We start from the raw sequence: 224,619 nt of genomic DNA on the forward strand, positions 1-224,619 counted from the left end.
CCTTTTGTCCGCTGGCGAAATAGGATTGCCGGCAATCCCTCTTCAGGCTCAGCGCCTTCTTCTCCTGTGGAGTACGGTTTCGCTTCAGGGTCATGCGCTAAGAATGCCCGATAATCGGGATATCCGCAATTGGACCTCCAGCGGTTTGCCGTGTGACGAGTACTGGCCGGAACTTGCGCCAGCCCGGCGGACGTTTCACCGTCGGCGCCGATTTCTTACACCGGATGTGCCGCAATCTCTTCGCCGATCGACGGCTTCATCGCCGCCCGCTTTCGGATCCATTCCCGGACCGGCTCCTCGTAAAACAGGAACAGCGCGACCGATCCGGCGATCAGGATCGGATATTGCAAGGCGACCATCGCCTTGGACGATCCCAACAGCGTGAGCACCGCGAAATGCACTGGCTGGTGCATAAGGTACAGAGCATAGCTCGCAGCCCCCAATAGCACGAGCCAACGAGCGCTCAGGGCGCGGGCGAAGCGGGAGTGCTGGTCGCCGGCAATCGCAAGGATCAACAGCGCCGACAGGGCGGTCGCGAAGGCGGCGATGCGTGGCGTCGTGGCGACGGCCAGGCCTGCGAGCAACAGCAAGGCGATGGGCCAGGCGGGGATGCGCACTCTGTAACCCCTCAGGTGCAGTTCGGCGGCGAACATCCCGATCAGGAATTCGGGCAGGCGAAGCAAGGGCACCGGCGTCCACTTCATCCAGGCGAACAAGGCGTACTGATTGTCGATCAGTGCGGAACTGCCGGTGACCGCGGCAAATACCAGGAGGGCCGCTGTCAGCCCCAATAGCGAGCCGTTCCCCAGCTTTTCCGCCAGGCGCGAAAGGAACGGGAAGCAGAGATAGAAGAAGAATTCTACCGACAGGGTCCAGGTCGGCATGTTCCAGTCGGTCCAGCCGAACGCGCCATTGGGGATCCACCAATGCAGCAGCAGGAATTGCGGCACATCCGCCCAGCCCTTGAGCGTCGCAAATGGCAGCATCGCCAGGACGGCGAGCAGATAGACCGGATAGAGCCGGGCGAAGCGTGCGACCCCGAACCTCGTCACCTGTTTCGACGTCGCGATCCTGCCGCGATACGTCAGGTGCAGGATGAAGCCCGACAGCACGAAGAAGAAGGTCACGCCAAGATAGCCGTTCAACAGCAATGTCTTGAGTGGGATGGGGATGTGCGGGCTGGCGGCGGCGAACGCCGCCCCCGAATGGTAGAGCACCACCGCGAACGCGGCGAAGAAACGGATGCTGGTAAGCGGTCCGATCAGATCGGCACCGCCGGTGCGGTTCGACACGTTGCCCCCTCCTGTCTCGGACAAGGCATTGCGTGTGGCGCGTCCAATGGCAAGCAGTATGGCGCCGTCTCGCCCGGACGTCGTCCTACGCGGCTCGGCCCTTCCGGACAGCCGTTCGCGCACCGCCGATGAGCCGCGAGCCGAGCAGTTCCTCCATGCTTGAATAGCCCAGGCCGAGATGGTCAGGCCGCACCGCCATCGCCGCCATCAGCCCTATCGTACCGGCCTTGAGCCCGGCACGAACCACGCGGCCCCAGCGCAACGCCGATTCCCAGCGGATCATCCGCAAGCTTTCCGCGTCGACCTCACGCGTGGCGATGAAATGAGCCTGCAGCGCGCCGATCGTGCGGCCCAGCCGCTCGAACGTCGCACGGTCATAGACGGGCACGGCGCGCATCAGATGCTCGATGATGAGCTTGGCCCCAACCTCGGCATCGTCGAACCCTTCGGCCGCATAGCTTTCCGCGAGCACCCGCATAGCATTGCTGCTCATCGTCTCGGCATAAAGCTGCGACGCGCCGGCACCATGTTTGCGGTAAAGCAGCAACGGATCGTCGATCCGCGCGATGCCTCCCCGACGTGCCATGCGATGATAGAGGTCGAAATCCTCCGCATAGAGGTAATCAGGCCGGGTGAACTCGACGGCGGGTGAAACGCGGTCCCGGCGCAGCATGACGGTCGACCAGACCAAGGGATTCTCGATCCACAACAGCCATTCGACCAGCCGCGGCGTCGTCACCGGCGACTTGATGCTCGACGTGACTGCGCCGTCCTCGAGGATCGCCGCGCTCGCCGCGACCAGGGCGATATCGGGGTGCGCGTCGAGATAGGCGACCTGTCGTTCCAACCGGTTCGGCAGGCAGATATCGTCCTGGTCGAGCCCCGCGATATAGCGTCCGCGGGCCTCGGCGAAGGCGCGGTTGCGGCTGCGCACCGGACCGACATTCCGGTCGGCCGCGATGACGCGGAGGCGCGGATCGGGGCACGCACGCAGCACCGCGAGCGTGTCGTCGGTCGAGCAATCGTCGACCACGATCACTTCGAAATCGGTGAAGATCTGCGCCCATAGACTGTCGAGCGTCTCCCCGATCAGTGCGGCGCCGTTATAAGCAGCCATCACCACGCTGACCGCCGGGTTGGTCCGCAGGCCGCTCATGCGACGGCCCTTTGTTGCTCGCCGAGCACCTGATCGACGATCATCTGACCGACATCGTTCTGCCATTGCCACAGGCCATTGGCCTGGCCGCGGAAACTTGCCTCGCCACCCATCCGGCCCCAGGGCACGAAGCCTGCCGCGAGCCCGATGCCGAACGCACCGGGGATCGGCCGGTCGTGGGCGTCGAGTATGCGGCAATAGCGGTCGACCATCGGCCGTCCGGCGTGCGCGGCGAGCGAAAGCGGCGTTCCGTCCGCTTCGAGCAAGGACAAAGCGCGCGGGCGATATCCCAAGGCGGCGATCACCAGATCCGCATCCTCGACAATTGCCCGCGCCTCACCATCGTCGTCCGTGATCCGGTGAACCGCCACGCGCGGGTCCGGCGCGCGGCCGTCGACCTGCAGCATGCGCAGCACGAGCTCTCGCGCCTCCAGGCGAAAGCCGCCGAGGCGATAGACGAACCCCGATACCGGGCAGATGTCGTCGGGGCCGAAATCGGAGAAATTATCCGCCAGCGCCGCGGCCTCGCTATGGTAGAAGGGGCGCAGCGGCCGGCGATGGAGCAAGGTAATGCCGCCGGCACCGAACGCGATGCCTGGGCGGCTGCGCAACAGCAACGCGACGCTGGCGAGCGCACTGGTCGAGCCGCCGATAACCGCCACTTTCGGGTTGCGTTTGCTGCGCAGCACATCGGCCGCGCGATCGAGCCCACCCAATGCGAGCAATTCGTCCGACAGGAGCAGCCGACCGTCGGCGAGGCGATGCAACGGCGCGCCCGCGACGTCGCGCGCCACCAGATCGTCGAGCGGTTGGTGCCCGCCGGTCGCGATCACGATGCCGTGCGATCGCCGCTCGCTCTCGCTGCCATCGGCCAGCCGCCGCAGCCGCGTCACCCAGCCGCCTTGCGGCAAGCGTCGCGCTTCGACCACTTCGTGCCCGGTCGCGACATTGCCGCCATTGGCCGCGACGATCGCGCCGAGGCGGTCGCCGGTCACGCGCAGCAACGGCCCGGCATCGCTCAACGGCACCCCAAGCGCGCCGACGAACCTGGCGACCTGCCGCGCCGCGGGATGATCGATCAGCGCGGCAACCTCCGGGTGGGGATTGTCCCTGACCGCCGACAGAAAGGTCTCGGCGGTCGAATCCGACGAAATCGCATATTGCCCCAGCCGCCCGCCACCGAGCGCATCGTCGCGTTCGACGATGGTCAGGCCGGCACGGACGAGCGCAAACAGCCGATCCTGTTTCGACGCGGCGGTGAGGAGCGCGGTGCCGGCCGGACCTCCGCCGACGATCAGCATCGCGTCCACCTTTGCAGCGCGTGCGCTCGCGGGGACGCCCTGCGCACAGATCGCCGCATTGGCGCGCGCCGCGATGTGGCGCGCATCGGCCGTGGTCATGCGATCGGAAATGGGAAGCGAGACGATGCGATCGGCGACATGGTCCGCAGCCGGCGTCGAACCGACAATGGCGTGATCGCGAACCCAGGGCTGCTGTCCGAGATGCGGACTGAAATAGCTACCGCAGCCGATGCCGTCGGCGGCCAGCGTGGCGACGAAGCGGTCGCGATCGACCCCGTCGGGGAGCAAAGCCGGCATGAACTGGAGCGCGCGGCGATCGCCTTCGACAGCCTGCAGCGTCATGCCATTGAGCATTTCGCGATAGCTCGCCTCAACCTCCGCGCGGTGTCCAGCCACGGCGTTCAATTCGGCCAGCTTGAGCCTTGCCATCGCCGCGACCAGTTCGGACATCTTGGCGTTCATTCCCGGCAGGACTGCCGAGCGGCTGCCGGCGAAGCCAAAATTGGCCATCGCGCGCAGTTCATCGATCAGCGCCGGGTCGCCGCAATGGATCAACCCGCCCTCGGCGACCGCGAAGGTCTTGGTGGCGTGAAGCGAATAGACGATCGGGAACGGCGCGCCCGCGCCGAATCCCTGGCCGTCGGCATCGATCGTGCCGAGCGACGCGGCGGCGTCCACGACGACGCCGACCTGGTGCCGCCGCATCATCCAGGCGTAGCGGTCGAGATCGATCGCATTGCCGAAGGTCGCATAGGGCACGACGACCGCGACCTGGCCGGCATATCTCTGGAGCAGGCGCTCCTCGGCGGCGGCGCACATCGACCAGTCGCCCGGATCGATATCGGCGAGCAGCGGGGTCAGCCCGCACCATTCGGCGGCCTGAGCGGTTGCGGCGAAGGTGAAGGCCGGCATCATGGCGAGCTTGCCTGTGCCGCGCTCGCGCCCCGCCGCCTGGCGAATTGCCAGCATCAGTCCCAGGGTCGCGTTGGCCACGCCCAGGCAGGCGCCCTGGCCGCCGAACAAGCGATCGGTCGCTTCCGCCTCGAATGCGCGAAGTTCCGGCCCGTTGTTGGAATAAATGCCCGATTGCTCGACGCGCGTCAGTACGCCGAGATGCTCGCTGAGACGCGGCGGATTGGGGTCGACCAGCGGGTAGCGGAGTTGGACCATGGCCGTCCGGCTTAGCGGCGGGGACCTAAAAACAGGTTACGCTTGGCGGGGGATGGTTACAGCGTTAACCTCTCCTGGCAAACACCAGGGAGACGGTGGTATGGCGGTCGAATTCCTCCTTAACGGCAAGCACATGTCGTTCGACGGCGATCCCGACACGCCTCTCCTCTGGGTGATCCGGGATCATGCCGGGCTGACCGGCACGAAATATGGCTGCGGCATCGCGCAATGCGGTGCCTGTACCGTCCATCTCGACGGCAAGAACCGGCGGTCGTGCGTGACGCCGATCGACACGGTCGCGGGCAAGACGGTCACGACGATCGAGGGCGTCTCGGGTCCGATCGCCGAGGCGGTGCAGAAGGCCTGGGTCGCGATCGATGTGCCGCAATGCGGTTTCTGCCAGTCGGGCCAGGTGATGAGCGCGATCGGACTGCTCGCGCAGAAACCCAGGCCGACCGATGCCGATATCGATGCCGGAATGGCGGGCAATATCTGCCGCTGCGCGACCTATGTCCGCATCCGCCAGGCGATCAAGGATGCCGCAGCCGGCGCGAAGGTGTCGGCATGACCGCGCTCGCCACTGACCGCCGCCAGTTCCTCGCCGGCTCCGGCCTGGTACTCGGCCTGGTGCTGCCGATGCGTGGCGCCAAGGCGATGGCGCCCGCCGGGCCGACCTTCGCTCCCAACGCTTTCGTCCGGGTGCTGCCCGACAACACGGTCAGCGTGGTCATCAAGCATGTCGAATTCGGCCAGGGGCCGGCAACCGGCCTGACCACGATCGTCGCCGATGAGATGGACGCCGACTGGGCGCAGATGCGGATCGAGTTCGCGCCCGCCAACGACCCGCTCTACAAGAACCTCGCTTTCGGCACGATGGGCACCGGCGGCTCGACCGCGATGGCGAACAGCTGGATGCAGATGCGCAACGCCGGGGCCGCGGCGCGCGCGATGCTGGTCGCGGCCGCCGCCAAGACCTGGGGCGTACCGGCGAGCGAGATCAAGGTCGCCAAGGGCGTCGTCAGCCATGGCGCGAAGAAAGCGAGCTTCGGCGATCTCGCCGCCACCGCCGCGACGATGCCGGTGCCCGACAAGCCGGTGCTCAAGACTCCCGAGCAATGGACGCTGATCGGCACCGACATCCCCAAGATCGACAGCCTGATCAAGTCGACCGGCGCGGCGCAATTCACGATGGACGTGAAGCGCCCCAACATGCTGGTGTCGGTCATCCAGCATCCTCCCGCGTTCGGCGGCAAGGTGAAATCGGTCGACGACAAGGCCGCGCTGGCGGTGCCCGGCGTGGTGGCGGTGAAGGCCATCCCGCAGGGTGTCGTGGTCTATGGCAAGGACACTTATGCGGCGATGAAGGGCCGCGCCGCCCTCAATGTCGACTGGGACCTCAGCCAGGCCGAGACGCGCTCGAGCGAGGCGATGCTGCGCGACTATCTGGCGCAGGCCGGCAATCCCGGCACGCAATGCGAGGCGAATGGCGATGCCGCCAAGGCGCTGGCCGGCGCGGCCAAGACGATCGAGGCGACCTATGTCTTCCCGTTCCTGGCGCACGCGCCGATGGAGCCGATGGATGCGGTGATCGAACCCAAGGCGGGCGGTGCCGATTTCTGGTGCGGCAGCCAGTTCCAGGTCGGCGATACACGCGCGGTGGCGGGCGTGCTCGGCGTGCCGTTCGAGGGCATGACGCTGCACGAACAATATGCGGGCGGCAGTTTCGGCCGCCGCGCTACGCCCGACATGGGCCACGCGGTCGAATCCGCCCAGGCGGTCAAGGCGCTCGGCGGTACCCAGGCGGTCAAGCATATGTGGACGCGCGAAAACGACATCACCGGCGGCCGCTACCGTCCGCTGATGGTGCACAAGGTGCGCGGCGGGATCGATGCCAAGGGTGCGATCGTCGCGCTCGACACGATCACCACGGGCCAGTCGTTCATGATCGGCACGATGTTCTTCGATGCGAAGGAGCCGTTCGACGATGCGATGGTCGAGGGGCTGACCAAATCGGCCTATGGTTTCCCCAATCTCCGCGTCGGCGTCAACGTGATGAAGAATGGCGTGCCGACCTTGTGGTGGCGCTCGGTCGGCAACACCCACACCGCTTATGTGATGGAGACCTTCCTCGACCGGCTGATCGAGCTCGGCAAGCAGGACCCGATCCAGGCGCGGCTCGGGCTGATGAAAGAGGAGCGCGCCAAGACGGTGCTGAAGCGGGTCGCCGAGCTTGCCGGCGGCCTCGGCGCCAAATCGGGCCGTGCTCGCGGGGTCGCTTTCCACAAGAGCTTCGGATCGTACGTCGCGCAAATCGCCGAGGTGTCGGCCGGCAGCGACGGCCTGCCCAAGGTGCACAAGATCTGGGCGGCGATCGATTGCGGGGTGCCGATCAATCCCAATGTCATGCGCGCGCAGGTCGAAGGCGGGATCGGTTACGGCCTCGGCCACGCACTCTATGCCGATATCACCCTGGGCGAGGGCGGTGCGGTGCAGCAATCCAACTTCGACACCTATCGATCCCTGCGGATCGGTGAGATGCCCGATGTCGAGGTCGCGATCGTCAAGTCGACCGCGGATCCGACCGGGATCGGGGAGCCGGGCCTACCGCCGGCCGCACCCGCGGTCGCCAATGCCTGGCGCCGGCTGACCGGCAAGGTTGTCGAACGGCTGCCGTTCGCGCATCCCTCCAATCTGGCTGCGTCGGGAGGCAAGGCATGACGATGATCTCGCTCCCGCGGCTCGGTGTCATCACCCTGATCGCCTCGGTAATCATCCTGCCGCTGTCGATCGCGCATGGCGGCGAAGCGTCGGGGCTGAAGCCCGCCAGTGCGTTTGCGGGCATTGCCGACCGGAACGCGCGCTCGGCGGCGATTTTCACCGAGATGGGCAAGGTGCTGATGTCGCCGCGCTGCCTCAATTGCCATCCGCGCACCGACAGCCCGACCCAGGGCGATGCGATGTTGCTCCACGCGCCGCCGGTGACGCGCGGACCCGATGGCTTCGGTGCCGCGGGGATGGAATGCGCGACATGTCATGGTCCGCGCAATGCCCCGTTCGGCAATGGCGGCGGGTCGGTGCCGGGCAATCCCAAATGGCATTTGGCGCCGCGCAGCATGGCTTGGCAGGGCCTGACGCTCGGGCAGATCTGCGCGGTGATCAAGGATCGGACCAAGAACGGCGGGCTCAGTCTCGAGCAACTGATCGATCATAATGGCAAGGATGAGCTGGTCGGTTGGGGTTGGAATCCGGGCCCGGGGCGGGTCCCCGCGCCGGGGACGCAGGCGGAGTTCGGCGAACTGACCAAGGCTTGGGTGGAGAGCGGGGCGGCCTGCCCGAAGTGACTCCGTTCCTCTCCCTTCTAGGGAGGGGCTAGGGGTGGGTGCGACCGAAGGGAGCTCGCTACGCTCGCCACCCACCCCCGTCCCCTCCCTTGCAGGGAGGGGAGAAGTCGATGCTGCACCTTAACCCGCAGCAAAATGCTCGCTTGACCTGACCGGCAACCGGACTCAGGATGCCGCCATGACAAGCACCGATCCGGCCGCGTTCTTTCGCGAGCTGTTGGGCGAATGGGAGAGGATGGCCAATAAGGTCGGGGGCGACTACGCCCGCTCCGACGAATTCACCCGTGCGATGCACGGCGCCACCGCCGCGTCGATGAGCACGCAGGAAGCGATCAGCGCGATGATGACGCGCGCATTGGCCGCCGCCAACATGCCGAGCCGTGCCGAGATCGAGGATCTGTCCGGCCGCCTGGCGCGGATCGAGGATCAGCTGGGACGGATCGAAGCGGCGCTCGGTGGCAAGGCCGAACGACCCGCGCGGCCCAAGCCCAGCCGCACCCGCAAGCCGCCGGAGAAAAAGAGCTGACCCTGTTGGCCACCCATATTCCCGCGAACGCGGGAATTCAGGGTAACGAGCGGGTCGCTTGGGACCCCGGACTCCCGCTTTCGCCGGAGCATTACTGAGTGGCGACCGCCGCCTTCGATATCGCTGACAACGCCGCGCGCGAGTTCGAACGCGCGATGCAGCGCAATCTCAAGGGGCTCGACTATTTCCAGACCAGCGGGCCCACGCTCGGCGCCACGCCCAAGGACGTGCTGATCGAACGCGGCACGATGCGGCTTTATCATTATCACCCGCGCACCGATGACGTGTACCGCGTGCCGTTGCTGCTGGTGATGGCGACGACCAATCGCGGTTACATCTTCGACATGGTGCCGGGCCAGAGCCTGGTCGAATATCTGCTCGACGCGGGCTTCGACGTCTTCATGCTCGACTGGGACGCGCCGCGCGCCGACGAGCGCAGCCTCAGCCTCGAAAGCTACGTGCTCGATTTCCTGCCCGCCGCAGTAGCGCGGGTGAAGCAGGAGAGCGGAGAGGACGACGTCACCGTCGTCGCCTATTGCTTCGGCGGCGTGCTGTCGCTGCTCTGGGCCGCGCTCCATCCCGATGCCGGCCTCGCCAATCTCGTCACCTTCACCACCCCGGTCGATTTCTCCAAGATGGAGATGTTCCAGAGCTGGGCCGATCGCCGCTTCTTCGACGTCGACCGGCTGGTCGATACGTTTGGCAATTGTCCGGGCGATTATCTCTACACGGCGTTCGACATGCTGCGCCCGGGCCAGCGTGCGGCGGGGAATATCCGGCTCTACGACAACCTCTGGAACGACGACTTCGTGAAGTCGTATCGCATGTTCGACCGCTGGTCGGCCGATATCCTGCCGCTGGCGGGCGAATATTTCCGTCAGACGACCAAGAAGCTGATGTGGGGCAACGAATTGCTCGAAGGAACGCTGGAGATCGGTGGACGCCGCGTCGATCTCGGCGGCATCACGGTGCCGTTCCTCCACGTCGCCGCCGAACACGACCATATCGTCCCGACCGCCGCTTCGGCGCCGCTGATCGGCATGATCGGCTCCGAAGACAAGAACGAGATCGTGTTGAAGGGCGGGCATGTCAGCCTCGTCGCGGGCGGTAACGCGATCAAGCGGCTATGGCCCAATCTGGTGGAGTGGCTTGGAGTGCGATCGACATGAGCCATGCCATCCGCCGTTTCCGCCCTGAAGACGCCGATGCGATGGTCGCCTTTGCACGGGGCCTGCCCGAACACGACCTGCTGTTCCTCAGTCGCGACGTGCGTGAGCCGCGCGTCGTCGCTGCCTGGCTCAAGGCGATCGAGGAAAGCGAGATCGACAGTCTGATCGCCGAGGACGATGGTCAGATCGTCGCGACCGCCGCTTTGGTCCGCGATCCGCTGAGCTGGAGCGCGCATGTCGGCGAAGTGCGGTTGCTGGTCGCGCCTGGACGGCGCAACGCCGGGCTGGGCAGCGACCTGCTCCAGGGTATTTTCATGATCGCGAAAGAACGCGGGCTGAGCAAGCTCGTCGCGCGGATGACGGTCGATCAGACCGGGTCGATCGCCTTGTTCGAAGGCGTGGGTTTCCGGGCCGAGGCGATGCTCAAGGATCAGGTGCGCGGCACTGATGGACGCAGCCACGACGTCGCGATCCTGAGTTACGACGCTGCACGCGTGGCGGCGCTGCACGCCGCGACCGGGATCGAATGAGGGGGGCGGTGCGTAGTCACCGGATGAAAGACACCATGCAACAAACCGATATCCAGACCAAAGCGCCCTCGGCGCTCCTCGCGCTGACCGAATTGCCGCGCGCGCTCGCCGAACTGGGCGCATTGCCCTGGGCGGCGCCGCTGCTCGCTACCGCACCTCGCGGCGACGGACACCCGGTGCTGGTGCTGCCGGGATTCGTCACCACCGACCGATCGACCGCCATCCTCCGCGGCTTTCTCGAGGGGCATGGCTATGACGCTCATGCCTGGGAGCTCGGCCGCAATCTCGGCCCCAAGGCGATCGGTCGCCACGGACAAAAGCTGGTCGCGCGCATTCTGCAGGTGCACGAAGCGACCGGCAAGAAAGTCAGCCTGGTCGGGTGGAGCCTGGGCGGAGTGATGGCGCGACTGGCAGCCAAGCGCATTCCGCACGCGGTGCGCCAGGTGATCACCCTGGGCTCGCCTTTTTCTGGCAGTCCCAAGGCGTCGAACGTCTGGCGCGCTTATGAGATGCTGACCGGACAAAAGGTCGACGACGATCACACCCGGTCGCAGCTGAACGAGGTGTCGTCACCGCCTCCGGTACCCTCGACCGCCATCTATTCGCGCGGCGACGGCGTGGTTGCGTGGCAAAATTGCTGCGAGGAAATCGGCCCGACCAGCGACAATATCGAAGTCTATGGCAGCCATTGCGGCCTGGGGATCAATGCCAGCGTGCTTTATGCGGTCGCGGACCGGTTGGCGCAGGCGGAGGACGATTGGCACCCGTTCGAACGCACGGGGCTCAGGGCGTTGGTGTATCCGTCCGCGGGGCATGCTTGATAGCAAGTGAGGAGAAAAGCCCCTCCCCTTCAGGGGAGGGGCTTTTCTGTCCTACTTCTTCCCTTCGCCCATCGCCTCGCGGCCGAATTGCAGGATCATTTCCCCGACCTCACGCGCATGGGCCAGCGCTCGCGCACCCTGTTGCTTGAGATAGTCGCCTTGAATCTTCGCTACTTCAGCCGGATTCTTCGCCGCCGCCGCGGCGCGCATCGCGGCGAACGCCTGCCGCGTATTCTCCTCGGCATGTTCGAGCATCTTCATGCTCACCGCCGAGCCCTGCTTGGCGATCTTTTCGCCTGACGCCTTCAGCTTTTCGCCCGATTTCTTGAGAGACTCTCGCGCGCCCTCGACGCGATCGGCGGCCGCCTTGGCACCGCCGGCAACCCTGTCGGTGGCTTCCTTCGTCGCCTTGGCTGCGCGATCGGTGGCTTTCTTGGTAGCTGCGGCCGCCTTGTCAGTCGCGTCCTTGGCGCGCTTGGCGCCCTTATCGATTGCGTCCTTGACCTTCTTCGCCATCATTTCGCTCCTGTGGCACGAGGGGTCCGTCTGGCGACGGGTTTGGCAGGGGGCTTGGACTTGGCCGCCGTGCGCGGTTTTGCCGCGTCGCGGGGTTTGGGCGCGGGCTTGTTCTCATTGGCAGGCTTGGCGGCCGGCTGCGTTGCCGCCGCTTTCAGCGTCTCGAACGACTCCCGCAACGCCTTCGCGTAATTGTCCGGGTCGGGCAGCATCTCGCGGTCGGCGGTGAACGACACCGCGATCGTGTCGCCATAGGAATAGACCGGGTTGATCAGCCCCATGCTGTCGAACACCGGCGCGGTGCCGTACATCGCCAGCATCTTGGCGCCGCAGAAATAGAGCGGCACGCGCGGGCCCGGGATGTTGGTCACGACGCAATTGAAGGCCGGGGCATGCATGTTGGCGGCACCGACGCGGGTGTAGAGCCGCGCCCCGAGCCCGGCGAGGCCCGAGGGAATCAACTGGCTGTAATCGGCCAGGTTCTTGGCGCCGACCGCATTGGTCATCGCCTTCGAATTGACCGCCTCGCCATGAACGAAGCGCAGCCGCTCGAGCGGGTCGGCGATCTGCGTGCCGAGCCCGACCACCATCGCCGAGACAAGGTTGCCGAGCGCTTCCTTCTCGCCTTCCTGCCGCACCGAGATCGGCGCCATCGCGGTCAGCGTCTCCTTGGGCAGTTCCCCCTTGTCGAGCAGATAGGTGCGGAGCGCACCGCCGACGACGGTCAGGATGACGTCGTTGACCGTCGCTCCCGGGATCACCTCCTTGACCGCGCGGACCTCGGCGAGCTTGAACGGCACCGCGTCCCAAACGCGATGGGCGGACACCTTGCCGTTGAACCGCGTCTTGGGCGCGGGGCGCGTGTTCCTGAGACTGACATCGCCCTTGCCAGCCTGGACCACCAATTTGGCCATGCCGGGCAGCGACCGCCCGATCGTCTCGGCGATGCGCATCGGCTGGAGCAGATTGTTGAAATAGCTGCGGGTCAGCAGGTCGGCGACGCGCGGCATGTTCTCCGGCTGCCAGGTGTCGGGCTTGTCGGGCGCCGCCATCGAGGGGTCGAGATCGTGGACCGCGGCCGACATCTCGACGCCCGACATACCGTCGATCGCCGCATGATGGACCTTGGAGACGAGCGCGAAGCAGCCGGGCGGCAGGCCCGGGATATTGTCGAGGCCCTCGACCACGGTGAATTCCCAGAGCGGCTTCGACAGATCGAGCGGCCGCGCATGCAACCGCGCGACCTGGATGCAGAGCTGGCGCCAGTCGCCGGGCTTGGGCAGCGCGATGTGGCGGACATGGAATTCGAGGTCGAATTCGGGATCCTCGATCCAATAGGGATGATCGACGTCGAACGGGACGCGGACCAGCCGCTGACGGAAACTGCGCGCGCCCGGCAACCGGCTGGCGATGAAGCGGAGGATGTCCTTGAACCGCACGAACCCGCCGGGCGCGGTCGACGGATCGTAGATGCCGACAGAGCCGATATGCATCGGCGTGTGCGGGGTTTCGAGATAGACGAACGACGCATCCTGCGCGCTCAATTGCTGCATCAGGTTCTCTCCTCCCGCGCCCGGCTAAGGCCGGTTTTGGAGGAGCGTATCATGGCGAAGCGCGGGGAGCGAATCGGCAAAATTCCCTCTCCCTTTGGGAGAGGGAGGGAGGCGCGAAGCGCCGGAAGGGTGAGGGTAGGGCGTAAATGGCCACCCTCACCCTTCCCACTCGGCTGCGCGGAGCGGGCCCCTTCCCTCTCCCAAAGGGAGAGGGAGGTTTTTCTACGCCGCGACTTGCTCCAGCTTCTCGCTAGCCTCCAACCACGCTGCCTCGGCCGCCTCGATCTTCGCCTCGACTTCCGCGCGACGCTTCATCAGGTCGGTCATCGTCAGCTTCGCCAGATCCGGCGCTGCCGACGACGGATCGAACATCGCGCGGTCGATCGCGCTTCTCTGTTCGGTCAGCTTGGCGAGTTCGGTTTCCGCCGCCTTGGCCGCCTTGCGCAGGCCCTGGCTCTGCTCGCGCGCCTCGGCGGCGGCGCGGCGAGCGTCCTTGCGGCTGACCTTGGCCTCGGACGATCCTTCGCTCGCATTGTCCTTGGCCAGCACGAAGGCGATGTAATCGTCCAGGCTGCCGTCGAAGTCCGATGCCGTGCCATTGTCGACCAGCACCAGCCGGTCGGCGCTCATCTCGAGCATGTGGCGGTCGTGGCTGACGATCACCACCGCGCCCGAATAGGCATTGAGCGCCTGGACCAAGGCCTCGCGCGCATCGACGTCGAGGTGGTTGGTCGGCTCGTCGAGGATCAGCAGATGCGGCGCCTCGCGCGTGATCAGCGCCAGCGCCAGCCGCGCCCGCTCGCCGCCCGACAATTTGCCGACCATCGTCGTCGCCTTGTCGCCCGAAAAGCCGAACCGCCCGAGTTGCGCGCGCACCGCGCCGGGCGTCGCGCCCTTCATGGTGCGCGTCATATGCTGGAGCGGGGTGTCGCCAGTATCGAGCTCCTCGACCTGATATTGGGTGAAGTACCCGACCTTCATCTTCCCGGTCGCATTCATCGCGCCATCCATCGGCGCGAGTTGCGCGGCGAGCAGGCGGGCGAGGGTGGTCTTGCCGTTGCCGTTGCGGCCGAGCAGCGCGATGCGATCGTCGGGATCGAGCCTGAGGTTGAGCTTCTTCAAGACCGGCGTTTCGCCATACCCGACAGACGCCATGTCGAGCGTGATCAGCGGCGGGCGCAATTCGCCCGGGTTGGGGAAATCGAAGCTGAGCGACGGATCGTCGACGATCTCGGCGATCGGCTGCATCCGCGCGAGCGCCTTGGCGCGGCTCTGCGCCTGCTTGGCGGTCGAGGCGCGCGCCGAGTTGCGGGCGATATAATCCTGCAGCTTCTCGCGCTCTGCCTGTTGCTTGGCGCGCGCCGAGGCGGCCTGGGCCTGGCGCTCGGCGCGCTGGCGCTCGAACGCGTCATAACCGCCCGGATAGAGCCAGGTCTTGCCGCGCTCGAGATGCAGGATGTGGTCGACCACATTGTTGAGAAAGTCGCGCTCGTGGCTGACCAGCAGGATCGTCGCCGGATAGGATTTGAGGAAGTCCTCCAGCCACAGGACTGCTTCGAGATCGAGATGGTTCGACGGTTCGTCGAGCAGCAGCAGATCGGGCTGCGAGAACAGCAGCGATGCGAGCGCGACGCGCATCCGCCAGCCGCCCGAGAAACTGTCGAGGGGACGGTGTTGCGCTTCCTCGTCGAAGCCCAGGCCGACCAGGATGCGCGCGGCGCGCGACGGCGCGGTATGCGCGTCGATCGCGTTCAGCCGCTCGTGGATTTCGCCGAGCCGGTCGGGGTCGTGGCTGGTCTCGGACTCGTGCATCAGCACGGCACGTTCGGTGTCGGCGGCGAGGACCGTCTCGAACGGCGTCGAGGCACCGGCGGGCGCTTCCTGCGCGATATAGCCCAGCCTGCTGCCGCGCGGCATGTCGACCGACCCGGTATCGGGGTCGAGCATCCCGGCGATCACCCGCACCAGCGTCGTCTTGCCCGCGCCGTTGCGCCCAATCAGCCCGACACGACTGCGCGGCGGCAGCTTCGCGGTGGCGCCGTCGAGGATCGTCCGCCCGCCGAGGCGGACCGTGATGTCGGTCAGATTGAGCATGATCCGGGGGCATGTAGTGGAGTATCGATGGAGAGGAAAGCGTGTGTCTCCCTATCCCGTCACCCCCGCGAAAGCGGGGGCCCATCTCCGGCGCTGCCGCCAAGCCTGACTGGCGGGAGCTGGGTCCACGCTTTCGCGGGGATGACGATTGGGAGAGCACAACCTTTAGCCACTAGTGGTGCGCACGATACGGGGGCTAAGGGCACGGAATGACCGATCTCGCGATTCTCTACGAACATCCCCAATGGTTTGCTCCGTTATTCGCGGCACTCGACCGGCGCGGCCTGTCCTACGCCTCGTTCGGCCCCGACGGTCATTGGAACCCGGCCGACGGCGCAATTCCCGCGCCGGTCGTGCTCAACCGCATCGCGATGTCGAGCTTCCTCCGCGCCGATGAGCATCCGATCTTCCACACGATGGCGCTGCTCGACCATTGGCGCCGGTCGGGGGCACGCGTCGTTAACGGCGCCGACGTCATGGCGATCGACGCGTCCAAGGCGCGCCAGCTCGCGCTGATCGCCAGCCTGGGTCTCGCGATCCCAGAAACGCGCGTCGTCCATCGCGCCGCCGATATCGAGGCTGCGGCGGCGACCTTGTCCTTCCCGCTGGTGGTGAAGGCCAATATCGGCGGATCGGGCGCCGGCATCATGCGCTTCGACAACATGGCGGAGTTGCGCTGGGCGGTGGCCGAGAAGGAGTTGCCGGTCAGCGTCGATGGCGTGCTGCTGGTCCAGGATTACGTTCCCGCGCGCGGCGGCACGATCACGCGGATCGAGACGCTCGACCGCACCTATCTCTACGCGATCGAGATTGCCGGCGGCGGAGCATTCGACCTGTGTCCGGCCGATGCCTGCGTCGCCGATTCGAACATCAGCATGAAATCGGTCGAGCCCGCGCCCGAATTGATCGCCGCGGTCGAAAAGATCGCCGACGCGATGAACCTCGACGTCGGCGGGATCGAGGTGATGATCGACGACCGCGACGGAATCCCGCGCTTCTACGACATCAACGCGCTCAGCAATTTCGTCGCGCAGCCGCTGAACGTTCTCGGCTGGGATCCGCACGAAAAGCTGATCGACTGGCTCGACACCCTGATTGCGGAGACCAAATCCTGATGCGCTACGGTTACTGGATGCCGGTGTTCGGCGGCTGGCTGCGGAACGTGCCCGACGAGGGGATGGAGGCGAGCTGGGATTATGTGAAGCGGCTGACGCGGCGCTCCGAGCAATGGGGTTACGACCTGTCGCTGATCGCCGAGCTCAATCTGAACGACATCAAGGGTGTCGAACAGCCTGCGCTCGACGCCTGGTCGACTGCGGCGGCGCTCGCGGCGGTGACCGACAGCATCGAGCTGATGGTCGCGGTGCGCCCCAATTTCCACCACCCGGCCCTCTTCGCCAAGGCGGCGGCGAATATCGACCGCATCTCCAACGGGCGGCTCGCGCTCAACGTCGTGTCGTCCTGGTGGGCGGACGAGGCGCGGCAATATGGCCTGCAATTCGACCAGCATGACGATCGCTACGCGCGCACCGAGGAATGGCTGAAGGTGGTCGATGGCCTCTGGACCGAGGAGCGGTTCAGCTTCGACGGCCAATTCTACAAGACCGAGGACGCGATCTGCTCGCCCAAGCCGGCCAGGCGCCCGACCGTCTATGCCGGCGGCGAGAGCGAGAAGGCCAAGACGATGATCGCCGCCCAATGCGACGCTTATGTCATGCACGGCGACCCGGCCGAGGCGATCGCGCCCAAGATTGCCGACATGGCGGCGCGGCGCGAGGCGACGGGTGGCGCGCCGATGCAATACGGCATGGCCGCCTATGCGATCGTGCGCGACAGCGAGGCCGAGGCAAAGCGAGAGTTGGAGCGCATCACCACCGTCAACGAATTGCCTGCGGGCTATGCCAATTTCGACCAATGGCTGTCGGGCACCCAGCTCGAGCGCGAACTCAAGATCCAGGAATATTCGGTGTCGAACCGTGGCCTGCGCCCCAATCTGGTCGGCACACCCGAACAGCTCAAGGAACGGATCGCCGAATATGAGGATGCCGGTCTCGATCTGCTGCTGCTCCAGATGAGCCCGCAGGAAGAGGAGATGGAGCGGTTCGCGGTCCAGGTAATGGGCGCCGCCTGAGCTTCTATCCGGCCGTGCGCCGCCTGATCGCGGTCGGCGGGCGGCGATAGACCTGTTGAAACGCCGCGTTGAACGATCGCACGCTGCCGAACCCCGACGCCAGTGCGATCTCGGTCATGCCAAGGTCGGTGCTGTCGATCAGCCGCTTGGCGCGCTGGATTCTTGCCGTGCGCGCCGCCGCAAGCGGGGTCGTGTCGAGATAGCGGCGGAACAGCCGCGACAGATGGCGCCCGCCGATGCCAAGCCGCTCGGCCAGCGCTTCGACCCCAGCCTGATCGAGCGCACCCTGTTCGATCAGCCGCAGTGCGCGGTCGACCGTGGCGCGCGCCCCACGCCAGGCCGGGGAATGCTGCGCGGTTTCCGGCCGGCAGCGCAGGCAGGGTCGGAAACCGGCGGCTTCCGCCGCGGCCGCGCTCGGGAAATAGCGGACGTTGCGCGACATGGGCTGGCGCACCGGGCAGACCGGCCGGCAATAGATCCGGGTCGACGTGACCGCGATGAAGATCGTGCCGTCGTACGCCGGATCGCGTGCATAGCGCACGCGCTCGCAGAACTCGAAATCGAGCTCGGCTGGCGGAAAGGCGGGCTGTGTCGTCACCATCCCAACATAAAGGCTCGTGCGCGCGCTGTCGCCCAATCCCGTTGACCGCGTCCGAATCCTGCCAGCCGGATCGCGGGGACGGCGATATCCGATCGCGATCCCAAAGACCGGAGAAATGTCATGGCTTCCATTCATCACCAGATCTTCATCGCGGCGGATCCGGACGCGATATGGAACGCCGCACGCGATGTCGGTCGCCTGCACGATCGCCTCGTCCCCGGCTTCGTCACCGCCACCGAAATGCTGTCCGGCGAGGGCGCGCCGGTCCGCCGGGTCACTTTCGTCAACGGACGGGTGGTCGACGAGACGATCGTTTCGATCGATGACGCCGCCCGGCGTGTCGTCTGGGCGATCAAGGAGTTCGAGCATCATAACGGTGCCCTGACGGTCGCGGCGGCAGCCGGTGGCGCCCAGGTCACCTGGATCGCCGATCTCCTGCCCGACGCGCTGAGTGAACAGGTGTCGCCAGCGATGGCGCATGGGTTGGCGATGATGAAAGCGCATTTCGAGGGAAGTCGCTGAGGCGGGATGCCGCTTCGCGTCCGATTCGCGGCCGGCGTGTGCCTGTGATACGCTCGTCATGACTCCACGAAAGATGGGGCGTCGGGCGCATCACGCATGGGGAGACATGCCATGGCTGCCGCTATCGACGACGCGAAATTTCACGCCTTTGTCGGAAAGATGCTGGGCGATCTGGGCGGCGCGATGAGCGTGCCCACTGTTCGCCTCGGCCTCCGCCTTGGCCTGTTCGACGCTTTGGCCGACTCCCCCGCGACCGCCTCCGAGCTGGCCCGCCGCGCCGGCGGCCTGCACGAGCGTTATGTACGCGAATGGGCATTGGCGCAGGCCGCCAACGGCTATCTCGGCTACGACCCGGCCAGCGAGCAATTCAGCCTGTCGCCCGAACAGGCGATGGTGTTCCATCACCGCGACAGCCCGGTCTATCTCGCCGGCGCGCTCGAGCTGGTCGCCGCGATGATCGAGGCCGAGTCCAAGGTCGAGGAATGTTTTCGCGAGGGCAAAGGCGTGCGCTGGGGCGACCATGCCGGGTGCCTGTTCTGCGCGACGGGCGCTTTCTTCCGCCCGGGTTATGTCAACAATATCGTCCAGGCGTGGCTTCCTGCGCTCGATGGCGTGGAGGCGAAGCTGCATGCCGGCGCGCGGGTCGCCGATATCGGCTGCGGTGTCGGGTTTTCGACGCTGTTAATGGCGGAGGCCTATCCCGAGAGCAGCTTTGTCGGATACGACTTCCACGAACCCTCGATCGACGAGGCGCGGCGGCATGCCGGCGAGCATGGGCTGGGCGGTCGAGCGCGGTTCGAAGTGGCGGCGGCGAAGGATATCGCCGAGCAGGGCTTCGACCTGATCACCATGTATGATTGCCTGCACGACATGGGCGACCCGCGCGGCTGCGCCCAGCATATGCACGAAATCCTCGCGCCGGGTGGCAGCTGGATGATCGTCGAACCGATTGCGGGCGATGCGCCGGAGCAGAACATGAACCCCGTCGGCCGGCTCTATTACAACGCCTCGACGATGATCTGCGTGCCGACCTCACTCGATCAGGAAGTCGGTGAGGGCCTCGGCGCGCAGGCCGGCGAAGCCAAGCTGGCCGAGGTCATTCGGCAAGGCGGATTCGAGTCGGTCCGGCGTGTGACCGATGGGCCATTCAATATGGTGCTACAGGCGCGCTAGGGTCACGAACGCGCCGCGCCGGCTCGGCCGTTTGCGTCGTGTCGTCCGCTCGGCGCGATGGCGATCGCGAACGCGATGGCGGTGCCGATACAGAGCTGGAACGGGAAGGCCAGATGGCACAGGGCCGCCGGCAGCCCGATCGCCGTCGCGATCGCCGATTGAAGCAACAGCACGGTGACGAAGCCGGCGATCAGCGAGGCAATCACCGACCTGCTGTTCCCGCGCGGCGTCAGCACCGCGGCGAAATAGACGCCAAGCAGCCCGGCATAGGCGAACACCATCACCTGCAGCGCGAATTCGAGCAGGCCGAGCTTGGCATAATGCTGCCAATAAAAGGACAACACCGCGACCCCGAGCATCGCCACGCCGATGACGCCCATCCCGGCGCGGCCCGCCTGGACGTAATGATATTCGGGAGCGGTGCCGCGCCGTTCCCGCCAGGGGCGATAGAAATCCTGGACCAGCACCGACGACATCGCGTTGAGCGCCGAATTGGTCGTCGCCACCGCCGCCGCGACGATCCCCGCGGTGACCAGCCCGCGCAGCCCCGGCGGCAATTGCGTCAGGATATAGTGCATGAAGATGCTGATCTTCTCGCCGTCGAACGCCTGGCCGGCGATCGCGGTGGCGCCGCCCATCAATTCGGCGCGATCGTAGAAGACGTGGAGCAACAACCCGATGGTGATGAAGATCGCCACCACCGGCACGGTTGCGAATACCGACCAATAGAGACTGCGCGCGCCGGTCTTCGCATCGCGGCAGGCCAGCAACCGCTGCGTGGTATCCTGGTCGAGGCCTGACGAGGCGACGTAGAGCAAGGCGATCCCGGTGACGATCGCCAGCAGCGAGAAAGGCTTGGACGGATCGAGCGAGAAGTCGAACAGGCGCAATTTGTCGACATTGCCTGGCGCGTGGGCGAGGCCCTGGAGGATTTCGGCATTGGTCGCCGGGATCGACAGGCGCAGGAACACCAGCACGCCGATCGCCGCCCCGAGGAAGATCACGAACTGGAAGAGATCGATCCACAACACCGATCGCAATCCGCCGACAAAGGTCGAGAGGAAACTGGCGACGACCAGCACGCTCGCCGCGATCACGATCCCCTGCGCGCTGACGGTCGAGGTCATCACCATCGCCACCGCGATCGCGGCGAGATAGAGGCGCGCACCATTGGCCAATACGCGGCCGACCAGGAACATGGCGCCCGTCCAGCGCGTCGCCAGCATCCCGTAGCGCAGGGTCAGCAGCTCGTAGACGGTCGTCACGCGCGCGGCATAAAAGCGCGGGATCAGCACTTTCGCGACGAAGATCGCGCCGATCAGTCCGCCGAGATTGGTGCCGAGATAGGTGAAGTCGCCATGATAGCCGAAGTCCGGCCCGCCGAGGAAGGTCGCGGCCGACTGGGTTGCCGACAGGACGGAGATGGCGGCGAGCCAGGCCGGCACATTGCCACCGGCGAGGAAGTACTCCTTCGCGGTGCCGGTATGCCGCGGCGTGAACCACCAGCCGCCGACCACCAGCAGCGCGATATAGCCCAGCATCACGGCCCAATCGGCCAGACCGAATGGCAGGGAAGTCGCCATCAGTAGAGCAGATAGCGCGCGCGCCGCGCCTTGAAGCGGTTGAGGTCGGCCTGCCAGCCCATTGCGATCGTGCGCGGATCCTTGCCGGCCTTGATCTGCTCGAACACGGCGCGATTACGCAGCAGCCGGTCGACGCGATCGATCTGGAAAGTCGCGCCGTACAACTTCCAAAGCGCGGACACGATCTCCACGCCCAGCGCCGGCGCGTCGAGCCTGGTGCGGTCCTGGATCAGGATCTCGACGCCTTGAACGCGTTGCCCGGCAAATGGATAGAGCTTGTCGCTCGCCGCGACATAGCTGACCGGCAGGAAGCTCACGCCCACAATCGCCCGCGCGTTGAGATAGGCGGCAAGCTCGGTCCCCCTGATCCATGGCGCGCCGAAGCGCAGGAACGGCGCGTCGCCCGGTCCCTTGATGTTGACGTTGGTCCCTTCGAGCAACGCGGTGCCGGCATAGGCTGTCGCCTGGTTCACGCTGCGCAGATTGGGCGAGGGGTTGATCCACAGCAGTCCGGTATCGTCATACCAGTCGCCTCGCTTCCATCCCGTCATGCGAACGACGGTCAAATCCGCGCCGATCCGCTCCTCGCCATTGAACATCCGCGCGAGCTCGCCGAGCGTCATGCCCGGGCGCATCGGCTCGGGAAAAGGCGTGGTGTAATCCTCGAAACCGGTCGTGGAGACCGGACCCTGCACCGCGATGCCGTTGATCGGGTTGGGCCGGTCGAGCACGATCACATCAACCTTGTTGGCAGCCGATGCCTGGAGGAAATATTTGGTCAGCGTCTGGAACGTCCAGTAGCGCACGCCGACATCCTGGAGGTCGATTACTACGGCATCGAGCCCGGCGAGCTGCTGCGCGCTTGGATGCCGCTCGGCATCGGTCTTGCCGTAAAGGCTGACGATCGGCAGGCCGCTCGCTTTGTCGATCCGATCATCGATATCGGTATCGTCGGTCGCGGCATCGATGCCGTGCTCGCCGCTGAACAGCCGTACCACTTCGAGTCCCGGCACCGCGGCGTGGGCCTCGTCGCGCAGCACGTCGATCGTCCGGCGCCCCTGGCCGTCCCTGCTCACCGGATTGGCCAGTATGCCGAGCCGCAAACGCCCGCCATGGCGCGCGGCGATGGCACGCAACGGTGCGAAACGCTGGTCCTCCAGCACGTCGATCCCGGTGCGGACGCGCGCGACGGCGGGCGTCGCGGCGACCAGCGCGAGCAGCACGAGGACCAGGCCGCGGATCATTTGTTCGGATCGGCCCCGTCGAGGATCGACAGCACGGCGCTATGGATCGCCGGCCGCGCCTGAGCGATCAGCATGTTGTTGCGCGTCGGATTGACCCGATTGGTCAGCAGGATGATAAACGCGTCGCGATCGGGATCGATATAGATCGAGGTGCCGGTGAAGCCGGTATGGATGATCGCGTGCGGGGAGGCGAGCGGGCCGGCAAAACCGCCCGGCGTCGGCATGTCCCAGCCAAGCGCGCGTGAGCTGCCCGGCGGCAGGTTCTGCGGCGTTTCGAACAAGGCGATCGTGCTCGCCTTGATCAGCCGCTTGCCGCGATAGCTGCCATGATTGAGGTAGAGCTGGGCAAGCGCCGACAGGTCCCGGGCAGTCGAGAATAGTCCGGCATGGCCCGCCACGCCGCCCATCACATAGGCATTCTCGTCATGAACCACGCCGCGGACCAGCATGTGGCGGAAATTGTCGTCCTGCTCGGTCGGGGCAATGCGCGGCAGCAGCGCGCGCGATGGCCGGAAGCCGGTATCCTTCATACCGAGCGGGCCGAACACTTCGCGCGCAAGGAAGCGGTCGAGCGGCTGGCCGGACAGGCGCCGAACGATCTCGCCAAGCAGGATGATGTTGGTGTCGCGATACGCATATGCGGTCCCGGGCGGTGTCAGCGCGGGCGTGGCGTAGAGCTGGCGCAGCAGGTCCTGCCGATCCTTGGCGTGCCGCCATACGCCGTCCGCCGATTGCAGGCCCGAACTATGCGAGAGCAGGTTTCGGACGGTTATATTCTCGTGGCCCGGCGTCTCCCCGAATTCCGGCAGATACCGTGCCACCGGGACGTCCAGTTCGAGCCGGCCGCGGTCGTAGAGGATTTCGGCCGCGGTGGTCGTGCCGATCACCTTGGTCAGCGAGGCCAGATCGAAGATCGCATCGACCGGCATCGGCGGCGCATCGGGAGCGGAATCGATTCGGCCGAACGCCTTGAGCGCGAGCAGCCGGCCATGCTGCCCCACCGCGAGCACCGCGCCGGGAAAGGCCTTCTTCGCGACCCAAGCGTCGACCTCGGCGAAGGCAGGGGCGAAGCGCGCATCCTGCGCAGACGTCGCGACGGTCAGTTGCCGGGCCGGAATGGTAGGCGAGGTGGCGGCCGGAACGGCCTGCCCGCCCAGCACAAGCACGCCAGCCACCACGGCGAGCCAGCTGCGGCGCCGGATATGCACGCCGGTTTTCGCTTCTAGGGCCTGACGTTTATTCATTCGCCGCCCAACCCTCTCGCTAGCAACAGCGCCCCGGACACCGGATCGCCGAGCGGCTCGACCAGGCGTTCGGCGGTGCGGACGCGGAGCCAGGGGCGCAGCCGCGCCGACAATCCGCCGACCAGCGCCAGGCGCGGGGCCCCGCGCGCGAAGATCGTCGCGATGAAGCGTTCGACATGGAGCACCGCGTCCTCGACGATCGACAGCGCGATCTCGTCGCCGGCCTCGGCATAATTCATCACCAGCGGGGCGAAACTGGCATAGTCGCCCGGCGCCGCCTGATCCATCCAGGCGATCGCACGCAATGTGTCGTGCCGGAACTTCCCTGCGATTTCCTTGGACAATGGCGTGCGCTTGGTCCGCCCGTCCATCGCGCGCAGCGCGTGGCGCACCGCGCTCAGGCCCAAAGCGGCACCGCTGCCTTCGTCGGAGATCGGGAAGCCATAGCCGCCGACCGTGAACCGCTCGCCCTTGATCTGGGCGAACCCGATCGATCCCGTGCCGAGCACCAGGATCGCGCCGTCCTGGCCATTATGCGCGCCCAGATTGGCGATGGCGGCGTCGCTGTCGAGCATTATGCTCGCGAACGGAAAGTCGAGCGCGGCGAGTGCCTTCGACATGCCGGGGCGACGAATGCCGGCAATACCCATGCCGGCGGCGACTTCGTTCCAGCGGCTTTCGGGAATTCCGGCCGCCTGCAGCGCCTCGGCCGTGACGCTCAGCAAACGGTCGTAGAGCGGATAGAGCCCCATGCGCGTGTTGGCGGGGCCGCCTTCGGCGCTGCCGAGCACCTGGCCGCCGGCATCGGTCACGCGCACGCGGCAATGGCTGCCGCCGGCATCGACGCCGAGATAGATTTCAGCCACGCGCCATCGTCCCGGAAAGAGCAGGAATCCCGTCACGTGCCGTTCGAACTGCACTCGTGCCTGGCATGTGCATGGCATTGCGGAAGGGCGGGGCGGTGTCGAGCCTCAATCTGGCGGGACTGTCGCCTCGGTTATAGGTGCTGTCATGCTGGTTATAGCGGCCGTGCTTTGCGCGGCCGGCCAGTGCCGGTAGTTGGGATCGTCACTCCCCATTCGCACTTTGCCTTCGAGGGCCCCGATGCCGACCGAAACCGTTGATTCCCGCTTCGCTGATGTCGACCGCTGGCCGACCGTGTCGGTGGTGGAAACCATGCTCGAAGGACAGCTTGCCGCGATCGCCGCGCTCAAGGACCAGACCGGCGCCATCGCGGCCGCGGCGGACGCTGCCGCCACCCGGATGCGCAAGGGCGGACGGCTGGTCTATGCCGGCGCGGGGACCTCTGGACGGTTGGCGGTGCAGGACGGAGTCGAGCTCACCCCGACCTATAATTGGCCGTCGGATCGGCTCGTGTTCCTGGTGGCGGGCGGCACCGGGGCATTGATGCGCAGCGTCGAAGGCGCCGAGGATAATGTCGCGGTGGCGCGGGACGAGGTGGCGGCGGCGGAGGTCGGCCCCGACGACGTCCTGATCGCGGTCGCGGCGAGCGGCCGTACGCCTTATGCGGTCGCGGCGCTCGAAGCGGCGCGGACGCGCGGCGCGCTGACGATCGCCATCGCCAACAATCCCGGCACGCCCTTGCTGGCGGCGGCCGACCATCCGATCGTCGCCGATACCGGCGCCGAGATCGTGGCGGGATCGACCCGGATGAAGGCGGGCACCGCGCAAAAGGCGGCGCTCAACATGCTCTCGACCGCGATCATGATCCGCTGCGGCCTCGTCCATCGCGGGCTGATGGTCAACATGCGGATTTCGAACGAGAAACTGGCCCAGCGCGCGCGGCGAATGGTGGCCACGCTGGCCGGCATCGACGAAGCCCGGGCGGAGGACGCGCTCGAACTCGCGGACAAGGATCTGAGGCGGGCGGTGCTGATCGCTCGCGGCCTCAGTCCGGAGGCTGCCGCCGTTCGGCTGGAGCGGGCCGGGGGTGATCTGGGCGAAGCGCTCGCGGACTTGAGGAAATCCGAAGCCGAGTGATTTCTCGGCATATATAGAGTTGAATGCAACAAGCCGAAGCGTCGCCCCGGCCTTGTGCCGGGGTCCAACCCTCCACACCGGAATCCAGCCGAGGTTGCACCTTGGATGCCGGAACAAGTCCGGCATGACGACCAAAGTTGATCGCAAACGATCCTAATTGACCGAGCGGTCGCTCAGCTCCCCTTTGCCTCCAATCCCAGCAGCAAGGTCGGGATCAATTCCGACACCGTAGGATGGACAGGCACCGCCCAGCGTAACGTGTCGAACGGCTCGTCCGCCGACATGGCGTCGAGAATGCCGTGGATCGCCTCGTCGCCGCCGGTCCCCAGGATCGCGGCGCCCAGGATGCGGCGCGTCGCGCGCTCGGCGACGACTTTCATCATTCCCTTGGTTTCGCCCTTTTCGACCGCGCGGCCGACGCGGGTCATCGGGCGGGTCGAGACTAGAACGTCATGGCCCTTGGCCCGCGCTTCGGTCTCGGTCATGCCGGCGCGGCCAAGCGGCGGGTCGATGTACAAGGCATAGCCGGGAACGCGTTGGCTCAGCCTGCGATCGCCGCCGTCGAGCAGGTTCGCCGCGACGATCTCGAAATCGTTATAGGCGGTATGGGTGAACGCGCCGCGTCCGTTGCAATCGCCCAAGGCCCAGATGCCGGGGACGTTTGTCGCTAACCGGTCGTCGACGATGATATAGCCGCGCTGGTCGACCGCGACGCCCGCGGCATCGAGCCCCAGATCGTCGGTATTGGGCCGCCGCCCGACCGCGAGCAGCACATGACTGCCGATCACCTCGGGCTCGCCGCTGGCGCAATCGACGGATACCGCGACGCCGTCGGGATGCGGGCGAAAGCCGATGCAATTGGCGCCGGTGCGAACGGCGATGCCCTCATCTTCGAGGATCCCCTGGATCGCTGCGGAAATCTCCGGATCCTCGCGCGGTACCAGGCGATCGGCCCGTTCGACCACTGTGACGCTCGCGCCGAACCGGGCATGCATCTGCGCGAATTCCAGGCCGATATAGCTGCCGCCGATCACGACCAGATGGCGGGGTATGGTGTCAAGCGCGACCATGTCGGTATTGTCGAGATAGGGTACCTCGCCGACGCCGGGCATGTCGGGCACCGACGCGCGTCCGCCGACATTGAGGAAGATGCGCGGCGCGCTGATCTCCACGCCGTCGACCGCGATGCTCGCGGGCCCGGTGAACCGGGCATGGCCGCGCAACAGCGTCAGCTGCTCCATGCCGCTCAGCCACTTCTCGTTATTGGTGCGGGCGTTGATCGTCACCTGATGCGCGCGCGCCGACACCGCGGTCATGTCGACGCTGATATCGCCCGTTATGATCCCCAGGTCGCGCCGCCGCGCGAGGTGGGCGGCGTAGGCGCTCGCGACCAGCGTCTTGGTCGGCATGCAGCCGGTATTGACGCAGGTACCCCCGACCAGCTTGCGCTCGATCAGCGCGACCCGCATGCCGGCATCGGTCAATCGGCCGGCAAGCGGCGGTCCCGCCTGACCGGCGCCGACGATAATGGCATCGTAATTGGTCATTGCCACGCTCCGAGGGCGGGGGACGGGGACGCACAGCTATACCAAGGCATCTCCCGGCTCCTTCTTGTCTCGATCGATCGTCTTCGCCATCGTCGACGGGTAGCCGCCGCGGCAGCAACACGCCATGACGGATTCGCCCCAATCATGCCGAGGAGCAGCAGATGACCACGACTTGCGATCATCTCGATACGATCCAGACGGTAACCCCGCAAACGCTGGGCTGCGCGGAATGCCTGAAGAACGGCAGTTGGTGGGTCCATCTCCGCCTGTGCCGGACGTGCGGGCATGTCGGCTGCTGCGACGATTCGCCGTTCCGGCACGCGACCGCGCATTTCCACGCCAGCGGTCACCCGATCATCGAAGGCTATGACCCGCCCGAGGGTTGGGGCTGGTGCTATGTCGACGAGGTGATGGTGGATTTCGGCGAGAGGACCACGCCGCAGCGTGGCCCGATCCCGCGCTTCATCGATGACGAGGGCCGGCTGATTGCCTCCGCGATCCGCGGGCTGAAGCCGCGGATCGAGCAATGAAGGCCGGGCCTATGATTGACGGGGACAAATAATGGAAACGATCGGCCGCGACCTGCGCGAGATGCAGCGGACGCCGCTCGCGCCGTCGCACGTGGCGGCGCTGCGCGCTGCGGGACACATCGTGGACTATCCGGCGGGCACCATGCTGTGCCGTCCGGGCGAACCGATCGACCGCTTCGTCTATGTCGAGGCGGGCGAGATCGAGGTGGTCAACGCCTTCACCGGCGAGCGCCTGGTTCCCTCCACGCTCGGCCCCACCCAATTCATGAGCGAGATCGCGCTGCTCAGCGGCGGCAATTGGTCGATGCCGTTCCGCGCCGTCGTCGATACCAAGGTGATCGAGGTGCCGCGCGCCGACATGCTGCGCCTGATGTCGCAGATTCCCGAAATGTCGGACATCGTCATCACGGTCCTGTCGGCGCGCCGCCGCCGCCAGCTGGAGGCAAGCGACGCATCCCTGGTGCTGATCGGCGAGGATGCCAGCCGCGATGTCCGGCGCGTGGCCGAATTCGTCAGCCGCAATCGCTTGCCCTTCACCTCGCTGCCGTTGGGATCGCCCGAAGCGGAGGAAGTCGCGCGGAGCAGTGCGATCTCGGCGCACCAGCCCGCTGTGATCTTCGGTCGCGATACCGTGGTGACCGACCCGACTCCGGGCAAGGTGGCGCGACTGCTCGGCGTCAATCATGATTTCGCGGAGGACCAGGAATTCGACGTGCTGATCGTCGGCGGCGGCCCCGCCGGCGTCGCCGCGGGCGTCTATGCCGGGGCGGAGGGGCTCAACGCCCTTGTGATCGAGGATACCGCGATCGGCGGCCAGGCCGGGACGTCGAGCCGGATCGAGAATTACATGGGCTTTCCCACCGGCATTTCGGGCGCCGATTTGGTCTGGCGCGGCGAGATCCAGGCAATGAAGTTCGGCACCCAATTCGCGATGCCGCGCCGCGTCGCCAAGCTCGAAACGCTCGAGGGCGGCCGCTTCTGCGCCACGTTCGACAATGGGCGCCGAGTCAGCGCGGGCGCAATCGTCGTCGCCACCGGCGTGCAATATCGCCGGCTGCCGATCGACCGGCTCGCCGACTTCGAAGGCGCCGGCGTCTATTATGCCGCGACCGAGATGGAGGCGCGCTATTGCCGCGACGCCGAGACCTTCGTCATCGGCGGCGGCAATTCCGCCGGCCAGGCGGCGATGTTCCTGTGCCGCACCGCCGCGCATGTCCGGCTGCTGGTACGCGGCTCGTCGCTCGCCGCCTCGATGTCGAGCTATCTCTCCAGCCGGCTGGAGGCGGATCCGGCGGTCACTATCGAATATGGCGCCGAAGTCGCCGCTTTGCATGGCGACGAAAAGCTCGAGGCGGTGACGATCCGCAACACTCAGGACGGCACGCATCGCCAGGCGCCGGCCTGCGCCGTGTTCGTGATGGTCGGCGCGGCGCCGAACACCGCTTGGCTGTCCGGCCTCGTCGATCTCGACGACAAGGGCTTTGTGCTGACCGGCGACGCGGTCGGCGGCAGCTCGCCTTACGCGACGTCGCGGCCAGGCATCTTCGCCGTCGGCGACGTCCGCGCGGGCTCGGTCAAGCGGGTCGCCTCGTCGGTGGGCGAGGGCTCTGTGGTGATTTCGAAAGTGTGGGAGTTCCTCAACCAATAGAGCGGATCACCGGACGTTCAGTGGCCGAGAATTGAGATGCCGTGTTCACGCGAAAGCGTATGGGGACCGTGCATCCGGAACATTACGCATCGTTGCGCACACGCTGATCCCGCATGTCGATTGCGGAGGTATGTTCGATGCCGCGCACGATCGATGGCGAACCTGAATGGACTGCTGCTTCCGGGCCGCGGTCCGGCCTTCGCGATTCGGGCCGGCGTTTTTGCGAGACCGCGCCGCGATTTCGGCTTTCTCGTCGGAAGCCTCTCGCCGGTTCGCCGGATTCGGCTGCGGCGCCAATGGCGGAGAGTCGGCGCACGTCCATTGACCCGGGCTCCAGCGAGCGCTGGTTCTACTTTGCCACTGCCGTACTTTTCATAGCGATCATCGCCACCTTCGGTACGTTGATCTGGCAGATCGCAAGAGCGTTCCGATAGCCCCTACCGTGGCACCCCTTCGACACGCCTGGCGGCCATCGCCTCTGCATACCACAGGAACTCGTCGAGAAAGCGATCCCGCGAGAGGTTGAGGGCAGACGCCACGGCATTCCCTTTGTCGTCGATCGCTTCGGCAATCCGCGGGATCGGGAGCAGGCTCGGCACGCTCGACATACCGAGCTCGGCCAGCGTCATCCGAAGCTGCATCGCCGCACGGACGCCGCCGAACTGCCCGGCCGAATAGCAGACGATCCCCGAAGGCCGCCAAAAATACTCCTCCAGGAAGGTGTCGAGCAGGTTCTTCAGTGCGGCGGGTGCGGCGTGGTTATACTCCCCCGAGACGATCAGGAAGCCGTCGGCGTCGCGATAGAGTTCGGCGAGATCGTCGAGCGGCACCGGCGCGGTGCCGGGCGCGAATTCCTTGTACATGCGGTCGAGCAACGGGAGGCCGATCGCGGCGGCGTCGATCAGCACGCCCCGGTGCCCGCGCGCCTCGAGCGCGCGGAGCAGCCAATGGCAGGCACGAAGTCCGGCGCGGTCGTGGCGGACCGAGCCAAACAGGATCGGAATGGTGAGCGGCGCCATTCCGGCCTCACCTGATCTTGAGCAAATGGTCGAGCGAGAAACGCCCGCCGCCCATCGCGATGATCGGCAGCATCAGCCCGGCCCAGCTGAGATGCGTCGGCCATGCGTCGGGATAGACGAAGATCTCGATGACCAGCGTCATTCCGAGCAGTGCCAGAGCGGCATAGCGGCTGAAAAGGCCGAGCACGAGCAGCATCGGAAAGAAATGCTCGGAGAACGTCGCGGCATAGGTCGCGATTTCGGGCGGGACGATCGGCAACCGATATTCGCTGCGGAACAGTTCGAATGCCTCGTCGGTGATCGTGAACCAGCCGGTGACCTTGGTGCGTCCCGACAGGAAGAAGACCGCGGCGACGCCGAGGCGCTGGATCAGCAGCAGCAGCGAGATTGGCAGCGCCTTTTCGGCGAGGCCGGTGAAGCGATCGAACGGGTTCGACCGGCGGGCTTCGAACGCGAACTGGGTGGTGTTGTCGAGCATGGTCAGAATCCCTTTGGCTTGAGCGAGGAAAGCGCCCCCGAGGCGAGGATGTCGCGAAAGGCGCTGGTGATATCGGAATCAGGGTAGAGGCCGGCGGCGACGGTGGCGGCCTGGCCGATCGTCTCGCCGAGGCGGAGTCCAAACAGGATGCGATGCTCGGCAGGACCGATCCGCTGCGCGATCACGGCGCCGTCGCGGCGGGTGAGCAGCACGCCCTCGGCACGCCATTCCGGCGCGATCTCGGCGGCGTGCGGATCGAGATGCGCAAGCCAGATCGAAGGGGCCGGCACGGTGAACCAACCGAAGCGCGTCGCAGGGTGGAGTAGGGCTGCGCTCTTCGACCATTGCTCGGCAGAGATGGCGGAAAGGCTTGCCGGGTCGAGCGTGTCGCCCTCGGCCGCAAGATGCGATTCGGTCCGCAGACGGTCGATCCGCGCGACGCCCGACAGATATGGCAAAGCCTGGGCGATCGGCTGCGCTTCCACCCAGTCGGCGAACCCAGCACCATAGGCGGCCAGCACCGGGCTGTCGGGCGGTATGTCGCTTACGAATTCGCTGGTGAGCGCGACGAACATATCGCTGCCCAGGATCAGCGCGATCGTCGGATAATTGTCGGCAAGCGCGTCGATCGCCCCCTTGAATGCAGTGTTGCGATAGACGGCGAGCAAAGGGTGACCTGCGCGGCTGCCGTCGATCGTGGCGACGAAGTGACGCTGGAACGTAGCGAGATCAGGCATGACAAGGCTCCTTTCGGGCAAGGATGGCCACCGCGCGGTCGCGTTCGGCCATGAGGTCGTCAAAATCCGGCACGTTGCCGTCGCGTTCGAGCAGGACGGGGCGTTCGCCGCTGTGGCCGAGCAACTCGGCGAGTAGATCCCAGACCAGTTCCGACACTGGGGCATCGTGGCTGTCGATCAGCAAATGCGCGCCCAGCATCGGGTCTTCGCTGTGCCCGGCGACATGAATTTCGCCGATCGCGTCGTGCGGGAGCCGTGCCAGATAGCGGCTGGCATCGTAACCGAGATTGTTGGCCGCCACCGCGACGTTGTTGACGTCGATCAACAGGCCGCAGCCGGTCCGGCGGACGATCTCGGCCAGGAAGTCAGGCTCGCTCCACATGGCATCGAGCGCGACGTAATGCGCGGGGTTCTCGATCAGGATGCGGCGCCCGAGCGCTTCCTGGACGATATCGATATTGCGCGAGACAGTGAGCAGCGCCTCGCCCGTGCGCGGCACCGGCAACAGGTCCGGCAGGCAGCGCGCGCCGATCCGCGACCAGGCGAGATGCTCCGAGACCAGGAACGGATCGAACCGCTCGACCAGCGCGCGAAGCGCGCCGAGGTGCGCCGGGTCCGGCCGCTCGACGCCACCCAGCGACAGGCCGACACCATGGAGCGACAGCGGCCGCGCGTCGCGCAACGCCTGCAGCATCGTCAGCCGCGGTCCGCCGGCGACCATGTAGTTCTCGGCATGGACTTCGAACCACAATCCGGCCGCCGACGCGGCGACCGCCTCGTCGAAATGTTGCGGCTTGAAGGCCACGCCGGCGGTCGGACGGGTCATGGCTCAGGCCTTCGGGGTCAGCGAGCCGGGGCCCTTGGGGGTCTGGATCTTCGCGCAGGTGCCCTTCGCGACATATTTCCAGGCATTGCCTTGATAGTTGACGTGGCTGGTGCCGGCGCAACTCGTGCCCGCGCCCGCCTAGCAGTCGTTCTTTCCGGCCAGGCTGATGCCGTAGCATTTGTCCTTGTTGGGCTGCGGCTTGACCGGGCCGGCATGGGCCGCGGCGGCGCCGAGGGCGGTAAGGACGGCGGCGGTAAGGGCGAGATTGACGGTATTCATGGTGTTCCTTTCGAGGGATTCGGCGCACCTGCGGGTGCGATTCCGGTGTCGCCCGAAAGCGCCGTGGCGTCCGCTACCCAGAGCGCATGGTTTCGATGCATGAAGCGTCAGCCCGCGGCCGAGGTGTGGACCATCTCGCCGCCCATCGCCTCGTGCAGGACGAAGCCCTCGAGCGGATCGATCGGATCGCGCCATGGCGCCGATTCCAGAGTGCGCATCGTGTCGGCATAGCCCGCATCCCATCGCGCGCGGATGCCGGCGGGGGAGAAGTCGATATCCTTGCTGTGATCCTCGCATTCCAGCGCCGGGGCGAGCAGCCGGATGACGTGCATCCGGGTCGGACAGCCATAAGCCGAGAGCGCGGCCGCCTCTGGCGTCTGTCGCCGCTCGGCGGGTAGCATGGCGGACAATTCGGTGATGACGTGGCGCAGCCGGTGGAGCTGGCGCTGGCGCTTGATGTGGCTCGCGGCACGGCTCGAATATTGGACGTCCTTCTGGCGGTTCATCACCTCCCAGATCGTCTCGGGTTCGGCGCCATGCGGGTTCCAGATATGGACCGCATAGACCATCGAATCGCGACGGGGATTGTCGTCGAACACCACCTCGACCGGCGTGTTCGACAGGATGCCGCCGTCCCAATAGAGCTCACCGTCGATCCGGACCGCGGGGAAAGCGGGCGGCAGCGCCCCCGAGGCCATGACGTGACGGAGATCGAGCGGCATGTCGCGCGAATCGAAATAGACCATTTCGCTCGACGTCACGCGCGAGGCGCCGACCGTGAGGCGCACCGGGCCACCATTGACCTGATCGAAGTCGATCAGGTCGGCGAGCGTATGGCGCATCGGGTCAACAGAATAATAACCCGCCGCTTCGGCACCGAGCGTGGCGTGCGGACCGAGAAACGCCCGGGGATTGGGGTCGAAAAAGGCGGGAAGCCCACCCCAGATCGTCGCCCAGTTGCGCCACCACGTGGATAGTTCGGTCGGCAGGACGGATTCGAAGAAATGGCCATGTTCGACCCGGCGCCAGAATTCGGTCAGCCGATCCAACCGGTCGCCCGGCTTGCTGCCAGCGATAATGCCGGCATTGATCGCGCCGATCGAGGTGCCGATCACCCAGTCGGGCTCGACGCCCGCTTCGTGCAACGCCTGGTAGACGCCGACCTGATAGGCGCCGAGCGCGCCTCCGCCTTGCAGCACCAGAACTTGCTGGCCATGCGCGCGCAATTCTTCGTGAAGGCTCGGAAGAGCCATGATCATTCTCCTTATCGGGATTTGGCGTCGCCGGTGATGAGGCGGGCGCCGCGTTCGAAGGTCAGGTAGTTCCACAGCCAGTTGGCCCCGACGATCAGTCGGTTGCGGTAGCCGGCGAGGAAGAAGATGTGCGCGGTGCACCAGACCAGCCAGGCCAGCGTCCCGGACAGGCGCAGCCGTCCGAAATCCGCCACCGCCCGGTGCCTGCCGATCGTGGCTAGGCTGCCATAGTCGCGATAGCGGAACGGTTCGGAGCGTCCGCGGACGATCTGCCGCGCGGCGTGGCGGCCTTGCTGCTTGGCGACCGGGGCGATGCCCGGAAGGGGACGGCCATCCTGGCGAACGAACGATGCCGTGTCGCCGATCGCGAAAATCTCGGGATAACCGGGAACCGTCAGATCCTGCCGCACCAACACGCGCCCGGCGCGGTCGGCCAGCGAATCGAGCCATGTCGAGGCTGGCGAGGCCTGAACACCGGCGGCCCAGATCACGGTGTCGGTCGGGATGCGGATGCCGGCGACGTCGACGTGACGATCGGTGATCGCTTCGACCGGCTTGCCCGTGAGCACGGTGACGCCGAGTTCCTCGATCGCCCTGAGCGCCTTTTCGGACAAGCGGTCGGCAAATCCGCCGAGCAGCCGCGGCCCGGCCTCGATCAGCAATACGCGTGAGCAATGCGGGGTGATCGACCGGAAGTCCTTCGACACCGACCGCCGCGCCAGCTCGGCGATCGCGCCAGCCATCTCGACGCCGGTCGGACCGCCGCCGATCACCGCGAAGGTGAGCAATGCCTGGCGCCGCACGGGGTCCGTCTCGGTCTCCGCCCGCTCGAGCGCGAGCAGCACTTTGCGGCGCACTGCAGTGGCGTCGTCGATCGTCTTGATGCCCGGCGCATGCTCGGCCCATTCGTCGCGGCCGAAATAACTGTGCCGCGCACCGGTCGCGAGGATCAGGCGGTCATAGGCGATCGGGCGCCCTTCCTCGAGGATGACCCGCCGCCCCTCGCGATCGATTCCGATGACATTGTCGAGCACGACGCGCGCATTCTCCTGCCCGCGCAGGATCGAGCGGATCGGTGCCGCGATGTCGGCGGGCGACAGCCCGGCGGTCGCGACCTGGTAGAGAAGGGGCTGGAACAGATGATGGTTGCGCCGGTCGATCAGCGTCACTTCAGCCTTCGCCCGCGCCAGCGCGCGCGCCGCGGCGAGTCCGCCAAAGCCGGCACCGACGATGGCCACGCGCGGGCGGTTCACGATTGCGCTCCATAGCGCGCCAATTCCGCCAGCACGCCACGCGTCGGCGTATCGATCCGGTCGAGCCGATCGGCATTTGCCTGACGGATGGCGTAATAGGCGGCGAGATCGGGGCGCAGGCGCCGCTCCTCGCGCGGGCGGGGGAAAGGCGCGGTCATTGCGCCACCCACCCGCCATCGACCGGCAGCGCGGTGCCGGTGATCGACCGGCCCGCATCCGAGCAGAGGAAGACGGTAAGTGCGCCGAGTTCCTCGACGGTTGCGAACTTCTTGCTCGGTTGGGCGGCGAGCAAGACGGTTTCGATCACCTCCTCGCGGCTGATCCCTCGCGCCTTGGCGGTATCGTCGATCTGGTTCTCGACGAGTGGAGTCCAGACATAGCCCGGGCAGATCGCGTTGCAGGTGACCCCGAACTTCGCGCCCTCGAGCGCGACGGTCTTGGTCAGTCCGACCACGCCGTGCTTCGCGGCGACGTACGCGCTCTTGAAGGGCGAGGCGACAAGGCCGTGCGCGGAAGCGATGTTGACGATCCGTCCCCAACCGGCAGCCTTCATTGGGCCGAATGCGGTGCGGATGGTGTGGAATGCGGCCGAAAGGTTGAGCGCGAGGATCGCATCCCACTTCTCCAGGGGAAACTCCTCGATAGGGCTGACATGCTGGACGCCGGCATTGTTCACCAGCACATCGACGCGCCCGAACGCCGCGATCGTATCGCTGACGAGGCTGGCGGCGCCTGCCGGTTCGATCAGATCGGCGCCGTCATAGACGACGCGTACGCCGTGTTCGGCAGCGAGTTCCGCGCACAAGGCCTCGATCGTCGGGCGATCGCCAAGGCCATTGATGACGAGATCGGCGCCGGCCTCTGCCAGCGCACGACCGATACCGAGGCCGATACCGCTGGTCGATCCGGTGACGATGGCGATGCGGCCGGCTAGCGGCCGGGGTTGAGCGGTCATTGGGGGTCTCCATGAACTAGCATGCCCCAAGGGTGCCGACCTGCGCGCGTCGACTGAAATGCCGGTCGTGCATGGAAACCATGCGGACAATCGAATGTCCCCGGCCAAGCCCCGACCGTATTTTTCCATCCGTCACGGGATGCGGCCCGGCCTCGCCACCGACTCCCCATCTCCAGCGAGCCGCCGGCACCGTCTCTCGTGACATCGCGTTCATTCACGAAGGAACAGTCACATGAATCTCAACATCCGTTGGACCGCGGCCCTCGCCGCGTCCGCCGTCTTGCTCGCAGCACCGCCGGCCTTTGCCGGCAGCTGCCCCGCCGGTCAGGGCGTCGCCAACCTGCTTCAGGGCGCGCCGACGGCGCCGCTCAAGGTCACCGACAACGTGGTCGGTTCGGTCGACCTGCAGAAGGAAATCAACGTCGATAACCGCGACCTTCGGTTGCGCCGTCTGGTCGTCCAGCCGGGCGGGATCGTGCCCCTTCACAGCCACGCCGGCCGGCCCGCGCTGATCACCGTCGTGTCGGGGTCGATCATCGAATATCGCAGCACTTGCGCGGTCGGGATCGTCCACAAGGCCGGCGACGTCGCGATGGAATCCGACGGCATCTCACACTGGTGGAAGAATACCGGCAAGGTCCCCGCCGTGCTCCTTTCGGCCGACGTCAAGGCACGCGACTGACTGGCACCCCATGGGTCGCATCGGGCTTTCCCCCCTTTTGCCCGGTGCGGCCCGGCGCGGTGCCTTTTTTGAGGATGCGGGCGCCGCGCCACCCCTGGCCTGTTATTCGGGATGAATGATTTGACCGATCCGTACCGCGTCGGCCTCGACGTGCTGGCGCAGACCGGCGCCGGACAGGACGCCCGGCGCAACCGCGTAGCCGAAGTGGCACCCGATTTCGCCCGCCTCGCCATTGGGTTTACCTATGGCGAGGTTTTTTCGCGCCCAAGCCTGGACCTCAAATTGCGCGAGTTCGCGGCGATCGCTGCCTGCGCGGCCATGAGCCGATCGGCGGCGCAGTTGCGCGATCATGTCGCCGCGGCGCTCCATCTCGGCTGGAGCAAGACCGAGATCGTCGAATTGTTGATCCAGATCGCCGCCCATGCTGGCGTCCCCGCTGCGCTCGACGCTTTGGTCTGGTGCCACGATCTACTGGTCGAAATGTCGGACTGTCAGTCCTGCGAGGACGATTCGAGCGACGGCCAGGTGTGACGCCGCGCCTCGCGCACGAATGCGCCGATCGCCGGTGAGTGCGGCCGGCCGCGCACGGTCGCGAGATAGATCGTGCGCGAATAGCCCGGTTCGATCAGCGGGCGGACGATCAGATCCGGATCGGTCACGCAATATTCGGGAAAGAAGCCGAAGCCGAGCCCGGCCTTGATCATCTTCTGCACCCATTCGTCGCGCGGCGAGCTGAACACCTTCTTCGTGGTGACCCCGCGACGCGCGAAATCCTGCGTCACCATCTGGAACACTTCGCAATTGGTCCGGCCGACATAGGGTTCGCCGTTGAGCTCGGCCACGCGGATCGCATTCTTCTCTGCCCAGGGATGGTTGCGCGGGATGACGATCACGAAGCGCTCGTTAAACACCGGGACCTGGTGCAGCGTGTCGGGCAGTTCGTCGGGTACGCCAACGATGCTGAGATGCAGGTCACCCTTCTCGAGCTTCTCGATCATCGCGCTGGCCTCGCCGTCGATCACGCGGACCTCGACATCCGGGTGCTCTGCCTGGAAGCGGACGATCAAATCGGCGATCAGCTGCGGGCCGATCGTGCACATCGCGCCCAGCGTCATCGTGACGTTCTCGATCTTCTTCGCCGATTTCGCGGCATCCTTTGCCGCAAGCGTCGAGGCGTAGACGGTCTCGAGGTAGGGCAGCATCATCCGCCCGAGTTCGGACAGATGCGTGTTGTTGCGCTCGCGATGGAACAGGGGGCCGCCGAGTTCGTGCTCGAGCTGCTGGATGGCTCGCGTCAGGGCCGGCTGGCTGACGTTGCACTGCTCGGCCGCGCGCGTGAAATTGAGCGTCTGCGCAAGACTGACGAAATAGCGGACTTGCTGCATTTCCATGGCGTCATTCCCCCCCTTGGGCGCCGCAGGTACGATCTTAACATCGATCAGGATGCACGGCCAGCAAAAGGGCCGATCCGGCCGGCTTTACTGCTCAGGCGAAAGCCGGCCGGCGGAAATGCCGCGCAAGCATGATCAGCACGGCGATGGTCAGTGTCATTGTGACGACGGCTATCCAGGCATGCGGCTGCAGCAACGGCAGCCCGACCAGGATCAGTCCATCGTTGGTGCCCGGGACAAACAGCCCACCCGCCCCCATCAAGGCGCCGCCGACGAGGCAGCGCAGCACATCATCGAATGTCGGCGGGACCCAGCGTATCTTCCCAGCGAACCAGCCGCCAAGGATGGCGCCGGCGAGCAGGGCAACGACCATCGCGCCGCGCAGCCCGATCCGTCCGTCCATCGCTTTGGCGATCGCGGCGAGCGCGTCGGTATAGGCCCAGAGACCGACGCTCAGCAGCGTCGTGACGAAGGTGACCGCGATCAGCAACGTCGCGCGATGGGGATGCCAGAGATGCGCGAGAAACCCTGGCGCGCGCGCCGCCTCGATAAACCGCCACAACGCCAGCATGGCGAAGGGCAAGGACAATATCAGCGGGTTGGCGAAGGGCATCGGATGCCCGGTCGCGTCGGGTTTGGCGATCGGGATTAGACAGCCGAGGAAGAAGCCGACCGGCGTCGCCAGCCATGCCCATTGTCCCGAGCCGATCCGCGCGATGGCGCCGAACACACAGGCGCGGTTGATCCACGCTCCCAGCCCGAGCAGGCCGCCGCCGAGAACCGTCAGCTCGGTCGCCGGATAGATTGCGGGCGGCATCGACAGGATACCGGCAAGTTCCGCGACCGCGAGCAGGCCGCCGACCCAGAGCGCCGCTTCGGCAAGCGAGAACGCGCGGCCGTAGGATCTCTCGCTAACGGCCGCATCGACCGCGGCGACCATGCAGGTCGCGCCGCGCTGAATGGCGATACCCATCAGCGCGGCGCTCGCGAGCGCGACGATCAGCAGCGTGGGCGTCATCAGCGAGTCGTTGCGGCTGTCGCGATAGAGGCTGCGACCTCGCTCGCCATTTTGAGTTGGGCGTCCTTGTCGCCGATCGCGTAGCGCTTGGCGATGAAGCCGAAATCGGTCCACGCCACCCAGATGCTGCCGTCCATGTCCTCGACCACCAGCATCCGCACTGGCCAGTCGAGTCCGGCATAAGGATTGGACTGAAGGAACTGCACGCCAAGCGGCGGATTGCCGAACAGGACAAGCGTCGAATGCCGGATTTTCAGGTCGGCCGAGGCACCAAGCGCACTCTGGTCGATCGCGTCGAAGAAGCGGATGCCTTTCGCCTGCACGTCGGCCTTTAGCCGGGCCACGGTGTCGTCGAAGCCGTTGGCACTCTGCAAGCGAATGACCCCCGCCGCCGAGGGGGCTGCGGCGGGGGTTGCGGCCGGGGCAGGGCCGGCGCGCGAAAGGGATGGAAGCGAAAGCGCGAAGAACGCGAAGGTGGCGCAGGCCGCGGCGTGGATCGGGCGCATGAATGTCTCCAGGGCTTGAATTCGATGCCCGGAGGATCGCCGACTACGGCGGCCGTGAGAAATCACGCTACCGCATCGGTTCGATGATGTGTGGCTATGGTCCGCTAAAGGATTGGGTGTTTGCGTCGTCGCGGAACGGCAAGTGTCGAATTCAGCTCGAGGGCCATACGACCGAGATTGAGGCGAAAAGCCGCTATCCTCGCAAGGCAGATTCGTCGCCAAGCTCTATAAATTAAATGAAGTGATTGGTCGGGGCGACAGGATTCGAACCTGCGACCCCCACACCCCCAGTGTGATGCGCTACCAGGCTGCGCTACGCCCCGACCAGAGCGAACTCGCGCCATCAGGTGCGAGCCGGAGCGCGCCTCTAGGCGCTTGGCGCGCGCGATGCAAGCATTCCGGCGCCAGGTCGCGGGACGGCGGCGATGTGTTGCACCGCGTCGCGCATGGTGATAGCGCGCGGCGCTTACGGTGGCGCCCCTGACGGGCGCGTCAGCCATGCCCATTTTCAGGATGCTCATGTTCATTCCTTCCGCTTATGCCCAGGTCGCCGGCGGCGCCGCTCCCGGTTCAGACGGTATCGCCATCGCGATGCAGTTCTTTCCCTTCATCCTGCTGTTCGTCGGCTTCTATTTCCTGATGATCCGCCCGCAGCAGCGGCGCGCGAAGGAATTGCGCAACGCGATCGACGCGCTCAAGAAGAACGACCAGGTGGTTACCTCGGGCGGAATCCTGGGGAAGGTCAGCAAGACGACCGACGGTAACTTTATCGAACTGGAGATCGCGCCCAACGTGAAGATCCAGGTTGCCCGCGCCGCGATCACCGAGATTCTGTCGCCGACCACGGCCAAGCCGGCGAACGACTGATGCTCGATTTCCCGCGCTGGAAGGTCCTCTCGATCTTCGGGTTCCTCGCGGTGCTGATGGCGCTCGCGATCCCGAGCTTCTTCCCCGAGGACATGACGAAGAGCTGGCCGGTCCACCCGCGGATCAACCTGGGCCTCGATCTCGCCGGCGGCAGCTATCTCCTGCTCGAAGCCGATACCAGCCAGCTGGTCACCGACCGCGTCAACCTGATGAGCGACAGCGTCGCGACCGCGATGCGCAAGGCGCCGCGGATCGACATCGGCGATATCACGACCGATGGCGGCAAGGTCAGCTTCATGCTGCGTAACGTCGCCCAGCTGGAAGATGCCCGCCAGCGCCTGTCGGAGATGACCACCGGGGTCGGCACCACGGGTCAGCGCAATTGGGACATTCAGGTCGTCGATGCGACCCGCTTCGTGATCACGCCGACCAAGGCGGGCGTCGACGAGGCGATCGACAGCGCGATGAGCGGCGCGACCGAAGTCGTGCGCCGGCGCATCGACTCGCTCGGCACGCGCGAGCCGACGATCATCCGCTCGGGCGCGACGCGCATCGTCGTCCAGGTGCCGGGCCTGCAGGATCCGACGGCGCTCAAGGCCTTGCTCGGCAAGACCGCGAAGCTCGAATTCAAGCTGGTCGATACGACAGCCGATACAGCCAAGCTGGCGATCGGCCAGTCACCGATCGGTGACCAGATCCTGCCTTATCCCAGCGCAGCGGGGCGTGGTTTCCCCTATGTCGGCTATCCGCAGAACAAGCTGCCGGTCATCGCCGTGCGCCGTGCCGCGATCATCACCGGTCAGGACCTGACCGACGCGCGCGTCCAGAACGATCCGCAGACCAATGCACCGGTGGTCGCGTTCCAGTTCAATACCGAAGGCGGCAAGCGCTTCGCCAAGACGACGCAGGAGAATGTCAACAAGCCGTTCGCGATCATCCTCGATGGTTCGGTCATCTCGGCCCCCAATATCGAGGGACCGATCCTCGGCGGCAGCGGCGTCATCCAGGGCGGCTTCACCTTCCAGAGCGCCAACGACCTCGCGATTCAGCTCAAATCGGGCGCCTTGCCGGTCGCGCTCAAGGTGATCGAAGAGCGTACCGTCGGTCCCGACCTCGGCAAGGATTCGATCCAGGCCGGCATCAAGGCGTCGATCATCGCCGTGATCCTGGTCGTCGTCTTCATGCTGGTGACTTACGGCCGGTTCGGGCTCTATGCGAACTACGCCGTGGTCATCAACGTCGTGGTGATCATGGGCGTGCTCGCGGTGCTCAACGGCACGCTGACGCTGCCGGGCATTGCCGGCTTCGTGCTGACGATCGGTACCGCGGTCGACGCCAACGTGCTGATCAACGAGCGCATTCGTGAAGAGCGGCGGCGCGGGCGCAGCGTTATCCAGTCGGTCGAGCTCGGCTACAAGGAAGCCAGCCGGACCATTTTCGAGGCGAACATGACGCATGCCATTTCGGGCGTGGTCATGCTGTTGCTGGGGTCGGGCCCGGTGAAGGGCTTCGCGGTCGTGTTGCTGATCGGCATTGCGACCTCGGTGTTCACCGCGGTTACCTTCACTCGCATGCTCGTCGTCATGTGGCTGCGGAAGCATCGTCCGCAGACCATCAACATTTAAGGGGCCGCTCAAAATGCGCCTGCTCAAGATCGTCCCCGACGATACCAATATCGATTTCGTCCGCCTGCGGTATTGGGCGTTCGGGCTGACCACCTTGCTGACCATCGCCGCGGTCGCGCTGGTGTTCATCCATCGCCTCAACATGGGCGTCGATTTCGTCGGCGGCATCATGATCGAGGAGAAATTCCAGGTCCCGCCCGACGTCGAAAAGGTTCGTTCGGTGGTCGACGGCCTGCATTTCGGTGACGCCCAGATCCAGACGGTAGGCGACCAGAAGACGCTGTCGATCCGCCTTCCGCGCCCGGAATCGGCCGACGACGCGGCGACCAACCGCATCGTCAACGCGGTGTCGGCGGCGCTCGAGAAGAATTTCGCCGGCGCGCAATTCTCCAAGCAGGACGCGGTGTCGGGCAAGGTGTCGGGCGAGCTCGTCTGGAACGGCATCCTGGCGGTCGCGGTCGCGGTGCTGCTGATCGGCTTGTTCGCGATCTTCCGCTTCGAATGGCAATTCGGCGTGTCGACCGTGGTCGCCATCGTCCACGACGTGCTGATGACGCTGGGCTTCTTCGCGCTGACCCAGCTCGAATTCGACCTCAACATCGTCGCCGCTGTGCTGACGATCATCGGTTATTCGATCAACGACAAGATCGTCATCGACGACCGCATCCGCGAGAATATGCGCCGCTATCGCAAGATGGACATGCGCGAGATCATCAATCTGTCGGTCAACGAGACGCTGCCGCGTACCGTGATGACGTCGCTGACCATCCTGCTCGCTCTGTTCGCGCTGCTGATCTTCGGCGGCCATGTGCTGCGTGGCTTCACCGCGGCGATGATCCTGGGCGTGATCGTCGGCACCTATTCGTCGATCTATGTCTCGTCGTCGCTGCTGATCACGCTCGGCCTGCGCGCCGAGCCGACGCCGGACAAGCCGGGCAAAGCCAATGCGGCCACGGGTGCGGAGCGCGTCGGACCGGGGAACAATTGATGCGGATGGACCGCGCCCGCAGCGACGGGCCGGTCGTCTCCGGCCTGAGCGCGGCCGGATTTCGCGTCGACGACAATGTCTATCGCGCGCTGGCGATCACCCCCGAACGCGCCGATGGCTGGACGCCGCCGCCGCTAGCCGTGCTCGACCAGGCCGATCTGGAACTGGTGCTGGCGCTCGACCCGCGTCCCGAATTCCTGTTGCTCGGCACGGGGCCGACTTTGGTGCGGCCGTCCGTGACGCTGGTCGGCGCGCTTGCGCAGCGCGGCATCGGGATCGAGGCGATGGACAGCCGCGCAGCGGCGCGCGCCTGGGGCATGCTGCGGAGCGAGGGACGCTGGATCGTCGGCGCCTTTTACCCGGTAGCTTGATCGCGCCGCTCGCTTGGATAAGGTTCTCCCTGTTCGAGCAGAGCGAGGGGATTTCCGGGATGAAGAGGTTGCTGCCTATCGGCGCGCTGATCATGGCGTTCGCCCAACCCGCAACGGCGCAAAGCACGCCAGCCGTAGCGCCGGCGGCGGCTCCGCCCGCACCGGCCGTCGCGCCACCGCCAGCACCGCAATTCGCCGCGATCCCCGCGCCCGATTACAACACAGATGCCGGCTGGTTGTGTCTGCCCGGCCGCCAGGATGCCTGCACGGTCGACCAGAACGTCACCGTCATTACCGCCGACGGCAAGCGCAAGGTCGTCAAGTTCAAGGCCGATCCGGCGCCCAAATACGACTGCTTCTACGTCTATCCGACAGTGTCGCTCGACCCGACGCCCAATAGCGATCTCAATATCGGGCCGGAGGAAAAGCAGGTCGCGGCGTCGCAGGCCGCGCGCTTCACGGCCAAGTGCCGCGTCTATGCGCCGCTCTATCGCCAGGTCACGCTGACCGCGCTGCGTGACATCATGGCCGGCAAGGCGAGTACCGCCGACCGCAAGCTCGCCTATCTCGACGTCGAGGCGGCGTGGCGCACCTATCGCGACAAATATCAGGCCGGCCGCGGTGTCGTGCTGATCGGGCACAGCCAGGGCGCGGGCATCCTCAAGCAATTGCTGGCCGATGTGATCGAGAATGACGCCAGCCAGCGCCGGCTGCTGATCGCCGCCTATCTGCTCGGCACCAATGTCGCGGTGCCGGCGGGCGGCGATGTCGGCGGCGATTTCAAGCGGACCAGGCTGTGCAAGGCGATGGATCAATATGGTTGCGTCGTCAGCTACGTCACCTTCCGCGCCGATTCGCCGCCGCCGGAGAACAGCCGCTTCGGCAAGGTGCCGCAGCCCGGCATGGTCGCGGCCTGCGTCAATCCCGCGGCCTTGGGCGGCGGCAAGGCGGTGACCGACGCGATCCTGGGCGCCAAGGGAGCGGGGCTCGCCAGCGCACCGATGGGTCCCTGGACCAGCGACAATGCGCCGGTTACAACGCCGTTCGTGTCGGTCCCCGGTCTGATCTCCGCCGAATGCGTGTCGAACGGCGGGTTCAACTATCTGGCGGTGACGGTGAACGCCAACCCCCAGGATCCGCGCACCGACACGATCGTCGGCGACGTGGTCGTCAACGGCACGACGCTCAAGGATTGGGGGCTCCACCTGATCGACATGCCGGTCGAGATGGGCGATCTGGTCAGCCTCAGCGAATATCAGGCGGCGTCGTGGCGTGGCACACCGATGGCGCCGCCTAAGAAGAAGTGACCAAGGCTTTCAGGTGATCGTACAAGCCGGCGGTGTTCGCTTCCCAGGTGAAGCGTTCGGCGCCGGCCCTGACCGTCGCCGGCGGCGTGTGATCGGACAGGACGGCGGCGATGCCGGACGCGAACCCGGCCGGCGTGCGCCCGACGATCCGTCCGTAGGCGCGTTCGGTGACGACTTCGGGGGCGCCGCCGACATCGGGAATCACCACCGGCACGCCGCAGGCGAGCGCCTCGACCCAGGCATTGGCAAGGCCCTCATTCTCGGAGGCCAGCGCCATGACATCGGCGGCGGCAAGCAATGCCGCCATATCGCCATGTGGCACTGCGCCAAGCAGCCGGACACGGTCGGTTAGGCCCAGTGCCGCGATCTTCGCCTCGAGCGCGCCGCGATAACTGCCTTCTCCGGCGATCAGCAGATGCGCGTTGGGCAGCGCCGCGACCGCGTCGATCACGATGTCGTGCCCCTTGCGCTCGATCAGCGCTCCGGTCGATACGACCAGCGGACCGCGAATGCCGAATGCCGCCTTGGCTTCGTTGCGGTCGCGCAGGGCAAATTGGCCAAGATCGACCCCGGTCCGATGAACGCGGATATGCTCGGCCGGCATGCCCATTGCGACCATGTCGCGCTTCATCGCCTCGGACACGGCGAGCAGTCCGTCCGCCTGCTTGCCGGCGGCCCGGATCTGGCCGGCGGTCGCGGCGGCGGTACCCCAATGATGCACGTCGCTGCCCCGCGCCTTGATCGAGACGGGGACCCCGAATCGCCGGCCGAGCGCTACGGCCGCTGGCCCGTCGGGAAAGAAGAAGGACGCGTCGATCACGTCGAACGCGAACTCGCGCTGCAAATCGGCCAGCAAGGGCGTCAGAGCGCGGGTGAGGAAATGGGCGTGGAGACGGCCGGCGGTGCCGGGCACCGCCAGAAAGCGCGGACGATAGACGTCGACCCCTTTCCATTGTTCGCCCAGGGGTAGCGTCCCCAGCCGGGCGTGGCGCCCACGCAACGCGAGCGGAAAGGGGGGCAGGCCGATCGGCGCCACCACGCGCAACTCGACCTCGGGGTGCGCGGCAAGCCCGAGCGTCTGGCGCTCGACGAACACCCCGAAATTGCGCCGGGTGGCGTCGGGAAACAGGGTCGAAAGCGTGAGGACGCGCAGCATCCGCCTTTCCTATGCCCCATATGGTTAATGGGTATTTGAGCTTGTTACGTTCAAATGCGCTTGGCGCCCGGATAGGCGAACAATAGGTCGCTTCCGGCTGCCGCAGAGACGTGGGCGGTGCCGCTGACCGTCACGCATTCGCCGGCCCGCCAGGCGACGCCGTCGGCCACGCCCTCCCCCTTGAGCGGGGTAAGCCAGCCGGTGACGCCGTCGGGCAGGGTGACCGTCCGGTCCCCGCCGGTCCAGCGCTCGAGCACGAACTTCGGCCCCTCGCATAGAATGGTGCGGCCCGGTTCGACCTCGCCGATGATCGGCTTGGGACGGAACGGATTGGGATCGGCGACCTTCAGTCCGGCGTCGAGATGGAGTTCGCGGTCGCTGCCATAATCATAGAGGCGATAGGTCAGGTCGACATTCTGCTGGACCTCGACCAGGGTGATGCCGCCGCCGATCGCGTGAACCGTGCCGGCCGGCGAATAGAGAAAGTCGCCGGCCTTGACCGGCTTCCAGTCGAGCATGTCGACGATCGATCCGTCGAGCGCGCCCTGGCGCAGCTTTTCGCGTGTGGTCGGCTCCTTGGTGCCGAGCGCGATCGTCGCGCCCGGTTCGGCGTCCAGAATCACCCAGCATTCGTCCTTGCCGCGCGGATAGCCGGCCGCGCGCGCCGCTTCGTCATCGGGATGGTCCTGCACCGACAGCCGGTCGCTGGTGAACAGATATTTGATCAAAAGATCGGGCGTCCCCGCGTCCGGAGTCTGGAACCATATCTCGCCAATCGGGTCGCCGCCGGGCGCGGGATCGCTGAAGCCGGGCCATAAAGTGTGCCGCCCCCACGGCTTTTCGACGCGTTTGGTGGCAAGCAAGGTGGCGGTCATCGGACAAAGCCCTCCCGGTTAACGGTTTTCAGGACGCGAACGCATGGACCCGGCGACTGATCCCGCGCAAGGCCATCGCAACGCGACGGATCGCGTAAAAGGATAGTTTGCGCCCCGCGCGCGCTGCGCTAAGACCACGCGCCATGCGTATTGCCAAGTCCCGTCCCGTCGCGTTCGCGCTGATCGCTCTCCTCGCTTTGCCAATGGCGGGCTGCGCCGGTCGCGGCGGCGGTCTGAAGAAGGGCGACGTCCCCTATATCGCGCGCGATGTCGGCACGCTCTACACGCTTGCCAAGACGCGGCTCGATCAGGGTCGCTACAAGGAAGCGGCGGTGTTGTTCGACGAGGTCGAGCGCCAGCATCCTTACTCGGTCTGGGCGCGCCGCGCGCAGCTGATGAGCGCGTTCAGCTATTACATGGACACCGATTACACCCAATCGATCCAATCGGCGCAGCGCTTCCTGGCGGTCCACCCGGGCAACCGCGACGCGCCGTACGCTTATTACCTGGTGGCGCTCGGCTATTACGAGCAGATCGCCGACGTCACGCGCGACCAGAAGATCACCCAGCAGGCGCTCGACGCGCTGGGCGAGCTGGTCCGCCGCTATCCCAACACCAAATATGCCGCCGACGCCCGGCTCAAGATCGACCTGGTCCGCGATCACCTCGCGGGCAAGGAAATGGAGATCGGCCGTTTCTACGAAACGCGCGGCCAATGGCTGGCGGCGACGCTGCGTTTCCGTGCGGTGGTCGACGGATACCAGACCACGACCCACGTTCCCGAAGCGCTGATGCGCCTGACCGAAACCTATCTCGCGCTCGGCGTGCCGGAGGAAGCGCAGAAATCGGCCGCCGTGCTCGGCGCCAATTATCCCGGCACCGACTGGTACAAGCGCGCCTACAAGCTGATGGAAGAGCATCCCTACAAGCCGGCGGCGCCGCTGGCGGCGGGCGAATTGCCGATCCCGCTCGGCTTCAAAGATGCTCAGCCAGTCGCGCCCGGCACGCCGGGCGTCGCCGCCAAGGACGAAGGCCGCGGCTCGACCGGGACCAGCAACACCGGCGGCGCGGGTAACGGGCCGATTCCGAAGTAACCTCGTATTCCTCTCCTGCGTGCGGGAGAGGCTGGGTGAGGGTCTTCTTTCTTCTTCCAGGCGGCTCTTGCCCGAAAAGAAGAAAGAAGACCCTCACCCTCCCACCGCCTGCGGCGGCGGGCCCCTCCCTCTCCCGCGCGCGGGAGAGGGATGAGAAGCGGGTAATCCGGTTCTCTCCCGCAAACAGGCGAGGGAACAAAACGTGATGACCCGGCATCATTTTTGCCGCTAAGGATGGCGCGATGCTGACCTCGCTCGCCATTCGGGACGTCGTATTGATCGAAGCGCTCGAGCTCGATTTCGGCGCCGGGCTGGGCGTGCTGACCGGGGAAACCGGCGCGGGCAAGTCGATCCTGCTCGACGCGCTGGGGCTCGCGCTCGGCGCACGCGCCGATAGCGGGCTGGTCCGCCAGGGGGCGGCGCAAGCGGTGGTCACCGCCAGTTTCGATACGCCGCACGACGGCGGTCCGATCGCGTCTTTGTTGGCCGAAAATGCGCTCGAGATCGACCCCGGCGAGCCGTTGATCATCCGCCGCATCGTCAAGGCCGATGGCGGCAGCCGCGGTTTCGTCAACGATCAGCCGGCATCGGCCGGGCTTCTCCGCGAACTCGCGCAATATCTGGTAGAGGTGCACGGCCAGCATGACGATCGCGGGCTGCTCAACCCGCGCGGCCACCGCGCCTTGCTCGACGCGTTCGGGCGCTGCCATGCCGGTTTGGTGGCGCAGGCCTATCGTGCCTGGCGCGATGCCGAGGACGCGTTGGCGGTGGCGCGTGCGGAGATCGACGCCGCGGCGCGCGACCGCGACTATCTCGAGCACGCCGTCGCCGAGCTGCGCCAACTCGCGCCCGAGCCCGGAGAGGAAGAAACGCTGGCCGAGCGCCGCCGCTCGATGCAGCGCGCGGAGAAGATCGCCGAGGATATGGCGGCGCTCGACGATTATCTCGCCGGCTCCGACGGCGGCTTGGCCCGGCTGCGCCAGGCGGCGCGCGTACTGGAGCGTGTCGCCGACGCGCATCCTTCGCTGGCCGAGGCACTGGCCGCACTTGATCGCGCGATCAACGAGGGCGCGCTGGCCGAAGATCAACTCGCGGCCGCGCGCGCCGCGTTGATGTTCGACCCGCGCTCGCTCGAAGAGGATGAGGCACGGCTGTTCGATCTGCGCGCGATGGCACGCAAGCATCGCGTCCAGCCCGACGAACTGGCGCAGCTCGCCGAGGATATGGCCTCCAGGCTCGCGACGATCGAGGCGGGAGAGGAAGGGCTCGCCTCGCTCGATCGCAAGGTCGCCGAAACGCGAGCCGCGTATGAGGCCGCGGCCGACGCGCTGTCCGCCGAACGTCACGCCGCGGCGGCGCGGCTCGACGCGGCGGTGGCGGGCGAACTCGCCCCGCTCAAGCTCGACGCCGCGCGGTTCCGGACGACGGTCGAAACCCTGCCCGACGAGCAATGGGGACCGGGCGGCAAGGACCGCGTCGAATTCGAGATCGCGACCAATCCCGGCGCGCCGTTCGCACCGCTGACCAAGATCGCCTCGGGCGGCGAATTGTCGCGCTTCATTCTCGCGCTCAAGGTCAGCCTGGCCGAGGAAGGCGGGGCGGCGACGATGATCTTCGACGAGATCGATCGCGGCGTCGGCGGCGCGGTCGCCTCGGCGATCGGCGAGCGGCTCGCGCGATTGGCCGATCGCACGCAATTGCTGGTGGTGACGCACAGCCCGCAAGTCGCGGCGCGGGGCGGCCAGCATTATTTCATCGCGAAATCGTCCGACGGACTGGTGACGCGGACCGGCGTGATCGCGCTCGACAGCGGTGCGCGGCGCGAGGAGATCGCGCGGATGCTGTCGGGCGCGACCATCACCGACGAAGCGCGGGCGCAGGCCGAACGCCTGCTCGAAGCGGCATGACGGCAGCACCGCGTCGCTCGCGCACGGCGGCAACGCTTGCCTGGATCAGCGCGATCCTGTTGCCAATCGGGCTGGTTCCGCTGGCGTGGATGACTGCCTTGGCGGTGGGCTATTGCGAGTTCGATTGCGGCACGCTCGGCACGCTCGCCATCAACGGGCTGATCGCCGCGTGCGTCGTCCTGGTGCTCGCCTGGCTGTGGTTGGCTGTGGCGATGGTTCGGCGTCGCGTGACGCGGCTGGTGCTGCTGGCGGCACTGCTGGCGGATTTGATTCTGCTCGTGCTCGGCGCGATCGCGGCCTGGACGTTCGGCGCCCTATGATGGGGACTGTGATGGGACCGTTCGACCTGATCTTCACCGGCGCGCTGATCGTCGCGACGACAGGAGCGATGACCTGGTTCCCCGACATCCCCGGCGGCACCCAAGGGCATCACGAAGCGCTCACCGCGCGGTTCGAAAGGAGTGGCGACGACGGGATCGACGAGCATCCGAGCTATGGCGACGCAGCGGTCGCCTATGTCGATCGCATCGTCGACCGCCAGCTGACCAAGGCGCGCGGAATTCTGTCGTTCGACGGTCTGATCCTGGCGTTTCTCGGGCTGATCGCGCGCGACAATACCAAGCTGGACATCGCCAAGGCGCATATGGTGCCGGTGCTGTCGCTGATGGGGTTGCTCGCCGGATCCAGTGCGATCTGCCTTTTCCTGTTTCGCGCGCGTTGGGGCTATGTCGCCGACCTGCGGACCTTTTCCCGCGAAATGGCCGCCACGCTCGCGCTCACGCGGCAACGTTCGTACTGGATCGAGCGGACGGTGCGGCTGTCGCTGCTGTCGCTTGGCGGGATCGTCATGCTGGTGATCGCGACGGTGATCGGCGTTTAAAATGGTATCTTCACTTTCGCCCTGATTACCTTCGAGGTGAACCCGCCGACGTCGCGCGAGGTGGTGCTGACGCCTGCCTTGGCGCCGCCAGGAAGATCGACGACCGAACGCACCGGTTTTTCGGCAAAGGCCGGCATTCGGCTGGTGTCGATGTCCATCATCTTTCTGCGTGCGCAGACGACGATATCGCCGGCCGGGTTGGCATCTCCGCACGCATCGTCGGCCGGCTTGTGTTGCGCCTTCGCCAGATCGAACTTGGCGAGGTCGTCGCCAGGCGCCCCCGGCTGGCCGCCGACCTGCGGAACTGCTTGAAGGGCCAAGGCGACGATCAGCATCGTGGCGCAAGGTGCGCGTTGGGGATGGCCGAATTACGGCGACGAGGCGCGCGGTTTCACCCGCTGGATTGGCTGCTAAAGAGAGGCACATGACGATTCAGTTGCCCGCCAATGACGCCGAAGCCGCCGCCGAGCTCGAGCGCCTCGCCGCCGAGATCGCGCTTCACAACCGGCTCTATCATGCCGAGGATGCGCCCGAGATATCGGATGCCGACTATGACGCACTGGTGCGGCGCAACGCCGCGATCGAGGCGGCCTTTCCGCACCTGGTTCGAGACGATTCGCCGAGCCGCAAGGTCGGCGCGGCGCCGGCCGGGCATCTCGCCAAGGTCGCGCATGCGCGGCCGATGTTCAGCCTGGACAACGCCTTCGACGACGAAGAAGTCGCCGATTTCGTTGGCCGCGTCCGCCGCTTCCTCAACTTGTCGGATGCCGAACCCATCGCATTGACCGCCGAGCCCAAGATCGACGGCCTCAGCTGTTCGCTGCGGTACGAGAAAGGCCGGCTGGTCCAGGCGCTGACGCGTGGCGACGGCCAGATCGGCGAGGATGTCACCGCCAATGTCCGTACGATCGACGACATCCCTGCCGTACTTCCGGCCGGCGCGCCCGACGTGTTCGAGGTGCGTGGCGAGGTCTATATGGAGAAGCAGGCATTCGCCGCGCTCAACGCGCGCCTGCTCGCCGAGGCCGAGGATAGTGGCAAGGAAGCGCGCCAGTTCGCCAACCCGCGCAACGCCGCCGCCGGATCGCTGCGCCAGAAGGACGCGGCCGTCACCGCGTCGCGCCCGCTGCGCTTCTTCGCCTGGGGCTGGGGCGAAACCAGCGACTTGCCCGGCGATACGCAATCATCCGTCGTGGCGACGATCCGCGGCTGGGGCTTCCCGGTTACACGGCAATTTCAGCCCGGCGGCACGCTTGACCAGGCACTTGCCATCTACAAGGCGATCGAGGCCGAGCGTGCCGATCTGCCGTTTGATATCGACGGCGTCGTGTACAAGGTCGACCGGCTCGACTGGCAGGCGCGCCTGGGATTCGTCGGCCGCGCCCCGCGTTGGGGCCTGGCGCACAAATTCCCGGCGGAGCGCGCGCAGACGACGCTCGAACGGATCGATATCCAGGTCGGGCGGACCGGCAAGCTGACCCCGGTCGCGCGGCTCGAGCCGGTGACGGTCGGCGGCGTCGTCGTGACTAACGCCACGCTCCACAATGCCGACGAGATCGCGCGGCTCGGCGTGCGGCCCGGCGATCGCGTCGTTCTGCAGCGCGCGGGCGACGTCATTCCGCAGATCGTCGAGAATCTGACGCGCGACGAACCGCGCGAGCCCTGGAGCTTTCCGTCGCATTGTCCGGAATGCGGATCGGAGGCGCTGGCCGAGGAAGGCGAGGTCGATATCCGCTGCACCGGCGGGCTGATCTGCCCGGCGCAGCGGCAGGAACGGCTGCGCCATTTCGTCAGCCGCGGCGCGCTGGATATCGAGGGGCTGGGCGACAAGACGATTCGCGAATTCCTCGATCTCGGCTGGATCGCGGAGCCCGCCGACATCTTCCGCCTCGCCGCGCATCGCGAGGAATTGCTCGGACGAGAGGGCTGGAAGGAGAAGTCGGTCGACAATCTGCTCGAGGCGATCGAGGCGAAGCGCGCGCCCGATCCGGTGCGGCTGCTGTTCGGGCTCGGCATCCGGCATGTCGGCGTGGTTACCGCGCGCGACTTGCTGAAGCGCCACGCGACGCTTCCGGAAATCAAGGCGCTGGCCGACGAAATCATCGCGCTGCGCGACAGCCTCTCACCCGCATTGGGCGAAGACGATCAGAAGTTCCGGCAGCGCGTCGACAAGGCGATTGCCGAGCATATCGGCGTCGACAATGTCGGTGCCGCGGTCGGCAATGCGCTGGCCGACTTCTTCCATGAGCCGCACAATCGCGCGGTGTGGGACGACCTGTTGGCGGAAGTTAGTCCGCCGCCCTTCGTCTTCGAGGCTCGCGAATCACGGGTTAGCGGCAAGACGGTGGTGTTCACCGGCAGCCTGGAGACGATGAGCCGCGACGAGGCCAAGGCACAAGCTGAAGCGCTTGGCGCGCGCGTATCGGGATCGGTGTCGGCGAAGACCGATCTGGTGGTCGCGGGGCCGGGCGCCGGGTCCAAGCTCAAGAAGGCGACCGAACTCGGTATCGAAGTCATGGATGAGGCCGGATGGGCCGCAATCGTCGCAGAAGCGGGTTGATGCTTTTTTGCAACGCAACATGGCTTAATCCACAGTTATCTCATCAGCCTCTTGCGTTGTCATTGAACCGAAATATTCAGTCTCCATGGGCCCACGCGACGGCGAGATAACGCCGCGCTTTTCAGCGACTCGCGCCCAAAAGGGGAATATAATGCGGACTCAATTTCTTATTGGCGTGGCTGCGGCCGCGATCATGCTTCCGGGCGCTGCCTATGCGCAGTCGACCGGTACGGCGGACTTCGAAGGCGATATCGTCATCACCGCCACCAAGACCAAGGGCGTCGGCGGAGTCGTGATCCCCGACACGCCGAAGACCAAGGTTCAGCTCGATCAGGCGTTCATCGCACGCCAAACGCCGGGGCAGTCGATCGACGAAATCATCAACTCGCTTCCGGGTGTCAGCTTCCAGAGCCAGGACCCGTACGGCTCGTCGGGCGGCCGCCTGACCATTCGCGGCTTCGGTCCGGACCGCATCTCGCAGACCGTCGACGGCATTCCGCTCAACGATACCGGCAACTATGCGATCTATTCGAACCAGCAGATCGATCCCGAACTGATCGACAGCGTCAACGTCAGCCTGGGCTCGACCGACGTCGACAGCCCGACCGCCTCGGCTTCCGGTTCGACCGTCAATTACCGCACCATCACGCCGACCGACAAGTTCGGTGTCCGTTTGGTCGGCTCGATCGGCGATCTCAATTATTTCCGCGTTTTCGGCCTGGTCAACACGGGTACCTTCACCTCGTTCGGTACCAAGGCGTGGTTCTCGGCCACCAGCGCGACCAACAACGTCCTGTTCAGCAATTTCGGCCAGATCAACAAGAACGCCTATAACTTCAAGATCTACCAGCCGCTGGGCAGCAATGGCGATTTCATTGCGGTAGCGGGCAACTGGAACGTGAACCGCAACACCAACACGCCCGACTATCCGTTGCGGCTGGATCCGACTCGTGTCGTCGGCAGCGGCACGGGCAATCGTTTCCCGCGCAATTTCGATGAAGCCTGGCTGCACACTTCGCCTTGCCAGACGGCCGCAGCGCGACCAGGCGTGGCTGATACGCCGAACACCTGCGGCACGCTGTTCGAGCAGAACGTCAACCCGTCGAACACCGGCAGCCTTCGCTTCAGCTCGCGTTTCACGTTGGCTCACGGATTGGTCCTGACCGTCGATCCGACGATTCAATATGTCAAGGCGAACGGCGGCCTCTATGGTGTCGTGGGCCGCGAGCAGGCCGGGCCGGCTGGCCGTTATGGCTTCATTGGTGGAACCTACTACACCGGCGTCGACCTCAATGGCGATGGCGATACGCTTGATCGCGTCGAGCTCGATGGCACCAGCCAGACGATCACGCATCGCTACACGATCCTCAGCTCGCTGCGTTGGGATATCACCGACACTCAGACATTCCGCCTGACCTATACCCATGATTATGGTCGTCACCGGCAGACGGGTGAACTCGGCAAGCTGCAGGCCAATGGCCAGCCATTCGACGTCTTCCCGATCAACTCGCCGATCGCAGCAGCGAACGGTGGGCTGATGGAAAAGCGCAATCGCAAGTCTTACGCGGTGCTCGATCAGGTGTCGGGCGAATATCGTGGCGAATTTGGCGGATTGACCGTGAACCTTGGTGTCCGCGCGCCGTGGTTCAAGCGCAATCTGCACCAGAATTGCTTCACCACCAGCGCAAGCGGTTTCGTCGACTGCATCGCCGGCACCAGCGCCGACGTTGCCGCTTATGCGACGGCCAATCCATATTCGTACAACGCGACGACGAATGTGGTGACCGGTTATCAGGCGCCGCAATTCCGTCAGTTCACCTATAATCGTGTGCTGCCCAGCGCCGGCCTTACCTACAAGCTTGGTGGCGGCCTCTCGGTCTATGCCAGCTATTCGAAGGGTCTGCAGGTCCCGGGTACCGATAATCTGTATCAGCAGTTCTACTATCCGGTCGGTGTCGGCACGCCGAAGCCGGAGACGACCGACAATTTCGACGCCGGCGTCCGCTATTCGACCAGCAAGGTTCAGGCGTTTGTCGGTGGCTGGTACACCATCTTCACCAACCGCCTGGCCTCGTCGTACGATCCCGTGCTGGACCAGACGGTCTATCGCAACCTCGGCAAGGTCGACAAATACGGTGTCGATGCCAGCATCTCGTATCGTCCGATCGAGCAGCTGACGCTGTACGCATTCGGTTCATACCTGAAGTCGAAGATCAAGGACGATGTGCTGGGCGGCGTCTGCTCTGCGTCGAACGTGACCTACCACACCTTTGGGTGCTCGACGGCAGGTGCAGACTATTATCTCAGGACTGCTGGCAAGCGTGAGGCGGGTGCGCCAACCTATACGCTGGGCGCGCGTGCGCAGGTCGACGTCGATCCGTTTGAACTCGGTATGCAGGTGAAGCGGACCGGCCCGCGTTACGTCAACGATCAGAACGTGCCGATCTACAGCTCGATCGACACTGGCAATCCGACGACAACCGTCCTTTATGGGGCCAAGACGCCAGCCTACACCGTCGTAGATCTGGATGCCCGCTTGAACCTGGGCTTCCTCGGCCTGAACAAGACGACCTATTTCCAGGTCAACGTGACCAACTTGTTCAACCAGTTCTATGTCGGCAACCTGGGTAACCCGAACAGCTCGTACACCAGCGTGCCGTTCGCGTATCTCGGTTCGCCGCGTACGGCGTCGGTTTCGCTGAACGTCCAGTTCTGATCCGACCGGATCGACTGACTAAAGAGCGCCGCTCCTGCCCTCGGGCAGGGGCGGCGTTTTCTTTTGCGGCGAAGTCCGCGCCAAGGGAGATGCGTGCGTTGCCGTCGTATCAGGCTCGGACGGTTCGCAGTCCTAGCCAGCGGGCGATGCCCGACCAACTCTTCAGCCCGCGCTCGACCAAGAGCACCATCAGCAGCGACACGCCGAACAGCGGCATCGCCACGCCAAGCGCAACGATCGCGGCGATCAGCGCTCCACCAAAACGCGGGCGCGAGAGTGGCAAGGGTGCGCCGAGCCGTCCCGACGGACGCCGCCGCCACCACGAGATCGCTCCCGATACGCTCAGTATCATCAGCATCAGCGCACCGAGCGTGATCAGCAACTGGTTGGCGATGCCGAACAACTGGCCCTCATGCGTGGCGATGCCATAGCCGACCGCGCGGTCGATCCAGTGGCGCTCGGCGAAGTCTTTGCGCGCGAGCACGGCTCCGGTCGTACCGTTGACCACCGCCTGCGCGCGCAACGGCCGATCCCCGGCATCGGACGTGACGGTCCAGCCGTGTGGTTCCTTGCCCGGCGGCGATACCAAAACCGGCGGCGCGAAGTGCAACGCGGTCGCCGCGACGACGGCGCGGTTCAGTTCTCCGGGCCGGACGCCCTGATGCACCATCGCCATGCCCATATGACCGGCATGCTCGCCGAGCATCGGGTCGTCGGACGCCTTGCGGCCGCCGATCGTCCAGTCGATCGGCCCGTCGAGCGTGCCGGTTACTGTCCGTATCTCCTTGAAATAGCTGCCCCAGGCCTTGGCCCAGGGCAGGCCGGTGGTAACCACGAACAGCGCGAACAGCGATGCCCAGATTCCGGTCACCGCATGCAGATCGCGCCAGAGCAACCGGCGGCCGCCGGACAGGCGGGGATAGAGCACACCCGCCAACCCCTTCCTTCCGCGCGGCCACCAGAGGTAGAGGCCGGTCAGGATCATCACGAGCGTCCAACAGGCGGCGATCTCGACGATATAGCTGCCCCAGGCGCCCGCGAGCAGCTCTCCGTGGAGGTGCGACACGATCTGCATCGGCCGTTCGTCTTCGGTCACTATGGCGAGCGTCGTAAGCCTGTAGGGATCGACATAGACGCGCCGATCCCCACTGTCGGTTCCGACCAGGACGCGCACGGCTGACCTGTTCGATTGCGGCAGTTCGTATTTGTGCAGCCGCGATCCGGGCACTGCCGCCACCGCCGCCGCGGCGATCGCTTCGGGCGAAGCGCGTGCCGCGGCAGGCGCGAGCGAGTCGTACGGACGGTCGAGCCATGCCTCTATCTGCGGCCGCCAGGCATAAATGCTGCCGGTGACCGCCAGCCACAGCACGAACGGGACGCAGAACAGTCCCGCGTAGAAGTGCCAGCGCCACACGGCGTTGTACCAGCGCGAGCCGGGTAGCCGGACGCTCACAGCTTGATCGTCAGGTCGGCGTGGAAGCTCCGCTGCGGGAAGGGGTGGAACAGGAAGTATTTGTCGTTGTTGACATTATCCACGCCTAGCCCGAGCACGTAATTCTTCGTGACGGCGAATTGCGCGCGCAGGTCGACGACGAAGAATTTGTAGAAGCCCTGATAGGTGTTCCCGACCACGTCCTTATTGTCGAGCTGGCCGTACATCCGGCTCGCATAGCGCGCGGCCGCTGACAGCGAGACGCCGCCGACCGGTCGCCAGGTCACGACGGCATTCGCCTTCCACCGCGGCACCGTAGGGATCAGCTTGCCGACCGCAGCCGGAAATGCCGGATCGGCGCGAGTCGTCGCATCGGCATAAGTCACGCTCCCCGACAGATCGAAGCGGGGGATCAGGTCGTTGCGGACGACCGCCAACTCGATTCCGCGCGCGCGCGTGCGGTCGACATTCTGGACGAAGCTCGCGGTCAGCGTCCCGCCGCCGACCGCGGCGATGGTGCCGGTCTGCGAGATCAGTGCGTCGGTCACGATCTCGTTGAACAAGGACAGGCGGACCGAACCCTTCGCGTCGGTACGTTCCACCGCGAATTCCTGCGATCGCGCATGTTCGGGCTTGAGATCGGGGTTGGGCACGGCGCCGAGCGTTCCGCTCGTCACCACCTGATAGAGTTCGCCTACCGTCGGAAAGCGCCAGGCATCGCCATAGGAGAACTGGACCTTCCAATGATCGCCGGGCTTCCAGGCCAGCGATGCCTTGGGCGAGAAGCGAGCGGCAGAGCGTTCGGATTGGATATTGGATACAATCGGCGAGGCCGAGAAATTGACCCCGTCATAGGCGCGCCACCATTCGTAACGACCGCCGAGCGTCAGCGTGAGCCTGGGCAGCAGGTCGAGCGCATCCTGTACCCAGAGTGCGGCAGTGCGCGTCTTGCCCAGCGATTGCTGATTCAGCGCGGCCGGGGCGCCGTTGATCCAATCGCTCGTCGCATAACGATTGCTCGCCAATACGAAGCGGTCCCAATGTACCCCGGCGCTCAGCACATTGCCGCCGCGGCTCCACGCGGCCTTGGCATCCAGCGTGTCCCAGCCCGTGCCGTCGAGTCGCGTGATATTGCCCGCCCCGCCCGACAATGCCGCGGGCAGGGTGCCGGTCGGGGTTCGCTGCTCGTCAGTGGCGAAGCGGTAACGCGTCCCGATCACTTGCCAGTCGATCCCGCCGCCCGATCCGCCGAGCGACAGTGCGTGCGACCAGTGGCGCTGGCGCGATAGATAGGTCCCGCTGGCGAATGACGCCGAGGGATACACCGGCAGGCCGGTCACGGTCGCCGTCAGATAGCTTTCGGCGCTGCCATTGGTGCGGTTGAGGAACAGGCCGCCGACATAGGTCAGCCGGATAGAGCTGCTCAGATCGAGCGCGGCCTTGAGCTTGAGGCGATCCTGGCCCTGACGCTCGATTCCGCTCGACCCCAGGACGGTGATCGGTTGCCCCGTCCGGTTGCGATCCGGGATCGCGCCGACCACGCCGGGCCCCGCCGCACCGGTGACATAGCCGATCGGCTGCGATCGACTCGTGACGTGATCGTAGCTCGCGAACAGCGCCAGCGGCCCGAACCGATCGCCGATCGTCAGCCCGGCCTGATAGGCGGGATAGGTATCGCGCCGCCCATACAGGTCATAGGTCTGGACGCTCACGCCCGCCGTTGCCGTCGCTTCGAATTCGTCGGGCAGGCGGGTGGTGATGTTAACCACCGCGCCGATCGAATTGCCCGGATAGGCGGCCGAGAACGGGCCGTAGAGCACGTCGATCCGAGCGATTTCCTGCGGGCTGACGGCGCTCCAGCGCGGGCTAGCAGACGTGTTGTTGTTGCCGATCAATGCCGAGAGCAACGCGCCGTCGGCATAGATCAGGCTGCGCGCGCTGGCGCCGAGTCCGCTGGTCCGTGTCGCCAGCGGCGCCTGGGTGTCGCCGATATGGCGTTTGCGCACGATCAGGCTGGGCAGATATTTGATCACGTCCTCGACGTTCATCGCATTGACCGTCCGCGCGATCGTGCCGGCGTCGATCGATGCGCGGGTCGAGGGCGCGTTCTCGATCGTCTGTTGCTGGCGTTGCGCGGTGATCAATATGTCGTCGCGGTGGTCGTCGCCGGGCGTGGTATCGTCGGCGGCACGCGCGGGCTGCGCGATGGCGCTCGCCATGACGGCGAGCGAGACGCACCACAAGGTGCGCTTGGCAATAGTCACAATCATTCCCCTTGCTGAATCGCTCAAGCTGCCAAAGGCAGCGTCGGTTCAGGCGCGGGAAGGCGGTCCGGTGGCGGGAGGCGGGGGCGCGGCGAGGCCGCGGCCGGGCACGGCGTCGATCGGATCGAGCGTCGGTGCGGCGTCGGGAGCGAAGATCGGCGCCGCCAGCGCAACGAGGGTCGGCGGCGCGTTGGCCACGCCGAGTCCCGAAAAGGCGCAAGCGTGGTCACCAGACTGGTTCTTGCCGGGTGCCTTGTGGCGCAACTTGCCGTCGGGCGACAACACCATCTTGTCGTCGGGCCCGGTGCCGTTACAGACCGTGATCTCGATACCGCCGGCGACGTTGACAACCGGCATCCACCCTTCGGGAGCGACGCTGCGCGCCAGCAACGCGGCCACGAGCAGCAGCAGCCAGCCGAAGCGGCGTCGCATGTCGTGAATGGGGTTGGCCGGATTCATTGCGGGGCTGTTCTTAAGGCAAGAGATGCCGCCAAGGCCATTATTATTCCTGCCTAGACGATCGCTCGACACCGCCGGCTTTGCGCACTGTGGCCAGCGCGTATAAAGGGGCCAGCCCCATGGCCACGATTTCGTCCCCCGCGCCGGCGCCGGCCGACACTGCATTGACGGACCAGAAGCGTCCCTTCTGGACTCCCGCGATCTTTTCGCGCCCGTTCTTCGAGGACAAGAGCCGGGCCTTCTGGACGCTGCAGGGCGTTGGCTGGGGCGGGTATCTCCTCCTTCGCTCGGTGTCGTCGGTGTCCAACGGCGCGCCGATGACGGCATTGATTCCGGGGATCATCGAATCGATCGTCGGTTATTGCATCACTCTGCTGCTCTCGACGCTCTATGGCTATTATCGCCGCCTGCCGCGGATCAGCGCTATCCTGTTGACGGTGGTGACGCTGGCCGGCGCGACGTTCCTGGCGGCGGTGCTCAACGGTTTCTCGTACAGCATCATGAAGGACAATCCCGGTCTCAATTTCGGCCTGGTGTTCGGTCAGCTGTTCCTCAATTTCACCGTGCTCGCGGGCTGGTCGGCGCTCTATTTCGGGATCAATTTCTACCTGATCGTCGAACAGCAGGCGGACCAGCTGCTGGTGCTCGGCAACCAGGCGTCCTCGGCGCAGCTGGCGATGCTGCGCTATCAGCTCAACCCGCATTTCCTGTTCAACACGCTCAATTCGATCTCGACCCTGGTGCTCTTGAAGGAGACCGAGCGCGCCAATGCGATGCTGTCGCGACTGGCGGATTTCCTGCGCTTCACCTTGATCTACGAGCCGACCGCGAACGTGACGGTCGCGCAGGAAGTGCACACGCTCAAACTCTATCTCGAGATCGAGAAGATGCGGTTCGAAAAGCGCCTGCGCCCGGTGTTCGAGATCGATCCGCGCGCCGAGCGCGCGCGATTGCCCTCCTTGTTGCTCCAGCCGTTGGTCGAAAACGCGATCAAATATGCGGTCACGCCGAGCGAGGAGGGGGCGGAAATCGCAGTTTCGGCACGTCTCGTCGGCGAACGGGTCCGGATTACCGTGTCCGACACCGGCCCTGGCTTGATCGAGAGCAAGTTAGGGCCGAGCCTTTCAACTGGCGTGGGGCTCGCCAATATAAGAGATCGGTTGGCACAGGCGTACGGACCTGACCACCGTTTCGATGCTCGGTCTACACCAGGGGGCGGCTTTGCTGTGGAGATCGAGATTCCGTACCAGTTGGAAGATCCGAATAGAGAGGCCGCATGACCATAAGAACCATCCTGGTGGACGACGAAGCGCTCGCGATCCAGGGGCTCGAACTCCGCCTTCAGGCGCATGACGATGTCGAGATCATCGACCGTTGCGCCAATGGGCGCGAGGCGATCCGCAGTATCAAGACAAATAAACCCGATCTGGTGTTTCTCGATATCCAGATGCCGGGATTCGACGGCTTTTCGGTGATCCAGGGCCTGATGGAGGTGGAACCGCCATTGTTCGTCTTCGTGACGGCCTATTCCGACCACGCCATTCGCGCGTTCGAGGCGCAGGCGACCGATTACCTGGTCAAGCCGGTCGAGGAATCGCGCCTTGCCGATACGCTCGACCGCGTGCGCCAGCGGCTCGCCGAGAAGCGCACCGCCGAGGAAGTCGAGAAGTATAAGGAAGCACTGGCCGAGGTGGCGCCGGAAGCGGCCGAGGAAATCGCCGACGGCGGCGAGGTGTCGTCCAACCGCTTCGAGAAGCTCATCAACATCAAGGATCGCGGCAAGATCTTCCGCGTCGACGTCGACACGATCGAAGTGGTCGAGGCGGCGGGCGACTATATGTGCATCAAGACCGGCGACAACACGCTGATCCTGCGCCAGACGATGAAGGACCTGGAAAAGCGCCTCGACCCGCGCCGCTTCCAGCGCGTCCATCGTTCGACCATCGTCAATCTCGACCTGGTCCGCCAGGTCAAGCCGCATACCAATGGCGAGTGTTTCCTGGTGCTCGATTCGGGTGGCCAGGTGAAAGTCAGCCGCAGCTATCGCGACGTGGTGGCGCGGTTCGTTCACTGATCCACATTCCCCTCCCGCCTGCGGGAGGGGTTAGGGGAGGGGCTGTGGGAGAGAGCGGAACACGCCCTCCCCCGGCCCCTCCCGCAAACGGGAGGGGAGTTTATGTCGTCCGCCTACGAGACCTTCGCCGCGCTCCATGTCCCCGGCGACCCGCTGATCATCTACAATTGCTGGGATCCGGGCAGCGCGGTGGCGATCGCCAAGGCGGGTGCGAAGGCGATCGCGAGCGGTAGCTATGGCGCTGCCGAGTCGCTCGGTTTCCATGACGGGGAGGAGGTTCCGCTGGATCTCGTTCTCGATAATGCCAAGCGGATCATGGGCGTGGTCGATGTCCCCGTATCGATCGACTTCGAAAGCGGCTATGCGCACGACGTCGAGGGCATTGCCGCCAATCTCGCGAAGCTGGCCGCGACTGGCGCGGTCGGCTGCAATTTCGAGGATTCGGTGATCGGCGGCGAGGGGCTCTATCCGATCGCGGACCAGGCAGAGCGCGTCGCCGCGGCGCGCAAGGGCGCCGGCGAGGCGTTCTTTATCAACGCGCGGATCGATCTCTACATCCGTACGCCTGCCGAAAAGCAGGATGCATCGACTCTCGATGAGACGATCGATCGGGCGGCCGCCTATGTCGCGGCCGGCGCGAGCGGGATCTTCGTCCCGTTCTTGCGCGACGCTGCGGCGATCGCGCAGATCGTCAAGCGCACCGGCGCGCTGGTCAACGTCCTGCCCGGCGGTGGCGAGGTCGACTCACGCGCCTTCGCCGATGCCGGCGTGGCACGGATCAGCTATGGCGCGGGCCCGTGGTTCGCGGCGATGGCTTGGCTGGAAGATCAGGCGCGTTCGGCGATCAACTGGAAATAGCCGTCATCCCGGCGAAGGCCGGGATCGCTGGAGAGTTGCGATACGGCCAGAGGCCAACGTCTGGGCGGATCGTCCCCCGGACGATCCTTGAGCATGCGGGGTATGCTCACCCGACGTTCCTCCGCCGGGCGGCGGATTTCAATCCAGCGGCTTCTTGTCTTCCTCGGTCACCCCGAGATCGGTCGCGGTGAACAGCGCGTGGAGCGTGATGCCGCGCTCCTTGAGGTTGGCATCCGCCCCTTGTTCGCGGTCGAGGATCACGATCGCGTCCTTCATGATCCCACCGGCCGCTTCGATCTGTTCGGCGGCCTTCAGGATCGACCCGCCGCTGGTCGCGACGTCGTCGATCAGCACGACATGCTTGCCCTGCAGCGACTCGCCGCCGCTATCGTCGAGCCCTTCGACCATCAGCGAGGTGCCGTGCGCCTTCGCCGCCTTGCGCACGAATACCGCCCCGATCGGGCGACCGACGTCCCAGCTCAATGCCGCGATTCCGCCCAACAATGGCACCGCGCCCATTTCCAGCCCCGCGACGTAATCGGCATCCAGCCCGTCGAGCACCGACAACAATCCGCGCGCGCATTGCGCGGCGCCTTCGGGCGTCATCATCGTCGCTTTCATATTGAAATAGATCCGGCTGCGCTTGCCCGAGACGAGCAGGAAATCGCCGCGCTTGAGCGTGCGCGTGGCGAGCAGCGTGCGAAGGGCTTCGCGGTCGTACAAGGCGGCCATGGGTCCTCACAGGGCAAAGGGAAGGAGCGCCACCGCGGCCGGTGACGCCCTCCCTTCGATCAAGCCCGGCAAGGCGTCAACTGGCGATCATGCGGGATTATACTTTGCCAGGAACGCCTCGAGTTCCTCCAGGAATTGCAGGCGGTCGGCTTGGCGCGTGAAATGATGGTCGCCCAAAGGCTGCTCGACGTACCGATAGGTCGCACCGGCCGCCTTCAGTCGCTCGACCATCTCGCGCGATTGCTTGACCGGCACGACCTGGTCGGCCTTGCCATGCATGATCAGGATCGGCGTCGAGAATTCGGCGGCGAAATTTATCGGCGACACCGCCTTAAGGTCGGGCGCCTGCCTGCGCAGATTATCCTTGTTGCGGCCGCCGTTGAGGAACGAGCCGTCATACCGCAGCATCGCCGTCATGTCGGATATGCCGGCGAACGACACCGCGCAGCGATAGACGCCCTTGTCGCGCTGCGCGGCGCGAAAAGCGGCATAACCGCCATAGGAACCACCGACGATGCATACGCGTTTGGAGTCGGCGATTCCCTGCTTCGCCGCCCAACCGACCGCGTCGACCAGGTCGTCCTGCATCTTCAGGCCCCATTGGCCTTCGCCGAGCTTGTTGAACTTGGTGCCGAAGCCGGTCGAGCCGCGATAATTGGGCTGCAGCACGGCGTAGCCACGGCTCGCCAGGAACTGAGCCCACCAATCCCATTCCTCGTCGTCGCGAACCGCCGGACCGCCATGCGGCATCAGGATCAATGGGAGGTTCTTCGCCTCGCGCCCTTTGGGCAGCGTCAGCACCGCGGACATTTCGGTGCCGTCGCGCGCGGTGTAGCGGACGGTCTTGACCGGCGCATAGCTCTTGGTGCCGAGCGTCGCATTGATCGTCGCGAAGACCGACATTCGCCCGTCGGCAGGGCGATAAAGATAATAGGCCCCCGCGCTGTCGGCCGCGCCGATATGCACGATCAACACGCTTAGGTCGTTGCTCCACGACACGATGTCGGGCCACAGATTGGGAACCGCCTTGTCGAGATCGGCCTGGACCTGCGCCAGGGTCGGGTCGAGCCATTTCGTGCGCGTCCGCGTGTCGGTATATTGGAACCCCATCATTTTCGTGCCGGTCGGGTCGAGAAACGGTGCGTCGACATCATAGCCGGGCGCATCGAAGATCTTGGCGCCGATCTTCATCGTGTCGAGATCGAAATCATAGACGGCGTCGAACCCGTCGGCATCGTCGACCGCGATCGCCTTTCCCGATTGCGGCAGGATCAATGCGGGCAAGGTGCTGAGCGTACTGCCCTTGGCGACGGCACGCTCGATGGGTTTCAGCGGCCCGCCGGCCTGCGCGCGATACAGCGTGCGATAGGATCGCCTGTCGTCGTCATAGGCAGTGCCCATCCGCACGGTGCCGGCAGTGTCGGCATACCAGTCCATTACATTGGTGGTCGAACTCTGGACGATCTTGCTCTTGCCTGTGGAGACGTCGAAGTCCCGCACCTGCGGCCAGAAATTCTCGCCCATATAGATCGAGTTCTGCATCGCGATCAGGGCATGCGGGCTGCCGTCGCGCGCGACCCACAATATGTCGGCGCCATTCTGGCCAGTCGTCGGCGTCGCCAGGACATTGATCTTGCCGCCATCGGAGCGAACGCCGAACGCGCGGCTGACATACCAGCTATCGCCCTCGACCGGCTGCATCTCTCCGGCGCGGAGCAATAGCCAGTCGTTGTTGACCCATTTCCAGCTGATCAATTCGAAATCGCCCGGATCGAGCAATTTGACCTTCGTGGTGTCGGCCAGCGGGATGATCGCCAGCCGCATCTTGCCTTGAACCGCGATCCGCGCGGCGACACGGGTACCGTCGGGCGACAAAGACGGCGCTTCGATGAACGGCAATTGCGCAAAGGCCGCGGCGGGAGGAGGGCCGGCATTGGCCGGCGCCGGCTTTGTCTCTGGTGCCGGTGCGGCTGGCTTGGTGTCTTGCGCCGATACACCGGTCATCGCCGGAAATAGCGCGGCCGCAGCCGCGATCGATACGATACGCCCAAACATGACTTGCCCCCAGTGCCCCGGGCAGCAGTCTAGCAATGAAAAAGGGGCAGACAAGCTGCCCCCGATCCAATTTTATGTCCGAAAAGAACGATCTGCTCCCATCCGGCGCAACGACCGGATGGGAGCCGTATCGCTTAGCCGACGCCGTGCGCGGCCAGTGCCGCGAGCAGCAGCAGCGCGACGATGTTGGTGATCTTGATCATCGGGTTGACCGCCGGGCCCGCTGTATCCTTGTACGGATCGCCCACGGTATCGCCGGTGACCGCGGCCTTATGGGCATCGGAGCCCTTGCCGCCGTAATTGCCGTCTTCGATATACTTCTTGGCATTGTCCCATGCGCCGCCGCCCGAGGTCATCGAGATTGCGACGAACAGGCCGGAGACGATCACGCCGAGCAGCATCGCCCCGACCGTGGCGAAGCCCTGATCGCGGCCCGCGACTGCCTGGATGACGAAGAACACCACGACGGGGCTCAGCACCGGCAACAGCGACGGCACGATCATTTCCTTGATCGCCGCCTTGGTCACGATGTCGACCGTGCGACCGTAATTGGGACGGCTGGTCCCTTCCATGATGCCCTTGTCGGCGGCGAACTGGGCGCGAACGTCCTCGACCACCGATCCCGCCGCCCGGCCGACCGCGGTCATGCCGAAGGCGCCGAACAGATAGGGAAGCAGCGCGCCGAGCAGCAGCCCGACGATGACATAGGGATTGCTCAACTGGAAGTTGATCGTCCCGATGCCGAGTTGCGGCGCATAGCGATCGAGGTCGGTCGTATAGGCGCCGAACAGCACGAGCGCGGCGAGCGCGGCCGAGCCGATCGCATAGCCCTTGGTCACCGCCTTGGTCGTGTTGCCCACCGCGTCGAGCGCGTCGGTGCGGTGCCGCACGTCGTCGGGCAGCCCCGACATTTCGGCTATGCCGCCGGCATTGTCGGTGACCGGCCCATAAGCGTCGAGCGCGACCACCATGCCCGCGAGCGCGAGCAGCGAGGTAGCGGCGAACGCCACGCCGATGATCCCGGCCAGCTGATAAGTCGCGATCACCGCGATCACGATCACGAGCGTCGGCAGCGCGGTCGATTCCAGGCTGATCGCAAGGCCTTGGATGACGTTGGTGCCGTGGCCGGTGGTGGATGCCTTGGCGATCGACTTGACCGGCCGGTAATTGGTGCCGGTGTAATATTCGGTGATCCACACCAACAGGCCGGTCACGACCAGGCCGATCAGCATGCAATAGAAGAGCGACATGCCGGTGAAGCTCTTGTCGCCGACAGTGCCGATCGCGGCGTTAAGGTCGCCGAGCACCCATTTGGTCGCGCCGAAAATGGCGAAGGCCGACAGGACGACCGTCGTCCAGAACCCCTTGTAGAGCGCGCCCATGATCGACTCGCCCTTGCCGAGCCGGACGAAATAGGTGCCGATGATCGAGGTGATAATGCACACGCCGCCGACGATCAGCGGCAAGGCCATCAGCGCGAACAGATTGGGCGCGTCGGCGAGCAGCAGGGCGATGGAGACCATCGTCAGGCCGATCGTCACGACATAGGTTTCGAACAGATCGGCCGCCATGCCGGCGCAGTCGCCGACATTGTCGCCGACATTGTCCGCGATCGTCGCCGGGTTGCGGGGATCGTCCTCGGGAATGCCCGCCTCGACCTTGCCGACCAGGTCGGCGCCGACGTCGGCGGCCTTGGTGAAGATACCGCCGCCCAAGCGCGCGAAGATCGAGATCAGCGAGGCGCCGAAGGCCAAGGCGGTCAGCGCGGCGACGATCTCATGATCGCCCGGCTCGAGATGCTTGACCCCGGTCAGGTACCAGAAGATCCCGGCGATCGAGAGCAGGCCCAGGCCCGCCACCAGCATGCCGGTGATCGCGCCCGAACGGAACGCCAAGGTCAGACCGCCCTGGAGCGAGCCGCGCGCGGCTTCCGCCGTGCGGACGTTGGCGCGGACCGAGATGTTCATGCCGATGAACCCGGCGATGCCCGACAGCACAGCGCCGATCAGGAACGCCACGGTCGACAGGATGCCGAGCGTGAAGAACAGGATCACGGCGACGATCACGCCGACGATCGCGATGGTAGTATATTGGCGACCCAGATAGGCCTTGGCGCCTTCCTGGATGGCGGCGGCGATATCCTGCATCTTTTCGTTGCCGGCCGGCGCGCGAAGCACCTGCTGGCTGGTGATGAAGCCATAGACTACGGCGATCAGGCCGCAGACGATGGCCGCATAGACAATCGTCATTCCTCTTCCCCTGCTAGACACGTGACGCCGGACGGCATCCGCGAACTTTCCTTAAGGTGGGCAGGAGGTATAAGGAGGGATCGAGCGAGCGCAAGCGCCCACGAACCCTGGCCGTCAGTGTTGAAAACCGAGCGTGGCCGGGAGCGGGACGGATGAACCCTGCCACGTCAGCGCGATCCCGCTTCCGGCGCCGAACCGGCCGACCGGGGATGCGCCAACAGGCGGCTCTTCGCCGCCGGCCAGCGCGAACAGCAATTCGTAGTCGTCGCCCGCCGTCGCCGCGGCGAGGTGAGCGGCAAGGTCGGCGCCGGCAAAGGCGAGATAGTCCGGCGAAAGGGGGATGGCGGCGAGATCGATGGCGACCGCCAGGCCCGAGGCGGCGGCCATGCGGCCGGCGTCGATCAACAATCCGTCCGACACGTCCATCATCGCGTGAACGAGCGGGGCCAGCCTCGATCCCTCGGCAACACGCGGTATCGGGCGGCGATAGCGCGCGAGCAGCGTCTTTGGCCCTGCCTCTCCCTGCGCGATCCGCAAGCCCGCGCCGGCATCGCCGATCGTTCCCGTCACCCAGAGCGCGTCGCCCGCTCGCGCGCCCGAGCGCAACGGTGCGGGCGCATCGCGGCCGATCGCGGTCAGCGTCAATACGCGAGGCGCATTCGCGGGAAGGGAAACGGTATCGCCGCCGATCAGCGGACAGCCGAACGTCTCGAGCGCCGCGCGCAGGCCGTCGAGAAAGCCACGATCCCAATCGTCGCTCGACAGCGGATAATTGAGCAGCGCGCCCTCGATCCGCGCGCCCTTGGCGGCGAGGTCGGACAGATTCACCGCGAGAAGTTTCCAGGCGACGTCGCCCGGCGCATCGTCGGACAGGAAATGGACGCCCTCGACTATCGTGTCGGTGGTGACGGTCATTCCGCCGATCGTCGCATTGTCGTCGCGCAGCTCATGCGCGCCCGGATGGAGCGGCAGCGTCCGCAACGCGGCGATGAAATCGGCCTCGTTCATGCCCGCGGCTTCATGGCTCGCGTTTCATACCGTCCAGCTCGCGGGCGCGGCGCTCGGCTTCGGCCTTGGCAGCCTGTTTCTCTGCCTTGGTCCTGCCATAAGCGATGCGGTTGGCGGCGGCGGTCCTCCCGGCCTCCCCGCGCGCCTTCGCCTTGCGGGCCCGGTTGAGGTTGACGATCTCCGCCATCCGCGCCGGCGGTCAGGCTCGCGCGCTCTTGGCGACGCCGTCCAGGATGCCGTTGACGAAGCCCTTTTCGCGCCGTTCGTAAAAGGCGTCGGTGACGTCGAGATATTCGTTGATCACGGTGCCGACCGCGACGTCCTTGCGTGCGAGCAATTCATAAGTCCCGGCGCGCAGGATCGCTTTCATCAATTTGTCGAGCCGCTCGATCTTCCAATCGGCTGTGACGTTGTTCGCGATCAGCGCATCGATCTCGTCAATTCGCGCCAGCGCCCCGGTCACCAGATCGTCGAAGAAGTCGATATCGGCATCGGCATATTCGGCATCCTCGATCGTCGCGCCGAGGCGATGCTGGTGGAATTCGTGGAGCAACGAGACGACGGGCGTGCCGTCCATATCGTGCTGATAGAGCGCCTGGGTCGCGGCGAGCCGCGCGGCGGCGCGCGCCTTGGACCGGCCGGCGGTGCGGGAATTGGTGTGAGTCGTCATTTGCGTTGCCTTTAGACCGGTGGACCGGTTCTTGTCGAAAAATGGAGGCTCAGCCGAGCCGGAGCGCAACCGAGCGAGCGTGCGCGGGCAGGCCCTCTGCCTCGGCCAGCGTGACTGCCGCGGGGCCGATCGCGGCGAGCGAGGCCGGATCGAGTGACAGGAAACTGGTGCGTTTCATGAAGTCGAGCACCGACAATCCGCTCGAGAAGCGCGCGCGGCGGCCGGTCGGCAGGACATGGTTGGGTCCGGCGACATAATCGCCGACCGCTTCGGGCGTATAGCGGCCGATGAACACCGATCCGGCATGCTTGACCATGTCGAACAGTGCGTCCGCCTGGTCACAGGCGAGTTCGAGATGCTCGGGCGCGAGCCGATTGACCAACGGCATTGCCTCGACCAGGTCGGCCGTCACGACGATCGCGCCGTTCGCGTCCCAGCTCGCGCGCGCCACCTTGGCGGTCGCGAGTTTGCCGATCTGGAGGTCGACCGCTTCCGCTACCGCCCGCGCCAAAGCGGCGTCGTCGGTGAACAGGATCGACTGGCTCGACGGGTCGTGTTCGGCCTGGCTCAACAGATCGGCGGCGATCCATTGTGGGTCGTTCTTGCCGTCGGCGACGACGACGATCTCGCTGGGTCCGGCGACCATGTCGATCCCGACCACGCCGTAGAGCTGGCGCTTGGCCTCTGCGACCCAGGCATTGCCGGGGCCGCACACCACGTCGACCGGCGCGATCCGGCCGGTGCCGTAGGCCAGCGCGGCGGCGGCCTGCGCGCCGCCGATCCGCCAGACCTCGTCGACCCCGGCGACATGCGCGGCCGCCAGTACCAGCGGATTGACCTCGCCATGCGGCGTGGGCGTGACCATCACCAACCGCTCGACGCCCGCGACCTTGGCGGGGATGGCGTTCATCAGCACCGAGCTGGGATAGGCCGCGCGGCCGCCGGGGACGTAGATCCCGGCCGCATCGACGCCGCGCCAGCGCGCGCCGAGCCGCGCGCCGATCGCGTCGATCTCGTCGCGATCCTCGGGCTTCTGCTTGATGTGATAAGCGGCGATCCGCTCTGCGGCGAGTTCGAGCGCGTCGCGCAGATCAGGGGCCAGCGCTTCGTGCGCGGCGAGCCATTCGGCGCGCTCGATCCGCCAGCCGGTTTCGTTGAGGTCGTGATGGTCGAACTTGCGGGTGAAGGCGTGGACCGCGGCGTCGCCCTCGTCGCGCACGCTGGCAACGATGGTGCGGACATCGCGCGCGACATCGCTATCGGCTTCGCGCCGGGCATCGACCAGCGCCTGGAACTGGCGGTCGAAACCGGGTTCGGAGGTGGAGAGTTTGATCATCTTGGATCACCCTCACCCTTCCGCGCCTTCGGCGCTCCCTCCCTCTCCCATCGGGAGAGGGAAGGGGCCCGCGTCGCGTAGCGACGTGGGAAGGGTGAGGGCGAAGAATTACGCCGCATCGCATTTCTCCACCGCACGCCGGAACGCATCGACCAACGGCACCAGTTCCGGCCGCGTCTTGAATGCCGCGCGGTTGACGATCAGGCGGCTGGTGACCTCCGCGATCACCTCGACCTCGACCAGACCATTTTCCTTGAGCGTGCGGCCCGATGAGACAAGGTCGACGATGCGCGGCGCAAGACCCAAGGTCGGCGCCAGTTCCATCGCGCCGTTCAGCTTGACGCATTCAGCCTGCACGCCGCGTGCCTCGAAATGGCGTTGCGTCACGTGCGGATATTTGGTCGCGACGCGAACGTGACTCCAGCCGCGAGGGTCATCGGCGGCGGCCATCTCGGCGGGTTCGGCGACTGACAGCCGGCAATGGCCGATGCCGAGATCGACGGGCGCATAGAGCTCGGGATAGTCGAATTCGGCCAGCACGTCGGACCCGACGATGCCGATCTGCGCGGCGCCATGCGCGACGAATGTCGCGACGTCGAAGGCACGAACGCGGATCAGGTCGATGCCGGGCTGGTTGGTCGCGAACCGCAATGCTCGGCTGTCTTCGTCGGAGAAGGCCGCCTCGGGCTCGACGCCGGCGCGGACGAGCAGCGGCACGGCTTCCGACAGGATGCGGCCCTTGGGAACGGCAATGACTAGAGGTTGCGCCATGGCGGGGCTTTACTTGTGCACCTGCGAAGGCGCAATGCACCGCGACGGCGGCGCTTTCAGCGTGTGCCGTACCGGCGCGCTTGCCGGCCCGACCCTCCGACGGACAGCAATTCATGGAAGGTCGCGCGGGGTAGCGCGCCGGAACTGGACAAGGAGAATGCGGCATGGCCGACGAGGCGGGCAATCGCGAGGCGTTCCGGATCCAGGAATTCTATTGCCGCAACATGGACGCGCCGATCTATGCGCGGCTGTGCGCGGCGATCGCCGACGGCCTGACGCGCGACAGCCGCACGGGCACCCGCATCCTCGACTGGCCCGGCGAACCGACTCGCGACGCGTTGCCGCTCCGCTTCATCGGCGGGCTGCATGCCTTGGTGCAGGCCGGCGCCGATTCGGGTTTGGCGGCGGTGTTCCGCGGCGGGACGACCGACCGGGATGCGATTGCGGCGGCGGTGAATGCAGTACTGGCCAAGCATGACGATACCCTGCTGCCCTGGCTCGACGGGCCGCCGCAGACCAACGAGCCGGGCCGATCGAGCGCGCTGATCGTCGGGTTGCTCGAGATCGCGCGGCGTCATGGCCCCAAAATCGAACTGCTCGAGATTGGATCGAGCGCGGGGCTCAACCTGTTGATCGACCGCTATGCCTTCGATCTTGGCGGCGTGAAGCTTGGCCCCGCGAACGCGCCCGTCACGATAGCTCCCGAATGGCGCGGCGACCCGCTTGCGCCTGCGGCGATCGAGATCGTCTCGGTGCGCGGTTGCGACGTCCATCCCCTCGACGCCACCGATCCCGCGGTTGAGGCCCGGCTGGCCGCTTATGTCTGGGCCGAAACGCCGGCCCGCGCCGAGCGGTTGCGCAAGGCGATCACGATGCAGCGCGCCAAGCCGGTCGATCTGGTCCAGGCCGACGCCGCCGATTGGGTCGAGGCGCGACTCGCCGAACCGCAACCGGCCGGCGTGACGCGCGTGCTGATGCATTCGGTGGTGTGGCAATATCTGCCCGAGGACAGTGCCAGCCGTATCCGCGCGGCGATGAACGCGGCGGGGGCGCGCGCCACGGCGGAACAACCGCTCGGCTGGGTGATGATGGAGCCGGACCGCGCCCTTGCGCACCAGGTAGTCCGGGTGAAGAGCTGGCCCGGCCATGATGAGTGGCACGTGTTGGCGACCGCGCATGCGCACGGCGCCTGGGTCAGGAATGGCGGTGCCGACAATGGCGATCGGCAGCGTTACGACCTGCCGGCCGCGTCGAAGGTCGTGGCCGGCTAGCATGCAGACCGCGCGGCCGGCCGGCTGCGTGGCAAATTCCGGTACGGGCTAAGGTCCGGCTCCTGCTCAAAAAATGTTGCGGCGCGGCACTGGCGCCCCTTGAACGCGACCTTCCGAGAATTATCTGCCCGAGCAGTAATTGCCGAGGCAGATATATGCAGCCCTTCTACTCACCCGAGAATTTCCGGCCGGAAACCTGCCTCGGATACCTTCTCCGCCGCATCTACAAGTTGAGCGTCGCCCAGGTCGAAGCCAAGCTCGAGGACACCGGCGTCGGGATGTCGCAATGGATCGTCCTCAGCCTGGTCGATAACGGTATCGCCACGACCTGCCGCGCCTTGTCGCGCAACATGGGCCATGACAGCGGCGCGATGAGCCGGCTGGTCGAGCAACTCGAAACGAGTGGGTTGCTTGCCAAGGTTCGCGATGATGCCGACCGGCGCGTCAGCAACCTGATCGTCACCGAAGCCGGCAAGGCGGTGCTGGCGCGGAGCATTCCGCTGGTGATCGAGGTCTGGAACGACATCCTGCGCGACATCGCGCCCGGGGATATCGTCCAGACGATCGGCACGCTCTCGAAGATACTTGGCCAGCTCGAAGAACGCGAAGCCGAGACGGCGGACGCCTGACATGATGCAGCGGAGACTGTTCGGCGCGGCGATCGCGCTGTTGCTGGCCGGTTGCGCGGCCCCCCACGAGCCCGTCGCCGTGACTCCTATCGCCCCGGCCTCGCTCGGATTGGGCGATGCGCCCGCGCCGCTCGTCGCGTCCGATTGGTGGACCAGCCTGGGCGATCCGCAACTCGACCGCATCGTCGCCGACGCCTTGTCGGGCAGCCCGACGCTCGATGCCGCCACTGCTCGCGTCCGGGCAGCGCAGGCGGCAGTCGCGGGCAGCGAGGCGGCGCGCCGCCCCAATGTCGGCGCCGACGCCAGCGAGCAATTCGAGCGGCTGAGCAGCGTCTACATCATCCCCCCGCCTTATGGCGGCACCTTCCGCTGGATGGGCGATGCCCAGGCAAATCTGAGCTGGAATCTCGACTTCTGGGGTAAGCAGGCCGCCGCGATCCGCCAGGCGAAGAGCAGCGCCGACGCCGCGAAGCTCGATTATCAGGCGGCCCGGCTGGCACTCGCCGGCTCGGTGGTTCAGACCTATGTCGAACTCGCGCGGGCCGAGCGCCAGATCGCGCTGGCGCGGTCGACCATCGCGCAGCGCGAGCAGTCGGCCACGCTGGCCCGCGTCCGCGTACGCAGCCAGCTCGACAGCAATATCGACGTGCAGGCGGCGGACAGCCTGTTGGCGGACGCGCGCCAGGCACTGGTGCGCGCGCAGGGGCAACGCGAGCAACTCGTCCACGCCCTGGCGCTGCTCGCGGGGCGCGGCGCGGATTATTATCCGTCGATCGCACCGACCGCGCTCAAGCTCGACAGCTTGGCGCCGCTGCCGACATCGCTTCCCGCGGACCTGCTGTCGCGCCGGCCCGACATTCTTGCGTCGCAGGCGCGAATCGCGGCCGCATCGGCGGGGCGCCAGGTCGCGCGCAAGGCCTATTATCCCAACGTCAACCTGCTCGGCCTGGTCGGCCTGCAGGCATTGGGGATCGGTAATCTCTTTTCCAGCGACGCCTCGACCTATGGTGGCGGCGCCGCGATCCATTTGCCGATCTTCGAAGGGGGCAAGCTGCGTGCCGACTATGCCGGGGCGACGGCGGCCGTCGACGAGTCGATCGCCGATTATAACGGCAAGGTGCTCGGCGCGGTCCGCGAGACGGCCGATCTGCTCACCCGGCTGAAGACGCTCGACGACGATATCGCCCAGCAACGCGCGAGCACCGCCAGTCTCGCCGAGGTGCGCCGCCTGAACAACGTCCGCGTGTCGGCAGGCCTGAGCTCGCGGCTCGACCTGATCAACTACGATGTGCGCCTGCTCCAGGCGCAACAGGACAGCGTCAATCTCCAGGCCGACAAGGCCGTCGCCCAGGTCCAGCTCCTGGTTGCGATCGGCGGCGGATTCGACCCCGCCGCTCTGACTCCCAATTCCAGCCCGAAGGCCGCGCAATGACCGATATCGTGCAAGACCTGCCGACCCGCGAAACCCCGGCCGATACGGTGTCCGAGCATTCGGCGCCGCCGTCACCCGTCGCTCCGGCGACCGAACCGGCCAAGCCCAATACGCGCCGCCGGCTGCTGATCGTCGTGACGCTGATCGTCGTCCTGGGGCTGCTGGCCTATGCCGTCTGGGCGTTCTTCCTGGTCGGCCGCAGCGAGAGCACCGACGATGCCTATGTCGGCGGCGACACGATCGCGATCACCGCGCGTGACCCGGGGACAGTCCTCGGGCTCTACGCCGACGATACCCAGCGTGTGGCGGCCGGCCAGACCCTGGTGACGCTCGATCCCGCAACCGCCGATGTCGATCTCGCCGCCGCAGCCGCACAACTCGGCCGGGCCGTGCGCGGCGTGCGCGGCGATTTCTCGCAGGTCAATTCGGCGCGCGCCGAACTGGCTCAGGCCCAGGCCGAGCTCGCGCGGGCGCGCAACGATTTATCGCGCCGTCGCAGTGCCGCGGGTGAAGGGGCGGTGTCGGGCGAGGAAGTCGCGCATGCCGTGGATTCGGTAAAGACGGCGACGGCATCGGTAGCGCTCGCGCAAAGCAAGGTCGCCGAGGCCAATACCCAGGTCCAGGGCACCGACGTCCGCAGCAACCCGGCCGTGCTCGCGGCGATCGCCGATTATCGCCGTGCCGCGATCCGCCGCAGCCACATGACGCTGACCACGCCGGTGGCGGGCGTCGTCGCCCAGCGTCGCGTCCAGATTGGACAACAGATCGCGGCGGGCACCCCGTTGATGGCGGTCGTCCCGCTCGACCGCGTGTGGATCGACGCCAATTTCCGCGAGACGCAGCTTGCCGACCTGCGCATCGGCCAGCCGGTGACCATCACCACCGACACCTATGGCGGCAAGATCGTCTATCACGGCAAGGTCGCCGGGCTGGGCGCGGGCAGCGGCAACGCTTTTGCCTTGCTGCCGCCGCAGAATGCCAGCGGCAATTGGATCAAGGTCGTCCAGCGCGTACCTGTCCGGATCGCTCTCGACCCGCGCGAGCTCAGCAAATATCCATTGCGCATCGGGCTGTCGGTCAATGCCGAGGTCGACACCTCGAACACCTCGGGGCCTGTGCTCGGCGGCCAGTCGGCGCAACCCTATGCGCCGCAGTCCAGCGATGATGGTGGTGCCGCGGTCGATGCCCAGATCAACGCGATCATCGCCGCCAATGCGGGGCGCGTGCGGTGAGCGCGCCGGCCGGGCCCGCCCCGCTCAAGGGCGGAGCGCTCGCCATTACCGCGTTCGCGCTGGCGCTCGGCACCTTCATGCAGGTGCTCGATTCGACGATCGCCAACGTGTCGCTGCCGACGATCGCCGGCAATCTCGGCGTCAGCACCAACCAGGGAACGTGGGTGATCACCTCGTTCGCCGTCGCCAACGGTATCGCCGTGCCGCTGACCGGCTGGCTGATGGGCCGGTTGGGTGTGGTGCGGACCTTCGTTGTCTCGGTCGTTCTGTTCACCATCGCCTCGTTCCTGTGCGGCATCGCGTGGAACCTCAATTCGCTGATCCTCTTCCGCGTTCTCCAGGGTGCGGTATCGGGACCGATGATCCCGGGCAGCCAGGCGCTGCTGATCTCGATCTTCCCGCCCAACAAGCGCTCGACCGCGCTCGGCGTGTGGTCGATCACGACGCTGATCGGGCCGGTCGCGGGTCCGATCCTGGGCGGGTATATTTCCGACAATTATCATTGGAGCTGGATCTTCCTGATCAACGTGCCGGTCGGGCTGTTCTGCGCAATCATGTGCTGGCGCGGGTTGAAGTCGCGCGAGACGCCGACCCGCAATTTGCGCATCGATACCGTCGGCGTGCTGTTGCTGCTGGTCTGGGTCGGGGCGCTGCAGATCGTGCTCGATCAGGGCAAGGATGCGGACTGGTTCAACTCGACATTCATCACCGTCGCCGCGATCGTTTCCGCCATCGCATTCGTCTATTGGCTGATCTGGGAGCTGACCGACAAGCAGCCGGCGGTCGACCTGCGCCTGTTCCGCAACCGCAACTTCGCGCTCGGCACGATCGCCTTTTGCGCGGGCTATGCCGTGTTCTTCGCCAACGTGCTGCTGATGCCGCTGTGGATGCAGACCCAGCTCGGTTACACCGCGACCTGGGCAGGATTGGTTGCGGCTCCCAGCGGCGTCGTGGCGATCATCCTCACCCCGATCATGGCGCGGCTGAGCGGGAAGATCGACGCGCGCTTGCTCGCGACCTTGGCGTTCGGGTCGTTCGCTCTGTCGTTCTTCATGCGCTCGGGGTTCACCACCGAGGCCGATGTCTGGCATTTCACCTTGCCGCTGCTGGTCCAGGGCGTGGCGATGAGCTGCTTCTTCCTCGGCATGCTGACGATCCAGCTCGACGGCATTCCGCCGGAACGCATCCCCTCGGCGACCGGCATCTCCAACTTCGCGCGCATCACCAGCGGCAGCTTCGCCGCCTCGCTGATCACCACCATGTACGATCGGCGCGAGGCGATGCACCAGACGCGGCTGACCGATCAGTTCACCGCTTATGCGCCGACCTATGCGCAAACGCTGGAGACGCTGCGCCATCTCGGCGTCAGTGCGGCCCAGGCTCCGGCGATGGTCGCGCGACAGATGGTGGGGCAAGCCTATCTGCTCGCCGCCGACGATCTGTTCTGGATATCGGGCTGGATCGCGCTGTCGATGATCGCGATCGTCTGGATCGCGCGCCGGCCGAAAGCGCCGTCAGGGCCAGTCGCCGCGGACTGACTGCGGGACGGTTGATTTGACGGATGCGCTGGCCGATCTTGGACCCATGGCCACGCTCCATCGCTACCGCGTCTTCGAAACCGCGCATGGTATCGCCGCGATCGCGTGGAGCGGCGAGGCGGTCACCGCCTTTCGCTTGCCCGGAGAGTCGGCTCGCGACGCGGAATGGTCGCTGCTTCGCCGCTTGCCCGATGCCGTTGCCGGCGACCCGCCGCCTGCCGTCGCGGCGGTGATCGCCGACGCGATCCGCTATTTCGCCGGGGAGCCGGTCGATTTCGATGCCGTCGCGATCGATCTTGGCGAGCAGGAGCCATTCTTCGCACGCGTCTATCACCGCGTCCGCGCGATCGGGCGCGGCGAGACGATGACCTATGGCGCCGTTGCCAGGGAATTGGGCGCGGGGCCGGAAGCGGCGCGCGCGGTCGGCCAGGCGATGGCGCGCAATCCGATCCCGTTGATCGTGCCATGCCATCGCGTGCTGGCCGCGGGCAGCAGGGTCCACGGCTTCTCGGCCCCTGGCGGCGCGCTCGCCAAGGTACGGATGCTCGAAATCGAGGGCGTCGCCACCGAGCCGCCGTCTGCGGCGCAAACCACATTCGATTTCTGAGTCCTAGGAGTTTGTTTCAGCAAGCTGAAACAGTGCCGCGCCAGCCCGCTCAACGAAGCTGAAACGACGCGCCGCTTGCGCTTTACCGCGCTGCGGCATAGACGCCGCGCCGTGACGGGTTCCCCGCAAGGGGAAGCAAAAGGGAAGTCCGGTCGAGACGCCGGCGCTGCCCCCGCAACTGTGACCGGAGAGCGGTCGCCCCATTAATGCCACTGACTTCGGGGTCGGGAAGGCGGGGCGGACGCGATGACCCGGGAGCCAGGAGACCTGCCCGCCACGGTCGATCCTTTGCGCGGACGGGGTGTGCCGGGCGAACGAGGGACATCCCTCGCGTGAGCGACATGAACCGGGCCGTACGGTCCGGGTGTCGCGTTCAGGCGCCCGGAGTCCGCGGCCCCACGAAAGGGGCATGTCCAATGTTGAAGTTTTCCATCCTCGCGACGTCGGCGTGCGCCGCGATCGCCATCGCCGCACCGGCCTATGCGCAAGACAAGCCGGCGATCGACGATACCGATATCGTGCTCGCCGATCAGATCCGAACCGATATCATCGTGACTGCGACCGGCGTGCCGCAGGCGCCTGAGACGATCGGTCAGGCCGTAACCGTGATCGACCGCCAGACGATCGAGCAGCGCCAGACCGTGGCGCTGTCCGACCTACTCGCGACCACGCCCGGCGTGACGGTGTCGCGCAACGGCGGGCTTGGCGCGCTGACCGCTGTCCGCATCCGCGGTGCCGAGGACTCACAGACGCTGACCCTGATCGACGGCGTGAGGGTCAACGACCCCTCGTCGCCGGGCGGCGCGTTCGATTTTGCCAATCTGCTTGCCGGGTCGATCGACCGTGTCGAGGTGTTGCGCGGCCCGAACTCGGTTCCCTGGGGCAGCCAGGCGATCGGCGGCGTGGTCAACGTCACCACGATGCAGCCGGGCTATGGCCTCCAGGCGCGCGGCAATGTCGAATATGGCAGCTACGACACGGTCTTCGCCAATGGCGGCGTATCGGGGCGGAGCGGCATCGTGTCTGCATCGCTCAACGCCGGCTATCTCAAGACCAATGGCTTCTCGGCCGTGTCGTCGGGCACCGAACCGGACGGTTATCGTCAGATCGGCGCAACCGGGCGGATCGAGATCGCCTTCACCGACAATATCAGGCTCGACCTGCGCGGCTATTATGCCCACAGCAAGGTGGATATCGACGGCTTCGACGGTGTGACCTTCCTGCCCGCGGATGACGGCGAATATGCCAAGACGCAGGAATTGTACGGCTATGCGGGCCTCAACGCCGATTTCCTCGGCGGCCGCTTCAGGAATCGCGTCGCCTTCACCATCGCCGACATCAATCGTGACAATTACGATCCGGCATTCGGCTCCGCGGTCAGCTTCTTCGGCCGCGGCCGAAGCGAGCGCTATCAGTATCAGGGCGATTTCCAGGTGATCGATCAGGTCCGATTGGTCGCCGGCGCCGAGCATGAGGATACGCGCTATTTCGACGGCGATCTGGCGGCGACGCGCGGCGTCACGAGCTTTTACGGCGAGGTCATCGTATCGCCGGTCGATCGCCTGACCGTGACGGGCGGCGTGCGTCATGACGACGATTCGGCGTTCGGCGGGCATACCACCTGGGCGGCCAATGCGGTCTATACGCTGCCGACCGAGACGACCTTGCGCGCCAGCTATGCCGAAGGGTTCAAGGCGCCGACCCTCTACCAGCTCTATGGGCGGTTCGGGACGTCGGTGTTCGGCAACAAGGATCTGAAACCCGAAACCGCGCAAAGCTATGACGTGGGGGTCGAGCAGCGGCTGGTCGGCGGGCGGATCGTCGCCGGGATCACCTGGTTCCATCGCGACACGACCGACCAGATCGATTTCGGTCCGGCCTTCACCTACGTCAACATCGACCGCGCTCGGGCCAAGGGGATCGAGTTCGCGCTGTCGGTGCGACCGAGCGATCGGCTGACGCTCAGCGGCTCCTATAGCTTCATCGATTCGACCAATCTGTCGCCCGGCACCGATTTCGGCAACGATTTGGCGCGGCGTCCGCGTCAATCGGTCAGCGCGTCGATCGACTGGAAGACTCCCGTCGGCCTGGGCGTCGGCGCGACGGTGCTGAGCGTGGGTGACAGTTTCGACGATGCCGGCAATTTCAACCGGCTCGAGGGCTATACGGTCGTCGGGTTGCGCGCGGACTTCCCAATCGGGGACAAATTCTCGATCTATGGCCGGGTCGATAATCTGTTCGATGAGAAATATGCCGTGGTGAAATATTACAGCACGCCGGGCCGCGCGGCCTATGGCGGCATTCGCCTGAAGTTCAATTGAGGCGATTGATCGCCCTCATCACCTTGGGACTGGCGGGATGCGTCAACGCGCAACCTGCCAGCACCGGGGGGATCGTCTCGACCAATCCCTGCGCCGACCAGTTGTTGCTCGCGCTGGCACCGGATCGGGTGACGGCCATCAGCCATTATTCGCAGGAACCGGGCGCGACCTCGATCCCGCTCGACTTGGCGCGGCGCTATCGCGCGACTGCCGGGACGGCCGAGGAAGTGATCGCGCTCAAGCCTGATCTGGTCGTTGCGTCGAGCTTCACGCCCAATACCACGCTCGACGCGTATCGCCGCGCCGGGCTCAAGGTGCTGACTCTCGATTCGCCGACGACGGTCGCCGCCAGCCGCGACCAGATCCGCAGCGTCGCCGCCGCGGTCGGCGCACCGGCGGCGGGAGAGCGGCTGATCGCCCGGATCGATCGTGCGGTGGCGGATGCCGTGCCGCGCGATGACCGCCGGCCCGCGACGCTTCTCTATATTTCCGACAGCTTCGCCAATGCCGGGCCCAGCCTGCTGACCGAAATGGTCGGACTCGCAGGACTGGGCGATGCCAGCAAGGATTTCGGTCTCGCTTTCTCGGGCAACGTGCCGATCGAGAGCTTGGTCGCGCATCCGCCGCGGATCGTGCTCGATCCAGACCCGGATGGCCGCACCGCATCGCTGCGCCGCCGCGTGCTCGGCATGGCGGGGTACCAAGTGATCGAGGAGCGGTTTCCGCGCCAATTGGTCAATTGCGGCGGTCCGACCATCATCCCGGCGCTGCGCACCCTCGCCGCCATCCGATCGCGGGCCCTATCATGATTGTTTTGTCATGAACCGCGCGCTCCGCCTCGGGCTGCTCGTCCTGCTGACCGCGGCCCTGTTCGCGCTGTCGCTGATGGCGGGGAAACAATGGATCCCGCTCGACGCCTGGTTCGGTCATGATCCGCGTTGGGCGATCATCGCCGAATTGCGTATCCCTCGCGCGGTGCTCGGCGTGTTGCTCGGCTCCGCGCTCGGCCTGTCGGGCGCGGTGCTGCAGGGCTACCTCAGGAACCCGCTCGCCGATCCGACAGTGATTGGTGTGTCATCCTGCGCGGCGCTGGGGGCGGTCGCCTCGATCGTGCTGGGGGTCGGTGCGGGCTGGCTGGGCCAGTTCGGCTGGGCGATGGCCGGGGCAGGGGGCGCGATGGCGCTGCTTGCAATGCTCACCGCGCGCGCCGAGACGCCGGTGGTGTTCGTGCTCGCCGGTACCGTGCTCGCCAGCCTGGCCGGCGCGCTGACCGCGTTCCTGATCTCGATCGCGCCAAACCCCTATGCCATCGCCGAGGCGATCGACTGGCTGATGGGTGCGCTGACCGATCGTGGGCCCGACGATGTGGTGATGGCGGCGCCGTTCATCGGCGCGGGCATATTGGTGATGCTGTTCACCGGCCCCGGGCTCGACGCGCTGGCGCTGGGCGAGGACGCGGCGCGGTCGCTCGGCACCAATCTCGGTAGATTGCGCTGGCTGGTGGTGATCGGGACGGGCTTGGCGGTCGGCGCTGGCGTCGCGGTGACGGGCGTGGTCGGGTTCGTCGGTCTGGTCGTCCCGCATCTGTTGCGGCCGGTCTTCGGCGCCAAGCCGTCGGCGTTGCTGGTCCCGAGCGCGCTCGGCGGCGCCGCTCTGACGCTCGCCGCCGACAGCTTGTGCAGGTTGGCGCCAGGCGCGGGCGAGGTACGGCTGGGCGTCGCTATGGCGTTGATCGGCGCGCCGTTCTTCCTCGCCTTGCTGTTCCGCGAGGGAGCCAAGCAATGGCGCTGACTCTCGACCGCGTGACGCTCGACCTGCGCGGGCGGAGGGTGCTTACCGACGCCAGTGCTACATTCGCCGCTGGCCGCATCACCGTGATCCTTGGGCCCAACGGCGCGGGCAAGACCAGCCTGTTGCGCGCCGCCGCCGGGCTGATCGCCCCCAGCGCCGGCAAGATCACGATTGCCGGCCATGCGATCGCCGCGATGCGGGGCGACGAGCGCGCGCGGACGATCGGTTACCTGCCGCAATCGGGTGACGTCGCCTGGAACATGCCGGCGCGCGATGTCGTCGCGCTCGGTCGCCTGCCGCATCGGACCAGTGCCGCTGACGATATCGCCGCTGTGCTCGCGGCGATGACGGCAACCGACACAGAGCAATTCGCCGATCGTCGCATCGGCGAGCTGTCGGGTGGCGAGCGTGCGCGGGTGCTGTTGGCGCGCGTGCTGGCAGGCGAGCCGCAATGGCTGCTCGCCGACGAGCCGCTGGCGAGCCTCGACCCGGCGCATCAACTCGATCTGCTCGATCGCCTGCGCGGACAGGCGACGCGCGGAGTCGGCGTGGTCGTCGTGCTGCACGATCTGGTGCAAGCCGCGCGGGTCGCGGAAGAGATCGTGATGCTGCGTGACGGCCGGGTCTTCGCAGCCGGTTCGCCCGCCGAGGTATTGACGCAGAAGCATCTGCGCGACGCGTTCGGCGTCGACATCCTGCTGTTTGCCGATGGCGAGGGGCGGATGCTTCCCGTTCCGGCGGGGCGGACCGGATCAGCTTAGTCGGCCGCCGATCGCCTGAAGCCAGGTGGACACCGCCTGGATCCGCGAGGTCGCGTGAGTGTCCTGATGCGTCACCAGCCAGAAGGTGCGATGGACGGCGATACTCTCACCCAGCACGGCCTCCATCTTGGGATCGTGCTGCGCCATGAAGTCAGGTAGCACCCCGATCCCCCCACCAGCGGACACCAGCGAGCGCTGGACGTTGATGCTCGTGCTGCGGACCTGGGGTGACAGGCCGGGCTCGATCTCCGACAGATAGTCGAGCTCGGGCGCATAGATATGCTCGGGCACGTAGCCGACCAGAACGTGCCTGCCGAGCTCGGCGTTTGAGGCCGGTCGGCCATGACGGTCGAGATAGTCGGGCGTGGCGTAAAGCCGCAGCCGATAGCGCGCGAACTCGACGGCGCGGAGTTGCGCGCTGCGTGGACGCGCAAGCATCACTGCGATGTCCGCCTCTCGTTTCGACGGGTTGAGGAAGCCGGACGCGGTGATGAGGTCGAGCCGGATGCGCGGGTGGCTCGCCTGGAACGGTGCGATTGCCGGCGCGATCACCCAGGTTGCCAGCCCTTCCGCCACGCTTACCCTGACATGGCCGGCGGGGGCCAAATCACCCGCAGGTGCGATCGCGGCGACGACAGCCGATTCGATCGTCTCTGCGTGCGCGAGCAAAGCTTCGCCTTCCTCGGTCAGCCGGCGTTCGCCCCCGACCGACTCGAACAGCGGCCGATCGACGCGCGCCGCCAGCCTGGCGAGCCGGCGGCCGACGGTGGTGGCATCGACGCCGAGCGACCGCGCCGCCGGCGCGATCCGCTTCGATCGCGCGACCGCCAGGAAGATACGCAGGTCATCCCAATTCTGCATCGCGCTACCTGCATTTTTGCATGTTCATTCGGCAATTAAGTAGTCTTGCGTGCGAATTTGCCTAGTGAAATAGAGGGCCGAGCCGAACAAGCGCCCCAGGAGAGTTGACCATGCGCACCATCGACCATTTCATCGCCGGGGCCGCCGGCGGTGGCGCGACCCGGACCAGTGACGTGTTCGACCCCAACACCGGTCAGGTTCAGGCGAAGGTCAATCTCGGCGCGCAAGCCGATCTCGATCGCGCCGTCGCTGCGGCGCAGGCCGCGCAGCCCGGTTGGGCCGCGACCAACCCGCAGCGTCGCGCCCGCGTGATGTTCGCGTTCAAGGCGCTGGTCGAAAGGAATATGGACGAACTGGCGCACCTGCTCTCGTCCGAACATGGCAAGGTGATCGCCGATTCGAAGGGCGACATCCAGCGCGGGCTCGAAGTCGTCGAGTTCGCCTGCGGCATTCCGCATGTGCTCAAGGGCGAATACACGCCCGGCGCCGGCCCCGGCATCGACGTCTATTCGATGCGCCAGCCGATCGGCATCGGCGCGGGCATCACCCCGTTCAATTTCCCGGCGATGATTCCGCTGTGGATGGGCGCGGTCGCGACCGCGTGCGGCAACGCCTTCATCCTCAAGCCGTCGGAGCGCGATCCCTCGGTGCCGGTGCGCCTGGCCGAACTGATGCGCGAAGCCGGCATGCCCGAGGGCATCTTCCAGGTCGTCCATGGCGACAAGGAAATGGTCGACGCGATCCTCGATCATCCGGCGATCGCCGCGGTCAGCTTCGTCGGCTCGTCCGACATCGCGCATTACGTCTATAATCGCGGCGTCGCCGCCGGAAAGCGGGTCCAGGCGATGGGCGGCGCGAAGAACCATGGCATCGTCATGCCCGACGCCGATCTCGACCAGGTCGTGGCCGATCTGTCGGGTGCGGCCTTCGGCTCGGCCGGCGAGCGTTGCATGGCGCTCCCTGTTGTAGTGCCGGTCGGCGACAAGACGGCCGAAGCGCTCAAGGAAAAGCTGATCCCGGCGATCGCGGCGCTGCGCGTCGGTGTGTCGACCGACAACGACGCGCATTACGGCCCGGTGGTCAATGCCGCGCACAAGCAGCGCGTCGAGAACTGGATCCAGACCGGCGTCGACGAAGGCGCCGAGCTGGTGGTCGATGGCCGCGGCTTCACATTGCAGGGCCATGAACAAGGCTTCTTCATCGGCCCGTCGCTGTTCGACCATGTCACGCCCGACATGCAATCGTACAAGGAAGAGATTTTCGGGCCCGTCCTGCAGATCGTCCGCGCGCCCGATTTCGAGACCGCGCTCAAGCTGCCGAGCGATCATCAGTATGGCAACGGCGTCGCCATCTTCACTCGCAACGGCCACGCCGCGCGCGAATTCGCCGCGCGGGTCAATGTCGGCATGGTCGGGATCAACGTGCCGATCCCGGTGCCGGTCGCCTATCATACCTTCGGTGGCTGGAAGCGCTCGGCGTTCGGCGACACCAACCAGCACGGCATGGAAGGCGTCAAGTTCTGGACCAAGGTCAAGACCGTGACGCAGCGCTGGCCCGACGGCGGCGTCGGCGACGGCGCCAACGCCTTCGTCATCCCGACGATGGGCTGAGGGCGGGGCGGTCGGCGACGACCGCCTCGAACTTCTCGTGGTAGCGCGGGTGCTCCGTTCCCATCCACCGGTCCCACCAGGTGAAGTAGAGGCCGTAATTGTGCCGGCCTTCGCTATGGTGGAGATCGTGGTGCGTGGTAGTGGTCAGCCATCCGGTCCAGCGGCTCTTCGTGAAGCCCGACCAGGCGAGTTCGTGACCCGAATGGCCGATCACGTTGCGGATGATCTGGTGGAGCAGGAACGCCAGCACAACCAGCGCATGGAATGGCACTGCAGCCAGGAACAGGGGGAGGAAGGCAGCCTCGAACGCCGCCTCGATCGGCGCGAAGCTGTACGCGGCCCAGGGCGTCGGCGTGCGCGACATGTGATGCGTCATGTGCGCGCGGCGGAACAACGCCTTCAGGTGCAGCGCGCGGTGCATCCAGTAGAAATAGGCGTCGTGGGCGATCACGATGCCGGCGAACTCGATCCCGGCCAGCCAAAGCGGCGGGGCGGCCATCGAGACGTGGATTATCCCCATGCGCGCCAGCGCGATCGTCAGCATGGTCGAGGCGGCGAAGGTCACCAGGGTGATCAGCGAATTGATCACTTCGTGCTGGAGATCCGCGAAATCGGGCGTGCGCAACTGGATGCGCCGGCGTTCGGTCCAGCGGGCGCCGAGCCAGAGGATCAGGGTCACCGCGCCCGCCGCGCCGACATAGCGGACGAGTTCGATCATATAGCCATGGGCGCCTCCCATGATCAGCGTTGCGATCCAGTCGGTCATGTCATGCTCCCGTCGAATGATGCGGGAGAAGTGGCCGATCGTGCCTGCGGGGTCGCCGCGATGCCGGAAAAAGCCGATCGATTCCGGAATCGATCAGCTATTTTCGAAACCGCCGAGCGCGGCGCGGCGCCAATCGGTCGGGGTCTGGCCGGTCGCGTCGCGGAACGCGCGGTTGAACGGCGCGAGGCTGCCATAGCCCAGGTCCATGGCGATGGTGAGGACCGGCAGCGCGACCTTGGCCGGGTCGGTCAGCCAGCACTTGGCGTCGGCGACGCGATGCGTGTTGAGGAAGTCGGAGAAGTTGCGATAGCCAAGGCGCTGATTGATCAGCGCACGCAGGCGATGCTCGGGCACGCCGAGTTTCCCGGAGAGAACGCCGATGGTCAGGCCCGGCTCGCGATAGACATGGGCGGCCATCGCCGCCTCGAGTTGTTGCCTCAGGACATTCTCGGCGGGGCTGAGGCTCGGTTGGGTCGCGGGCTGGGTTTCGCCGTCGAACAGCAATTCGGCATTGCTCGACAGGAGCACGGCGCCGAACGCCATCACGGCAATGAAGGTCGTACCGGATTGCAGCAGCATCAGCCCGGCCAGTGTGTGCAGATAGCCGAACCAGCTCTCGACGATCACGATGCCCAATGTCTGCAGGCCGACGACGATGACGAAGCCGGTGCGGAAGGCGCGGCGCCGCTCGATCAGGTCGTCGCCGCGTTCGGTGATCGCGACCCAGATGGCATGCGCGGCGCAGGTGAAGGACAAAGCGTGCTGCGCGATGTCGGCGGCGACGGGCATGCGGTGCGTCCAGTAGAAGGCCGCGACGAAATTCGCCCAGCAGGCCAGCGTCACCGCGCAGCCCAGGACCAGCAGGCGCCGGCTGACCGGGCGCTCGAAGATCAGGTGCGCGAACACCCACAGCAGCAGCGGCGCCATCTGCGATCCCAGCTGGATCAACGGCCAGATACGCATGCTCCGTACGTCGATCACCGGCGCTACATCGGCCAGATACGCCGCCACGCACAACAGCAGCAGCACCGTCACCCAGCGGATCGCGCGCGGCGCGTGGCTGCGGCCGATCACCAAAGCGATCAGCATCAGCTGCCCCGCCGACAGCAGGCGCAATACGGTATCGATCAGCAGCATCCGATCCATGACGCCTGCGTTATGGCTTCGCTCCAGACGCGGGTCTATGGCCCTTTCCACACTGCCCAGACGAGATTCTTCGCATGACCAACCAGTTCGACCTGACCGACGACCAGCGCGAGATCCAGGAGCTTGCCAGGCGGTTCACCGCCGATCGCATCACGCCGTTCGCCGCGGAATGGGACGAGAAGAGCCATTACCCGGTCGATGTCTGGAAGGCGGTCGGCGAGCTCGGCTTCGGCGCGATCTACGTGTCCGAGGAATCGGGCGGAATCGGGCTCGGCCGGCTCGAGGCGGCGCTGATCATGGAAGCGATGGCCTATGGCTGCCCGGCGACCAGCGCGTACATCTCGATCCACAATATGGCGACCTGGATGATCGACCGGTTCGGCGACCAGGCGATCAAGGACCGTTTCCTTCCCGATCTGGTCAGCATGAACAAGATCGCCAGCTATTGCCTGACCGAGCCGGGTTCGGGCTCGGACGCGGCGGCGCTCAAGACCAGCGCGAAGCGGGACGGCGGCCATTATGTTCTGAACGGCACCAAGCAGTTCATCTCGGGCGCCGGGTATAACGACATCTATGTCTGCATGGTGCGCACCGGCGAGGAGAAGTCGAAGGGCATTTCCTGCCTGGTGGTCGAGAAGGACACGCCCGGCCTGTCGTTCGGCGCGCCCGAGAAGAAGCTCGGCTGGAATGCTTCGCCGACCGCGCAGGTGATTTTCGAGGATTGCCGCGTGCCGGTCGAGAACCGCGTCGGTGCCGAGGGCGACGGTTTCCGTTTCGCGATGGCGGGACTGGACGGCGGCCGGCTTAACATCGGCGCCTGCTCGCTGGGCGGCGCGCAGCGTTGTCTCGACGAGGCAGTGAAATATACCAAGGAGCGCCAGCAATTCGGCACGCCGGTCGCCGATTTCCAGAACACCCAGTTCATGCTCGCCGACATGGCGACCGACCTCGAGGCGGCGCGAGCGTTGCTCTATCTCGCCGCGGCCAAGGTGACGGCGAACGCGCCCGACAAATCGCGCTTCTCGGCGATGGCGAAAAGGCTGGCGACCGACAACGGTTCGTCGATTGTCGATCGCGCGCTGCAGCTGCATGGCGGTTACGGCTATCTTCGCGACTATCCGATCGAACGCTTCTGGCGCGACTTGCGGGTGCATTCGATCCTGGAGGGGACGAACCAGGTCATGCGCATGATCGTCGGCCGGGACCTGACCCGGCAATGAGGGGGGTGGCTAGTTCCTCCCCGTTTACGGGGAGGGGGACCGCTCGCGTAGCGAGTGGTGGAGGGGGGTATCCGCACATGCACCGCTTGGGGAGAGCCCCCTCCACCAAGCCGCTGCGCGTCTTGGTCCCCCTCCCCGTAAACGGGGAGGAATTATGACCGAGGACATCCTGACCTTCATCGAAGGCAAGGTCGGGCGCATCCGGCTCAACCGGCCGAAGGCGATCCATGCGCTCAACACCGCGATGTGCGCCGCAGTGCTCGACGCGCTCGCTGCCTGGCGCCACGACCCCGCGGTCGAAGCGGTGATGATCGACCATGCCGAAGGTCGCGGCTTCTGTGCCGGCGGCGACATCCGGATGCTCGCGGAAAGCGGTGCGAAGGACGGCGTTGAGGCGCGCGAATTCTTCTTCACCGAATATCGCATGAACCACCGCCTGTTCACCTATGAGAAGCCGGTGGTCGCGTTCATGGACGGAATCACGATGGGCGGCGGCGTTGGCATTTCGCAGCCGGCGCGTTATCGCGTCGCGACCGAGAATACCCGGCTCGCCATGCCCGAGACCGGGATCGGCTTGTTCCCCGATGTCGGCGGCGGCTGGTATCTGTCGCGCCTACCGGGCCGCGTCGGGCAATATCTCGCGCTGACCGGACATCGCCTCGACGGCGCCGAATGCCTCAATCTCGGTCTGGCCAGCGACTATCTGACCAGCGACACGCTGGACGAGGCGAAGGCGCGGATCGCGGCGGCACCGACCGAGATCGAGGAAATTCTGGGCGAGCTCGGCGCCCCGGTGCCCGAGGCGAAGATCGTCGCGCAGGAAGAGGACATCAATCGGCTGTTCGAATCCGACCGGCTGGAGGACATCTATGCCATGCTCGAGACCGAAGGCGGCAGCTGGGGCGCGGCGACCTTGGCGACGCTGAAGACGAAATCGCCGCAAACGATGAAAGTGTCGCTCCGCCTATTGGCGGAAGGACGGCAGATGGTCGATTTCGCCGCCGAGATGGCTCAGGAATATGCCGTCGGCGCGCGCGTCGTCGTGCGGCACGACTTCCTGGAGGGCGTTCGCGCGGTGATCGTCGACAAGGACAATGCGCCGGTCTGGAACCCCGACACGCCGGAAGGCGTCACCGACGAATTGATCGATTCCATTTTTGCACCGTTGCCAACAGAAGAGGCCTGGACACCCGCATGACCTACGAAACGATCCTGGTCGAGCAGCGCGAGGGCGGCGTCACGCTGATCACGCTCAACCGGCCGCAGGCGCTGAATGCGCTCAACAATCAGGTGCTGGGCGAACTCGTCGCCGCACTCCAGGCATTCGACGCCGACGCCTCGCAGGGCTGCGCGGTGCTGACCGGCAGCGAGAAGGCGTTCGCCGCCGGCGCCGACATCAAGGAGATGCAGCCGCAATCGTTCGGCGACATGTACGGCAACAATTATTTCGCCGGCTGGGAGCAGTTCACCCGCACCCGCAAGCCGGTGATCGCGGCGGTCGCGGGTTTCGCGCTCGGCGGCGGATGCGAATTGGCAATGATGTGCGATTTCATCCTCGCCGCCGACACTGCCAAATTCGGCCAGCCCGAGATCAAGCTGGCGGTCGCGCCCGGCATGGGCGGCTCGCAGCGGCTGACCCGCGCGGTCGGCAAGGCCAAGGCGATGGAGATGTGCCTGACCGGCCGCTTCATGGATGCCGAGGAAGCCGAGCGCGCCGGTCTGGTGTCGCGCATCATTCCCGCCGCTGAGCTGGTCGAGGAAGCGGTGAAGACCGCCGCGACCATCGCGTCGATGGCGCCGCTCGCGGTCCTCGCCAACAAGGAAATGGTCAACGCCGCGTTCGAGACGACGCTGATGCAGGGCGTGCAGTTCGAGCGGCGGCTGTTCCATGGTTTGTTCGGAACCGAGGACCAGAAGGAAGGCATGGCTGCGTTCGTCGAGAAGCGGCCGGGCGTCTGGAAGGGCAAGTAATCACGCCCTCGCCCCTCCACAGGAGGGGAGAGGGTTGCGGAGACTTGGGTCGGCGAAGCCGGCCCTAGTCGTAGCTGGGAGAGGGGTGGGTCGAGCGCAGCTCGACGCGAGCCGGCGGCTCGCTCGACCCCTCTCCCAACCTTCGCTAGGCGCCCCGGCGAAGGCCGGGGCACCAAGCTGCGGTATCCCTCTCCCCTTCCAGGGGCGAGGGCGGAAAGGAAGTACAATGGCACGCGTCGCATTCATCGGGCTGGGAAACATGGGCGGCGGGATGGCCGCGAACCTGGCGAAGAAAGGGCATGACGTGCGCGCCTTCGACCTGTCCGCCGAGGCGCTCGACAAGGCCAAGGCCGCCGGATGCCTGCCTGCGGCGAGCGCGGCCGAAGCGGTCGATGGGGCCGAGGCGGTGATCACCATGCTCCCGGCAGGCAAGCATGTCGAAAGTGTCTATAACGACTCGATCCTGGGCGTGGCGCCGGTTTCGGCAATCCTGATCGATTGCTCGACGATCGACGTCGCCACCGCCAAGCGCGTGGGGGAGGCGGCGCAGGCCAAGGGTTATGCATCGGTCGACGCGCCGGTGTCGGGCGGGATCGCTGCGGCCAACGCCGGCACGCTGACCTTCATGGTCGGCGGCTCGGCAGAGGCGTTCGACCGCGCGCAGCCGTTTCTCGCCGATATGGGCAAGGCGGTGATCCATGCCGGCGCCAGCGGCGCGGGGCAGGCGGCCAAGATCTGCAACAACATGGTGCTCGGCGCCGAGATGATCGCGACCTGCGAGGCGTTCGTGCTGGCCGACAAGCTCGGCCTCGATCCGCAGAAATTCTTCGACATCGCCAGCGTGAGTTCGGGCCAGAGTTGGTCGCTGACCTCTTACGCCCCTTGGCCGGGGGTGGGGCCGGAAACGCCGGCGGATCGCGATTACCAAGGCGGCTTCGCGACCGCGCTGATGCTCAAGGATTTGCGGCTGGCGATGGAAGCGGCGGCCTCGGTCGACGCCGACACGCCGATGGGAGCCAAAGCGGCCGAGCTATACCAGGCGTTCAACGAAGCGGGGAATGGCGGGCTCGATTTCTCGGCGATCATCCGGCTGCTCGGCAAGGACCGGCAATGAGCGTCGCGTTCCGCCGCGAGAGCGACGAGGAGCATAAGGAGCCGCGCTTCGAGCTGCCGATCCCGGCCGGGCCGAATCTGGTGACCGAAGGCGGACCGGCGTTGATTGACGGGCACATCGCCAAGCTGGAGGCCGAGCAGGCCGACGCCGACGAAGCTCGACGAGAGGAGATCGCGCGTAGCCTGCGCTATTGGCACACACGGCGAGTGACGGCGATCGTGGCGCCGGTGCCGCCGGCGAACGAGATCGCGTTCGGATCGCGCGTGCGGATCGCTGTCGATGGCAGCGAGCGGGTTATTCGCATAGTTGGCGACGACGAGGCTGATCCAGCCGCAGGGCTGATCGCGTTTTCAGCGCCGCTTGCACGAGCATTGATCGGCGCGGCGGACGGGGAGACGGTGTCGCTTCCCGGACGGCCCGATGCGGTCGAGGTGATCGAAATACTTCCGGTCGCGTCGACATAGAATCTCCCCTCCCTGGAAGGGAGGGGCAGGGGGTGGGTGCGCGCGAAGCGCGTCTGCACTGTCCTCCGAGGATATTTGGCTGCCCGGCAAAACAGCGATGACGAGACATCGAGCCTCGTCATCGCTCACCCACCCCTTGATCCCCTCCCTTGCAGGGAGGGGAGACAACAAGGGCAACCCTGCTGGACAATTGTTCGTCATTGTGGCGGAAGGGCAATCCCTCCTCGAGCCCAGGATCCTCACCGATGTTCAGCCGCCTGGCGCGCTTCTCCACCGCCGCACTCATTCTCGTCGCGACGACCGGCGCAAGCCCGTCCAGCTATCAACCCCGCGAAACCTTCGCGCCGTTCGACATGGGCCAGGCGGTCAACCGCTATCGCGGCGGCGACGGCATGCCCGGCCCGGACTATTGGCAGAACCGCGCCGATTACGTGATCCGTGCGACGCTCGACCCCGCCGCGCATACGATCAAGGGCGAGGTCGCGATTACCTATACCAACGCCAGCCCGAGCGCGCTCGACGTGCTGTGGCTGCAACTCGAGCAGAATATCTACCGCCCCGGGTCGCGTGGCGGCCTGGCGCAGGGCGGCGCGCCGCGCGGCAATACCGAGGGGATGGCGCTCGACCAGGTGACGGTGACGCTCGGCAAGACTGCGGTGGCGGTCGATCCGGTGGTCAGCGACACCCGCGCACAGCTTCGGTTGCCGGCGCCGCTCGCGGCGGGCGGCAAGGCGGTTATCCATATCCGCTATCATTACGAAGTGCCCAATGACGCGTTCGGCGGGCGCACCGGCTGGATGACCGCGAAGAACGGAGCGCCGATCTATTCGGTCGCCCAATGGTATCCGCGCATGGCGGTGTTCGACGACCTTCGCGGCTGGGACACGGCGCCCTATCTCGCGCAGGAATTCTACCTCGAATACGGCAATTTCGATTATTTCATCACGGTGCCGTCGGACATGATCGTTGCCGGATCGGGCGAGCTGGTAAATCCGCAGGAGGTGCTGACCCCGCAGCAACAGGCCCGGCTGGCGGCGGCGCGACGGAGCGACCGCACGGTGATGATCCGCGAGCCCGAGCGGATCGGCGATCCGACCACGCGACCCAAGGCAGGACCGCTGACCTGGCATTTCCACATGGATAATAGCCGCGACGTCGCGTTCAGTGCCTCGTCGGCCTTCGCGTGGGACGCGGCGCGGATCAACCTGCCTGGCGGCAAGGCGTCGCTCGCGATGTCCTTCTATCCAGCGGAATCGGCCGGCCCCGACAAATGGGGCCGCTCGACCGAATATATGAAGGATGCGGTCGAGCGCTATTCGGCGAAATGGTTCCCCTATCCCTGGCCGAACGCGATCAACATCGCCGGTCCAGCATCGGGCATGGAATATCCCGGCATCGTGTTCGATGGGGTCGAGGACAAGGGCAAGGAGCTGTTCTGGATCAGCGCGCACGAAATCGGGCACAGCTGGTTCCCGATGATCGTTGGCTTCGACGAGCGCCGCCATGCCTGGATGGACGAAGGCTTCAACACCTTCATCGACACCTATGAATCGGACGAGTTCAACCGCGGCGAATATGCCCCCAAGCGCGACAGCGAATATGCGCCGGGGGGCGGCAATCCGGTCGACGAGATCCTGCCGATCCTGGCCGATTCCGACGCCCCGCCGATCCTGTCGCGGTCGGACACAATCCTGAACAAATACCGCCACCCGGTGACCTATTTCAAATCGGCCTTGGGACTGGTGCTGTTGCGCGAACAGATTCTGGGGCCGCAGCGCTTCGATGCTGCGTTCCGGCGCTTCATCGCCGCCTGGGCGTTCAAGCACCCCAAGCCCGCCGACTTCTTCCGCGCGATGGAAAGCGAAAGCGGAGAGGACCTGTCCTGGTGGTGGCGCGGCTGGTACGCGAACAACTGGCAGATGGACCTGGCGATCGACGGCATTTCGACGGCCAAGGACGGCACGCCGCTGGTCCGCGTCGTGTCGCGCGACAAGCTCGTCATGCCGGCGACGTTGCGCGTGACCTATGCCGACGGGCGGACGACCGACATCGTGCTGCCGGCGGAGACGTGGATCCGCCAGGCGGCGACCGATGTAGCGATACCGCGCGGCGATGTGGTCAGGGCCGAGCTCGACCCCGATCACAAAATCCCCGACCGGGACCGGTCAAACAACGTCGCGACGCGGAAGTAAATAGCCTCAGCTGGGTAGCGACCGCTTGCCTCAAGCGATTCCCCTCCCTGCAAGGGAGGGGTTAGGGGTGGGTGAGGGCGGGACGAGGCTCAATGCCTCGTCCCGCGCTGTTTTGACGGTGCGTGGTTTGAGTCTCTGGCGGCGTGCGGACGCGCTCGCGCGCGCGCCCACCCCCGACCCCTCCCTTCCAGGGAGGGGAGTGGCAGCGTCAAAAGCCGATCCGCCGGCCCCCTTCCGGCCGCGACGCCACTTCCCTCGCCACCAGCGCGACCAGCGCCTCGGGTTCGGGCCGCGCCTCGGCGAAGCGCAGGCCGCGCGCCACCACCGCGAGGTCGCCCGGCGTCACCCCACGCAACTCAGCCAGCGAGCGTGGCGCCGGCACCCCGAATGTCCGCTCGAACGCCTTCGCCGCGCGCGCCGGGGACAGTGCGCTCAGTTCGAGCTTGAACACGAACCGCCGCATCGCCGCAGGATCGAGCTTCGCCGCATAGTTGGTCGCCGCGATGAACGGCAACGGATGCCGTTCGAACCAGGTCAGCAATTCGTTGACCTGGCTCACTTCCCAACTCGCCTGCGCATTGCCGCGATCGGCGAGGATCGAGTCGATCTCGTCGAACAACAGCACGGCCTCCTCTTCGCGCGCCTCGGCGAAGGCGTCGGCGATATTCGCCTCGGTACCGCCAACCCATTTGGACAACAGATCCGACGCCCGCTTGACGATCAGCGGCCGGTCGAGCCGCTCGGCCAGGTGATGCGCCAACGCGGTCTTGCCGGTGCCGGGCGGTCCCGTCAGCAGCAAGGAGAAGTCGCGCGGTGCGTCGGCGCGCGTCACGCGGTCGAGCAAGGCAGCGACGTCGACGTCCGCTTCGACCAAGGCAGGATCGAACCCTTTCGTGCCTTCGACCGGGCGCAGCGGGCCTGAAAGCGCCGTTACCAGAGATTCGGCCGCCGCCACCGCATCGCCACCGGCCAGTTTGGCCGTCCGGATAGCCACGCGCGCAACGCTCGCCGCTTCGGGCGCGCGCGTCACCAAGGCGTTGAACGCCGCTGGAACGGCCACGCCCTCCTCGGCCGCGATCCGCGCGAGCACTTCCCGCGCCGCCCGCGCCGACGGCTGCTTCATGTGCAGCACGAAGCTCATCCGCCGCAGAATGGCGGGATCGACGTTGCCGATCGCATTGCTGGTCCAGATCACCGGCAGCTTGTTGGTTTCCAGCATCCGGTTGACGAATACCTTTGAGCCCTGTCGCCCCTGGATCGAATTGCCGCTTCCGCGTGCCGCGTCGCCGATCAAATCCTCGAACTCGTCGAACAGCAACACGGTATTGCCTCGTGTCGCGAACGCTCGCTGGCCGATCATGAGCGACTCGATCCGGTCATCGCGGGTCGGTTCCTCGCCATCGAACACATTCTCGCCGACAGCGAACAAGACCACGCTCGCGGCTGCCGCCAGGCTGCGCGCGAACTCGGTCTTACCTGTCCCCGGCGGTCCGTGGATCAGGATGTTGACCCCCTCGGCGCGCGTTGCGACCGCGCCGCGCAGCATCCGCGCGAGCATGTCGGCGTAGCCCTTGGCCTGCGGGAATGCGTCGAGCGGCAGGCGTGCCTGCTGGCGCATGCCGACCATTGCGGTGACGATTTCCTCGCCATCCTCGATGCCGCGATCGAGCAGGCGTTCGAACCGCCAGGCCGTCTCTATCCGCGGCGCGGACAGATATTCCTGCGACAGCTCGAACAGGCCAAGCCGCATCACCGGGCTGGCACGCGTGGCGCCGGCGCTGGGTGCGCCGGCCGCGATGCCGATCATCGCCGCCATGTCGACTTGCGCGCGCGCCATGGCTCGCGCCAGCGCATTGGCACGCGGGCGTCGCTCGAACACGAGCGCGTAGAACAGCAGACGGCGGTCGAACTCGCCCAGCTGCAGCATGTCGCCCAGCGACGCGGTCAACGTCGCCAGCGCGTCGTCGGCGTCGCCCGCCTTCGCCGCGCGCTTCGCCATTTTCTCGATCCAGCCGAGGTCGACCGTCACATCCTTGATGGTCTTGCCCGCCAGCCAGCTCGCATTGGTTTCGCCCCACTCGATCAGCGCGCGGCTGACCTGAGCGGAGCTTCGATGAGTATCGATCAGGTGGCGCAACAGCGTCGCCACCAGGCGCAACTCGCCCATGACATCTCCTTCGTGCCGCACGCGCGCAAAAGCGCACGCACGCGACAGCTCGTTTAGTGGTTGTGGAGATCGGCGCGCCCGATGCCCGCGGGCCGGCGCGCAAGGGATTGCGCTAGGGCTGGCGCGGGACGCGGACGGAGCGGAGCCCCGTTATGATCTTGCGTCCAAACATGCAGTGTCCTCACTTGTCGGGCAGACTCGCCGCCCGAGGCCGGGCCCGTTACGCCCGTGGACCGATAACGTCAAGCGTCGCCGCCGAGCATCACGCTTGCCGCCGTCACGCGACACGCTACACCGTCGGCAAAACAGGGGAATCATCGATGGCGACGGTAATGGCGGAAGAGTTGCGGCCGGATCCGAGCCCATCCGACATCCGGCTGGTCATCGCCGCCTCGTCGCTCGGTACCGCGTTCGAGTGGTACGATTTCTTCATCTACGGCACGCTCGCCAAGATCATCGGCGCGGCGTTCTTCCCGGCGGGGAACGAGATGGTGCAGACTTTGCTCGCCTGGGCCGGGTTCGCCGTCGGATTCGGTTTCCGTCCGTTGGGCGCGGTGTTGTTCGGTTATCTCGGCGACAAGCTCGGTAGGAAATACACTTTCCTCGTCACCATCACGTTGATGGGTATCGCGACGGCGGGGGTCGGCTTGATCCCGCCTGCCGCGCAGATCGGCCTATGGGCGCCCGGTATCATCATCCTGTTGCGTGTGGCGCAGGGCCTGGCGCTGGGCGGCGAATATGGCGGCGCGGCGATCTACGTCGCCGAACATTCGCCGGCGGGCAAATCGGGTTTTTATACCAGCTTCATCCAGGCCTGCGTCGCGGGCGGGTTCATCCTCTCCCTTGCGGTGGTGCTGCTGACCAAGCTTGCCGTGAGCGAAGCTGCCTGGGCGGCCTGGGCATGGCGGTTTCCGTTCCTGTTCTCGCTGGTACTGCTCGCGGTATCTTTGTGGATGCGGCTCAAGCTCAGCGAGAGCCCGGTGTTCCGGGCGATCAAGGAGGCGGGCGAGACGGTCAAGAATCCGATCGTTTCCAGCTTCACTTATCCCGGCAATCTCAAGCGGCTGTTCGTCGCCTTGTTCGGCGTCGCCGCCGGCCTGACCGTGATCTGGTACACCGCGCTCTTCTCCACCCTGTCGTTCCTGACCACGACGATGCGCGTCGAGGAAACCACCGCGCAGTTGATCGTCGGCGCGGCCGGCGGCGCGGGATTGTTCTGGTTCATCTATTTCGGGCGCCTGTCCGATCGCGTCGGTCGCAAGGGGCCGATCGTGATCGGCTATGCGGTGACCCTTGCCCTGCTGTTCCCGATCTTCTGGGTGATGGGCAGCGCGGCCAATCCCGATCTCGCGCATGCCGCCAAGCGCGCGCCCGTGATCGTGTCGGGGCCGCATTGCACCTATGATCCGTTCGCCGCGAAGCAGGTCGACGAATGCGGCCAGTTGCTCGACTATTTCTCGAAGAAGGGCATCGCCTACACCAAGGACACGACGCCCGCGATCGCGGTAATCATCGGAGGAGACGCAGTCGCCGACACCAGCCCGGCCGGGCTCGACGCGGCGCTTGCCGCCAATGGTTACAAGCTGGACAAGGTGCGACCGACGGCGATCGGGATCGCGGTCATCATCTTCGCCATGCTGGTGATGGGCGCGCTTGCGGGGGCGACTTACGGTCCGGTCGCGGCCTTGCTCGCCGAAATGTTTCCGGCGCGCATCCGCTATAGCTCCATGTCGATCCCCTATCATATCGGCACCGGCTATTTCGGCGGCTTCCTGCCGTTCATCAGCCAATATATCGTCGCGAAGACCGGCAATCCCTATGCGGGGCTGTGGTATACCTGGATCGTCGTGTTGATGGCGTTGCTGGTGTCGCTCTGGGGCTTGAAGTGGAAAGGCGACAAGCTTCCGGATTGAACCCGGTCCAGGGGTGGCACGCCGCGCTGCCTCCCGCTAGGCAGCGCGCATGTTCGATCTTGCGCTCCGCCTGCGTCGCGATGCCGACGCTCTAGTGACCAATTGGCGTGCGCTGGCACGGTTGAGCGGGACCGCGGCGTGCGGCGCGGCGATCAAGGCCGATGGTTATGGGCTTGGCGCCGGCTGGGTGGCGGAGACTCTTGCGGCGGCGGGATGCCGCGATTTCTTCGTCGCCACCTGGGCCGAAGCCGCCGCACTCGCGCCGCTCGGCCTGCCCAATCTGGCAGTATTCCACGGCGTGCGCGACGAGGATATGGAATTGGCCCTGTCGGGCATCGCGACGCCGGTGCTCAACACGGCCGTGCAGGCTGCGCGCTGGCGGAACGCGGGAGGCGGCGCCTGCCATGTCATGCTCGATACGGGCATGAACCGGCTCGGATTAGGCGAGGGCGACCTCGCCGCCGGCGCGCTCGAGGGGCTCGTAGTGGATACGCTGATGAGTCACCTCGCCTCGGCCGACGAGGATAGCGCGCAGAATGGCGAGCAACGCGGCCGGTTCGTCGCGATGGCCGACAAGGTCGCGGCGCGACGACTGAGTCTCGCCAATTCGGCCGGGATCGCGCTCGGGCCCGATTACACGTTCGACCTCACGCGGCCGGGTCTCGCGCTCTATGGCGGTGTTCCGCGACCGGAGCTTGCCGGCGTGATAACGCAAGTGGCCTTCCCCGAAGCGCAGGTGCTCCAGCGCCGCACCGTGCGTGCGGGAGAGGCGGTGGGGTATAATGCCACCTGGGTAGCGCCGGTTGATACGGAGATCGCGATCCTCAATTACGGTTATGCCGACGGTTATTTCCGGGGCTTTTCGGGGCGGGGCGCGGCGTGGCTAGGGGATTCGGTCCTGCCATTGATCGGCCGCGTGTCGATGGATTTGATCGCGATCGACGTGACGGGCCACGATGTGGCCGAGGGCGATTGGCTCTGGGTCGATTTCGACCTGCCGCGCGCGGCGGCGCAGTCGGGCATGTCGCAATATGAATTGCTGACGGGATTGGGATCGCGTTTCCGCCGAGTCGGTTGACCGGCCCCAACTAAGGAGCCGGTCGCCGACTTGTCAGCTCACCGCTCGACGCACATCGCGATTCCCATTCCGCCGCCGATGCAAAGCGTCGCCAGGCCCTTCTTCGCGTCGCGCTTGGCCATCTCGTAGAGCAGAGTCGTCAGCACGCGCGCGCCCGAGGCGCCGATCGGGTGTCCGATCGCGATCGCGCCGCCATTGACGTTGACCCTGTCCGGATCCCAACCGAGTTCCTTGCCGACCGACAGCGCCTGCGCGGCGAAAGCCTCATTCGCTTCGATCAGATCGAGATCGGCGATCGACCAGCCGGCCTTTTCCAGCGCGCGGCGGGTCGCCGGCACCGGGCCGATACCCATGATCGACGGATCGACCCCGGCCGATGCCCAGCTCGCGATCCGCGCGAGCACCGGCGCGCCGCGCTTCGCCGCCTCGTCGGCCGACATCACCACCAAGGCCGCGGCGCCGTCGTTCAGGCCGGAAGCATTGGCCGCGGTCACCGTGCCGTCCTTCTTGAACGCGGGACGCACGCCCGACACGCTGTCGATGGTCACGCCCGCACGGATATATTCGTCGTCGGTGACGACCGTGTCGCCCTTGCGGCCTTTGATCGTGACGGGCGCGATCTCGTCGCGGAAGCGACCAGACGAGCGGGCCGCGTCGGCAAGGTTCTGAGAGCGGACCGAGAACGCGTCCTGCATCTCGCGCGTGATCTGATATTGCTCGGCCAGGTTCTCGGCCGTGATTCCCATATGATAGCCGTTGAACACGTCGGTCAGGCCGTCGCGGATCATCGTGTCAACCAGCTCGAGCGAGCCCATTTTCTGGCCGGCGCGGATGGTCTGGGCATGCGCGCTCTGCGACATCGATTCCTGACCGCCGGCGACGACGATCCGCGCATCCCCGGTCGCGACCGCCTGCGCCGCCAGCGCCACCGTGCGCAGGCCCGATCCGCACACCTGGTTGACGCCCCAGGCCGGGATTTCCTTGGGCACGCCGGCAGCCATCGATGCCTGCCGCGCGGGGTTCTGGCCCTGGGCCGCCGTCAGGACTTGGCCCAGGATGACTTCGGACACTTCCTCGCCCGCGACCCCGGCCTGCGCCAGCGCGGCTTCGATCGCGACGCGGCCAAGCTCGTGCGCCGGGGTCCCGCCGAACGCGCCCATGAAGCTGCCGACCGGCGTGCGCTTGGCGGCGGTAATGACGATGTCGGTCATGGAGACTCCGATTCAGCTGTGGGTTTGGCGGCTATCTAGGCGCGCTTTAGCCACTGCGCCAGCGGCTCCCACAATTGTACTTTCGCTCGGCCACCCACGATCATGCCGACATGTCCCGAGCCCAGGTCGTGGCGATCGGTCAGGTCGGCGGCACTTTCCTTCGGGACGATGCGGTCGCTGAGCGAGACGAATTCGACCGCGGGGCAGGGGAGGGCGTGTGGGTCGACCGTGCGACCCGCGACGGTCCAGCCGCCTGTGCCGGTCAGGTCGTGGCCGACGAACTCCTCGAACAGCTGCCGGCCGGCCGCGTAGGGCAAGGGCGCGCCGGCATTCGCCCAGTCCTCCAGCGCGATGAATCCGTCCCAGGCGGGACTGCCGGGCTCCATACGCCCGAACGCCTCATATTTGCTCACCGTGCGGCCCGGATCGAGCCGCCAGAATCCGGTCTGCAGCACTTCCATCGGGACCAACCCCATGCGTTCGCAGGACGGCCTGGCCGATTGCCACAACTCGCCGATCGCCGCGCGCCCGCCGCCGAAGCCCGCGAAATGCCATGGCGTGGCGATCAGTGCGAGCCCGGCCACCGCGCCTGCCGCCGCGGCGGCGAGCGCCAGGGTGCCCCCAAGGCAATAGCCGACCAGCAACGGCGGCTCGTCGAACCTGGCGATGAGGGGCAACAATATACGCTCGACATGCGCGGTCACGTCCAGCGCTCGATCGGCCGACGACGGCTCGCCCCAATCGAGCAGATAGGGATGCAGGCCTTGTTCGCTGCACCAGCGCAACAAGGAATTTTGCGGCGCAAGATCGAGGATGAAAGGCGGGTTGATCAGCGACGGCACGAAGATCACCGGCCGGCCAGCGCCACCATAGTCGCGAAGGCGGGCTCGCTGCTGCCTGTATCGTATCGGTGCGAGACGCCTTTTGCCCTTGCGCGGCGCTTGCTGATACGCCCTCAGTCCAGCCAAGGCGGCGGCGCGGCGCTCGGGCGATGCTGCGGTTTCTTCGCGCAGCATGTCGAGGAATAAGGGTAAGGGGCGCGGTCCATGTTGCGGTGCGTCATGCATCGGTGGTACAGCCGCGACAAATCATTGGAGGGGCGCTCCCATCATGAAGAAGCAGGCGGCCGCCGACGGCCCGGTGATCATCAAGAAATACGCCAATCGCCGACTCTATAATACCGAAAGCTCGTCCTACATCACGCTCGACCATCTCGCCGCGATGACGCGCGAGGGGCGTGATTTCAAGGTCGTCGACGCCAAGACCGATGAGGACATCACGCACAACGTGCTGACTCAGATCATCATGGAAGAGGAAGCGCGCGGCCAGACGATGCTGCCGGTCAATTTCCTGCGTCAGTTGATCGCGATGTACGGCGACTCGATGCAGGCGTTCGTGCCGAGCTATCTCGAAGCGTCGATGGATAGCTTCCGCCGCAACCAGGAACAGTTCAAATCGGCGGTCGAGGGCGCGTTCGCCAACTCGCCCTTCGCCGAGATCGCCAAGCGCAACATGGCGATGTTCGAAGCGGCGACCTCGGCGTTCAAGCCGCAGACAGGAGCTGCCGCCCCTGCGACTCCGGCCAAGCCGGCAAGTGCCGACGACGACGTCTCCGCCCTCAAGGCCGAATTGGCGCGCCTGCAGGAAAAGATCGAGAAGCTCGGCCACTAAGAATCGTGGACTTTTCGGCGAAACAGATCGCCGGGGCGGTCGCGGCTGCCCTGGCCATCCTGGCGCTTGCCGCTGGAATAATCGATTGGCGCCACCGCAAGCGTAGCGATCTCGACCGGGTGTCTTTGATCGACTGGCGCAATGTCCAGGTATTCGCGCTGATCGCCACGATCATCGCGGCGGCGGTCGCGTTCCAGCTTTAGCGCCGCCGACCGGGACGGCGCGGGCGGGCAGGTCGCGGCGCAAATAGACCAGGGTGCGATACTCGGCGCGTGGCACATTGTAGATCACGCGATAGCCGCCCAGTGCCGCCTTCAGCGCCGCCAGGCTGCCCGGATTCCAGATGCCGAGCAGGCGCGTCGAGGTGACGATTACCGGCGGCCGCGCGGCGAGGATGCGCCGGACCTCGGCCGCTTCGTCGATTCCGGTCGCGCCCTGCTCGGTGGTATAGGCCAACAGGTTCGGAAAGGCGTAGCGCGTGGGCAGGCAGGTGCCGGCGTGCTGGTAGGTGAACGTGTCGCCGATAAAGACATAGGGGCAGCCACCATGGCTGTTGGCCTTGACCAATTCCGCGACAGCGTAGGCGCCTTCGCCATCATTGCTCTTGATCCCGCGCTCGACGACGTTGAGCAGCAGCCCGAGCGCCAGAGTGGCGATGAGCAGCCGCGACGACCGGCCCAGCGCGCGCGCCGCGACCACCGCGATCGGCGCGACGAGCGGCAAGGCGTAATGATCGAAGAACGTGCCGATCAGCAGGAACCCGCCCCCGGCCGCCGCCAGCCAGCCAAACCCGATCACCGCTTCCTCGCGTCGATCGGTGCGGGACCGCCACGCCCAGGCGATCGCCGCCGACACGATCAATGGCGACAAGGTCGCGACGATGCCGAGCAGCCGCATCGCCAATTGGTCGGTCGGATAGCCCGCGCGCAGGAAGATCGAGGTGACGTTGGCGAACCAGAAGGCGTCAAACGCCGTCGGACCCAGGTGCCAATAATATGCGCCGATCGCCAAGGTCGGCGCCAGGCCCGCCAACACCCACAATAAGGCGGCACCGGCGAGCAGCGTCCAGCCCGCGCCGGTGCGGCGCAGATACCAGAGATGGGCGCAGCCGATGAACGCGCCTTCGATCGCGGGCGTGTATTTGGCCTGGATCGCCAACCCGCCGAGGAGGCAGGCGACCGTTCCCCAAGCGACGATCGCGCGGGTCGCGCCTGCCCGCGCGCGCTCGGGCAAGTGGAGCGCGATCAACGCCGCGCCGGCAACGAACAGATTGTAGAAGACCGGCGATTGTCCGCCGCGGCCACCCAGCAACGGCAACCAGATCAGATACGCCGCGCCAGCCGCCAGCGCGCCCGTTCGGCTTGCCCCCGTTCGTAATGCCGCGCGCCAGACGATATAGGCGGTCGCGGCGGCGAACAGGCTCGCGACCAATTGATAGGCGATCACGCCGTCGCCCGGCAGCAGGCGCATCGCGGCATAAAGCAGGAACAGCCCAACCGGCTTGCGGTCCCAGATGTCGAGATAAGGTATCGCGCCGTGCACCATGCGGTCGCCGACCAGCAGATAATATTGCTCGTCGACATGGATGACGGGATTGCCGAAGTCCCAGGCGCGCAGGGCGAGCGCGACGACCGCGAGCACCGCCGCCATCTGCCAGGCCCTGAGACGATCCAACCCGCCTGCGCTCAATAGAAGCGCTCCAGCGTCAGCTTGCGCTCGCCGCCGCCGCAAATGCCCAGGCGCACGGTTCGGCCGGGATCGGCGACCGACCAGGTCGAGATCGGCTCGCTGGCGTAATTGGCGGTGATCGGCTGGCCATCGACACTGCAGATCTGGTCGCCCGCTTGCCAGCCGGCGCTGGCGGCCGGGCTTCCGCGCATGACGTGGAGCACGCGCAGGCGATCGCTATAGAAGCCGAGCAGCAGGCCGCTGGTCGACCGCAACGGAGGGCGGTCGACATCGGCTCCGGCTGCCATCACCATGCGGCCCGCGCCGGGATCGAGCAGCACGCGATAGCGCTGCAAATAGCCCAGCCCGATCCGCCCCGCCGCGCCCATCTGTGCCGAAAAGCCGCGGCCCGGCTCGATCCGCGCTTCGGCCTCGCGCACCATCGTCTCGCCGACGCGGACCGCCGGCAGCACGGTCAGTTCGGACGTGACCGGTCCGGCGATGCTGTACGAGATGGTGGTGGTCGTGGTCGGCTTGACGCCGCCGACCGATTTCCAGGCCTCGTCCGACATGGTGATCGTCGCGCCGTCGCCGGTATCGACGATCATCGGGCGCAGCCGCGTGCCATCGATCGACATCTCGCTGACATAGAATTGGTCGCGCAGCGCCATCGCCAGCGGCGCGGTCTGGCCGGGAAAGGGCATGCGGCCGCTCGGCAAGAGGCGGAATCGCTGTGCGGCGAAGTCGATATCGAGCGCGTAGCGGCGCAACAGATCGCTGCCGATCACCGCGTCGATCATGGCGCCGTTTCCGGTCGCGCCGGCCGGCAAGTCGAGCACCCCCAGCCGCCCGCCGCTTCGCGTCAGTCCGCCGATCGCCAGGGTGCGCCCGTTGATCTGTCCCATCGCGACCGTGCCGCCGATGCCGACGCCTTCGCCGCCGCCCGAGACCTTCAGGCCGGCGCGGCTGGCGAACCGGCGGGACACGACCGACAGGCTGAACCCGGTATCCAGGATCGCGGTGACCGGGCGGCCGTCGACCGTCATCCTGAACTGAATCTGGTTACCCGGCGTGAGGTCGAACGGCACCCATTGCGCCTCGGTATCGGGCGAGAGCACGACGCGTTCGGCCGGCGGTTCGGGCATCGCCGGCGCCATCGCCCCGCACAACGGCAAGGCGGCGAACATCAGCAAAGGCAGCATGCGGCGGCGCATGCCCCCGCTTATACCGGTCCTGGCCGCGCGGATATGGGGTAAAATCGCGATTAACCGCGTTATTGAATCCATTTTCCCGGAGCCGAAACGGGAGCGGTGGGAGCTCCCGGCGTCAAGGCCGAACCGGCTCCAACGGACGTGCGCGCCAGCCCGCACTGGCGATCAGAGGCAGGCTTCGAGATAGGCCTGGTCGAACCCGAACTGGCGCGCCTTTTCGAGCGTGTAGGGGCGCAACCCCATGGCGCGATACTCGCCGATGATCTTACCGTCGGCCGATTCGCTCTGATATTCGAACTTGAAGAGTTCCTGCGTCACGATGACCGGCCCTTCCATGCCGATCACCTCGGTAATGTTGGTCACGCGGCGGCTGCCGTCGCGCAGGCGCTTTACCTGGACGATCATGTCGACCGAATCGGCGATCTGGCGGCTGATCGCTTCCTTGGGGATCTTGATGTCCCCCATCAGCACCATGTTCTCCATACGGCCCAGGCATTCGCGCGGAGAGTTGGAGTGAAGCGTGCACATCGATCCGTCGTGGCCGGTATTCATCGCGGCGAGCAGGTCGAAACATTCCGCGCCGCGAATTTCGCCGAGGATGATGCGATCCGGGCGCATACGCAGCGCGTTCTTGACCAGGTCGCGGATGGAGATTTCGCCCTGGCCTTCGAGGTTGGCCGGGCGGGTCTCGAGCGGCAGCCAATGCGGCTGCTGCAGCCGGAGTTCGGCCGCGTCCTCGATCGTGAGCACGCGCTCGCCCGGGTCGATCATTTTCGACAGGGCATTGAGCATCGTCGTCTTACCCGACCCGGTACCGCCCGATATGACGACGTTAAACCGGCACGCTCCCGCGATCTTGAGCGCGGTCGCCATCTTTTGCGACATCGAGCCGAAGCTCGCCATCATGTCGAGCGTGATCGGTTTGTTGGAGAATTTGCGAATCGAGATCGCGGTGCCGCGCAGGCTGAGCGGCGGCACGATCACATTGACGCGGCTGCCGTCCTTGAGACGGGCGTCGGCGAGCGGCGTGGTCTGGTCGACGCGGCGGCCGACCGAGTTGCAGATACGTTGCGCGATCTGGAACAGATGCTCCTCGTCGCGGAACTGGATCGGCGCGATCTCCAGCCGGCCCTTCTTTTCGATGAAGGTCTGGTTGGGCCCGTTGACCATGATATCGCTGATGTCGGGATCGGCGATCAACTCTTCCAACGGCCCCAGTCCGAGCAACTCGTCGACCAGCACTTTTTCGAGCGCGAATTGCTCGCGGCGGTTGAGCGTGAGCTTGAGCTCGGCGAGCACCTCGCCGATGATCGGGCGGAATTCCTCGGCCAGCTCGTCCTTGTTGAGCGTGGCGGCGGCTTCCGGGTCGACGCGTTCGAGCAGGCGCGGCAGCACCTGTTCCTTGATCTTGTGGACAGACGCCTCGAACCCTTCGGCCTTCATGCCGGCGGCTTCGCCGCTGGAATTCTGGCGCTCGGTCAGGCGCGCCATGGCGTCGCCGCTGCCGCCTGGCATGTTGCCCGGCTGATCGGCGTCGATCTCGCTCGGATCCGGAAGCGGCGGGAATTGCTCGGCAGTATCCGCGGCGGGCTGGGCGCCGCCACCCTGCATCGGACGCGCCACGCCGAAAGCCGGCCGCGCAGGCTGCCCGGCACCCAATCCATTACGGCGTCCGAACGCGCTCATGCCCCTCGATCCTTCATGGTCGGGGCCGTTCGTACGGGCGAAGATTTGACAATTTCCTAACCAAGCCGATGCCGGGCTAAGCTGCGTTGAGACAGGAGGGGAAGCCAGGATGGGTCGAACGATATTGGTCGGACTGGCATTGCTGGCGACGGGCGCCGGACCGGCAACGGCGATGCCGGGCTGGCTGACGGGATGCTGGAGCGAGCAGAAGGGACCCAGTTGGACGGAGGAATGCTGGACCTCGCCACGCGCGGGCAACATGATGGGCAGCGGCCGCAATGGGCGCGGCGACGACCTCCGGTCATGGGAAGCGATGCAGATCGAGCGTGGAGCGGACGGCAAGCTCGTCTTCTACGGCTCGCCCAAAGGCGCACCGCGGGTCGCTTTCCCGGAACTATCGTCGGGGCCGCGCGAGATCGTGTTCGCCAACCCGCAGCACGATTATCCGCAACGCATCCGCTATTGGCGCGAGGGCATGGACCTGATGGCGGAAACCAGCCTGATGGATGGGACCAAGGCATATCGCTGGCGGTACAAGCGGCAGCTTGGCAGTTAAGGCTGCCGAAACGAAAAGGCCCGCCGCTCCCTTGGGGAGCAGCGGGCCTTTTCGCTCAGTCGACTGCCGAGCCTTATCCGGCTTGTTCGGCCAGCACCGTCAGTCCGGTAGCGGAAACCTCGGCGAAACCGCCCTGGATCGGCACCAGTTCGGGCTCCGATTTGTCGGCGCGGTAGATCGCCAGGTTGCCGTCGCGGATCGTCGACATGAAGGGGGCATGGCCCTCCAGCACGCCGAAATCGCCTTCGGTGCCGGGCACGACGACCTGATAGACTTCCTCCGAGCGGAGCAGCTTTTCGGGCGTGACGAGTTCGAAATGCAGCATTGCCTTGTCCTAAATCCCCTCTCCCGTCGGGAGAGGGTTGCGCAGACTTAGGCCCGTCAGGGCCTTAGTCGGAGCTGGGTGAGGGGATCACCCTGTCGAGAGCGGGTCCCCTCATCCAACTTCGGCTAGGCAGCAAGCTGCCAAGCCTTCGTATCCTTCTCCCTCTGGAGAAGGTTTGCAGAAAATTACGCCTCCGCGGCCAGCTTCTCGGCCTTGGCGATTGCGTCGTCGATGCCGCCGACCATGTAGAAGGCCGCTTCCGGCAGGTGATCATACTCGCCGTTCACCACCGCCTTGAACGAGCGGATCGTATCCTCGATCTGCACGAAGGCACCCGGGATGTTGGTGAACACCTCGGCGACGTGGAACGGCTGCGACAGGAAGCGCTGGATCTTGCGGGCGCGGCTGACGGTGAGCTTATCCTCTTCCGACAGTTCGTCCATGCCCAGGATCGCGATGATGTCCTGCAGCGACTTGTACTTCTGCAGGATCGACTGGACGGCGCGCGCCGTCTCGTAATGCTCCTGGCCGACGACGCGCGGCTCGAGCACGCGGCTGGTCGAATCGAGCGGATCGACCGCCGGATAGATGCCGAGTTCCGAGATCGCGCGGTTGAGCACGGTGGTCGCGTCCAAGTGGGCGAACGAGGTCGCCGGAGCCGGGTCGGTCAAGTCGTCCGCGGGGACGTACACGGCCTGGACCGAGGTGATCGAGCCCTTGTTGGTCGAGGTGATGCGCTCCTGCAGCGCGCCCATGTCGGTCGACAGCGTCGGCTGATAGCCCACCGCCGACGGGATACGGCCGAGCAGAGCCGACACCTCGGCGCCAGCCTGGGTGAAGCGGAAGATGTTGTCGACGAAGAACAGCACGTCCTGGCCTTCGACGTCGCGGAAATATTCGGCGATGGTCAGGCCGGACAGCGCGACGCGGGCACGCGCGCCCGGCGGCTCGTTCATCTGGCCATAGACCAAAGCCACCTTGGATCCCTCGCTGACGGCGTTGCCGTCGGCGTCCTTGGCGATGACGCCCGCGTCGAGGAATTCGTGATAGAGGTCGTTGCCCTCACGGGTACGCTCGCCGACGCCCGCGAACACCGAGGTGCCGCCATGGCCCTTGGCGATGTTGTTGATCAGTTCCTGGATCAGCACGGTCTTGCCGACGCCGGCGCCGCCGAACAGGCCGATCTTGCCGCCCTTGGCGTAGGGCGCGAGCAGGTCGATGACCTTGATGCCGGTGACCAGGATCGAGCTCTCGGTCGACTGGTCGACGAACAAAGGAGCCTCGGCGTGGATCGGCGCGGTCTCGGTCGCACCGACCGGGCCACGCTCGTCGATCGGCTCGCCGATGACGTTGAGGATGCGGCCGAGCGTGGCCGGGCCGACCGGAACGCGGATCTGCGAACCGGTATCGGTGACGTTCTGGCCGCGGGTCAGGCCCTCGGTCGAGTCCATCGCGATCGTGCGGACGGTGTTCTCGCCCAGATGCTGCGCGACCTCGAGGACCAGGCGGTTACCGTTATTGTCGGTTTCGAGCGCCGAAAGAATGGCGGGCAGGTGATCCGGGAAGGTCACGTCGACGACGGCGCCGATGACCTGGCTGATCGTGCCGACATTGTTGGTCGTCGCGACGGGCGCGGTCGACGTCACGTCGCCGGCCGGAGCGGCCGCCTTGGGCTTGGTCGCGCGCGGCTTGCGAGCGGGCTTCTCTGCAGTCGGGGCGGTTGCCATGATGTTTAGTCCTTTATCAAATCTATATCTACGTGAGCGCCATTTACGATAGTGACTGGACGCATCACACCGACACCGCTTCTGGTTGAAAAAGTTACCGCACCGGGTATTATTTTTGGCGCCTCGGTTCCGAGGGCTATCGCGGATAAATAATAGGTGCCGTCCGGCAGATCGGTAAACGAATAACGGTTATCAGCGTCGCATTGTGTAATTCTATTGTATGCGGCCATACGAGGATCGCCGTTTTTATTGAACCCGACAGCTTTGCCGTAAATCCACGTGCCACCCTTCAGGCTGCCATAAAACGCCAGCGCCTCTTCATCAGCTCTCGCCGATCTTGGTGTTAATGTTACTTCTGAGCCGGGGCAATTTGACTTGGCGCCGCCATAGGAAAGACGGACAATCCCAGAAATTGAACCTTTGCCATTCGAACGTGCCCAATTCACCTCCACAGGGTCAAAGGTAGTCTTATAGGGAGGCGCGATGGCGCATCCGCCGCAAAAGACAAACAGCGCCAAACAAGTAAATCGAGGACGTGCCACGATCACAGCGCCTCGGCGCCCGAAATGATCTCGACGAGCTCGGTCGTGATCGCGGCCTGGCGGCTGCGGTTGTACTGGATCGTCAGCTTGTTGATCAGGTCGCCGGCGTTGCGCGTGGCATTGTCCATCGCGGTCATCTTGCTGCCCTGCTCCGAAGCGGCATTCTCGCGGATCGCGCGGTACAGCTGGATCGCGACGTTGCGCGGCAGCAAGTCGGCGAGGATTTCCTCTTCCTCCGGTTCGTAATCGACCGCGGCGCTGACGCCGCCGGTGTCGGCGGCGCCCGCCGGGATCGACACCGGGATGATCTGCTGCTCGGTCGGCTCCTGCGTCAGCACCGACTTGAAGCGCGAATAGAATAGATGCGCGACGTCGAACTCGCCGGCCTCGAATCGCGCGATCAGATCGTCGGCATAGCCGCGCGCATCGGCGAAGCCGAGCTTGCCGAGATCGCCCGGCTCGACGCCATGGACCATCAGGTCGCGATACTGGCGGTTGAGCACGGCGCGGCCCTTACGGCCGATCGTGTAGAATTTGACCGTCTTGCCTTCGGCGATCAGCTCGGCGGCACGGCGCCGTGCCAAACGCGCGATATTGGTGTTGAACGCGCCGGCCAGGCCCTTGTCCGACGTGGCGACGACGAACAGGTGAACCTGATCGCGGCCGGTGCCGGCGAGCAATTTGGGCGAGTTCGGACCGACCGTGACGGTCGAGGCGATGCTTGCCACGACCTTTTCCAGCCGCTCGGCATAGGGGCGGCCGGCCTCGGCCGCTTCCTGCGCGCGGCGCAGCTTGGCGGCGGCGACCATCTTCATCGCCTTGGTGATCTTCTGCGTCGACTTCACCGAGCCGATGCGGATCTTGAGGGCCTTAAGTGACGCCATCTTTTCCCTACTTCGTCATCCCAGCGGAAGCTGGGATCTTGTGCCTCAGGCCGTTCGCTTGCGGCCCGAGACCCCAGCTTTCGCTGGGGTGACGGTTATGATTACGCAAACGTCTTCGCGAAGGCGTCGAGCGCGGCCTTGAGCTGGTCGCGGACGTCGTCCTTCAGGTCCTTGCTGTCGCGGATCGCCTTCAGCACGCCGGCATGGTTGGCGCGCAGGTCGGCGAGCATCGCCGCTTCGTAGCGCACCACCGCCTCGACCGGCACATTGTCGAGATAGCCCTGGGTACCGGCGAAGATCGACGCGGTCTGCTCCTCGAACGGCAGCGGGCTGAACTGCGGCTGCTTGAGCAGCTCGGTCAGGCGCGCACCGCGGTTGAGCAGCTTCTGCGTCGAGGCGTCGAGGTCCGAGCCGAACTGCGCGAACGCCGCCATCTCGCGATACTGGGCGAGCTCGAGCTTGATCGAGCCCGACACCTTCTTCATCGCCTTGGTCTGCGCGGCCGAGCCGACGCGGCTGACCGACAGGCCGACGTTGATCGCCGGGCGGATGCCCGCGAAGAACAGGTCGGTCTCAAGGAAGATCTGGCCGTCGGTGATCGAGATCACGTTGGTCGGGATGTAGGCCGACACGTCGTTGGCCTGGGTCTCGATGACCGGCAGTGCGGTCAGCGAACCGGAGCCGTTGTCCTCGTTCAGCTTCGCCGCGCGCTCCAGCAGGCGGCTATGCAGGTAGAACACGTCGCCCGGATAGGCTTCGCGGCCCGGCGGGCGGCGCAGCAGCAGCGACATCTGGCGATAGGCGACCGCCTGCTTCGACAGATCGTCGAACACGATCAGGGCGTGCATGCCGTTGTCGCGGAAATATTCGCCCATCGCGGTGCCGGTATAGGGCGCGAGGAACTGCAGCGGGGCAGGCTCCGACGCGGTCGCGGCGACCACGATCGAATATTCCATCGCGCCATTCTCGGTCAGCGTCTTGACCAGCTGCGCGACGGTCGAGCGCTTCTGGCCGACGGCGACATAGACGCAGTACAGCTTCTTCGACTCGTCGTCGCCGCCGTTGACCGTCTTCTGGTTGATGAAGGTGTCGATCGCGACGGCCGACTTGCCGGTCTGACGGTCGCCGATGATCAGCTCGCGCTGGCCGCGGCCGACGGGAACGAGCGCGTCGATCGCCTTCAGGCCCGACTGCATCGGCTCCGACACCGACTGCCTCGGGATGATGCCCGGCGCCTTCACTTCGACGCGGCTGCGCTTCTCGGCGACGATCGGGCCCTTGCCGTCGATCGGGTTACCGAGGCCGTCCACGACGCGACCGAGCAGGCCCTTGCCGACGGGGACGTCGACGATGGTGCCGGTCCGCTTGACGACGTCGCCTTCCTTGATCTCGGCGTCCGAGCCGAAGATCACGACGCCGACATTGTCGGCTTCGAGGTTGAGCGCCATGCCTTGCACGCCATTGGCGAACTCGACCATCTCGCCCGCCTGGACGTTGTCGAGGCCGTGGATGCGGGCGATGCCGTCACCGACGCTCAGCACCTGGCCGGTTTCCGAGACTTCCGCCTCGGTACCGAAATTGGCGATCTGGTCCTTGATGACCTTCGAGATTTCTGCGGCGCGGATGTCCATGTTCTAAACCTTCAGCCTTTCATCGCGTGCGCGAGGGTATTGAGACGGGTGCGGATCGAGGAGTCGATCATCTGCGATCCGATACGAACGACCAGGCCACCGAGCAGCGACTGATCGACATTCAATTCGACGGCAACCTCGCGGCCGACGCGCTGGCGGAGCTGCTGCTTGAGCTCGATCACCTGCGCATCCGAAAGCGGATGCGCCGAAGTTACTTCGGCCGTGGTCTCGCCACGATAGCTAGATGCCAGCCCGCGAAACGCGCGGATGATCGCCGGCAGCTGGGCGAGGCGGCGATTCTGCGCCAGCACGCCCAGGAATTTGGTGGTCGTCGCGTCGAGCTTCATCGCACCGGCGGCGGCGGCGACGCCCTTGGCGGCATCGGCCCGACCGATCAGCGGGCTGGTGGTCAGCGCCTTGAAGTCGGCCGAGTCGCTCAGCGCCTGCCGGACCGTGGCCAGGCTCGCTTCGACCGTGTCGATCGACTTCGATTCGCGGGCGAGTTCGAACAAAGCGGTTGCGTACCGCCCACCTAAGCTCGCTTGAATACCGCCGGATTGCTCCACGCGATGAGGGTCCTTTTCAAAAGGGTATGTGGCCCCATACGAAAAGAGGGCAGCCCTGAGGCGCCCTCTATGGGTTGGCGCGCGACTAGCATCGGGGGGGCGGGGATGCAACCCGGTGCTTTAGGATGAGGTGCAGCCGGGGGGCGGATGGCGACTCCTACTTGTCCCTCTCCCGCACGCGGGAGAGGGAGGGGCCCGCCGCCGTAGGCGGTGGGATGGTGAGGGTCTTCTTACTTCTTTTTGAGATCGAGTCGCCTGGAAGAAGAAAGAAGACCCTCTCCCGCAAGCGGGAGAGGGCTAGCAAGCGGGGGAGGGCGAATTTCGCCTATCCCAGCTTGACCGATGCAGCGAGGAAGTGTGCAAAAGCGCATTGAGGGGTGCCCGATGGACGTCGAACTCGCCGAAGAACGCGTGCTGATCCTCGCCGACCGGTTCAACATGGACCATGCCGAGGGGCGCGCCTGGATCAAGCGCACCGACGCGTTCGGGACGATGGCCAAGATCACCGGTTTCCTGTCGCGTCCCAAGGACGAAGACTATGAAGTGATCTATCGCGAGCGCCGCTTGCAGCCCTTCTTCCGCATCGGCTGCACCGCGACGATGACCTATGAGCGGCGCAAGGAGTATCGCGTCGCGGTCGATGCCAACGTGACCAACGTCGAAATCGATGGCAGGATGCACGTCGTCGCAGGGGGCGCCTATACGCTGACCGGCACCGAAACCTGCCACGACGAGATCCATCGCGAGGTCTGTTACGACGCAATCAGCGGCAACCCCGACCCCGGCGCGGTGCAATATCTCCAGCACGATGCCAAGGTGACCGACGCCGCGGGACTCGCCAAGGCGGCGGCCGACGGCGCGGTGGTGGTGCCGCCGACGGCCAAGGCGTCGATGCTGGTACGCGACGTGCTGGCGAGCTCGATCGAGCGGATCGAGGCGGACAAGGTGCTGGAGGAAAAGCTCTCGCTCCATCACATCGACCTCTATTACCGCCCGGTCTACGCCTTCCGCTACCGCTGGCAGGGCAAGGAAGCGGTGGTCGAGTTCGACGGCGTGAGCGGCGAGACGCGCACCGGCGGCAGCACGTTCGAGCAGTTCCTCGGCCACACGATCGACGCCGAATTCTTGATCAACGCCGGGGTCGAGGCCGCCGGCATCTTCATCCCCGGCGCACGGCTCGCCGAGATCGTCATCTCGAAGAGCCTGAAGGCGCGGGAAAAGAAGAAATAATACTCGCCGCGGCATCGGCACGAGGAAAGCGCTTTAGACATGGCCCAGGCGTGGTTAGAAGTCGCCGACACGGGGCGTATCACTTGGGGGGAATCATGAAATCCGTATTCGCGGCCTTGATCGTGTCGGCGTCGCTCATGGCCACCTCGGCACCGGCATCCGATACGCGAAAGGCAGACTTCCGGGTCGGTGGAGTGTCGTTCTCGATCCCAATTCCGGACGGCTATTGCCTGCCCTCCGGCAAGATGGCGGATATCGCGCAACTGCTGGCGGCAGGTGACACGGTCAACACCACCGATCTCATGCTCGCCCGATGCGACGGAGAAGTATTGAAGGGTGCGAACGACTATACCTTCATCAAGACTCCCTCGGCCGCCCTTTTGGCCACAATCGATCGCCAGACCCTGCTCACGCAGCTCGGCGTCGCTTTCGGTAAGACTCTTGATACCAAGAGCTGGCGGGATACCGCCGCCAAGTCGATGTCCGACATTACCGGCACCAAGATCGATATCAGCGGCACCTTCGCGCCGCGAGGCAAGGACGATATGTGCGGTTATATGGCCGGCGTCCTCCACTACGATACGCCGGGGATCAGCTACGACCAGCCCATCGCGGTATGCATTACGGCCGTCGGCGGCCGCGTGCTTTCGATTTTCCGGGCGGGGACGAAGACCGACGAAGCCGGCATTTTGTCGCTGATGCGCGAAACTCGCGCGATCGCGCAGACGATAAAGTCGCCGTGAATTCGGGGCGAGCGGCGCGGTGGCACTGGCTGGGTTAAAACGAATTGCAATCCGCACGCTGATCGCTGCCGTACTGATCTATGTCGCCATCGTCGGGTTGCTCTACACTTTCCAGCGGCGGCTGATTTATCCCGGCTGGTATTTCGGGACAGCGGCGGTCAATCCCGACCGTACCGGCTATCGCGACGTCGCGATAACGACCTCGGACGGGCTGCGCGGGCGGCTGCTCTATCACCCGCCGCAGCAGGGCAAGCCGGTCATCTTGTTCTTCCATGGCAATGGCGATTCGGTCCTGGGTAGTATCGTCGCGATGCGCTCACTGGTCGCCGCCGGCTATGGCGCGGTGTTGCCCGAATTTCGCGGGTTCAACGGCGCACCCGGCATCCCCGACGAACAAGGACTATATCGCGATGCGCGCGCTGCACGCGCGTGGATGACGGCGAACGGCATCGGTGCCGACCGCATTGTCATCATCGGCTATTCGCTCGGCACCGGAGTGGCGGCGCAGATGGCGCTGGAACACGCTCCTCGCGCGCTGATCCTGGTAGCGCCTTATGCCAGCGTCGCCCACGTCGCCGCGGCACGCTTCTGGTGGCTTCCTGCCGACCTGTTGGTCAGCGAACGGTTCGATACTGCCGCCAAGATCGGCCGAATCGCCTGCCCGATCCTGCTACTCCATGGGACTGCCGACACGACCATTCCTCCGGAGAACAGCGCCTCCTTGAAGGCACTACGCCCAAATGCTGATCGGGTGGTCTTTCCGCGCGTAGGGCATGAGGTTGTGTTCAGCCAGCCAGCCCAGGCGCTGATCGCGCGCTGGCTCAACGCCCACAGTCTCTGATCTCTGGCCGCGCGCTGCACGCTCCCTTATTGGTGCCAGCGATGACTCACGCCACGCTCTCGCATGCCGCGCGCCACGCCGAGCTCCATGCCGCGGAGGACTTGGCGTTGCAGCTATTGGATCGGATCGAGGCGCTCGGCCTGATCGCGGCCGGTCGGACCGAGCGTGAGGTCGAGCACGACATCTATACGCTCGCGCGCGAGGAATTCGGCGTCGAGAAACATTGGCACAAACGCATCGTCCATGCCGGCGTCAACGGGCTCGCGACCGCCCGCGAGAACCCGCCGGTGCTGACGATCGCGGAGGACGATCTGGTGTTCCTCGATCTCGGACCGGTATTCGACGAATGGGAGGCCGATGTCGGCCGCTCCTATGTCGTGGGTCACGACCCCGACAAGGTTCGCCTGGTCGCAGACCTTCCCGCGCAATTCGGCAAGGTTAAGGCGCGGTTCGACAAGGATCCCGACATCACCGGCGCCGAGCTCTATGCCTTTGCCTGCGACAGTGCGACGGCGGCGGGGTGGCGGTTCGGCGGCGTGATCGCCGGGCACATAGTCGGCGAATTCCCGCACGCGCATCTGCCGGGCGACAAGGATTTCTACCGGATCAACCCGGAGAACACGACGCGGCTGCGCGACCCCGACCCCAATGGCAACGATCGCTTCTGGATCCTGGAGATCCATCTGGTCGACCCCGCCGGGCGCTTTGGCGGCTTCTACGAACGGCTTATGTCCTGACTCGGCTTGTCGGCGGTCGCACTCCTGCCCTAAGGCGGAGGCAATGAAAGGCACCACGCTCCGCAGCCTGCGCCAATGGCACCATTATATCGGTGTCTTCCTGGCCCCCGCCATCCTGTTCTTTGCGTTCAGCGGCCTGATCCAGGTTCTGGGGTGGCAGGACCAGCGCAATCCGCCTCCGGCCGGCTGGGTGTCGGCGATCGCCGGCATCCACAAGCATCAAATGCTGCCCAAGCCGCGCCCGGCCGAACCGGCGCGCAAGCCCGCCGGGGCACGGCCCGCGGGGGATGACGATCACGATCATGGCGGCTTGTCGCCGCTCAAGATCTTCGCGTTGCTGGTCGCGATCGGCCTGTTCACCACCACGCTGATCGGCCTGACGATCGCGCTTGGCACGCGCAACCTGCGCCGCCCGGCGTTGATCGCGCTGGGGCTAGGCATTGTGGTTCCGGTCGCCCTTTTGATCGTGTGACGTGGCGTTCGACCGCCAACCGCACCTGATCAGCGACCTGGTAGAGCTTCGCCCTGCCACCGCCGAGGATTTCGACGCGCTGTTCGCAGTTGCCGGCGATCCGCTGATCTGGGAAGTCCATCCAGCGCATGACCGCTGGCAGGAGTCGGTATTTCGCCGCTTCTTCGCCGATGGCCTTGCCTCGGGCGGCATGCTGGTGGCGATCGACCGCGAGAGCGGGGCGGTGATCGGTAGTTCGCGTTACGATTTCGGCCGCGCCGAGCCGGATGAAGTGGAGATCGGCTGGACCTTCCTCGCGCGGTCGCATTGGGGCGGGCGCTACAATGGCGAGATGAAGCGGTTGATGCTCGATCATGCCTTTACCGGCGTGTCGCGCGTGATGTTCATGATCGGTGAAACCAATATTCGCTCACGGCGCGCGATCGAGAAAGTCGGTGGCAAGCTGACCGATCGCCGCCATCACGCCGAAATGGCGGGGCAGCCGGTGGTCCACGTAATCTATACGATCGATCGGAGCGGGTCGGCCGGATAGCCTTTAGCTTTGGCCGCAAACGCCGGGATGTGGCTGCCTGCGTGGGCGCCTACATAGGCTGCATGACGAGCGAAACCCCCATCGATATCGACGCCGCCTGGGCGGCCTTCGAGGCTCGCGATCGCGCGCAGGACGGACGCTTCGTCGTCGCGGTCAAGACCACGGGCATTTATTGCAAGCCGAGCTGCCCGGCGCGGCATCCGCGGCGCGAGAATGTCGAATTCCATCGCGACGCCGCCAGTGCGCGCGCCGCCGGATTCCGCGCCTGTCTGCGCTGCAAGCCCGATGAGGTCGGCCGAGATCGCGTCGCGGTCGCCAGCGCCGTAGCGCTACTCGAAGCGGCCGAGGACGCCATTTCGCTCGAGGAGCTGGCGGCGGAGGTCGGTTATGCGCCGCATCATTTCCATCGCCTGTTCAAGCGCGCGACCGGCGTGACGCCGGCGGCCTATTTCCGCGGCCTACGCGCTACTCGCGTCGCGCAGGCGCTGAAGGACGAATCGTCCGTCACCAATGCGATCTACGAGGCCGGCTATTCGGCACCGAGCCGCTTCTACGAAGGCGGCGCCAAGCGGCTGGGCATGACGCCAAGTGCCTGGCGCCAGGGCGGGGCGGGGGTAACGATCCGCTGGACCATCGCCGACACCAGCCTGGGCACATTGCTGATCGCTGCGACCGACAAGGGCTTGTGCCGCGTTTCGTTCGACGAGGATGCGCTCGACCTCGCCAAGCATTTTCCCAAGGCGGAGATCGTTCAGGGCGGTGCGGCGCTAGGTGATCTCGCCGCACGTGTGGTGGCCAAGGTCGAATCGCCCGATCGCGATCAGAATTTGCCGCTCGACGTCCAAGGCACCGCATTTCAGGAGGCGGTGTGGCAAGCGTTGCGCGATATCCCGGCGGGCGAGACGCGGTCCTATGGCGAGCTCGCCGCGATCGCGGGAAGTCCCAAGGCAGTGCGTGCCGTGGGCAGCGCGTGCGGCGCCAATCATGTCGCGGTCGTCATCCCCTGCCATCGCGCGCTGCGCAGCGACGGCTCGATGGGCGGCTATGCCTATGGCGTCGACCGCAAGACAGTTCTGCTCGATCGTGAAGGAGTGAAGTAATGGCGTATGTGATTCGCGGGCTCGACCCCACCCCGTTCAAGCCGCTCTACGGTCTGAGCGACGGCGAGCTCGCCGCGTTCGGCGCGGTGCGCCGCCGGGCCGACGAGAAGCCCGGTTTTCCCTGCCGCGTGACGCTGGAGGATGCCGAGCCGGGCGAGGATCTGATCCTGATCAACTACCAGCATCTGCCGGTCGATAGCCCTTATCGCGCGAGCTACGCGATCTTCGTGCGCGAGGGCGCCGAACAGGCCGCGGAATATCGCGACGCGGTGCCCGAGCAGCTGTCGCGCCGCCTGCTCGCGCTGCGGGCGTTCGATGCCCAAGGCATGCTGCTCAAGGGCGACGTGCTGGACGGCGGCGACCTCGCCGAGGCGATCGAGCCTTGGCTGGAGGATCCGAACGTCGCATACCTCCAGGCGTATAATGCTCGCCCGGGCTGCTTCGCGGCGCGGATCGATCGGGCCTGAATACCATCGTCATCCCCGCTGTTGCGGGGATGACGGTGAAGAGTCGGCGTCTACTTTCCTGGCCGCTTCGCCCCCGGCCGCGCCACCGCATACATCGCCCAGGCATTGTCCTTCATCAGCGCCATCTTGTCGCCGCCGCGTTCGTACAGGTCGAAATGCGTCTTGTCGGGCAGATAGGTGAAGCTCGCCTTGATCCCCGCCTTGGCCATGGCCGCATCGAGCAGATGCGCCGCACCGTCGAGATAGAAAGTATCCGCGGTCCCGACGGTGAGGTGAATCTTGCCGTCTAGGTCGGGTTTCAGCGCGGCGGCGTCCCGGGCGACGATATGGGCGACGTCATAATTGTCGTGCCAATAGGCGGCGACGGCGGGATCGACCTTGCCGGTCGCGCGGTCGAACACCGGCACCGGCCGGCCGTCGGCGCCGCGCGGGCTGAACACCCATTCGAACGAGGCGATCTGGCCGCCATAGGGGCCAAGTACTGCCTCGGCGCGGGCGAATTGCTCCATCGTCGCGATCAATTTGCCGTGATCGCGGACCAGCGGAATCGGTTCGCCCTTGGCGTCGCGGTAGAAGTTCGCGCCCGGCGCGTAGAGGTCGATATTGGTGAAGTTGTGGAAATCGCTGGGATCGGGCGAGGTCGGCCAGCTGCCGCCGAACAGTTTCGGATAGCGGACCTGCAGCCACAAGGTCGACCAGCCGCCCGAACTGTGCCCGGTCAGGAAACGCCCGCTCGGCCGGGCGTCCATCGCATATTGTCGTTCGAGCGCGGGGATTAGCTCCTCGGTCAGCGCCTTGCCCCAGGGTCCGTTATTGACCGAATCGGCGAATTCGTTGGTGCCGGTCGCGCCGCTATGATCGAGGAACACCCAGATCATCGGCGGCAGCGAACGATCCGCTATCATCGCCGAGATGCGCGCGCCTTGCATCCGCTCCGACGCGAGTGTCCCACCGAAGCCGCTGTCCGAATAGACGGTGGGGAATTTGGTTTTGCCGTCATAGCCCGGCGGCAGTGCGACCCAGCCGCGAATGAAAGTCGGTGTTCCGCGAAAGGCCGTGAGGGCAGTGCTCTGGAACTCGACCGGCTTGAGTTGCGACAATGCGGCCTCGACCTTCGGCCGCTCGCCGGGCGGCAGCCGTCCGAGCATGGCTTCGGGATTACTGGCCGGCACGACGCTATCGAGCGCGATCGTCGGCAGCTTGCCGGGCAGAGTGACTTCGACGACCTTCGACACGAGGTCGCCGGCATCGCGCCCGCCATAATTGTAATTGTGGTTGCGATCGAGCACGGCCTGGACGCGATAGGTGCCGGGCGACAGGCTCGACAGCGGCGCGGGAAAGGCATCGGTCTCGCCGTCGATTTGCGCGATCCTATCGGGCCCGAGGTCGCTCACCTCGCGCGCCGCGATCGACGCGCCGGTGGGCTCGAACGGAGAGAAATCGACTGCGTCCGCCGGCTTGGAATCGGGTTTTGCCTTTTCGGCGAAGACGATCAGCCGCCCCGAAAAATGATCGCCGAGCGCCGGCGCGACGGTGACCGGGATGACCACCGGCGGCGATGGCGCGTCCGCAGCCCCGAGCAGCGCCAGACAGGCGAGCAAGCCAAGTCGCTTCATAAGCACATTCCTCCCCTTGATCGACGGTGACCGCGGCACCGGGCAAAGCCATAGCTGATCTGCTTGCGCGATACACTGGCTGCGTTAGGCTCAAACAAGTCCGAGAGAGAAGAAGGGGCCCTCGCATGCTGCCGGTCGAACCGAACACGCCCCCCGACAGCCCGGCCTGGCGAGTCATCCACCACCCGATGATGCTGTTGTTGCTGAGCATCCCGCTGATCTTCGCCTGCGCGATCATGAGCAGCGCGGTCGGCAGGGCGTTGAAGGCCAGTCATACCGACGGCGGCGGGGTGGTAACCGCGATCATTGGCGCGGCGATCTTCTTCGGCGGCTATTGGGCGTTCGTCCGGTTCGTCGAGCGACGGCGGGTCGTCGAGTTCGCTTTCCACCGCGCGCTGCCGGAACTCGCGATCGGCATCGCCGGGGGCATCGCGATCCTGGCGGCGATCATCGGCGTCATGGCCGCGCTCGGCGCCTATCGCGTCGTCGGCTATAACGGTCCCGAAGTCCTCGCTGTGCCGCTGGCGATCGGGATCTTCCCTGGTTTTAGCGAAGAGATCGCGTTGCGGGCGCTTTTCTTCCGCCTACTCGAACGTTGGCTGGGCAGCTGGGCGGCGCTCGTCCTGTCCGCGCTGTTTTTCGGTTTCGGCCATATCTTCAATCCCGAGGCGACCTGGGTTGCCGCAGTCGGAATCGCATTCGAGGCGGGAATCCTGCTGGCGGCGCTGTACATGATCACGCGGCGTTTATGGATGGCGATCGGGCTGCACGCCGCTTGGAATTTCGCCGAGGGTGGTATCTTCGGCACGCCCGTCTCCGGGCTGCAGGTTTCGGGTTTGTTGCGTCCGTGGATCGGCGGGTCCGACCTCGTCACCGGGGGCAAGTTCGGCCCCGAGGCGTCGTTGCCGGCGATGGCCATCGCCACCGCGGTTGGCGTCGTCCTGCTCTATGTCGCCTGGCGCGGCGACCGGTTCATCGCCCCTTCCTGGGTGCGCCGTCGTCAGGGAGCCGCCGCCGCCGAACAGGCGTAGACCAGCTTCTCGCTATAGGCAGCCGGTAGCGCGGCGCGGATCGATTGCTGCTGGACCATCAAATTGTTGCGCGCGCCGGCGTCGGCGCTGCACTGCTTGAGCGGGCTCTGCGCACGCAGCTTGCGTGCCGCGCCCATCTGCGCCGCGCTCAGGAAATAGCGATAAGCCGTGTAAGTGCGCGTATCGGGGTCGAATTGCAGTACCGAGACGGTCTGCTCGTTACTCGGCACCAGCACGCGAGTCCATTTGCCGTTATCGTCGGCATATTGCGTCTTGCCGTTCATGCACCCGTCCTGACCCCAATCGAGATTGACGTCGTCGGTCGCCGATACGGTCACCCGGCTGCGGTCGGGCTGGAACTTGCACACCATCTTGCCCACCGCGCGCGCCGTCGCTGGCGAGGGGGTCGGTGGAGTCGCGACCGGAACCGCGAAGCCCGGTGGCAGCATCGGTTCCTCGCTCGGCCGCAACAGGAACACGATGACCGCAGCGACGATCAACACCCCGCCGGCCGACGCGGCCCAGATCGCCTCGCGCTGGCGTCCACGCGAATAGAGCAGTCCGCCACCGCCCACGGTCAGCGCGCCGAGAACGAGCAGCAAGGCTGAAATCGCCATGACATTCTCGCTCGCGCGCTGCGCGTTCAGCCGCGCGGCCTCGATCGCCTGTTGACGGCTGGCCTGTTCACGCGCGGCCGCCTCGCGCCGCGATGCGTCGGCCGCCTCGCGCGCCGCATTGTCGGCGGCCTGATCGGCGCTCAGCCGGGCTTCCAGGCTCATGCACGGGATGTCGACGGCATTGAAGGTCTGCCGGTTCGCTCGCAGGAATCCGGCAAGCTCGCTCTCCGCGATCGCGAAGGCGAAATTGGCATCGCCATCCTCGCCGCGGGTGATCGCGGAATTGACGCCCATCACGCGCCCGCAGCGGTCGAGCAGCGGTCCACCCGAATTGCCGCGCGAGATACTGGCGGTATGCAACAGGACGTTGATGCCTTCGATGTTGCGGCTCGCCGACAACGACCCTTCGGAGCGCACCGGCGCCAGCGGCTTGATATAATCCGCCGCCGACTGCGCGGTCGCCAGGTCGACATTGCCCGGATAGCCGAGCGAGACCAGCCCCATGCTGTCGTCGGGCGCCCCCGTATACAGCGTCGCGACGGGCAGCGCGCCGCCGGTGAACTCGATCAAGGCCAGATCGCGCTTGGTATCGATCGCGACGACGCGGCCCTGATAGGATTTGGACCCCTCGGACGGAACGACGCCGATCACGACATTGTCGGGATATTTTTGCGCGAGCTCGACGACATGCGCGTTGGTGACGATCCGATTGGGACCCACCGCGAAGCCCGAACCATGGCCGAACCCGACCACTTCCTGGTCGACGATTGCGATCGTTACGACACGGACGACGCTACGCGATGCCGCAGCAATGTCATCGGCGTGCGCGGGTAGGACGAGCCCACCCGCCAGCACTAAGGAAATCGCCACTGCGATCTGCCGCAATATGTTCATTGGTTCAGTCCACGCCATCGACGCCGCCATGACAGAAAGCGGTCGCGAGTTACAGTGCGCGCCGATCGATCGATGGCCGACCTGCGGCAAGACGTAGCAGATCTTAGGCTTTTTTCTTGTCCTCGGCCTTCTTCTCTGTCGGCTCGAAGGCTTTGAGAGCGGCCGTCTTGTCGCCAGCGTCCAGCGCCTTGAGAACCTTTTGCGCGATCTCAGCCGGGCCGCTCTCCTCGATATTGTAGGCGACCGGATACAGCGCGATTCGCGCCGCCTTTTCCTGGTCGCGGCCGATCAGCACGCTGGCCGCGCGCAGCCGCAGCAACGGGTCGTAAGGCGCGAGCGCATAGGCATAGAGCAATCCGTTGGCGGCATTGGTGGTTGGTTTCTCCTTCTGCTCAACGAAGCTGTCATAGAATTGCACGAGCGGTTCGGGATTCTCGGTGTCGACCTTGTTCGCGGCCAGATACCAACGCCGCACCGCGGCCCAGCGGCTACCATCATTGATCTTGTCGCGGAGGAGTACCGCTTGTTGCGCCATCCCCTTGTAAAGCAGAGCATGGACCGATCTCGGATCGGCGGCCAGCGCGCGGTCCGCCGCTGCTTCGGAGGCGGCATAGTTCTTCGCGTCAAATTCGGCCTCGGCCAGTTCGTTCTGCGCGGCGGGATCGCCGGGGAAAGGCGCCGCCAGGCGTTCCGCCAGCGCAGCGACCGTCGGCGCGGTCTTATCGTCGACGCCGCGTTCGGAGGCGATTAGCGCCGGCATGACTGCCGCCTCGCCCGGAGTCAGCGGACGTACGGCAATCATTCCGGTGTGCAGCTCGGATCCGCTTATCTCGTTGAATGGCATCGCCTTGCGGCTGCCCCACGCGTTCATCTTGCCGTCGAGCTCGCTGAGTTTGCCGAACGCCTCGCCGGCTTCCTGCGCGGACTTTCCGGAGTTGATTGCAATAATATAGGCGGCGAGTTGCTTGCGGCGATCGGCGTCGAAGGTCAAATAATGCATCAGCAGCCAGCCGCGTGAGTAGAGCGCGTCACGACTGTCGTCATCGAGCTTGCCGGGGTACGGTTCGAGCAGCTTGGCGGCGGGCAGCAGCATCGGGCTTGCAACGGTCCACTGCCGGTAGCGCGGCACGGCGCCGAATTGCACGCTGCCGTCGGGCTTGATGATCGCGGTGGCGTGGAGCTCGGCATATCCTTCGGTGAACCATGGCGGGAACGCGGCGTCCGACATGTTCGTCAGCATGAAATGATGCGTATATTCGTGGAACAGGATCGCCTGCGCGGATAATCCATAGTCGCCTTCATTCCCCGCGTTGCGGGGAGTGAAGGCAACCGACCCGCTCGCGCGCGGATCATAAAAGCCGGCGACGTTCGAAGTACTTCCTCTACCGTAGATTTTCTGGATTTCGCCGATATCGCTTAGGACGAAAATGGTGACTCGCGCCGACGGGCCGCGCTTGTCCTCGGGCATGCGATGCCAGTAGCGAATCGCTTGATCGAATCGTTCGAGGCGGTCGGTATAGGCCTTCACCCGTTCGGCACTGTCGTTGGCGTAGACGACAAAGTGTTTTGAGCTTGCCTGATACCAGGCGGCGCCGGCAACATCCGGCCACGCCACCGCAAGCAGCGATCCCAACAACCACAGCTTTCGAATCATTCCATCCCCCGAAGAATGCGTCCCTTTTACGGGAAGAAATTCTAAGGGCGCCCTTCAGACAAAGCTATAGGGATCAACGTCCACTATGACGCGGACCTTGGACGGCCAATCGAGCCCGCCGAGCCACGAGCGGATCACGTCCTGGACGTCGAGCCCGCGCCGCGCGTGGATCAGCAGGCGATAGCGATGGCGTCCGCGCAGCATCGCCAGCGGGGCGGGGGCGGGGCCATAGACGTCCATTCCTTCGACCCGCGGCGCGGTGCGCCCGACCAGCTTGGCGATGTCGTGCGCGGCCGACTGATCCTCCGAACTCACGACGATCGCGGCGTAGCGGCCGAACGGCGGCGCGCCGGCCTCGCGCCGCGCTTCGGTCTCGGCGGTCGTGAAGGCGTCGGCGTCGCCCGACACCAAGGCTTCCATCACCGGCGCTTTGGGATCATGGGTCTGGATGAAGACTTGGCCGGGTTTCTCGCCGCGCCCGGCGCGCCCGGCGACCTGCATGATCTGCTGGAACGTGCGCTCGGCCGCGCGCAGATCGCCGCCGCCTAGTCCAAGATCGGCATCGATCACACCGACCAGGGTCAGATTGGGGAAATGATAGCCCTTGGTGACCAGCTGCGTGCCGATAACGATGTCGATCTCGCCCGCTTCCATCCGGTTGACGAATTCGGCCGCCTTGGCCGGCGACCAGATCGTGTCGCTGGTGACGATCGCTGTGCGTGCCTCGGGCCACAAGGCCGCTACTTCATCGGCGATGCGCTCGACCCCGGGCCCGCAGGCGACCAGCGAATCCTCCTCCTTGCATTCCGGGCATGCGTGCGGGGTCGGCATGACATGGCCGCAATGGTGGCAACTCAGTCGCTGGACCAGCCGGTGCTCGACCATCCAGGCAGTGCAATTGGGGCATTGGAAACGATGCCCGCATGTCCGGCACAAGGTCAGCGGCGCGTAGCCGCGACGGTTGAGGAACATCAACGCCTGTTCGCCGCGCGCCAGCGTCTCGTCGATCGCGTTGACCAGCGGCGGCGCGATCCAGCGGCCGCGCTCGGGCGGGTTCTGCAACAGGTCGATCGCCTCGATCGCCGGCATTTCCGCCGCCCCGTAGCGACCGGGCAGCTTCACTTCGGCATAATTGCCGATCTCGACCTGCTGGCGTGTCTCGATCGCCGGGGTGGCGGTGGCGAGCACGACCGGGATATGCTCGAACTTGCCGCGCATCACCGCGACGTCGCGTGCATGGTAATGCACGCCCTCTTCCTGCTTGAAGCTGGTCTCGTGCGCCTCGTCGACGACGATCAGTCCCAGGTTGGAATAAGGCAGGAACAATGCCGACCGCGCCCCGACCGTGACCAGCGCCTGTCCGGTCGCGATCGCCCGCCAGGCGCGCCGCCGCTGCGACTGGCGCAGCCCCGAATGCCACGCGACGGGTTCGCAGCCGAAACGCGCGGTGAAACGCTGCAGGAACGGCTCGGTCAGCGCGATCTCCGGAAGTAGCACCAACGTTTGGCGCCCGGCGCGGATCGCGGCGGCGATCGCCTCGAAATAGACTTCGGTCTTGCCCGATCCGGTGACGCCGTCGAGCAGGGTCGGCTTGAAAGCGCGCGCGGCGACATCGCCGGTCAGCACGTCGGCGGCGCGCTGCTGCTCCTCGGATAGAACCGGCACGTCATGATCGGGATCGGGCAGCGGGAAGGGGCTGTCGATATCGACCTCGACCGGCTCGATCGCGCCCACCTTGACCAGCCCGCGGATCACCCCGTCGGATACGTCGGCGATCGTTGCCAGCTCGCGGACCAGACCCTGGCGGTCGCCGATCCGCTCCAACGCTTGCGCGCGCTGTGGCGTCAGCCGATCGGGGACATGTCCGGTCGGGCGATATTCGGTGACCGTGCGTGCCCCTTCGAGTGCCGAGGAAGACGGCAAGGCCATCCGCGCCACCGACACAGGCGACGCGAGATAATAATCCGCCGTCCACTCGATCAGGCGCCGCATCGCGTCGGTCAGCGGCGGGACCGGCAATACGTCGATCAGGTTGCGCAGCCGATTGTCGCCGACCTCCGCGTCCGACGGCATGCGCTCGGGCTCCCACACCACACCGAGCAATTGGCGCGGACCAAGCGGCGCGACCACAAGCGAGCCGGGCTCGACCGTCATGCCATGCGGCACGCGATAGTCGAGCGGACCCAGAGCGGAGTTCATGACGAGGACGCGAGCGCGGGACATTACGCGCCATATGGCGATTCCGATGCGCGTGCGAAACCTCGCGGTCGAGCGGTGGGGCCCCGCGGTGTGACGATTTCATCAACCTGTCATCGGGGAGTCCTCGATCGGACCTCGAACCGACCCTCAACTGACGCGAATTGAGTCCATCGGCGGCACGACTCGATCCATTCTGGGGGAAAAATTCGTGAAGCCGATCCTGCTCGCCGCCACCGCCACCATTGCGATCGGCGCCCCTACCAACGCGCAGGCGCAATCGGCGCTCGACGATAAATCAGCCTCGTCGGGAACGGCGTCGGATGCTCCGTTCGCCGACACGCCAAATGATATCGTCGTTACTGGACAGCGCGCTCAGCAGATCCGCTCGATCGAGGCCAAGCGCAACGCGATCGGCGTGGTCGACGTCTCGGCGGCCGACGAGATCGGTCGCTTGCCCGACCGCAACGTCGCCGAAGTGGTCGAGCATCTTGCCGGCGTCGGCGTCACCTACGATCAGGGCGAAGGTCGCTACGTCGCGATCCGCGGCGTGCCGTCGAACCTAAACCACTATACGCTGAATGGGCTGGAGGTCGGCAATCCCGACGGCACTACGCGCTCGCTTCCGCTCGACATCCTGTCGGGCCAGCTGCTCAACCGGGTCGAGGTGGCCAAGGTCAAGACCGCCGATATGGACGGGCAGGGGATCGGCGGCACGATCAACCTGGTTCCTCAGACCGCGTTCGACTTCAAGAAGGCATTCAACGTCGTCGGCAGCTTCAAGGGCGGGTATCAGACATTGAACAAGAAGGCGCCGATTGCCGGCGATCTCTCGATCGCCGGCCGGTTTGGCGCCGACGACCAGTTCGGTCTCGCGCTCGGCATCAGCTATTCGGACCGCGACTACAATTCCGAGGGGTTCTATCCCGACAATTGGAAGCCCAATTCGGCGCTCAAGGGCAAGAATTTCGCGCGCGGCGGAGTGCCCGACAACATCAAATATACCGAATATTCGCTCGACCGCCGTCGTATCGGTGCCACCGGATCGTTCGACTGGCGCCCCAACGAGCATCAGAGTTTCTACATCCGCGGCGTCTATTCCAAGTTCACCGAGAACGAGGTCCGCCCGCGCTACCGCCTCGACTTCGCGACCGCCGCACTGATCAACAGTCCCGCCTTCACGCTCAACCCCGACGGCGAAACCGGCACGGTCACCGGATCGGGTCCCGAGCGGCGCGAGGATTTGCGGCTCGACTATAAGGCCAAATGGCTGTTCACCACCATGGCCGGCGGGGCGAGCGAGTTCGGCCGGCTCAAGCTCGATTATGTGGCGGCTTATTCGAAGAACGAGACGCTGGACCAATTCCCGATCTGGCAGTTCCGCTGCAATCCCGGCACGGTCAATTTCGATTTTTCGGACAAGGTCTACACCGCGGCACCGGTGACCGAATGCACCGCGAACCAGATGCAATTCCGCCAATACACCTACTCGCATCAGCTCAACACCGAGAGAATCTGGCAGGGCAAGATCGACGGTACCTGGGACCTGGGCGACCGCGGCTTCGTCAAGTTCGGTGCAAAATATCGCAACAGCGACCGCGATTTCGATCAGAACAACCCGACCTATGTCCGTGCCTCGACCAGCGCCAACCGCTGGACGCTGGGTCAGTATAATCTCGGCGCTTCGGGCATCTGCGTCTACCCGAACAGCGCCGATACCAATCAATGCTTCCGCAATAGCCCGGTGTTCGACATCGCCGCGCTGAACGCCTTCACCAACCAGCATCTCGGCGACGCGTTGATGCCGCTCGATGCCACGACCACGCTGATCAACAACACCGCCGCCGACTTCAGCCTGAGCGAAAAGGTGTGGGGCGGCTATATCATGGCGAGCCTAAAGTTCGGGGCGATCTCCGTGACGCCGGGCTTGCGCTACGAACGCACCAACCTCGATATCCTGGGCTTCCAGCTGCAGAACAATGCGACGGTTATCCCGGCGAGTCGCGCCAGCTCGTACGGCGATTGGCTGCCCTCACTGATCGTGCGGATCGATCCGTCGCCCAAGACGGTGTTCCGCCTGGCCTATACCAAGAGCATCGGCCGGCCCGAATATTCGTTGCTGTCGCCGGGCGGCTCGGTCAACACGATCGATCTGCCGCCATCCATGTCGCTCGGCAACCCCGACCTGAAACCCTATGTCGCGCACAATTTCGACGCGACCGGCGAATGGTATTTCGCCAAGGGCGGCCTGTTGAGCGTCGGCGTGTTCGCCAAAGTCATCAAGAATCCCATCTTCAGCAAGGCGACCTTGCTGACCAACTATACGTTTAACGGCGTGACCTATCCGACGTTCGGCGTGAGCCAGCCGTTCAATGCCGACAAAGGCGACATCATCGGCATCGAGGCGCAGTATCAGCAGCAACTCTCGTTCCTGCCGGGTTTCCTGTCGGGCTTCGGCATCTCGATCAATGGCACGCTGACCGATTCGACGCTGACGCTCCCGAACGGTCGCACTTCGAGTTTCCCTAGCCAGTCGAAATACCTCTACGGCGCCGAACTGTTTTATCAAAAGGGGCCGTTCGAGGCGTCTGTGGCGTATCACAATACCGGCAAGGCGCTGATCGCGGTCGGCGATCCGGCGTATAACGACCAATATAATGACGATCTGCGTCGTCTCGACGCCAAGGCGAGCTTCCAGCTGACCAAATTTGCCCGCATCTTCTTCGAGGCGCAGAACCTGACCGACGAACCGACGCGCCAGTATCAGGGCGGGAATACCGACTGGCTGATCCAGAACGAACGTTATGGCCGCACCTTTTACGGCGGCGTGTCGGTCAAGTTCTGATGCTGCTGCCATTTCTCTTCTGGCTGGGCGCCGCAGCCGGTCTGGTCGCCCAGCCGGTGCAGCGCGTCGAGGCGGTCGAGGCGACGCAGGGCGCCGCTGCCGATCGCGGCGCGGTCTATGCCATCTCCAATGCCGATATCGGCAAATATGATCGCGCCACAGGGCGCAAGATCGGCGCGTGGCATGGCGACAAGGCGGTGTTCAAACACATCAATTCGTGCACGGTGATCGGCCGCGAATTGATGTGCGCGGCGTCCAACTATCCCGGCGTGCCGATGTCGAGCCAGATCCATTGGTTCGACACACGGACGATGACCCTGGTCCGGTCGAAATCCTTGGGTCGCGCTTACGGCTCGCTGACCTGGGTCGTCCCGCATCAGGGACAATATTGGGCATGCTTCGCCAATTACGGCGGCAAGGGCGGCGAGCCCGGGCGCGACAGCAGCTTCACCACGCTGGTTCGCTACGACCGGCATTGGCGCGAGACCGGACGCTGGTCGTTCCCGGTAGAAGTGATCGCGCGGATGGCGCCCAAGAGCGCGTCGGGTGGCGATTGGGGCAGGGACGGGCTGCTTTATGTATCGGGGCACGATCGCCCTGAACTCTACGCCTTGCGCGTCCCGCCTGGCGGAGGGATGCTCGAACTCGTCGCCACGATCGCGATGCCGACCGGCGGTCAGGCGATCGGCTGGGACCGCCGCGAGCCCCGGTTGATCTGGTCGATCGGCCGCGGAACTGGGCAGATCGTCGGCAGCCGCGTCCCGCCTGTTCCGACGCGTTAGCGCGCGCTAGAACAGGCGGGTGACCCCGCAGGAACAGCTCGACGGCTTCATCGACAAATTCGCGCCCGATATTGCGGCGACGATCCGGCGCGCGGTGGCGATGGTCTCGGCGCGGCTGCCCGGTGCGACGATCCTGGTCTATGACAATTACAACGCGCTCGCGATCGCCTTCGGCGCGAACGACAAGATGCGGTCGATCGTCTGTTCGGTTGCCGGCTATCCGCGCTGGGTCAGCCTGTTCCTGTCCAACGGCCCGAAATTGCCCGATCCCCAAGGCCTGCTCGAAGGCGAAGGGAGCACGGTCCGCCATGTCAAGTTGATCGGTGACCGGATCGACGATCCGGCGGTCGCCGCGCTGATCGATGCCGCCGCGGCTAGCGTCGAACAGCCTATCGATCCGGCGGGCGAGGGACGGCTGGTGATCAAATCGGTTTCCGCCAAGCAACGGGCGCGGCGGCCATGACGGCCCTGCCGCTCGAGTTCGGTCAGCATCTGGCGCGCGACCGGCGGCGCTCGGCGCATACCGTTCGCGCGTACGAGACGACTGCCGTCCGCCTGGTTCAGTTTCTCGGCGAACATTGGGGCGAGGAAGCGGATCGCGCGGCGCTGGGTCGGGTGACGGCGGCGGACCTGCGCGCCTATCTTGCGCGGCGGCGTGGACAGGGCCTGGGCAACGCCTCCGCCGCGCGCGAATTGTCGGCGATCAAGACCTTCCTCAAATGGGCGGCAGGGGACGAGGCCCCGCCGCGGATGCGCGGGCCGCGCGTCAAAAAGGGCGTGCCGCGACCGATCTCGCCAGCCGACGCGATCGCGCTGGCCGAAGAGGTTGCCGAGGACGCCACCGAATCCTGGATCGCCGCGCGCGATTGGGCAGTGCTGCTGCTGCTCTATGGGGCGGGGCTGCGTATTGGTGAGGCGGTCGGGCTGACCGGCGCTGTGCTGCCTTTGGGCGAGGCGATGCCCGTTACCGGCAAGCGCGACAAGACGCGGATCGTGCCGTTGCTGCCCCAGGTGCGCGATGCGATCGATGCGTATGTCGCTGCGTCGCCCTGGCCGGTGGTGCGCGGAGAACCGCTGTTTCGCGGCGCGAAGGGCGGACCGTTATCGGCGGGCGTGGTCAGGAAAGCCGTCCAGGCTGCACGGATCAGGCTCGGGCTGGCCGACCGCACGACGCCCCACGCGCTGCGGCATAGTTTCGCGACGCATCTGCTGGGCCGCGGCGCCGACCTGCGCCAGCTCCAGGAATTGCTCGGCCATGCCAGCCTGAGTTCGACCCAGATCTACACCGCGGTCGACGCCGCCCACCTGCTCGACGTGTACCGGAACGCGCATCCGCGAGCGTGAGCCTTAGCCGTCATCCCCGCTTCCGTGGGGATGACAATTGTCTAAGCCTTGGGTTTCCACGTCACCACGCGCCACGCGTACCACGCCGCGATCGCCACGCAGATCACAATCGCTGCCGGACCGGTCCACGCCTCCGCCTCGCGGAAGTTCGCGCCGAGATACCAACCGGCGCCGGTCAGGAACGCGTTCCAGATGGTCGTTCCGGCGAGCGTCCAGACGATGAACTTCCAGCGCGGCATTTTCGAAATGCCGGCCGGCAGCGACACGATCGACCGGCCGAACGGTGCGAAGCGCAGCGCGAAGACCAGCCATTGGCCGTGGCGGAAAAAGAAATTGTCGATCCGCTCTACGTCCGACCAGCACACCGTCAGCCAGCGCCCGTTGCGGTCGACGAACGGCTTGAGGCGCTGCAGCGGCACATTGCGGCCGATCCAGTACCAGAAATAATTGCCCAGGGTGGACCCCAGCGTGCCGGCGATCATCACTCCGACGAAGGTCAGCTTGCCATGCGCGACCGCGATCCCGGCGAAGCCCATGATGACCTCGGACGGGATCGGCGGGATGATATTCTCCAGCGCCATCCACAGGAAAATCGCGACATAGCCCCATTGTTCGAGGCCATCGAGAAACCAATCCGTCATCCGGTTGCCGCAACCTTCTTCTCGATCGCGTTCCAGATCATCGCCGACACGTCGACGCCATCGAGCCGCTCAATCGCGACGATGCCGGTGGGAGAGGTAACGTTGATCTCGGTCAGCCACTCTCCGCCGATCACGTCGATTCCGACGAACAGCAGCCCGCGCTTCTTGAGTTCGGGACCGAGCGCCGCGCAGATCTCGCGCTCTTTGGCGGTCAATTCGGTTTTTACCGCCGACCCGCCGACGGCCAGGTTCGAGCGGAACTCGCCCTCGCCCGGCACGCGGTTGATCGCGCCCGCAATCTCGCCGTCGACCAGCACGATGCGCTTGTCGCCGCTCGTCACGCCGGGCAGGAACGCCTGGAGCATGTGCGGCTCGCGCCAGGTCATGTTGAACACCTCGATCAGCGCCGACAGATTGGTGCCTGCGCGGTCGACCTTGAACACCGCCTTGCCGCCATTGCCATGGATCGGCTTGACGACGATTTCGCCATGTTCGTGGAGGAATTTGCGCGCTTCCTCCAGGCTGCGCGTGACGAGCGTCGGCGGCATGAAGCGCGCGAAATCGAGGACGAACACCTTTTCCGGGGCGTTGCGGACGCTGGCCGGGTCGTTGACCACCAGGGTCTTGTCGGCGATCCGCTCGAGCAGGTGCGTCGCGGTGATATAGCCGAGGTCGAACGGCGGATCCTGGCGCATCAGCACGACGTCGACCTCTGCGCCGAGATCCAGGCTCACCGGCTCGCCGAACGTGAAATGGCTGCCGACGACGCGTTCGACAGTGACCGGATGCGCCTTCGCCCAAAGGCGGCCGTCGCGATAATTGAGCGCGTCGGCAGTGTAATGGAACAGCCGGTGCCCGCGCGCCTGCGCTGTCAGCATCAACGCGAAGCTCGAATCGCCGGCGATGTTGATCGACTCCAGGGGGTCCATCTGGACGGCGACGGTCAGGGTCATGCGATTCTCTCTCTTTTACCCGTCACCCCAGCGAAAGCTGGGGTCTCATGCGGCCTGAGATGCCAGCTTTCGCTGGCACGACGGATGGGTGTCTATGCGTGTTATCCGGCTATGTCACCCGATCCACGCATTCTCGATATGGCGAGGCCGGGTGCCCGGCGCCAGCAGGATAACGTCGACGCGGATATCGTCGCCCGGCCCGGCATAACGCTGCATCAGCACCTCGGCCGCGGCCGCTACCCGAGTGAGCCGCCGTTCGTCGATCGCGAAATCCAGTTCGGCGGACGTCGCGCGCATCTTCACTTCGACAAAGGCGATGAGGTTGCCCTTGCGCGCGACGAGATCGACTTCGCCCGCCGGCGTGCGGACGCGCTTGTCGAGGATGCGCCAGCCCTTGAGCCTCAGCCACCATGCGGCGATCCGCTCGCCACGCCGGCCCGAGGCTTCGGCGGCGCGGCGATCCCTCTTAAAGCCCCTCTCCTTCAGGGGAGGGGTTGGGGGTGGGGTTGGGTTTCCGGTGCTCAGCCAAGCCTCCCCCACCCCAACCCCTCCCCTGAAGGGGAGGGGCTATTACTGATCGTCCTTGTCATTTCTTCATCTCCATCGCCCGCGCATAAAGCTCGCGCCGATCGAGGTTCAGCCGCTTGGCCACTTCGCTCGCCGCCTTGCTTGCAGGCAATCGCGTCAACGCCTCGGCCAGCGCGCTATCCACATCCTCCATGCTCGCCGGTGCCGCTTCGCCCGGCGGTGCCACCACCACCACGATCTCGCCCTTGGGCGGCGCGTCGGCATAGCGCGTGGCGAGCGTCGACAAGGTCCCGGTCACCGCTTCCTCGAATTTCTTGGTTATTTCGCGCGTCACCGCTGCTTCGCGGTCGCCGAGCTTCTCCGCCAGCAGCGCCAAGGTCGCCGCGAGGCGGGGTCCCGATTCGTACAGCACCAAGGTCGCCCGTATAGCCGCCACTTCGTCAATCGCTTCCGCCTTGGCGCCCGCTTTGGCCGGCAGGAAGCCGATGAACAGGAACCGATCGGTCGGTAGGCCAGCCAGGGTCAGCGCCGCGATCGCCGCGCAAGGGCCCGGGATCGTGACGACCGCATGTCCGGCCGCGCGCGCGTCGCGGACCAGTTTATAGCCTGGGTCGGAGATCAGCGGGGTTCCCGCGTCGCTCACCAGCGCGATCGCCTCTCGCCCCATCCGTTCGACGAGCCCAGGGCGGATGCGGTCGGCATTATGGTCGTGGTAGGCGATCATCGGCCGCTTTATGCCGATGTGCCGGAACAGTCCGGCCGTCACGCGCGTATCCTCGACCGCGACCAGGGCGGCATTCGACAGCACGTGCGCGGCGCGCGGCGACAAGTCACCGAGATTGCCGATCGGGGTGGCGACGATATAGAGACCGGGCATAAGAACATCAGACATCAGGGGATCGTCATGGCAGAGGCAGCAACCGCACCGCAACGACTGACGCAACTGAAGCGGGCTGTTTTCCTGTTCGGGCTGATGGTGCTCAGCGCCTGTTCGACCGTCGTGCCGCGCGGCGCTCCTCCGGTGGAACGCGGTCCCGCGGTCGTCGCGCCACCGGTGGCGCCACCGGTGGTCCCGGGCCTGCCGACCGATAACGAGCATCATATGGTCGCCTTGCTGGTCCCGCTGAGCGGCACCAATGCCGGGGTCGGCAAGAGCATCGCCAACGCGACTCAGCTCGCGCTGCTGGACACCAACAACGCTTCGCTGCGGATCACGACCTACGATACCGCGACGGGTGCTGCCGCGGCGGCAGAGCGTGCGATCGATGATGGCGCACGCGTGATCCTCGGGCCGTTGCTCGCGGAGGACGTTCGCGTGGTCAGCCCGATCGCCAGGCGCGCCGGCGTGCCGGTAATCAGTTTCTCGAACGATTCGAGCCTGGCGGGCTCGGGCGCCTATCTCATGGGCTATTCCCCGGCCCAGTCGATCGAGCGCGTCGTCGATTATGCCCGCGACCAGGGGATCACCACCTATGGTGGCCTGGTCGCCAACGGAATCTATGGCCAGCGCGCCTCGACCGCGTTCCTTCGCGCCGTCGAATCGGCCAAGGGCCAGGTGATCTCGCTGCAGAATTACGACCATAGCAATCCGTCGATCACCGGCGCGACGCTGCGCCTCGGCAAGGCGGGGGCGGTCGGCGCGGTCCTGGTCGTCGATGACGGTGCCACCGCGGCTGGGATCGTCCCGCTATTGCGCCGCAACGGAGAGGCTGGCGCGCGTGTGCTTGGCACCGAGCGCTGGAATACCGAGGCGTCGATTGCCGCCAAGCCCGCGCTCAACGGCGCCTGGTTCGCCAGCGTCCCCGACAATCTCTATCGCCAATATGCGGTCAAATACCGCGCGCGGTTCGGCGCGGCACCCTATCGCCTGTCGAGCATGGGTTATGACGCGGTGCTGCTGACGATCCGCATTGCGCGCGACTGGCGGATAGGCGCGCCTTTCCCCGAAGAGCGCCTGCGCGACAGGGACGGCTTTGCCGGCATCGACGGCGCGTTCCGGTTCAACCGCGACGGTATCGCCGAACGCGCGCTCGAGGTGCAGGAAATTCGTGGTGGCACGACCGTGACGATCTCGCCCGCGCCGGCCGGGTTCTAAGCAACGATAAATCCTCCCGACGCTTTGCGTGGGGAGGATTCAGGTCGTCTCGGGGACGCGAACGATGTCGCCCAGGATGGCGTTGAGCACCGGCATGCCCGCATCGGTGGCGCGTAAGCGTGTGCCGGTCCGCTCGAGCAATCCCTGCGCGGTTAACCGCTCGATTGCTGGTCCGTCCGCCAGTTCATCGATCGGCTGACCGCCCAGCGTCGCGATGCGATCCAGGTTTATTCCCTCGGCCAGCCGCAAGCCCATCAGCATCGCTTCGATTGCGCGTTCGCGGGGAGCGAGCGCGTCCTCCTGCTCGATGCCGTGGCCGTTACGCGAGACCGCCTCGATCCAATTTTCGGGTTTGCGCCGCCTCTGCGTCGCAACGCCGGCACGCCGACCATGCGCGCCCGGCCCGATCCCGGCATAATCCTGGTACCGCCAATAGGTCAGGTTGTGGCGGCTCTCCGCTCCGGGACGCGCATGATTGGAAATCTCGTACGCCGGCATGCCCGCGCTCGCCGTCAGCGCGCGCGTGAGTTCGAACAGGTCGGCGGCGCGGTCGTCGTCTGGCAGTACCAGCCGCCCGGCTAGCGCCTCGGTCTGGAAGCGCGTGCCGGGTTCGATCGTCAGCTGATAGAGCGATAGATGCTCGGTGCCGAATGATAGCGCGCGGGCGAGTTCGGCGTGCCAGTCGGCCAGTCCTTGATCGGGCCGGGCGTAGATGAGGTCGAAGCTCACCCGCTCGAACACGCGCTGGGCGGTGTCGAGCGCGGCGAGCCCTTCGGTCACGTCGTGCGCGCGGCCTAGAAAGGCCAAGGTCTCGTCGTCGAGCGCTTGCAGCCCCAGGCTCACCCGGTTGACGCCGGCCGCGGCGAGATCGGCGAACCGTGCCGCTTCTACCGATGACGGGTTGGCTTCCAGCGTAATCTCGATGCCCGGCTCGAACCCCCAGGCGCGCTCGGCGGCGTCGAGCACTGCCGCTACCGTCGCCGGCGGCATCAGCGAGGGCGTGCCGCCACCGAAGAAGATCGATCCCAGCCGCCGTTCCGGCAGCGCCGCCGCTTCATGCGCCAGATCGGCGAGCAGCGCGTCGCGCCACAGCTCCTGGTCGACACTCTCGCGAACATGGCTGTTGAAGTCGCAATAGGGACATTTCGAGACGCAGAACGGCCAATGGACGTATAAGGCGAGAGGGTCGGACATCTGACCCGTGCATATGGAGACGCTCGTATGATCAGGAAAGCGGGGATCGCACTATTGGCGATGGTGCTGACCGGCTGCGGTGCGCCGGGCGCGCCTGAGCGCGTGGTCGAGCCGCGCACCGGCACCGTGCCCGCGCAGCGCGGCGGCGCGTTACTCCGCCAGGTGATGCTCGCCAGGCATAACGACACCCGCCGTGCGGTCGGCGTCGCGCCGCTGGCTTGGGACGACGCCCTTGCCGCGCATGCGTTGGACTATGCCCGCGAGCTCGCCCGCACGCGGCGCTTCCAGCACGCGCCCCAGCCGATGGGGCCGGGGCGCGAAGGCGAGAACCTGTTCACCGGCACGCGTGACGCTTATTCCTTTGCCGAGATGATCCAGTACTGGATCGACGAGCGGAAGTGGTTCGTGAACGCGCCGGCGCCCGATTTCAGCACCACCGGCAATGGCGAGGCGGTAGCGCATTACACGCAGATCATCTGGCACACGACAACGCGGGTCGGCTGCGCCATAGCGAGCAACGATCACGACGATTATCTCGTCTGCCGCTACGCTCCGCCGGGCAACGTGATAGGGTTGAAGGCGCTTTAAGGCTTCTCGCCGAGCGCCCGTTAACGCCACACGCGCGATATGCGCGAGGATGATCCGCTATCGTTTTATCGCCGCGATCGCGTTGCTGCCGCTGACCGCGAACGCACCAATGCCGCGTCCCGGCGGCGCCGCATTCATTCGCGCGATGCTCGACAGCCAGAACGAAGCGCGCCGGGTGGCGGGCGTTCCGGACCTTGCCTGGGATGACAATCTCGCGGTCGATGCCCAGCAATGGGCCGACCATCTGGCGGGAACCAGTAGCTTCTATTATTCGGACAATGATCGCGGCAACGACCCGGATGGAGAGGGCGAGAACCTCTTCATGGGCACCCAGGATGCCTACAGCTATCAGCAAATGGTCGGCATGTGGGTCGACGAGAAGAAGTTCTATCGCGACGGCGTGATGCCCAATCTGTCGACCACCGGGAATTGGGACGATGTCGGGCATTATACCCAGATCATCTGGCGCTCGACCCGCCGCGTCGGCTGCGCGCTCGCGAATAATGGCGAGGACGATTACCTTGTCTGCCGCTATTCCGAGCCGGGCAATTTCTACGGGGAAAGCCCGCGGTAAGCCGAACTCCGCTCCCTGGGAAGGAGGGGAGGCTGACGCTCAGAGAACGGCGTCGACCAGCTGTCTGAACGCCGCCGCGCGGTGCGTCAGCGAGGTCTTTTCGTCCGGCATCATCTCGCCGAACGTGCGGTCGTGGCCGTCGGGCAGGAACATCGGGTCGTAGCCGAAGCCGTGCTCGCCGCGCGGCGGCCATACCAGCACGCCGTCGACGCGTCCTTCGAACCATTCGACATGGCCGTCGGGCCAGGCCAGCGCCAGCGCGCAGACGAAATGCGCGTCGCGAACGGCATCAGGGCCGGTCGCGGCGAGATTGTCTTCGACCAGCTTCATCGCCAGGCCGAAATCCTTGGCCGGTCCCGCCCAGCGTGCGGAGAAGATGCCGGGATCGCCGTTCAGCGCCTCGACGCACAGCCCGCTATCGTCGGCCAGGGCGGGCAGGCCCGACAGGTCGGCCGCCTGCAGCGCCTTCAATTCGGCATTGGCGACGAAGGTCGTGCCAGTTTCCTCCGGCTCGGGCAGGTCGAGCGATTTCGCCGACACCGGCTGGATGCCATACGGCCCCAGCAGCGCCTCGATCTCGCGCACCTTGCCCTCGTTATGGCTGGCGATGACCAGCTTGCCGGGGGCGAGCTTGCGGATCGCCTGGGGATAATCGCTCTCGCCGCTCATCCTGCCGATCCAACCGCTTTCGCCTGCGCCGCGAAGATCTCGTTGCAGCCGATCCGCGCGAGCCGCAGCAGCCTCAACAGCGCTTCCTCGTCATAGGTTGCATGTTCGGCGGTCGCTTGCGCCTCGGCGATGTGGCCATTCTCGAGTAGTACGAAATTGGCATCGGCATCGGCATTCGAATCCTCGTCATAATCGAGGTCGAGCACCGGCGTGCCCTGGAAGATGCCGCAACTGACCGCCGCGACCTTCTGCGTCAGCGGATCATGGGCGATCTTGCCGTCGCGCATCAGTCCGTTGATCGCCAGCCTGAGCGCGACCCAAGCGCCCGAGATCGACGCGGTGCGCGTGCCGCCATCGGCCTGGATGACGTCGCAATCGAGAGTGATCTGATGCTCGCCTAGCAGCGTCAGGTCGGTCACTGCGCGCAAGCTGCGCCCGATCAACCGCTGAATCTCCTGCGTGCGTCCCGATTGCTTGCCGCGCGCCGCCTCGCGCGCGCCGCGGGTATGCGTGGCGCGCGGTAGCATGCCATATTCGGCGGTCACCCAGCCCTGACCCTTGCCGCGCAGCCAAGGCGGCAAGCGATCCTCGACCGAGGCGGTCACCAGCACCTTGGTATCGCCGAACCCGACCAGCACCGATCCTTCGGCATGCTTGGTGAAATGGGGTTCGATGGTGATCGTACGCATCTGATCGGGGGCGCGGCCGCTGGGGCGCATGTAAGTCTCCTGAAACTGGTGGCGACGGCCCTAGGGCCTCAAGCCACGGGCGGCAATCGCCTCGTGTCGAACCCGTTGCGGTAAGCGGTGGGATTGAGCGGCAGGCCCACGCCGCCTAGATCAGGCGCATGACCGCCCCAGCCGTGACCGAATTGTCCGATCGCGCGCGCGACATCTTTCGCGCGGTGGTCGAGGGCTATCTCGACACCGGCCAGCCGGTGGGCTCGCGCACGCTCGCCGATGCCGGCGTGTTCGGCCTGTCGCCGGCGTCGATTCGCAACGTCATGGCGGAGCTCGAAGCGCTCGGCCTACTCAGTCATCCGCATACCAGCGCCGGGCGAATGCCGACCGATACCGGCCTGCGCTTGTTCGTCGACGGTATGATGCGCGTCGCCGAGCCGAGCAAGGAGGAGCGCGCAGCGATCGAGGGCAGGGCGGTGCGTTCCGGTCCGGTCGAGGAGGCGCTGGCGGCTACCACGGCGGCCCTTAGCGGCTTGTCGGCCTGCGCTGGATTGGTGCTGGTGCCGAGAAGCGAATTGGTGCTGCGCCAGATCAGTTTCGTGCCTTTGTCGCCGGGCCGCGCGCTAGCGGTGATCGTCGGCGATGACGGCCAGGTCGAGAATCGCGTCGTCGATCTCGCGCCCGGCACTAGCCAGGCGGCCTTGGTCGAGGCCGGCAATTACATGTCGGCGACGCTCGCCGGACTGACTCTGGCGGAGGCACGAGCGCGGCTCGACCGCCAACTTGCCGCCGACCGCGCCGCGCTCGACAAGGCCGCGGCAACCTTGATCGAACAGGGCATCGCCGTGTGGAGCGAGGATTCGGATCGCCGCCCGGTGCTGATCGTGCGCGGCCAGGGGCGGTTGATCGATGCGGCCGCGGCCGAGGATCTCGAACGCGTCCGCGACCTGCTCGACGATCTCGAGGGCAAGCAGGAGATCGCCGGGTTGCTCGACAGCGCGCGGACCGCCGAATCGACCCGCATCTTCATCGGCGCGGAGAACAAGTTGTTCGCATTGTCCGGCTCGTCGGTGATCGCGCGGCCGTTCCGCGGGATCGACGGCCGCGTGGTCGGCGTGGTGGGAGTAATCGGGCCGACCCGGTTGAACTATGCGCGAGTCGTGCCCATGGTGGATTTCACCGCCGCAACCCTCTCCCGCCTGATCGGTTGAGAGGCAGCAATTTTTCGGGGCCAAGACGAAGAGAATGATGAGCGAAGACGACAAAAATACGACCACCACCGCCAATGGCGCGGAGGACCTGCGCGCAGAAACCGCGGAGGCCGCGCCCGAACTGGCCGAGCATGACCGCGTCGCGCAATTGGAAGCCGAACTCGCTGAGGCCAAGGCCGCGGTGATGTATGCGCATGCCGAGGCGCAGAATGTCCGCCGCCGCGCCGAAAAGGAAGCCGCCGATACGCGCGCTTATGCTGTGACCAGCTTCGCGCGGGAGATATTGTCGGTCGCCGACAATCTGGGCCGCGGCTTGATGGCGATTCCCGCGGACTTGCGCGAGGACGACCGGCTGAAGGGCCTGATCGCCGGCCTGGAAGCGACCCAGCGCGAACTCGACGCGGTGTTCCAGCGCAACGGCGTCACCCGGATCGCCGCGTTGGGCTTGCCGCTCGATCCCAACCAGCACCAGGCGATGCTCGAAATCCCATCGGATGAGCCGCCGGGCACGATCGTCCAGGAAATGCAGGCCGGCTATATGCTGAAGGACCGCCTGCTGCGCCCGTCGCTGGTGGGTGTGGCCAAGAAGCCGGATTGAATCTGTAAAATCCTCCCCGGCACGGGGAGGGGGACCAAGACGCGTAGCGGCTTGGTGAGAGGTCCCACGATCACGGGGCTCTTGGCGTATGGATAGTTGGTCGCGGGCCCCCTCCACCACGCGGCTGACGCCGCGCGGTCCCCCTCCCCGTGCCGGGGAGGATTTTAGAGGGAATTTCCGCTGCTCCCGCTTCACCCCCTCCCGCAAGGGGGATCGGGTTGATATGGCTCGGCAATGAACCCAAACCTCACCGCCGAGCGCCCGACCTTCGTCACGCATCTCGAATGCTCGCTGACCGGCGAGCAGTACGAGGCGGACCGGTTGTACGGTCTGTCGCGCGCCGGCCGGCCGCTGCTGGTGCGCTACGATCTAGCAGCGGTGCGAGGGTTCGTACCGCGCGCGATGGTCGAGGCGCGCCCGACCGACCTCTGGCGCTGGCGCGAGTTGCTGCCCGTCCGCCATACCGAGAACATCGTCAGCCTGGGCGAGATCGAAACGCCTTTGGTACCGATCGCCAAATCCGGCGGGCCCAATGTGTGGGTCAAGGACGAAGGCCGGTTGCCGACCGGGTCGTTCAAGGCGCGCGGGCTGGTCATGGCGGTGGCGATGGCCAAGGAATTGGGCGTCACCAAGATCGCCATGCCGACCAACGGCAATGCGGGTGCCGCGCTCGCGGCCTATGCCAGCCGGGTCGGCATCGAGACGATTGTTTTGTGCCCCGACGACACGCCGGAAATCAACGTGCGCGAGATCGCGGCGCAAGGCGCACGGGTCTATCGCGTCAACGGGCTGATCGACGAATGCGGTGCGATCGTCGGCAAGGGCGCTGCCGAGGGCCATTGGTTCGACTTCTCGACGCTCAAAGAGCCGTATCGGATCGAGGGCAAGAAGACGATGGGCCTCGAGCTCGCGGCGCAATTGGGTTGGCGGCTACCCAAGGCGATCTTCTATCCGACCGGTGGCGGCACCGGGCTGATCGGCATGTGGAAAGCGTTCGACGAGCTCGAGCAGCTCGGCTGGATCGGGCCCGAGCGGCCCAAGATGTTCGCGGTCCAGGCGTCCGGCTGTGCGCCGATCGTGCGCGCGTTCGAGGCGGGCGAAGTCCATGCCGAACGCTGGGAAGACGCGCATACCGTCGCCGCCGGCATCCGCGTGCCCAAGGCGGTCGGCGATTTCCTGATCCTGCGCGCGGTGCGCCAGAGCGGCGGCAAGGCCGTCGCGGTGGGCGACCCGGCGATCCTGCGCGCGGCGGATGATTGCGCGAGGAAGGACGGCCTGCTGCTCTGCCCCGAAGGCGGCGCGACGCTCGCCGCCTATCGCCAGGCGCTCGCCGACGGTCTGGTCGACGAGGAGGACGAGGTCGTGCTGTTCAATTGCGCCACCGGCCTCAAATATCCGATGCCCGACGCGGCGGAGACACTCGACAAGAACGGGGCGATCGATCTGGCCTCTCTTTGAGGTTCAGTACTCCTGCGAAAGCAGGAGCCCAGGATTTTCCGTCGACCTCTATCTACGCTCGCGATCTTCTCGATCCTCGGGGTCGTCCCGGAGCGGGTTAACCCAAGTGTGGTTCTCGACGATGATCGAGCGGATCGGTGTGCCGTCCTCGTCGAGTGAGGGCCGGTAGCGAAAGCGCTGCTCGATCAACCGGCAGGTGGTGTTGTCGAGCAAGGCGTAACCGCTCGATCGCGTTACCCGGCAGCCGCTGACGCTGCCGTCGACATTGACGAAATAGCGTACCGACACGGTGCCCTCGACCCCGGATTCCCAGGCCGATTCGGGGATATCCGACGATTTGAGCCGGCCGCTCTTGTAGCGCGGCGCGATTTCGCGGCCCTCGCCGTCACCGTCGCCGTCTCCTGCACCGCCACTCCCGGTGCCATTGCCGATCCCGCCAGCGCCGGTGCCCGGCCCCGCGACCGGTGCGGCACCCTGGGTCGATTGGTTGCCCTGGAACGGTTTGGTCGCGGCAGGCAAAGGCGGAGGAGGGACGGGCGGCGTCGGGACCGGCGGCGCGGTGACTTCGGTGGCCTTCGACTTGATATTGGGCGGCGCGGCCTTGCCTTCGGTCTTGTGGCTCGGCTTGGGCTGGGTCTCGACCTTGATCTCGGGCGGAGGCGGGGGCGGTACGAAGGCGAGCAAGTCGTTTTTGACCGCTCCGATCGTCGGCAGGTTTACGACCAGACCCGCGACCAACAGATACAAGATCGCGGCCTGCACCAAAGCAGCGCCGATCAAGCCCTTGAGGCGTTCGGGAGTAATCGTTCCGGTCATCGTCACGGCGCGTTTACCTATCAACGACTGAACGCGCGCTGTCCGCCCCGGGTTGCTAGGGCATGGTCGCTTCCTGCACCATGTCGAACTCGCGCACGCCGCGCGCCTGCCGGGCGGCATTGACCAGATCGCGCAATTCTTCCCGCCGTTTCTGCGCCTGCTCGATATTGCGGATCGCGAACGGCCGCCCGGCGGTGGTCTCGTCGCTGGACAGCAGGGTGATGGTGCCGATCCCCGCCCATTGATTGATCAGCGAAAAGTCGATCCGGATGTCCTTGATCCGGTATAGCTCGATCTCGTCGATCGATTTCCTGAGGATGCCGCGATGCAGGATCAGCCGGTCCTGGGTCACTTCGTAGGTGGTGGCGAGATTCTGGAACCACTTCGCCGCCGCGATCAGCAGCGCGAGCGCGATGAAACCGAGCGGAAATGGCGTGCCCGTCATCAAGGTCCCGATCGCCCCGATCGGCACCAGCAACAGCGTTCCCCACCCGGCCAGCGTGCCGCGCAGCCAGCCCCAGGTCGAAGAACGGAAACGGTCGAGCGTCTGTGGCATTGGTGTCCCTCCGTGAGGAGAGTGTAACGCGGTTGAGGGGATAGGCTAGAGTCACAAACGTCATGCCGGGCTCGTCCCGGCATCCACCAGGCCTAACGCGCGTCCGTTGAACCTCTGGTACCGGGATGGCGTCCCGGTGGACCCCGGCACAGGGCCGGGGTGACGAATGAAATGGCGGCTAGCCGTGCCGCGCCCCATGGGCGCCATCCACCGCCCTAAACGGCAAAATCGTCTTCAACTGCTGCAATGGCGGCGCGCCCGGGATCAGTGCGTTGTGCCCCAGCAGAAAGGCGTGCCGTACGATTTCGGCCTGCTGCTCCAGCCCGTATTTCCGCAACTCCCAACCCGGCTTCACGGCATAATCGTACCTCGCCCAGGGCACGCGGCGGAGCGGCAGGAAGATGCCCGATTGATGCTGCCAGATATGCACCATCTCGTGCACGAACAGGCCCTGTTCGCCCAGTTCGGCGTGGCTGAAATCGTCGCGATAGGCGGTGCCGTGCGGATGGAAATGGATCCGGCCGCGCGGGCTCATCACCACGTTGCGGGGCTGGAAGAATGCCCATTTGCCGAGCACCACGCGGACCGGCGCGAGGTCGATCGCATCGCCGAACACCGACCGCGCGAGATCGATCTCGCCGGCAGTCAGTGGGCGGACTTCCTGCCTCATGGGTTACTCATTCCGGCGCTGGGTCGCCTGCGCTAACCACCTTAGCCGGAGCAGTTACCGTGCGGCCATCGGCGAACGTGAAGGTCAGTGGCACGGTCGCGCCGGGCGCCGCCTTGAGCCCATAGAGCATGACATGCTTGCCACCGGGCGCGAACGCGACTTCGCCGCCGGCGCGCAACGCGACGAGCTTTAGCGGGGCCATCGACATCATGCCCCCGGCGTTCATGCTCTCGTGCATCTCGCTGCGCACCGCAGCCGTTGTCGAGACGCCGATGAGCGTCATGTCCTTCGGCCCACCCTTCAGCGTAAAATACGCCGCCGAAGGGTTGGAGGATACCGCCGCGAGCCGAATCCAGGCCTTGCCGGCTGTTACCTCCCGGGGCTGTTGGCAGGCCGACACAGCGACGATCGCGGGAACCAGCAGCAGCGCGGACTTCATTCCTTCTCCTTCCCACTTTGGGAACACTTGAAATCCCTAGGCACGACGCAATCTTGCGGCAAGCGAATCCCCCCCTATATCGCCGGGGTATTTGGTGCTTGCGCTGCCTCTCGTGAGGGGCGCGGGCTGGGTTTTATTTTGATTGAGGGGCCACAGAGGACCAATGGCAAAAGTAATCGGTATCGACCTGGGTACGACCAACAGCTGCGTTGCCGTAATGGAAGGCGGCAAGCCCAAGGTGATCGAAAATGCGGAAGGCGCGCGTACCACGCCGTCCATCGTCGCCTTCGCCAAGGATGGCGAGCGCCTGATCGGCCAGCCGGCCAAGCGCCAGGCGGTGACCAATCCCGACAATACGGTATTCGCGGTGAAGCGCCTGATCGGCCGCCGCTTCGATGACCCGGTGACCAAGAAGGACACCGAGCTGGTCCCGTATCATATCGTCAAGGGTGGCAATGGCGACGCCTGGGTCCAGGCCGGCGGCCAGGATTACAGCCCCTCACAGATCTCGGCTTTCATCCTGCAGAAGATGAAGGAAACCGCCGAATCGTATCTCGGTGAGACGGTGACCCAGGCGGTCATCACCGTTCCCGCCTATTTCAACGACGCGCAGCGCCAGGCGACCAAGGACGCCGGCCAGATCGCGGGTCTCGAAGTGCTGCGCATCATCAACGAGCCGACCGCGGCTGCCCTGGCCTATGGCCTGGAGAAGCAGGACGGCAAGACGATCGCGGTCTATGACCTTGGCGGCGGTACGTTCGACATCTCGATCCTCGAGATCGGCGACGGCGTGTTCGAGGTGAAGGCGACCAACGGTGACACCTTCCTGGGCGGTGAGGATTTCGACAACAAGCTGGTCGAATTCCTGGCCAATCAGTTCAAGAAGAAGGAAGGCCTCGACCTCCGCACCGACAAGCTCGCGCTGCAGCGGCTGAAGGAAGCCGCCGAAAAAGCCAAGATCGAGCTGTCCTCGGCCGCGACGACCGAGGTCAACCTGCCCTTCATCACCGCGCGCATGGAAGGCGGTTCGTCGACTCCGTTGCACCTGGTCGAGACGATCACCCGCGCCGACCTGGAAAAGCTGGTCGAGGACCTGATCAAGCGCACCCTCGATCCGTGCAAGAAGGCGCTGGCCGATGCCGGCGTCAAGGCTTCGGACATTTCCGAAGTCGTGCTGGTCGGCGGCATGACCCGCATGCCGCGCGTCCGTGACGTCGTGAAGGACTTCTTCGGCAAGGAGCCGCACACCGGCGTCAACCCGGATGAGGTCGTCGCGATGGGCGCCGCGATCCAGGCCGGCGTGCTGCAGGGCGACGTCAAGGACGTGCTGCTGCTCGACGTAACTCCGCTGTCGCTGGGCATCGAGACCTTGGGTGGCGTGTTCACCCGGATGATCGACCGCAACACGACGATCCCGACCAAGAAGTCGCAGACCTATTCGACCGCCGACGACAATCAGCAGGCGGTGACGATCCGCGTGTTCCAGGGCGAGCGCGAAATGGCGGCGGACAACAAGCTGCTCGGCCAGTTCGACCTGGTCGGCATTCCGCCGGCGCCGCGCGGCGTGCCGCAGATCGAGGTCACGTTCGACATCGACGCCAACGGCATCGTCAACGTCAGTGCCAAGGACAAGGGCACCGGCAAGGAGCAGCAGATCCGCATCCAGGCTTCGGGCGGTTTGTCCGACGCCGACATCGAACAGATGGTCAAGGACGCGGAGCGCTTTGCCGACGAGGACAAGAAGCGGCGCGAATCGGCCGAGGCGAAGAACAATGCCGAAAGCCTGATCCACACCACCGAGCGTCAGCTTGCCGACAATGGCGACAAGGTCGACGCGGCGCTGAAGTCCGAGATCGAGGCGGCGATCGCCGAGGCCAAGACCGCGGTCGAGGGCGGCGATGCCGAAGCGATGAAGGAAAAGGCCAGCGCGCTGGCCCAGGTCGCGATGAAGCTCGGCCAGGCGATCTACGAGAAGCAGGCGGCGGCCGAGGCCTCGCCCGCTGCCGACGGTGCTGCCGCGGGTAGTGAGGCCGGCGGCGAGGACGTCGTCGACGCCGAATTCTCGGAAGTGGACGATAACAAGGCGTAAGTGATGGACTTTACCCGTCATTCCCGCGAAAGCGGGAACCCGTCTCCCTCGCTTCGACCGAGGCAGGATCAGGAGATGGGCTCCCGCCTTCGCGGGGGTGACGGGGAAGGTCGGCGGGGGCCGAGTAAATGACCACCGAAGTTGATTTCTACGAATTGCTCGAAGTCGAGCGCGATGCCGACGACGCGACGATCAAGTCGGCGTACCGCAAGCTCGCGATGAAATACCACCCCGACAAGAACGGGGGGTGCAAGGATCACGAGGCCAAGTTCAAGGCGGTGAACGCTGCCTATGATTGCCTGAAGGACCCGCAGAAGCGCGCGGCTTATGATCGCTTCGGTCATGCCGCGTTCCAGCAAGGCGGCGGCCCCGGCGGATTCGGCGGCGGCAACGATTTTTCGGGCTTCTCCGACATTTTCGAAAGCGTGTTCGGCGAATTCATGGGCGGCGGCCGTGGTGGGCAACGCCGGCCGCAGCGCGGCGCCGATTTGCGCTACGACATGGAAATCAGCCTGGAAGAGGCGTTCCACGGCAAGTCCGAGCCGATCACGATCGACGTCGCCGCGATGTGCGAGGCATGCGACGGCTCCGGCGCCAAGCCGGGCACATCGGCCAAGACCTGCGGCACGTGCGCCGGCCATGGCAAGGTGCGGGCGCAGCAAGGCTTTTTCGTCGTCGAACGCACCTGTCCGTCGTGCCACGGCGCGGGCCAGGTGATCGCCGATCCCTGCCCGTCGTGCCGCGGCGAGGGACGCGTCGAGAAGACCAAGACGCTGACCGTGAACATCCCCGCCGGCGTCGACGAAGGAACTCGCGTCCGCCTGACCGGCGAAGGCGAGGCCGGACCGCGCGGCGCGCCCGCGGGCGACCTCTACATCTTCCTCCACGTGAAGCGCCACGCGATCTTCGAGCGCGAGGGCACGACCCTGTTCGCGCACGCGCCGATCAGCTTCACCACGGCGGCGCTCGGCGGGTCGATCACCATCCCCGGTCTCGACGGCGAACAGCACGAGGTCAAGATCGCCGCCGGTACGCAATCCGGCCGCGAAGTGCGCCAGCGCGGCGCCGGCATGCCGGTGCTCCAGGGCAAGGGACGCGGCGACTTGGTCGTCCGCATCTCGGTCGAAACCCCGACCAAGCTCACCGCCAAGCAGCGTGAGCTGCTCGAGGAATTCCGCTGCACCGAAACCGGCGACGAATGTCCCCAGGCGCAGGGCTTCTTCCAGAAGGTGAAGAAGGCGGTCGGGGGGTGAGTCTCCGATTCCCTCTCCCTTTGGGAGAGGGAGGGAGCCGCGAAGCGGCGGAAGGGTGAGGGCAGAAGCTCGGACTCGCGCTTTTCTCTCCTCAAACTACCCTCATCCAAGCTTCGCTAGGCGGCGAGCCGCCAAGCTGCGCTTTCCTTCTCCCACCGGGAGAAGGTTTTACGTACGAGGAACAATCGATTCCCACAGCTCCCGGTGATCCACATCGTGCTCGGGCATGCCAGGCTTGGTCAGGTATCCGCGCGCATCCGGGATATGGCTGTAGATCATCCGTAACGGCTTTTCGTGCCATTGCAGGTTGAACGCCCAGCGGACCGGAAAGAATTCCATTGTCGAATAGGGCAGGTGATCGTGCACCCACCAGGCGATGCGCTTCCAGTCGTCGGGACCGGTCCATTCGTTGGCGAAGCGCGGCACGACGATACATGCCGTCGCACCCATCATCCCCTGGGCATCGCGCTGATCCCAGATATGCCCGGCGGCGCTGCGCTCGTTCGACGCGCAATTATAGCCCTTGGCATTGCCCAGCCGGTTGATCTCGGCCGATCGATAGGCGGAGCGGATCGCGATCCGCCCGAACACGTCCTGCAACGGCTCGAGCAATTCCTCGCACAACCGCGTGCCCGCCGCGATCGCCAGATCGGGATCGTCCGGGATGTTCGCCAGGCCATGAATCTCGGCGATGTCGGAATAGAGGAAATCGCGCATGAAGAATGTGCGCGAGAGCTGGACCCGGCCCAGTTCGGTCAGCTTGGCGACCGTTTGCGGTTTCTTCACGCGCGCCTCCCACCAAAACTCGCGGCATAGCGGGCTTGGGGCGGCGCGAAAATAGACCGAGTCTGGGGATAATCTCTTAGCGGGACCGGAGCGGCCCGCGATGGTGTCTCTGGCCCACCCATCCGGCCTGACCGCCCCCGACTTTCACGGGGTGCGGTGGGCCGATGGTTTAGAGGGAAAGGACCCCCGCCACCAGCGCCAGGCTGCCGACACTCACCATAGCGGTGGCCAGCATCTCCATGATACGCATGGTTGCTTCTCCTTAGAGCCGGATCAGTCCGGCTGGGAGCCATATGGAAATAGTTGCGCATGTGCGCAATATTATTTCAAGCCTTCGCAGTTGCAGCATTTGCAACTGTGTTGCCATGTCGCATCACGCCGTGGCGTCAAAGCCACAGGTCGCTCATCCTTGGCCGAACACTCGAGCGAAGATCGTGTCGACGTGCTTGAGGTGGTAACCGAGATCGAACTTGTCCTCGATCTCGGCCGGCGAAAGCGCGGCGGTCACCTCGGGATCGGCCTTGAGCAGGTCGAGCAGCGACAGTTCGCCATCCGATTCCCACACCTTCATCGCGTTGCGCTGGACCAGCCGGTAGGCATCCTCGCGGCTGACGCCAGCCTGGGTCAGCGCCAGCAGCACGCGCTGCGAATGGACCAGACCGCCCATCTTGTTGAGGTTCTTCTCCATTCGCGCCGGATAGACGAGGAGCTTGTCGACCACCCCGGTCAGCCGCGCCAAAGCGAAGTCGAGCGTGATGGTGGCATCGGGGGCGATATAGCGCTCTACCGACGAATGGCTGATGTCGCGCTCATGCCAGAGCGCGACATTCTCCATCGCCGGGATCGCCGCGCTGCGGATCATGCGGGCGAGACCGGTCAGATTCTCGGTCAGCACCGGGTTGCGCTTGTGCGGCATAGCCGACGAGCCCTTTTGTCCCGGCGAGAAATATTCCTCCGCCTCGAGCACTTCGGTGCGCTGCAAGTGACGGATCTCGACCGCCAGCCGCTCGATCGACGAGGCGATCACGCCCAGAGTCGCGAAGAACATCGCATGTCGGTCGCGCGGGATGACCTGGGTCGAGACCGGTTCGACCGCGAGGCCGAGCTTCTCGGCGACATGCGCCTCGACGCGCGGATCGATATTGGCGAAAGTGCCGACCGCGCCCGAAATCGCGCAGGTCGCGATGTCCTTGCGCGCCGCGGCCAGCCGCTCGCGGTTGCGCGAAAACTCGGCATAAGCCTCGGCTAATTTCAGCCCGAACGTCACGGGCTCGGCATGGATGCCGTGGCTGCGTCCGATCGTCGGCGTCAGCTTGTGCTCTTCCGCGCGGCGCTTGAGCACCGCGAGCAGCGCGTCGATATCGGCCAGCAGGATATCCGAAGCGCGCGCCAGTTGCACCGCCAGGCAGGTGTCGAGCACGTCGGACGAGGTCATGCCCTGATGCATGAACCGCGCTTCGTCGCCGACATTCTCCGCCACCCAGGTCAGGAAAGCGATCACATCGTGCTTGGTCACCGCCTCGATCGCGTCGATCGCCGCCACGTCGATCTTGGGATTGGTTGCCCACCAAGCCCATAACGCGGCGGCGGCTTCCTTCGGCACCACGCCGAGCTCGGCCAGCGCGTCGGTCGCGTGCGCCTCGATCTCGAACCAGATCTTGAAGCGCTCCTCCGGGGCCCAGATCGCGGTCATGTCGGGACGGGAATAGCGCGGGACCATGAACGGCCTTTCGAAAGCGGGATGCCGGGAATGTCCGCGCCGATAGCAAGCGCCGTCCCGACCCTCAATCGCCTTTGCGGGACGGCCACGGGAAACGTGCCGCTTCTGCGCACTGTGGTGCCGAAGTGACGGTTCCCAAAAATCGTGAGTCAGCTCGTCGCAATCAGCGCACAACTCCGCGACGACCTGCGCCAATCACGGGACAAACCGGCCCTTCACATCAACAATTTCGGACCCATATCGAAAATCGAATGTTCTATTTGAGCAATTCGCATGGGGTGGTGAACAACCGCTTCGCAGAAACAGGTCGAAAACGCAAGGAGATTTGCCATGCTGAAGCATGTACTATTGGCCAGCGCTGTTATGATTTCTATGCCTGCACTGGCGCAGAACCAGCCACAGACTGCAACGCCGCAGCCGGATACTAACGCTGCACCGGCGCAACCGCAAACCATGCCGGCTCCGGCGGCGCCGACCGCAACCAATCCAGCGCCGCAGACAACGCCGGCGCCGACCACCGCGGCTCCGACCACGCCACCGGCGCCGACCACCGCAGATGCTCAGCCGCAAACCGCGCCCGCGCCGACCGCGCCTGCCCCCAACGCTCAGGCGGCCAATCCGGCTCCCGCGGATAGCGCCACCGCGGCAGCTACGCCGGCCAATCCGGGCGCGCAGGTCGCCGATGTCGTCAATGGCGAGTTCGGCACCTACGACAAGAACAAGAACGGCTCGCTGAGCAAGGCCGAGTTCGGCGCGTGGATGACCGCGTTGCGCACCAAGGCCGATCCGTCGTTGAAGGACGATGCCGCGAACAAGAGCTGGGTCGCCCAGGCCTTTACCCAGGCCGACACCGACAAGTCCAAGTCGGTTTCGAAGGACGAACTGACCAATTTCCTCTCGCAGGGCTCGGGTCAAAAGGCGTCGTAATCTAACTCCGACGACGCCCACGCAGAGGGCCGCCGCGTTTTCCCCTTGGCGCGGCGGCCCTTTTTCGTGCGCGGCCTTTCCGCCCGGGGGTGCAAACACATTAGTATTGACTAATCGATTAGTATTGGCTAATCGATTCGCATGTTATCCGCCATCCCCGTTGACGCCGTGATGCGCGCGCTATCCGATCCGACCCGCCGGGCCGTGTTCGAGCAGGTCGCGCGCCGCGGAGAGGTCAATGTCGCCGACCTGACGCGCGCCAGCGGCGTGACCCAGGGCGCGGTTTCGCAGCATCTCAAATCGCTGAAGCTCGCCGGGCTCGTCGCCGAACGCCCGCAGGGGCGGAAAGTCTTTTACCGCGCGACGCCGGACGGGCTCGCGCCGCTGTTCGACTGGCTGAGCTATTACGACGCCTTCTGGCGCGACCGCCTCGCCAATTTGCATGAATTGCTCAAGGAGATCGACCCGTGACCGACACCGTTTTGCACGCCGACACGCGAGAGATCGTGGTCGACGAAGTCTTTCCGCACGCGCCCGAGACGGTGTGGAAGACACTGGCCACCAGCGCGATGATGGCGCGCTGGCTTAACATGACGCCGACCGGATACGAACCGGTGGTCGGCAACCGCTTCACCTATAAGACCTCTCCTGCGGGGGCCTGGGACGGGACGATCCAGTGCGAGGTGCTCGAAGTCGTGCCGGGCGAGCGCCTCGCTTATTCGTGGAAGGGCGGGGATGAGGCCAATACCGGCTACGGATCGCGGCTCGACACGATCGTCACCTTCACGCTGGAAAAGGTTGATGGCGGCACCCGGTTGCGTGTCGTCCATTCGGGCTTCGTCCTGCCGCGGAACGAGACCGCCTATCGCAACATGAGCGGCGGCTGGAGCCAGGTCATCGGCCGGATCGGTGCGGTGACCGAGGAAGAGGCCGCAACCCGAGCGCAATGAACGTTCGCCTTTCGTGATCGGGAGTATCATCATGCAACAGGACAGCACACTCGCAAACCGCCCGCCGACCGTATCGGCATCCCAATGGACTGCGGCGTGGGAGCGCATGCTGGTCAAGGAGAAGACCTTCACCCGCGCTCGCGACGCGCTCGCCGCCGAGCGCCGGCGGATGCCGTGGATGCTGGTCGACAAGGATTATCGCTTCGACGGACCCAATGGCGCGATGAGCCTGCTCGATCTGTTCGAAGGGCGGCGCCAATTGATCGTCTATCGCGCCTTTTTTGAGCCCGGCGTGTTCGGCTGGCCCGACCATGGCTGCCGCGGCTGCTCGTTCGGCGCCGATCAGGTCGCGCATCTTGCCCATCTCAATGCGCGCGACACGACGCTCGCTTACGCCTCTCGCGCGCCGCAGGCCGATATCGCGCGGCTGAAAGCGCGGATGGGATGGGACATGCCCTGGTACACGATCACCGACAGTTTCGACGCGGATTTCGGCGTGGACGAATGGCACGGCCACAACGTCTTTATTCGCGAGGACGGGCAGATCTTCCGCACCTATTACATCAACAATCGCGGCGACGAGGCGATGGGCACGACCTGGTCCTATCTCGACGTCACGCCGCTCGGCCGCCAGGAAAGCTGGGAGGATTCGCCCGAGGGCTATCCGCAGACGCCACCCTATAAATGGTGGAACTGGCACGACAATTACGAGGCCGAGCAAAACGCGCCGGATCCCAAATGGGTTGAAGTGTCCGATGCCGGCGAGGCGGCGTTCCGCAAGGAGGGCCAGGCGTGATCGCCGCGGGCACGGTCGGCGGCGCGGGGTTGGCCAAATGGCTCGGTCTGGCGGCATCGCCGACCTTCGCGGCGATGGCGTTGCTGACGAGCCTCGGCGGCGGTCCGATCGCGCTATGCTCGGCGACGGCCGGTTTCCCGCTGAGCGGCATGGTGCCGATGTACCTGCTGATGAGCGTCTTCCACGCGACGCCCTGGCTGAAGCTGGTCGCGGGGCGATCGGAGGCGCGCTGAGCGCTTGTGATAAGCTTCTGTCGTCATGCCGGCCCTGTGCCGGCATCCACAGTGCCGCAAACCCCAAGCTGTGGGATGTGCTGCGCGGTGGATGCCGGCACAAGGCCGGCATGACGGGCGAGGCTAGGTGTATGCGATTCGAACAAGATCGGGCTTGCTCGGCAAGATGTTATGTGATCTCATATCTGATATGCAGCGTCTGCTACTTTTCGCGATGATGTTGACGGGAGTCGGCTGCTCTCAGTCCCAGCCCCCGCAACCCTCGCTTGCGAGTATAAAGCGCGTCGTTGCCGTGGCTCAGCAGTTCGCGATCAAGCGCGGCATGGCGAGCGATTGCCACGCGCCGGGCCCGCACGAACATTACAACTATAAGAGCGTCGCCGACGCCTGGATTGTCGACATAGTGCCGCCGCCGGGGCGAGGGCAGCTAGTGCGACTCACCGTCAGCAAGGACAATTTCAAAGTCATCCGGGCTCAGAAGATCGCTTAACCACCCAACCCGGCGGCAGGATCGGCACGGTCGCGCAGGCGGGGCTGCCGTCGCGTGCGGTGCCGGCGATATGCGCGGTCAGGCGCCCGCCCGGCGCCATTGCCTCGATCGATTGCCAGTCGATCGCTCCCAGCGGAACCTTGGCACGGCGCTGCCATGGCGAACCGATCTGACCCGCGCTTGCGCCGATAGTGATATAGACGAACCGCGCAGCCGGCGGCCCCTGGACGAACGGTCCGAGCAGGCGCGGCCCGCCGGCGTCATTGCTGCCGTGCAGCGTCACCTCGAAATCGAACACGTGCGCGTCGGTCGAAACATGAACCGGCCCAACCAATGTCGCCTTGGCGCTGGCGCCGCGCCGCAGCGCGAGTGCGACGCCGGGCACAGGCCGCTCGACCACGATGCGTAGCGGCAGCGCCGATCGTTCAGCCGTCATGGCGCCAGCTTTCCATCACGTCCGCCGCTTCGTCGAGGTCGCGCCGCCGCGCCGCTTCGATCGCGGTCTCGCCCTTTTTGTTGCGGATCCGGGGATCGGCGCCATGGCGCAGCAGGATGCGCGCGACGTCGACGGCTTTGTCCTCGTCATCGGGCAGATGGAAAAGCGGCGTGGGGGTATCGTCCTGCGCCCGCGCGCGGTTGGCTAGCTCGGGCTCGGCGGCGAGCACGGTATCGAGCCGCTCGGCCAGACCGAGATGGACCAGCGGCCAAAGATCGCGGCTCAATGGCGCGAGCAGCTCGGCCATTCGCGGCCGCCCGAGTACCACCGCCCAACTGAGCGGTGTTCCGTTCCACTTGCGCTCTCGGCGATCGATCTCTGCGCCCGCGGCGATCAACAGGTTTGCCGCTTCCAACGATCCGGACTGCCCGGCACGGTGCAACGGCGTGATGCCTTCATGGTCGCTGCCCCCGACTTCGGCGCCCAGCGACAGCAACAGCGCGATGGCCGGCGCATTGCCGAACTCGGCAGCCGCCAGCAACAGCGCCGGATTGGCCACCAGCCGCGGGTCGGCCGCGAGCAGCGCCCGCGCGCTCGCTTCGTCGCCGCGCAGGCACGCCGCCCGAAACGCCTGCGCTCCGCTCAGCGCGACCGGGGCGGCGCCATGACGTTCGAGCAAGGCGGCCATATCGACGAACCCGGACAGTTGCGCCAGCGCATGGACCGGCTGTCCGGTATAAGCGTGCGGGGTATCGGGGTTGGCGCCGCGCTCCAGCAGCCATGCGGCGCGCGCCAGATGGTTCTGGCCGACGGCATTGCCGAGCAGATAGTCGAGCGGGTTGAGCGGCTGTCTGCCGCCGATGCGATAGCTGACGGCGTCGCGCCAGCGGTCGGTCACGCCCTGCGCCTCGCAATGCCGCCACAACAGATCGTACCAATAGACGTCGGACCCGACGATCGAGATGTTGTAGAGCGCCTGCGTGTCGAACGGCGACGCACCCGCGGCGACCAGCAGGTCGACCAATTCCTCCGCTTGGGGATGGCTCGATTTGGCGCCTTCGCCCAAGCCGATCGCGCCGGTCACGAGCGTGAAGGAATTGTCCCAGCCATCGTTGAACGAGAAATTCGGGTCGGCGCCCGCCGCCAGCAACAACCGCGCGATCGCCACGCCGTTGACGGCATCGAGCCGGCCATAGGCGACATAAGCGAGGGCGGTCCAATCCTTGGGTCCACCCGATGCGGCCGCGACACCGGGATCGCGGGCCAACCGCCGCTCCACCTCTTCGACATCGCCGCACGTGGCGGCGGTGAATACGCTATCGCGAGCGATGACCGGGTGGCGATCGACGATCCGCCGCGCGACCGCGGGATCGCCATCCCAGCCGTGCCGTAAAACCTGGCCGAGCCGGTCGGCATAGCTTTGCCGATCGAGCGCGAGATTGGCGATCGCCGTCTTGAGCGCGACCCAATTCTCGCAGCCATATTCGACCGCCAGTGCCTGGTGTACGTCGCGCAACGCGGGATCGGCGGAGCGTGTCGCACCGGACTCGCGAAGGCGCGCGATCGCGGCGGCATCGCCCGCGCGAATAGCTTTCAGCCAGCGCTTGGCGTCCTTGCGTAGGGTATCGAGATTGGTCTTGGGCGTGAGCGTACGACGCATCGGAAACCTTCCTTCCAAATGCCAGACGTCCGCTTACGAAAGGCCGGAAGAAGGGTTCGTAAGTATCGTTCTCAGCTGGATGGGAGAAGCTCCCTTGCCGCGGACAGGAGGCGCTCCAGATGCGCTCTGGCCGGGAGTATTGTGGACGCGACCGGGGCTGTCAACGGAGGCGCGTTACGTAATAGGATTCGTCGTCGAAAATCGCAGCATAGCTCGGGGCTGGGAATGACGACCTGCCGTTGCGCGGGCTCAACGCGAGGATATTGTCCAGAGATGGCTGAAGAACGCATTATCGAAGAAATTCGATCGGCGAATGATGTCGCTTATCGAGCCCTCATACTGTTCTGCATTACCGGGCTGGCGGCGGGCGCCGATCGTTCGGAAATTACCGCGTGGCTTTCCGAACACGATTTGTGGGGGAAGCTCGCGCCGTCCGAGATCGGCTTCATCGACACGCCGAGCCCGACCCATCAACAATTGGTCAACGCAAGTTGGCTGTCTGAACGCTTGGTTATGATCGTTTGGACGCTCGGGCAATTAGACCAGCTCCCGGCGCCTGATGAGCAATGCGACCTATCGGTCTTTCAGGACGTGCTGCCCCCATTCGCCGACGTCACCGTGCCGGAATTCGTCGCAACGGCGCGGCTACGATCGCCCGCAGAATTAATTGCGATGGCAGATGAAACGATGGGCCTTCACTGGGCGGCAAGGGATGCGCAAATCAACGAGCGTCCGCGCGAACAGAACGTCGACCTGGAGATCATCCAGGAGCGCCACCACGCGATAAACTGGGTGATCGGTTACGGCGCGCTGGATTGGGATGAGGTCACCACGGACACCTAGGTTCAGGCGGGTGTCGCGTCGTCTGCTCTAAATCAGCCCCTGACCCCGCAAGCTGACAAATCCCTTCGTCCCGACGATGATATGATCGTGCACCGCGATCCCCATCTTCTTTCCCGCCTCGACCACCGCGCGCGTCAGGTCGATATCGGCACGGCTCGGCGACGGATCGCCCGAAGGGTGGTTGTGGACCAGGATGATCGACGCGGACTTCAGGTCGATCGCGCGGCGGATGACTTCGCGGACATAGACCGGCGCTTCGTCGATCGAGCCTTCGTTCATCAGTTCGTCGCGGATCAGCATGTTACGCGTGTTCAGGTGCAGAACGCGGACGCGTTCGTTGCCGTGATGCGCCATGTCGGCGCGGAGGTAATCGAGCACCGCTTGCCAGTTGGACAGTAATGGCTTCTCCGCCACTTCCGCCTTGAGCAGACGCAGCGCGGTCGCCTGGGCGATCTTGAGCGCGGCGACCGACGTTTCGCCCATGCCTTTGACCCGCGCGAGCTCCTCGGGCGCGGCGGTCAGCAGGCCGGCGATCCCGCCGAATTCGCGCAGTAGGGCATAGGCCAGTGGCTTGGTATCGCGCCGCGGGATGGCGAGCGCGAGCAGATATTCGATCAATTCATGGTCGAGCAGCCCGTCGGCATCGGCGAGCAGCCGCTGCCGCAATCGGGCGCGATGACCAAGATGATCCGGTTCCGGAACGTCCCCCATTCTTTACGGGTTAATCGGCGATCCGGAGCAGCGCAATTGCCCTGGAGCCGCCGCGGCGTGTAGCGTCGCCAGTAATGACGATAACAGGGTGTCGATGACCGAGAGCGAGCCAGATATTGCCCGCCCGTCGCGCGGGGGTCGCATCCGGTTCAGGCTCGGCGTCGCGCTCGCGCTGTTGCTGGTCGTGCTCGCCGGGCTGTGGCTGGTGCGCAAGCCCGTCGCCGAACATTTCATCGACGATGCCTTGTCGCGGGCCAAGGTCCCGGCACGCTACACGATCGAGGACCTTGCGCTCGGCCATCAGCGCCTGACCAATATCGTCATCGGCGATCCCGCGCATCCCGATCTGGTCGCCGATTGGGTGGAGGTACAGACTTCGGTCGATTTTGGCGGCGCGCACGTGACCGGGATCCGCGCCGGGCACGTCCGTGCGCGCGCCCGCCTGGTCGATGGTGCGCTGTCGTTTGGCACGCTCGATCGGTTGCTCCCCAAGGGGAAGGGCGGGGCGTTTCGCCTGCCCGCGATCGCGCTCGACTTGCAGGACGGCCGGCTGCGGCTGGAGGCGCCGCAGGGTGTCGTTGGCCTGAAGGCCTCGGGCAGCGGTCGGCTCGACGGCGGATTCCGGGGCCAGGTCGCGGCGATCAGCGAGCGGCTCGCGAGCGGCTCGTGCGCGGTGGACAAGGCAGTCGCCGCGTTGCGCATCGACATCTGGTCCGATGCGATCCACCTGCGCGGCCAGGTCCGCGCAGGCGAGGCGAGCTGTAGCGGCAATGGAGTGACCCGTTTCCGCTCCGATATCGTCGCCGCGGTCGCGCCGGGCCTCGACCGCTGGAACGGCCATGCCGAGATCGCGGCCGACCGGGCGGTCGGTCCGTCGCTAGCCGCCGAGACGGTGACCGGATCGCTCGGCTTCGCCGGCACCGCGGGGGATATCCAGGGCAAGGTACGGCTCACCGCCGACCGGCTGGGCGGCGGCGGCATTGCCGGGCGAAGCGCGATGATCGAGGGGGCCTATCGCTACGCCGACGCCAAGGCCGCCTTCACCGGCAAGGCTCAAGTCGGAAGGGCGGCCCTGCCCGCCGCTATGCGCGCGCGCCTCGCTGGGTTGAGGTCGGCTGGCGCGGGGACGCCTGTCGCGCCGCTCACCGCGCGTCTGGCCGAGGCGCTGGACAACGCGGCGAAGGACTTCGCGCTGACCGCCGAACTGTCGGCGGCGACCGATGGCGGGCGCGGGGCGGTCAAGCTCTCCCGCCTGCTGGCTGTCGCCGATAGCGGCGCCAGCGTCACTTTGACCAGTCGCGATGCCGCGCAGCTCGTCTGGCCGAACGGTGGCGTCATCCTGCGCGGCGATCTGGTCGCGGGCGGCGGCGGCTTGCCCGACCTCGTCGCGCATCTCGATCAGCAACGCGCCGGCGCCCCGATTACCGGCACGGCGACGATGGAACCGTACGAGGGCGGCGGCGCCCGCCTGGCGCTCGCGCCGGTCCGGTTCAGTGCCGGGCTCGACGGCCGGACGCGGATCGACAGCGAAGCGACCCTGTCCGGTCCGCTTCCGGGCGGCGCGGTGGACGCGCTGCATATGCCCCTGCTCGCGCAATGGGACGGACGCGGCAACCTCGCGGTCAATCCGACCTGCGCGCCGGTAGCGGTTGCCCGGCTGCGGCTCTCGGGCCTGGATGCACGGGGTTTTCGCACCCAGCTTTGCCCCGTCGACGGCGCGATGCTGCGGATCGCGGGCGGGCGGATCGGCGGCGGCGCGGTGGCACGCGACCTCCGGTTGAACGGCGCCTTGGGCGGCAACCCACTCGCCGTCGCCGCGGCCCAGGCGACCTTGCGGCTCGGCGATCGTCGCTTCCTGCTCGACAGACTGGCAGTGCGGCTCGGTACGCCCGATCGCCTCACCCGGCTCGACGTCGTGAAGCTGGATGGCAGCTTCGGCCAATCGATCGGCGGCACATTCGACGATGCTGGCGGCCAGATCGGCGCGGTGCCGCTGATCCTGTCGCAGGCGGTGGGAACGTGGCGGATGGACAATGGCCGGCTGCTGGTCGGCGGGACGTTGGCGGTGGCCGATGCCGCGCACGATCCGCGCTTCAAACAGCTCGCGGGCCGCGACGTGACGCTGACGCTCGCCGACAATCGCATCGCCGCGACCGGCAAGCTGACCACGACCAACGGCGCCGTCAAGGTCGCCGATGTCGTGATCGCGCACGATCTGTCGAACGGCACCGGCTCGGCCGATCTCGACGTTACCGGGCTGACCTTCACCAAGGCCTTCCAGCCCGACGCGCTGACTCCGCTGACCGAAGGCGTGATCGCCGATGTCGCGGGGACGGTGACCGGCCAGGGCCATATCGCCTGGACCCGCCAGGCGGTGACCAGCAATGGGGTGTTCCGCACGCACAACACTTATCTTGCCGCTGCGTTCGGCCCGGTCACCGGCCTGTCGGGCGAAATCCGCTTCACCGATCTGCTGGGGATGGTTTCCGCGCCCGATCAGGTCGCGACGGTCAAGACCATCGACACCGGCATCGCGGTCAGCGACGGGGTGGTCCATTATCAGCTGCTAGGGCCCCAGCGCATTCAGGTCACCGACGCGCGCTGGCCGTTCGCCGGCGGGCGCCTCGATCTTGCGCCGACTTTGCTCGACTTCGCCGATCCTGGCGGCCGGCACCTGACGTTCCGCCTGACCGGCGTCGATGCCGCGCAGTTTCTGCAGCAATTCAACTTCAAGAATTTGAACGCGACGGGCGTGTTCGACGGGACCTTACCGATGATCTTCGACGTCAATGGCGGCCGGATCGAGCATGGCGAACTACGCGTGCGCCCCGGCGGCGGTACGCTGGCTTATGTCGGTCAGGTCACCAAGGAGGATGTCGGCACCTGGGGCAATCTGGCGTTCCAGGCGCTGAAGTCGCTGCGCTATCGCAACCTGGATCTGACGCTCAACGGGCCGCTGGCGGGCGAAGTCATCACCGAAGCGCATTTCGCCGGAGTCAGCCAGGGGGAGGGCACCAAGTCCAACTTCCTGATCCGGCGATTGCAGCGCCTGCCCTTCGTATTCAACGTCAAGATACGCGCGCCTTTCCGCTCGCTGCTCGATTCGGCGCAGAGCTTTTACGACCCCACGCTGCTGATAAAGCGCAACTTGCCCGCGCTGATCCGTCAGCAGAACGAGGCCAATCAACCCGTTCAGCCTCCCGCAAGCGAGACCAAGCCATGATACGAATTGGATTGACGATGAAGCGATTGGACCCGACCAGACGGCCGATGCGACGGATGTTCTTGATCGGCGCGGCGTGCGCCAACGGATTGTTGGGTGGGTGCGTCAACGTGACGGCACCCGACAAACCGATCGAGATCAACCTGAACATCAACATCACCCAGCAAGTGGTGTACAAGCTGGACGGCCAGGCCAAGGCGCTGATCGACCAGAATCCGGGGATATTCTGACGATGACACGGACCATGACTGCTTCTGCCCTGTTGCTGGGCACCCTGATCGCGATCGCTTTGCCGGCGACGGCGCAGGAGCGCGACCCCGCTTATGCCGCGGCACGCGCGGCGGGGCAGATCGGCGAGATGCCCGATGGCTATCTCGGCGTGGTCGGCGCGCCGACCAAGGATCTCGTCGCATTGGTCAACAAGATCAACATCCAGCGCAAGGCGGTCTATACCCAGAAGAGCGCGGCGAGCGGCTCGACGGTCGAAGAAATGGCCTTCACCACCGGCTGCAACCTGATCCTCAAGACTGTACCGGGCGAGAAATATCGCGATCCCGCGGGCAATTGGCAGACCCGCACGTCCGCGGCGCCGGTGCGCGATCCGCGCTGCATCTGACCTTGTCCTTTCGGACGGTTGACTCGGTCCAGCCGCTTTCCTAAACGCGCGCTCAGCAAACGGGGGCTGTGGCCTTTCCGCTGCCCCGATCGTCGCCCGCTTGCCAGAGCGTGGCGGCGTTTCTTTATCAGGATGTTTCAGCGCCTTGGCCGACGATCGCCAGAATACTGACCTTGACAGCCGGATCGCCGCAGCGCGCGCCGCTGAAGAGGCGCGTTCGAGCGTCGGGCCGCAACCGTCCAAGGGGTACGGCCAGGGATCGCGCGTGCTGATGGAGCTGATCGGCGCCCCGCTCGGCGGTGGTATCGTCGGTTGGGCGCTCGATCACTGGCTCGGCACCAGCCCCTGGCTGCTGCTGGTCTTCCTGGCGCTCGCGATCATTGTCGCGTTCCGCAACATCTACCGCATTTCGAAGGAGCGTGCCGAATAATGGCCGGCGACATCAACCCGATGGAACAGTTCGAGGTCGGTCACCTGATCGATCTCAAGCTTTTCGGCTACGACGTCTCGTTCACCAACTCGGCGCTGTTCATGGTCGTCGTGTTCGTGCTGCTCGCCGTCTTCATGGCGGGCGGGTTGAAGCGTCAGCTCATTCCCGGCCGCTGGCAGGTGGCGGCGGAAGGCGCGGTGTCGTTCATCGATTCGATGGTCAACGTGAACATCGGCAAGGGCGGCAAGAAGTTCGCGCCCTACATGTTCTCGCTGTTCTTCTTCATCCTGTTCGCCAATCTGGTCGGCGTATTGCCGCTGGCGATCATCCCGCACCTCCACACCTTCGCCGTCACCAGCCACATCACGGTGACCGCGGTGCTCGCGTTCTTCTCGTTCGGGATCGTACTGGCGGTCGGCTTCTGGAAGCACGGTCTGAAATTCTTCTCGCTGTTCGTGCCGCATGGCGCGCCGTTGGTGCTGCTGCCGGTGATCGTTCCGGTCGAGCTGATCTCGTTCCTGGTGCGCCCCTTCTCGCTGGGTCTGCGACTGTTCGTCGCGATGACCGCGGGGCACATCCTGCTCGAAGTGTTCGGCAGCTTCGCGGTCCAGGGGCTCAATGCCGGCCTCAGCGGCAGCCCGATCGGCTTCGTCGTGTGGATCGGCAGCTTCCTGATGATCCTCGGCGTTTCGGCGCTCGAGCTGCTGGTCTGCGCGATCCAGGCCTATGTGTTCGCGCTGCTCACCTCGCTTTACCTCCATGACGCGGTGCACCTGCACTAAGTCCCGTTTCAATGCTGTAGATTATTCTGGGAGTTTAAAATGACTGATCATGGTTTGATGTACATCGGTGCCGGCCTCGCGGCGATCGGCGTCGGCGCGGCTGCGCTCGGCGTGGGCAACGTGTTCGGCTCGTTCCTCGAAGGCGCGCTGCGTAACCCGTCGGCCGCCGACGGCCAGCAGGGCCGCCTGTTCATCGGCTTCGCGGCCGCCGAGCTTCTGGGTCTGATCGCGTTCGTCGTCGCGATCCTGATCCTGTTCGTCGTCAAGTAAGCAGCAGAACGAGCGCTTCCGATGCCTCAGATATCCCAAGCAGCCTCCATCTACGCGTCGCAGCTGTTCTGGCTCGCGATCGTGTTTGCGGCGGTCTATTTCGGGATCGGCCGGGCGATGGTGCCGAAGATCGAGCGGACGATCGACGATCGTAACGCTCGCATCTCGGCCGACATCGCCGCGGCGGAGGAAGCGCGCAATGCCGCACGCGCGGCCGAGGAAGGCTATACCGCCAGCCTCGACAGCGCGCGCAGCCAGGCGCTGAAGCTGGTCGGCGAGGCCAAGGCCAAGGCCACCGCATCGACCGAACAGGCGATCAAGGCCGGCAATGCAGACCAGGAAAAGGCGCTGGCCGACGCCACCGCACGCATCAATACCGCCAAGGCGACTGCCCTTGCCGGGATCGAGGATGCGACGGTGGACGCGGTCGAGGCGATCGTTGCCAAGCTGTCGGGCATCACGCCCGATCGCGCGACGGTGACGGCACGAGTGAAGGCGGAACTGGCCAATGGCTAATCTCCAGACGACCACGCTGGCCAAGGAAACCGGCACCACCGAACTGCATCACGAAGCTTCGGCGCTGGGCTTGACCCCGCCGGCCTGGGTGGCGCTGGCGATGTTGTGCGTGATCGGCATCATGATCTGGCAGAAGGTGCCGGCGCTGATCGGTCGCATCCTCGACGGCAAGATCGCGACGATCCGCCAGCAACTCGACGAAGCCGCCGCGCTGCGCGCCGAGGCCGAAGCGCTGCTCGCCGAAGCCAAGAAGCGCGATGCGTCGTCGGCATCGGATGCCGCGTCGATCGTCGCTCATGCCGAACAGGAAGCTGCCGCCCTTGTCGCCAAGGCGCAGGCCGACGCGGCCGAACTGGTCGCGCGGCGCGGCAAGATGGCCGAGGACAAGATCGGCGCCGCCGAGCGCGCCGCCGTCGCGGAGGTCCGTGGCAAGGCGGCCGATGCCGCGACCCGCGCCGCCGCGTCGATCATCGCGGATACGCACGGCGCCGCAGCCGACGCAAAGCTGGTCGACAAGACCATCGCCGGACTGTCGCGGCTCAACTGATTAGCACGGGGCCTGCAGCGACGGGCTTCCTTCTGCCTCCCCGCCCCATCGTCATCCCGGCCTTATGCCGGGATCCGCGGTGCCGCGGGTCATGGGCAAGAGGTTCCAGCTCTTCGCTGAGCCGCCCGGCGGATCCCGGCACAAGGCCGGGATGACGGAGTAGGAGGCTCGGTTATCTTGCCGCTCTGGGCGGCCGCCTGGCTTTGCGGCATTCCCACTGCCCTGGCCCATTGCCGCCTACGGCCGCACCCCTTAGGGGACATCGCCATGATCCTCCCCGAAGACTGCCAGACCATGGTCGACGTCCGCGCCGGCGTCGATGCCGTGGACCGTCAGATCGTCGACCTGCTCGCGATCCGCTTCCGCTTCATGACCGCCGCCGCCCGGATCAAGCAGGACCGCGGCAGCGTTCGCGACGAGGCTCGCAAGGCGCAAGTCATCGCCAATGCGAAAGCCGCTGCCGAAGCGGCCGGCGTGCCGCCGGAGCTGGTCGGCGACCTTTGGGAACGGCTGGTCGAAGGGTCGATCGCCTACGAATTCGATCGCTGGGATCAGCATCGCGCCTGATGGCACGGCGGCTGCCACAATTCCGACGTCAAACGCGGTCACACAGGCGGTTCTCGTTTAGGGGAGAAGAATAATATGATGTCGCTGATCGCAATCGCCCTTTTCGCCGCCCAGGCCGCACCTGCGCCCGCTCCGGCTCCTGCCACCGCCGTCAGTGCCGGGCCCGCCACCGGCGCCGCGCCTGCAGTCACCGCCAAGTTCACTCTCGACACCCCGATCGAGACGATCGAAGCCGATGCCAAGGGCAAGGAAGTGCTGACCGCCGACCTCGGCGGCGACGTCTCGCAGCATCCGATGTACGACAGCTTCAAGTCGATGAGCCTGAACCAGGTCGCGCCGATGTCCGGCGGCAAGATCACCGACGACGTGCTCAAGAAGGTCGCCACCGACCTCGCCGCGATCAAGTAACACGGGGTAGCTTCACGCCCGGCGATTCCCTAGATTCGCCGGGCATGTCCGACCCCAATTCGCCGACCCGATTCAACGAAGAGAAAGCCACCTACACCGTCCGCGGCGGTGGCGAGGCGCCCGATCTTGCCGCGGGCGTGGCGGCGATCCGCAATGTGCTGAAGACGCTGCCGGCGCGCCCGGGCGTCTATCGCATGCAGGATGCGCGCGGCGACGTCCTCTATGTCGGTAAGGCGCGCGCGCTAAAGAACCGCGTGACCAATTACACCCAGGTCGATCGCCTGCCCAAGCGCCTCCAGCGGATGGTCGCGCAGACGCGGTCGATGACGATCGTCACGACCAATAACGAGGCAGAGGCGCTGCTGCTCGAAGCGCAGCTGATCAAGCGCTTCCGCCCCGCGTACAACGTGCTGCTGCGCGACGACAAAAGCTTTCCCTTCATCCTGCTGCGCGCCGATCACGACTTCCCGCGCATCCAGAAGCATCGTGGCGCGCGCCGCGCCAAGGGCAATTACTACGGTCCCTTCGCCAGCGCCGGTTCGGTCAACAACACGCTCAACGCGCTGCAGAAACTGTTCCTGCTTCGGTCCTGCACCGACGGCTTCTTCAAGACCCGCGACCGGCCGTGCCTGCTCTATCAGATCAAGCGCTGCTCGGCGCCCTGCGTCGGTCGGATCAGTCAGGCCGATTATGCCGAACTGGTCGGCGACGCGAAGGATTTCCTCGCGGGCAAGTCGACCAAGGTACAGACCAAGCTGGGCGCGCAGATGACCGAGGCGGCCGAGGCGATGGACTTCGAGCTCGCCGCGGTGCTGCGCGACCGGTTGAAGGCGCTGACTTTCATCCAGGGCACACAGGCGATCAACGCCGAGGGGGTGGGGGACGCGGATGTCTTCGCGCTGGCCTGTCGCGACGGCGTGATGGGCATCCAGGCCTTCTTCATCCGCGGCGGGCAGAATTGGGGGCATCGCAGCTTCTTCCCCGCGCATACCAACGACGTGCCCGAGGATGAGGTGCTGACCAGCTTCCTCACTCAATTCTACGAGGAAGTGCCGCCGGCGCGGAACGTGCTGCTCGACCGCGAGCTGCCCGAAGGCGCGCTGCTGAGCGAGGCGCTGGCCGAGCGCGCGGGCTACAAGGTTGCGTTGTCGGTGCCGCAGCGCGGCGACCGCCGCCGGCTGATGGAACAGGCCAAGCGCAATGCGGTCGAGGCGCTCGACCGGCGGCTGGCGGAATCGACTACCCAGGCGAAATTGCTGCGCGAAGTCGCCGACCTGTTCGAATTGCCCGAGCCGCCAAACCGCATCGAGATCTACGACAACAGTCATATCCAGGGCACCAACGCGCTCGGCGCGATGGTCGTCGCCGGGCCGGAGGGCTTCCGCAAAGGCCAGTATCGCAAGTTCAACATCAAGCAGGCGGCGACCGACGACGATTTCGCGATGATGCGCGAAGTGTTCGGCCGTCGTTTCGCCCGCGCCCAGGCGGAGGATCCCGATCGCGATGCCGGCGACTGGCCCGACCTCGTGCTGATCGATGGCGGGCGCGGCCAGCTCAACGCGGCCAAGGGCGTGCTCGAGGATATGGGCATAGAGGATGTCTGCCTGGTCGGCGTCGCCAAGGGGCCGCATCACGGCCGCGAAGGCCGGGAGGTCTTTCACTTGATGGACGGCCGCGAGCTGACCTTGCCGGTCAATTCCCCGGTGCTGTTCTACCTTCAACGGCTGCGCGACGAGGTCCACCGTTTCGCGATCGGCGCGCACCGCCAGAAACGCGCCAAGGCGATCGGCGCGTCACCGCTCGACGAAGTTCCCGGCATCGGCCCGGCGCGCAAGAAGGCGCTGCTGATGCATTTCGGCACGGCGCGGTCGGTGAGAGGGGCAAGCCTCGACGACCTCAAAAAGGCGCCCGGCGTTTCGGCCGCGGTCGCGCAGCAGGTCTACGACTTCTACCATTCGCGGTAGCCCAGCAGACTCCCCTCCCTGCAAGGGAGGGGCCGGGGGTGGATTGGCGAGCGTAGCGAGCCACGATACGCTCGCCACGTGCGCCGTCGTATCGATCCGGACCTGACCGCCAGAGCGCGCGAATTGCGCAACAATCCCACGCCGACGGAACTCGCGATCTGGCATCGCATATCGCGACATCGACCAGCGTTTACGCGGCAACTCGTTGTTGCACCTTTCATCGTCGATCTGGCGTGCCGCAGCGCCCGGTTAGCGGTCGAGTGCGACGGGAGCCAGCACGTCGATCGTGCGCCTTATGATGAGAGGCGGTCGGCATATCTCGTCCAACGCGGTTGGCGCTTGATCCGTCTGTGGAACTCCGATGTCCTCGCCAATTCCGACGGTGCTGCCGAGTACCTTCTGTTGCAAGCCGCCGAGTGCCTCGGCGGCACCCACCCCCTACCCCTCCCTTCCAGGGAGGGGAGAAAAAGAGTGCCGCGTACGCCCAGCGCCCCTTCAGTCGACTGACGCAGCCAGCGAATAGTCCATCGCCTTCAGGTCCTCGATCAGCCCAGGCCCGGTCGGAGCCCATCCGAGCAACTCGCGTGTCTTCGCGCTGGACGCTGGGAGATCGAGCCCCGCGAACATCGCCAGCCAGCCGAAATGCGCCGGTGCTTCTTCGGGCGTCAGCGAAACTACCGGCAGGTTTAGGCCCGCGCCGACCACCTCGGCGATATCGCGGACCGCGATGCCCTCTTCGGCCACGGCGTGATAGCGCGCGCCGGGCGCCGACCGCTCGACCGCCAGGACATACAATTTCGCGACGTCGAGCACATGCGCCGCGGGCCAGCGGTTGAGGCCCTCGCCGATATAGGCGACCGCACCCTTCGCCTTCGAAAGTTCGATGAAGGGTGAGACCAGACCCTGTTTGACGGTATCGTGGACCTGCGGCAGGCGCATCGAGACCAGGTTCACGCCAGCGTCGAGCAATATTTGCCCTGCCAGTTCCGACGCGGCGCGCGGGTTGGGATGGTTCCTGTTCAGCACATCCTCTCTCGCGGGGCCGCCCGATTCGGGATTGCCGATGCCGGTGCCGGACGTGATCAGCAGCGGCCGGTCGGATCCCTTGAGCACTTCGCCCATCGCCTCGATGGCGCGGCGGTCCTTTTCGCAATTCGCAACGAAGTTGGAGAAATCGTGGTCGAACGCGGTGTGGATTACCGCATCCGCCTGATCCGCGCCGGCACGGAGCGTCTCGGGATGTTCCAGGTCGCCGCGATGGACCTGCGCGCCGGCAGCTTCGAGGGCGCGCGCGCCGGCATCGGATCGCGTCAGGCCGAGAACCTCGTGCCCCGCCGCGAGCAGTTCGGGAACGATACGGGAGCCGATGAAGCCGGTGGCGCCGGTGAGGAAGACACGCATGAACAGCCTTTCGATATTGTTCGAGCCGTCATGTCGGGCTATTCTTCATCCTGTAAAAGTAGTGATGTTATCATGGTATAATTACCAACAGGATCGCCCCGGATCAGATGCCAGCCGAACCCGCCAATCCGCTTGGGACTTTCTTGCGCGACCGCCGTACCCGGCTCGATCCGGCGGCATTCGGCTTCGGTGGAGGGCGCCGCCGCACGCCCGGTTTGCGCCGCGAGGAAGTCGCGCAACGCGCCAATATCAGCCCGACCTGGTACACCTGGCTCGAACAGGGCAGGGGAGGGGCGCCGTCCGCCGACGTGCTCAACCGCATTGCCGCCGGATTGATGCTGACCGAGCCGGAGCGCGAGCATCTCTTCATCCTGGGCCTCGGCCGCCCACCCGAGGCGCGCTATCGCGGCGCCGAGGGTGTGACGCCGCGGCTGCAGCGCGTGCTCGACGCTTTGTCGCCCAGCCCTGCTCTGGTCAAAACCGCGATCTGGGACGTGGTGGCCTGGAACGAGGCAGCGGCGGCATTGCTGACCGACTATGCACGGCTTCCCCCGGATCGACGCAATATCCTGCGCATGATGTTCTCCGATGCGCGCGTGCAGGCGGCGCAGGAGGACTGGCTGAGCGTCGCGCGCTTCGTGGTCGCGTCGTTCCGCGCTGAGGCGATGCGGGCCGGCGCGGGTGCAGAGATCGCGCAACTCGTCGATGAGCTTTCGCACACGAGCCCGCATTTTGCGGCGCTCTGGCGCGCCAATGACGTGGTCGGCCATGCCGAGGGCGTGAAGCGCCTGCGGCACCCCGAGATCGGGCCGATCGAGCTGGAATTCTCGATCTTCGCGGTCGACGGACGCCCCGATCTGGGAATGATCGTCTACAACCCCATCAGCACCGAAGGCGCGGATCGCATCCGGTCGCTCATGGCCGCGCGCTCGGAGCGGCGCCTCGCGGAACGTCACAACCCGGCATAGACCCGATCGCGAAACTCCTTCACGCGCTTGTTCAGGTCGATGATGCCGGTGACTGGCGCGCCCGACGCCTCGACCAGGCGTTCGGCCAGGCACCCCGCTTCCGACCTCAGCGCCTCTCCCTTCGGCGTCGTCTCGATCAGCACTTCGCGTTCGTTCTTGGGGTTGCGCGTCCGCGTCACCAGCCCAGCCGCCTCCAGCCGCTTGAGCAACGGGGTCAGCGTGCTCGATTCGAGCGCGAGCTTCTCGGCCAGTCCGCCCACATTCTGTCGCCCGTCATGCCATAACAGGTTGAGCACCAGGAATTGCGGGTAGGTAATGCCCATCCGGTCGAGCAGCGGCTTGTAGGCGCGCTGCACCGCCATGCTCGCGGAATAGAGTGCGTAGCAGAGCTGGTCGTCGAGTTTCAGCACATCCATCGGTCAGGTCCGTCGGCAAAAAATCTTTCTCACACATATATCGCGATAAGTTTTGCCTTGACAAGAACCGCGGGAGCTCTATTTCGCAGATCGCGACAACAGTTATCGCGATAAATATAGGAGCAGCACTCATGGACATTCTCTACCGCACCAGCGCTACGGTAACCGGCGGCCGCACCGGCCATGGCCGCAGCGAGGACGGCCTGCTCGACGTCGAGCTGCAGACCGCCAAGGAACTCGGCGGCGGCGGGGGCGGCACCAATCCCGAGCAATTGTTCGGCGTCGGTTACGCCGCCTGCTTCCTCGGCGCGATCCGCTTCGTCGCCGGCCAGCGCAAGATCCGTATCGCCGACGACGCGACGGTCACCGCCAGCGTCGGCATCGGCAAGCGCGACGACGGCCGCGGCTTCGGGCTCGACGTGGCGCTCGCGGTCGATCTGCCCGGTGTCGATGGCGCAACCGCGCGCGAGCTGGTCGACGCCGCGCATATCGTCTGCCCCTATTCGGAAGCGACCCGGGGCAATCTCGACGTCCGGCTTTCGGTTGTAGAGCACGCTTGATCTTCTTAGCCCCTCCCCTTCAGGGGAGGGGTTGGGGTGGGGCCTATCCACGGGCGATTAGCATGCGGCACTGCCCCACCCCCATCCCCTCCCCTGAAGGGGAGGGGCTTAAGACAGATCCGGCACGGGTTCGGAAAATCTTCACCGTCTGCCGCTATTCCCCGGCGGCGTGACAGCCGTCTTCCTCACCATCGACACCGAGCTGATGTGGCGCCATCACGCCGCCGGCTGCGATCTTGCCACCCAGATCGAGCGCTCGCTCGATCCGGCAGGTGTCGGTATCCGCTATCAGCTCGACATGCTTGGCCGGCACGGCCTCAAGGGCACCTTCTTCGTCGATCCGATGCCGACCATGGTGTTCGGCCTCGACGCGATCCGACCGGTGGTCGAAACCATCCTCGCCGCGGGACAGGAGGTGCAACTTCACATGCACCCCAATTGGGCGGGCGCCAAGGCGAACGATGCCGGCAAAAGCTCGGGCCGGTTCGAGCTGATCGACTATAATCTCGACGAGCAGCGCGCGTTGATCTTGGGCGCGCGCGATCTGCTCAAGGCCTGCGGGGCGCCCGATCCGGTCGCGTTCCGCGCCGGCAGTTACGCCGCCAACGATGACACGCTGGTCGCGCTGGCGGAACTCGGCTTCCGCTATGACAGCAGCCATAACGGCGCCGACGCACCCTGGCCCAGCCAGATCGGCCTGCCGCGGCGCCAGATCGCGCCGGTCGCGCATAATGGCGTGACGGAGGTTCCGGTGACCGTGATCGAGGACGTGCCGGGCAACCTTCGCCATTTCCAGATCTGCGCGCTGTCGCAGGGGGAGATGCGTGCTGCGCTCGACCATGCGGGCGCGGAAGAGCATGAAGCGGTGACGGTCGTCAGCCATGGCTTCGAACTCGCCAATCGTGCCGGCACGCGCCCCAATGGCGTTCATGTCGCGCGGTTCGAAGGATTGTGCGCGATGCTCGCCGACGCGCGGTCGACCCTGTCGACCACATGGTTCCGCGACCTGCCGGAGTTCGCCAGCACCGGGCAGGCGACGCCGCTCGCTCCCAACATGCTGCGCACGCGCTGGCGCCAGGCGGAGCAGCTCTGGTCGAACCTGGTCGAGGAACGCGCGGCGTGAGCACCGCGCGCCCGCTACCGCTCAAATTCCAGATCGGCGCCCGCACGCTCGGCTCGATCCGCCGCGATCTCGTTCGCGTGCCGCTCAGTCTCGACGACGCGCTCGACGGCGACCGGCCCGATCTGCCGCCGCTCGATGCGACTGCCGACGGCTATCTCGTCACCTCGCTCGCGAAGCATCACCGCCATGCGCTTGCCTATGCCGCCAGCCCGGCGATCGCCTTCACGCGCCAGCTTTACACGCGCCGTTACGCCGACCTGACGATCGGATTCCAAGCCTATCTCGATCGCTTGTCGTCGAACACGCGCTCGGGCATCAAGCGTAAGGCGAAGAAGGTCGCTGCCGCCTCGGGCGGTACGCTCGATGTGCGCCGCTTCACCACGCCCGCCGAGCTACGCGAATTCCATGAGGTCGCACGCCGCCTCGCGCTCGCCACCTATCAGGAAAAGCTGATGGGCGCCGGCTTGCCCGACACGCCCGATTTCCTCCAGCGCATGTATGTCATGGCGGCGGAAGGCAATGTCCGCGCCTGGCTCTTGTACGTCGGCGGCGAGGCCGCGGCCTATCTCTATTGTCCGGTCCACGATGGCACGGTGATCTACGAATATGTCGGCCACGATCCGCGGTTCGGCGACCTTTCGGTCGGCGCCGTGCTCCAGGTCGAGGCGTTGCGCGACCTGTTCGCCGACCTCGCATGCCGCCGCTTCGATTTCACCGAGGGCGACGGCCAGCACAAGCGCCAGTTCGCTACCGGCGGTGTCGATTGCTGCGACTTGCTGCTGCTGCGCCCGACGCTCGCGAACCGCCTGCTGATTACCGCGCTGGCGGGGTTCGACGGTACGATGGCACTGGCCAAGGCTGGGGTGGAGCGAATGGGCCTGCAGAACCTGGCGAAGAAGGTTCGCCGCGCCTGAGCGGATAGGCTGCGGCCGGCGGCGGTCCGTGGCCGTAGTGGTCACTCGGGAGCGAGCGCGATAATCCGGCCGTCATCGTCCCCGGTCGCGAGCCAGACCATGGTTTTGCGAGCGAAGGTCAGCCGGTAGCGCCGGCCCCGCCGTGCCTCGCCCAGATAGTCGATTCTCTGGAGCGGACCCACTCCGCGCAGCATCGCGCGCGTGAAGGGCGATCTCAGCGCATCGCTGGACGAGGTGCCTGTCGTCGCGAACTCGTCGGCAGCATCCTTCCCTGCGGCAGACGCCTCTATCGCGTGCTTGAGCCTGGCCGCGAGCAGGGGGCGATCGTCGACCAGCGGCATTTCCGCGGCGGGTGCCGGGGTCATCGTGTCCAGCACGGCCTCGGCGATCAACGGATAGAATATCTGCTGATTGGTCAGGGCAATTACCGTCAGCTGTCGATCCTCAATCCGAACGATGTCGGCAAGCGCCGGCCCGCCGCTGTGGCCGACGACAGGCAGGCCACGATAGGCGCGGACGACCCAGCCGACACCAAAGCCGGATGTCTTTCCGTCTGGCAGGATCGCCGGTGTCTCCAGCGTGATCAGGCTCGATCGCCTGAGCAATCGTCCCTGGTCGAGCGCCACGAAGAAGGCCGCGAGGTCGGCGATCGAGGAATAGAGGCCGCCCGCGCCATAACCTTGCGGTGCGAAGAAGAAGTCGCTCGTCACGATCTTGCCGTCGCGAAGACCGTAAACGCCGGCTCTGCGCGAAAGCACCTCTGCCATGCGGACATTGCCGTCTTCGCTCGCCATCGCGAATCCCGTCGACCGGAGCGCCAGCGGCTTCGCGATCTCGCGGTCGAGCAACGCCGGAAGACTCAGGCCCGACGCCTTCTCAAGAACCACCCTGAGCACCGCGAAATCGGTGAAGCCGTACCGCGCCTCGGTCCCCGGCGGGTAGGCGAGCGGCACCGCCATCGCGGCCTTGACGATACCCTCCGGCGTCTTCGGACGGTCCGCGCCGAGATTATCGGACAGGCCGGACGTATGGTTGGCGAGCTGCCGAACCCGGATCGACGCCCAGCTTTGGGGAGCGTCGGGAAACCAGCGGGTAAGCGGATCGTCGAGCGAGACGGCTCCCCGCTCGACCAGTCGCATCAACAGCACGCCGGTGAAAATCTTGGTTGCCGAGGCGAGTTGAAACCGGGTGTCCGTGCCGACCGGCGCCGACCATTCCAGGTTCGCCAGCCCATATCCCTTGATCTTCGTCACTCGCCCGCGCTCGATGACCGCGACGGCCGCTCCCGGAATGTCGCTGATCCTCATCTGACTGGCGACGATTGCATCGATCCGGTCGGGAGCCGCTGCGGCCGGCGATGGCGCAATCGAAATGACAAGAGCCAGGGCCGCCAAAAGCCTGTGCATGTAATCCTCCGTTCCAACGGAAATTCAACGTCCGGTCGCCCGTCGGCCTTCGCGTGGAATGCGGGCGTAGGATTTGCCGACGGCTCCTTTTCAATTCGGGAGGTAGTGGACCTGAATGCGCCGCGGCTGTCCGGACCGGCAGCGGCCGTTCCAAGAACAGACCGGTACGGTCTATAATATAGCCTTGACTATCATTTTATTATGACCTCCAATCTCCAAAAATAACGGGAGGAAAAGGTCATGAGGAGCGTGATCGAACGGGGCCTGCTGGCGGGAACGGCAATGTTGTGGTCGGTAGCGGCGGGCGCGCAAACCGCGCCGGCACCGCAGCCGGATCCCGCTCAGGCGCAGACACCCCCGGCCGCGGCCGCCGACGATTCGGGCCAGCTGGGCGACATCATCATCACTGCCCAGCGCCGCGAACAATCGCTGCAAACCGTGCCGATCAGCGTCGCCGCTTTCAGTGCCGCCAACATCAAGGCGCTCAGCGCCGAATCGATCGGCGACCTCGACAATTTCACGCCGGGCCTGACGATCAACGATACGTCGGTGACCCAGCCCAGCTTCACCATTCGCGGGGTCTCGACCGACGATTTCGGGATCGGCACTGACCCGTCGGTCGGCATTTTCATCGACGGCATCTATTCCGGCCGATCGGGATCGTCGCTGATCTTCTTCAACGACATCAACCGGGTCGAGGTGCTGAAGGGGCCGCAGGGGACGCTGTTCGGTCGCAACACCTCCGCCGGCGCGATCTCGATCATCACCAACAAACCGTCGCCCGATCCGGAAATGACCGCCACGGCGCAGTTCGGCAACTACGCCAAGACCAAGCTCGACGTAATGGGCAATGTGCCGATCACCGACACTTTGTATTTGCGCGTCGACGGCGTGATCAACCGCCGCAACGGTTATCTGAAGGACGCGGTCACCCATGACGATCGCGAGCGCGAAAACAGCACCTCGGGGCGGATCGCGCTGCGCTGGGCACCGAGCGCCAATACCGATTTCGTCCTCGCCTACGATCATGACGACACCAACAAGGATGGGCCGGCTGCGATCGGCATCAGCGCCTTTGCCCTGAGCAAGGATCCGTTCGGCCCATTCGCCAACGACGTGATCGGCAACAAGGAAACCCGCATCCTGAACGGGGTCTCGTTGACGGCGACCCAGCATATGGGCGCGTTCACCCTGACCAGCATCAGCTCGTTCAAGCATTTCGAGACGCACAATCGCGAGGATGAGGACGGCACCAACGATCCCACCCGCTATCTCGACACCGAGAATGCCGAGCGGAATTCCAGCCTCTATCAGGAAATACGGCTGGGCTATGAAAGCGACCGGATCAGCGCGATCGCCGGGGCAAGCTATTATCACGAACGCAGCCGCCAGCAGAGCATCGTGACGGCGCTGACCGACTCCGTGAACCGGCTGATCAGCGACGCGACGGGCGGACAATTCCCGATCTTCTCGATTCTCGACAGCGTCGGCCTGCCGGTATTCGGCAACACCTTTCAGGAGACGATGAGCAATCGCGCCGCGAACGACAGCTACGCGGTGTTCGGCGATGCGACCTTCAAGGTGACGCCGAAACTGAGCCTGACGGCCGGCATTCGCTACACGCACGACCTGAAGAAATTCAGCTGGTTCAACGGCCCGTATTCCGCGCCCGGGCTCGATGCGATCAAGGCGCCCGGCGCGCTCTACAATGCCATCCTCGGTGTGCCGGCCTTTCCCGACGACGTCCTGTTCAGCGCGTCCGACTTCTTCGGCGCGACGATCGGCCCGAATGGTCTGATCTTCGACGAAGGCGCGTTGGAAGGGGTTCAGTTCACGCGGCGGGCATCGTTCAGCGACGTCTCGCCGCGCTTCGTCGTGCAATATGATGCGACCCCCGACGTCCACCTCTATGCCTCTGCCTCGCGCGGCTACAAGGCGGGCGGGTTCAACTCGGTCCAGGTGAATTCCTTCTTCGAGCCGGAAAAGGTTTGGAATTTCGAGGGCGGGATCAAGTCCGAATTGTTCAACCGCCATGTGCGGTTCAACCTCTCGGGCTATTATTTCAAGTACAGCAACCGCCAGGCGCTCAGCCTGGAGAATACCGGGGGTGCGGTTCCGCAATATATCACCCTGTCGGGCGACTCCGAGGCATATGGTCTCGATCTCGATACGCAATTCGTGATCTCGCGCGATTTCTCCATCACCGGCACCGCCGGCTTGATCGACTCCAAATGGGTGAAGCGGATCGAACAGGGCATCGATATCTCCGGTCAGCCCACCGGCGAACCGGTGTTTCGCGGCATTCTGGGCCTGCATTACAAGCACGATACCGGCAACGGCACGATCTTCGGCGATGCCAGCTACAGTTATACGTCGCGCCAGCGCCTCAACGACGCTGCGCGGGCGATCAACGCCTTCATCGCCATTCCCGCCGCGGCCGGTGGCGCGGGCGTTGACTTGGCGAAGATCGACCGGTTGTGGGCGCCGCGCAACATCATCAACGCCAAGATCGGGTGGCGCTCGCCCGGCGAGCGTTATTCGATCGCGCTCTTTGCAGAGAACCTGCTCAACGAAAAATATCTGCGGACATTGAATACGATAACCGCGGACACCTTCCACACGCCCTATGTCCGGCGCGATCAGCCCGGCTTTTACGGGATCGAGCTCGGGCTCAAATTCTGATCGAACGGGGAGAGAAAGATGACTAAAGCAATTTCGCTTGTCGGCTGCGCCGCGATGCTCGCGCTCGTTAGCGGCTGTGGACCGAAAGTCGACCAACAGGGCTTCACCGTCGATCCCGATTTCGAGAAGAACCTGCAGCAGAAGCTGCTCGACGCCAAACCCGGCAGCGTGATCGAGATTCCGGCCGGCAAATATGCACTGAGCCGCAGCCTCAGCCTTACGGTGGACGGAGTGACGATGCGCGGCGCGGGCATGGGCAAGACCATCCTGTCCTTCGCCAAGCAGAGTTCGGGCGCCGAGGGCATGCTGGTCACCGGCAACGACTTCACGATCGAGGATCTGGCGTTCGAGGACACCAAGGGCGATGCGCTGAAGGTCAACGGCGTCAAGAACACCGTGATCCGCCGTGTCCGCGCAGAATGGACTGGGGGCAGCAAGACGTCGAACGGTGCCTATGGCCTCTATCCGGTGCAGGTCACCAACGTGCTGATCGAAGGCAGCGTGGTGAAGGGAGCATCCGACGCCGGCATCTATGTCGGGCAATCGAACAATATCATCGTTCGCGACAATCGGGCCGAGGGCAATGTCGCCGGCATCGAGATCGAGAATTCGAACAACGCCGACGTCTATGGCAACACGGCGACCGGCAATGCCGGCGGCATATTGGTGTTCAACATGCCCAATCTGCCGGTGCCGGGCAGCAAGACCCGCGTGTTCAAGAACCAGGTCTTCGCCAACAATCACGCCAATTTCGGTGCGAAGGGCAGCGCGGTCAGCTCGGTGCCGGCGGGATCGGGCGTGATCGTCAATTCCAACGATCAGGTCGAGATTTTCGACAATGATATCAAGGACAACAAGACCGCCAACGTCCTCATCTCGAGCTATTATTCGACCGGCTTCGACACCAAGAAAGGCATCGCGGCGGCGTATGATCCTTATCCCGAAAACATCTACGTCACCGGCAACCGCTTTTCGGGCGGCGGCGAGGATCCAGGCAACCCGACGCTGGTCCCGCTCAAGGCGGTGAATGGCGGGCGACTGCCCGATATCTTGTGGGACGGTTTCACCAATCCGAAGCTCAAGGATCCGGGCATCTGCGTCCAGAATGGCGCGGCGAAGACGCTCAACGCCGATGGTCCCTCCAAATTCGCCGGCGCGCGGATCGATACGGGGCGCAATTGCGCCCCGTCGACTCGCCTGCCGGCGATCGTGCTGCCTGAGGCGATGACGAAGGACAGCGGCGCCAAGTCATGATCGTTCGCCTGGTCGCTTCCCTCTGCGCGGCGCTGCTGCTCGCGGCCTGCGGCCATGTGCCGCAGGCCGTCACCTTCCATGCCGAGGACAATCCGGAAAAGCTGTCGGCCTGGGGCCTGTTCACATTGGCCGATGGCCGCATCGCCCCGCACGAAGGGATGGTGACGTACGAGCTGCAGACGCCATTGTTCAGCGACTATGCCCAGAAATGGCGGACGATCTGGATGCCCAAAGGGGCCCATGCGACCTATCGGCCGAATACAGCCTTCGATTTTCCCGTGGGGACGATCGTCACCAAGACCTTCTATTACACCGCGCCGGCAGGTGTAACCGACCCCCAGACCAGCGATACTGTCGTGAAGATGACGCCGGCGACCTATCAGACCGGCGTCTCCGGCCTCGATCTTCGCCATGTCCGCCTGATCGAGACGCGCTTGCTGGTCCGGCGCTCAACCGGTTGGGTCGCTTTACCCTATGTCTGGGACACTGATGGCCGCGACGCGACGCTGGCGCGGACGGGCGCCGATATCGCGCTGACCCTCGATGAGGACGGGAAGAAGGTATCGTTCGATTATTCCGTGCCGAACCAGAATCAGTGCGCCGGCTGCCATGCCCAGGACTTTCGCACCCGCGCGGTCGAACCGATCGGGCTGAAAGCGCGCCACCTCAACCGCGACTTCCTGGGCGAGGGCGGCGAGATCAACCAGCTCAAGCGGCTGGTCGCGATGGGCTATCTGACCGGGGTACCCAGCAGCGGCGTGCCGCGCAACGCGAACTGGCAGGACGCCAAGATCGATGTGGCAGGCCGCGCGCGCGCCTATCTCGATATCAATTGCAGCCATTGCCATAATCCGACCGGTGCGGCGCGTACCTCTGGTCTATGGCTTGACGCGCCGACGGTCGACCCGCGGCTTCTTGGCATGTGCAAGCCGCCGGTCGCGGCCGGGCGCGGCACCGGGGACAGGCCGTTCGACGTCGTCCCGGGACACCCCGAACGCTCGATCCTGCCCTATCGCCTCGCGAGCACAGATCCCGGCGTTATGATGCCCGAGGTTGGCCGCGACATCGAGCATGTCGAAGGCGTCAAGTTGATCTACGACTATATTCTGGGCCTGAAAGGCGAGTGCACCGAGGATGACGGAACCGGGCCGGCACGATGAGCTGGTCCGCCGGGCCGCCGCTATGCTGATGCCGGGGCTCTGGTTCGGTGCGATTTGCGCGGTTATAGGCGTCGCATTCTCCCGGGCGCGGGCGACCGCGCCACCACCGATCAAGGCCTGACGTGACCGCGACTCCCGGCGATATCCTACGCGCGTCCCCCAAACAGGAGCGCGCGCAGCAGACCTATGAGCTGCTGCTCGATGTCGCGGGGGAATTGCTGGCGGAGGTCGGAATCGATCGCATATCGACCAATCTGATCTGCACGCGGGCGGGCCTCACGCCGCCTGCCCTTTATCGCTACTTCAAGGACAAATATTCGGTGCTGGAGGCGCTGGGGCTGCGATTGATGGAGCGCCAGAACGCCGTGCTCGAAGCCTGGATCGCGCGCCACGCCGGCAAGGGGCTCGACGATCTGCAGGACAATATCGAGGAGTTGCTGCGGGAGAATGCGGCGGTCACGCGCGCCGAACCGGGAGCGATCTGGATTCTGCGCGCGCTCCACGGTTCGCCCCGGCTTGCCCCTGTCCGCATCGAGTCGCACCGTTATGTCACTGGCAAGCTCGTCGAGGCCTATGCGCCGCATCTTCCGCACATGAGCAGCGAGGATTTGTGGCTGTATGTTCGCCTCACTGTCGAACTCGGCTTTGGCGCGGATGCGATGCTCTATGAAGAACCGGGCGTGTCGGCCGACGCCGTATTCCGAACTGCCGCCAACATGATGCGTGGCGGCCTGGCGACCTGACCTTCGTCGTCGCCTTGACAATCAAACCGCGGCATTGCTCAATAGGATCATGGGGTCGGCGATCTCCCCACGAGGCGGCATGCTGAAGTATCGCGTCCCGATTGTTTCGAAGGACGCGCCATGCCTGCCATCAATGCGATCACTTCCGACAAACTCGCGCGCCTGATCGGTACGCCGAACTGCCCGGCGATTATCGACGTTCGCACGGCTGACGATTTTGCCGCGGACTCGCGCCATCTGCCCGGCGCGCTGCGACGGGACCCTGCCGCCGTTGGGGATTGGGCGTGCGAGTTCGCAGGCCGCAACGCCGTCATCGCCGGTCAACACGGACGGGCACTGAGCGAGGGCGTCGCGGCATGGCTGCGGCATGAGAAAACCTCCGCCGAGATTCTCGACGGCGGTATAATCGGTTGGGCCACTGCCGAGCTGCCGATGGTTCCGGACACAATGTTGCCGAGGCGCGACAGCCAGGGCCGCACCCTCTGGGTGACGCGCGCTCGCCCCAAGGTTGACCGTATCGCCTGCCCATGGCTGATCCGCCGCTTCGTCGATCCGCACGCGGTGTTCCTGTTCGTCAGCCCGGCGGAAGTCGCCGGTGTCGCCGATCGTTTCGGGGCGGCGCCGTTCGATATCGAGGGGGACGACGTGACCTGGAGCCATGACGGCGAGCGCTGCACGTTCGACGTGATGGTCGAGCGCTTCGGCCTGCAAAGCCTGTCCGGTCTGGCGCGACTGGCCGAGATCGTGCGGGGTGCCGATACCGGACGCCCAGAACTGGTGCCGCAAGCCGCGGGGCTGCTGGCCATCTCCCTCGGCTTGTCGCGCATGTATTCGGACGACCTGGCACAGCTCGAGGCCGGAATGCTGGTCTATGATGCGCTATTTCGCTGGTGCCGCGACGCCACGCATGAGACTCACGATTGGGTGTCGCACCAGTCCAAGGTCTCTCGCGGCAAGGCCCCGGCATGACCACGATGACGTCCGGCGCCACGACTCCCGCAACCCGCCCGGAGCCGGTGTCGCTCGGCGAGGCCTTCTGGGTCTGGCTGCGCATCGCTGCTTTGTCCTTCGGAGGGCCGGCCGGACAAATCGCGGTCATGCACCGCATCCTGGTCGAGGAGAAACGCTGGATCGGCGAGCACAGGTTCCTGCATGCGCTCAATTATTGCATGCTGCTGCCCGGTCCGGAGGCGCAGCAGCTCGCCACGTATATCGGCTGGCTGATGCACCGGACAAAGGGCGGGATCGTCGCCGGCGGCCTGTTCGTGCTGCCCGGCGTGGTGGCGATCATGGCGCTGAGCTGGGTCTACGTGTTGTACGGCCATGTCGGGCTGGTCGCCGGACTGTTCTTCGGCCTGAAATCGGCAGTGCTCGCGGTCGTGCTGCAGGCGGTGGTGCGGATCGGCGGCCGTGCGCTGAAGAACGACGCGATGCGAGCGTTGGCGGGCAGCGCCTTCATCCTCATCTTCTTCCTCAACGTGCCGTTCCCGGTGATCGTAATCGGGGCGGGCCTGATCGGCTATGTCGGTAGCCGCGCCGGCATTGCCACCTTTCTGGTCGGCGGCGGCCACGGCGCCAGCAAAGGAAAGATCGTGCCCGACGCGGAGACCCTGCTGGGCGAGGAATTGCCGGCGCACGCGAACCCGACGCTCGGCCAGGCGCTACGGCAAGCGTCGATCTGGCTGACGCTGTGGCTGGCGCCGGTCGTCGCATTGCTGCTGCTATTCGGACCGAACGACGTCTTCACCAAGATCGCGACGTTCTTTTCTACGATGGCGATCGTCACCTTCGGCGGCGCCTATGCGGTGCTCGCTTATGTCGCGCAGCAGGCCGTCGACGCTTATCATTGGCTGACCGCGAAGGAGATGCTTGATGGACTGGGCATGGCGGAGACGACGCCCGGCCCACTGATCATGGTGCTCCAGTTCGTCGGTTTCATGGGCGCGTATCGCCACTCCGGGACGCTGCCGCCTTTGCTCGCCGGTACGCTCGGTGGCCTGCTCGCGACCTGGGTGACGTTCATCCCCTGCTTCCTGTGGATCTTCCTCGGCGCGCCGTTCATCGAGCGGCTGCGCGGCAATGCCGCGCTGTCGGGCGCGCTCTCGGCGATCACCGCGGCGGTAGTCGGCGTCATCCTGAACCTCGCCATCTGGTTCGCGATTCACACGATCTTTCGCACCACCGTTCCGGTAATCTTTGGACCAGTCCATTTCGAAGCGCCGGTGGTGGCGAGCGTCGATCCCTGGGCAGCGGCGCTTGCCGCGCTCGCGATCCTGGCTGTGTTCCGCCTGAAGGCCGGCATGTTCGCCACTCTTGGCGCAGCATCCGCGATCGGCATTGCGTTGAACCTGGCCGGGATTGTGCGGTGATAATCGACCGGGCCTTCTTCGGCTTGTGCAAAGGAGTGATGTTATGACTGATCTTCGCATCGACCGTCGTGACTTGCTGACCGCGGGCGCGCTGCTGTCGGTCGGCGCCGCGACTTTGCCCGCAAACGCTGCGCCCGCTGCACCGATGACCGCTGGCTATGCGCCGCAGCCGGTGCCGCTACCGTTCGATCCCAAGAGCATCACCGGACTTTCCGAGAAGTTGCTGATCAGCCACCACGACAACAATTATGTCGGTGCAGTGAAGCGCATCGGCGCGATCACCGGGCAAGTCGCGGCGCTCGACCCGGCGACCGCGCCAGGATTTCAGATCAATGGGCTCAAGCGCGAGGAGCTGATCGCCTGGAACTCGATGATCCTGCACGAGCTGTATTTTGCCGGCCTGGGTGCGCCGTCGAAACCGGGCGCGAAGCTCGCCGCGGCGATCGAGCGCGACTTCGGCAGCGATGCGCGCTGGCGCGCCGAGTTCGCAGGCATGGGCAAGGCGCTTGGCGGCGGATCGGGATGGGTGCTGCTGACGTACAGCCACCGCGACAATCGCCTGGTCAACCAATGGGCGGGCGACCACACAATGATGCTGGCCGGTGGCACGCCGATCCTTGCTCTCGATATGTATGAGCACGCCTATGCCATGGACTATGGCGCGAAGGCAGCCGCCTATGTCGACGCCTTCATGGCGACGACGAACTGGACCTCCGCCGACGCTCGCTTCGCCAAAGCCGCATGAACGGTCCGGCCATCAAGCGCTCGTCCGGGCTGCTGGCGGTGATGGCGGCGCTGATGATGTCGAGCGCCTGTAATGCGTCACCCCGAACCGTGTCGGCGAGCGATCCTTCGTCACCCTTGCGGCTTGAACGGACAATCGAGCTGCCGGGCGTCGCCGGACGGGTCGATCATCTTGCGATCGATCCGGCGCATAGACAGGTTTTCGTTGCGGAATATGGCAACGGCACGGTCGACGCTGTCGACCTGCAAAGCGGCAAGGTCGTGGGCCGGATCACCGGCCTGCACGAGCCGCAGGGCGTTGCCGCTCTCGGCGACGGGCAACTCGTTGTCGCGTGCGGCGATGGATCGGTGCATTTCTATACATTGGCCGATCGGCGCGAAACGGCCGTGCTGAAATTGGGCGACGACGCCGACAACGTGCGGGTCGATAGCCGCAACGGTCATGTCGTTGTCGGCTATGGCGCCGGCGCGCTCGCGGTGATCGACCCCGCGACGCATCGTCTGCTGTCCACGGTCAAGCTCGCCGGGCACCCCGAAGGGTTTCGGCTGGCCGGCGGCAGGACGCTCATCAACGTCCCCGATCGCGGATCGATCGTCGCGGCCGACATCGACACGGGGGTGGTGACCGCAACCTGGCCGACGGGGATGCGAAATCTGAACTTCCCGCTTGCCATCGCGGCGGACGGCCGCTGGTTCGCATTGGCCTATCGTCTGCCGGCGGCACTGCAGGTGCGTTCGGTGGAAGGGGCTGTGGTGTCGACCCGGCCGGGGTGCGGCGATGCGGACGATCTGTTCATCGATGGCGACCGGTTCCTTCTGGTCTGCGGCGCGGGTCATGTCGATGTCTCGTCGACGACGAACGCCGATGGTCAGATCGCGCGCGTCACGACCGCTCCCGGCGCACGCACCGGCCTGTTCGTGCCCGAACTTCGATCATTGATCGTCGCCGTCCCGGCACGCGGCGGCGCCGCGGCGGCTTTGTGGGTGCTGACGGCGCGCTGACGCCTGGGACGACGATATTTCGCCAAGCGGAATGCACGAATGATCGAGGCTGGCTATATCCCCCCTGGGAGGATATGGCCGTGCGATGTCTCACGCCAACGATCCAAAACTTCTCAACCGGCTACGCCGCGCGCATGGCCACTTGGCCACGATCATCTCCATGGTCGAGACTGGCCGCGAGGGCCTTGAGATTGCGCAGCAAATGCAGGCGGTCATCAGCGCGATCGAGGCCGCCAAGAAGGTGCTGGTCATCGACCATATCGAGCACCACCTGGAGACGGCGACTGGGCAACTGACCGAGGCCGGCCGAGAAGAATTGGCGCGCATCGCGAACCTGGCCAAATATCTGTGACAAGGCCGTTCGCGCTCGGCGACATACGCAAAGGCGGGTTACTGGCGATCGCCGCGGCCGCGCTGTTCGGCGCCTCCACCCCCGCTGCCAAGGCGGTCGTGTCGGGCATCGACCCGTTGATGCTGGCAGGCTTGCTGTATCTCGGCTCCGGGATCGGCCTCACCATCTTGCGCATCGCAAGCGGCCAGGCGGGCTGGACGTTCAAGCGGGCCGATTTGCCCTGGCTGGCGGCAGCCGTGATGTTCGGCGGCATGGCCGGACCTGCGCTGCTCATGCTGGGGCTGACGACAGTTACCGGATCGGCCGCCTCGTTGCTGCTGACGCTGGAAGGGGTTTTCACCGCGCTGATCGCATGGATCGTCTTTCGGGAGCCGTTCAACTTCCGCATCGGGCTCGGAATGATAGCGATCGTCGCCGGGGCCGCGTTGCTGTCGCTCGGCGGCGGATCGGGTCGGGCGATGGTCGGCGGCGCGCTCGCGATCGGTGCGGCCTGCCTGTGCTGGGCAATCGACAACAATTGCACGTCGCGCATTTCGCACGCCGACGCACCGGCGCTGGCGGCCGTGAAGGGGCTGGTTGCCGGCATCGTGAACGTCAGCCTCGCCGTGATGGGTGGGGCCGCCGTGCCGCCCGCAGGCTCGATCGCGCTGTCCGGCCTGATCGGGCTATTCGGTTATGGGATCAGCCTGGTGCTGTTCGTGCTGGCGCTACGCCAGGTCGGCGCGGCGCGGACCGGCGCCTATTTCTCAACGGCACCGTTTCTCGGCGCGATCCTCAGCCTTGTCCTTTTGCGCGAAGCGTGGAGCTGGTCGCTTCTCGGCGCCGGATTGCTGATGGCGGTTGGCGTCTGGCTGCATCTGACCGAACAGCGCCCTGAAGAGGTCGCCGGCTAGACCAGGGCCGATCGACATCCTTGGTTCGGCGACCATCATTACAGCGTTTTTTCAGCGCGATAGGCGCGCAAAAACGCCGAGACATGTTCGTTGGCGAATGTCTCGAAATCCAGCCGCCGGGTATCGACACCGCCAAGCTCGTTTTGATGGAAATGCGCGATGACCAGCGGCGACAGCAGGGCTAGCGCGGCGACGCGCGTATCGGCCATGCGCATCTCCCCGCGCGCCTGGTGGATTGCGAGCCGATCTTCGATCGCGAGTACCGTCGGTTCGAGGACCTGGTCGAGATAGGCGGGCCCCAGGCGGCCATGGCGCAGTCCTTCTCGAAGGCCCAGCGCGTGAATTTCCGAAAGGCCCGCCGTAAGGCCAAGCGACAGCGCCGCGACGAGCGACGTTATCGACTCGTCGAACGGCTTGTCGGTCGTGCGGGTCCTGGCGAGGTAAAATTCTCCTTCACGACGCAGCTCCTGAAGCAGCGCGACGACAATATCTTCCCGCCGACCGAAATAGTGCCTCAAAGTCGGTACGGTGACGCCGGCTGCGGCCGCCAATTCCCTCATGCTTGGTGTCGGCAAGTCGCGAGCGGCAAGCCGAGCCCGGCAGGCACGGAGCAGTGCGGAGCGCTTCTCCTGATGTCCGCTGCTCTTTGCCCCCTTCGTCTTCATGACAGCCTTGCTTCAATTGTCTTCGGCCCGGCTGCGCGCGCGCAACGAACTTCAGATCGGGCTACTGGAAAAGGTAGCGCAAACCTATCCGGACCGTCGACCGCCGCGATATCGGCATGATGATTACGGAACCCGCCCTACGACGACGTCGATCAATTCGCGAATATGGCACGCGGGTTCACCAAAGCAGGCGAGCTGGGACCGGCCATCGCTTGCCAGTTGATGAAGTTTCTCACGCGCGCCTTCGATGCCCCAAATCTCGGTCGCGGTACGACGGCCCGATACGGCGTCCTTGTTCAACCGCTTGCCTATCTGCTCCTCGTCGCCAAGGCGGTCGAGAAGGTCATCGGACACCTGAAAGGCGAGGCCAAGCACCGTTCCGAACTTGACGAGGCTGGCAAGTTGTTCGTGCCGGGCGCCTGCGACGATCGCTCCAACCAACAACGAGAATTCAAACAACCGGGCCGTCTTCAGCTCGGCGCAATGAAGCATCTCGTCCGCCGACCAGGCCATGGACGCCTTCAGGTCGAGCGTTTGACCGAGGGCCAATCCATCGCGGCCAACCGATCGAGCCAGTTCCGTAATGAGCCGCAATCTGCACGATGGGTCGAGATGGGTGCGCTCGTCTGCGAGCAACTCGAACGCGAGCGTCAACAACGCGTCCCCGCACAATACCGCCGTCGCCTCGTCGAACTTGCGATGAACGCTGGGTTTTCCTCGCCTGAGGTCATCGTCGTCCATGCACGGCAGATCGTCGTGAACCAGCGATTGCGCGTGCACGCATTCGACCGCTGCCGCGGCGTGAAGCGCGCGCTCGACATTCCCGCCCAACATATCGTTGGTCAACAGGACGAGGATGGCTCGCAACCTCTTCCCGCCGCCGAGAACCGCATAGCGTATAGCATCGTCCAGCTGCGATGAGGCGGCGGGACCGGTGCGCCGGCTCCGCGTCACCTCGATCAATCGCCGCTCGATCGCGTCGCGGGCCGCCTGCAGCGCATCCTCGAAGGGCCGCTCGTGCAGAAAGATCGGGATATCCCTCGCAGCCCCCTTACCGACATCGCCGCCATACATGGTCAGGCGCCCACGCAAGAGAGGAACGAGAAGGGCGGATTGTCGGGAGAGAGCCGTGCCGTTGAGAATGATATAGCGCGCATGCCTATATGTATCTCAAACGAGATATTTTTTAAAAGCGAGTTATTTTTGCCAAGCCGCGCGCCCGCGACGCGATCGCTTGAGGTGGTGGGATTCCGAATAGGCGCCGCGATTTCATGACCGGCGTCTCCGACAGACCCCCTTCCTCCATGGATCGGGCTTTTAGGGGGTTCGCGACACCCGGCCGCTCTTCACGCACGCCGGTACGGGCCGATCCTGACTATTGAAATTGGCCGAAGACATGCGCCATGTCACACCGCGCTGGCCCGACTGGTCGCTATTGCGAGCGCGCTTTTGCGATCTGCCCGCAATGGTCCGACATCAGGCGGCAGGCGCTAGCCGTCGCGCCGACCAGGTCTCAGGCCAGTTCGACCGGCGTCACTTCGTAATCGGCTGCCTTGAGCGCCGCGACCAGCCGGTCGAGATGCGCGCGGTCGCGGGCTTCGCATTCGATATCGGTGATCAGGCCCTTCGCGGGGAGGGTGGTGAACACGCGCTGGTGATAGACTTCGATGATGTTGACCCGTTGGTCGCTGAAGATGCGCACGACGTTGAACAACGCGCCCGGCTGGTCCTGCAAACGAATGCGCAACCGTGCCAGCCGGCCCGACCGTGCGAGGTCGCGCAGCAACACATTGGCGAGCAGGCGCGTATCGATATTGCCGCCGCACAGCACGATGCCGATGGTCTTGCCCTTGAACCGCTCGGGATGTTCGAGCAGCGCCGCGAGCCCCGCCGCGCCCGCGCCCTCGACCACCGATTTCTCGATCTGCAGCAACAGGCTGACCGCTTGCTCGAGGCTGCGTTCGCTGACCAGGACGATCTCGTCGACCAGTTCGCGGACCATCGCGGAAGTGATGCCGCCCGGCTCCTTGACCGCGATGCCCTCGGCCAATGTATCGCCGGCGCACGGATATTGGGTGCCGTTGATGCGGTTGTACATCGACGGATAAAGCTCGGCCTCCACCCCGACCACTTCGATCGGATGATCCGCCGCCGCGGCGACCACCGCCATGCCGCTGATCAGGCCGCCGCCGCCGATCGGGGTCAGGAACGTGTCGATCGCCGGCACGTCTTCGAGCATCTCGATCGCGACCGTGCCCTGGCCGGCGATGACGCGCGCGTCGTCGAACGGGTGGACGAAGGTGAAGCCGCATTCCTGCTCGAGCTGCCGGGCATGGGCATAGGCCGCATCGAACGTGTCGCCATGCAGCACGACCTTGGCGCCATGCCCTTCGGTCTGGGTCACCTTCACGATCGGCGTGTTGGTCGGCATCACGATCGTCGCCGGAATGCCCAGGCGGTGCGCGTGATAGGCGAGGCCCTGGGCGTGATTGCCGGCCGATGCGGCGATCACGCCCTTGGCGCGTGCCGCTTCGTCCAGCTGGAGCAAGGTGTTGAGCGCGCCGCGTTCCTTGTAGGCGGCGGTGAACTGGAGGTTCTCGAACTTCAAATAGACGGTCGCCCCGGTGAGCTCGCTCAACGTCTTGCTGATGAAGGTCGGCGTGCGGACGATCGAGTCGCGAATGCGCTCGTGCGCGGCGCGGACGTCCTCGATGGTGACGGGGAGGACGGCGGTCGTTTCGGCTGGAATCATTGGCGTCGCCTAGACCATCTGGCGCGGCGGGGGAACACGGCTTATGCCCGCCGCAGCGCAGTGTTTGAGCGCAAGAAATGGGAGTTGGTCGCGAATGATCCGTAAGCTGGTGGGGGCGGCCGTCGCGCTGTCGATGATCGCGACGCCCGCTTTGGCTGACGGGCTGATCGACAATGTCAACGGCATCACGATGGATGCCGACGGCAAGGTAATCCACTTCACCGGTGTGCTGATCGGCAACGACGGCAAGGTGAAGAAGTTGATGCAGTCAGGCGACAAGCGGCCCGACAAGCTCGACTGGCTGTCGAACCAGAAGGGGCGGACCCTGCTCCCCGGGTTTATCGACGCACATGGCCATGTCGTCGACCTCGGCTTCCGCGCGCTCGAACTCGATCTCTCCGACACCAAGTCGCTCGACGAGGCCAAGGCCAAGATAGCGGCTTATGCCCAGGCCAATCCGGAAAAGAAGTGGATCATCGGCGGCGGCTGGAACCAGGAGAAATGGGCGCTGGGCCGGTTCCCGACCGCGGCCGACCTCGATGCGGTGGTCGGCGATCGTCCGGTCTGGCTCGAACGCGCCGATGGCCATGCCAGCTGGGCCAACAGCGCGGCGATCCGCGAAGCCGGCGTCACCGCCAAGACCGCGACGCCGCCAGGCGGCCGGATCGAGAAGATCGGCGTCCAGCCCGCCGGCGTGTTCGTCGATGCCGCCCAGCAATTGATCGAAAAGGTTGTGCCCCAGCCATTGCCCAAGGAACGCGACCTCGCCCTGGCGAAAGCGCAGGAGATCCTGCTCGCCTTCGGCATCACCGCGACGTCGGACATGGGCACGTCTATGGACGACTGGTTGGCGATGCGCAGATCCGGCGACCGCGGCGCGTTGCGCGTGCGGATCATGAGCTACGGGCTCGGCGTCGACACCGCGGTGCGGATCGGCGGCAACGGCCCGACGCCATGGCTGTATGACGACCGCCTGCGCATGGCGGGGGTCAAGCTCTTCGCCGACGGCGCGCTCGGCTCGCGCGGCGCCTGGCTGCTCAAGCCCTATAGCGATGCGCCGGGTCAGTCGGGCGCGGGCTTCATGACCGACGACGTGCTGCAGAATTACATGAGCCGCGCGTCGATGGACGGGTTCCAGGTCGCGGTCCATGCGATCGGCGACCGCGCCAATCGCCAGGTGCTCGACGCGATCGAGGCGATGTCTAACACCTATAAGGGCGACCGCCGCTGGCGGATCGAACATGCCCAGATCGTCGACCCCGCCGACCTCCCGCGCTTCGCCAGCCTGAAGGTGATCGCCTCGATGCAGCCGACCCATGCGACATCCGACCGCGCGATGGCCGAGGCACGGCTTGGCCCGGACCGGCTGGTCGGCGCCTATGCCTGGGCGACGATGCTCAGGAACGGCGTTCCGCTCGCGTTCGGGTCGGATTATCCGGTCGAGAGTCCCGATCCCTGGGCCGGCTGGGCAGCTGCCTTCACGCGCCAGGATGCCAATGGCGAGCCGTTCGGCGGCTGGCGGCCCGAGGAGAAGGTGACGCGCGAGCAGGCCTGGTGGGCATTCACCCAGGGCGGATCCTATGCCGGTTTCGCCGAGGATAAGTTCGGCCGCCTTGCGCCCGGCCAGCTTGCCGATTTCATCATCGTCGACCGCGATCCGATGCTGGCGAGCCCCAGCGATCTGCGCCAGACCAAGGTCGAGGAAACCTGGATCGGCGGCCGCAAGGTGTATGTGCGCAAGCAGGGGTAACGCGGCCCGCGGCGGGGAGTGCGCTCAGGGGCGGGCCAGCCTGATCTCGGTATCCGATCGCTCGACCACCTTCGCGATGCCGTTGAGCTGCATCGCGGTGACGAAGCCGTCGACGTCGCCGGCGGCGAATACGCCGACGATCTCGGTATCGGGAACCGCGCCGTCGGCGAACACGATCTTCTGCCGCGAATAGCGATTGACCTCGGCGATCGCGCTGCGCAGCGGCTCGCGGACGAAAGTCAGCCGCCCCGACAGCCAACTCGTCTCGCTCGCCGCGTCGACCTGGGTGAGCTTCCAGTTCTGGTCGGCACGCGCGACCAGCTTGGCGCCCGCATTCATGTCGGCGCGCTGTTCGGAGCGTAGCCAGCCGTGCGATTGCTCGACGCGTACCTTGCCTTCGACCAGGGTCACGGTCACCGCCGCCTTGTCGTCGACGCGGACGTCGAACTTGGTACCGACCGCGCGAACGGTCTTGCCCGCCGCCTCGACCAGGAAGGGGTGGATCGGATCCTTGGCGACCTGAAAGAAGGCATGGCCGCGAACGAGTTGCAGGCGGCGTTCGGCTGCCATCTCGACCACGCGCAATTCGCTTTCGGCGTCGAGCGTCACCACCGATCCGTCGGTGAGGGTCGCGGTGGTCCGCTGCCCCGTGCCGGTCTCGAACGTCTCGCCGCGCGAGCTTTCCCAATAATGATCGAGCAGGCCGTTCTGCATCAACGTCGCGGCCGAGGTCACCATCAGCACCACGGCCGCGCCGACCGCGAGCAGTGTCCGGACGCGGCCGGGGCGATTGAAGGTCCGCAGGTCGGCCTCGCGTACCGCCAGGATTGCTGGGTCGTCGGCGACCGCGCCGAGCAGGTCCCATTGCCGCTGCAACCGCTCGAACCGCTGCTGCGCCTGCGGGTCGGACCCGAGCCATTCGACGAACGCCGCGGTCTCGGCCGCCGACATGTCGCCCGACCGCTTCAGGCTGAACCAGCGTGCCGCTTCTTCGCGGAGCGCGCGGTCGTCGCGGGGAGGCCCGGCGCTCACGACGATTCCTCCATCGTCTCGGACAGGCGGACGAGGGCGCGATGGATCAGCTCCTTGACCGAGTTCTTGGTAATGCCCATCCGGGCAGCGATCGCCTGATAAGTCATGTTCTCGAAACGGTGGAACACGAAGGCGGCACGGACGCGCGGTGGCAGAGCGGCGATCGCCTCGACAATCCGCGCATATTCGTCGCGCCCGATCGCGATCCGTTCGGGCGATAAATCGTCACCGGGGTCGATCCCCTCGTGGATCGGGGTGTGCAGATGCCGCTCACGGCTGCCGTCGGCGCGGTAGCGGCTGATCAGGACATTCTGCGCGACGCGGAAGAGGTAGCGTTCGGCATTGTCGATCGGGCTGGTCGACTGGCTGGACTGCATGCGGACGAACACGTCCTGGACCAGATCGTCGACATCGGCCGCGTTGACGCGCCGCGCGAAGAAGCGCCGCAGCCCCGGGCCGTAATCGGCCATCCAGCCCTCGAGGTCATGGGCATGGGAATCCGCGTCGCTCACCAGCGCCGCCCGATTGTCCATTTCCCCTCGGCTCGCCACCATGTCCGGTCCATCGACCACGCCACCGTGGCGCGCTTCGATCGATAGACGCACGGGCCGCGGAGTCGGGGGGAGTGCGATCGCTCAAATAGTCGGAAGCCGTAGCGGAAAATGCCCGTCATTGCCGCCCCGGTTGCGGCGAGGGCGGCGTTGGTGTCGGGGCATCTATCTGACATATTTGCCGAATGTCCGGTTATCCGCCCCCGCCCAGACGGTCGACGGTCGCGCTTGCGGGCGCTCAGGTCAAGCCCGCCGGCCCCGTCCGGGCCGCCGAAACATCCGATACGGCGGCGATTTTTTCCGACACCATCCCCCCTCCTGCTTCCCGTTTACGTCAATGGGAGAAGAAGGTGAGACTCCGGCACAAAGCCGGGGCGCCGAAAAAGGGAGAGGGGAGCATGGCCTCACGGTCGCTGTGGTTTCGTCGGCAATTGTTGCGCGGTATCGCGCTGGGGGGGGCTGGCGGTGCTGGCGGCTCCCAATCCGGCCGTCGCCCAGACGACCTTCCGCATCCCGGCGCAGGCGCTCGATCTCGCGTTGCGTGATTTCGGCCTGCAGAGCGGCGTCACCATCCTGGCCGACGCGGCGCTGACCCGCGGCAAGACGACGCAGGGGATCAACCATGCCGCGGCGCCCGAGGCGGCGCTCGACAAGATCCTCCGCGGCACCGGTCTGACCTATCGGCGCGAAGGCAAGGTCTTCGTGATCGTCGCGCTCAAAAGCGTGAGTGCGGTGGGAAACGGCCAGGCGGCTACGGCCGCCGCTCCCGTCAATGAGCAGGACTCGCCGCTTCCCGACATCATCGTCACCGCGCAGAAGAAGTCCGAATCGATCCAGAAGGTGCCCGTCGCGGTATCGGCCTTCACCAGCAAGTCGCTCGACGAGTACAAGATCGAGGGCGGTTCGGAATTGCTGCGCGCGGTGCCCAACGTCAATTTCTCCAAGAACAATTTCAGCGGCTATAATTTCTCGATCCGCGGCGTCGGCACCAAGGCGATCTCGGTGACCACCGACCCGGCGGTCGCGATCTCGTTCAACAACACGCCGCTGCTGCGCAACCGCCTGTTCGAGCAGGAATATTTCGACGTCGAACGGATCGAGGTGCTGCGCGGGCCGCAAGGTACGCTCTACGGTCGCAACGCGACCGGCGGCGTGGTCAACATGATCACCAACAAGCCCAGCGATCGGTTCGAAGGGCGGCTGAAGGTAGAGGGCGGCAATTACGATACGCGGCGTGCCAGCGGCATGCTCAATATTCCGCTCGGCGACACCTTCGCACTGCGCGTGGCGGGCGCCTACACCAAGCGCTCAGGCTTCGACTACAATACGGTGACCGACGAGAAGGTGAATGGCCGCGACCTGTGGTCGACCCGCGCGTCGGCGCGATGGAAGCCGTCGAGCAACTTTACCGCCGACCTGGTCTGGGAGCATTTCAGCGAGAAGGACAACCGCTCGCGCACCGGCAAGCAATTGTGCCACAACGATCCCGGTCCCACCCAGGTCGGCGGCGTCGCGGTGGCTGACGCGTTTCAGCCATTGCTGAGTCAGGGCTGCGCGATGGGCTCGCTCTACGGGGCGGGCGCGTTCGGCGTGCCAAATGGCCGCTCGATTCCCTTCATCGCCGCCGCGGCTGGAGTGGTGTCGCTGGGCATGGACCCCAATACTTTCGCCGTCGTCCCGATCATCAATCCCAGCGCCGATCCCTATGCCGGCATTGTCCAGTCGACCAACCTCCGCCAGATCGCGACCCGGTTCGATCCGCAATTCCGCGCGACCAATGACGTCATTCAGCTCAATCTCGACTGGGACGTCGCCAAGAACCTCAAGGTATCGTCGCAATCGCTCTATACCGAGGATTACTATTTCTCGACCCAGGACTATAATCGCTTCAACTCGAACCCGATCATCAACGATTCCAATATCGGGCTGGTCGACGTCTTCCTCAATCCGATCGGTGCTGGGCTAACGCCGGGCGGCATCTACAACGACCCGCAACTCGGGCCGTCGAACACGATCATCAGCGTGGACATGGTCAAGTCGCGGTCGAAACAATGGTCGCAGGAGCTCCGCCTGCAATCTTCCAACACCGGGCCGTTCAATTTCAGCATCGGCGCCAACTACCTGCACTTCAAGATCAACGAGGACTATTACGTCTTCGACAACCTGCTCTCGGCGATCGCGGAGGGTTTCTATGATGGGCTGACCGGGTTCGGCGGACCGGCCCAGCCGTGCCCGCTCAATTCGGACACGGGCTGCATGTATGTCGACCCCAATCCGCTGAACAAGATCAACGGGCAGGGGCACAATTATTTCCGCAGCGCCAACGTCTACAAGGTCGATTCCTACGCCGCGTTCGGTGAGCTTTATTGGCAGGCGGCGAAGAGGATCAAGGTCACCGCAGGGCTGCGCTACACCGACGACCGCAAGACGACCACGCCGATCCCCAGCCAGTTGCTGCTGGCGCCGGGTTTCCTCGGATCGGGCTTCGTCGGGTCGGGCTATCCGGCACAGCCCGACATCCACCAATCGTGGCAGAAATTCACCGGGCGGTTTGCCGTCGACTGGACGCCACGGCTGAGCTTCACCGACTCGACCCTGTTCTACGCATCCTATTCGCGTGGCTACAAGGCAGGCGGCACCAACCCGCCGGGGATCGGTGCCGACCCCCAGTACCTGCAGTTCTTCCCGCAGCCGACCACCTACAAGCCGGAATATATCAACGCGTTCGAGGTCGGGACCAAGAACACGCTGGCCGGCGGACGGCTGACGCTCAACGCCTCCGCCTTCTTCTACGATTACAAGGGGTATCAGATCTCCAAGATCGTCGATCGTACCGCGCTCAACGAGAATTTCGACGCCACGACCTGGGGTGCGGAATTCGAGGCGACCTGGCGGCCCGTCCGGAACCTGCTGATCAACGCCAATGTCGGTTATCTCGGCACGCGGCTCGCCAATGGCTCCAAGTCGATCGACGTAATGGACCGGACACAAGGCGATCCGAACTGGACGGTCGTGCGGCCATGGGTGCAGCTGACGTCGAACTGTATCGCGCCGACAAGCATCGTCCAGTCGATCCTGGCCGACCCCAGCGCGTCGCCATTCTACCTGACCGCCTTGTGCGGCGGTAATTCGTTGACCGGCAGCTTCGCGCCGGGCTCGTTCCTCGCGAGCCTGTATGGCGCCTATGACCTCAACACCGCGCCCAATCACGGCCAGGGCATCGCCGCCAATATCGGCGGCAACGAACTGCCCAACGCGCCGCATTGGACGGTCAATCTGGGCGCGCAATATACGTTCGAGTTCGGCGACTGGTCGCTGACGCCGCGCGCCGACTTCTACCGCCAGAGCGCGAGCTGGGCGCGCATCTACAATAGGCCGATCGACCGGTTGAAGGCATGGGACAATACCAATCTGTCGCTGACGCTCGAACAGCGTCCGTGGAACCTGACCTTCCAGCTTTACGTCAAGAACGTCTTCAACTCGGCGCCGATCACCGACGCCTTCATCAACAGTGACGATTCCGGGCTGACCACCAACGTTTTCACGCTCGACCCGCGGATTATCGGTTTCAGCATCGCCAAGCGCTTCTAATCGACCTCCCCTCAGGTCGCCTCTCCGCCGCACGTCGAGCCATCGGCGTGCGGCTTTTTTTGAGGGTACGAGGGGAGGCGGAGGGAGGACGGCAGAAAGGGCGAATTTATAGCCAAAGCGAACCAGATTTCGTGCCAGCGATCCCCCCGCCCGCCTGCGCGCCGCGTCAATCCTGTCGGGAAAGTAACGCCCCGAGAACGCGTACCAAAAACTCAAACGCGAGAGGATGAACATGAAGAAAATTGGAGCACTTTTCGCTGCGGTCGCATGCATGGCGATGTCCGGTCCGGCCTTCGCTTCCTCGTTCACGCCGACGGGCACGTTCAGCGCGACCGGCTCAACCAGCATGTCGGCGCCCGGCTTCCCGACCCTGGCCTGCACCGCCAATTTCACGGGAACGGTCAATGCCGACGGGACCGCGACCATCACCGGCGCCACCTTCACTGGCGGCCTGCTCAATGCGTGCGGGCTGGTCAAATTGGCGACGCCGTTCAAGATCGTCGCCAACTCGACCACTTCGGTGACGATCCAGAACCTGCAGGTGACCGCGCCGGTTTCCTGCGGCCCGCAGAATGTCTCGGCGAGCTGGACCAATGGCAGCCCGTCGCATTTCGACATCCCGACCGCGACGGTCAATCCGGGCAGCTGCACGATCACCGCGCACCTGACCGTGTCGGGCGTCACGATCATCTGATCGCATCCTGCGATCCCGATGAGGCAATGAGAAAGCCGATCTAGGCTCCCACCCCAACTGGTCCCGGCGCCCTCCCGGCGCCGGGGCCGATTTGCCTTCGGTTTCCCGCGTCTTGGTTTCCTCCACGCCTCCAACCCGATATGCGCCCAGTTGATGGGCAAGGGATGGCGGCGAACATGAACCGGCGACCGGGTCCAAAGCAGAACGGCGTTCGCGCGCTGTACCTGATCTCCCTTTCCGCCCTCCCCGCTGCGCCGGGTTTCGCGCAAACGCAGCCTGCCGCCCCTCGTACGGCGATGCCCGACGCCTATCGTGATGACATCGTCATCACGGCGCGGCGCGATGCGGCCGACGATCCCGAGACTGAGCTCAGCGAGCAGGATATCGCGCGCTACGGCGCCAATACGATCGCCGACCTGCTGCACAATATCGGCCCGCTGATCGACGGTACGGGCACGCCGCCGATCGTCCTTGTCAACGGCAAGCGGATCGGTGGCGCGTCGGGGATAACCGGTTTTCCGCCGGAGGCGCTCGCCCGGCTGGCGATCCTGCCGCCCGATGCCGCGGCCAAATATGGCTATCCGGCGGACCAGCGCGTCGTGAACCTGGTCCTCAAGAACAAGTTCGCGAGCCTCGAAGGCGAAGTGGGGGCGACCTACGCCACCGCGGGTGGCCGCGACAGCGAGCGTGAATCGGCGAGCCGCGTGGTGATCGACGGCGCCACCTATTGGAACGCGCAAGTCCAGACCACGCGTGACAGCATGCTGTTCCGCAGCGCGCGGCCGCGGGCCGTGCCGCCCGACCCCGTCTACCTCGCCGGCTCGGTATCGGGCCCTGGCGGCCAGCCGATCGATCCGGCGCTCGACGCGATCGCGGGGCGCGCAATCCTCATCGCCGCTCCCCCGGCAGTCGCGTCGAGCCGACCGCCGACGCTCGCCGACTTCGCCGCTGCCGGCCCCCCTCGCACGACCGATCCCGATTCCGCTTATGCCCTGCTCCCCGGCGGGCGTTCGCTGGGCGTCAATCTTGGCGTAACGCATCCGCTCGGTAGCTTCACCGGATCATTGAACGTCAATGTGAGCACGGTCAGCAGCATCCAGCGACTGGGCTATCCCGATGCGTCGCTCACGTTGCCGGCGGGCAATCCGTGGTCGCCGTTCGGTGAGGCGGTGGTGGTCACGCCCGATCTGCGTGCGATCGGCCCGCTAGAAACGAGGCAGGATACCAAGACGCTGGCGGTGTCGGCGAGTCTCACCGGGGCGATCGGCCAATGGAACGCCAACCTGCTCGCCAATGTCGCGCAGAGCTGGTCGACGAGCCGGTTCGATCGCGGGCTCGATCTCCAGAACATCCAGCAGCGGCTCAACGCGTTCGACCCGACGCTCAATCCCTATGCGCCCCTGTCACGGGGATTGCTCCAGGTCGACCGCAGCCGGTCGCGGTTCGCCTCGGCCGATGCCAAGCTCGTCCTCGACCGTGCCGTGGCGAAGCTGCCCGCGGGAGCGCTCACCGTCAACCTGTCGGCGGGCATCAGCCGGATGACCGTGTCGAGCACCAGCGAAAGCGATCAGACCGCGCCCGTCGCGCCTGTTGCGCCTGGCGACCTTCGACGCACCCAGATCGACTTGCGCGCCTCACTCGCCGCGCCGCTGACCAAGCGCGGGGACAGCGCGCTGGGCGATCTTTCCGCCAATGCCGCGATCGGCGCCACGAAGGTGACCGGCAGCGCGACCCAGCGCCAGGTGGATGCCGGCCTGACCTGGTCTCCCGCGGCGCCCGTGCAGCTCTATGCCGGTTATTCTTCCGCCCAGATCGTGCCCGACATCGCGCAGCTCAACGGGCCGCGGATCGAGACGGTCATCCAAATCTACGATCCGATCCGTCAGGAAGTCGCGCAGCCGGTCTGGATCACGGGCGGCAATCCCGATCTGCGCCGCGGCACCCGGTCCAGCCTGACGCTCAAGGCGATGTGGCGGCCATTGGGCCGTTCATTGACCCTCGACCTCGGCTATCAGCGGCAAGTCTCGAGCGGCGGGATCGCGGCATTCCCGCAACTGACCCCGGCGGTCGAGGCAGCGTTTTCCGGCCGCATCGTGCGCGACGCGGCGGGACGGCTGATCGCGATCGACGCCCGGTTGATCAACATCGCGCGCGACGCCAGCGCGCAGCTGACGACCGGCTTCACCTGGCTGTGGTCGCCCGTCGCCAGGCAGTCGGCGACAAAGCCAAGCTCGCCTGCGGCGTGGCAGATCTCGCTGACGGTCAACCACAGCTGGCAACTCGAAAGCCTGCTCACTACCGATCCCCGGCTGCCTCCGCTCGACCGGTTGGGCGGGGCGGGCGGCCAGCCGCGGCATCTGGTTTCGATGCAATTGATGGCTGGCCGGTCCGGGCTCGGAGCGATCCTCAACGGCCAGTGGCAAAGCACCGCGCGGGTCGACAATCCTGCCATCGCCGACGGCGCGGGGGACCTGCGCTTTTCGGCTTTCGGCCAATTCACGCTGAGTTTCTTCGTGGAGCCGGCCAACCTGCTGAACCCCGGAAGTACCACGAAGAGTTGGGCATCGAACCTGCGACTGTCGCTCGACGTCCAGAATGTGTTCGATTCGTTCCAGCGCGTTACCCTGGCCGATGGCCGGACCGCGCCGGGTTATGATCGCTATGCGCTCAATCCGCTCGGGCGGACGGTGCAGCTAACAGTGCGCAAACGGTTCTAGGCGCCGTCTTCAGCTTCGGGGGCGTCAATCGATCAGCGCGTCGGCCGGTCGGTTCTGGGCGCGGGCGCGTTCGACCCGCTCCTGGCGCTCGGCCATGGCTTCCCATGCCGCTGCGGCGCGCAGGCAGCGATCACGGACATTGTCCAATGTCGCCGCGTCGGCATCCGCTTGCGCGGCGGCCGCATTTTCTCGAAAAGTATTTTGCGCCAAGGCGGTTCTCCGGCTTGGGGAAAGCGGCGGCGCTGGATCGCGCCGCCGTATCGATTTCACTTCAGGCGACGTTCTGCAGGTTGCAGGCCGCCATCTTGCCGTTCCTCGACGCTTCCAGCTCGTAGGATACGCGCTGGTTCTGCTCCAGCGTCGCCATGCCGGCGCGCTCGACCGCGCTGATATGGACGAACGAATCCTCGCCGCCGGCGTCTGGCGAGATGAAGCCGAACCCCTTGGCGGCGTTGAAAAACTTGACGGTGCCAGTGATGGCCATGAATATTTCCTTCGATTTCCGTCTTCTGGATGAAGACCTACCGCTTAAGGGGCAGGGAAAGAAGGAATGGGTGCCGCAGCGCCGAAAACCGTCGATATGCGACTCTAGCCGGGTTGATGTAGCGGGTCCTGCCCGAATTTGAAAGGGCGGCTCCAGAATCGCACTCAAATGTTGTCTTTTTGTCCAGCCGCGTGGGTTTTTAAAACGGATAATTTTGCGTGGGCGCGGCTTTTCGTTTCGGAAATAAGAAGAGGGCCGCGGTGTCTTCGACGCCGCGGCCCTCGTCCCCCTTTTAACCTTTGAACCTCCGATTCAGGCGACCTGCGCCGCCTCGACCTCGTCGGCCTCGCGCAGCACATAGCCGCGGCCCCATACGGTCTCGATGTAATTCTCGCCGTCGGTCGCCAGGCTGAGCTTCTTGCGCAGCTTGCAGATAAAGACGTCGATGATCTTGAGTTCGGGCTCGTCCATGCCGCCATAAAGGTGGTTGAGGAACATTTCCTTGGTCAGCGTCGTGCCCTTGCGGAGCGAGAGCAGCTCCAGCATCGCATATTCCTTGCCGGTCAGGTGGACGCGGGCGCCGTCGACCTCGACGGTCTTGGCATCCAGGTTCACCGCCAGCTTGCCGGTCTTGATAACCGACTGCGAATGACCCTTCGAGCGGCGGACGACGGCATGAATGCGCGCGGTCAGCTCTTCGCGGTGGAACGGCTTGGTGACATAATCGTCGGCGCCGAAACCGAACGAGCGCACCTTCGAGTCCATCTCGCTGATGCCCGACAGGATGAGCACCGGGGTCTGGACCCGCGCGGTGCGAAGCTTCTTCAGCACGTCATAGCCGTGCATGTCGGGCAGGTTCAAGTCGAGCAGGATGATATCGTAATCATAGAGCTTGCCGAGGTCCAAGCCCTCCTCGCCAAGGTCGGTCGTATAGACGTTGAAGCCCTCGGTCGTCAGCATGAGCTCGATGGCCTTGGCCGTGGTCGGCTCGTCCTCGATCAGCAACACGCGCATCAGCGAAATCCCCTGTCCCTCGCGGCAAGCTGCCCCCGTTGGCCGCCCACACTCGACATATTCCATTAACCTAAGCACATCTGAAGGACAAAGGTTAATTCTTCGCTAACCGGCCTGACTCCGCGAGTCGCGGCATGTCAATGTGATTCGCGAGCAGGTTAATGTCGCGTTTGCGACGCGCATAATTCCCTAAACCGGGCAGCCAGGAATTCAATCAGGAGTTCTACGCGAGCGGGCCGTAACGCACTCGGCGGCGTGACGAGATGAAGCGCGACCGACGGACCTTTCCAATCGGTGAGAATTGCTTCGAGCCGCCCCGCTGCAATTTCCTCGTCGACGATGAAATCGGGCAGGCGGGCGATCCCCAGCCCGGCATGGAGCAGCGGTAGATTGGCATCGCCATTGTCGCTGGTGAAGCGCCCGTTCGGCCGTACCGCGACTTCCTCGCCCGCCGGCCCGCGGAAAGTCCAGGTCGTGCTGGCGATATTGGCATAAGCGAAGATGTCGTGCTCGCCGAGTTCGAGCGGATGCTTGGGCCGTCCGCGCCGGTCGAGATAGAGCGGGGAGGCGACGATGCGCGTCTCGACCGGCGCGAGCCGCCGCGCGCGCAAAGAACTGTCGGGCAGATCGGCGATGCGCAGCGCGATGTCGAACCCCTCGGCGACGATATCGACCTTCGCGTCCGACAGCCTGAGGTCGATATGTACTCCGGGATGCTCGACCATGAAATCGGCGATGACGGGCGCGACATGGCGAATCCCGAATGTCAACGGTGCGGCGATGCGGATCAGCCCGGCCGGCGCCGTGGCGGCATCGTGCGCGCTCTCCTCGGCGGCTTGCCCCTCGGCCAGAATGCGCTGGGCATGCTCGCTGAGGCTTTCGCCGCTTTGCGTAAGGGTCAGCCGGCGCGACGTGCGGTGGAATAGCGACGTGCCGAGCGCTTGTTCGAGCCGGGTGATCGCCTTGGAGATGGTCGCCTTGGATACGCCCAACGCGTCGGCAGCGCCGCTGAACGAGCGGTGTTCCGCAACCGTGGCGAAGATCGCCCAGGCCTCGAAATCGGGTAGCTTCATAAGTCCTCCCCCGCGTGCGGGGAGGGGGACCGCGGGGCGGAGCCGCGCGGTGGAGGGGGCGGGCCTCGAGGGACTCGCTTGGGGCACGCCCCCTCCAACGAGCCGCTGACGCGTCTCGGTCCCCCTCCCCATGAAAGGGGAGGAACTTAGTTTAGGAAACGATTGGTTTCAATCGTTTCCATTTACGCGATGCCGATCATGCCTATCTTGGCGGCAACGAATGGAGGTTTTCATGACCGACACCAATATTGCCACCCGTATCGAGCGCCGCGCTTTCGACAGCCTGGGCCACGCCGATCACGGCTGGCTCAAGGCGCGGCATCATTTCAGTTTTGCCGATTATTACGACCCCAAGCGCATGAGCTGGGGCGCCATCCGCGTGTGGAATGACGACGAGATCGGCCCGAACTCGGGTTTCCCGCCGCACCCGCATCGCGACATGGAAATCATCACCTATGTCCGCAAGGGCGCGATCACGCACCAGGACTCGATGGGCAATGTCGGCCGCACCGCGGCAGGCGACGTCCAGGTGATGAGCGCCGGCACCGGCGTGCGCCACGCCGAATATAACCTCGAACCCGAATCGACGACGCTCTTCCAGATCTGGATCGAGCCCAAGCGGCTCGGCGGCTCGCCGTCCTGGGGTGCCAAGCCGTTTCCCAAGGATGACCGTTCCGGCAAGTTCGTCACGCTGGCCAGCGGGTTCGCCGAGGATGACGGAGCCTTGCCGATCCGCGCCGACGCCCGCGTAATGGGCGCCACCGTCAAGGCCGGCGAGAGCATCAGCCACGCAGTGGGCGAGGGGCGTCACGCCTATCTCGTTCCCGCGACCGGCGCGATCGAGATCGACGGCGAGCGCTACGAGGCGCGTGACGGCATCGCGATTTCCGGCGGCCAGACCGTGGAGATCAAGGCGCTAGACGATGCCGAACTGGTCCTGGTCGACGCCGATTAATCCCCCCGAGCCGGCGCGGCGTTCCTCCCAACGCGCCGGCCCGGCCCCCTCCCTGACCCCCGGGGAGGGGGCTTCCCATCACCAACTGAAGGAGTCCCCCGATGACCAAGGTTCTTGTCCTCTATTATTCCTCTTACGGCCATATGGAGCAGATGGCCGATGCCGTCGCCGAGGGCGCGCGTAGCGCCGGCGCCGAAGTCGATATCCGCCGCGTTCCCGAGACCGCGCCTGCCGAAGTCGCCAAGGCCGCCGGGTTCAAGGCCGACATCTCGCATCCGGTGATCGAGGGTATCGATAAGCTCGCCGAATATGACGCGATCATCGTCGGTTCGCCCACCCGCTTCGGCCGTATGTCGAGCCAGATGGCCTCGTTCCTCGATCAGGCTGGTGGCCTGTGGATGCGCGGTGCGCTCAACGGCAAGGTCGGCGCGGCCTTCACCTCTACCGCGACCCAGCATGGCGGCCAGGAAGTGACGCTGTTCTCGATCATCACCAACCTGCTGCATTTCGGACTGACGATCGTCGGGCTCGATTATGGTTTTGCCGGCCAGATGGGCGTGAAGGAAGTGCACGGCAATTCGCCTTACGGCGCCAGCACGATCGCCGATGGCGATGGCAGCCGCCAGCCGAGCCAGAACGATCTCGACGGTGCCCGTTATCAGGGCCGCCGCGTTGCCGAAGTCGCGGCTAAGCTCGCCGCCTGAACCGGCTGAGTCCCTAGCCCGATCGCTCCGCCTCCCTTATGGTCGCAACCCGGCCATAGAGGAGGCGGACGATGCTCAGGGCGACGATTGCCGCGATCGCGATATTTGCCGTTTCGCCGGCGGGCGCGACCGATGCGCCGGCGACCGGCGCCAATGTCCGTAACGTGAGCTACGCTCAGGGTTCGTACCGCCAGACCGGTCCGCACAGCTGGGCCGAATTCGATCTGGCCGGCAAGCAGACCAATGCCTTTGTCGAGGATGCGCGCGACGAATGGTCGGTCTTCCTGTTCGATCCCGCGCGCAACGTCCGCGTCCAGATCGACCTCTATCGCAAGAAGATTCGCTATACCGAAAATGGCGGGTTCTATGCCGATCTCTATGACGTGACCGGAGCGGCGGCGGGTGTCGGCGCCGCTGCGGTCAAACCGCCGGTGCGTACATCCCCGTCTCTCGCATCTTCGGACGGCTTCTGGAACAACAGCCCGGTCCGCTATGGCGTCGGCGCCGCCGGCGGCGACAAGGCCGGGGTGCTGCGTGGCGTGGAGGGTGGCGCGATCGCGAGCCAGGGCGACGCCAACCTTCGCTGTCCCGAAGCGGCGCGCGCCGTCAACGGTACCTGGAACGGCCAATGGCATCAGGGGCAAGGCGGCTTTCCCGGTCTCTGCCTGGTGCGGTTCGAGCACTAGAGCATCAAGCTCCAAAAGGGCGGCCTGACCGACCTTCGGCTATTATGCGAAATCGGTCGAGCAACTGAGCGCGCGCCATCGGTCGAGTTCCTCCAACCGCGCGCGGTCGCTTGCTTCGATCGCTTCGACCGCATCCTTGCCGAGTGGCAGCCGCAACGGCGGATTTTCGCCGTTTACGACGTCGAGCACGGCCTTCGCGCCGCGCCGGGGATCGCCGGGCTGGTTTCCGTCATAGGCGCGCTGCATCCGCGCCGCGGCACCGACCACCGCATCATATTCCGGCCGCCCCGCCTCGATCGTGGTCGAGGATCCGGCGAAATCGGTGCGAAAGCCACCGGGTTCGATGATCGTCACCCGCACACCGATCAATGCCATCTCGCCGGCCAGCACTTCGGAGAATCCCTCGACTCCCCATTTCGCCGCCGAATAGGCCGAGCGCCCTGGCGCACCGCGGCGTCCGCCGACTGACGAGAATTGCACGATATGGCCCTGGCGGCGTTCGCGCATGTGCGGGATGACGGCCTTGGTCATGATGATCGTGCCGAACAGGTTGGTTTCAATCTGGCGGCGGTAGGAATCGAGCGAAGTGTCTTCGACCGATCCGATATCGCCATAGCCGGCATTGTTGACCAGCACGTCGAGCGCGCCGAATTCGGCGATGGCAGTTGCGACCGCATCACGCGCGTGGGCCTCGTCGGTTACGTCCAGCGGTGCGGTTACCAGCCGGCCGGGGCGGCCGTCGCCCAGGCCGACGAGCTGGGCGGTGTCGCGGGCGGTGGCCAGCAGGCTGTCGCCCGAGTCCAGGATCGCTTCGCATAAAGCACGGCCGAAACCGCGGGAACTACCGGTCACCAACCAGCTTCGTGTCATCGGATCACCTCTTCGATTGGAAAGGCTCAAGCGGACAGCGCCGCCGCCTGCAGGACGGCGTCGGCGAAATCCTTGGGCGCTTCTTGCGGGAGATTGTGCCCGATGCCGCCCGAAACCAGACGGTGGGCATAGCGGCCGGTAAATTTCGCTGCATAGGCCGCCGGGTCAGGATGCGGTGCGCCGTTGGCGTCGCCTTCCATCGTGATCGTCGGAACCGCGATCGCCGGTCCCTGGGCCAGGCGACGCTCGAGATCGTCGAACCTCGCTTCGCCCTGTGCCAGCCCCAGCCGCCAGCGATAATTGTGGATGGTGATCGCGACATGGTCGGGATTGTCGAGCGATTTGGCCGAGCGATCGAAGGTCGCGTCGTCGAACTCCCATTTGGGCGAGGCGGTGCGCCAGATCAGCTTCGCGAAATCGTGACGGTTGCGCTCGTAGCCCAGCCGGCCACGCTCGGTGGCGAAATAGAATTGATACCACCAGGCGAGCTCGGCGGCTGGCGGCAAGGGCGCCTCGTTCGCTTTCTGGCTGCCAATCAGATAGCCGCTCACCGACACCATTGCCTGGCAGCGATCGGGCCATAGAGCCGCGACGATGTTCGCGGTGCGCGCGCCCCAATCGAACCCTCCGATCACGGCACGCGGAATCTTGAGCGCGTCCATCAACGCGATGACGTCGCGGCCAAGCGCCGCTTGCTGGGCGTTGCGCGGGGTGTCGGCCGAACGGAAGACGGTGCCGCCATATCCGCGCAGGAACGGGACGATGACGCGATAGCCTGCGCGCGCCAGCAGCGGGGCGACTTCCGCAAAGGCGTGGATGTCGTAAGGCCAGCCATGAAGCAGGATCACCGGCTTGCCGCTCCTCGGCCCGACATCGGCATATTCGATGCTGAGGTCGCCGGCGGCGATACGCTGAAGACCCGACCAGGCCTCCACCGATGACGCGGCCGCGCGGGCGAGTCGCGGCAGCCCAACCTGGCTGGCTACTCCCGCGACGGCGGCGAATCCCAACAGACTGCGACGATCGGTGAGCAAAGCGGACATCGGCTTCTCCTATAAAAGCGTATACGATTAGATCGTATGCGATCAGATATTCTATACGGGTGATGTATGTCAACCCTTCCGATTTAATCGCATGCGATCTATATCTTCCGGCGTCTGTTCCGTGAAAGGACGATTGTGAACGACCAGCCCGCGCCGACCATGCCAAAACTGGCGGATTTCCTGTGTTTTGCCGTCTATTCGGCTAATCTCGCTTATGGTCGCGCCTATAAGCCGATCCTCGATGCGCTCGGCGTGACCTATACTCAGTGGATCGCAATCGTCGCTCTGTGGGAAGAGGATGGATTGACGGTCGGCGCGCTGGGCGAGCGGCTGTTCCTCGAATCGAACACGCTAACGCCGATCCTCAAGAAGCTCGAGGCGCTGGGCTATGTCGTGCGGCGCCGCGACCCCGCCGACGAGCGGCAGGTCATCGTCACCTTGACTCCTGCGGGGCGGGCATTGCGCGAGACGGGCGCGCAACGCACCTTGGTCCAGGCCGCGGGCCTGACACCCGACGACTTCCGCCGGCTGCAGCGCGATGTTACCCGGCTCCGCGATAATCTGATCCGGAGCGTCGATCCTGCCGTCGTCGACTCCGAGCCCGCCTGATCCGAAAGGACCCGCTCATGACGCCTTTTCCCGCCGACATCTTCACCGAGCCGACTGATGTCGACCCCGACACGCTCGCCAATCTCGGCCCGTTGCGGCGGCTCGCCGGCGGTTGGGAAGCGCGCAGGGGCGTCGACCTCAATCCCAAGGCGGAAGGTCCCGAACGCCGCGAGTTCATCGAGCGGATCGACTTCCAGCCGATCGATCCGCAAGCCAATGGCCCGCAGCTCTTCTACGGCCTGCGCTATCACATCCACATCACCACGGCCGAAGAGGACATCACCTTCCACGACCAGGTCGGTTATTGGTTATGGGAGCCCGCCACGGGGCTGGTGATGCAGACGCTGGCGATCCCGCGCGGCCAGGTCGCGCTCGCCGCCGGCCATGCCACCGCCGATGCCGACACGATCACGGTCGATGCCGAGCGCGGCCAGACCCAATATGGCATCTGCTCGACCGCCTTCCTCGAATATGCGTTCCGCACCGACCATTACCGCGTCACGATCACGTTCAACCCAGACGGGTCGTGGAGCTATGTCACCGACACGACCCTCGCGGTCCATGGCCAGGACAAGCCGTTCGCGCATCGCGATCAGAACACGTTGGTGCGGATCAGCGATCCCGTCCCCAATCCCTGGGCACAGATCATCGCGGCGCGAAGGGCGCAAGGGGCGAAAGCCTGAACGGGCCTTGCCCTTTTGGTCAGCGAAGGCGGGGTAGCGGAGGAAGGCCGGGCCGTCTGTCTCGCGGCGCTTGCTGGGCCAGCATCCCGCTCACGGCGCGCCGTACCGGGGGCAGCCGGGCGCCCAACCCGATCGCGATATCGCGTGCAGCTCCGGCCAATGGGCGGTCGTCGGTGAACAGCCTCACGATCAGGTTGGTGGCGCGATACAGCGGCAACGTCGCGGCCCGGTGGCCGGCTTCGAACCTGCGCAGCAAGAGCGGGTGGCCGACATCCCCACCGCGCGCGACCGCCGCCGCAAGCAGGCCGCCCAGCCGGTCGACTCCGGAAAGTCCGAGGTTGAAGCCGTGCGCGGTTACCGGGTGCATGCCGACCGCGGCATCGCCGACCAGCGCCGCGCGAGTTGCCGTGAAATGCCGAGACCAAGTGGTGGTCAGGGGATAGATATGGACGGGCGAAATCGCGCGCATCGCGCCGAAGCGTCCGAAAAACCGCCGTTCGAGTTCCTCGCCCAGACGCTCGGGAGGGAGCGTCGCGACCCGTTTGGCAGCGCCGTCGGCCAGCGTGAGAACAGCGGAGGATTGTCCTTCGCTCAGCGGGAGCAGCGCGACGGTCTGACCGTGACCGAACCATTCGGTCGCCACGCCATGATGGGCGATCTCATGCTCCACCCGGCAAACCAGCATCGATTTGCCCAGCCGAGTGCAATCGGCCGCGATGCCGAGTTGATCGCGCACGAACGAGAAACGCGAATCCGCGCCGACGATCAGGTCGCCGCTGACCTGCGTGCCGTCGTCGAGCACGACACGCACGCCCTCGCGCCGTGCCGTCAACTCGGTGACCCCTACACCGCAATGCAAAGTCAGCCGAGGAAGGTCGGCGACCGCGTCGTACAGCGCGCGGCGAATGAGGTGATTGGCGACCAGATAGCCCAAGCGGTCGCTATCCGCCGCGTCGGGCGCGAATGACAGTGCCTGTGTCGATTGCCCGTTGAGCACTCGCGCCGCTCGCAACGGGTAAACTGCATCTGGCGGAATGAGTTGCCATGCGCCCAGCGCTTTCAGGATAGCTACCGAACGATGCGTCAGCGCGATATCGCGCCCGTCCGAAGCGGGGTCTGCCAGCGCATTGGTCGGCTGGCGCTCGACGATGGTAACCCGCGCGGTGGTCGCAGCGAGGCGCCCGGCCAGCGCCAGGCCGGCCGGCCCGCCGCCGATGATGATGACGTGATTGCGCACTGTCGGCTCCTTCGAGAAAAGCCGATTAAAATGCGCGAGGGCGACTGCCCTTGAGCCCGATCAAGGATTTTCGATCGGTCGGTCTCGCCCGGGGCGTCAGCCCGCCGGCGCTTTCGGTCCGTCCTTGGTCGCCTCGACCAGCGAATCCCCGCCGAGAGCGCGATAGAGCGTGACCAGGTTGCTCGCCCGAATGAGTTGGGTGTTGATCAGCGTTTGTTGCGCCGAATAATAAGAGCGCTGCGCGATGAGGCTGTCGAGGTAGGAATCGATCCCGCCGCGGTAGCGCATGTCGGTCAGCTTGTAATTGTCCGCCGCGGCATCGCGCAGGTCGCGGGTGGCGGCGAGTTGGGCGGTCATCGTGCCGCGCCGTGCCAGCGCGTCGGCGACTTCGCGAAAGGCGGTCTGGATGGTCTTTTCATAGGTCGCCAGCGCGGCGTCGCGTTGCGCCTTGGTCACGTCGACATTGGCCTTGCCGGCGCCGGCGCGGAAGATCGAATAGCTCGCCGCGCCCCCGGCCTGCCAATTGAACGCGCCGCCGGTAAACAGTGAGCCCAGCGCATTGCTGACGAAGCCGGCCAGGCCGGTCAGGCTTATCTTCGGAAACAAGGCCGCGCGGGCCGCTCCGATCTCCGCATTGGCTGCGCGCAACTGATATTCGGCCTCGACCACATCGGGCCGCCGCAACAGGATCGACGAATCGAGCCCAGCGGGGAGTTCGGCCAAGGTCGCGCCGGCCTCGTCGATCGAATTGGGCAGGCTGGCGGGATCGACGGGGGCGCCGATCAGCAATTGTAGCGCGTTGACGTCCTGCGCCAGCGAGGTCGTCTGCTGGGCGACGTCGGCTTTGGCGGTGTCTAACGTCAATTGCGCCTGGCGCAGATCGGTACGCGGCGCGATCCCTCCGTTGAGGCGTTTCTGCGTCAGTTCGACGCTGATCTGGGCACTGGCCGCGGTGTCCTGCGCGATCTTGAGCAGGCTCTTGTCCGAGGCATAGGTCAGCCATGCGTCGGCAATGTCGCCGATCAAGGTCAGCCGCGTCGCGCGCGCCGCCGCCTCGGTCGCGAAATAGCTGTTGAGTGCGCGGTCGGATTCCGAGCGGATGCGCCCGAACAGGTCGACTTCGAACGCGTTGATGCCGACATTGGCGTCGAAGCTCGACTTGGCGCCGGTCGCTCCCTGACCACCGCGGAAAGTGGCGCCGGCATTGGCGTCGACCTCGGGCAATAGCTCGGCGCGCTGGATACGGAACTGGCCCCGCGCCGCGGCGATATTGGCGGCGGCCACGCGCAGGTCGCGATTATTGGCCAGCGCCTGGACGATCAGTGCCTGCAGCCGCGGGTCGCGGAAGATGTCCTGGTAGCGCACGGTCGGCAGCGCCGCTTCGCTGGTGCGCAGATAGGCGTCGCCGACCGGCCAGCTCTGCGGCACCGGTGCCGCCGGGCGCTCATATTTGGGCGCGAGCGAACACGCGGTCAGGCTTGCCATCGTCGCCACGGCGGTCAGCTTGCGGATCATGCCGTCGCCTCCGGTTCCGCCGGCGGCGGAGCCGGGTGCTCGTGGTGAAGATGCTTCAGCGCGTCGCGCGTCGTGCGGCGGACCAAAACGAAGAACAGCGGGATGTAGAATACCGCCAGGATCGTCGCGGTCAGCATGCCGCCGATCACCGCGGTGCCGATCGCGACGCGGCTGTTGGCACCGGCGCCGGTCGCGATGGCCAGCGGCAGCACGCCGAAGATGAAGGCGAAACTGGTCATCAGGATCGGGCGGAGACGAATGCGCGCTGCTTCCAGTGCCGCCTCGATCACGCGCTTGCCCGATTTCTCCGCCTGCTCGGCGAACTCGATCATCAGGATCGCGTTCTTGGCGGCCAATCCCATCGTCGTGAGCAGGCCGATCTGGAGATAGACGTCGTTCTGCAACCCGCGCAGCGTCACCGCGAACACCGATCCGACCAGCCCGAGCGGAATGATCAGCAGCACGGCGATCGGGATCGTCCAGCTCTCGTAGAGCGCGGCCAGGCACAGGAACACGACCAGCAGCGACAGTCCGTAGAGGATCGGCGCCTGGCCCGAGGACAAACGCTCCTGGTACGATGCGCCGCTCCATTCGATCGAGGTTCCCGGGATCTTGGCGGCCATCTCCTCGATCCGCTTCATCGCGTCGCCCGAGCTCTTGCCCGGCGCCGACTGGCCGGAAATCTCGTAGGAGGAAATGCCGTTGAAGCGGCTGAGCGAGGTCGGCGCGTTCGACCAGGAGATCGTCGCGAAGGAAGAGAAGGGTACCATCTGCCCGTTCGAGCCGCGGACGTACCATTTGGCGATGTCCTCGGGCGACGAGCGGTAGGGCGCATCACCCTGGACATAGACGCGTTTGACGCGGCCACGGTCGTTGAAGTCGTTGACGTAGCTGCCGCCCCAGGCCGTCGACAGGGTGGCGTTGACGCTCGCCTGGGTCAGTCCCAGCACCGACAATTTCTGGGCATCGGTATCGACCTTGAGCGTCGGCTGGTCGGGCAAGTCGCTTGGACGCACCGCGGCAAGCGTCGGGTCCGCGCGCGCGTCGGCCAGCAATTGGTCGCGTGCGGCCCGGAACTGGTCGCGAGTCAGGCCGCCGGTATTCTCCAGCTCCACAGTGAAGCCCGACGATTGGCCGAGGCCGCGCACCGCGGCGGGCACGGTGGCATAGAATTCGACGTCGCGCAGCGCGCCCAGCGCCTTGGTCGCACGGTTGGTGATCGCATCGGCGCCGTTCTCGCTGCCCTTGCGCTCGCTCCAATCCTTCAGCGCGACGAAGCCGCGTCCGGCATTCTGGCCGCCGCCACCGCCGCCCCCCGTGCCGGACACGGTTAATATGGCGGCCGTGTTCTTGCCTTCGGTCTTGAGGAAATAATCCTCGATCGTCTTCTGCGCTGCCTGGGTGCGGTTGATCGTCGCGCCCGCTGGCAGGTTGAACTGGATCTGCGCAAAGCCCTGGTCCTCGGTGGGCAGGAAGCCGGTCGGCAGCCGCACGAACAGGATTACCAGTATCGCGATGACGCACGCATAGATCGCCAGGAACAGCCATTTGCGGTCGACGACCCTGCTCACCCGGTCGGTGTACCAATTCACCATTCGCTCGAAATTGGTGTTGAACCAGTCGCGCGCCTTTTCGGTGTGGCGATAGACCCAGCCGTCGTGGCGCTCCTGTTCCTTGCGCTTGAGCAAGGTCGTTGTCAGGGCCGGGGTCAGGATCAGCGCAACGACCACCGACAGCACCATCGCCGACACGATCGTCAGCGAGAATTGGCGATAGATCACGCCGGTCGATCCGCCGAAGAACGCCATCGGCAGGAACACCGCCGACAGCACCAGCGCGATCGCGACCAGGGCGATCTGGATCTCGCTCATCGACTTGATGGTGGCGTCGCGAGGAGACATCCCCGGATTCTCTTCCATCACGCGCTCGACATTCTCGACCACGACGATGGCGTCGTCGACCAGCAGGCCGATCGCGAGCACCAGACCGAACAGCGTCAGCGTGTTGATCGAAAAGCCGGCGACCGCGAACACGCCGAACGTCCCGAGCAGGACGACCGGCACCGCGATCGTCGGGATCAGGGTCGCGCGCCAGCTCTGCAGGAACACGAACATGACGATCACGACGAGGACGATCGCCTCGAACAAGGTCTTCACCACGTCCTCGATCGACAATTTGATGAAGGTCGTCGAGTCGTTGGGGAAATCGTAGGCGAAGCCTTGCGGGAAGTTCTTCGACTGGGTCTCGATCTCTTTCTTGACCAGTTCGGCGGTGGTCAGCGCGTCGGCGCCGGGCGCCAGGCTGACCGCGATGCCGGCCCCGGGATGGCCGTTGACCCGGCTGACGATCGCGTAGCTTTCCGAACCGAGCTCGATCCTGGCGACATCGGACAGGTGAACGGTCGACCCGTCGGGCTGTGTCTTGACGACGATGTTGGCGAATTGCGCCGGGGTCGACAAGCGCGACTGCGCGGTGACGGTCGCGTTCAGCATCTGATCGGGGCCGCTCGGAACACCGCCGACCTCGCCCGCCGCGACCTCGGCATTCTGCGCGGTGATCGCGGTCGTGATGTCGGCCGGCACCAGGCTGTAGCTTTGCAGCTTGTCCGGGTTGAGCCAGATCCGCATGCCATATTGCGCGCCGAACACATTGGTATCGCCGACGCCGGGGATGCGCCCGATCGAGTCCTGCAGGTTGGACACCAGATAGTCGGACACGTCGAGGTTCGTCTTCTGGTCGGTGGTGTCGTAGATCGCCGCGATCAGCAGGAAGTCGGGGTTGGACTTGGTTACCGTCAGGCCCTGTTGCTGGACCTGTTGTGGCAGGCGGCTCAGCGCCTGCTGAACCTTGTTCTGGACCTGGACCTGCGCGATGTCGGGGTTGGTCCCCTTCTGGAACGTCGCGCTGATCGTTACCTGGCCGCGCGACGACGAGTTCGAGCTGAAATAGAGCAGGCCATCGATTCCGGTCAGCTGCTGCTCGATCACCTGGGTAACGCTGTTTTCCAGCGTGACCGCGGACGCGCCCGGATAGCTCGCGCGGATATTGACCTGGGGCGGCGCCACGTCGGGGAATTGTTCGACCGGCAGCGTGAAGATGCTGCCCAGGCCGACCAGCATGATGATGATCGCGATGACCCAGGCGAAGATCGGCCGGTCGATGAAGATGCGCGACATGGGCTCAGCCGTCCGTGCCGGTGCGCTTGCCCCCTTGCGGCGCTCCGATCTTTTGCGGCGTGCCCGCGGGTACCGCCTTGACCGGCTGGTTGGGCTTCAGCTTGCCGATCCCCTGGGTGATCACCTTGTCGCCCTGTTTCAGGCCGCCGGTCACTACCCAATTGGTGCCGACCGTTCGCGACGTGGTGATGTTGCGCGGGACCGCCTTGCTGTCGGCGCTCAGCACATAGACCTGGGCATTGCCCTGGGGGTCGCGCGTCACCGCGGTCTGCGGGACCAGGAACGCATTGGGGTCGCTCGCCTGGGCGAAGTCGGCGCGGACGAACATACCGGGCAGCAGCAGCCCTTGCGGATTGGGGAAACGCGCGCGCAGGGTCACCGTGCCGGTGGCCGGATCGACCGTGACTTCGGAGAATTCGACGCTGCCGACATAGCCATAATCGCTGCCATCCTCGAGCTTCAGATGAACTTCGGCCTTGGTCGGCACCGCGCCTCCGCCGGCAAGCGCGCGGCGCAGGCGCAGCAAGTCGGCGGAGCTTTGCTGGATATCGACATAGATCGGGTCGAGCGCCGAAATAACGGCCAGCGGGTCGGTCTGGTTGTTGGCGACCAGCGCACCTTCGGTGAACAGCGAGCGGCCGATCTTGCCGCTGATCGGGGCGGGCACGGTGGTGAAGCGCAGGTTGATCTTGGCCGTGTCCAGCGCGGCGCGGTTCTGGGCGACGGCGGCATTGGCCTGGCGCGCCGCGGCGGCGGCGTCGGTGTAATCCTGCGCGGCGACCGCTTGCTCCTTGGCCAACGGGGCATAGCGATCGGCCTTGACCCTGGCCGCTTCGGCACTGGCCTGCGCGCTCGCGAGATTCGCCGACGCCTGGTTGGCCGCCGCGCGATAGAGGCTGGGATCGATCTGATAGAGCGGCTGGCCCTTTTTCACGAACGACCCTTCGGTGAAGAACCGCTTGCGGATGATGCCCGATACCTGAGGCCTCACCTCGGACGTCTGATAGGCGCTGGTGCGTGCGGCAAGTTCCGTGACCATCGGCACGCTGGACGGCTGGATCACGATATAGCCGACTTCGGGAGTACCCTGCTGGCCGTGCCGGCCGCCCTTCGCGGCATTGTCGCGCGCGCCGCATGCGCTCAGCGCGAACAGGCCGATCGATGCGGCGGCGAGGGCGGACCGCGCCACCCGACGATGGGGGAGAAAAGGCATGGGGCGGCTGATGGTTGCCCGATCGGTGCGTGTCAAACGCCGGATTGTCGCAAATTTTATCAGCTGCGAACCTTTATCCAGCTATTTGGCAGCGATCAGGACCCGCATTTGCGCGGTCCTCGCGTTCGACAATTGCACAATATAGGTTCCGGGCTGGAGGTCGAAATCGACGATCTTGCGGATCCCCGAACAGGGCGCCCCTTCCATATGTCCGGCCGAAGTCAACGGCTTGCCATCGCGCACCAGATCGACCCATGCGCCGTTCTGCAACACGATGCGATAGGTTCCGGCTGCCGCCACGGTCACGTGATAGACGCCGCCAAAGGTGCCGGCGGCGGGCTTGCGCGCGAGCGGCACGGGGAAAGTCACGCTGTCGATCGGCTGCAGGGTCAGCGCGATAGTCTTGCCCGGCGCGATCGCATCGGCGGTCATGCCCGGCGCCGCACTCCATGCTTCGAGCCCAGCCGGCGGCGCGACGGGGGCGGCGCAGACAGGCGCGGCAGTGGCGGGCGACGCCTGCAGCAACAGGAGGGCGAACAGACTGGCGATCATCGCGCGCGACTCCAAATCGTGGACCCGATGGTCCTAGATCGCTGTCGAATGACGCGCAAACGGATCGGCGATCGAGATATCGAAATGCGTGTTCATTTCGGCCAATGCGGCGACGCTGTCGCGATTGGCGATAGCCTGGGCCAGCCGGCGGTGCTGGTCGAGGATCGCCGCCCGCTGGTCGGCGGAGCTGTGGGCACGCCAGGCGGCCGGCACTTCGGCGGTCATCACCGATTCGAACGAGCGAATGATGGTATAGAGCAGCACATTGCCGCTGGCCTTGGCGATCGCCTGGTGAAAGGCGATATCGTGTTGGGTCAGGGCGTCTAGATCGCCGCCATGCGCCGTCATCGCCTCTGCATGGCCGACGATTGCACGCGCATCCGCATCGCTGCGACGGATCGCGGCGAGCTCGGCGGTACGCAATTCCAAAGTGCGTCGGACATCCCAGATTTCGCCGAGGGTAACTTGCGCGGTGGCGACAGCGTGGTCGAATGACGTCGACAACACCGACCCGTCGATTGCCGCGACGCGTGGCTTGCGGCCATTGCCGACATCGATCTGACGCAAGGCCGCCAAGGTAGAGAATGCCTCGCGCATCACCGCGCGGCTGACTCCCAGCCTGTCGGCGAACGCCCCCTCGCCAGGTAAGGTGTCGCCGACCTTCAGGTCGTGTTCGCGGATATGGTCGCGTACGGCCCGTACCGCGTGATCGACCAACGATCCGCTGTCAATGGCACGAACCCCCTCGCTCATGCGGCCGGAGGATGCGCGCGATACCGGATCGGTGCAACCCGTGATAGCGCCAGGGGAAGTAGCGAGGCGATCGTCTTGGCGGGACCGTAGGAGCACAATTACCGCCGAACTCGACTGGCCGTGTCCATGTGCCGGTTATACAGTGGTTAGCGCGCCAGAAGGTGCAAGATGGGGGAACAGGTGACGCTATCCAGACGTCTCGCTATGGTCCTTGCGATCGCAGGTTATGCGGCACTTGCGGGATGCGCGACGCCGATGAATCCGCCGCGCGCGACGGTCTTGGTGCCGGCAGCACCAATCCTGCCGCCACCGCCGATCCATGCCAATGGACAAGTGCTGTGGAGCATCGTCAATGGTAAATGCGTTCCCGACCAGCAGGCAAACGCCAAGCCCGACCCCTGCGCCGAGATCGCGATCGCTAGCGGCGTCGACAAGGGCTATGCCGTGCTCAAGGACCGCGTCGGCGTCAGCCAGTATCTCGTCATGCCGACCCGGCTCATCACCGGCATTGAAGATCCGCGGCTCCTGGCGCCAGGCGCGACCAATTATTTCGACGCCGCCTGGCGCGTCCGCGGCCTGGTCGATCAGCGGCTCGGCACGACATTGACCCGCGACGATGTCGGCATCGCGGTCAATTCGATCTACGGGCGCAGCCAGGACCTCTTGCATCTCCATGTCGATTGCCTGCGGATCGACGTACGAGACGAACTCCACCACCAGCTTGCCGCGGTCGGGCGTCGTTGGTCGGCACCGATCACGCTTGGGGGACAGCGGTATTACGCGCTGCGCATCCAAGGCAACGACCGCGTACCGATCGATCCGTTTCGCGCGCTGGCCAGTGGCTTGAGGGTGCCGCCGGCCGAAATGGGGGCGTGGACCCTGGTCCTTGCCGGCGCGACCTTCAAAGACGGTCCAGGCTTCGTCTTGCTCGCGGCGCGCGCAGACCCGGCCGGCGGATATGACGGGTCGGGCGAAGACATCCAAGACCACCAATGCGCAGGGCGCGGCGCCGCAAAGTAAGCGCCGCCCGAGCCGCGTTGACCCTTCGCCAATATTATGGCACGCATAGTGCCAATAAATGCGGCGAGGGAGATGGCCATGGAGGTATTGCGAACGCCGGACGAGCGCTTCGCCGGTCTGGCCGATTATCCGTTCGCGCCACATTACCTGATGGTGACCGATGCCGACGGCACCGAATTGCGCATCCACTATGTCGATGAAGGCCCCCGCGACGCCGCGCCGATCTTGCTGATGCACGGCGAGCCGAGTTGGTCGTACCTTTATCGCAAGTTCGTCCCTATCCTCGTTGCGCGCGGGCACCGGGTGATCGCACCCGACCTGATCGGGTTCGGCAAGTCCGACAAGCCGGCGGCACGAAGCGATTACACCTATGAGCGCCATGTCGCCTGGATGAGCGACTGGCTTGCCGCGCTCGACCTTACCGACATCACCTTGTTCTGCCAGGACTGGGGCGGGCTGATCGGCCTGCGGCTGGTCGCGGCGTTTCCCGATCGTTTCGCGCGTCTGATCGTGTCCAACACCGGGCTGCCGGTCGGAAGCGGATCGTCCGAAGGATTCGATGCCTGGCTCGCATTCAGCCAGAACGTGCCGCAATTCCCGGTCGGCTTCATCGTCAATGGCGGCACCACGCGCGACCTGACCGCCGCGGAGATCGCAGCCTATGACGCGCCGTTTCCTGACGAAACCTACAAGGAAGGCGCGCGCCAGTTCCCGACCTTGGTGCCGATCACGCCCGATCACCCGTCGGTCGCCGAAAACCGCACTGCCTGGGCGGTCCTCGAACGGTTCGAGCGACCGGTGCTTACCGCGTTCGGGGACAAGGACGCCGTGACCAAAGGCGGCGAACGAGCCTTCATCGATCGCATTCCGGGCGCCAGGGGGCAGCCGCACCGGATCATCGCCGGTGGTGGGCACTTCATTCAGGAGGACGCGCCGGAGGAATTGTGCGGCCTGATCGACGATCTGATTCGCGCCGACACGGGCGTCGCGGCATGAACGTCGTCAACGCGGTATTCCCGCCGGCGGAACAGGCGGCGGCGTTCTTCGGCGGCGCCGAGGACGGTCCGTTCGTGATGGTCAATTTGCTCAAGTTCAAGGAGCGCGCCGACTACCCTGACGGCAGCGACGCCGCCCTCTCGGGGCGCGAAGCCTATGCCCGCTATGGTGCCGGCGTCCAGGCGTGTCTGGCCGCAGTGGGCGGCAAGCAGATCTATGCAGGCGCCGTCACCGAGCTGATGCTGGGTGAGGTGGACGAGCTCTGGGACATGGTGGCCCTGGCACAATATCCGTCGCGCGCCGCGATGATGGCGATGGTCCAGTCGCCGGAATATCAGGCGATCGAGAAGCACCGCGTCGCGGGCTTGGCCGGGCAGCTCAACATTCGGACCAAGCCGATCGGCTGATGTTTGGCGTCCTTGCTCCCCTCCCTGCAAGGGAGGGACTGGGGGTGGGTGCGAGCGTCCGCGCGCCCTATATGACTCAATAACTGAACGCTAAACCCACCCCTTGATCCCGCCCCCTTGCAGGGCGGGGAACCTCTACCCGATCGGCGGCCGCGTGAACTCCACACCGCGCGACCCGGGGGCCAGGCTGAACATCATTCCGTCCTCGCCGACCATTATCGGCCCGTCATAGAGCTGCCGCGCGTCGCCCAGGAACGCCGGATACATCAGTCGCGACGGCATCTGCGGGATGACGTGGCTGAACACCACAAAGCGGACCCCCGCCGCCTGCGCCTCGCGCGCGACCGCTTCGGGCGAGGCATGATAGCTCAAGATGTCGCGCGTGATCTGCGCGGTGCCGGTGATCCCGCGCCGGGTCAGGGCCGCGGTCACGAGTTTGACCAGCTTGGGTTGCAGACCCTCGTGAACCAGCAGGTCAGTCCCGCGCGCGGCGGCGACCAACGCGGGGCTCGTGGTCGTGTCGCCGCTCACCACCACCGACCGTCCTTTATAGTCGAAGCGATAACCAACCGCCGGGTCGACCGGCCCGTGATCGACGCGAAAGGCGGAGACGCGCAAACCATCGGCATCGAACACGACGACGCGATCATTCGACCCGCGTGGGGGAATGGCGAAGGGGCGGGCGATCCCGCCCGCGCCGGACGGCGGTGCGATCACCGGGCCGTGATGCGCGGTGCGATAGCCCGAATCGAGCGCATAAGCGGCGTCGAACCCGGCCACCACCCGCTCGACGCCCGGTGGGCCATAGATGGGCAGCGGGCTGGTCGCGCCATTGCCGGTCCAGCGCAGCAGCATCATCGGGCCCAGCCCGTCGATATGGTCGGAATGGAAATGGGTCAGGAACACGCCCTCGATCCGGCCATTCGGTATCCCCATCAGCACGATATTGCGCGCGCCGCCTTCGCCCGAATCGACGACGAAAATGTGCTTGCCTGCGATGATCACGGTGCACGCTCCCGCTCGGGTCGGGTCGGGCAGGGGGGAACCGGTCCCGCACAGGGCGACATGCAGTCCGTCGCCCAGCGACGCCGTCCGGTCCAGACCGGCACGTTCGTCGAGCGCGGCGCGCAGCAACGTCGCGCCCGCTTGCCGCTCGAACGACGCCATACCGGCGACTGCCGCGAGAGCCGCCGCGATCGCGACGACGAACCTTTTGCGCATCCCCTTTTTCCCTTCGACGGCAGGATGGGCGTATATTTTGGCATAATCAATGCCGAAACATTGCGCTGGGCGCGGCGGCTGCTAAAGTGGGCAAAACAGGGGAGGGATCGGATGCGTAATATCGTCCGCGTTGCCGTGGGTCTGGTCGGACTATTCAACGTCGTGCTGGGACTCGGATTCCTGCTCGATCCGGCGCAAGCCGGTCTGCGCTTTTTCCTGACCTCCTTGGGAACGCAGGGCATGGCGACGATGCGTGCCGACTTCACTGCATTCTTCGTGACCGGCGGCGTCTTCGCGCTTGCTGCGGCGTGGCGGGCCTGGCGCCTGCCGTTGCTCGTCCCGCTTTGCTTGCTGTCGATCGCCATCGTCGGACGCACGATCAGCCTCGTCGCCGATGGAGCGCCGACGATCGCCTTTCCTCCGATGGCGGCCGAAGCGATCATGATCGCGTTGCTCGCACTGGGCTGGCGCACGTTCGAGGCGGAGCGCAACCGATGAAGACATGGGCTAAATGGACGCTCGGCACGGTCGGGGTGATCGGCCTGGCGGGGTTCGCCGCCAAGGATTACGTGTTCCTACACTTGCCCGGATGGATCGCGCCGCACGTTGCCGACAACCGTCCGGTCAAATGGCAGCCTGGTCCGACGACCGCCGCGGTGCCGGCCGACAAACGGCCGCCCAATATCGTGCTGATCGTCGCGGACGACCTCGGCTATAACGACATCAGCTTCAACGGCGGCGGCGTCGCCGGCGGGCTGGTCAAAACTCCGAACATCGATTCATTGGGACGTGGTGGCGTCAGCTTCCCCGACGGCTATGCCGGCAATGCCACCTGCGCGCCCAGTCGAGCGGCGTTGATGACCGGGCGCTATCCGACCCGCTTCGGCTATGAATTCACGCCTGCCGAGGTTCATCCACCCGCTTGGTTCCCGTCTCGCCTGATCCGCACCGACGCCGCGTTTTCCCGCACCATCGCCAATTTCAAGACTGATTGGGAACACAAGACGATCTTCGACGAGGACGCCGCACGCGCCCCGGCGACGGTCGCCGACAAGGGCGTCCCGAGCAGCGAGATCACCATCGCCGAACTGCTCCGAACGCGGGGCTATCACACCATGCATCTCGGCAAATGGCACCTCGGCGACGCCAAGGGCATGCGGCCGGAGGACCAGGGATTCGACGAAAGCCTGGGTTTCATGATCGGCGGGCAGATGTACCTCCCGGAAAACAGCCCCGACGTCGAAAACTCCAAACAGGATTTCGACCCGATCGACAAATTCCTATGGGCCAATCTGCCGTTCAGCGTTCAATATAATGGCGGCGAGCGGTTCCGGCCGGCGCGCTACATGACCGACTATCTGACCGACCAGGCGATCGCGGCGATCGGTGCCAACCGCAACCGGCCGTTCTTCCTCTATCTCGCCTATAACGCTCCGCACACGCCACTCCAGGCGCTCAAGGCCGATTACGACGCGCTTCCGCAGATCGCCGACCATCGCTTGAGGGTCTATGCCGCGATGATCCGGGCGCTCGATCGCGGCGTCGGACGGGTGATGGCGACGCTCAAGGCGCAGGGGCTCGACCAGAACACGTTGGTGATCTTCACCAGCGACAATGGCGGCGCGCATTATATCGGGCTGCCCGACATCAACCGGCCCTATCGCGGGTGGAAAGCGACCTTCTTCGAAGGCGGGGTGAAGGTGCCGTTCTTCATGCGCTGGCCGGCGAAGATACGCCCGGGCACCAGTGTCGCGGGTCCGGTCAGTCATTTCGATATCTTCTCCACCGCAGGCGACGTAGCCGGTGCCGCATTGCCCAAGGATCGCGCGATCGACGGAGTCGACCTGATGCCGTTCGTCGAGGGTAAGAAGACCGGTACGCCGCACAACACCCTGTTCTGGCGCAGCGGCCCGTATCGCGTGGTGCGCGACGGCGACTGGAAGCTGCAACTGCTCGATCTGCCGCACGTGGCATTGCTGTACGACATGAAGGCCGACCCGACCGAACGGCACGATGTCGCAGCGCTCCATCCCGATGTCGTAGGGCGGCTCAAGGGACTAATTGCCCAACATGATCGCGAGAGCGTAAAGCCGGCGTGGCCGTCGTTGATCCGCACGCCGATCGCGATCGATCGGCCGCTCGGCACCAAACCCCGGCCGGGCGAAACCTATATCTACTGGTCGAATTGATGAATCCACCCGACGTCTTGCCTGCCGACGGCCGCCGCCTCCGCTCCCAGAACAGCCGAAACGCCATCGTCGCGGCAATGCTCGAACTGGTTGCCGAGGGGCGGATCACGCCGAGCGCCGAGGAAGTGGCGTCGCGTGCCGGGGTCGGCCTGCGCACGGTGTTTCGGCATTTCTCCGACATGGAGAGCCTCTACGCCGCGATGACCGGGCGGTTGGCCGAACATTACGAGATGTGGCTGATCCCGTTCGATTCGGTCGAGTGGCAAGGCCAGCTGGTCGAGGCGATCGAGCGGCGGACGGCGACTTATGAACGCCTGCTGCCGTTCAAGCGCGCGGGCGACGCGCATCGCCACATGTCGCCGGCGATCCAGGCCGAACATGTCCGCATGCTCGGCATGATGCGGCAGCGGCTGCGCTCTTTCCTGCCGCGCGAAATCACCGACGACGTGGTGCGGTTCGAGACGATCGACCTGATGCTGAGTTTCGAAGCCTGGCAGCGGTTGCGCGACGAGCAGGGCCTGTCGGTCGACGTGGCGCGTCGTATCGTCCTGCGCGAAGTGTTGCGATTGGCCGGTGCGGAGAACTCGGCCGCGGCGGATTGACGCGCGCGCGAGTCCCTAGCCCTCCCCGTCCAGCGCGCGCTGCATGTAGATTGTATCCAATATCCGACCGAACTTGCGGCCGACGCCGATCATCCGGCCGGCGTGAACGAAGCCGCATTTCGCATGAAGTGCGACGGATCCGGGCTCGCTGCCGCCGATCACGGCGATCATCTGGCGAAATCCCGCGCGCCGCGCCGCCTCGACCAGCGCGGGCAGCAAGCGTGATCCTATCCCGCGGCCGAGCTGATCGGGCGCCAGATAGATGCTATTCTCGCACGTCTCGGCATAGGCCGGTCGGTCGCGAAACTGGGTCGCATAGGCATAGCCGACGATGACGCCGTCATGCTCGGCGACCAGGAACGGCCATCCGCGCGCGGTGATCGACGCGATCTTGTCGTGCCACGAAGCGGCATCGGGCGGGTCGATGTCGAACGTCGCGGTCCCATGCAGCACATGATGCGCATAGATCGCCGCGATCGAGGCGGCATCGTCGGGTCCGACGGGGCGGATGGAGGGATCGGTCATGGCCGCAAATTCGCAAGCTGTCGCACGGGACGCAACCGCCGATATCCTCTGCGTCGCCACTGGTTCGGGCGGCGGCGCCACGCCGCGCTCGATGCGGCAAAGCAAAATTAGAAGCTGGTGACCCCTACGGGACTCGAACCCGTGTTTTCGCCGTGAGAGCATTAAAAAACTGGCCTTAATATCGTCTCACGATGTATCATTTTATCCAGTTATTCTAGGTACTTGTGCGCTTATCGTTCAAGGCGTATCATCGTGCCAC

216 protein-coding genes, 1 tRNA gene, 1 pseudogene and 1 riboswitch (1 of these 219 cut by a window edge) are annotated in these 224,619 nt (G+C 65.5%); of the genes and pseudogenes, 121 read left to right on the forward strand and 97 right to left on the reverse strand.

The window, feature by feature from the left end:
• The 4 genes from Q0L25_RS13225 to Q0L25_RS13240 form a co-directional block, all read right to left on the reverse strand.
• Positions 1-94, reverse strand: partial view of a hypothetical protein gene (locus Q0L25_RS13225; RefSeq protein ID WP_296614951.1) — the 5' end (the start) only. 263 nt of this gene lie to the left of the window's left edge; 94 of the gene's 357 nt are visible here — the first part of the coding sequence; the start codon lies at positions 92-94; its stop codon lies beyond the left edge, outside the window.
• A 121-nt stretch (positions 95-215) separates the two neighbouring features.
• Positions 216-1,292, reverse strand: coding sequence for an acyltransferase (locus Q0L25_RS13230; protein WP_296614953.1), 1,077 nt, complete (start codon positions 1,290-1,292; stop codon positions 216-218).
• 85 nt (positions 1,293-1,377) lie between these two features.
• On the reverse strand, positions 1,378-2,448 hold the full coding sequence (locus Q0L25_RS13235; RefSeq protein WP_296614956.1) for a glycosyltransferase: 1,071 nt from the start codon (positions 2,446-2,448) through the stop codon (positions 1,378-1,380).
• Positions 2,445-4,919, reverse strand: a complete 2,475-nt coding sequence (locus Q0L25_RS13240; RefSeq protein ID WP_296614957.1) for a DegT/DnrJ/EryC1/StrS family aminotransferase — start codon at positions 4,917-4,919, stop codon at positions 2,445-2,447. Before Q0L25_RS13240 ends, Q0L25_RS13235 begins: the two co-directional genes overlap by 4 nt.
• A gap of 100 nt (positions 4,920-5,019) precedes the next feature.
• Here Q0L25_RS13240 and Q0L25_RS13245 point away from each other — a divergent pair, with 100 nt between their 5' ends.
• From Q0L25_RS13245 to Q0L25_RS13275, 7 genes are all read left to right on the forward strand, one after another.
• Complete coding sequence (locus tag Q0L25_RS13245; RefSeq protein ID WP_296614959.1) at positions 5,020-5,487, forward strand: (2Fe-2S)-binding protein; 468 nt, start codon at positions 5,020-5,022, stop codon at positions 5,485-5,487.
• Complete coding sequence (locus Q0L25_RS13250; protein ID WP_296614961.1) at positions 5,484-7,637, forward strand: molybdopterin cofactor-binding domain-containing protein; 2,154 nt, start codon at positions 5,484-5,486, stop codon at positions 7,635-7,637. Before Q0L25_RS13245 ends, Q0L25_RS13250 begins: the two co-directional genes overlap by 4 nt.
• Positions 7,634-8,260 carry an Isoquinoline 1-oxidoreductase subunit gene (locus Q0L25_RS13255; RefSeq protein WP_296614962.1) on the forward strand — a complete coding sequence of 209 codons (627 nt, stop codon included), beginning with the start codon at positions 7,634-7,636 and terminating at the stop codon, positions 8,258-8,260. The genes Q0L25_RS13250 and Q0L25_RS13255 overlap by 4 nt, the downstream gene beginning before the upstream one ends.
• A 178-nt stretch (positions 8,261-8,438) precedes the next feature.
• A complete protein-coding gene (locus tag Q0L25_RS13260; RefSeq protein ID WP_367184135.1) occupies positions 8,439-8,786 on the forward strand; it encodes a poly(R)-hydroxyalkanoic acid synthase subunit PhaE in 348 nt (115 codons plus the stop codon).
• Between the two features lie 98 nt (positions 8,787-8,884).
• Entirely contained in the window at positions 8,885-9,955 is a 1,071-nt protein-coding gene (locus Q0L25_RS13265; protein WP_296614964.1) for an alpha/beta fold hydrolase, read from the forward strand.
• Positions 9,952-10,485, forward strand: coding sequence for a GNAT family N-acetyltransferase (locus Q0L25_RS13270; RefSeq protein WP_296614966.1), 534 nt, complete (start codon positions 9,952-9,954; stop codon positions 10,483-10,485). The genes Q0L25_RS13265 and Q0L25_RS13270 overlap by 4 nt, the downstream gene beginning before the upstream one ends.
• Before the next feature lie 35 nt (positions 10,486-10,520).
• Entirely contained in the window at positions 10,521-11,306 is a 786-nt protein-coding gene (locus Q0L25_RS13275; protein WP_296614969.1) for an alpha/beta fold hydrolase, read from the forward strand.
• A 51-nt stretch (positions 11,307-11,357) separates the two neighbouring features.
• On the opposite strand, the gene Q0L25_RS13280 is transcribed toward Q0L25_RS13275, so the two are convergent.
• The 3 genes from Q0L25_RS13280 to Q0L25_RS13290 form a co-directional block, all read right to left on the reverse strand.
• The gene (locus Q0L25_RS13280; RefSeq protein ID WP_296614970.1) at positions 11,358-11,822 is read right to left on the reverse strand and encodes a phasin family protein; all 465 of its coding nucleotides are present in this window, start codon (positions 11,820-11,822) and stop codon (positions 11,358-11,360) included.
• Complete coding sequence (locus Q0L25_RS13285; protein WP_296614972.1) at positions 11,822-13,375, reverse strand: wax ester/triacylglycerol synthase family O-acyltransferase; 1,554 nt, start codon at positions 13,373-13,375, stop codon at positions 11,822-11,824. Before Q0L25_RS13285 ends, Q0L25_RS13280 begins: the two co-directional genes overlap by 1 nt.
• Positions 13,376-13,597: 222 nt before the next feature.
• A complete protein-coding gene (locus Q0L25_RS13290; protein WP_296614973.1) occupies positions 13,598-15,469 on the reverse strand; it encodes an ABC-F family ATP-binding cassette domain-containing protein in 1,872 nt (623 codons plus the stop codon).
• A gap of 209 nt (positions 15,470-15,678) precedes the next feature.
• Here Q0L25_RS13290 and Q0L25_RS13295 point away from each other — a divergent pair, with 209 nt between their 5' ends.
• Together Q0L25_RS13295 and Q0L25_RS13300 are read left to right on the forward strand one after the other, a co-directional pair.
• A complete protein-coding gene (locus Q0L25_RS13295) occupies positions 15,679-16,584 on the forward strand; it encodes an alpha-L-glutamate ligase (RefSeq protein WP_296614975.1) in 906 nt (301 codons plus the stop codon).
• Positions 16,584-17,600, forward strand: a complete 1,017-nt coding sequence (locus tag Q0L25_RS13300) for an LLM class flavin-dependent oxidoreductase (protein WP_296614977.1) — start codon at positions 16,584-16,586, stop codon at positions 17,598-17,600. Before Q0L25_RS13295 ends, Q0L25_RS13300 begins: the two co-directional genes overlap by 1 nt.
• 4 nt (positions 17,601-17,604) lie before the next feature.
• Here Q0L25_RS13300 and Q0L25_RS13305 read toward each other — a convergent pair whose 3' ends face one another.
• Positions 17,605-18,201, reverse strand: a complete 597-nt coding sequence (locus Q0L25_RS13305; protein WP_296614979.1) for an Ada metal-binding domain-containing protein — start codon at positions 18,199-18,201, stop codon at positions 17,605-17,607.
• A gap of 120 nt (positions 18,202-18,321) precedes the next feature.
• Here Q0L25_RS13305 and Q0L25_RS13310 point away from each other — a divergent pair, with 120 nt between their 5' ends.
• Both Q0L25_RS13310 and Q0L25_RS13315 read left to right on the forward strand, forming a co-directional pair.
• Positions 18,322-18,723 (forward strand): SRPBCC family protein, encoded by a 402-nt coding sequence (locus Q0L25_RS13310; protein WP_296614980.1) that lies wholly within the window; start codon positions 18,322-18,324, stop codon positions 18,721-18,723.
• 111 nt (positions 18,724-18,834) lie between these two features.
• A complete protein-coding gene (locus Q0L25_RS13315; RefSeq protein WP_296614982.1) occupies positions 18,835-19,896 on the forward strand; it encodes a class I SAM-dependent methyltransferase in 1,062 nt (353 codons plus the stop codon).
• A 2-nt stretch (positions 19,897-19,898) separates the two neighbouring features.
• Here Q0L25_RS13315 and Q0L25_RS13320 read toward each other — a convergent pair whose 3' ends face one another.
• Genes Q0L25_RS13320 through Q0L25_RS13335 form a run of 4 tightly spaced genes read right to left on the reverse strand, consistent with a single transcriptional unit; the run spans position 19,899 to position 24,887 of the window.
• Positions 19,899-21,479: a sodium:solute symporter gene (locus tag Q0L25_RS13320; protein WP_296614984.1), complete on the reverse strand. Its 1,581-nt coding sequence runs from the start codon at positions 21,477-21,479 to the stop codon at positions 19,899-19,901.
• On the reverse strand, positions 21,479-22,723 hold the full coding sequence (locus Q0L25_RS13325; protein ID WP_296614986.1) for a DUF1343 domain-containing protein: 1,245 nt from the start codon (positions 22,721-22,723) through the stop codon (positions 21,479-21,481). Before Q0L25_RS13325 ends, Q0L25_RS13320 begins: the two co-directional genes overlap by 1 nt.
• Positions 22,720-23,931 (reverse strand): serine hydrolase, encoded by a 1,212-nt coding sequence (locus Q0L25_RS13330; protein WP_296614988.1) that lies wholly within the window; start codon positions 23,929-23,931, stop codon positions 22,720-22,722. Before Q0L25_RS13330 ends, Q0L25_RS13325 begins: the two co-directional genes overlap by 4 nt.
• A gap of 32 nt (positions 23,932-23,963) precedes the next feature.
• Entirely contained in the window at positions 23,964-24,887 is a 924-nt protein-coding gene (locus Q0L25_RS13335; RefSeq protein WP_367184136.1) for a BadF/BadG/BcrA/BcrD ATPase family protein, read from the reverse strand.
• 184 nt (positions 24,888-25,071) lie between these two features.
• Between Q0L25_RS13335 and Q0L25_RS13340 the strand changes: the two genes are divergently transcribed.
• The gene (locus tag Q0L25_RS13340; protein ID WP_296614990.1) at positions 25,072-25,968 is read left to right on the forward strand and encodes an N-acetylmuramic acid 6-phosphate etherase; all 897 of its coding nucleotides are present in this window, start codon (positions 25,072-25,074) and stop codon (positions 25,966-25,968) included.
• 173 nt (positions 25,969-26,141) lie between these two features.
• On the opposite strand, the gene Q0L25_RS13345 is transcribed toward Q0L25_RS13340, so the two are convergent.
• On the reverse strand, positions 26,142-27,515 hold the full coding sequence (locus Q0L25_RS13345) for an FAD-containing oxidoreductase (protein ID WP_296614993.1): 1,374 nt from the start codon (positions 27,513-27,515) through the stop codon (positions 26,142-26,144).
• Positions 27,516-27,676: 161 nt separating this feature from the next.
• On the opposite strand from Q0L25_RS13345, the gene Q0L25_RS13350 reads away from it, so the two are divergent.
• Positions 27,677-28,045, forward strand: a complete 369-nt coding sequence (locus Q0L25_RS13350; RefSeq protein ID WP_296614995.1) for a UBP-type zinc finger domain-containing protein — start codon at positions 27,677-27,679, stop codon at positions 28,043-28,045.
• 31 nt (positions 28,046-28,076) lie between these two features.
• On the forward strand, positions 28,077-29,693 hold the full coding sequence (locus tag Q0L25_RS13355; RefSeq protein WP_296614997.1) for a cyclic nucleotide-binding domain-containing thioredoxin-disulfide reductase: 1,617 nt from the start codon (positions 28,077-28,079) through the stop codon (positions 29,691-29,693).
• A gap of 437 nt (positions 29,694-30,130) precedes the next feature.
• On the opposite strand, the gene Q0L25_RS13360 is transcribed toward Q0L25_RS13355, so the two are convergent.
• From Q0L25_RS13360 to Q0L25_RS13400, 9 genes and pseudogenes are all read right to left on the reverse strand, one after another.
• Entirely contained in the window at positions 30,131-30,712 is a 582-nt protein-coding gene (locus Q0L25_RS13360; RefSeq protein ID WP_296614999.1) for an NADPH-dependent FMN reductase, read from the reverse strand.
• 7 nt (positions 30,713-30,719) lie between these two features.
• Positions 30,720-31,190 (reverse strand): DoxX family protein, encoded by a 471-nt coding sequence (locus tag Q0L25_RS13365; protein ID WP_296615001.1) that lies wholly within the window; start codon positions 31,188-31,190, stop codon positions 30,720-30,722.
• A 2-nt stretch (positions 31,191-31,192) separates the two neighbouring features.
• Positions 31,193-31,927 carry a DNA-binding domain-containing protein gene (locus Q0L25_RS13370; protein WP_296615003.1) on the reverse strand — a complete coding sequence of 245 codons (735 nt, stop codon included), beginning with the start codon at positions 31,925-31,927 and terminating at the stop codon, positions 31,193-31,195.
• The gene (locus tag Q0L25_RS13375) at positions 31,920-32,753 is read right to left on the reverse strand and encodes a DUF692 domain-containing protein (protein ID WP_296615005.1); all 834 of its coding nucleotides are present in this window, start codon (positions 32,751-32,753) and stop codon (positions 31,920-31,922) included. The genes Q0L25_RS13370 and Q0L25_RS13375 overlap by 8 nt, the downstream gene beginning before the upstream one ends.
• A 3-nt stretch (positions 32,754-32,756) precedes the next feature.
• Positions 32,757-33,032 (reverse strand): annotated as a pseudogene (locus Q0L25_RS13380) (DUF2282 domain-containing protein).
• Positions 33,033-33,139: 107 nt separating this feature from the next.
• Complete coding sequence (locus Q0L25_RS13385; RefSeq protein ID WP_296615007.1) at positions 33,140-34,285, reverse strand: patatin-like phospholipase family protein; 1,146 nt, start codon at positions 34,283-34,285, stop codon at positions 33,140-33,142.
• 11 nt (positions 34,286-34,296) lie between these two features.
• Positions 34,297-35,538, reverse strand: a complete 1,242-nt coding sequence (locus Q0L25_RS13390; protein ID WP_296615009.1) for an NAD(P)/FAD-dependent oxidoreductase — start codon at positions 35,536-35,538, stop codon at positions 34,297-34,299.
• Positions 35,535-35,696: a hypothetical protein gene (locus Q0L25_RS13395; RefSeq protein ID WP_296615010.1), complete on the reverse strand. Its 162-nt coding sequence runs from the start codon at positions 35,694-35,696 to the stop codon at positions 35,535-35,537. Before Q0L25_RS13395 ends, Q0L25_RS13390 begins: the two co-directional genes overlap by 4 nt.
• Positions 35,693-36,493: a 3-hydroxybutyrate dehydrogenase gene (locus tag Q0L25_RS13400; protein ID WP_296615013.1), complete on the reverse strand. Its 801-nt coding sequence runs from the start codon at positions 36,491-36,493 to the stop codon at positions 35,693-35,695. Before Q0L25_RS13400 ends, Q0L25_RS13395 begins: the two co-directional genes overlap by 4 nt.
• 232 nt (positions 36,494-36,725) lie before the next feature.
• Here Q0L25_RS13400 and Q0L25_RS13405 point away from each other — a divergent pair, with 232 nt between their 5' ends.
• The gene (locus Q0L25_RS13405; protein ID WP_296615015.1) at positions 36,726-37,175 is read left to right on the forward strand and encodes a cupin domain-containing protein; all 450 of its coding nucleotides are present in this window, start codon (positions 36,726-36,728) and stop codon (positions 37,173-37,175) included.
• A 111-nt stretch (positions 37,176-37,286) separates the two neighbouring features.
• A complete protein-coding gene (locus tag Q0L25_RS13410; RefSeq protein ID WP_296615017.1) occupies positions 37,287-37,706 on the forward strand; it encodes a carboxymuconolactone decarboxylase family protein in 420 nt (139 codons plus the stop codon).
• On the opposite strand, the gene Q0L25_RS13415 is transcribed toward Q0L25_RS13410, so the two are convergent.
• The 4 genes from Q0L25_RS13415 to Q0L25_RS13430 all read right to left on the reverse strand — a co-directional run bounded on the left by Q0L25_RS13415 (position 37,667) and on the right by Q0L25_RS13430 (position 40,413).
• Positions 37,667-38,566: a LysR family transcriptional regulator gene (locus Q0L25_RS13415; RefSeq protein ID WP_296615021.1), complete on the reverse strand. Its 900-nt coding sequence runs from the start codon at positions 38,564-38,566 to the stop codon at positions 37,667-37,669. The genes Q0L25_RS13410 and Q0L25_RS13415 overlap by 40 nt on opposite strands.
• A 94-nt stretch (positions 38,567-38,660) precedes the next feature.
• Positions 38,661-39,584, reverse strand: a complete 924-nt coding sequence (locus tag Q0L25_RS13420; RefSeq protein ID WP_296615023.1) for a YeeE/YedE thiosulfate transporter family protein — start codon at positions 39,582-39,584, stop codon at positions 38,661-38,663.
• Positions 39,584-40,090, reverse strand: coding sequence for a DUF302 domain-containing protein (locus tag Q0L25_RS13425; RefSeq protein ID WP_296615024.1), 507 nt, complete (start codon positions 40,088-40,090; stop codon positions 39,584-39,586). The genes Q0L25_RS13420 and Q0L25_RS13425 overlap by 1 nt, the downstream gene beginning before the upstream one ends.
• 246 nt (positions 40,091-40,336) lie before the next feature.
• Positions 40,337-40,413 (reverse strand) — tRNA-Pro (locus tag Q0L25_RS13430).
• Positions 40,414-40,609: 196 nt separating this feature from the next.
• Here Q0L25_RS13430 and yajC point away from each other — a divergent pair.
• Genes yajC through Q0L25_RS13455 form a run of 5 tightly spaced genes read left to right on the forward strand, consistent with a single transcriptional unit; the run spans position 40,610 to position 45,248 of the window.
• Complete coding sequence (gene yajC, locus Q0L25_RS13435; RefSeq protein ID WP_296615026.1) at positions 40,610-40,957, forward strand: preprotein translocase subunit YajC; 348 nt, start codon at positions 40,610-40,612, stop codon at positions 40,955-40,957.
• The gene (gene secD / locus Q0L25_RS13440; protein ID WP_296615028.1) at positions 40,957-42,582 is read left to right on the forward strand and encodes a protein translocase subunit SecD; all 1,626 of its coding nucleotides are present in this window, start codon (positions 40,957-40,959) and stop codon (positions 42,580-42,582) included. The genes yajC and secD overlap by 1 nt, the downstream gene beginning before the upstream one ends.
• A gap of 13 nt (positions 42,583-42,595) precedes the next feature.
• Complete coding sequence (secF, locus tag Q0L25_RS13445; RefSeq protein ID WP_296615030.1) at positions 42,596-43,570, forward strand: protein translocase subunit SecF; 975 nt, start codon at positions 42,596-42,598, stop codon at positions 43,568-43,570.
• Positions 43,570-43,941: an Mth938-like domain-containing protein gene (locus Q0L25_RS13450; protein ID WP_296615032.1), complete on the forward strand. Its 372-nt coding sequence runs from the start codon at positions 43,570-43,572 to the stop codon at positions 43,939-43,941. Before secF ends, Q0L25_RS13450 begins: the two co-directional genes overlap by 1 nt.
• 59 nt (positions 43,942-44,000) lie before the next feature.
• Positions 44,001-45,248: a DUF3089 domain-containing protein gene (locus Q0L25_RS13455; RefSeq protein WP_296615034.1), complete on the forward strand. Its 1,248-nt coding sequence runs from the start codon at positions 44,001-44,003 to the stop codon at positions 45,246-45,248.
• Here Q0L25_RS13455 and Q0L25_RS13460 read toward each other — a convergent pair.
• Together Q0L25_RS13460 and Q0L25_RS13465 are read right to left on the reverse strand one after the other, a co-directional pair.
• The gene (locus Q0L25_RS13460) at positions 45,235-46,404 is read right to left on the reverse strand and encodes a glycosyltransferase (RefSeq protein ID WP_296615036.1); all 1,170 of its coding nucleotides are present in this window, start codon (positions 46,402-46,404) and stop codon (positions 45,235-45,237) included. The genes Q0L25_RS13455 and Q0L25_RS13460 overlap by 14 nt on opposite strands.
• Positions 46,405-46,454: 50 nt before the next feature.
• Complete coding sequence (locus tag Q0L25_RS13465) at positions 46,455-47,279, reverse strand: class I mannose-6-phosphate isomerase (protein WP_296615038.1); 825 nt, start codon at positions 47,277-47,279, stop codon at positions 46,455-46,457.
• Positions 47,280-47,422: 143 nt separating this feature from the next.
• On the opposite strand from Q0L25_RS13465, the gene Q0L25_RS13470 reads away from it, so the two are divergent.
• The 4 genes from Q0L25_RS13470 to Q0L25_RS13485 all read left to right on the forward strand — a co-directional run bounded on the left by Q0L25_RS13470 (position 47,423) and on the right by Q0L25_RS13485 (position 51,160).
• A complete protein-coding gene (locus Q0L25_RS13470) occupies positions 47,423-48,373 on the forward strand; it encodes an outer membrane protein assembly factor BamD (protein ID WP_296615040.1) in 951 nt (316 codons plus the stop codon).
• Positions 48,374-48,615: 242 nt separating this feature from the next.
• A complete protein-coding gene (gene recN, locus Q0L25_RS13475) occupies positions 48,616-50,280 on the forward strand; it encodes a DNA repair protein RecN (protein WP_296615042.1) in 1,665 nt (554 codons plus the stop codon).
• Positions 50,277-50,600, forward strand: a complete 324-nt coding sequence (locus Q0L25_RS13480; RefSeq protein WP_296615044.1) for a hypothetical protein — start codon at positions 50,277-50,279, stop codon at positions 50,598-50,600. Before recN ends, Q0L25_RS13480 begins: the two co-directional genes overlap by 4 nt.
• The gene (locus Q0L25_RS13485; protein ID WP_296615047.1) at positions 50,600-51,160 is read left to right on the forward strand and encodes a hypothetical protein; all 561 of its coding nucleotides are present in this window, start codon (positions 50,600-50,602) and stop codon (positions 51,158-51,160) included. The genes Q0L25_RS13480 and Q0L25_RS13485 overlap by 1 nt, the downstream gene beginning before the upstream one ends.
• On the opposite strand, the gene Q0L25_RS13490 is transcribed toward Q0L25_RS13485, so the two are convergent.
• Positions 51,157-51,495, reverse strand: coding sequence for a hypothetical protein (locus tag Q0L25_RS13490; protein WP_296615049.1), 339 nt, complete (start codon positions 51,493-51,495; stop codon positions 51,157-51,159). The genes Q0L25_RS13485 and Q0L25_RS13490 overlap by 4 nt on opposite strands.
• Before the next feature lie 89 nt (positions 51,496-51,584).
• Between Q0L25_RS13490 and ligA the strand changes: the two genes are divergently transcribed.
• Positions 51,585-53,720 (forward strand): NAD-dependent DNA ligase LigA, encoded by a 2,136-nt coding sequence (ligA, locus tag Q0L25_RS13495; protein ID WP_296615050.1) that lies wholly within the window; start codon positions 51,585-51,587, stop codon positions 53,718-53,720.
• 151 nt (positions 53,721-53,871) lie between these two features.
• Positions 53,872-56,436: a TonB-dependent receptor gene (locus tag Q0L25_RS13500; RefSeq protein WP_296615052.1), complete on the forward strand. Its 2,565-nt coding sequence runs from the start codon at positions 53,872-53,874 to the stop codon at positions 56,434-56,436.
• Between the two features lie 109 nt (positions 56,437-56,545).
• Here Q0L25_RS13500 and Q0L25_RS13505 read toward each other — a convergent pair whose 3' ends face one another.
• From Q0L25_RS13505 to Q0L25_RS13515, 3 genes are read right to left on the reverse strand one after another with little or no spacing between them, the layout of a single operon-like run.
• A complete protein-coding gene (locus tag Q0L25_RS13505) occupies positions 56,546-57,889 on the reverse strand; it encodes a PepSY domain-containing protein (RefSeq protein ID WP_296615053.1) in 1,344 nt (447 codons plus the stop codon).
• Positions 57,886-60,132 carry a TonB-dependent receptor gene (locus Q0L25_RS13510; RefSeq protein ID WP_296615054.1) on the reverse strand — a complete coding sequence of 749 codons (2,247 nt, stop codon included), beginning with the start codon at positions 60,130-60,132 and terminating at the stop codon, positions 57,886-57,888. The genes Q0L25_RS13505 and Q0L25_RS13510 overlap by 4 nt, the downstream gene beginning before the upstream one ends.
• 48 nt (positions 60,133-60,180) lie before the next feature.
• Positions 60,181-60,591 (reverse strand): hypothetical protein, encoded by a 411-nt coding sequence (locus Q0L25_RS13515; protein ID WP_296615057.1) that lies wholly within the window; start codon positions 60,589-60,591, stop codon positions 60,181-60,183.
• A 119-nt stretch (positions 60,592-60,710) separates the two neighbouring features.
• Between Q0L25_RS13515 and Q0L25_RS13520 the strand changes: the two genes are divergently transcribed.
• The 3 genes from Q0L25_RS13520 to Q0L25_RS13530 all read left to right on the forward strand — a co-directional run bounded on the left by Q0L25_RS13520 (position 60,711) and on the right by Q0L25_RS13530 (position 63,523).
• Positions 60,711-61,871 (forward strand): sensor histidine kinase, encoded by a 1,161-nt coding sequence (locus Q0L25_RS13520; protein ID WP_296615059.1) that lies wholly within the window; start codon positions 60,711-60,713, stop codon positions 61,869-61,871.
• Complete coding sequence (locus Q0L25_RS13525; protein ID WP_066590799.1) at positions 61,868-62,665, forward strand: LytTR family DNA-binding domain-containing protein; 798 nt, start codon at positions 61,868-61,870, stop codon at positions 62,663-62,665. The genes Q0L25_RS13520 and Q0L25_RS13525 overlap by 4 nt, the downstream gene beginning before the upstream one ends.
• A 102-nt stretch (positions 62,666-62,767) precedes the next feature.
• Positions 62,768-63,523, forward strand: a complete 756-nt coding sequence (locus tag Q0L25_RS13530; protein WP_296615062.1) for an isocitrate lyase/phosphoenolpyruvate mutase family protein — start codon at positions 62,768-62,770, stop codon at positions 63,521-63,523.
• A gap of 138 nt (positions 63,524-63,661) precedes the next feature.
• Here Q0L25_RS13530 and pyrE read toward each other — a convergent pair whose 3' ends face one another.
• From pyrE to hisG, 8 genes are all read right to left on the reverse strand, one after another.
• Positions 63,662-64,255 (reverse strand): orotate phosphoribosyltransferase, encoded by a 594-nt coding sequence (gene pyrE, locus Q0L25_RS13535; protein WP_296615064.1) that lies wholly within the window; start codon positions 64,253-64,255, stop codon positions 63,662-63,664.
• Positions 64,256-64,342: 87 nt separating this feature from the next.
• A complete protein-coding gene (locus Q0L25_RS13540) occupies positions 64,343-66,310 on the reverse strand; it encodes a S9 family peptidase (RefSeq protein WP_296615066.1) in 1,968 nt (655 codons plus the stop codon).
• A gap of 134 nt (positions 66,311-66,444) precedes the next feature.
• Entirely contained in the window at positions 66,445-68,559 is a 2,115-nt protein-coding gene (locus Q0L25_RS13545) for a sodium-translocating pyrophosphatase (protein ID WP_296615068.1), read from the reverse strand.
• 114 nt (positions 68,560-68,673) lie between these two features.
• Positions 68,674-69,567: a thiamine-phosphate kinase gene (gene thiL, locus Q0L25_RS13550; RefSeq protein WP_296615070.1), complete on the reverse strand. Its 894-nt coding sequence runs from the start codon at positions 69,565-69,567 to the stop codon at positions 68,674-68,676.
• Positions 69,568-69,577: 10 nt separating this feature from the next.
• Complete coding sequence (locus tag Q0L25_RS13555) at positions 69,578-69,754, reverse strand: DUF4169 family protein (RefSeq protein ID WP_296615072.1); 177 nt, start codon at positions 69,752-69,754, stop codon at positions 69,578-69,580.
• A gap of 12 nt (positions 69,755-69,766) precedes the next feature.
• Positions 69,767-70,237 carry a transcription antitermination factor NusB gene (nusB, locus tag Q0L25_RS13560; RefSeq protein WP_296615074.1) on the reverse strand — a complete coding sequence of 157 codons (471 nt, stop codon included), beginning with the start codon at positions 70,235-70,237 and terminating at the stop codon, positions 69,767-69,769.
• A 49-nt stretch (positions 70,238-70,286) separates the two neighbouring features.
• Entirely contained in the window at positions 70,287-71,573 is a 1,287-nt protein-coding gene (hisD, locus tag Q0L25_RS13565; protein ID WP_296615076.1) for a histidinol dehydrogenase, read from the reverse strand.
• A gap of 108 nt (positions 71,574-71,681) precedes the next feature.
• A complete protein-coding gene (hisG, locus tag Q0L25_RS13570; RefSeq protein WP_296615078.1) occupies positions 71,682-72,344 on the reverse strand; it encodes an ATP phosphoribosyltransferase in 663 nt (220 codons plus the stop codon).
• Between the two features lie 164 nt (positions 72,345-72,508).
• Here hisG and Q0L25_RS13575 point away from each other — a divergent pair, with 164 nt between their 5' ends.
• From Q0L25_RS13575 to Q0L25_RS13620, 10 genes are all read left to right on the forward strand, one after another.
• Positions 72,509-73,615, forward strand: a complete 1,107-nt coding sequence (locus Q0L25_RS13575) for a DUF2332 domain-containing protein (protein WP_296615079.1) — start codon at positions 72,509-72,511, stop codon at positions 73,613-73,615.
• A gap of 155 nt (positions 73,616-73,770) precedes the next feature.
• The gene (locus tag Q0L25_RS13580) at positions 73,771-74,244 is read left to right on the forward strand and encodes a MarR family transcriptional regulator (RefSeq protein WP_296615081.1); all 474 of its coding nucleotides are present in this window, start codon (positions 73,771-73,773) and stop codon (positions 74,242-74,244) included.
• A 1-nt stretch (position 74,245) separates the two neighbouring features.
• On the forward strand, positions 74,246-75,676 hold the full coding sequence (locus Q0L25_RS13585; RefSeq protein ID WP_296615083.1) for an efflux transporter outer membrane subunit: 1,431 nt from the start codon (positions 74,246-74,248) through the stop codon (positions 75,674-75,676).
• The gene (locus tag Q0L25_RS13590) at positions 75,673-76,908 is read left to right on the forward strand and encodes an efflux RND transporter periplasmic adaptor subunit (protein ID WP_296615085.1); all 1,236 of its coding nucleotides are present in this window, start codon (positions 75,673-75,675) and stop codon (positions 76,906-76,908) included. The genes Q0L25_RS13585 and Q0L25_RS13590 overlap by 4 nt, the downstream gene beginning before the upstream one ends.
• A complete protein-coding gene (locus tag Q0L25_RS13595) occupies positions 76,905-78,446 on the forward strand; it encodes a DHA2 family efflux MFS transporter permease subunit (protein ID WP_296615087.1) in 1,542 nt (513 codons plus the stop codon). Before Q0L25_RS13590 ends, Q0L25_RS13595 begins: the two co-directional genes overlap by 4 nt.
• Positions 78,447-78,492: 46 nt before the next feature.
• Positions 78,493-79,053 carry a methylated-DNA--[protein]-cysteine S-methyltransferase gene (locus Q0L25_RS13600; RefSeq protein WP_296615089.1) on the forward strand — a complete coding sequence of 187 codons (561 nt, stop codon included), beginning with the start codon at positions 78,493-78,495 and terminating at the stop codon, positions 79,051-79,053.
• Positions 79,054-79,152: 99 nt separating this feature from the next.
• A riboswitch (cobalamin riboswitch) is annotated at positions 79,153-79,343 on the forward strand.
• Positions 79,344-79,469: 126 nt separating this feature from the next.
• On the forward strand, positions 79,470-81,374 hold the full coding sequence (locus Q0L25_RS13605; protein ID WP_296615091.1) for a TonB-dependent siderophore receptor: 1,905 nt from the start codon (positions 79,470-79,472) through the stop codon (positions 81,372-81,374).
• A gap of 5 nt (positions 81,375-81,379) precedes the next feature.
• Entirely contained in the window at positions 81,380-82,183 is an 804-nt protein-coding gene (locus Q0L25_RS13610; protein WP_296615093.1) for an ABC transporter substrate-binding protein, read from the forward strand.
• Positions 82,184-82,193: 10 nt separating this feature from the next.
• A complete protein-coding gene (locus Q0L25_RS13615) occupies positions 82,194-83,165 on the forward strand; it encodes an iron ABC transporter permease (protein WP_296615096.1) in 972 nt (323 codons plus the stop codon).
• A complete protein-coding gene (locus tag Q0L25_RS13620; protein ID WP_296615098.1) occupies positions 83,156-83,926 on the forward strand; it encodes an ABC transporter ATP-binding protein in 771 nt (256 codons plus the stop codon). Before Q0L25_RS13615 ends, Q0L25_RS13620 begins: the two co-directional genes overlap by 10 nt.
• Here Q0L25_RS13620 and Q0L25_RS13625 read toward each other — a convergent pair.
• The gene (locus Q0L25_RS13625; protein ID WP_296615100.1) at positions 83,918-84,787 is read right to left on the reverse strand and encodes a LysR family transcriptional regulator; all 870 of its coding nucleotides are present in this window, start codon (positions 84,785-84,787) and stop codon (positions 83,918-83,920) included. The genes Q0L25_RS13620 and Q0L25_RS13625 overlap by 9 nt on opposite strands.
• A 110-nt stretch (positions 84,788-84,897) precedes the next feature.
• Between Q0L25_RS13625 and Q0L25_RS13630 the strand changes: the two genes are divergently transcribed.
• Positions 84,898-86,397, forward strand: a complete 1,500-nt coding sequence (locus Q0L25_RS13630) for a CoA-acylating methylmalonate-semialdehyde dehydrogenase (RefSeq protein WP_296615102.1) — start codon at positions 84,898-84,900, stop codon at positions 86,395-86,397.
• Here the strand turns inward: Q0L25_RS13630 and Q0L25_RS13635 are convergent.
• Entirely contained in the window at positions 86,378-87,163 is a 786-nt protein-coding gene (locus Q0L25_RS13635; protein WP_296615104.1) for a sterol desaturase family protein, read from the reverse strand. The two genes, Q0L25_RS13630 and Q0L25_RS13635, sit on opposite strands and share 20 nt — an antisense overlap.
• A gap of 93 nt (positions 87,164-87,256) precedes the next feature.
• Entirely contained in the window at positions 87,257-88,309 is a 1,053-nt protein-coding gene (locus Q0L25_RS13640; protein ID WP_296615106.1) for a helix-turn-helix domain-containing protein, read from the reverse strand.
• Between the two features lie 74 nt (positions 88,310-88,383).
• Here Q0L25_RS13640 and Q0L25_RS13645 point away from each other — a divergent pair, with 74 nt between their 5' ends.
• From Q0L25_RS13645 to Q0L25_RS13670, 6 genes are all read left to right on the forward strand, one after another.
• On the forward strand, positions 88,384-89,529 hold the full coding sequence (locus Q0L25_RS13645; protein WP_296615108.1) for an acyl-CoA dehydrogenase family protein: 1,146 nt from the start codon (positions 88,384-88,386) through the stop codon (positions 89,527-89,529).
• A gap of 154 nt (positions 89,530-89,683) precedes the next feature.
• Positions 89,684-90,727 carry an enoyl-CoA hydratase/isomerase family protein gene (locus tag Q0L25_RS13650; RefSeq protein ID WP_296615110.1) on the forward strand — a complete coding sequence of 348 codons (1,044 nt, stop codon included), beginning with the start codon at positions 89,684-89,686 and terminating at the stop codon, positions 90,725-90,727.
• Complete coding sequence (locus Q0L25_RS13655) at positions 90,724-91,500, forward strand: enoyl-CoA hydratase (protein ID WP_296615112.1); 777 nt, start codon at positions 90,724-90,726, stop codon at positions 91,498-91,500. Before Q0L25_RS13650 ends, Q0L25_RS13655 begins: the two co-directional genes overlap by 4 nt.
• Before the next feature lie 226 nt (positions 91,501-91,726).
• Positions 91,727-92,614, forward strand: coding sequence for a 3-hydroxyisobutyrate dehydrogenase (gene mmsB, locus Q0L25_RS13660; RefSeq protein WP_296615113.1), 888 nt, complete (start codon positions 91,727-91,729; stop codon positions 92,612-92,614).
• Positions 92,611-93,078: a GreA/GreB family elongation factor gene (locus tag Q0L25_RS13665; protein ID WP_296615114.1), complete on the forward strand. Its 468-nt coding sequence runs from the start codon at positions 92,611-92,613 to the stop codon at positions 93,076-93,078. Before mmsB ends, Q0L25_RS13665 begins: the two co-directional genes overlap by 4 nt.
• A gap of 245 nt (positions 93,079-93,323) precedes the next feature.
• Positions 93,324-95,270, forward strand: coding sequence for a M1 family metallopeptidase (locus Q0L25_RS13670; RefSeq protein WP_296615118.1), 1,947 nt, complete (start codon positions 93,324-93,326; stop codon positions 95,268-95,270).
• A 208-nt stretch (positions 95,271-95,478) separates the two neighbouring features.
• On the opposite strand, the gene Q0L25_RS13675 is transcribed toward Q0L25_RS13670, so the two are convergent.
• Entirely contained in the window at positions 95,479-97,437 is a 1,959-nt protein-coding gene (locus tag Q0L25_RS13675; protein WP_296615120.1) for an AAA family ATPase, read from the reverse strand.
• Positions 97,438-97,757: 320 nt separating this feature from the next.
• Between Q0L25_RS13675 and Q0L25_RS13680 the strand changes: the two genes are divergently transcribed.
• Together Q0L25_RS13680 and Q0L25_RS13685 are read left to right on the forward strand one after the other, a co-directional pair.
• The gene (locus Q0L25_RS13680) at positions 97,758-99,350 is read left to right on the forward strand and encodes an MFS transporter (RefSeq protein ID WP_296615122.1); all 1,593 of its coding nucleotides are present in this window, start codon (positions 97,758-97,760) and stop codon (positions 99,348-99,350) included.
• Between the two features lie 49 nt (positions 99,351-99,399).
• Positions 99,400-100,428 (forward strand): alanine racemase, encoded by a 1,029-nt coding sequence (locus Q0L25_RS13685; protein WP_296615124.1) that lies wholly within the window; start codon positions 99,400-99,402, stop codon positions 100,426-100,428.
• Positions 100,429-100,466: 38 nt separating this feature from the next.
• Here the strand turns inward: Q0L25_RS13685 and Q0L25_RS13690 are convergent, their stop codons facing one another.
• Complete coding sequence (locus tag Q0L25_RS13690; protein WP_296615125.1) at positions 100,467-101,639, reverse strand: acetyl-CoA C-acetyltransferase; 1,173 nt, start codon at positions 101,637-101,639, stop codon at positions 100,467-100,469.
• A gap of 35 nt (positions 101,640-101,674) precedes the next feature.
• A complete protein-coding gene (locus tag Q0L25_RS13695) occupies positions 101,675-102,655 on the reverse strand; it encodes an alpha/beta hydrolase (RefSeq protein WP_296615127.1) in 981 nt (326 codons plus the stop codon).
• Positions 102,656-102,749: 94 nt separating this feature from the next.
• Here Q0L25_RS13695 and phaR point away from each other — a divergent pair, with 94 nt between their 5' ends.
• Together phaR and Q0L25_RS13705 are read left to right on the forward strand one after the other, a co-directional pair.
• On the forward strand, positions 102,750-103,310 hold the full coding sequence (gene phaR, locus Q0L25_RS13700) for a polyhydroxyalkanoate synthesis repressor PhaR (RefSeq protein ID WP_296615129.1): 561 nt from the start codon (positions 102,750-102,752) through the stop codon (positions 103,308-103,310).
• A gap of 5 nt (positions 103,311-103,315) precedes the next feature.
• Positions 103,316-103,513 (forward strand): hypothetical protein, encoded by a 198-nt coding sequence (locus Q0L25_RS13705; RefSeq protein WP_296615131.1) that lies wholly within the window; start codon positions 103,316-103,318, stop codon positions 103,511-103,513.
• Here Q0L25_RS13705 and Q0L25_RS13710 read toward each other — a convergent pair.
• The 3 genes from Q0L25_RS13710 to Q0L25_RS13720 all read right to left on the reverse strand — a co-directional run bounded on the left by Q0L25_RS13710 (position 103,482) and on the right by Q0L25_RS13720 (position 107,875).
• Complete coding sequence (locus Q0L25_RS13710; RefSeq protein ID WP_296615133.1) at positions 103,482-104,960, reverse strand: hypothetical protein; 1,479 nt, start codon at positions 104,958-104,960, stop codon at positions 103,482-103,484. The two genes, Q0L25_RS13705 and Q0L25_RS13710, sit on opposite strands and share 32 nt — an antisense overlap.
• A gap of 35 nt (positions 104,961-104,995) precedes the next feature.
• Positions 104,996-106,180 (reverse strand): aspartyl protease family protein, encoded by a 1,185-nt coding sequence (locus Q0L25_RS13715; RefSeq protein WP_296615134.1) that lies wholly within the window; start codon positions 106,178-106,180, stop codon positions 104,996-104,998.
• Positions 106,181-106,354: 174 nt separating this feature from the next.
• Positions 106,355-107,875, reverse strand: a complete 1,521-nt coding sequence (locus Q0L25_RS13720) for a CpaF family protein (RefSeq protein ID WP_296615135.1) — start codon at positions 107,873-107,875, stop codon at positions 106,355-106,357.
• Positions 107,876-107,984: 109 nt separating this feature from the next.
• On the opposite strand from Q0L25_RS13720, the gene Q0L25_RS13725 reads away from it, so the two are divergent.
• Positions 107,985-108,431, forward strand: coding sequence for a DUF6265 family protein (locus Q0L25_RS13725; protein WP_296615137.1), 447 nt, complete (start codon positions 107,985-107,987; stop codon positions 108,429-108,431).
• A 73-nt stretch (positions 108,432-108,504) separates the two neighbouring features.
• Here the strand turns inward: Q0L25_RS13725 and Q0L25_RS13730 are convergent, their stop codons facing one another.
• The 6 genes from Q0L25_RS13730 to Q0L25_RS13755 all read right to left on the reverse strand — a co-directional run bounded on the left by Q0L25_RS13730 (position 108,505) and on the right by Q0L25_RS13755 (position 114,106).
• Complete coding sequence (locus tag Q0L25_RS13730) at positions 108,505-108,756, reverse strand: ATP synthase F1 subunit epsilon (RefSeq protein ID WP_296615139.1); 252 nt, start codon at positions 108,754-108,756, stop codon at positions 108,505-108,507.
• 185 nt (positions 108,757-108,941) lie between these two features.
• Positions 108,942-110,483 carry a F0F1 ATP synthase subunit beta gene (atpD, locus tag Q0L25_RS13735; RefSeq protein WP_296615140.1) on the reverse strand — a complete coding sequence of 514 codons (1,542 nt, stop codon included), beginning with the start codon at positions 110,481-110,483 and terminating at the stop codon, positions 108,942-108,944.
• A gap of 5 nt (positions 110,484-110,488) precedes the next feature.
• Entirely contained in the window at positions 110,489-111,025 is a 537-nt protein-coding gene (locus Q0L25_RS13740; RefSeq protein WP_296615142.1) for a hypothetical protein, read from the reverse strand.
• Between the two features lie 2 nt (positions 111,026-111,027).
• Positions 111,028-111,909, reverse strand: coding sequence for a F0F1 ATP synthase subunit gamma (locus Q0L25_RS13745; RefSeq protein ID WP_296615143.1), 882 nt, complete (start codon positions 111,907-111,909; stop codon positions 111,028-111,030).
• A gap of 101 nt (positions 111,910-112,010) precedes the next feature.
• Positions 112,011-113,540 (reverse strand): F0F1 ATP synthase subunit alpha, encoded by a 1,530-nt coding sequence (gene atpA / locus Q0L25_RS13750; RefSeq protein WP_296615145.1) that lies wholly within the window; start codon positions 113,538-113,540, stop codon positions 112,011-112,013.
• Positions 113,541-113,551: 11 nt separating this feature from the next.
• On the reverse strand, positions 113,552-114,106 hold the full coding sequence (locus Q0L25_RS13755; RefSeq protein ID WP_296615147.1) for a F0F1 ATP synthase subunit delta: 555 nt from the start codon (positions 114,104-114,106) through the stop codon (positions 113,552-113,554).
• 384 nt (positions 114,107-114,490) lie between these two features.
• Here Q0L25_RS13755 and Q0L25_RS13760 point away from each other — a divergent pair, with 384 nt between their 5' ends.
• The 8 genes from Q0L25_RS13760 (at position 114,491) to Q0L25_RS13795 (ending at position 120,228) form a co-directional block, all read left to right on the forward strand.
• Positions 114,491-115,336, forward strand: coding sequence for a hypothetical protein (locus Q0L25_RS13760; RefSeq protein ID WP_296615149.1), 846 nt, complete (start codon positions 114,491-114,493; stop codon positions 115,334-115,336).
• 245 nt (positions 115,337-115,581) lie between these two features.
• Positions 115,582-116,079, forward strand: coding sequence for a hypothetical protein (locus Q0L25_RS13765; RefSeq protein ID WP_296615151.1), 498 nt, complete (start codon positions 115,582-115,584; stop codon positions 116,077-116,079).
• Positions 116,080-116,098: 19 nt separating this feature from the next.
• Complete coding sequence (locus tag Q0L25_RS13770) at positions 116,099-116,920, forward strand: alpha/beta fold hydrolase (RefSeq protein ID WP_296615153.1); 822 nt, start codon at positions 116,099-116,101, stop codon at positions 116,918-116,920.
• Between the two features lie 41 nt (positions 116,921-116,961).
• Positions 116,962-117,657 carry a M24 family metallopeptidase gene (locus Q0L25_RS13775; protein WP_296615155.1) on the forward strand — a complete coding sequence of 232 codons (696 nt, stop codon included), beginning with the start codon at positions 116,962-116,964 and terminating at the stop codon, positions 117,655-117,657.
• A 43-nt stretch (positions 117,658-117,700) separates the two neighbouring features.
• Entirely contained in the window at positions 117,701-118,129 is a 429-nt protein-coding gene (locus tag Q0L25_RS13780) for a hypothetical protein (RefSeq protein ID WP_296615156.1), read from the forward strand.
• A 1-nt stretch (position 118,130) separates the two neighbouring features.
• Positions 118,131-118,661, forward strand: a complete 531-nt coding sequence (locus Q0L25_RS13785) for a GNAT family N-acetyltransferase (protein WP_296615158.1) — start codon at positions 118,131-118,133, stop codon at positions 118,659-118,661.
• Positions 118,662-118,723: 62 nt separating this feature from the next.
• Entirely contained in the window at positions 118,724-119,761 is a 1,038-nt protein-coding gene (gene ada / locus Q0L25_RS13790) for a bifunctional DNA-binding transcriptional regulator/O6-methylguanine-DNA methyltransferase Ada (RefSeq protein WP_296615160.1), read from the forward strand.
• Positions 119,761-120,228, forward strand: coding sequence for a DUF1203 domain-containing protein (locus Q0L25_RS13795; protein WP_296615162.1), 468 nt, complete (start codon positions 119,761-119,763; stop codon positions 120,226-120,228). The genes ada and Q0L25_RS13795 overlap by 1 nt, the downstream gene beginning before the upstream one ends.
• A gap of 50 nt (positions 120,229-120,278) precedes the next feature.
• Here Q0L25_RS13795 and Q0L25_RS13800 read toward each other — a convergent pair whose 3' ends face one another.
• Positions 120,279-121,844, reverse strand: coding sequence for an alpha/beta hydrolase-fold protein (locus Q0L25_RS13800; protein WP_296615164.1), 1,566 nt, complete (start codon positions 121,842-121,844; stop codon positions 120,279-120,281).
• A 125-nt stretch (positions 121,845-121,969) separates the two neighbouring features.
• Here Q0L25_RS13800 and Q0L25_RS13805 point away from each other — a divergent pair, with 125 nt between their 5' ends.
• On the forward strand, positions 121,970-122,875 hold the full coding sequence (locus Q0L25_RS13805) for a CPBP family intramembrane glutamic endopeptidase (protein WP_296615165.1): 906 nt from the start codon (positions 121,970-121,972) through the stop codon (positions 122,873-122,875).
• Here the strand turns inward: Q0L25_RS13805 and Q0L25_RS13810 are convergent.
• From Q0L25_RS13810 to Q0L25_RS13820, 3 genes are all read right to left on the reverse strand, one after another.
• Positions 122,845-124,362: a serine protease gene (locus Q0L25_RS13810; protein ID WP_296615167.1), complete on the reverse strand. Its 1,518-nt coding sequence runs from the start codon at positions 124,360-124,362 to the stop codon at positions 122,845-122,847. The two genes, Q0L25_RS13805 and Q0L25_RS13810, sit on opposite strands and share 31 nt — an antisense overlap.
• A gap of 127 nt (positions 124,363-124,489) precedes the next feature.
• Entirely contained in the window at positions 124,490-126,040 is a 1,551-nt protein-coding gene (locus Q0L25_RS13815; RefSeq protein WP_296615169.1) for a hypothetical protein, read from the reverse strand.
• A 54-nt stretch (positions 126,041-126,094) separates the two neighbouring features.
• On the reverse strand, positions 126,095-128,263 hold the full coding sequence (locus tag Q0L25_RS13820; RefSeq protein ID WP_296615170.1) for a primosomal protein N': 2,169 nt from the start codon (positions 128,261-128,263) through the stop codon (positions 126,095-126,097).
• A gap of 184 nt (positions 128,264-128,447) precedes the next feature.
• Here Q0L25_RS13820 and Q0L25_RS13825 point away from each other — a divergent pair, with 184 nt between their 5' ends.
• Genes Q0L25_RS13825 through Q0L25_RS13840 form a run of 4 tightly spaced genes read left to right on the forward strand, consistent with a single transcriptional unit; the run spans position 128,448 to position 133,207 of the window.
• Positions 128,448-131,081 carry a TonB-dependent receptor gene (locus tag Q0L25_RS13825; RefSeq protein ID WP_296615172.1) on the forward strand — a complete coding sequence of 878 codons (2,634 nt, stop codon included), beginning with the start codon at positions 128,448-128,450 and terminating at the stop codon, positions 131,079-131,081.
• Positions 131,081-131,863, forward strand: a complete 783-nt coding sequence (locus Q0L25_RS13830; protein ID WP_296615173.1) for a hypothetical protein — start codon at positions 131,081-131,083, stop codon at positions 131,861-131,863. Before Q0L25_RS13825 ends, Q0L25_RS13830 begins: the two co-directional genes overlap by 1 nt.
• Positions 131,864-131,882: 19 nt before the next feature.
• Positions 131,883-132,326 carry a hypothetical protein gene (locus tag Q0L25_RS13835; RefSeq protein WP_296615175.1) on the forward strand — a complete coding sequence of 148 codons (444 nt, stop codon included), beginning with the start codon at positions 131,883-131,885 and terminating at the stop codon, positions 132,324-132,326.
• Positions 132,323-133,207 (forward strand): tyrosine recombinase XerC, encoded by an 885-nt coding sequence (locus Q0L25_RS13840; RefSeq protein WP_296615176.1) that lies wholly within the window; start codon positions 132,323-132,325, stop codon positions 133,205-133,207. The genes Q0L25_RS13835 and Q0L25_RS13840 overlap by 4 nt, the downstream gene beginning before the upstream one ends.
• A 41-nt stretch (positions 133,208-133,248) precedes the next feature.
• Here the strand turns inward: Q0L25_RS13840 and Q0L25_RS13845 are convergent, their stop codons facing one another.
• From Q0L25_RS13845 to rsmI, 4 genes are all read right to left on the reverse strand, one after another.
• Positions 133,249-133,848, reverse strand: a complete 600-nt coding sequence (locus tag Q0L25_RS13845; RefSeq protein ID WP_296615178.1) for a DedA family protein — start codon at positions 133,846-133,848, stop codon at positions 133,249-133,251.
• Positions 133,845-134,801, reverse strand: a complete 957-nt coding sequence (gene gshB / locus Q0L25_RS13850) for a glutathione synthase (protein WP_296615180.1) — start codon at positions 134,799-134,801, stop codon at positions 133,845-133,847. The genes Q0L25_RS13845 and gshB overlap by 4 nt, the downstream gene beginning before the upstream one ends.
• A gap of 114 nt (positions 134,802-134,915) precedes the next feature.
• The gene (locus Q0L25_RS13855; RefSeq protein WP_296615709.1) at positions 134,916-135,287 is read right to left on the reverse strand and encodes a YraN family protein; all 372 of its coding nucleotides are present in this window, start codon (positions 135,285-135,287) and stop codon (positions 134,916-134,918) included.
• 100 nt (positions 135,288-135,387) lie between these two features.
• Entirely contained in the window at positions 135,388-136,221 is an 834-nt protein-coding gene (gene rsmI, locus Q0L25_RS13860) for a 16S rRNA (cytidine(1402)-2'-O)-methyltransferase (RefSeq protein ID WP_296615182.1), read from the reverse strand.
• Positions 136,222-136,233: 12 nt separating this feature from the next.
• Here rsmI and Q0L25_RS13865 point away from each other — a divergent pair, with 12 nt between their 5' ends.
• Complete coding sequence (locus Q0L25_RS13865; RefSeq protein ID WP_296615183.1) at positions 136,234-137,424, forward strand: penicillin-binding protein activator; 1,191 nt, start codon at positions 136,234-136,236, stop codon at positions 137,422-137,424.
• 39 nt (positions 137,425-137,463) lie between these two features.
• Here the strand turns inward: Q0L25_RS13865 and hemW are convergent, their stop codons facing one another.
• On the reverse strand, positions 137,464-138,618 hold the full coding sequence (hemW, locus tag Q0L25_RS13870) for a radical SAM family heme chaperone HemW (protein WP_296615185.1): 1,155 nt from the start codon (positions 138,616-138,618) through the stop codon (positions 137,464-137,466).
• A gap of 27 nt (positions 138,619-138,645) precedes the next feature.
• On the opposite strand from hemW, the gene Q0L25_RS13875 reads away from it, so the two are divergent.
• Positions 138,646-139,206, forward strand: a complete 561-nt coding sequence (locus tag Q0L25_RS13875; protein WP_296615187.1) for a CAP domain-containing protein — start codon at positions 138,646-138,648, stop codon at positions 139,204-139,206.
• A gap of 49 nt (positions 139,207-139,255) precedes the next feature.
• Positions 139,256-139,780 (forward strand): CAP family protein, encoded by a 525-nt coding sequence (locus Q0L25_RS13880; RefSeq protein ID WP_296615189.1) that lies wholly within the window; start codon positions 139,256-139,258, stop codon positions 139,778-139,780.
• 39 nt (positions 139,781-139,819) lie between these two features.
• On the opposite strand, the gene rdgB is transcribed toward Q0L25_RS13880, so the two are convergent.
• Both rdgB and rph read right to left on the reverse strand, forming a co-directional pair.
• Complete coding sequence (gene rdgB / locus Q0L25_RS13885; RefSeq protein WP_296615191.1) at positions 139,820-140,449, reverse strand: RdgB/HAM1 family non-canonical purine NTP pyrophosphatase; 630 nt, start codon at positions 140,447-140,449, stop codon at positions 139,820-139,822.
• Complete coding sequence (gene rph / locus Q0L25_RS13890) at positions 140,446-141,168, reverse strand: ribonuclease PH (RefSeq protein WP_296615192.1); 723 nt, start codon at positions 141,166-141,168, stop codon at positions 140,446-140,448. The genes rdgB and rph overlap by 4 nt, the downstream gene beginning before the upstream one ends.
• 128 nt (positions 141,169-141,296) lie before the next feature.
• Between rph and hrcA the strand changes: the two genes are divergently transcribed.
• The 3 genes from hrcA (at position 141,297) to Q0L25_RS13905 (ending at position 144,396) form a co-directional block, all read left to right on the forward strand.
• Complete coding sequence (hrcA, locus tag Q0L25_RS13895) at positions 141,297-142,340, forward strand: heat-inducible transcriptional repressor HrcA (RefSeq protein WP_296615195.1); 1,044 nt, start codon at positions 141,297-141,299, stop codon at positions 142,338-142,340.
• A 37-nt stretch (positions 142,341-142,377) separates the two neighbouring features.
• Complete coding sequence (locus tag Q0L25_RS13900; protein WP_296615710.1) at positions 142,378-142,938, forward strand: nucleotide exchange factor GrpE; 561 nt, start codon at positions 142,378-142,380, stop codon at positions 142,936-142,938.
• 234 nt (positions 142,939-143,172) lie between these two features.
• A complete protein-coding gene (locus Q0L25_RS13905) occupies positions 143,173-144,396 on the forward strand; it encodes a threonine synthase (protein ID WP_296615197.1) in 1,224 nt (407 codons plus the stop codon).
• A 48-nt stretch (positions 144,397-144,444) separates the two neighbouring features.
• Here the strand turns inward: Q0L25_RS13905 and Q0L25_RS13910 are convergent, their stop codons facing one another.
• From Q0L25_RS13910 to Q0L25_RS13925, 4 genes are all read right to left on the reverse strand, one after another.
• Complete coding sequence (locus Q0L25_RS13910; protein ID WP_296615199.1) at positions 144,445-145,212, reverse strand: energy transducer TonB; 768 nt, start codon at positions 145,210-145,212, stop codon at positions 144,445-144,447.
• Positions 145,213-145,267: 55 nt separating this feature from the next.
• The gene (locus Q0L25_RS13915; protein ID WP_296615201.1) at positions 145,268-145,768 is read right to left on the reverse strand and encodes a PH domain-containing protein; all 501 of its coding nucleotides are present in this window, start codon (positions 145,766-145,768) and stop codon (positions 145,268-145,270) included.
• 178 nt (positions 145,769-145,946) lie between these two features.
• Positions 145,947-146,438, reverse strand: coding sequence for a vgr related protein (locus Q0L25_RS13920; RefSeq protein WP_296615202.1), 492 nt, complete (start codon positions 146,436-146,438; stop codon positions 145,947-145,949).
• A gap of 7 nt (positions 146,439-146,445) precedes the next feature.
• Complete coding sequence (locus tag Q0L25_RS13925; protein ID WP_296615203.1) at positions 146,446-146,877, reverse strand: copper chaperone PCu(A)C; 432 nt, start codon at positions 146,875-146,877, stop codon at positions 146,446-146,448.
• A gap of 163 nt (positions 146,878-147,040) precedes the next feature.
• Here Q0L25_RS13925 and dnaK point away from each other — a divergent pair, with 163 nt between their 5' ends.
• Together dnaK and dnaJ are read left to right on the forward strand one after the other, a co-directional pair.
• Positions 147,041-148,966 (forward strand): molecular chaperone DnaK, encoded by a 1,926-nt coding sequence (gene dnaK / locus Q0L25_RS13930; RefSeq protein ID WP_296615204.1) that lies wholly within the window; start codon positions 147,041-147,043, stop codon positions 148,964-148,966.
• Positions 148,967-149,094: 128 nt separating this feature from the next.
• On the forward strand, positions 149,095-150,219 hold the full coding sequence (gene dnaJ, locus Q0L25_RS13935; RefSeq protein ID WP_296615206.1) for a molecular chaperone DnaJ: 1,125 nt from the start codon (positions 149,095-149,097) through the stop codon (positions 150,217-150,219).
• Positions 150,220-150,387: 168 nt separating this feature from the next.
• Here dnaJ and Q0L25_RS13940 read toward each other — a convergent pair whose 3' ends face one another.
• Both Q0L25_RS13940 and purB read right to left on the reverse strand, forming a co-directional pair.
• Positions 150,388-151,005 carry a hypothetical protein gene (locus Q0L25_RS13940; RefSeq protein ID WP_296615208.1) on the reverse strand — a complete coding sequence of 206 codons (618 nt, stop codon included), beginning with the start codon at positions 151,003-151,005 and terminating at the stop codon, positions 150,388-150,390.
• Between the two features lie 403 nt (positions 151,006-151,408).
• A complete protein-coding gene (gene purB / locus Q0L25_RS13945; RefSeq protein WP_296615210.1) occupies positions 151,409-152,725 on the reverse strand; it encodes an adenylosuccinate lyase in 1,317 nt (438 codons plus the stop codon).
• A 363-nt stretch (positions 152,726-153,088) separates the two neighbouring features.
• On the opposite strand from purB, the gene Q0L25_RS13950 reads away from it, so the two are divergent.
• From Q0L25_RS13950 to Q0L25_RS13975, 6 genes are all read left to right on the forward strand, one after another.
• A complete protein-coding gene (locus Q0L25_RS13950; RefSeq protein WP_296615212.1) occupies positions 153,089-153,652 on the forward strand; it encodes an EF-hand domain-containing protein in 564 nt (187 codons plus the stop codon).
• 141 nt (positions 153,653-153,793) lie between these two features.
• Positions 153,794-154,123 carry a helix-turn-helix transcriptional regulator gene (locus Q0L25_RS13955; protein ID WP_296615214.1) on the forward strand — a complete coding sequence of 110 codons (330 nt, stop codon included), beginning with the start codon at positions 153,794-153,796 and terminating at the stop codon, positions 154,121-154,123.
• Positions 154,120-154,602 carry an SRPBCC domain-containing protein gene (locus tag Q0L25_RS13960; protein ID WP_296615215.1) on the forward strand — a complete coding sequence of 161 codons (483 nt, stop codon included), beginning with the start codon at positions 154,120-154,122 and terminating at the stop codon, positions 154,600-154,602. The genes Q0L25_RS13955 and Q0L25_RS13960 overlap by 4 nt, the downstream gene beginning before the upstream one ends.
• A 31-nt stretch (positions 154,603-154,633) precedes the next feature.
• Positions 154,634-155,398, forward strand: coding sequence for a DUF899 domain-containing protein (locus Q0L25_RS13965; protein ID WP_296615217.1), 765 nt, complete (start codon positions 154,634-154,636; stop codon positions 155,396-155,398).
• Positions 155,395-155,631 (forward strand): hypothetical protein, encoded by a 237-nt coding sequence (locus tag Q0L25_RS13970; protein ID WP_296615220.1) that lies wholly within the window; start codon positions 155,395-155,397, stop codon positions 155,629-155,631. Before Q0L25_RS13965 ends, Q0L25_RS13970 begins: the two co-directional genes overlap by 4 nt.
• Before the next feature lie 292 nt (positions 155,632-155,923).
• On the forward strand, positions 155,924-156,121 hold the full coding sequence (locus Q0L25_RS13975) for a hypothetical protein (protein ID WP_296615221.1): 198 nt from the start codon (positions 155,924-155,926) through the stop codon (positions 156,119-156,121).
• On the opposite strand, the gene Q0L25_RS13980 is transcribed toward Q0L25_RS13975, so the two are convergent.
• Together Q0L25_RS13980 and Q0L25_RS13985 are read right to left on the reverse strand one after the other, a co-directional pair.
• Positions 156,096-156,557 carry a DUF5990 family protein gene (locus Q0L25_RS13980; RefSeq protein WP_296615223.1) on the reverse strand — a complete coding sequence of 154 codons (462 nt, stop codon included), beginning with the start codon at positions 156,555-156,557 and terminating at the stop codon, positions 156,096-156,098. The genes Q0L25_RS13975 and Q0L25_RS13980 overlap by 26 nt on opposite strands.
• A complete protein-coding gene (locus tag Q0L25_RS13985; RefSeq protein WP_296615225.1) occupies positions 156,547-158,217 on the reverse strand; it encodes an ankyrin repeat domain-containing protein in 1,671 nt (556 codons plus the stop codon). The genes Q0L25_RS13980 and Q0L25_RS13985 overlap by 11 nt, the downstream gene beginning before the upstream one ends.
• 273 nt (positions 158,218-158,490) lie before the next feature.
• Between Q0L25_RS13985 and Q0L25_RS13990 the strand changes: the two genes are divergently transcribed.
• On the forward strand, positions 158,491-159,060 hold the full coding sequence (locus Q0L25_RS13990; protein ID WP_296615227.1) for a DUF4272 domain-containing protein: 570 nt from the start codon (positions 158,491-158,493) through the stop codon (positions 159,058-159,060).
• 27 nt (positions 159,061-159,087) lie between these two features.
• Here the strand turns inward: Q0L25_RS13990 and radC are convergent, their stop codons facing one another.
• Positions 159,088-159,771 carry a DNA repair protein RadC gene (gene radC / locus Q0L25_RS13995; protein WP_066827535.1) on the reverse strand — a complete coding sequence of 228 codons (684 nt, stop codon included), beginning with the start codon at positions 159,769-159,771 and terminating at the stop codon, positions 159,088-159,090.
• A gap of 94 nt (positions 159,772-159,865) precedes the next feature.
• Between radC and Q0L25_RS14000 the strand changes: the two genes are divergently transcribed.
• From Q0L25_RS14000 to Q0L25_RS14055, 12 genes are all read left to right on the forward strand, one after another.
• Positions 159,866-162,994, forward strand: a complete 3,129-nt coding sequence (locus tag Q0L25_RS14000) for a YdbH domain-containing protein (RefSeq protein WP_296615229.1) — start codon at positions 159,866-159,868, stop codon at positions 162,992-162,994.
• A 47-nt stretch (positions 162,995-163,041) separates the two neighbouring features.
• Complete coding sequence (locus tag Q0L25_RS14005; RefSeq protein ID WP_157081995.1) at positions 163,042-163,224, forward strand: YnbE family lipoprotein; 183 nt, start codon at positions 163,042-163,044, stop codon at positions 163,222-163,224.
• A gap of 14 nt (positions 163,225-163,238) precedes the next feature.
• Positions 163,239-163,610: a YdbL family protein gene (locus tag Q0L25_RS14010; RefSeq protein ID WP_296615234.1), complete on the forward strand. Its 372-nt coding sequence runs from the start codon at positions 163,239-163,241 to the stop codon at positions 163,608-163,610.
• A 145-nt stretch (positions 163,611-163,755) separates the two neighbouring features.
• Complete coding sequence (locus Q0L25_RS14015) at positions 163,756-164,040, forward strand: AtpZ/AtpI family protein (protein ID WP_066586618.1); 285 nt, start codon at positions 163,756-163,758, stop codon at positions 164,038-164,040.
• A complete protein-coding gene (locus Q0L25_RS14020; RefSeq protein ID WP_084250996.1) occupies positions 164,037-164,822 on the forward strand; it encodes a F0F1 ATP synthase subunit A in 786 nt (261 codons plus the stop codon). The genes Q0L25_RS14015 and Q0L25_RS14020 overlap by 4 nt, the downstream gene beginning before the upstream one ends.
• A 57-nt stretch (positions 164,823-164,879) precedes the next feature.
• Positions 164,880-165,092 carry a F0F1 ATP synthase subunit C gene (locus tag Q0L25_RS14025; RefSeq protein ID WP_066586696.1) on the forward strand — a complete coding sequence of 71 codons (213 nt, stop codon included), beginning with the start codon at positions 164,880-164,882 and terminating at the stop codon, positions 165,090-165,092.
• A gap of 21 nt (positions 165,093-165,113) precedes the next feature.
• Positions 165,114-165,608 carry an ATPase gene (locus Q0L25_RS14030; RefSeq protein ID WP_296615239.1) on the forward strand — a complete coding sequence of 165 codons (495 nt, stop codon included), beginning with the start codon at positions 165,114-165,116 and terminating at the stop codon, positions 165,606-165,608.
• A complete protein-coding gene (locus tag Q0L25_RS14035; RefSeq protein WP_296615241.1) occupies positions 165,601-166,155 on the forward strand; it encodes a hypothetical protein in 555 nt (184 codons plus the stop codon). The genes Q0L25_RS14030 and Q0L25_RS14035 overlap by 8 nt, the downstream gene beginning before the upstream one ends.
• Before the next feature lie 267 nt (positions 166,156-166,422).
• Entirely contained in the window at positions 166,423-166,722 is a 300-nt protein-coding gene (locus Q0L25_RS14040) for a chorismate mutase (protein WP_296615243.1), read from the forward strand.
• A 75-nt stretch (positions 166,723-166,797) separates the two neighbouring features.
• Positions 166,798-167,130, forward strand: coding sequence for a hypothetical protein (locus Q0L25_RS14045; protein ID WP_296615244.1), 333 nt, complete (start codon positions 166,798-166,800; stop codon positions 167,128-167,130).
• 44 nt (positions 167,131-167,174) lie between these two features.
• The gene (uvrC, locus tag Q0L25_RS14050) at positions 167,175-169,094 is read left to right on the forward strand and encodes an excinuclease ABC subunit UvrC (RefSeq protein WP_296615246.1); all 1,920 of its coding nucleotides are present in this window, start codon (positions 167,175-167,177) and stop codon (positions 169,092-169,094) included.
• Positions 169,095-169,172: 78 nt separating this feature from the next.
• Complete coding sequence (locus Q0L25_RS14055; RefSeq protein ID WP_367184139.1) at positions 169,173-169,601, forward strand: endonuclease domain-containing protein; 429 nt, start codon at positions 169,173-169,175, stop codon at positions 169,599-169,601.
• On the opposite strand, the gene Q0L25_RS14060 is transcribed toward Q0L25_RS14055, so the two are convergent.
• Positions 169,590-170,495, reverse strand: coding sequence for an SDR family oxidoreductase (locus tag Q0L25_RS14060; protein WP_296615247.1), 906 nt, complete (start codon positions 170,493-170,495; stop codon positions 169,590-169,592). The genes Q0L25_RS14055 and Q0L25_RS14060 overlap by 12 nt on opposite strands.
• Before the next feature lie 107 nt (positions 170,496-170,602).
• On the opposite strand from Q0L25_RS14060, the gene Q0L25_RS14065 reads away from it, so the two are divergent.
• Positions 170,603-171,463, forward strand: a complete 861-nt coding sequence (locus tag Q0L25_RS14065) for a helix-turn-helix transcriptional regulator (RefSeq protein ID WP_296615250.1) — start codon at positions 170,603-170,605, stop codon at positions 171,461-171,463.
• On the opposite strand, the gene Q0L25_RS14070 is transcribed toward Q0L25_RS14065, so the two are convergent.
• Positions 171,448-171,879: a MarR family winged helix-turn-helix transcriptional regulator gene (locus tag Q0L25_RS14070; RefSeq protein ID WP_296615252.1), complete on the reverse strand. Its 432-nt coding sequence runs from the start codon at positions 171,877-171,879 to the stop codon at positions 171,448-171,450. The genes Q0L25_RS14065 and Q0L25_RS14070 overlap by 16 nt on opposite strands.
• A 131-nt stretch (positions 171,880-172,010) precedes the next feature.
• On the opposite strand from Q0L25_RS14070, the gene Q0L25_RS14075 reads away from it, so the two are divergent.
• The 3 genes from Q0L25_RS14075 (at position 172,011) to Q0L25_RS14085 (ending at position 174,476) form a co-directional block, all read left to right on the forward strand.
• Positions 172,011-172,439 carry an organic hydroperoxide resistance protein gene (locus Q0L25_RS14075; protein WP_296615254.1) on the forward strand — a complete coding sequence of 143 codons (429 nt, stop codon included), beginning with the start codon at positions 172,011-172,013 and terminating at the stop codon, positions 172,437-172,439.
• 169 nt (positions 172,440-172,608) lie between these two features.
• Positions 172,609-173,562 (forward strand): polysaccharide deacetylase, encoded by a 954-nt coding sequence (locus tag Q0L25_RS14080; protein WP_296615256.1) that lies wholly within the window; start codon positions 172,609-172,611, stop codon positions 173,560-173,562.
• Positions 173,559-174,476: a GNAT family N-acetyltransferase gene (locus Q0L25_RS14085; protein ID WP_296615259.1), complete on the forward strand. Its 918-nt coding sequence runs from the start codon at positions 173,559-173,561 to the stop codon at positions 174,474-174,476. Before Q0L25_RS14080 ends, Q0L25_RS14085 begins: the two co-directional genes overlap by 4 nt.
• A gap of 41 nt (positions 174,477-174,517) precedes the next feature.
• Here Q0L25_RS14085 and Q0L25_RS14090 read toward each other — a convergent pair whose 3' ends face one another.
• Positions 174,518-175,882 carry a serine hydrolase gene (locus Q0L25_RS14090; RefSeq protein WP_296615260.1) on the reverse strand — a complete coding sequence of 455 codons (1,365 nt, stop codon included), beginning with the start codon at positions 175,880-175,882 and terminating at the stop codon, positions 174,518-174,520.
• 240 nt (positions 175,883-176,122) lie between these two features.
• On the opposite strand from Q0L25_RS14090, the gene Q0L25_RS14095 reads away from it, so the two are divergent.
• The 10 genes from Q0L25_RS14095 to Q0L25_RS14140 all read left to right on the forward strand — a co-directional run bounded on the left by Q0L25_RS14095 (position 176,123) and on the right by Q0L25_RS14140 (position 187,081).
• Positions 176,123-178,564 carry a TonB-dependent receptor gene (locus tag Q0L25_RS14095; RefSeq protein WP_296615262.1) on the forward strand — a complete coding sequence of 814 codons (2,442 nt, stop codon included), beginning with the start codon at positions 176,123-176,125 and terminating at the stop codon, positions 178,562-178,564.
• Between the two features lie 18 nt (positions 178,565-178,582).
• On the forward strand, positions 178,583-179,818 hold the full coding sequence (locus Q0L25_RS14100) for a parallel beta-helix domain-containing protein (protein WP_296615264.1): 1,236 nt from the start codon (positions 178,583-178,585) through the stop codon (positions 179,816-179,818).
• The gene (locus Q0L25_RS14105; RefSeq protein ID WP_296615266.1) at positions 179,815-180,978 is read left to right on the forward strand and encodes an SO2930 family diheme c-type cytochrome; all 1,164 of its coding nucleotides are present in this window, start codon (positions 179,815-179,817) and stop codon (positions 180,976-180,978) included. The genes Q0L25_RS14100 and Q0L25_RS14105 overlap by 4 nt, the downstream gene beginning before the upstream one ends.
• A 122-nt stretch (positions 180,979-181,100) precedes the next feature.
• The gene (locus tag Q0L25_RS14110; protein WP_296615268.1) at positions 181,101-181,721 is read left to right on the forward strand and encodes a TetR/AcrR family transcriptional regulator; all 621 of its coding nucleotides are present in this window, start codon (positions 181,101-181,103) and stop codon (positions 181,719-181,721) included.
• Between the two features lie 120 nt (positions 181,722-181,841).
• Positions 181,842-182,690 carry a sulfurtransferase/chromate resistance protein gene (locus Q0L25_RS14115; protein ID WP_296615269.1) on the forward strand — a complete coding sequence of 283 codons (849 nt, stop codon included), beginning with the start codon at positions 181,842-181,844 and terminating at the stop codon, positions 182,688-182,690.
• Entirely contained in the window at positions 182,687-184,090 is a 1,404-nt protein-coding gene (gene chrA / locus Q0L25_RS14120; RefSeq protein ID WP_296615272.1) for a chromate efflux transporter, read from the forward strand. The genes Q0L25_RS14115 and chrA overlap by 4 nt, the downstream gene beginning before the upstream one ends.
• Positions 184,091-184,133: 43 nt before the next feature.
• Entirely contained in the window at positions 184,134-184,835 is a 702-nt protein-coding gene (locus Q0L25_RS14125; RefSeq protein ID WP_296615274.1) for a Fe-Mn family superoxide dismutase, read from the forward strand.
• Complete coding sequence (locus Q0L25_RS14130; protein WP_296615276.1) at positions 184,832-185,836, forward strand: hypothetical protein; 1,005 nt, start codon at positions 184,832-184,834, stop codon at positions 185,834-185,836. Before Q0L25_RS14125 ends, Q0L25_RS14130 begins: the two co-directional genes overlap by 4 nt.
• Positions 185,837-185,921: 85 nt before the next feature.
• Positions 185,922-186,188, forward strand: coding sequence for a metal-sensing transcriptional repressor (locus tag Q0L25_RS14135; protein ID WP_296615278.1), 267 nt, complete (start codon positions 185,922-185,924; stop codon positions 186,186-186,188).
• Positions 186,185-187,081: a DMT family transporter gene (locus Q0L25_RS14140; RefSeq protein ID WP_296615280.1), complete on the forward strand. Its 897-nt coding sequence runs from the start codon at positions 186,185-186,187 to the stop codon at positions 187,079-187,081. The genes Q0L25_RS14135 and Q0L25_RS14140 overlap by 4 nt, the downstream gene beginning before the upstream one ends.
• A 38-nt stretch (positions 187,082-187,119) precedes the next feature.
• On the opposite strand, the gene Q0L25_RS14145 is transcribed toward Q0L25_RS14140, so the two are convergent.
• From Q0L25_RS14145 to Q0L25_RS14155, 3 genes are all read right to left on the reverse strand, one after another.
• On the reverse strand, positions 187,120-187,746 hold the full coding sequence (locus Q0L25_RS14145; protein WP_296615282.1) for a TetR/AcrR family transcriptional regulator: 627 nt from the start codon (positions 187,744-187,746) through the stop codon (positions 187,120-187,122).
• A gap of 123 nt (positions 187,747-187,869) precedes the next feature.
• On the reverse strand, positions 187,870-188,820 hold the full coding sequence (locus Q0L25_RS14150; protein WP_296615284.1) for a polyprenyl synthetase family protein: 951 nt from the start codon (positions 188,818-188,820) through the stop codon (positions 187,870-187,872).
• 439 nt (positions 188,821-189,259) lie between these two features.
• On the reverse strand, positions 189,260-190,498 hold the full coding sequence (locus Q0L25_RS14155) for a threonine ammonia-lyase (RefSeq protein ID WP_296615286.1): 1,239 nt from the start codon (positions 190,496-190,498) through the stop codon (positions 189,260-189,262).
• A gap of 94 nt (positions 190,499-190,592) precedes the next feature.
• On the opposite strand from Q0L25_RS14155, the gene Q0L25_RS14160 reads away from it, so the two are divergent.
• Complete coding sequence (locus Q0L25_RS14160; RefSeq protein WP_296615288.1) at positions 190,593-192,248, forward strand: amidohydrolase family protein; 1,656 nt, start codon at positions 190,593-190,595, stop codon at positions 192,246-192,248.
• 24 nt (positions 192,249-192,272) lie between these two features.
• Here Q0L25_RS14160 and Q0L25_RS14165 read toward each other — a convergent pair whose 3' ends face one another.
• Together Q0L25_RS14165 and Q0L25_RS14170 are read right to left on the reverse strand one after the other, a co-directional pair.
• A complete protein-coding gene (locus Q0L25_RS14165) occupies positions 192,273-193,280 on the reverse strand; it encodes a FecR domain-containing protein (protein WP_296615289.1) in 1,008 nt (335 codons plus the stop codon).
• Positions 193,277-193,885, reverse strand: coding sequence for a sigma-70 family RNA polymerase sigma factor (locus Q0L25_RS14170; RefSeq protein ID WP_296615291.1), 609 nt, complete (start codon positions 193,883-193,885; stop codon positions 193,277-193,279). Before Q0L25_RS14170 ends, Q0L25_RS14165 begins: the two co-directional genes overlap by 4 nt.
• 411 nt (positions 193,886-194,296) lie before the next feature.
• Between Q0L25_RS14170 and Q0L25_RS14175 the strand changes: the two genes are divergently transcribed.
• The 3 genes from Q0L25_RS14175 (at position 194,297) to Q0L25_RS14185 (ending at position 200,833) form a co-directional block, all read left to right on the forward strand.
• On the forward strand, positions 194,297-197,422 hold the full coding sequence (locus Q0L25_RS14175; protein ID WP_296615293.1) for a TonB-dependent receptor: 3,126 nt from the start codon (positions 194,297-194,299) through the stop codon (positions 197,420-197,422).
• 277 nt (positions 197,423-197,699) lie between these two features.
• A complete protein-coding gene (locus Q0L25_RS14180; protein ID WP_296615295.1) occupies positions 197,700-198,116 on the forward strand; it encodes a hypothetical protein in 417 nt (138 codons plus the stop codon).
• 296 nt (positions 198,117-198,412) lie between these two features.
• Complete coding sequence (locus tag Q0L25_RS14185) at positions 198,413-200,833, forward strand: TonB-dependent receptor (protein ID WP_296615297.1); 2,421 nt, start codon at positions 198,413-198,415, stop codon at positions 200,831-200,833.
• Positions 200,834-200,857: 24 nt separating this feature from the next.
• Here the strand turns inward: Q0L25_RS14185 and Q0L25_RS14190 are convergent, their stop codons facing one another.
• The 4 genes from Q0L25_RS14190 to Q0L25_RS14205 form a co-directional block, all read right to left on the reverse strand.
• Complete coding sequence (locus Q0L25_RS14190) at positions 200,858-201,043, reverse strand: hypothetical protein (protein WP_296615300.1); 186 nt, start codon at positions 201,041-201,043, stop codon at positions 200,858-200,860.
• A gap of 61 nt (positions 201,044-201,104) precedes the next feature.
• Positions 201,105-201,317: a cold-shock protein gene (locus Q0L25_RS14195; RefSeq protein ID WP_296615302.1), complete on the reverse strand. Its 213-nt coding sequence runs from the start codon at positions 201,315-201,317 to the stop codon at positions 201,105-201,107.
• Between the two features lie 312 nt (positions 201,318-201,629).
• On the reverse strand, positions 201,630-202,331 hold the full coding sequence (gene ctrA / locus Q0L25_RS14200; protein WP_066827241.1) for a response regulator transcription factor CtrA: 702 nt from the start codon (positions 202,329-202,331) through the stop codon (positions 201,630-201,632).
• A gap of 158 nt (positions 202,332-202,489) precedes the next feature.
• Entirely contained in the window at positions 202,490-203,404 is a 915-nt protein-coding gene (locus tag Q0L25_RS14205; protein ID WP_296615305.1) for a LysR family transcriptional regulator, read from the reverse strand.
• Positions 203,405-203,636: 232 nt separating this feature from the next.
• Here Q0L25_RS14205 and Q0L25_RS14210 point away from each other — a divergent pair, with 232 nt between their 5' ends.
• The 3 genes from Q0L25_RS14210 (at position 203,637) to Q0L25_RS14220 (ending at position 205,749) form a co-directional block, all read left to right on the forward strand.
• Positions 203,637-204,359, forward strand: a complete 723-nt coding sequence (locus Q0L25_RS14210) for a pirin family protein (RefSeq protein ID WP_296615307.1) — start codon at positions 203,637-203,639, stop codon at positions 204,357-204,359.
• A gap of 101 nt (positions 204,360-204,460) precedes the next feature.
• Positions 204,461-205,063 carry an NAD(P)H:quinone oxidoreductase gene (wrbA, locus tag Q0L25_RS14215; protein WP_066586544.1) on the forward strand — a complete coding sequence of 201 codons (603 nt, stop codon included), beginning with the start codon at positions 204,461-204,463 and terminating at the stop codon, positions 205,061-205,063.
• A gap of 71 nt (positions 205,064-205,134) precedes the next feature.
• Positions 205,135-205,749, forward strand: coding sequence for a hypothetical protein (locus tag Q0L25_RS14220; RefSeq protein WP_296615310.1), 615 nt, complete (start codon positions 205,135-205,137; stop codon positions 205,747-205,749).
• Between the two features lie 42 nt (positions 205,750-205,791).
• On the opposite strand, the gene Q0L25_RS14225 is transcribed toward Q0L25_RS14220, so the two are convergent.
• The gene (locus Q0L25_RS14225) at positions 205,792-206,619 is read right to left on the reverse strand and encodes an oxidoreductase (RefSeq protein WP_296615312.1); all 828 of its coding nucleotides are present in this window, start codon (positions 206,617-206,619) and stop codon (positions 205,792-205,794) included.
• Between the two features lie 26 nt (positions 206,620-206,645).
• Positions 206,646-207,662 carry an alpha/beta hydrolase gene (locus tag Q0L25_RS14230; protein WP_296615314.1) on the reverse strand — a complete coding sequence of 339 codons (1,017 nt, stop codon included), beginning with the start codon at positions 207,660-207,662 and terminating at the stop codon, positions 206,646-206,648.
• 135 nt (positions 207,663-207,797) lie between these two features.
• Between Q0L25_RS14230 and Q0L25_RS14235 the strand changes: the two genes are divergently transcribed.
• Positions 207,798-208,271, forward strand: coding sequence for a MarR family winged helix-turn-helix transcriptional regulator (locus tag Q0L25_RS14235; RefSeq protein ID WP_367184140.1), 474 nt, complete (start codon positions 207,798-207,800; stop codon positions 208,269-208,271).
• 17 nt (positions 208,272-208,288) lie between these two features.
• Positions 208,289-208,954, forward strand: coding sequence for a heme-binding beta-barrel domain-containing protein (locus tag Q0L25_RS14240; RefSeq protein ID WP_296615316.1), 666 nt, complete (start codon positions 208,289-208,291; stop codon positions 208,952-208,954).
• 19 nt (positions 208,955-208,973) lie between these two features.
• Here the strand turns inward: Q0L25_RS14240 and ubiM are convergent, their stop codons facing one another.
• The 6 genes from ubiM to Q0L25_RS14270 form a co-directional block, all read right to left on the reverse strand.
• Entirely contained in the window at positions 208,974-210,191 is a 1,218-nt protein-coding gene (ubiM, locus tag Q0L25_RS14245) for a 5-demethoxyubiquinol-8 5-hydroxylase UbiM (RefSeq protein WP_296615318.1), read from the reverse strand.
• Positions 210,192-210,287: 96 nt separating this feature from the next.
• Positions 210,288-211,706: an efflux transporter outer membrane subunit gene (locus Q0L25_RS14250; RefSeq protein WP_296615319.1), complete on the reverse strand. Its 1,419-nt coding sequence runs from the start codon at positions 211,704-211,706 to the stop codon at positions 210,288-210,290.
• Positions 211,703-214,882 carry an efflux RND transporter permease subunit gene (locus Q0L25_RS14255; protein ID WP_296615322.1) on the reverse strand — a complete coding sequence of 1,060 codons (3,180 nt, stop codon included), beginning with the start codon at positions 214,880-214,882 and terminating at the stop codon, positions 211,703-211,705. Before Q0L25_RS14255 ends, Q0L25_RS14250 begins: the two co-directional genes overlap by 4 nt.
• Before the next feature lie 4 nt (positions 214,883-214,886).
• Complete coding sequence (locus Q0L25_RS14260; protein ID WP_296615324.1) at positions 214,887-216,095, reverse strand: efflux RND transporter periplasmic adaptor subunit; 1,209 nt, start codon at positions 216,093-216,095, stop codon at positions 214,887-214,889.
• Between the two features lie 81 nt (positions 216,096-216,176).
• Complete coding sequence (locus tag Q0L25_RS14265; RefSeq protein ID WP_296615326.1) at positions 216,177-216,647, reverse strand: hypothetical protein; 471 nt, start codon at positions 216,645-216,647, stop codon at positions 216,177-216,179.
• 33 nt (positions 216,648-216,680) lie between these two features.
• Complete coding sequence (locus Q0L25_RS14270) at positions 216,681-217,400, reverse strand: FadR/GntR family transcriptional regulator (protein ID WP_296615327.1); 720 nt, start codon at positions 217,398-217,400, stop codon at positions 216,681-216,683.
• Between the two features lie 204 nt (positions 217,401-217,604).
• Between Q0L25_RS14270 and Q0L25_RS14275 the strand changes: the two genes are divergently transcribed.
• From Q0L25_RS14275 to Q0L25_RS14285, 3 genes are all read left to right on the forward strand, one after another.
• Positions 217,605-218,420, forward strand: a complete 816-nt coding sequence (locus Q0L25_RS14275; protein WP_296615329.1) for a CDP-diacylglycerol diphosphatase — start codon at positions 217,605-217,607, stop codon at positions 218,418-218,420.
• A gap of 78 nt (positions 218,421-218,498) precedes the next feature.
• Positions 218,499-219,416 carry a haloalkane dehalogenase gene (locus Q0L25_RS14280; RefSeq protein ID WP_296615332.1) on the forward strand — a complete coding sequence of 306 codons (918 nt, stop codon included), beginning with the start codon at positions 218,499-218,501 and terminating at the stop codon, positions 219,414-219,416.
• The gene (locus Q0L25_RS14285) at positions 219,413-219,823 is read left to right on the forward strand and encodes a DUF1330 domain-containing protein (protein WP_296615333.1); all 411 of its coding nucleotides are present in this window, start codon (positions 219,413-219,415) and stop codon (positions 219,821-219,823) included. The genes Q0L25_RS14280 and Q0L25_RS14285 overlap by 4 nt, the downstream gene beginning before the upstream one ends.
• A 135-nt stretch (positions 219,824-219,958) precedes the next feature.
• Here the strand turns inward: Q0L25_RS14285 and Q0L25_RS14290 are convergent, their stop codons facing one another.
• Positions 219,959-221,044, reverse strand: coding sequence for an MBL fold metallo-hydrolase (locus Q0L25_RS14290; protein WP_296615335.1), 1,086 nt, complete (start codon positions 221,042-221,044; stop codon positions 219,959-219,961).
• A gap of 111 nt (positions 221,045-221,155) precedes the next feature.
• Here Q0L25_RS14290 and Q0L25_RS14295 point away from each other — a divergent pair, with 111 nt between their 5' ends.
• From Q0L25_RS14295 to Q0L25_RS14305, 3 genes are read left to right on the forward strand one after another with little or no spacing between them, the layout of a single operon-like run.
• Positions 221,156-221,542 carry a hypothetical protein gene (locus Q0L25_RS14295; RefSeq protein WP_296615339.1) on the forward strand — a complete coding sequence of 129 codons (387 nt, stop codon included), beginning with the start codon at positions 221,156-221,158 and terminating at the stop codon, positions 221,540-221,542.
• On the forward strand, positions 221,539-223,233 hold the full coding sequence (locus Q0L25_RS14300; RefSeq protein WP_296615340.1) for a sulfatase-like hydrolase/transferase: 1,695 nt from the start codon (positions 221,539-221,541) through the stop codon (positions 223,231-223,233). Before Q0L25_RS14295 ends, Q0L25_RS14300 begins: the two co-directional genes overlap by 4 nt.
• Positions 223,233-223,835 carry a TetR/AcrR family transcriptional regulator gene (locus Q0L25_RS14305; protein WP_296615342.1) on the forward strand — a complete coding sequence of 201 codons (603 nt, stop codon included), beginning with the start codon at positions 223,233-223,235 and terminating at the stop codon, positions 223,833-223,835. Before Q0L25_RS14300 ends, Q0L25_RS14305 begins: the two co-directional genes overlap by 1 nt.
• A 15-nt stretch (positions 223,836-223,850) precedes the next feature.
• Here the strand turns inward: Q0L25_RS14305 and Q0L25_RS14310 are convergent, their stop codons facing one another.
• A complete protein-coding gene (locus Q0L25_RS14310) occupies positions 223,851-224,360 on the reverse strand; it encodes a GNAT family N-acetyltransferase (RefSeq protein ID WP_296615343.1) in 510 nt (169 codons plus the stop codon).
• Positions 224,361-224,619 lie beyond the last annotated feature (259 nt).

This window comes from Sphingomonas sp., from assembly GCF_024508665.1.
GTDB lineage: Bacteria > Pseudomonadota > Alphaproteobacteria > Sphingomonadales > Sphingomonadaceae > Sphingomonas.

What these genes read in the sequence shown, in the direction of transcription:
- Q0L25_RS13235 (WP_296614956.1), bottom strand. Translation starts at nt 2,448, where the DNA reads ATGAGCGGCCTGCGGACCAACCCGGCGGTCAGCGTGGTGATGGCTGCT.
- Q0L25_RS13240 (WP_296614957.1), bottom strand. Translation starts at nt 4,919, where the DNA reads ATGGTCCAACTCCGCTACCCGCTGGTCGACCCCAATCCGCCGCGTCTC.
- Q0L25_RS13245 (WP_296614959.1), top strand. Translation starts at nt 5,020, where the DNA reads ATGGCGGTCGAATTCCTCCTTAACGGCAAGCACATGTCGTTCGACGGC.
- Q0L25_RS13250 (WP_296614961.1), top strand. Translation starts at nt 5,484, where the DNA reads ATGACCGCGCTCGCCACTGACCGCCGCCAGTTCCTCGCCGGCTCCGGC.
- Q0L25_RS13255 (WP_296614962.1), top strand. Translation starts at nt 7,634, where the DNA reads ATGACGATGATCTCGCTCCCGCGGCTCGGTGTCATCACCCTGATCGCC.
- Q0L25_RS13260 (WP_367184135.1), top strand. Translation starts at nt 8,439, where the DNA reads ATGACAAGCACCGATCCGGCCGCGTTCTTTCGCGAGCTGTTGGGCGAA.
- Q0L25_RS13270 (WP_296614966.1), top strand. Translation starts at nt 9,952, where the DNA reads ATGAGCCATGCCATCCGCCGTTTCCGCCCTGAAGACGCCGATGCGATG.
- Q0L25_RS13275 (WP_296614969.1), top strand. Translation starts at nt 10,521, where the DNA reads ATGCAACAAACCGATATCCAGACCAAAGCGCCCTCGGCGCTCCTCGCG.
- Q0L25_RS13280 (WP_296614970.1), bottom strand. Translation starts at nt 11,822, where the DNA reads ATGGCGAAGAAGGTCAAGGACGCAATCGATAAGGGCGCCAAGCGCGCC.
- Q0L25_RS13285 (WP_296614972.1), bottom strand. Translation starts at nt 13,375, where the DNA reads ATGCAGCAATTGAGCGCGCAGGATGCGTCGTTCGTCTATCTCGAAACC.
- Q0L25_RS13290 (WP_296614973.1), bottom strand. Translation starts at nt 15,469, where the DNA reads ATGCTCAATCTGACCGACATCACGGTCCGCCTCGGCGGGCGGACGATC.
- Q0L25_RS13295 (WP_296614975.1), top strand. Translation starts at nt 15,679, where the DNA reads ATGACCGATCTCGCGATTCTCTACGAACATCCCCAATGGTTTGCTCCG.
- Q0L25_RS13300 (WP_296614977.1), top strand. Translation starts at nt 16,584, where the DNA reads ATGCGCTACGGTTACTGGATGCCGGTGTTCGGCGGCTGGCTGCGGAAC.
- Q0L25_RS13305 (WP_296614979.1), bottom strand. Translation starts at nt 18,201, where the DNA reads ATGGTGACGACACAGCCCGCCTTTCCGCCAGCCGAGCTCGATTTCGAG.
- Q0L25_RS13310 (WP_296614980.1), top strand. Translation starts at nt 18,322, where the DNA reads ATGGCTTCCATTCATCACCAGATCTTCATCGCGGCGGATCCGGACGCG.
- Q0L25_RS13315 (WP_296614982.1), top strand. Translation starts at nt 18,835, where the DNA reads ATGGCTGCCGCTATCGACGACGCGAAATTTCACGCCTTTGTCGGAAAG.
- Q0L25_RS13320 (WP_296614984.1), bottom strand. Translation starts at nt 21,479, where the DNA reads ATGGCGACTTCCCTGCCATTCGGTCTGGCCGATTGGGCCGTGATGCTG.
- Q0L25_RS13325 (WP_296614986.1), bottom strand. Translation starts at nt 22,723, where the DNA reads ATGATCCGCGGCCTGGTCCTCGTGCTGCTCGCGCTGGTCGCCGCGACG.
- Q0L25_RS13340 (WP_296614990.1), top strand. Translation starts at nt 25,072, where the DNA reads ATGCCGACCGAAACCGTTGATTCCCGCTTCGCTGATGTCGACCGCTGG.
- Q0L25_RS13345 (WP_296614993.1), bottom strand. Translation starts at nt 27,515, where the DNA reads ATGACCAATTACGATGCCATTATCGTCGGCGCCGGTCAGGCGGGACCG.
- Q0L25_RS13350 (WP_296614995.1), top strand. Translation starts at nt 27,677, where the DNA reads ATGACCACGACTTGCGATCATCTCGATACGATCCAGACGGTAACCCCG.
- Q0L25_RS13355 (WP_296614997.1), top strand. Translation starts at nt 28,077, where the DNA reads ATGGAAACGATCGGCCGCGACCTGCGCGAGATGCAGCGGACGCCGCTC.
- Q0L25_RS13360 (WP_296614999.1), bottom strand. Translation starts at nt 30,712, where the DNA reads ATGGCGCCGCTCACCATTCCGATCCTGTTTGGCTCGGTCCGCCACGAC.
- Q0L25_RS13365 (WP_296615001.1), bottom strand. Translation starts at nt 31,190, where the DNA reads ATGCTCGACAACACCACCCAGTTCGCGTTCGAAGCCCGCCGGTCGAAC.
- Q0L25_RS13370 (WP_296615003.1), bottom strand. Translation starts at nt 31,927, where the DNA reads ATGCCTGATCTCGCTACGTTCCAGCGTCACTTCGTCGCCACGATCGAC.
- Q0L25_RS13375 (WP_296615005.1), bottom strand. Translation starts at nt 32,753, where the DNA reads ATGACCCGTCCGACCGCCGGCGTGGCCTTCAAGCCGCAACATTTCGAC.
- Q0L25_RS13385 (WP_296615007.1), bottom strand. Translation starts at nt 34,285, where the DNA reads ATGGCTCTTCCGAGCCTTCACGAAGAATTGCGCGCGCATGGCCAGCAA.
- Q0L25_RS13395 (WP_296615010.1), bottom strand. Translation starts at nt 35,696, where the DNA reads ATGACCGCGCCTTTCCCCCGCCCGCGCGAGGAGCGGCGCCTGCGCCCC.
- Q0L25_RS13400 (WP_296615013.1), bottom strand. Translation starts at nt 36,493, where the DNA reads ATGACCGCTCAACCCCGGCCGCTAGCCGGCCGCATCGCCATCGTCACC.
- Q0L25_RS13405 (WP_296615015.1), top strand. Translation starts at nt 36,726, where the DNA reads ATGAATCTCAACATCCGTTGGACCGCGGCCCTCGCCGCGTCCGCCGTC.
- Q0L25_RS13410 (WP_296615017.1), top strand. Translation starts at nt 37,287, where the DNA reads ATGAATGATTTGACCGATCCGTACCGCGTCGGCCTCGACGTGCTGGCG.
- Q0L25_RS13415 (WP_296615021.1), bottom strand. Translation starts at nt 38,566, where the DNA reads ATGGAAATGCAGCAAGTCCGCTATTTCGTCAGTCTTGCGCAGACGCTC.
- Q0L25_RS13420 (WP_296615023.1), bottom strand. Translation starts at nt 39,584, where the DNA reads ATGACGCCCACGCTGCTGATCGTCGCGCTCGCGAGCGCCGCGCTGATG.
- Q0L25_RS13425 (WP_296615024.1), bottom strand. Translation starts at nt 40,090, where the DNA reads ATGCGCCCGATCCACGCCGCGGCCTGCGCCACCTTCGCGTTCTTCGCG.
- yajC (WP_296615026.1), top strand. Translation starts at nt 40,610, where the DNA reads ATGTTCATTCCTTCCGCTTATGCCCAGGTCGCCGGCGGCGCCGCTCCC.
- secD (WP_296615028.1), top strand. Translation starts at nt 40,957, where the DNA reads ATGCTCGATTTCCCGCGCTGGAAGGTCCTCTCGATCTTCGGGTTCCTC.
- secF (WP_296615030.1), top strand. Translation starts at nt 42,596, where the DNA reads ATGCGCCTGCTCAAGATCGTCCCCGACGATACCAATATCGATTTCGTC.
- Q0L25_RS13450 (WP_296615032.1), top strand. Translation starts at nt 43,570, where the DNA reads ATGCGGATGGACCGCGCCCGCAGCGACGGGCCGGTCGTCTCCGGCCTG.
- Q0L25_RS13455 (WP_296615034.1), top strand. Translation starts at nt 44,001, where the DNA reads ATGAAGAGGTTGCTGCCTATCGGCGCGCTGATCATGGCGTTCGCCCAA.
- Q0L25_RS13460 (WP_296615036.1), bottom strand. Translation starts at nt 46,404, where the DNA reads ATGCTGCGCGTCCTCACGCTTTCGACCCTGTTTCCCGACGCCACCCGG.
- Q0L25_RS13465 (WP_296615038.1), bottom strand. Translation starts at nt 47,279, where the DNA reads ATGACCGCCACCTTGCTTGCCACCAAACGCGTCGAAAAGCCGTGGGGG.
- Q0L25_RS13470 (WP_296615040.1), top strand. Translation starts at nt 47,423, where the DNA reads ATGCGTATTGCCAAGTCCCGTCCCGTCGCGTTCGCGCTGATCGCTCTC.
- recN (WP_296615042.1), top strand. Translation starts at nt 48,616, where the DNA reads ATGCTGACCTCGCTCGCCATTCGGGACGTCGTATTGATCGAAGCGCTC.
- Q0L25_RS13480 (WP_296615044.1), top strand. Translation starts at nt 50,277, where the DNA reads ATGACGGCAGCACCGCGTCGCTCGCGCACGGCGGCAACGCTTGCCTGG.
- Q0L25_RS13485 (WP_296615047.1), top strand. Translation starts at nt 50,600, where the DNA reads ATGGGGACTGTGATGGGACCGTTCGACCTGATCTTCACCGGCGCGCTG.
- Q0L25_RS13490 (WP_296615049.1), bottom strand. Translation starts at nt 51,495, where the DNA reads ATGCTGATCGTCGCCTTGGCCCTTCAAGCAGTTCCGCAGGTCGGCGGC.
- ligA (WP_296615050.1), top strand. Translation starts at nt 51,585, where the DNA reads ATGACGATTCAGTTGCCCGCCAATGACGCCGAAGCCGCCGCCGAGCTC.
- Q0L25_RS13500 (WP_296615052.1), top strand. Translation starts at nt 53,872, where the DNA reads ATGCGGACTCAATTTCTTATTGGCGTGGCTGCGGCCGCGATCATGCTT.
- Q0L25_RS13515 (WP_296615057.1), bottom strand. Translation starts at nt 60,591, where the DNA reads ATGAATCCGGCCAACCCCATTCACGACATGCGACGCCGCTTCGGCTGG.
- Q0L25_RS13520 (WP_296615059.1), top strand. Translation starts at nt 60,711, where the DNA reads ATGGCCACGATTTCGTCCCCCGCGCCGGCGCCGGCCGACACTGCATTG.
- Q0L25_RS13525 (WP_066590799.1), top strand. Translation starts at nt 61,868, where the DNA reads ATGACCATAAGAACCATCCTGGTGGACGACGAAGCGCTCGCGATCCAG.
- Q0L25_RS13530 (WP_296615062.1), top strand. Translation starts at nt 62,768, where the DNA reads ATGTCGTCCGCCTACGAGACCTTCGCCGCGCTCCATGTCCCCGGCGAC.
- pyrE (WP_296615064.1), bottom strand. Translation starts at nt 64,255, where the DNA reads ATGGCCGCCTTGTACGACCGCGAAGCCCTTCGCACGCTGCTCGCCACG.
- Q0L25_RS13540 (WP_296615066.1), bottom strand. Translation starts at nt 66,310, where the DNA reads ATGTTTGGGCGTATCGTATCGATCGCGGCTGCGGCCGCGCTATTTCCG.
- Q0L25_RS13545 (WP_296615068.1), bottom strand. Translation starts at nt 68,559, where the DNA reads ATGACGATTGTCTATGCGGCCATCGTCTGCGGCCTGATCGCCGTAGTC.
- thiL (WP_296615070.1), bottom strand. Translation starts at nt 69,567, where the DNA reads ATGAACGAGGCCGATTTCATCGCCGCGTTGCGGACGCTGCCGCTCCAT.
- Q0L25_RS13555 (WP_296615072.1), bottom strand. Translation starts at nt 69,754, where the DNA reads ATGGCGGAGATCGTCAACCTCAACCGGGCCCGCAAGGCGAAGGCGCGC.
- nusB (WP_296615074.1), bottom strand. Translation starts at nt 70,237, where the DNA reads ATGACGACTCACACCAATTCCCGCACCGCCGGCCGGTCCAAGGCGCGC.
- hisD (WP_296615076.1), bottom strand. Translation starts at nt 71,573, where the DNA reads ATGATCAAACTCTCCACCTCCGAACCCGGTTTCGACCGCCAGTTCCAG.
- hisG (WP_296615078.1), bottom strand. Translation starts at nt 72,344, where the DNA reads ATGGCGCAACCTCTAGTCATTGCCGTTCCCAAGGGCCGCATCCTGTCG.
- Q0L25_RS13575 (WP_296615079.1), top strand. Translation starts at nt 72,509, where the DNA reads ATGGCCGACGAGGCGGGCAATCGCGAGGCGTTCCGGATCCAGGAATTC.
- Q0L25_RS13580 (WP_296615081.1), top strand. Translation starts at nt 73,771, where the DNA reads ATGCAGCCCTTCTACTCACCCGAGAATTTCCGGCCGGAAACCTGCCTC.
- Q0L25_RS13585 (WP_296615083.1), top strand. Translation starts at nt 74,246, where the DNA reads ATGATGCAGCGGAGACTGTTCGGCGCGGCGATCGCGCTGTTGCTGGCC.
- Q0L25_RS13590 (WP_296615085.1), top strand. Translation starts at nt 75,673, where the DNA reads ATGACCGATATCGTGCAAGACCTGCCGACCCGCGAAACCCCGGCCGAT.
- Q0L25_RS13600 (WP_296615089.1), top strand. Translation starts at nt 78,493, where the DNA reads ATGGCCACGCTCCATCGCTACCGCGTCTTCGAAACCGCGCATGGTATC.
- Q0L25_RS13605 (WP_296615091.1), top strand. Translation starts at nt 79,470, where the DNA reads ATGTTGAAGTTTTCCATCCTCGCGACGTCGGCGTGCGCCGCGATCGCC.
- Q0L25_RS13615 (WP_296615096.1), top strand. Translation starts at nt 82,194, where the DNA reads ATGAACCGCGCGCTCCGCCTCGGGCTGCTCGTCCTGCTGACCGCGGCC.
- Q0L25_RS13620 (WP_296615098.1), top strand. Translation starts at nt 83,156, where the DNA reads ATGGCGCTGACTCTCGACCGCGTGACGCTCGACCTGCGCGGGCGGAGG.
- Q0L25_RS13625 (WP_296615100.1), bottom strand. Translation starts at nt 84,787, where the DNA reads ATGCAGAATTGGGATGACCTGCGTATCTTCCTGGCGGTCGCGCGATCG.
- Q0L25_RS13630 (WP_296615102.1), top strand. Translation starts at nt 84,898, where the DNA reads ATGCGCACCATCGACCATTTCATCGCCGGGGCCGCCGGCGGTGGCGCG.
- Q0L25_RS13635 (WP_296615104.1), bottom strand. Translation starts at nt 87,163, where the DNA reads ATGACCGACTGGATCGCAACGCTGATCATGGGAGGCGCCCATGGCTAT.
- Q0L25_RS13640 (WP_296615106.1), bottom strand. Translation starts at nt 88,309, where the DNA reads ATGGATCGGATGCTGCTGATCGATACCGTATTGCGCCTGCTGTCGGCG.
- Q0L25_RS13645 (WP_296615108.1), top strand. Translation starts at nt 88,384, where the DNA reads ATGACCAACCAGTTCGACCTGACCGACGACCAGCGCGAGATCCAGGAG.
- Q0L25_RS13650 (WP_296615110.1), top strand. Translation starts at nt 89,684, where the DNA reads ATGACCGAGGACATCCTGACCTTCATCGAAGGCAAGGTCGGGCGCATC.
- Q0L25_RS13655 (WP_296615112.1), top strand. Translation starts at nt 90,724, where the DNA reads ATGACCTACGAAACGATCCTGGTCGAGCAGCGCGAGGGCGGCGTCACG.
- mmsB (WP_296615113.1), top strand. Translation starts at nt 91,727, where the DNA reads ATGGCACGCGTCGCATTCATCGGGCTGGGAAACATGGGCGGCGGGATG.
- Q0L25_RS13665 (WP_296615114.1), top strand. Translation starts at nt 92,611, where the DNA reads ATGAGCGTCGCGTTCCGCCGCGAGAGCGACGAGGAGCATAAGGAGCCG.
- Q0L25_RS13670 (WP_296615118.1), top strand. Translation starts at nt 93,324, where the DNA reads ATGTTCAGCCGCCTGGCGCGCTTCTCCACCGCCGCACTCATTCTCGTC.
- Q0L25_RS13675 (WP_296615120.1), bottom strand. Translation starts at nt 97,437, where the DNA reads ATGGGCGAGTTGCGCCTGGTGGCGACGCTGTTGCGCCACCTGATCGAT.
- Q0L25_RS13680 (WP_296615122.1), top strand. Translation starts at nt 97,758, where the DNA reads ATGGCGACGGTAATGGCGGAAGAGTTGCGGCCGGATCCGAGCCCATCC.
- Q0L25_RS13685 (WP_296615124.1), top strand. Translation starts at nt 99,400, where the DNA reads ATGTTCGATCTTGCGCTCCGCCTGCGTCGCGATGCCGACGCTCTAGTG.
- Q0L25_RS13690 (WP_296615125.1), bottom strand. Translation starts at nt 101,639, where the DNA reads ATGACCGACATCGTCATTACCGCCGCCAAGCGCACGCCGGTCGGCAGC.
- Q0L25_RS13695 (WP_296615127.1), bottom strand. Translation starts at nt 102,655, where the DNA reads ATGCTGCGCGAAGAAACCGCAGCATCGCCCGAGCGCCGCGCCGCCGCC.
- phaR (WP_296615129.1), top strand. Translation starts at nt 102,750, where the DNA reads ATGAAGAAGCAGGCGGCCGCCGACGGCCCGGTGATCATCAAGAAATAC.
- Q0L25_RS13710 (WP_296615133.1), bottom strand. Translation starts at nt 104,960, where the DNA reads ATGGCGGCGGTGCTCGCGGTCGTCGCGCTCGCCCTGCGCGCCTGGGAC.
- Q0L25_RS13715 (WP_296615134.1), bottom strand. Translation starts at nt 106,180, where the DNA reads ATGCTGCCTTTGCTGATGTTCGCCGCCTTGCCGTTGTGCGGGGCGATG.
- Q0L25_RS13720 (WP_296615135.1), bottom strand. Translation starts at nt 107,875, where the DNA reads ATGAGCGCGTTCGGACGCCGTAATGGATTGGGTGCCGGGCAGCCTGCG.
- Q0L25_RS13725 (WP_296615137.1), top strand. Translation starts at nt 107,985, where the DNA reads ATGGGTCGAACGATATTGGTCGGACTGGCATTGCTGGCGACGGGCGCC.
- Q0L25_RS13730 (WP_296615139.1), bottom strand. Translation starts at nt 108,756, where the DNA reads ATGCTGCATTTCGAACTCGTCACGCCCGAAAAGCTGCTCCGCTCGGAG.
- atpD (WP_296615140.1), bottom strand. Translation starts at nt 110,483, where the DNA reads ATGGCAACCGCCCCGACTGCAGAGAAGCCCGCTCGCAAGCCGCGCGCG.
- Q0L25_RS13745 (WP_296615143.1), bottom strand. Translation starts at nt 111,909, where the DNA reads ATGGCGTCACTTAAGGCCCTCAAGATCCGCATCGGCTCGGTGAAGTCG.
- atpA (WP_296615145.1), bottom strand. Translation starts at nt 113,540, where the DNA reads ATGGACATCCGCGCCGCAGAAATCTCGAAGGTCATCAAGGACCAGATC.
- Q0L25_RS13760 (WP_296615149.1), top strand. Translation starts at nt 114,491, where the DNA reads ATGGACGTCGAACTCGCCGAAGAACGCGTGCTGATCCTCGCCGACCGG.
- Q0L25_RS13765 (WP_296615151.1), top strand. Translation starts at nt 115,582, where the DNA reads ATGGCGGATATCGCGCAACTGCTGGCGGCAGGTGACACGGTCAACACC.
- Q0L25_RS13775 (WP_296615155.1), top strand. Translation starts at nt 116,962, where the DNA reads ATGACTCACGCCACGCTCTCGCATGCCGCGCGCCACGCCGAGCTCCAT.
- Q0L25_RS13780 (WP_296615156.1), top strand. Translation starts at nt 117,701, where the DNA reads ATGAAAGGCACCACGCTCCGCAGCCTGCGCCAATGGCACCATTATATC.
- ada (WP_296615160.1), top strand. Translation starts at nt 118,724, where the DNA reads ATGACGAGCGAAACCCCCATCGATATCGACGCCGCCTGGGCGGCCTTC.
- Q0L25_RS13795 (WP_296615162.1), top strand. Translation starts at nt 119,761, where the DNA reads ATGGCGTATGTGATTCGCGGGCTCGACCCCACCCCGTTCAAGCCGCTC.
- Q0L25_RS13800 (WP_296615164.1), bottom strand. Translation starts at nt 121,844, where the DNA reads ATGAAGCGACTTGGCTTGCTCGCCTGTCTGGCGCTGCTCGGGGCTGCG.
- Q0L25_RS13805 (WP_296615165.1), top strand. Translation starts at nt 121,970, where the DNA reads ATGCTGCCGGTCGAACCGAACACGCCCCCCGACAGCCCGGCCTGGCGA.
- Q0L25_RS13815 (WP_296615169.1), bottom strand. Translation starts at nt 126,040, where the DNA reads ATGATTCGAAAGCTGTGGTTGTTGGGATCGCTGCTTGCGGTGGCGTGG.
- Q0L25_RS13820 (WP_296615170.1), bottom strand. Translation starts at nt 128,263, where the DNA reads ATGTCCCGCGCTCGCGTCCTCGTCATGAACTCCGCTCTGGGTCCGCTC.
- Q0L25_RS13830 (WP_296615173.1), top strand. Translation starts at nt 131,081, where the DNA reads ATGCTGCTGCCATTTCTCTTCTGGCTGGGCGCCGCAGCCGGTCTGGTC.
- Q0L25_RS13840 (WP_296615176.1), top strand. Translation starts at nt 132,323, where the DNA reads ATGACGGCCCTGCCGCTCGAGTTCGGTCAGCATCTGGCGCGCGACCGG.
- Q0L25_RS13845 (WP_296615178.1), bottom strand. Translation starts at nt 133,848, where the DNA reads ATGACGGATTGGTTTCTCGATGGCCTCGAACAATGGGGCTATGTCGCG.
- gshB (WP_296615180.1), bottom strand. Translation starts at nt 134,801, where the DNA reads ATGACCCTGACCGTCGCCGTCCAGATGGACCCCCTGGAGTCGATCAAC.
- rsmI (WP_296615182.1), bottom strand. Translation starts at nt 136,221, where the DNA reads ATGTCTGATGTTCTTATGCCCGGTCTCTATATCGTCGCCACCCCGATC.
- Q0L25_RS13865 (WP_296615183.1), top strand. Translation starts at nt 136,234, where the DNA reads ATGGCAGAGGCAGCAACCGCACCGCAACGACTGACGCAACTGAAGCGG.
- hemW (WP_296615185.1), bottom strand. Translation starts at nt 138,618, where the DNA reads ATGTCCGACCCTCTCGCCTTATACGTCCATTGGCCGTTCTGCGTCTCG.
- Q0L25_RS13875 (WP_296615187.1), top strand. Translation starts at nt 138,646, where the DNA reads ATGATCAGGAAAGCGGGGATCGCACTATTGGCGATGGTGCTGACCGGC.
- Q0L25_RS13880 (WP_296615189.1), top strand. Translation starts at nt 139,256, where the DNA reads ATGATCCGCTATCGTTTTATCGCCGCGATCGCGTTGCTGCCGCTGACC.
- rdgB (WP_296615191.1), bottom strand. Translation starts at nt 140,449, where the DNA reads ATGAGCGGCGAGAGCGATTATCCCCAGGCGATCCGCAAGCTCGCCCCC.
- rph (WP_296615192.1), bottom strand. Translation starts at nt 141,168, where the DNA reads ATGCGCCCCAGCGGCCGCGCCCCCGATCAGATGCGTACGATCACCATC.
- hrcA (WP_296615195.1), top strand. Translation starts at nt 141,297, where the DNA reads ATGACCGCCCCAGCCGTGACCGAATTGTCCGATCGCGCGCGCGACATC.
- Q0L25_RS13900 (WP_296615710.1), top strand. Translation starts at nt 142,378, where the DNA reads ATGAGCGAAGACGACAAAAATACGACCACCACCGCCAATGGCGCGGAG.
- Q0L25_RS13905 (WP_296615197.1), top strand. Translation starts at nt 143,173, where the DNA reads ATGAACCCAAACCTCACCGCCGAGCGCCCGACCTTCGTCACGCATCTC.
- Q0L25_RS13910 (WP_296615199.1), bottom strand. Translation starts at nt 145,212, where the DNA reads ATGACCGGAACGATTACTCCCGAACGCCTCAAGGGCTTGATCGGCGCT.
- Q0L25_RS13915 (WP_296615201.1), bottom strand. Translation starts at nt 145,768, where the DNA reads ATGCCACAGACGCTCGACCGTTTCCGTTCTTCGACCTGGGGCTGGCTG.
- Q0L25_RS13920 (WP_296615202.1), bottom strand. Translation starts at nt 146,438, where the DNA reads ATGAGGCAGGAAGTCCGCCCACTGACTGCCGGCGAGATCGATCTCGCG.
- Q0L25_RS13925 (WP_296615203.1), bottom strand. Translation starts at nt 146,877, where the DNA reads ATGAAGTCCGCGCTGCTGCTGGTTCCCGCGATCGTCGCTGTGTCGGCC.
- dnaK (WP_296615204.1), top strand. Translation starts at nt 147,041, where the DNA reads ATGGCAAAAGTAATCGGTATCGACCTGGGTACGACCAACAGCTGCGTT.
- dnaJ (WP_296615206.1), top strand. Translation starts at nt 149,095, where the DNA reads ATGACCACCGAAGTTGATTTCTACGAATTGCTCGAAGTCGAGCGCGAT.
- purB (WP_296615210.1), bottom strand. Translation starts at nt 152,725, where the DNA reads ATGGTCCCGCGCTATTCCCGTCCCGACATGACCGCGATCTGGGCCCCG.
- Q0L25_RS13950 (WP_296615212.1), top strand. Translation starts at nt 153,089, where the DNA reads ATGATTTCTATGCCTGCACTGGCGCAGAACCAGCCACAGACTGCAACG.
- Q0L25_RS13955 (WP_296615214.1), top strand. Translation starts at nt 153,794, where the DNA reads ATGTTATCCGCCATCCCCGTTGACGCCGTGATGCGCGCGCTATCCGAT.
- Q0L25_RS13965 (WP_296615217.1), top strand. Translation starts at nt 154,634, where the DNA reads ATGCAACAGGACAGCACACTCGCAAACCGCCCGCCGACCGTATCGGCA.
- Q0L25_RS13980 (WP_296615223.1), bottom strand. Translation starts at nt 156,557, where the DNA reads ATGACGGCTGAACGATCGGCGCTGCCGCTACGCATCGTGGTCGAGCGG.
- Q0L25_RS13985 (WP_296615225.1), bottom strand. Translation starts at nt 158,217, where the DNA reads ATGCGTCGTACGCTCACGCCCAAGACCAATCTCGATACCCTACGCAAG.
- Q0L25_RS13990 (WP_296615227.1), top strand. Translation starts at nt 158,491, where the DNA reads ATGGCTGAAGAACGCATTATCGAAGAAATTCGATCGGCGAATGATGTC.
- radC (WP_066827535.1), bottom strand. Translation starts at nt 159,771, where the DNA reads ATGGGGGACGTTCCGGAACCGGATCATCTTGGTCATCGCGCCCGATTG.
- Q0L25_RS14000 (WP_296615229.1), top strand. Translation starts at nt 159,866, where the DNA reads ATGACCGAGAGCGAGCCAGATATTGCCCGCCCGTCGCGCGGGGGTCGC.
- Q0L25_RS14005 (WP_157081995.1), top strand. Translation starts at nt 163,042, where the DNA reads ATGCGACGGATGTTCTTGATCGGCGCGGCGTGCGCCAACGGATTGTTG.
- Q0L25_RS14010 (WP_296615234.1), top strand. Translation starts at nt 163,239, where the DNA reads ATGACTGCTTCTGCCCTGTTGCTGGGCACCCTGATCGCGATCGCTTTG.
- Q0L25_RS14025 (WP_066586696.1), top strand. Translation starts at nt 164,880, where the DNA reads ATGTACATCGGTGCCGGCCTCGCGGCGATCGGCGTCGGCGCGGCTGCG.
- Q0L25_RS14030 (WP_296615239.1), top strand. Translation starts at nt 165,114, where the DNA reads ATGCCTCAGATATCCCAAGCAGCCTCCATCTACGCGTCGCAGCTGTTC.
- Q0L25_RS14035 (WP_296615241.1), top strand. Translation starts at nt 165,601, where the DNA reads ATGGCTAATCTCCAGACGACCACGCTGGCCAAGGAAACCGGCACCACC.
- Q0L25_RS14040 (WP_296615243.1), top strand. Translation starts at nt 166,423, where the DNA reads ATGATCCTCCCCGAAGACTGCCAGACCATGGTCGACGTCCGCGCCGGC.
- Q0L25_RS14045 (WP_296615244.1), top strand. Translation starts at nt 166,798, where the DNA reads ATGATGTCGCTGATCGCAATCGCCCTTTTCGCCGCCCAGGCCGCACCT.
- uvrC (WP_296615246.1), top strand. Translation starts at nt 167,175, where the DNA reads ATGTCCGACCCCAATTCGCCGACCCGATTCAACGAAGAGAAAGCCACC.
- Q0L25_RS14060 (WP_296615247.1), bottom strand. Translation starts at nt 170,495, where the DNA reads ATGCGTGTCTTCCTCACCGGCGCCACCGGCTTCATCGGCTCCCGTATC.
- Q0L25_RS14065 (WP_296615250.1), top strand. Translation starts at nt 170,603, where the DNA reads ATGCCAGCCGAACCCGCCAATCCGCTTGGGACTTTCTTGCGCGACCGC.
- Q0L25_RS14070 (WP_296615252.1), bottom strand. Translation starts at nt 171,879, where the DNA reads ATGGATGTGCTGAAACTCGACGACCAGCTCTGCTACGCACTCTATTCC.
- Q0L25_RS14075 (WP_296615254.1), top strand. Translation starts at nt 172,011, where the DNA reads ATGGACATTCTCTACCGCACCAGCGCTACGGTAACCGGCGGCCGCACC.
- Q0L25_RS14090 (WP_296615260.1), bottom strand. Translation starts at nt 175,882, where the DNA reads ATGCACAGGCTTTTGGCGGCCCTGGCTCTTGTCATTTCGATTGCGCCA.
- Q0L25_RS14095 (WP_296615262.1), top strand. Translation starts at nt 176,123, where the DNA reads ATGAGGAGCGTGATCGAACGGGGCCTGCTGGCGGGAACGGCAATGTTG.
- Q0L25_RS14100 (WP_296615264.1), top strand. Translation starts at nt 178,583, where the DNA reads ATGACTAAAGCAATTTCGCTTGTCGGCTGCGCCGCGATGCTCGCGCTC.
- Q0L25_RS14105 (WP_296615266.1), top strand. Translation starts at nt 179,815, where the DNA reads ATGATCGTTCGCCTGGTCGCTTCCCTCTGCGCGGCGCTGCTGCTCGCG.
- Q0L25_RS14115 (WP_296615269.1), top strand. Translation starts at nt 181,842, where the DNA reads ATGCCTGCCATCAATGCGATCACTTCCGACAAACTCGCGCGCCTGATC.
- chrA (WP_296615272.1), top strand. Translation starts at nt 182,687, where the DNA reads ATGACCACGATGACGTCCGGCGCCACGACTCCCGCAACCCGCCCGGAG.
- Q0L25_RS14125 (WP_296615274.1), top strand. Translation starts at nt 184,134, where the DNA reads ATGACTGATCTTCGCATCGACCGTCGTGACTTGCTGACCGCGGGCGCG.
- Q0L25_RS14130 (WP_296615276.1), top strand. Translation starts at nt 184,832, where the DNA reads ATGAACGGTCCGGCCATCAAGCGCTCGTCCGGGCTGCTGGCGGTGATG.
- Q0L25_RS14135 (WP_296615278.1), top strand. Translation starts at nt 185,922, where the DNA reads ATGTCTCACGCCAACGATCCAAAACTTCTCAACCGGCTACGCCGCGCG.
- Q0L25_RS14145 (WP_296615282.1), bottom strand. Translation starts at nt 187,746, where the DNA reads ATGAAGACGAAGGGGGCAAAGAGCAGCGGACATCAGGAGAAGCGCTCC.
- Q0L25_RS14150 (WP_296615284.1), bottom strand. Translation starts at nt 188,820, where the DNA reads ATGTATGGCGGCGATGTCGGTAAGGGGGCTGCGAGGGATATCCCGATC.
- Q0L25_RS14155 (WP_296615286.1), bottom strand. Translation starts at nt 190,498, where the DNA reads ATGATTCCAGCCGAAACGACCGCCGTCCTCCCCGTCACCATCGAGGAC.
- Q0L25_RS14160 (WP_296615288.1), top strand. Translation starts at nt 190,593, where the DNA reads ATGATCCGTAAGCTGGTGGGGGCGGCCGTCGCGCTGTCGATGATCGCG.
- Q0L25_RS14180 (WP_296615295.1), top strand. Translation starts at nt 197,700, where the DNA reads ATGTCCGGTCCGGCCTTCGCTTCCTCGTTCACGCCGACGGGCACGTTC.
- Q0L25_RS14185 (WP_296615297.1), top strand. Translation starts at nt 198,413, where the DNA reads ATGCCCGACGCCTATCGTGATGACATCGTCATCACGGCGCGGCGCGAT.
- Q0L25_RS14195 (WP_296615302.1), bottom strand. Translation starts at nt 201,317, where the DNA reads ATGGCCATCACTGGCACCGTCAAGTTTTTCAACGCCGCCAAGGGGTTC.
- ctrA (WP_066827241.1), bottom strand. Translation starts at nt 202,331, where the DNA reads ATGCGCGTGTTGCTGATCGAGGACGAGCCGACCACGGCCAAGGCCATC.
- Q0L25_RS14205 (WP_296615305.1), bottom strand. Translation starts at nt 203,404, where the DNA reads ATGAAGCTACCCGATTTCGAGGCCTGGGCGATCTTCGCCACGGTTGCG.
- Q0L25_RS14210 (WP_296615307.1), top strand. Translation starts at nt 203,637, where the DNA reads ATGACCGACACCAATATTGCCACCCGTATCGAGCGCCGCGCTTTCGAC.
- wrbA (WP_066586544.1), top strand. Translation starts at nt 204,461, where the DNA reads ATGACCAAGGTTCTTGTCCTCTATTATTCCTCTTACGGCCATATGGAG.
- Q0L25_RS14220 (WP_296615310.1), top strand. Translation starts at nt 205,135, where the DNA reads ATGCTCAGGGCGACGATTGCCGCGATCGCGATATTTGCCGTTTCGCCG.
- Q0L25_RS14225 (WP_296615312.1), bottom strand. Translation starts at nt 206,619, where the DNA reads ATGACACGAAGCTGGTTGGTGACCGGTAGTTCCCGCGGTTTCGGCCGT.
- Q0L25_RS14230 (WP_296615314.1), bottom strand. Translation starts at nt 207,662, where the DNA reads ATGTCCGCTTTGCTCACCGATCGTCGCAGTCTGTTGGGATTCGCCGCC.
- Q0L25_RS14240 (WP_296615316.1), top strand. Translation starts at nt 208,289, where the DNA reads ATGACGCCTTTTCCCGCCGACATCTTCACCGAGCCGACTGATGTCGAC.
- Q0L25_RS14250 (WP_296615319.1), bottom strand. Translation starts at nt 211,706, where the DNA reads ATGATCCGCAAGCTGACCGCCGTGGCGACGATGGCAAGCCTGACCGCG.
- Q0L25_RS14255 (WP_296615322.1), bottom strand. Translation starts at nt 214,882, where the DNA reads ATGTCGCGCATCTTCATCGACCGGCCGATCTTCGCCTGGGTCATCGCG.
- Q0L25_RS14260 (WP_296615324.1), bottom strand. Translation starts at nt 216,095, where the DNA reads ATGCCTTTTCTCCCCCATCGTCGGGTGGCGCGGTCCGCCCTCGCCGCC.
- Q0L25_RS14265 (WP_296615326.1), bottom strand. Translation starts at nt 216,647, where the DNA reads ATGATCGCCAGTCTGTTCGCCCTCCTGTTGCTGCAGGCGTCGCCCGCC.
- Q0L25_RS14270 (WP_296615327.1), bottom strand. Translation starts at nt 217,400, where the DNA reads ATGAGCGAGGGGGTTCGTGCCATTGACAGCGGATCGTTGGTCGATCAC.
- Q0L25_RS14275 (WP_296615329.1), top strand. Translation starts at nt 217,605, where the DNA reads ATGGTCCTTGCGATCGCAGGTTATGCGGCACTTGCGGGATGCGCGACG.
- Q0L25_RS14280 (WP_296615332.1), top strand. Translation starts at nt 218,499, where the DNA reads ATGGAGGTATTGCGAACGCCGGACGAGCGCTTCGCCGGTCTGGCCGAT.
- Q0L25_RS14285 (WP_296615333.1), top strand. Translation starts at nt 219,413, where the DNA reads ATGAACGTCGTCAACGCGGTATTCCCGCCGGCGGAACAGGCGGCGGCG.
- Q0L25_RS14290 (WP_296615335.1), bottom strand. Translation starts at nt 221,044, where the DNA reads ATGCGCAAAAGGTTCGTCGTCGCGATCGCGGCGGCTCTCGCGGCAGTC.
- Q0L25_RS14295 (WP_296615339.1), top strand. Translation starts at nt 221,156, where the DNA reads ATGCGTAATATCGTCCGCGTTGCCGTGGGTCTGGTCGGACTATTCAAC.
- Q0L25_RS14300 (WP_296615340.1), top strand. Translation starts at nt 221,539, where the DNA reads ATGAAGACATGGGCTAAATGGACGCTCGGCACGGTCGGGGTGATCGGC.
- Q0L25_RS14305 (WP_296615342.1), top strand. Translation starts at nt 223,233, where the DNA reads ATGAATCCACCCGACGTCTTGCCTGCCGACGGCCGCCGCCTCCGCTCC.
- Q0L25_RS14310 (WP_296615343.1), bottom strand. Translation starts at nt 224,360, where the DNA reads ATGACCGATCCCTCCATCCGCCCCGTCGGACCCGACGATGCCGCCTCG.